Below are 185,312 nucleotides of genomic sequence, written 5' to 3'. Positions count from 1 at the left end.
ATAAGAATTAATATCAAAAAATAGAGAAAGGAGAATTTGAGTTCACTCAAATTCTCCTTTCTCACTATTTGAAGCTAGTTATGTCCCAGCCTCTTTATTATTTTTTTAAAGCGAGAACGGTTTCCTCATCAGGGGTCACATAAATCGTTTGCTGATTATCATAGATGACGAACCCCGGCTTTGCACCGCTCGGCTTTTTGACATGTCTAATCTGTGTAAAATCTACAGGAACTGAGCTGGAATTACGCGCTTTGCTGAAATAGGCTGCAAGTGATGCTGCTTCTAGAATTGTTTGCTCCATTGGTTCTTTGCTGCGAATGACTACATGGGACCCTGGGATATCTTTCGTGTGGAGCCAAATCTCATCTCTGCCTGCCAGCTTATTTGTTAAGTAATCATTTTGTTTATTATTTTTTCCGACTAATATTTCTGTTCCGTCCGAAGATATGTAGCGATCTAGAACAGGCTTGGCATTTTGGACTTTTTTATTTTTTCGCTTCTGTTTATCTTTTATATAATGACCTTCAATAAGCTCTTCGCGAATTTCCTCGATATCCTTCGGTGAAGCCGATTCAACCTGCTGCAGCAATGCTTCAAAATATGCTTGCTCTTTTCTAGCGATCTCGATCTGTTCTTTTACGATACTAATAGCATTTTTCGCTTTTTGATATTTAGTAAAATACTTTTGAGCATTTTCCGAAGGCGTTTTTTGCGGCTCTAATGGAATGGTTACGGTAGCCCCATTTTCATCATAGTAATTGATGACTTCGATTTCCTTCATTCCTTTTTGAATCGCAAATATATTAGCTGTCACTAATTCGCCATACAGCTGATGAATATCCGCGTTTTCTGCTTCCTTTAAAGTAGCTAAAAGCTTATCGATTTTCTTCTCGTTTTTTTCTTTTTCGTTCAGGATAAATCGTTCGAGATCATGTGCTTGCTGTTTCACACGGTCACGGTCAGCCTTGCCAAAATAATAGCGATCAAGCATTTCGCTAAGTGATTGAAACTCCCTCGCCGTTCCTTGTAAATAAGTTAATGGAAAAAGATAATAGCTCTCTTTCGCTTCACTCATTGTTATAGCGGGCTGCAGTTGCTGTGCCTTCACTTTTTGCAATAATGCTAAAAACGTCTTCGGCAAAGTTGTCCGATTAGCTAAGCCTGCCTGAAAGATAACTTCCTTTGCGAAAAGGGGAGATATTCCAGCAAAGCTTGAGACGAGCTGCTTATCGAGCTTCCCGCTATTAAAATCCAATTGCCGCAACACTTCCGTTTCGTCTGCTTGAAATGGATTTAATTTATTTTGACTTGGCGGCAATATGTATTCGTGTCCAGGCAATATGGCCCTATGTGAATTGACGGCAAATGAAACATGCTTAATACTATCTAGAATCATATTTCTTGTTTTATCGACTAATGTAATATTGCTATGCCGGCCCATAATTTCAACAATTAATTGTTTATAGGACGTATCCCCGATTTCGTTCCGCCCTTTTACTTCAAAAATAATAATCCGATCTAATTCCACCTGCTTGATATCTTCAAGAAAATACCCTTCTAAATGCTTTCTTAAAAGCATACAAAACATAGGCGGCTCTGCTGGGTTTTCATGTGTTTCATTTGTCAGCTGCACCCTTGCATAGCTTGGATGCGCAGATAGGAGGAGCTTATGATTTTTTCCGTTCGCTCTTACTACTAAAATAATTTCATTTTTATAAGGCTGATGAATTTTATTAATTCTTCCGCCTTTTAATTCACGGGTCAATTCTTCTGTCATGGCCCTAGTAAATAAACCGTCAAATGACATAAGGGAACATCCTCTTCTTATATTTTTATTACACTTGCCTATACAAAGTGAGGCGACGCAACAATATTAGCGCTTTACGGACAACAGGACCGTTATTTGAGGAAAAGGGTGTTTATTTCTGATGTTTGCGGACTTACGTTCCGTTATTAGGTGAAGATGCATCAATTTCCTACTGTTTTTCGGGTAACAGCATCCTCTGTGTCCGGTTAGCCTTAAATTTAGGTAATTCAATAGAAATAACGGATTCAGTGTCCGCTCAATTCTTCTTCATTGGCATTTATCCTGCTCTCCTAAATATAATAGCATTTTTTTGGACGAGTCTGAATAAGCTTTCTTTAGACAAGGCTGTTTTCGGGGTGATGTTTGAAAATTTAAAGGGGTGGTAGGTCCGAATGCTGTCATTATAAAGGCATCTTTTCATAATAACGGTCATAACTCTAGTTTGTACAAATATTTGCTTTTTGACAATAGGAGGAAGTGTGATGTCTGATGAAATTTCATGAAATGAATGAAACAGAAGTTGAGCAGGCCCTTAATTCTGATAAGAAAGCCGGTTTAACTAAAGACGATGTAAAAAACCGAAGAAAACAATTTGGCTATAATGAATTGGAAGAAGGAGAAAAACAGTCTGCCATACTTATATTTTTTAGCCAATTTAAGGATTTCATGGTCCTTGTTTTACTGGCAGCGACGCTTGTTTCAGGGCTTCTTGGTGAATACATAGATGCTGTCGCTATTATTGCGATTGTGTTAATAAATGGGTTGCTTGGTTTTTTTCAAGAGCGGAAGGCGGAAAAATCATTAGCTGCATTGAAAGAGCTTTCGGCGCCTCAAGTTAGCGTTTTAAGAGATGGGGAATGGATGAAGATTCCCTCAAAGGAAGTTGTCGTTGGAGACATTATTAAATTTTCAAGTGGAGACCGAATCGGGGCAGATGTGAGATTACTAGAATCCAATAGCCTTGAAGTGGAAGAATCTGCGCTTACTGGAGAATCTCTGCCGGTTTCGAAAACAACAGGCTCTATTAAAGCAGCAAATCTAGGGATTGGCGATATGGAAAACATGGCATTCATGGGCACATTAGTCACCCGCGGAAGCGGAGTAGGACTAGTCGTTGCCATCGGGATGAAAACAGCGATGGGGCAAATTGCTGATTTGCTGCAAAAGGCTGAAACGATGACAACCCCATTGCAGCGCAGGCTCGAGCAGCTTGGAAAAATTCTTATTACCGTCGCTCTATTACTTACTGTTCTCGTAGTTGTTGTTGGGGTTTTACAAGGGCATGATCTATACACGATGTTCCTTGCTGGAGTTTCATTAGCTGTTGCTGCTATTCCAGAAGGGCTTCCAGCTATTGTGACGGTTGCTTTATCCCTCGGCGTCCAAAGAATGATTAAGAAGAAGGCAATTGTAAGGAAGCTTCCTGCTGTTGAAACCCTTGGTTGTGCATCGGTTATCTGCTCAGATAAAACAGGAACAATGACGCAAAACAAAATGACTGTTACTCACCTTTGGAGCGGCGGCGACGTTTGGCGTGTTGATGGGGTTGGCTATGAACCTCAAGGAAAGTTCTATCGAAATGACAAGCAAATAGAATTAAAGAATGAAAAATCACTTCAGCAATTGCTTATGTTTGGAATGCTCTGCAATCATGCAGAAATAAAACAAAAAAATAATGAATATGTTATCGATGGAGATCCGACAGAAGGGGCATTGCTCGTTGCGGCAATGAAAGCAGGATACAGCCGAAACACTTTATTAAGCCAATATACAATCATGAAGGAATTCCCGTTTGATTCGTCCAGAAAAATGATGAGCATCGTTGTAAAGGATTACAATGGCAGGCAATTTATTGTCACAAAAGGAGCACCCGATGTGTTGGCTGGAATATCCAGAAGTGTGCTTTGGGACGGAAAACGCAAGCTTTTGTCTCGTGATGTTTCTAATATCATTCAAGAAGCAATTGAAGGCTTAGCTTCACAAGCCTTAAGAACCATTGCGATAGGATTTAGAGAAATTCCTGAAAACACAATCATTTTACATGAAAAAGAGGCAGAAAGAGATCTTACCTTTATTGGACTTCATGGCATGATTGACCCTCCACGACCAGAAGTAAAGGATGCTGTGAAGGAATGCCGGGACGCAGGAATTAAAACAGTCATGATTACCGGTGATCATGTGATTACCGCCAAAGCAATAGCAAGTCAGCTCGGGATTTTAACGAACAGCTCAAAGGTTTTAGATGGAAAAGCCCTTTCAGAAATGAATGTTAATGAATTGGAAGAAATAGTCGATGATGTATCTGTATTTGCTAGAGTTTCCCCGGAGCATAAGCTGAAAATAGTTAAGGCTTTACAGAACAAAGGCCATATAGTGGCAATGACAGGTGATGGGGTTAATGATGCGCCGGCCATTAAGGCTGCAGATATCGGGGTAGCGATGGGGATAACAGGGACAGATGTGGCAAAGGAAGCATCAGCATTAGTTCTGCTTGATGACAATTTTGCTACGATTAAAGCAGCAATTAAAGAAGGCAGAAATATTTACGAGAATATTAGAAAGTTTATTAGATATTTGCTGGCGTCCAATGTTGGTGAAATTCTTGTTATGCTTTTTGCAATGCTGCTTGGTTATCCTCTTCCGTTAGTGCCTATTCAAATTCTTTGGGTAAACCTAGTAACGGATGGCTTGCCTGCAATGGCTTTAGGCTTAGATCAGCCTGAGGATGATGTGATGAAACGGAAGCCACGAAATCCTAGAGAGGGAGTATTTGCTAGAGGACTTGGCTGGAAAGTTGTATCACGAGGCTTTTTGATCGGGGTTGTTACTTTAATTGCCTTCATCATCGTCTACAATAAAAATCCAGATGATCTAGCCTATGCACAAACAATTGCTTTTTCCACCTTAGTAATGGCTCAGCTTATTCACGTATTTGATTGCCGCAGTGAGAAATCAGTCTTTGCAAGAAATCCATTTGGCAACAAATATTTAGTTTGGGCAGTTATTTCATCATTGGCTTTATTGTTTGTTGTTATTTACTATCCGCCATTACAGCCAATATTCCATACAGTGCCAGTGGAAATGAAAGATTGGTTTATGATTACTGGGCTTGCTGCTTTACCGACATTTTTATTAGCGGGTTCCTTTTTGGCAAGAAAAAGAAAATAAGATATGGTATAATCCAAAAGGTAATAGAGCATTTTCTATTGCCTTTTTATTTCGTATACAAATTTTTAAATACATTTTTCCTTACTTATGGTAAAATACGAACTAATGTTTAAAACTTTTTGTAATCCATTGATCAGGGCGTGTTTAATATGGTTATTAGTATGACTGGATTTGGCAGAGGGAAGAAGAATGAAGGTTCTTTTACTGCTATAGTTGAAGTTAAATCGGTAAATCATCGATTTTCTGAATACCAAATTAGAATGCCGAAACAGCTTCTTTATCTGGAAGATAAAATTAAGAAAAAGATTAGTGAATATGTTCAAAGAGGCAGAACCGAAGTGTATATTACAGTTGAGGGACAGAGCCTGACAAGTCGGCATGTTCAAATAGATTGGGCATTATTAGACGAATATGTTAATTACATAACGGATATTAAAAAGAAATATGCAATTGAAACTGAAATTACGCTACAAGATGTAACGAGAGAAGAGCTTATTTTAATTGTAGATAAAGAAACGAATAATGAAAATGTAGAATGCGTGTTGCTTGCCGCTGTAGAAGAGGCGTGTCAACAATTATGTCAAATGCGTAAGTTAGAGGGTGTAGAGCTCGAAAAGGATCTAAACTCTAACTTTCGTAAATTAAATGAGCGGCTTTCTGAATTAAAGGAGCAAGCCCCGAAAGTAGTACAGCAATATCAAGAGAAACTAGCGAAGAGGATGTCTGATTTTTTGAATGGGCAAGTAGATGAAGCACGATTGTTAACGGAAGTAGCTATTTTCGCCGATAAATCAGATATTAACGAGGAAGTTACTCGTCTTTATAGTCATATCAATCAGTTCTCACAAACATTGCCAGTGAATGAACCGATTGGAAGAAAATTAGATTTCATCCTTCAGGAGATGAATCGTGAAGTGAATACGATCGGTTCGAAAGCAAATGATTCTTCTATTGCTTTTTTCGTAGTAGAAATGAAGAGCTTGCTGGAGAAAATGAAGGAACAGGTCCAAAATATTGAATGACTGTTTAGAAAAAGGCTCGCGGGGCCAAAATATATAACTGATACTTGGAGGAACCTGATGGCGATTAAATTAATAAATATTGGCTTTGGCAATATTGTTTCAGCCAATCGTATAATCTCTATAGTAAGCCCCGAATCAGCACCGATAAAAAGAATCATACAAGATGCTCGTGATCGCGGTTCATTAATAGATGCAACTTATGGCAGGCGGACGAGGGCAGTTATTGTGATGGATAGTGACCACGTCATTCTCTCAGCAGTTCAGCCAGAAACCGTTGCTCACCGTTTAGATGACAGAGATGATACTAGTGATGAAGGGTAGGATTGAATAATGAAGGAAAAAGGTTTATTGATTGTTTTGTCCGGCCCTTCCGGTGTAGGGAAGGGAACAGTTCGGAAAGAGATCTTTTCGCAGCCGGATACTGCATTTGAATACTCTATTTCAATGACAACTAGGTCACCAAGGGAAGGAGAGGTTGATGGAATAGACTATTTCTTCAAATCCCGTGAAGAATTTGAGGCTTTAATTGAACAAGAAAAACTTCTTGAGTATGCGGAATTCGTTGGGAATTATTATGGTACACCTGTTGATTATGTGCAAGAGACATTGGATAATGGAAAGGATGTTTTCTTAGAAATCGAAGTACAGGGTGCTCGTCAAGTACGCAAAAAATTCCCGGATGGCTTATTCATTTTTCTTGTTCCGCCAAGTCTATCGGAACTAAAAAACAGAATTGTCACAAGAGGAACAGAAACGGAAGATATTATTAACAACCGGATGTCGGTTGCAAAAGAAGAAATTGAAATGATGAACTTGTATGATTATGTCGTGGAAAATGACCAAATAGAGCTTGCATGTGAAAGAATTAAAGCAATTGTCGTTGCCGAACATTGCCGAAGAGAACGTGTAGAGCCACGATATATAAAAATGCTGGAGGTTGAATAATATATGCTATATCCTTCTATTGATTCATTAATGACAAAAATTGATTCTAAATATTCACTTGTATCTGTAGCTGCAAAGCGCGCCCGCATGATGCAAGTAAATGCAAAGCCACAGCTTGATAAATATGTATCTCACAAAAATGTAGGCAAAGCATTAGAAGAAATCAATGCGGACCAGCTTCACTACCGTCTTGCAAAAAAGCAAAAGGATGAAGCTTACGAATAGGACCTGATTAATAACAACCGTAACTGGTTGTTATTTTTATTTCTTAACTAAATTGTTTAGGTAAAAAGTAAGGTCAATTATGATTAAAAGATGAAAAAAAAAGGCACTTCTTGCATAATAAAGGTAGAACTTGTTGGTGGATGGAGGTCCGATTATGCTCATCGGTAAAAAAATTCTTTTATGCGTTACAGGCGGCATTGCCGTTTATAAGTCTGTTGCCTTGACTAGTAAACTAACTCAGGCTGGTGCAGACGTAAAGGTTATTCTAAGTGAATCAGCTGAAAAATTTGTTACCCCCTTAACATTTCAAGCTATGTCTCGAAATGATGTTTATACAGATACATTTGATGAAAAAGATTCTAAAGTGATTGCCCATATCGATCTAGCTGATTGGGCTGATTTAATTTTAATTGCACCTGCCACAGCAAATATTATCGGAAAGCTGGCAAATGGGATTGCGGATGATATGATTACGACTACACTGCTAGCTGCTACAGCTCCTGTTTGGGTTGCACCTGCAATGAATGTCCATATGTACAATCACCCAGCTGTTCAGAAAAACATGAACACGCTGCACAGCTTCGGTTATAGGTTTATCGAGCCGGGAGAAGGATATCTTGCATGCGGATATGTAGGGAAAGGGAGACTGGAGGAGCCAGAGAGGATAACAGAACTGATTGGGGACCATTTTCAAACAAACCTTATAAATCTATCAGGAACAAAGCTTGTTATTACAGCTGGTCCTACTAGGGAAAAAATTGACCCAGTCAGATATATTACGAATCATTCTTCGGGAAAAATGGGCTATGCGATTGCAGAGGAGGCTGCAAAGGCCGGCGCAAATGTAATGCTCATTTCTGGTCCTGTTTCACTAAAAACTCCAGCTGGTGTAAATGTAATAAAGGTAGAGAGCGCTGAAGAAATGTACAAGGCCGTAATGGCCCAATACGAAAATGCAGATATCGTGATAAAAACGGCTGCGGTTGCAGACTATCGTCCAAAAATAACATATGATCATAAAGTAAAAAAACAGCCAGGAGAACAAAGCATAGAGCTTGAGAGAACGAAGGATATTCTTTTTGAACTTGGTCAAGCAAAAAAACATCAAATTTTAATAGGGTTTGCTGCGGAAACAGATCATGTGGCAGAGTACGCCCGTGAAAAGCTTAAGAAAAAAAATGCCGATATGATTGTCGGAAATAATGTAAAAACCGAAGGAGCAGGCTTTGGAACTGACACGAATATTGTGACGTTATTTAAACGGGACGGCACCCAAGAAGAGCTCCCGCTTATGTCAAAGCATGAGGTTGCAGCAAAAATACTCCATGAAGCTTCACTTTTATTAAGGAATGAACATAAATGAACATTGCCAGTGTAATCGTTGATGTACCGGCAAGACAAACAGACAGGGCTTTTGATTATTTAATCCCGGATCATTTAATAGATGTTATACAAATTGGGATGAGGGTGATCGTTCCTTTTGGACCGAGAAAAATTCAAGGCTTTGTGACGGAAATCAAAGCTAATTCTAATTTCAAACTATTAAAAAAGTTAATCGAGCCAATGGATTTAACTCCTGTATTGAATCAAGAACTCTTAACATTAGGAGATTGGTTAACGGAAACAACACTCTGTTATAAGATTTCAGCCTACCAAGTCATGCTCCCTGCTGCTTTAAAGGCTAAATATGAAAAAAAACTTAAACTAATCGCAGACAACAATTCAGTTGAATTACCACCTCTGGTTAAAGAGGTTTTCGTCAACCGGGACATTATTTCCTGGCAGGAAGCAGTTGAGAAGGGCTATTTATCTATGCTGCAGAAAGAGGTAACGAACGGGACAGTTGAAATTTTATATGAAGTAAAGGAACGAGTAAGAAAGAAAAAGCTTAAGGCAATATCTACAAATTTAAGTAATGAAGAACTATATGCTGAAATAGAAAACTTGCTGCCTCAAGCTAATAAACAAAAGCAAGTGCTGGAGTTTTTTATACAGTCTGAGGAGAAAAACATTGAGCTGCGTGAGCTTCTCTTAAAGGTTGAAATTACCTCTTCTGTTGTGAATGGATTAATCAACAAAGGGATATTGCAGCAAACTGAATTAGAGGTATACAGGGATCCTTTTGGGGAACGAACTTTTGTAAGAACGGAACCATTGCCTTTATCACCTGACCAAGAAAATGCGATTAAGCCAATCTTATCAACGATTGAAATGGAAAGCCATGAAACTTTTTTATTATATGGTGTAACCGGGAGCGGCAAAACGGAGGTTTATCTGCAATCCATTCAAATGGTCCTTGAGAAGGGAAAAGAAGCGATTGTCCTCGTTCCCGAAATTTCACTAACCCCGCAAATGGTGAAAAGATTTAAGGGGAGATTTGGCGACCAAGTAGCCGTCCTTCACAGCGGACTTTCAACAGGTGAAAAATATGATGAATGGCGTAAGATTCAACGGCAGGAAGTAAAGGTAGTAGTCGGTGCCAGATCAGCCATTTTCGCTCCTTTCCAAAATCTCGGAATCATCATCATTGATGAGGAGCATGAGACTAGCTATAAACAAGAAGATAATCCGAGATATCATGCCCGCGATGTGGCGGTCCATAGGGCGGCTACCCATAAATGTCCTGTCGTCCTAGGAAGTGCGACCCCTTCTCTCGAGTCATTTGCAAGGGCACAAAAAGGAGTTTACAAGCTTCTATCGATGCCGAAGAGAATGAATAATCAAGCCTTGCCTGAAGTAGCCATCATCGATATGAGAGAAGAATTGAGATCCGGAAACCGCTCGATGTTTTCACAAACACTGCTCGAAAAAATAAAAGATCGATTAGAAAAAAAGGAACAAATTGTTTTATTTCTAAATAAAAGGGGCCACTCTTCCTTTGTCATGTGCAGGGATTGCGGATATGTTGTTAATTGTCCTAACTGTGACATCTCTTTAACATATCATCGGTTTAGCCAGCAGATGAAATGCCATTATTGCGGCTATGAGGCACATGTACCAACAAACTGCCCAGAATGCCAGAGTGAGCATATTCGCTATTTTGGCACGGGGACGCAAAAAGTCGAAGAGGAACTTGCAAAAGTTCTTCCTGAAGCAAGTGTGATCCGCATGGATGTAGATACAACGAGTAAAAAGGGTGCCCATGAGAAACTCCTCGATCAATTCCAGGAGGGGCATGCTGATATCCTTCTTGGAACGCAAATGATTGCAAAAGGACTGGATTTCCCTAACATCACCTTAGTTGGTGTATTATCCGCTGATACAATGCTCCACCTCCCAGATTTCAGATCGTCTGAGAAAACCTTTCAGCTGCTGACACAAGTTAGCGGACGGGCAGGAAGGCATGAACTTGAAGGAGAGGTTGTTATTCAAACATATACCCCTGAGCATTACAGCGTTGAATTAGCAGGAGAGCAGGATTATGCCCGTTTTTATGATAAAGAAATGATGGTAAGGAAAATCCACAAATACCCGCCGTTTTACTATATATCCCTAGTGACTGTTAGCCATGAGGAGCTAATGAAGACGGTCTCTGTTACAGAAAAAATCACAGCCTATATCAGGTCCAGGCTATCTAATGAAGCAATATGTCTTGGCCCTGTTGCTTCTCCAATCCCTAGGATTAATAATAGATATAGATACCAATGTTTGATAAAATACAAACGGGAACCAGCGTTAGGCGAGTCTCTCAAAAAGATGCTTGATCACTATCAGCACGAGATTCATTCAGGTGGACTGCAAATTTCCGTTGATCTAAATCCATATATATTAATGTAATATAATTGAAGAAAGATTTAGATAAATTTAGTTATGAATCATGTGAAAATAGTTGAAAATAGGTAAATAAGAAGCCATTGGAGGAACTAGATTGTCAGTCAGAAAAATTGTCACTTATCCTTCTGAAATATTAGAGGTACAGTGTAAACCAGTAAAGTTTTTTGATAAAAAACTCGTAAAAATATTAAATGATATGTATGATACGATGATTGAATTTGACGGGGTTGGACTTGCCGCCCCACAAATCGGCCTTGATCAGCAAATAGCGATTGTCGATATTGATGATGATAGCGGCACAATCGAAATGATCAATCCGGAAATATTGGAAATAAAGGGAGAACAGATTGGGCCAGAAGGCTGCTTGAGTTTTCCAGGGTTATATGGAGAAGTAAATAGACCTGCTTATGTGAAAATCAAAGCACAAGATCGGAAAGGGAAACTTTATACACTTGAAGCAGAGGATTTCTTGGCAAGAGCGATTTTACACGAAATTGATCATCTTCAAGGAATTCTTTTTACTTCCAAAGTCATTAGATACCTTGAAGAATCTGAGCTGGAAGGAGCGGAGTAATATGACAAAAATTGTTTTTATGGGAACACCTGACTTCTCTGTTCCTGTCCTGCAGCAAATTATTAATGATGGCTTTGAGGTGATTGCCGTTGTTACACAGCCTGACCGTCCTGTAGGGAGAAAAAGGGTATTAACACCTCCTCCTGTGAAGGCAGAGGCGGAAATCCATGGGATCCCTGTTTATCAGCCGGAAAAAATCAGAGATAGAGAAGAGCTAGACAAAATCCTAGCTTTGAATCCTGATTTAATCGTAACTGCCGCATTTGGGCAAATCTTGCCTAAGGAGCTATTAGAAGCTCCAAAATACGGCTGTATAAATGTTCATGCTTCCTTGCTTCCGGAATTAAGAGGTGGTGCACCTATCCACTATTCCATTATTCAAGGAAAGAAAAAGACGGGGATTACGATTATGTATATGGTCGAGAAGCTTGATGCAGGGGATATATTAACCCAAGTGGAGGTGCCAATTACAGAAACTGATACAGTTGGTACGCTTCACGATAAGCTTAGTGTGGCAGGTTCAAAGCTTTTATCCGATACTTTGCCTAAGCTGATCAAAGGGGAATTGCAGCCTACCCCTCAAAATGATGCTGAAGCGACCTTTGCCTCAAATATTAAAAGAGAGCAGGAAAAAATTGATTGGAAAAAAACAGGTGAGGATATTTATAACCATATACGCGGGTTAAATCCTTGGCCAGTTGCTTATACAACATTAAACGATGCCGTCATTAAAGTTTGGTGGTCTGAAAAAGTGAAAGAGGATTCAAAACAGGCGCCCGGGACCATTATAAGAATAGAGGACGAAGCATTAGTCATTGCAACAGAGAATGCGACCGCCATTAAAATTATCGAACTTCAGCCAGCAGGAAAGAAAAAGATGACTGCGGAGCAATTTTTAAGAGGAGCTGGTTCACAAGTACAGATTGGGGATCGTCTAGGAGTTGAACAATGAAAAAGAAGAACGTCCGTGAAACCGCAATGGACTTGTTGGAGACGATAGAAAAAAATCAGTCTTACAGCAATTTGCTTCTAAACAATTTTATTAACAAGAACCAAATTTGCTCAAAGGATACGGGCCTGCTAACCGAATTAACCTACGGAACTTTGCAAAGAAGAATGAGCCTTGATTTCTTTTTAAAGCCCTTTCTTAAGGGGAATAAAAAGGTTGAGAGCTGGGTCGTTCAATTACTGCGGCTTACTTTATATCAAATGATTTATTTGGATAAAATTCCGGACCGGGCAGCGATCTTTGAAGCAGTTGAAATTGCAAAAAACCGTGGCCATAAAGGAATTTCCGGAATGGTTAATGGCATTCTTCGAAATATTCAAAGGTCGGGCTTGCCTTCCTTGGAAACAATTGAGGACCCGATTGAAAGACTTTCTATCGAAACAAGTCACCCGTATTGGCTCGTGAAAAGATGGGCAGATCAGCTTGGGTATGAAAAAACGAAAGAAATGTGCGAACTTAATTTAACAGCTCCATTACAAACGGCAAGGGTCAATCTAACTAGAACGACAGTAGAAGAATGCATTAGGCTTTTGGAAGAGGATGGCTATCAGATTGAACAAAGCCCTGTCATTCCTGAAGCAATTAAATGTTACCGCGGCAACCTTGCCCATTCACAAATCTTCAAGGATGGGCTGATCACCATTCAAGATGAAAGCTCGATGCTTGCTGCATACGCCTTAGGTATTTCAGAAAATGAACGAATCTTAGATGCGTGCGCTGCTCCTGGAGGGAAATCTACTCATATAGCAGAGAAGCTTTCTAATACAGGTCAGGTTATTTCCCTTGATTTGCATGATCATAAAGTAAAACTGATTCAGGAAAATGCGACAAGGCTTAAATTATCCAATATAACAGCAACTCCCCTTGACAGCAGAAAGGTTCAAGAACATTTTGAACAAGCATCATTTGACCGTATTTTAATGGATGCCCCTTGTTCAGGTCTTGGCGTGATGAGAAGAAAACCTGATATGAAATATACGAAAAAAGAAGAAGATATTTTTCAATTAGCAGCCGTACAAAAAAACTTATTAAATGCGGTTTCCCCTTTATTGAAAAAAGGTGGTAATCTAGTTTATAGTACTTGTACGGTTGATGTTGAAGAGAATCAGCATGTAGTAGAGGCTTTTTTAAATGAGAATGATGAATTTGAAGGAGATCTATCTATGAAGGAACGGATGCCTAAGGCCATTCGTCCGCTTGTTAATGGGTTTCAGCTTCAAATTTTGCCGCAACATATTGGATCTGATGGCTTTTATATAGCCTGCTTAAGAAAGAAGGTAAAATGAATGGAACAAGCTACAAAGGAAGCAGTAACAACAGAACAAAAACCGTCCATATATTCTTTACAGCTGCATGAGTTAAAAGACTGGCTAGCAGAAATGAATGAAAAGACGTTTCGTGCCGATCAAATTTTTGATTGGCTTTACACGAAAAGGGTTTTAAGCTTTGATGACATGTCCAATTTATCGAAGGGATTACGAGAAAAATTATCTGATTCTTTTACTTTAACGACATTGAAAACGATTATTCAACAGCAATCCTCTGACGGAACGATTAAATTTTTATTTGAACTTCATGATGGGTATTCGATTGAAACCGTCCTAATGAGGCATGAATACGGCAATTCTGTTTGTGTAACGACTCAGGTAGGCTGCAGAATTGGCTGTACATTTTGTGCATCTACACTAGGGGGATTAAAACGGAACCTAGAAGCAGGAGAAATCGTTGCTCAAGTCGTAAAAGTACAGCAGGCATTAGATGAAACAGAGGAAAGAGTCAGTTCGATCGTCATTATGGGGATTGGGGAACCTTTTGATAATTATGATCAAATGCTTTCCTTCTTAAAAATCGTCAATCATGATAAAGGGCTAAATATCGGAGCCCGTCATATTACAGTTTCAACAAGTGGAATCATTCCGAAGATTTATCAATTTGCTGATGAAAATTTGCAAATCAATTTTGCACTTTCTCTTCATGCACCAAACTCCGAGCTTAGAAGCCGGCTAATGCCAATTAATCGTGCCTATAAGCTGCCAGATTTAATGGAGGCCATCCGTTATTATATAAATAAAACCGGTAGACGCGTCAGCTTTGAGTACGGTTTATTCGGTGGAGTAAATGACCAGGTGGAGCATGCAGAGGAATTAGCAAAATTAGTAAAAGGAATTAAATGCCATATTAACTTAATCCCAGTTAATTACGTTCCTGAACGGGATTATGTCAGAACTCCGAAGGAACAAATTTTTAAATTTGAAAAGACATTAAAAAATCATGGTGTTAATGTAACGATTCGCAGAGAGCAAGGTCATGATATTGATGCAGCATGTGGACAACTTCGTGCGAAGGAGCGAAAAGAGGAGACGAGGTGACAAGATGAGAGCTGTTTTTAAGACAGACCGAGGCAGAATTCGTCAGCATAATGAAGATAACGGTGGAATATTTTTAAACCGCAGCGGCCAGCGCCTTGCCATTGTAGCAGATGGCATGGGCGGTCATCGTGCGGGAGATGTGGCAAGTGAAATGGCTTTAACAAATCTGCAGAAGCTATGGGGAGAAACAGAAGAGATTAAGACAGCAGATGAAGCTGAAGAATGGTTAAGGATCAATATTGAAAAGGGCAATACCATCCTCTTCGAACATTCAAAGAATACATCAGAATGTGAAGGAATGGGAACAACCCTTGTCGCTGCCATCTGTACAAAACATTTTGCTACCATTGCGAATATTGGGGATAGCCGTTGTTATATTTTAAATGAAAATGGTTATCAGCAGCTAACAGATGACCATTCACTTGTAAATGAATTAGTCCGTTCAGGACAAATTTCAAAAGAGGATGCAGAGCATCACCCGATGAAAAATGTTGTATTAAGAGCACTTGGAACAGAAGAAACGGTAAATATGGATATTAAGACAATCATTTTTGAGGAGGATGACCTTTTGCTTTTATGTTCAGATGGTCTCTCCAATAAGGTGACGGAGAAAGAAATGATTCATATACTTAAAGATGGTCAAGGGTTGGACGAAAAAGCTGCTGCACTTATTGATTTGGCAAATAATCATGGCGGCGAAGATAATATTACATTGGTCATTGTCGAATTTTTTGATAATGAATCAGGTGAACGTATATGATGATTGGAAGAAGAATTAGCGGAAGGTATAAAATTCTAGAGGTCATCGGCGGAGGCGGCATGGCTAATGTATATTTAGCGCATGATATGATTCTTGACCGTGATGTGGCAGTTAAGATGCTTCGCCTTGATTTTGCTAATGATGAGGAGTTTATCCGTCGTTTTCACCGAGAAGCCCAATCGGCAACAAGTCTTGCCCACCCTAATATCGTAAGTATTTACGATGTTGGTGAAGAGGATTCACTTTATTATATTGTCATGGAATATGTCGCTGGACAAACATTGAAACAATACATACTGCAAAACAGTCCTGTTCGTGTTGAAAAAGTGATTGAGATTATGAAGCAGCTGACCTCTGCGATTGCTCATGCTCATCAAAATCATATTATTCACCGAGATATTAAACCTCATAATATATTAATAGACAAGCATGGAAATGTGAAAATTACAGATTTCGGCATCGCCATGGCTTTAAGTGCAACAAGCATAACCCAGACGAATTCAGTTCTTGGGTCTGTTCATTATTTATCGCCTGAACAAGCAAGGGGCGGTATGGCAAACCGCAAGTCTGATATTTATTCTCTTGGAATTGTTATGTTTGAATTGCTGTCGGGAAGGCTGCCATTTTCCGGTGAGTCTGCTGTTTCCATAGCTCTAAAGCATTTGCAATCTGAAACACCTTCATTAAGAAGATGGAATCCATCCATTCCGCAAAGCCTGGAAAACATTGTTTTAAAAGCAACGGCAAAAGATCCCTTTCATCGCTATGAAAGTGCAGAAGAGATGGAAGATGATTTAAGCTCAAGCTTAGATCCTGAACGACTAGATGAGGCCAAATTTATCATTCCGGTCGATGATGATGCAACAAAAGCTATTCCTATTATTACAGATGAGCATTCTTTTCCGGCTAGAGATGAGACAGTTGTTCACGGGAAAGCCGTTCACCAAGCTGATGAAACTAAACCGAAAAAGGATAAGAAAAACAAGAAGGAAAAGAAAAAGAAATGGCCAGCGATATTAGTTTCTACGTTTATTGGCCTAATTATTTTAGGAATATTAGTTGTTTTTGTTCTTCCTGGTTTGTTTTCACCAAAAGAAGTGGTGGTTCCTGACTTAACTGGCGATGAGATCGATAAAGCAATAGCGGAGCTCGAAGCGGCAGGATTTAAGGTGAATGAACCGATCCGGATAAACGATGAGGAATTGGATGAAGGACTAGTCATAAGGACTGAACCTAAAGCAGGAAAAACGGTTAAAGAAGGTTCGGACATTGATATTTATGAAAGCTTGGGCAAGGAAAAGTTTGAAATAGCGGATTATACCGATCACTCTTATGATGATGTGGTTAGGTTATTAGGAGTAGAAGATTTTAAATTTATTGATAAAAAGGAAGTATATGATGAGGTCATTCCTTCTGGAAAGATAATCGAACAAAACATCGAAAAGGGTGAGCTAGTCGTTCCAGAGGACACGGTATTAGAATTTACCGTAAGTAAAGGACCAACTCCAATAACATTAAAAGATTTAAAAGGGCACAATAAAAAAGGGCTACAAGAATATGAGGCATCTACAGGGTTAATAATTGAAACAACAGAGGCATACTCAAATGAGATACAGGAAGGAAATGTTATTTCACAAGATCCTCCTCCAGGCACCGAGTTATCGAAAGGGAAAAAAGTGAAGGTCGTTATTTCTAAAGGGAAAGAGGAAATACCGCCAAAAGTAGTTGTTAGAGAGATCGTCGTTCCATATGAGCCGTCTGAGGATGGACTGCCACAGGAGGTTCAAATTTATATTGATGATATGTTGAGGGATTTGAATGAACCCGCTCTAACGGAGTACATTACAGAAACTAGGACATTTACAATCGAATTTACGATTGCTGCTGGACAACAAGCAGTTTACCAAGTAAGAAGAGACAATGAGTTAATTGATCAGAAATATGTGCCATTTTCTGAATAATGTTAAGGGTGCTCCTCAAACTAATGCTAAATAAACTTTTATGGTAAGGAGTGTTGCTATGCCTGAGGGCAAAATTATTAAGGCATTAAGCGGTTTTTATTATGTAATAAGTGATAATGAAACTGTCCAATGCCGCGGACGGGGAGTTTTTCGGAAGAATAAGGTGACTCCTCTTGTCGGTGATGAAGTCGTTTTTCAAGCTGAAAATGATAAAGAAGGCTATATATTAGAAGTTAAAGAACGGAAAAATGAGCTTGTCAGGCCGCCTATCGCGAATGTAGACCAAGCAATTCTTGTATTTTCAGCAGTTGAACCAAGCTTTAGTACAGCACTGCTAGATCGGTTTCTTGTATTAGTAGAGTTTAATCATATTAAACCAATTATTTGCATTACAAAAATGGATTTAACAAATGATGAACAATACGAGGAAATTCAATCATATGCCAATGATTATCGAAAAGCTGGTTATCAAGTTTTATTAACTTCCTCAGAAACAGAGGAAGGAATTAAAGAATTGTCTCCATTTCTGGATGGAGAAATCTCTGTTTTTGCCGGACAGTCAGGGGTAGGAAAATCCTCCTTGCTAAATGCTTTAAGGCCAGATCTTGAATTAAAAACAAATGATATCTCCTCTCATTTAGGCAGGGGGAAACATACGACTAGACATGTTGAACTAATAAAGGTTGGCAACGGTCTGGTTGCCGACACTCCAGGATTTAGTTCATTGGAGTTTACCGATATTGAGCAGGAAGATGTAAACTTCTGTTTTCCCGAAATTCAGCAGCATAGTGAGGATTGTAAATTCAGAGGATGTCTTCACTTAGCAGAACCAAAATGTGCGGTGAAAATAGCGGTGGACAATCATGAAATTCCACTTTATCGATATGAGCACTACAAAACATTTTTGCAGGAAATTAAAGAGAGAAAGCCGAGGTACTAATTATGGTGAAAGTTGCACCATCGATCTTATCAGCTGATTTTGCCAAGCTTGGGGAAGAAATAAAAGATGTAGAAAAAGGGGGAGCAGATTATATCCATGTGGATGTAATGGATGGACATTTTGTTCCTAATATTACGATTGGTCCGCTTATCGTTGAAGCGATAAGACCGGTTACAAAGCTGCCTTTAGATGTCCATTTAATGATTGAAAACCCAGATCAATATATAGAGGCATTTGCGAAAGCGGGAGCAGATTATATTACCGTCCATGTGGAAGCTTGCCGTCATCTTCATCGGACGATTCATTTTATTAAATCCTTGGGGGTAAAGGCTGGTGTTGTTCTAAATCCAGCAACACCTGTAAATACGATTGAGCATATCATCGAGGATGTTGATATGGTATTGCTAATGACAGTTAACCCTGGCTTTGGCGGTCAAAAGTTCATTTCATCCGTTCTTCCGAAAATTACAGAAGTCAAAAGGATGGCTGACGAAAAAGGTCTAAACATTGAAATTGAAGTAGATGGCGGAGTAAATGAAGAAACAGCAAAGCTATGTATTGAGGCAGGCGCTAATGTTTTAGTTGCTGGTTCAGCTGTGTACAGTCAAAAGGATCGGGCTAAAGCAATTGCAGCAATAAAAGGCAATTTGATTCACTAAAACTTTCAAGGCTGACTCGAGGGATCAACTCCATTGACATCATGGAGTCTCCCACAATATGAGTCAGCCTTTTTCAAATGATGGAGATGGTATCGTGATTATTAATATACTTGCGGGAGGACCGGTAACCCTGCTGCCAAATTTAAGTACGTACAAGCAAGAAGGGGATATTTGGATAGGAGTTGATCGAGGCGTCTTAACCCTTCTCTCATTCGGGATTCACCCATCGATTGCCTTTGGGGATTTTGATTCGGTATCAGATAAGGAATTGGCCATGATTGAGGAGCGGATTTCAGACCTGAAACGTTATCAGCCTGAGAAGGATGAAACAGATATGGAGTTAGCATTAAACTGGGCAATCAAACAGAAGCCTGATTTCATTCGCGTATTTGGGGCTACGGGCGGAAGATTAGACCATTTTTTAGCTAATATACAGCTTCTTGTTAGGCCATTTCTGCAAGATGAAGATACCCAAATCGAAATCATTGACCAAAGTAATATCATCTATTTAAAAGGACCGGGAATTCACGAAATCAGAAGAAATCTTCAGTTTAAATATATCTCATTTATCCCACTATCACAGGAAATTACCGGTCTTACCTTAAACGGATTTAAGTATCCATTAAAGGATCGTCATATTCCTATGGGGTCCACGCTATGTATTAGTAATGAACTTATTAACGATATTGGGAATTTTTCATTTTCAAAAGGCATAATAATGGTTGTAAGAAGTAAAGATTAAGTTCCCCAATTATTAGTACTTATCATATTTATTTGAATAAGATGATAATGGCGAAGGCTTAGATGGATGTGTGAGATCGTGAGGAGGGACACGTGATATGAGATTTTATACAATTAAACTGCCTAGATTTTTGGGCGGCATCGTACGCGCAATGTTAGGAACCTTTAAGAAAAATTGAAGTTAGTCGGGCAAGAAATCGAAGCACCTGTCAAGGGTGCTTTATTTATTGCATTAAAAAAGACATCCAATTGGATGTCTTTTCATATTATACGCGTTCTACTTTACCAGATTTAAGTGCTCTTGCAGATACCCAAACACGCTGTGGCTTACCGTCTACAAGAATACGTACTTTTTGAAGGTTTGCACCCCAAGTACGCTTGTTAGCGTTCATTGCATGGGAACGTGCATTACCTGTTGTTGTTTTTCTACCAGTGACTACACATTTACGTGGCATATTATTTCCCTCCTTACACATAGGCTGAAGCTATTTTTCATGCTTTCGATGCTATGTTAGATGACCATTTTGATTTAATGTCGCGAAATCAATAAATTTGTAGACATTAAAAGATACTTTAATAATTTATCATACAACCCTTTATATTGCAATAGGTGTCTTTCAAGAAAAAATCCTTGACATACACTATAGAGCGGTAAGCTATAATAAGGAGGCTAGAGTCTAGCTTTCAAAATGACAAAGTATATAGTAAAATGATTTTAGCCAAGGAGTATTTTCCAAAGGGGGAAGAAAGATGTCCATCGAACTTAATACGAAATTCGGTCAAATTGATATTTCGAATGAAGTAATTGCAACAATTGCAGGTGGGGCTGCGGTTGATTGTTATGGAATTGTAGGAATGGCCTCCAAAAATCAGCTCAAGGACGGACTTACTGATATTTTGCGTAAAGAAAATTTCACACGTGGGGTTATTGTTAGACAGGATGAAGACGAAGTACATATTGATATGTATATTATAGTAAGTTATGGAACGAAAATTTCCGAGATTGCTCACAACGTGCAGTCAAAGGTTAAATACATCCTAGATAAAACAGTGGGACTAAGCACGGATTCGGTTAATATTTACGTTCAAGGAGTTCGTGTGACGAACCCGTAGTGAGGAGGAAAGATTTGTGTCAATTAAAGCACTAGATGGAAAACGTTTCGCAGATATGGTCATTACGGGAGCCAAACACTTATCCGCAAATGCCCAATATGTTGATTCACTGAACGTTTTCCCAGTTCCTGATGGTGATACTGGAACAAATATGAATTTGTCTCTAACTTCCGGAGCGAAAGAAGTAAAGAATAATATTCAAGATCATATTGGTAAGGTTGGTTCAGCACTATCTAAAGGGTTGCTAATGGGTGCACGCGGGAACTCAGGGGTTATTCTATCTCAGCTTTTCCGTGGATTTTCTAAAGCCATTGAGCATAAGGCCGAAATTAATAGCAAAGAATTTGCTGATGCACTACAAAGTGGAGTAGAAACGGCATATAAAGCTGTTATGAAGCCTGTTGAAGGAACCATTTTGACAGTAGCAAAAGACTCAGCAAAAAAAGCAGTCCAAGTAGCCCAAAATGAAAATGACTTGATTGCCTTAATGGAAGAAGTAATCAAAGAGGCAAATGCATCTCTTAGCCGCACTCCAGACTTGCTGCCCGTCTTAAAAGAGGTAGGGGTAGTTGACAGTGGTGGCCAAGGGCTTGTCTTTGTTTATGAAGGATTCCTGGCTCAATTAAAGGGTGAAGAACTGCCTGACAGTCCTTCAGTATTGCCAAAAATGGCAGATTTGGTTAGCGCAGAGCATCACAAAAACATACATAGCTTTATGAATACAGAAGATATTGAATTTGGTTATTGCACTGAATTTATGGTCAAATTTGAATCAGATAAGCTTGCGAAAAGTCCATTTTCCGAAGAAACATTTAGAAATGACTTAAGTAAATTTGGTGATTCCCTATTAGTTATTGCTGATGATGAGCTTGTTAAGGTCCATATTCACTCCGAACAGCCTGGCGATTGTTTATCATATGGTCAGCGTTATGGAAGCCTTTTCAATATGAAAATCGAAAATATGCGCCAGCAGCATACGAACTTAGTTGAAGGGGCTCAAACGCAAGCAAGCTCTGCACCTGTATCGAAAGAATTAAAGGAATACGGAATTGTTACTGTTTCAATGGGACAGGGCATTGCTGACCTATTCCGCAGTATTGGCGCCCATGCAGTTATTGAAGGCGGTCAGACCATGAACCCGAGTACAGAAGATATTGTGAAGGCGATTGAAGAGGTTCATGCCAAAAAAGTAATAATCCTTCCTAATAATAAGAATATTATTATGGCGGCTGAGCAGGCTGCGGAAGTCGCGGAACAAGAGGTTATCGTCATTCCGACAAAGACAGTACCTCAAGGCATGTCAGCCTTGCTTGCTTTCAATCCAGGTGCTGATTTAGCCCGCAATAAGGACGGAATGACAGATGCGCTCCAACATGTAAAAACAGGACAGATTACATTTGCTGTTAGAGATACGAGCATTGAAGGTCTTGAAATTGAAAAGGATGATTTCATGGGCATCGCCGAAGGGAAAATCCTAGTCAAAAACAAAGATCAAGTCCAAGCTGCGAAAGATCTTCTTGGCCGCATGCTTGATGAGGATTCGGAAATCCTAACAATCCTTAAAGGCGAGGACGCTTCTGATGAAGATGTGGAAGCGATCGTCAGCTTTGTAGAAGAAGAATTTGAAGACGTTGAAATTGAAATACATGATGGAAAACAGCCGCTATATGCATTTATTTTTGCAATTGAATAATAAGAATTGATAACGAATGGCCTTCTTTACAATTGAAGGAGTTATCTGTTGATCTTACACATAGAAAAGAAGGGGCCTCCCCTTCTTTTTTGGCTAAATAAATGATTGGGTAACTCATTTTTTGATTAAATAGATTCGAAAGCTGGAGGTGAGATCTTTGTCAAATCATCATAAAGTATTAGAGCCAAATATGACTCTTCCAGTTACGGCCGTTAAAGGGATTGGAGAAGAAACCGCTGCAGCATTAGGCGAAATGAATATAAAAACTGTAAAGGATTTACTAGAGTATTTTCCATACCGCTATGAAGATTACCGTCAAAAGGATTTGGCAGAGGTTAAGCATGAAGATAGAGTGACTGTTATTGGCAAGGTACATAGTGAGCCCTCTCTTGTCTATTATGGAAGAAAGCGGTCAAGATTAACGCTAAGATTATTAATTGGAAACTATCTTATACAGACAGTTTTATTTAATCAGCCATATTTGAAAAACAAAATCACCATTAATGATACGGTCACAGTTACGGGAAAATGGGACCAGCATCGTCAAACGATTACAGCAAGTGAATTGCATGTTGGTTCTGTCATAAAAAGTAAAGATTTTGAGCCGGTTTACACGGTAAAGGGGAAAGTAACGGTTAAAGGGCTAAGGCGCTTTATCAGTCTTGCTTTTTCCCAATTTGGGGCTGAGATCGAAGAAACATTACCTGAAATATATTTAGTTAAATACAAGCTAATGAATAGAAGGACTGCGTTAAACATCATGCATTTTCCTGCTGATCAAAATGATTTAAAGCAGGCAAGAAGAAGATTTGTTTACGAAGAGTTTTTTTATTTTCAATTAAAAATGCAGGCATTACGAAAGATTGATAGAGAAAACTCAAACGGCATCAGTCAACATTATCATCTCGAAAATCTTAAGTCATTTATTCAGTCATTGCCATTTTCCCTTACAAATGCACAAAAAAGAGTGATCAATGAAATACTTTCTGATATGAAGTCGCCATATAGAATGAACCGGTTATTGCAGGGAGATGTAGGGTCTGGAAAGACTGCGGTTGCGGCGATTGCGCTTTATGCGTCCAGAACAGCAGGCTTTCAAGGTGCGTTAATGGTCCCAACAGAAATATTGGCAGAACAGCATGCTGAATCATTGAAACAAATGCTTGATCCCTTTCAGATAAAGTGTGAGCTGCTGACAAGCTCGGTCAAGGGAAAAAGACGCCGAGAAATACTGCAGCTTCTTAAGGAAGGGGCCATTGATGTTCTGATAGGGACGCATGCCTTGATACAAGATGAGGTTGAATTTCAGAAACTTGGCCTTGTCATTACAGATGAACAGCATCGATTTGGGGTTGAACAGCGAAGAGTTTTGAGGGAGAAGGGGGAAAGCCCCGATGTTTTATTTATGACAGCGACGCCTATTCCGCGAACATTAGCCATTACAGTTTTTGGAGAAATGGATGTATCCATTATTGATGAAATGCCGGCAGGGAGAAAAGTGATCGAAACGTATTGGGCAAAGCCCTCTATGCTTGAAAGAGTATTGGGCTTTGTTGAAAAGGAGCTTCTTGCTGGGCATCAGGCCTATGTCATATGCCCGCTAATCGAGGAATCAGATAAACTGGACGTTCAGAATGCAATCGATGTGCATGCGCAATTAACACACTTTTTTAATGGGCGCTATCAAGTTGGATTAATGCATGGCAGATTACACTCCGATGAAAAAGAAGCAGTAATGAAGGAATTTAGCCATAATGACATTCAAGTCCTCGTTTCGACAACGGTAGTTGAAGTTGGCGTGAACGTTCCCAATGCTACGATGATGGTCATTTATGATGCGGAACGATTTGGTTTGTCCCAGCTGCATCAGTTAAGAGGAAGGGTAGGACGCGGAAGCGATCAATCCTTTTGTATTCTTTTGGCCGATCCGAAGTCAGAAACAGGGAAAGAAAGAATGAAAATTATGACTGAAACGAATGACGGCTTTCTTCTTAGCGAAAGAGACCTGGAACTAAGAGGGCCAGGTGATTTCTTTGGAAAAAAACAAAGCGGACTTCCTGAATTTAAGGTAGCCGATATGGTGCATGATTACCGAGCTTTGGAGACAGCTAGAGATGATGCGGCACAATTAATTCAAACAAATGAATTTTGGACAATGCCGGATTTTCAATATTTAAGAGCATACTTAAGAGAATCAGGAGTGTTGGAAGGCGAAAAACTTGATTAAAAATTCCTTCCAAAAATAGTATGTGGTTTCAATAAGCTCTGGTGTGACAGAGCTTATTTCTGCTTGCAATATACTATTCGTAATTATATACTACTATTAGTACCTAGTCTTAATATCTGGGACGGAGTGTAAAAGATGCGAAGAAATAAAAAAGAGCGGCAGGCATTATTAACGGCAACGATTAAAGAAAATCCCTTTATTACTGATGAAGAGCTTGCTGAAAAGTTTTCTGTCAGTGTGCAGACAATCCGGCTGGACAGGCTCGAATTATCTATTCCTGAGCTGCGCGAACGAATAAAGCACGTAGCAGAGAAAAGGTTTGAGAATGAAGTCCGATCCTTGCCCATTGAAGAAATTATTGGTGAAATTATTGATATTGAATTAGATAAAACGGCTATTTCAATTTTAGATATTAATGAAGAGCATGTTTTTAGCCGAAACAAAATTGCCCGTGGTCATCATTTATTTGCTCAGGCCAATTCATTAGCAGTGGCAATGATTAATGACGAGCTTGCATTAACTGCTAAAGCAAGTATTCAATTCACCCGATCCGTGAAGCATAAGGAAAGAGTCATTGCAAAGGCGAAAGTTGTGAGCATTGATGCAGAAAATGGCAGGACAATCGTGGAAGTTGCGAGCTATGTGAATAATGAGTTAGTTTTTAAAGGGGAATTCGATATGTATCGTTCTCACAAAAAAACAAAAAAGGATGAACAACAGCATGAAAATAGCGATTGATGCAATGGGGGGCGATCATGCTCCTAAAGAAATCGTGCTTGGAGCAATGAAAGCTGCTGCTGAATATAAAGATATTGAAATTACCCTTGTTGGGGACGAATCGAAAATTAAAGAATATTTAACGAATCCGGATCGAATTGAAATTTTACATACAGATGAAGTCATCCTAGCAACAGATGAGCCTGTAAGGTCCGTGCGCAGAAAAAAGAATGCCTCTATGGTTCTGGCAGCACAGCTCGTTTCTGATGGAAAAGCTGACGCTTGTATCTCAGCTGGAAACACAGGTGCCTTAATGTCGGCAGGCCTTTTTGTAGTTGGCCGCATTGAGGGGATAGAAAGACCAGCATTATCTCCAACCTTGCCAACAATTGGCGGAGAGGGATTTTTACTTCTTGATGTTGGTGCCAATGTTGATGCAAAGCCTGAACATCTTTTGCAGTATGCCATAATGGGATCGATCTATTCGGAAAAGGTCCGTGGGATTTCCAATCCAAGGGTTGGCCTTCTTAACATTGGTACAGAAGAAAAAAAAGGAAATGAACTCACAAAGCATACATTTGAATTGCTTCAGAATGCTGATTTGAATTTTATCGGTAATGTGGAATCAAGGGATTTGCTAGAGGGTGCTGCAGATGTTGTAGTCACAGATGGATTTACTGGCAATATGGTTCTGAAGACGATTGAAGGCACAGCCCTTTCCGTCTTTAAAATGTTGAAGTCCGCATTGACGAGCAGTTTTAAAAGCAAGATGGCTGCTGCCGTTCTTAAGCCGGATTTAGTTCATTTGAAGTCTAAAATGGACTACTCTGAATATGGCGGTGCGGGGCTATTTGGTTTGAAGGCTCCAGTTATTAAAGCACATGGATCATCGGATGCAAATGCACTTTACAATGCTGTGAGACAGACACGGGAAATGGTTGCACATAATGTTTCAGATACCATAAAGGAAGTTGTTGAAAAGCATAACTCAAAATAATTTTTATAAAGAATAGGAGTGTCTCTATGGGGAAAATTGCATTTCTCTTTCCAGGCCAAGGATCCCAAACAGTAGGAATGGGAAAAACTCTAGCCGAAACTGATCAAACCGCAAAATCATATTTTGATAAAGCAGATGAAAAATTAAACTTCTCACTTTCTAACCTTATTTTTGAAGGACCGCAGGAGGAACTGACTTTAACGACAAATGCGCAGCCAGCGCTGCTTACGACAAGTATTGCCGTCCTTGAGTATTTTAAACAATTTGGAATCAAACCGGATTTTGTTGCCGGTCACAGTCTTGGTGAGTATACAGCGCTTGTTGCTGCGGGAGCGATTTCTTTTGAGGACGGGGTGTACGCCGTTCGTAAAAGAGGGGAATATATGGAAGAGGCGGTTCCTAATGGTGAAGGCACGATGGCTGCAGTTTTGGGCTTAGACCGAGATACTCTTCGCACAGTAACAGAGAAGGTTACGGATGAAGGGGATTCAGTACAGCTTGCAAATTTGAACTGCCCTGGACAAATTGTCATCTCCGGATCGAGAAAAGGCGTTGAAATTGCATCAGTGAAGGCAAAGGAAGCCGGTGCAAAGCGTGTAATGCCGCTTGTAGTCAGTGGCCCATTCCACTCGGAATTAATGAAGCCAGCAGCAGAAAAGTTTAAAGGAAGATTGGAAGAAATTGAAGTAAAGAATGCGGAAATCCCAGTTATAGCAAATGTCACAGCAGATGAAATTACTTTGGCTGAAGAAATTAAGGAAAAGTTAATTGAACAGCTTTATTCACCGGTTCTATGGGAAGATTCCGTACAAAAGATGATTTCATTAGGTGTAGATACTTTCATAGAAATTGGCCCAGGCAAAGTTCTATCTGGTCTAGTAAAGAAAATCGATAAAAGTGTTCGGATTTTTGCCGTTTCCGATCAAGAGACATGTACAGCAGTTATAGAGTCCTTAAAGGAGGAAATACAATGAAACTTGAAGGAAAAATAGCTCTAGTAACAGGAGCTTCCCGAGGAATTGGCAGAGAAATCGCTTTGGAATTGGCTAGACAAGGTGCAGATATTGCGGTTAACTACTCCGGAAGTGAAGAAAGGGCTAATGGGGTTGTTGCTGAAATTAAGGAAATGGGCCGAAACGCCATTGCGATTCAATGTGATGTTTCCAATGGTGAGTCGGTTGCGAATATGGTAAAGGAAACAATTGACGCTTTTGGCAAACTTGATATTCTCGTTAATAATGCGGGGATTACAAAAGATAATCTTTTGATGAGAATGAAGGAAGACGAGTGGGATGATGTAATCAATATTAATCTTAAAGGTGTCTTCCTATGTACAAAAGCTGTAACAAGACAAATGATGAAGCAAAGAAGCGGACGAATTATTAATATTTCATCCATAGTCGGAGTGAGCGGAAATCCTGGTCAAGCAAACTATGTTGCTGCAAAGTCAGGTGTAATCGGACTTACAAAAACATCTGCTAAGGAACTATCCTCTCGTGGCATAACCGTTAATGCTGTTGCCCCTGGATTTATCACAACAGACATGACCGATAAGCTTCAAGAGGAAGTAAAGGAAGCGATGTTAAAGCAAATTCCGTTGGCACGTTTTGGAGAGCCTTCAGATATTGCTAATGTTGTTGTGTTCCTCGCGTCAGAAGATAGCCGATACATGACAGGCCAGACACTTCATGTTGATGGCGGTATGGTTATGTAGCAACACGCATACTCGGATACTCGGATACATTTTTTAAGCAAACTATTTAAAATAATAGTAAAGTACATTTATTATTTGCTTAAAATACTCTATAATATCTTGAGGGGAGGTGAACAAGCATGGCAGAAGTATTAGAAAGAGTAACAAAGATTATCGTTGACCGTCTAGGTGTTGAAGAATCTGAAGTTAAATTAGAAGCTTCATTCAAAGATGATCTTGGCGCTGATTCCCTTGATGTAGTTGAATTGGTAATGGAATTAGAAGATGAGTTCGATATGGAAATCTCTGATGATGACGCTGAAAAAATTGCTACAGTCGGTGACGCTGTAAATTACATAAGTGCAAAGCAATAAATCATCAGTTTACAAGTAAGCAATACTTTCAGTGGGGGTATCTACCCTCACTGTATATTATTTTGTCGTATTTTTTGTCCATTATTACTTGACCTTAAAATTAGGTAATTATGGACAGAAAATACGTTTGTCTTTTAAAGCTCCGTTCAATAACGGGGCTTTCTTATGCTTTTTTGCTTATTTCATTGTTTTTCAGTAAACTCGTTATTAGTGTTGTTATTTTTTCGCAGATTAACGGGCAGTAAGACTCCCACCTAATAACTTTAGATGAATCAAAGAAGCTTAAGTGGGAGATCAACTGCCCGTAAAGGCCCGATAAGTTCAACTAACATTCAGTGGGGGATGAAGGCCCCCCACTGAATGAAGTTGAACTATATATTTTCGTTATTTTACTTACAAAGGTGAATCAATTAACTATGCACAATATTGGAAAAGACAAAGATAAGAGGGTATTTCGATCTATAGATAAACGTTTTAAAGAATTTCAGAAAAAAATCGGTATTGACTTTGAAAATGAAAAGCTATTAAAGCAGGCGTTTACACATTCATCGTATGTAAATGAGCACCGCAGAAAGCCGAATGAAGATAATGAGCGGCTTGAGTTTTTAGGCGATGCGGTTCTTGAATTGACTGTTTCACAATTTCTGTTTCTAAAATATCCACTGATGAGTGAAGGCGAACTAACTAAATTAAGGGCAGCAATTGTTTGTGAGCCTTCCCTAGTAGCATTTGCTCATGAGCTTTCCTTTGGGGAGATTATACTATTAGGCAAAGGGGAGGAAATGACAGGGGGAAGGGAAAGACCCGCGTTGCTTGCTGATGTATTCGAATCATTTATTGGTGCTTTATATTTAGATAAAGGATTAGATACTGTCGTCGCTTTCCTCGAAAAAATCGTTTTTCCAAAAATTAATTCAGGTAAGTTTTCCCATGTGATGGATTATAAAAGCCAGCTGCAAGAGTTGATTCAGCGTGATGGGGCAGGGCTGATCGAGTATAAAATATTGCAGGAAAAAGGTCCTGCTCATAATCGAGAATTTGTATCGAAGGTATCGATGAACGGAAAAGAATTAGGGACAGGCACAGGCCGCTCTAAGAAGGAAGCCGAACAACATGCAGCACAGATGGCTCTTGAAGTCCTAAAAAAAATCTAAACTAGTTAAGACAGCATAGAAATGAAACATATAAGATTAGGGGGAGCAGCAGTTGTTTTTAAAACGGTTAGATGTTGTTGGATTTAAATCGTTTGCTGAGAGAATCATGGTTGATTTTGTTCCAGGTGTCACTGCTGTTGTAGGTCCGAATGGCAGCGGAAAAAGCAATATTACAGATGCAATCCGCTGGGTGCTAGGTGAACAATCAGCTAAATCTTTAAGAGGCGCGAAAATGGAGGATATCATCTTTTCCGGCAGTGATTCCAGAAAGGCGCTTAACTTTGCAGAGGTTACGTTAACGTTAGATAATGAAGATCAGTCGTTGCCAATTGAATATAATGAGGTTAGCGTCACCCGCCGTGTGTACAGGTCTGGGGAAAGTGAATTTTTAATTAATAAGCAATCATGCAGACTTAAGGATATAATCGATTTATTTATGGATTCCGGTTTAGGGAGAGAAGCTTTTTCTATTATTAGTCAAGGAAGAGTTGAAGAAATTCTAAATAGCAAGGCTGAAGAACGCAGAACAATTTTCGAAGAGGCCGCAGGTGTCCTTAAATATAAAAGCAGGAAAAAGAAAGCAGAAGGAAAGCTGACTGAGACTCAAGACAATTTAAATCGGGTTAATGATATTGTGTATGAGCTTGAAAGTCAGGTAGAACCTTTAAAGATTCAAGCTTCTATCGCTAAAGATTTTCTAAATCAAAAAGATGAGTTAGAAAAAATAGAAGTAGCATTAACTGTATGCGAAATTGAGGATTTACATGCAAAATGGGAGCAGTTATCTAAAGACCTTGGGCTGCATAAAGAAAATGAAATGAAGCATTCTGCCAATCTCCATAGTAAAGAAGCAAAAATCGAACAGCTAAGAGATCAGGCTTTGGCACTTGATGAGTCAATCAGTGATTTGCAAAATGTTTTGCTTCATGCAAGTGAAGAGCTTGAAAAGCTTGAAGGCAGAAAAGAAGTGCTGAAGGAAAGAAAGAAAAATGCTTCCCAGAACAAGGAACAGCTTCAAAAAAGTCTGGAAGAATATGCTGCAAAAGAACAGGAACTAAAGGGACAAAAGGAAAAGCACTATACGAGTAAACAGCAATTAGAAAAAGAAGCCAGCAATTTGCAAAATGAACTAAAACAAAAGCAAGAGCAATTAAAACTATTTAATGAGAATACAGAAGAAAAGATTGAATCATTAAAAAGTGATTATATAGAAGTACTAAATAAACAAGCTGCTGCCAAAAATGAGCTGCAGAATATTCAACAGCAGCTAGACCAGCTTGAAAAGAGAAACAGTAAGCTTGAGAATGAAAATGATAATTTCATCCAAAATCGAAATAGTCTTTTAGAAAAGAAAGACCAGATTGAAGCCCGGCTTCTATCAGCACAAAAAGAATTAGATGATCAAGTAAAGCTATTTAGAGAAGAGCAAAGAAAGCTTGAAATATGCAAGGACAATTATCAAAAGCAGGAAAAAACCCTTTATCAAGCCTATCAATATCTTCAAAAGGCTAAATCGAGACAAGAGATGCTTGAGGAAATGGAAGATGATTATTCAGGCTTCTTCCAGGGTGTGAAAGAAGTATTAAAGGGCCGTGGCGGAAAGCTATCAGGAATAGAAGGCGCTGTTGCGGAACTTATTCAAGTTCCTAATGAATTCGAAACTGCGATTGAAACAGCCTTAGGCGGAGCTATGCAGCATATTATTGTAGAAACGGAGCAGGACGGAAGAAGAGCCATTCAATATTTAAAGCAAAACTCTTTTGGACGTGCAACCTTCCTACCTTTAAATGTCATGAAAGGGAAGAGTTTGAGCTTTAGTCAGCTGCAATTAATTCAGCAGCATCCAACATTTGTTGGAGAAGCTGCAAAATTAATTCAATTTGATCCTAAATATAAAGAATCAATGGAGAATTTACTTGGTAATGTTGTCATTGCGAAGGAGTTAAAGGGTGCCAATGAAATGGCTAAACTTCTGCAATATAGAGTAAGATTCGTAACTCTTGATGGCGATATTGTGAATCCAGGGGGCTCTATGACTGGCGGTGCACTCAAACAAAAAACGTCTTCCATTTTAAGCAGAAAAAGCGAGCTTGAAGACTTGAAAGCAAGAATTATTGACATGGAGTCTAAGACTGGTGGACTCGAATCACAAGTAAAGCTTCTTAAAGCAGATATTCAAGTGCTTGAATCACGGATTGATGGTCATAGAAAATTAGGGGAAGAGCTAAGGCTAAAGGAACAGTCAATAAAAGGCGACCTTCGAGAACTGGAGTTTGAGGAGAAAAGCTTAAATGAAAGATTGTCGCTTTATGATTTGGATAAAGCCCAATTTACTGAAGATAAAACGAGATTGTTAAAAAGAAAATCCGATTTACATTCTTCACTTGAAGCATATCAGTCCCAAATCACTTCTTATGACGAAAAGATTCTTATGCTGACTGATCAAAAGAATTTGCAAAAAACTTCAAAAGAGACACTTATGTCTGAAATTAATGAACTTAAAGTTAGCTATGCCTCGAAAAGCGAGCAATATACTCATGCTAATGATAAATATGAAGCCATATTGGAAGAACTTTCTGAAATAAATGGGAAACTAGTTATATATAAAGAGGATCTTGAACTTCTCTCCTCAGAGATGGTAAATAGTTTTTCAGGAGAGCAGCAGTTGGAAGAGGCTGCAAAAAGGAAGCTTCAAGACAAAACAGAGACTCTTCACTTAATTGCCTCAAGAAGAGAAGAACGTATGGGGCTTCAAACGGCTCTGGAAGATTTAGAGCTTGAGACAAAAGAGCTGAAAAGGCTGCAAAAAGGAATGGTTGAGGCGCTTAAGGACGAGGAAGTAAGGCTAAATCGCTTGGATGTAGAGCTTGAAACCCGGTTAACTCATTTAAGAGAAGAGTATTTATTATCTTTTGAAGCAGCTAAAGAAGAATATCCTCTTATGATTGATGTCAATGAAGCTAGGAAAAAAGTAAAGCTAATTAAATTGGCGATTGAGGACCTAGGGACTGTCAATCTAGGTGCGATTGAGGAATATGAACGAGTTTCCGAACGATATGAATTTCTTCTTGAGCAAAAAAATGATTTACAAGTGGCTAAAGATACGTTATTCCAGGTGATTGATGAAATGGATATTGAAATGAAAAAACGGTTCCAGCAAACATTTGAAGGCATTCGTTTTCATTTTGAATCTGTTTTTCAATCATTATTCGGCGGAGGAAGAGCTGATTTAAAGCTGACAGATCCAGATGATTTATTAAACACAGGTGTCGAAATTGTCGCACAGCCGCCTGGGAAAAAACTGCAAAACCTAGGGCTTTTATCGGGCGGGGAGAGAGCGCTAACTGCGATCGCACTGCTTTTTTCGATATTGAAAGTGCGTCCCGTTCCGTTCTGTATTCTTGATGAGGTTGAGGCAGCCCTTGATGAAGCAAACGTATTCCGTTTTAGTCAATATTTAAAAAGATTCAGCTCTGAAACGCAATTTATTGTTATTACCCATCGTAAAGGAACGATGGAGGAAGCTGATGTATTGTATGGGGTGACTATGCAAGAGTCAGGTGTCTCAAAGCTAGTGTCTGTTCGCCTTGAAGAGACGAAGGAATTAGTCACACATTAAAGTTGGAAGCTGGCCTTTTTCGGCCGGCTCCAAGTACATATGATTCTATATTAAAGGAAGTGAACCGTAATGAGCTTTTTCAAAAAATTAAAAGAAAAAATTACAAAACAAACGGATAGTGTAACAGAAAAGTTTAAAGATGGATTGGCAAAAACAAGAGACAATTTTTCAAATAAAGTAAATGATCTCGTTGCCCGATATCGAAAGGTTGATGAAGATTTCTTTGAGGAATTAGAGGAAATCCTCATTCAAGCGGATGTTGGCTTCGATACCGTCATGAAGCTTGTGGAAGAATTAAAATTAGAAGTGAAAAGGAAAAACATTCAAGATCCTAGAGAAGTTCAAAGTGTAATTTCTGAGAAACTAGTTGAAATTTATGAGGCTGGCGGAAAATCTTCATCCGAGCTTAATATCCAATCCGATTCACTAACCGTTATCCTGTTTGTTGGGGTTAATGGTGTTGGGAAAACAACAACCATTGGTAAGCTTGCACATAAATTCAAAACGGAAGGCAATAAGGTGATATTAGCAGCCGGAGATACCTTCAGAGCGGGAGCGATCGAACAGCTTGAGGTTTGGGGGGAAAGAGTCGGTGTTGAAGTCATTAAGCAGGGTGAAGGGTCAGATCCTGCCGCTGTTATGTTTGATGCGATTCAAGCTGCAAAATCCCGCAATGCAGATATATTAATTTGCGATACAGCTGGAAGGCTTCAAAATAAAGTAAACTTGATGAAAGAGCTTGAAAAGGTTAAGAGAGTGATTGAAAGGGAAGTACCTGGCGCTCCGCATGAGGTTCTTCTAGTCCTTGATGCTACTACTGGCCAAAATGCAATGATTCAAGCAAAAACCTTCAAGGAAGCGACAAATGTTAGCGGAATTGTTCTTACAAAGCTTGATGGTACAGCAAAAGGCGGAATCGTCCTTGCTATCAGAAATGAACTGGATATCCCAGTTAAATTTGTCGGTCTCGGAGAAAAAATGGATGACCTCCAGGAATTTAATGCAGAGCAATATGTTTATGGGCTTTTTGCAGAGTTAGTGGAACAAGAAGCTGATTAATTGAAAATACATGTAAAAACAGCCGAACAGTGCATTTGGCTGTTTTTTTATTTTCTAGTTTGATAATCCTTCCATTTACCTATTTTAATAAAAGAGCGAGAACTTTCACCAATATTTTTCGTCTATTATTATGGAAATTAATTTTATTATGGAAATTAACATTATTATGGAAGTTGCTGGGGGAGATTTAGATGCAAAAAAGTATTAAATTAGCCATTGGTCTTTTAGTTAGCTTTTTCTTGACCATTGGCATTTTTCTGCCAACTGTTAAAGCAGATGCTGAAAATATAAATATTACACTTGAGTCAGGCTTTAACGGAAAAGTGAAGGTGGGGAAAGGCTTTCCGCTCACTATTAAGCTTGAAAATAAAGGAGAAGCATTTTCCGGAGATTTATTAGTTAATTTCAATCCTTCCTGGAATACAGGGGGTGCAATTTCGGTAAATGTTGATCTTCCTGCAAATTCTGCGAAAACATATCAAGTTTCATTTCCAGGGGTAACAGATGACCATCCATCATCATACCAAAATCTTTCCCAACTTTCTCTTTACAAAGGAGATTGGAAAAAAGGAAAAAAAATCAAATTTACTGGGTCAGACAAAATAAAAATACATCACATCGATATGAATGAAAATGTAATAGGTGTATTAAGCGAGAATTATGATCGATTAAAGGAATTAAGAATTCTTCCTTTTACTCAAACGCAAATGATTGAACTCAAGAAGGAACAAATGCCTAAGCGGTCATTGGGACTAGAGATGCTTGATTACTTGCTCATTGATGAATACCCTCTGGCACAATTGGACAAAGAGCAGCAAACAGCCATTAAGGAATGGATTGAAGGGGGAGGCGTTTTAATTGCAGGGGCTTCTCCTAATGGAAGCGGTTCTTATGGTGATATATATTCTTTGCTCCCAATGAAAATGGATAGTGAAATGAAGGTTTCTGCTGATTTCCTTAAGCTTGTCGATCAGGAGAAAAATCCAAACTTTAAAGAGTTGAATGTTTTCACTGGAGCAGTAGAAAAAACTGCTGACATTATTGATCAAAGTGAGTCAACTCCAATAACGGCCAAAATAAAAGTTGGAGATGGAACTATTTTACAAACGGGGTTTTCTCTTGGGGATGAACCTCTATCCTCATGGAAGGGCTATAGCAGTTGGTTTGCCAAGTTTTTGAATGAAGCTGATAAAACGAATATGTTCTTTGGAAGATATGGCCCGGATTTTTATGGGTCACTATATTGGGATTTTGTAGAGGCAAATGAATTTTTCCCTGCCAGCCATTTTTCAATCAGTCAGCTTATTGCTTTATTGGGTGGATATATCATTGTCATTGTGCCCCTATTATATTTTGTTTTGCGGAAACTGGATAAAAGGGAGCATTCATGGTGGATTATTCCTTCACTAGCTTTAATGATGGCTGCCATTGTATTTGGAATAGGCGCAAAAGACCGGATTGCTAAGCCCCAGCTTAATCAAATGGGCGTTTACAAAGTATCTGATAAACATTTAACAGGATTACAAGCAGCAACACTATTATCGAATAAAAGCGGGGAATATACTCTTTCCATACCAAAGGATTTTAAAGCTGTGACAAGTACACAGAATATGAATGGCTATGATGCTGCAAGGAATGCGGTGTTTGAAGAAAAACGCAAAACTACTGATATTGTCTTCCCAGAAGTCGGCTACTGGTCATCAAAAACTCTGTATGGCAAGGCAAGCACGAAAACAGAGGGCAGCTTTACAACAGATCTTACACTTAAAAATAGTCAGTTGACAGGAAATATTCACAACGGTTTTGACTTTGATTTTGAGGAAGTTTTTATTTGGTCAGGAAATGAAAAAATTAGCTTAGGTCCATTGAAGAAGGGGGAGTCATTACAGGTAGATAAACAAATGAAGCAGGCGCTTCTGACAAAGCCTACTGGTGCTGGTGGGCCGAACTATTCCTATCAGAATTCAGATATTAATAAAATGAGAAAAGATAGATTACAATATGCTGCCTCAAACTTTATTTTAATAAACGGAACTAAAAATGAACCGATTATTGGCGGATTTACGAAAGATGCTATTTTAGACGTTAATATGGCGGGCAAAAAGGAAAAACAGGATAATACGAATCTTATTGTACAGTCTTTTCATGCTGAACATGAGTTCTCGGGAGCAGTGACGATTAAGAACGATATGTTAAGCTCCCATGTGAATGTGCTTAAAGGACATATTTTTGAGAATATGATCAATGGATCGAATCGGGAAATGGCTATGGATGATGGAGAATATGAATATATTGTTCAGCTACCAAAGCAAATAGTAGATAAAGGCATTAAGTTGGATGAAATGACTATTAAAACGAACAGTCAACTGATTCAGTATTCGGTATTTAATTATGGCACTGGGGAATGGCTTCTAATTGAAGCGGATAAACGAAGCCTCACTCTTACTAATGAAAACAATATTCAGCCATTTATTTCAAAGGAAGGCGAAATAAAGTTATTGCTTATAAAAAATGCAAAAGGTGATCCACATGTTCAACTACCGGTGATCACTATTAAAGGGGATGTGACACCATGATTGAAATTATCGACCTAACAAAACGATACGGAAATTTTACCGCGCTGAATTCACTTAATCTGCAAATTGATAAAGGCTCTGTTTTCGGATTTGTCGGGCAAAATGGCGCTGGAAAGTCAACAACCTTTTCAATATTAGCTACTTTGCTTGCCCCGAGTTCAGGGACAGCTTATATAAACGGGTATAACGTTCAAAAGGAACCGAAGATGGTTAGAAGACAGCTTGGGTATATGCCGGATTTCTTTGGTGTTTACGATCAGCTCAAGACAATAGAATATTTACATTTCTATGGTGCAAGCTATGGAATTCCATTGCATGAAAGAGAAAAGCTTATTCCCCAATTGCTCGATCTTGTTAATTTATCTCATAAGCAGGACTCCTATGTTGACGCACTGTCAAGAGGAATGAAGCAGCGTTTATGCTTGGCCAGAAGTTTAATCCATGATCCTGAAGTGTTAATCCTGGACGAACCTGCCTCTGGACTTGATCCAAGAGCGCGTGTAGAAATGCGAGAAATATTAAAGGAACTAAAGAGCATGGGGAAAACGATATTAATTTCTTCGCATATTCTGCCGGAGCTAGCTGAAATGTGCGATACGATTGGAATTATTGATCAAGGCCAGCTTGTTGCTGAAGGGGCAGTTTCGGACATACAAGCGAAGTTAAAAGGAGAGAAACTGATTATTGTTAAGACATATCAAGATCTCGAGAAAGCGGCAGCCTTTTTTGAAGATGATCCAAATGTGTCGAAATTAATTAAAGGTGAGGAGGAAAACTCCCTGCAATTTATATACAAAGGCTCTGCCTTTGAACAAACGGAATTACTGAAAAAAGCGATCATAAACAATCTAGCGATCATAAGCTTTTCGGAAATTGAGACGAACCTGGAAGATGTATTTATGGAAATTACTAAGGGAGTAGAGCTGTCATGAAGAATTTTGTTATTAACCCTGTTCTGAATAAGGAATTTAAGCTTCGTTTCCGATCTTTTAAAAGCTTTCTTGGCATTCTCTTCTATTTGCTGGCACTTGGATTAATCATTGTCGGATTTGTGTTTATTGAGTCATTATCGAACTCACATGGCTTCTTCAAGCCAGACCAAAGCAGGACGATATTCATCATGCTCTCTTTTCTTCAGCTCGCTTTAGTCCTGTTTATCACTCCCGGATTAACAGCAGGTGTAATTAGCAGTGAGCGTGAGAGACAGACGTTGAACATCATGCTGACAACGACACAAAGCTCGGCCAGCATTATCCTAAGCAAGCTTATATCGTCCATCTCTTACTTACTTTTATTAATTATTGCGGGACTTCCGCTTTACAGCTTCGTTTTTCTGTTCGGAGGAATTTCCCCGGGTCAGGTGTTAACGACCATTTCCTTTTATATTTTCACGATGATTGCCTTTGGCACTGTCGGTGTACTATTATCAACACTTATTAGGAAAACGATTGTTTCGATGGTGTCGGCTTATGGAGTTACTTTATTTTTAGCAGGCGGTACTGCTTTTTTGACGCTCGTATTTATGCAATTCGCCAATCGCTATGGATACACCGGAACACCGTCAGCAAGCCCATTAGCTTATTTTGCGGCGATGCTTAATCCGCCAATCATTTTGCTAAGTACTTTTGAGCCTGAATTTTCAAGAGAAATTGCGAATACAACAGGGATTAAATTCCCTTTATGGATCTCTTATTTAATTTCGTATACAGTCATCATAATTGGTGCTGTATTTATCAGTATTAAAAAACTGCGTCCTAATATGAAAAAGGGATGAACAGATAAGGAATGAAACCAATGGAGGATCGCAAACAATTTGAAAAACTGTTAAGGCCCATACAGAAACAGCTGCTCGTTCAGTTAATCATTAAGGAGGTACAGCTTCTGCTTGTATTTGCAGGAGCTCTGGCCCTTATTCTGCTCGGGCTGGCAAGATTTATTGTCATTCCTTTTGTTCACTATTATTTCTTTTCCATTATACTTGCACTGTTCATCGTTTTTATCATTCGAATTTGGAGAAAACGTTCAAAAAAATACGAAGCGGCCCTCATTTATAACCGATTTGTACCGGATGATCGGGTTTTGACAGCATATAGCTTCTTAAAAACAGAAGGAATCATGGCTTCCCTTCAGCTATCTGATGCTGTTAAGCACATGAAGAATACTAGTGAAAAAGTGTATAAAAGAAAAAAACAATACTTTTATCCAAGATGGCTGCTATTAAGTCTTGCAATCACAGCAGCAGCTATATTTCTATTTGTTTTTCCTAATGAAAACATCAATCTGGCAAAGCAGAAGGAGAAGGAAATTAAGCTTGTAGCAGAGGCTAAAAAAGAACTAAAGGAAGAAATCAAAAAGGAAAAAGATCCAGAAGTGAAAAAAGCCCTTCAGGAAGCAGCAGACAAAATAGCAGAAAAGAAATCTGCAGAGGAAGCATTAAAAGAGCTGGCTAAACAGAAAAAGGAATTGGAATTAAAGGCTCTGAAGGAAAAAGAAAAACAACTGGCACTTGAAAACTGGAAGAATGAATTGAAAAATAACGGATTGTCGGATTTAGAAAAGATTCTAAATGAAAAAAGCTTAGAAGCCATTGAAAAAGAAATATCTAAGTTAAATGAAAAATGGGATGAACTTACAGAAGAACAGAAGATGGCCTTTAATCAATTAACCGATAATGACCGCCAACTCACTGAAGAAGAACTGGCTAAATTAATGGAACAGATTGAAAGTGCGCTTAATTCTGATGAATTTCTAGCCCAGCTTGCCGCTGCACAGCAAGCTTTGCAAAAAACAGGATTAGCAATGCAAAATCAAATGGCTTCAAATGGGATTCCTCCCGGTCAGCTTGCCTTCGCCCCTCCAGCTCAGCCTAGTAATCAAGCTAATTCTCCAGGGAGTCAGCCAAGTGGACAGAATGGCAATGGACAGCAGCCTGGCCAAAATCCTCAAGGCTCGTCTGGCGGAAACAGTTCAGGTTCAGGGAGTGGACAGGGGAATGGAGCAGGAAGCGGTTCAGGAACTGGCTCCGGCAGTGGCAGCGGCTCTGGCCCCGGTTCAGGAGGCTCAGGCTCAGGAAGCGGCAGCGGTTCTGGCGGTTTGGGAGCGGGCAAAGGGCAAGGCTCTCGTGAGCTGCTCACAGTCCCTGATCAGTTAAACGGTCAGACAAATATTGAAACAGATAACGGCGGACTTGGTGAAGGAAGCCCTGCCGAGCAAACAGAAGGTTCTGGACCAGTACTAAAAGGGTCTATCAAACCGTATGATGAGGTTTTTGAAACCTATGAAAAAGCTTACCGGCAAAGTACAGACAGGTACAAACTGCCAGCCGATTTAGAGGAAATCGTTAAAAATTACTTTACAAATATCGATCCGAACAAGGAGTGACAAAATTGACTTCAATAACAGAAAAGGAACAGCAATTTACCTTTGCTGCTGAAACAATCTCAAAGGTCAAAGATGAAATTCAATCATTTATGGTCGGCCAAAACGAGGTTATAGATCAAGTATTATGGAGCATATTAGCTGGTGGCCATGTACTATTAGAAGGGCTTCCTGGATTAGGAAAAACAATGCTGATCAAAACGATAGCTGAATGCATGGATCTGCAATTCTCCCGCATTCAATTTACACCAGATATAATGCCATCCGATATTACAGGAACGATGCTTCTTCAGCCGGATGAAGCGGGAAGACAAAATTTTGTTTTTCATAAAGGGCCATTATTTGCAAATATAGTTTTGGCAGATGAAATTAATAGAGCCACCCCAAAAACACAAAGTGCCCTTCTGGAGGCGATGGGAGAAAAAACCGTTACCATTATGGGTGAAACTAAACGAATGGAAAACCCGTTTTTCGTATTGGCTACGCAAAATCCAATTGACATGGAAGGAACTTATCCGCTCCCGGAGGCTCAAACAGACCGTTTTATTTGTAAAGTGCATGTTCATTATCCTTCTAAAGAAGAGCTAAAAGAAATTGTTTTACGGACAACAGGAACGGAAACTGTCCAATTAGAAAAAATGGCTAATGTAGAGGATGTCATAGCACTTCAGCATTTGACTAAAGAGGTATTAGTTTCAGAAGACATCATTGATTATGCTGTAAATATCATTTCAGCTACACACCCCGATTCTTTGGAAGCACCGGAATTAGTAAAGCAATTCATTCAGTATGGAAGCGGTCCGCGTGGTCTTCAAAGCTTAATTAGCCTAGCTAAAGCAAGAGCCATCTCCTTAGGAAGATATCATGTGTCTGTAGGTGATATTAAGCATGTGGCTAAGCCAGTCTTAAGACATCGCCTCATTTTGAACTTCGAAGGAGAAGCTAATGGCATGACGGCTGATGAGATGATCGCACATATACTAGATAATCTTGGACAGGGTGCAAGAGGATAATGACCAATCAGCATGCGCTCATTAGTAAATTGCAGAAAAAAAGAATAATGGTTAAGACGAAAAAGAGAGGCTTCCACAAAGGCTCAAGACAATCTAGTAAGTTCGGGTCTTCTCTAGAATTCTCGGATTTTAGGGCATATCAGCCAGGCGACGATGTTCGGCAAATTGATTGGAATGTCTATGGAAGAACACAAAAGCATTATATTAAAAGGTATCTGGACGAACAGGAACTATCTATCGCTATTTATCTTGATGCAACCTCCTCCATGAGGAAAATAAATAAAAAATGGGAACTAGCAAAGTATTTAGGAGCAGCACTAAGTTTTATCGTGTTAAATAGTGATGACAGACTGTTTTTCACTCCAGTTTCATCAAGAGGCATCCAGCCTGTTAAGAGGAAGGGGGCCGTCTATAGCAGGCGGACGTTTGTAGAAATTCTCCAGCTGGATGAAGCAGAAACGACCGGCGAGTTTATCAAGAACTTGAATAAATCAATTGTTAAATCGCAGCAGCTTTCCATTATCATAACGGACGGTCTAGAGCCTCTAAACGAAATAGAAAATTTGTTGAAAAAACTGGCAGCCTATAAGCAAGAGGTCTGGTTTATTCAAGTGCTTAGCAGTGAAGAAATATCTCCCCGATATTCAGGGGATATGAAATTAATTGATGCTGAAACAGATTCAATTGTGAATGTCAGCATGAGTCCGTCCATCATAGCAGAATACGAAAAACGAATCCAAGAGCACAATCGACACTTAGAAGGTCTATGCCGAAAATTTGGCGGTCATTATGTACTTGCAAGTGATAACCGGGATATTCAATCCATATTATTTCATGACTTTTCCGGGAAAGGGTTAATCAACTGAGGTGAGGCTATGCAATTTTTAAATCCGTGGTTTTTTCTATTAACTGTTTTTATAGCTGCCGTCATATTATTTTATTTTTTCCGGAAGCAATATGTGGAGAAATCTGTTTCCTCTAACTTTCTTTGGGAACAAGTGTTAAATGAGTGGCAAGCTTCTCCTTGGCTTAAGAAGCTTCAGCAAAACCTATTATTTTGGCTCCAGCTGTTAGCCCTTTTACTGTTAATGTTTTCACTTGTCCGGCCGTTTTGGTTTGAGAACGCTATAAAGGGGGATCATGTCATCATGATTATTGATTCTTCAGCCTCCATGTCAGCTGAATTTGAAAAAAGCAGCCGCTTTGAAATAGCAAAGCAGAAAATGCTTAATCTAATAGAAAAGCTTGAAGGACAGGAGGTCACCTTGATAAAAGCGGGGAAGAAGCCGGAAATTCTTTTAAGCCACGAAAGGAATACCGCTGTAATTAAAAAGCTAGTCAATAGCTTGCAATTGAACTACGAGCATGAGCAGATGGATAAAGCAATGAATCTAGCAGCCTCGCTTTCAACTGAAAAGAATACGTCCATCCATATTTTTTCAGACGGAGTTGCGAAGTCAAATGTTGAAGAGACTATGAAGGATCAATATGTTGAGGTTCATAATATCGGGGAGGGTGTCAACAATGCTTCACTCCTTTCATTTGGGGTTGCGCCTGTTGATAGACAAATTATTGGTGTTGCTTTAATTGAAAATCAAACAGATGAAAAGATGGAAATTGATTTTATAGTAAAAAGTGAAGAAGATAAGCTTTTCGAACAGAAGTTTACAATTGAAGGGGCCCAGCAATATGTCGTGCAAATTCCTTCTCTGCCGGAAAAGCCATATTACGAAGCAATGATTTTGAATCTAGATGGTTATGAAGCCGATAATTACTCAACATCGATTTTTACAGAAAGTAATCCAAAGGTATATACAGTGGGAGAGGTAAATCCATTTGCAATAAAAGGTTTTCAAACGATCGGAGCTGAACTGCTGCAAACAAATGCAGGCAATGCCGACCATGTCCAAGGAATCCTCTTGACTGAAGGCACCGAGTTGCCGAAACAGCTCGAACAGCCAACGATTTTTTTCAATTCGAACAATGACAAAATACAGTTGTCTGACCCATTGGCGGCTAAGGATGATCGGCTGCTTCAATATGTTGATTATGGAAAAATATATATTGAAACAGCATCGAAGGAATTACAGGGTGATTGGGAAACGATTGTAAAAAGCGGCAATCTGCCATTAATCCAAAGGGGACAAGTAAATGGCCACCCCATCATCATCATAAACTTTTCATTGTCAGATTCTGATTGGCCACTTCAGCCAAGCTTTCCAATTTTTCTATATAATGCATATGAGTGGCTTTCTAAGCAAACAGATTTTCTTGGTTACTTTGGACCGGGCGAGGAAAAATGGCTGAATATTGGTCAAGGAAATCAGAGCATTGAAATTTTTAATAACGAAGATAAGAATTTGTATACTTTAGATTTAACGAAGGAAAGCTTTAAAGCACCTATTGAGCCAGGCACGTATCAGGCTGTTTCAGGAAATAAAATATTCTATTTCTCAGTCCTGCTTGACGATCGGGAGAAACATCCAAAGGTGGAGACAGCTTTCCATCTTAACGAGCAGAAGGCTCAAGAGAATGGGAAAAGGGAAAATCCAAATGATAAATTGTGGTTTTGGCTTGCCTTACTAGCTTTATGTATTATTGCTTTAGAATGGGAGGTATTCAGGCGTGGGCATAGAGTTTAATTATCCCATTCTATTTTTGCTGCTAATTCCTGCAATGTTGGCAGTTTATCTATTCCTTAAGCAGAAAAAGCAAACTCCCTCCAAGGAATTCTATTGGATAGCAAGTATGAGGCTGACTATATTTGTTCTATTAATTTTTGCCTTAACGGTCCCGCAAATATTACTTCCATCAAAGGGCGAAACGGTTGTTTTTCTAGCTGACCGTTCTGCAAGTGTCAGCCAGTCTGACCACCAGCTTCTTGAATGGATTGAAAAGAGTGTCATGGATAAGCACCAGGATGATTCTTTCGCTATAGTCACTTTTGGTGAAAATGTTTCATTGGAACAAAATACTGGAATCAGAAAAAGTCCGCCTCAGCAATTTAATAGCGAGATTGATGATGGTGAAACAAATATAGAAGCAGGAATACAGTTTGCAGCATCATTAATTCCTCCTCATGCAAGCGGCAGAATCGTGCTGCTATCGGATGGAAACGAAACTGCAGGGAACAGCTTGGAAGCTGCTAATCTTCTTAAAAATCGCAATATTGAACTTGACTATGTTCTGTTAAAAAATCATGTCGGGGAAGATATGTCATTATCTGAGATAAATGTCCCTCCTTCACTGTATAAAGGTGAGGAGGCACTCGTTTCCTTTGTCATTGATAGCAATGCTGATAAAGATGCTGTCATTCGGCTTTCCGTAAATAATCAAGAAATTCTCAAAGAGATTGTTCATGTGAAGGAAGGAAAGAATGTCTATACTTTTACTCACAAAGCGGATACATCGGGACTGACAGTATATAAGGGTGAGATTGCTGCCGAAAACGATACTTTTATCGAAAATAATATGATGCATTCCGTTGCAAATGTTAAAGGGACACCTAAAATACTAATTGTTCAAGGAAAAGAGGGCGGCAATTTAGAAGCTATTTTAAGTAATTCTGGTGTAGAGGCTGAGACCATTTCGCCGGAAAAACTTCCGACAACACTATCAAGCTATCTTCAGTACCAATCGATTATTTTCAATAACGTACCAGCAACAGTCATCACAGAGAGCCAGATGAATATGATTGAGAAAGCAGTAAAGGAATTTGGTACCGGCTTTGTGATGGCAGGAGGAGAGGAAAGCTTTGGTCTAGGAGGATACTTTAAAACTCCTATCGAAAAACTTTTGCCTGTAGATATGGATCTTAAAGGGAAACAAGAGATGCCTTCTCTCGGTTTGATGATTGTAATGGATCGGTCTGGAAGTATGGCAGGATCAAAGCTTGAACTCGCAAAGGAAGCTGCAGCAAGATCAGTAGCATTATTGCGGGAAGAGGATACCCTTGGCTTTATTGCTTTTGATGACCGTCCTTGGGTAATCGTTGAAACAAAGCCTATTAAAGATAAGAAAAAAGTGGCTGATCAAATTCGATCTGTTACACCGGGCGGCGGAACTGAAATTTATTCTTCTTTGGAGCTCGCTTTTCAAGAGCTAGAGGATCTGAAGCTGCAGAGAAAGCATATTATCCTGCTGACAGATGGGCAAGCGCCCGGCGGTGATTATGAGGGATTGATTGAAAAAGGAAAGGAAAAAAATATTACCCTGTCGACAGTCGCATTAGGAAGCGATGCTGATCGAGGTTTGCTTGAGGATTTAGCCAATATGGGATCTGGCCGGTTTTATGATGTAACGGATTCTTCGGTGATCCCAAGCATTCTCTCACGTGAAACTGTCATGGCAACTAGAACGTATATTGAGGATGATCCCTTTTTTCCTAGTATCCAGCCTATTCCAGACTGGTCAAAATTATTTCAGGATGGGGTTCCGAAGATGAACGCCTACATTGCCACAACACCAAAGGGACGTGCACAGGTGCCTATTTTAAGTGAAAAGGAAGATCCAATCCTTGCAGAATGGCAATATGGAATGGGTCATACGATTGCCTTTACATCTGATTTTTCAGGAAAATGGTCAGGTGATTGGGCTCGCTGGGAAAACTGGCCGCTATTTATTAATCAGCTAGTGACAAAAACTCTTCCTCAGTATGAGAGTGAGCCATATAGAATTCAATTTTCTAATGTTGATGGTAATCCGATTCTGTCATTAGAATCAGCAACAAACCAAACTTTACCAATTGAGGCTTCTCTCGTCTCAGAGAATGGGGAAGTCCTTCATACGAATACGAAGCTTGTGGCTCCAGGCAAATATGAGCTTTCGATGCCAAATTCGTCAGGTATGTTTTTTCTAAGTGTAAAGCAAACAAATCAAGACGGATCGATTCATACTTATCAAACTGGTTTCACTGTTCCATATTCAGATGAGTATTTAATCAATGGCCCGAATGAAGCCCTTCTAACGGAATTAGCGAAAAAGACCGGGGGAAAAGCATTAGTGACTGAAAAGGAAACCTTTAGGCCCTTAATGTCCAAAAAGTATGAGAAGCAGTCAATAAGCCAATGGTTAATTCTAGCTGCCTTTTTGCTGTTTTTTATCGAAATCGCCATCCGAAGATTTGGGTTGATTACGCAATTCAGTCACAATAGAAAAGCGAGATTGGAAAAGCGCGGAAGCAGTTTTAGTCGCGAAGAAAAAATAAAACAGGCAAATTCTAGCAGGGATGAGCCCGCTTTAAAAAATGATAGAAAGGCCGAAGAAAAAGCGGTGAAGACCCTGCAAACAAATGATAAAATGAAACAAGCTAGGCCGAAGAAAGTACAAAAAGACGTTCAAGTGTCAGCTGAAGAACGGGCTGAAAGAATGAAAAGGCTTCTTGAAGCAAAAAAACGGAAGAATTAAGAGACTGCCTATTTACTGCTATTTTCAAATTTAAATTTAACTAGTTCGGAATGTAAAGATAATTTCTTGACATATTCAAATGTCCTAGGTAAACTATGTTTGTAAAGGCTTTTCACTTAACAAGGGGGAATAGGGATGTTAGAAAAGACAACGAGAATGAATTATCTCTATGATTTTTATCAATCGTTGTTGACTCCTAAGCAGCGAAGCTATATGTCCCTTTATTACCTGGATGATTATTCGCTTGGAGAGATTGCAGAGGAGTATGATGTCAGTCGTCAAGCAGTTTACGACAATATTAAACGCACTGAAGCAATGCTTGAAGAGTATGAAGAAAAGCTGTTATTATTTCAAAAATTTCAAGAGCGAAGTAAGCTGTTTGCAAGCATGAAGGACATTCTTAAAGAAAATCCTGAGATTCTAGAAGTAATGAATTCAATGATTGCTGAGCTTGAGAAATTAGATTAGGAGGCGGCAACATGGCATTTGAAGGATTAGCCGACCGACTGCAGAATACAATCCAGAAGATCCGCGGCAAAGGGAAAGTAAATGAGGCGGATGTAAAAGAAATGATGCGAGATGTTCGTCTTGCATTATTAGAAGCAGACGTTAACTTTAAGGTCGTCAAAGAGTTTGTCAAAAAAGTAAGTGAACGGGCTGTCGGCCAGGAAGTGTTAAAGAGCTTAACACCAGGGCAGCAGGTTGTTAAAGTCGTTAAAGAAGAATTGACTCAGCTTATGGGTGGAGAGCAAAGCAAGATTGCTGTCTCTAGCCGTCCTCCGACTGTCATTATGATGGTTGGGTTACAAGGAGCAGGTAAAACGACGACAACTGGCAAGCTTGCCAACTTGCTCCGTAAGAAATACAACCGAAATCCATTGCTCGTTGCAGCTGATATTTATCGCCCGGCTGCCATTAAGCAGCTTGAAACGCTTGGGAAACAGCTAAGTATGCCTGTTTTTTCATTAGGTGACAAGGTGAGCCCTGTCGAAATTGCTAAGCAAGCCATTGCAAAGGCAAAGGAAGATCATCATGATTATGTGTTGATCGACACGGCGGGACGATTACATGTTGATGAAGCGTTGATGGATGAGTTAAAGCAAATTAAAGAGCTGTCTAAACCAGATGAAATCTTCCTAGTTGTGGATGCAATGACAGGTCAAGATGCTGTTAATGTAGCACAAAGCTTTAACGAACTGCTTGGATTAACCGGTGTTGTACTGACAAAGCTTGATGGCGATACTCGTGGAGGGGCTGCCCTATCTATTCGCTCCGTCACGAATACTCCTATTAAATTTGTCGGTTTAGGCGAGAAATTGGATGCGCTTGAGCCATTCCATCCTGAAAGAATGGCATCAAGAATTTTAGGCATGGGTGATGTTCTTACTCTTATTGAAAAAGCCCAAGCGAACGTTGATGAAGAAAAAGCGAAAGAAATGCAGCAAAAAATGCGCACAGCTTCATTAACTTTTGATGACTTTTTAGAGCAGTTAAGCCAGGTTCGCAGTATGGGGCCATTGGATGAATTGCTGAAAATGCTTCCCGGGGCCAGCAAAATGAAAGGCTTAGACAAGCTTCAGGTGGATGAAAAGCAAATTTCGCAGGTTGAAGCCATTATTAGATCGATGACAAAGAATGAGAAAATTCATCCGGAAACGATCAATGCAAGCCGCCGCAAGCGAATTGCAAAGGGCAGCGGCACAACTGTACCTGAAGTAAACCGTTTGCTGAAGCAATTTGAAGATATGAAGAAAATGATGAAGCAAATGTCGGGAATGCAGCAAAAAGGGAAGAAAAAGGGCGGATTTAAATTTCCATTTAATCCTTTTTAATCCATTTAGAAAGTTTTTTTGTACTGTAAAGAATAAACCCTTTACAAACTTATTGAATATCTGATAATATACTATCTTGTGTGAAACTATTCGGAGGTGCTTTAAATTATGGCAGTAAAAATTCGTTTAAAACGTATGGGAGCAAAGAAATCTCCTTTCTATCGTATTGTTGTAGCTGATTCTCGTTCACCACGTGATGGACGTTTCATTGAAACAGTAGGAACTTACAATCCAGTAGCTGAGCCAGCTATCGTTGATATTAATGAAGAACTTGCTCTTAAATGGCTTCAAACTGGTGCAAAACCATCTGACACTGTTCGTAACTTATTCTCTAAGCAAGGCATTATGGAGAAATTCCATAACGCTAAAAACGGCAAGTAATTTATAATAAGATGAAAGAGCTTATCGAAACGATTGTTAAGCCCCTTGTTGATTTTCCGGACGAAGTGCATGTAAATGTGCTTGAAGAAGACAACCGCGTAACCTATCAGCTTTCTGTCAACAAGAATGACATGGGGAAAGTAATTGGGAAGCAAGGGCGCGTTGCGAAAGCAATACGAACTGTTGTTTATGCAGCAGGATCATCACAGCAGAAAAAAGTTTTTCTAGAAATCAGTGAATAATGCTTTTCTAAGCGCTATAACTGAAACATACGAAAGTATTGGCACATTTTAAGCCATGCTTAATTAGCAAAAAGGAGGGGTCCCTTTAGGTCCCCTCCTTTTTGCCAATTACATGACTTATTCAGAACTAATGCACGATTAAAGCCTTAGGAGGCATAAAAGATGAAAATCATTCAATCTGTCGTGGTTAAACAAGTTCTTACCGAAAATAGTAAAAGTGAGCTATTAAATAAATATCACTCTAACAAGCTGCAGCTCCAGAAAGAATGCGATCAGCTTCGATTCGAGATGAAGAAACAGGAAAAGTCCAAAAAGTTCAATGCAGCCAATTTAAAGAAGCAATTTGAGAAAGAAATTCAAATGCGTAAGGAAAAGATTAAGCTGCTCGATTTTCAAATTGAACAATTACATATACTACCGCTAGGAAGCGAACTTAAAGAAAAAGAGGTCAATGCCATTATTGATATTGAAATTGGAGATCGCTGGGAGGATATTCAAAGCGGAAAAACAATCATTATTAAAGATGGAATCGTTGAGGACATACGTTAGAGGTGAAGGCAATTGGAAAAGTGGTTTAATGTTGGAAAAATAGTGAACACCCATGGGATTAGAGGAGAAGTGAGAATCATTTCAAAGACTGATTTTGCAGATGAAAGATATAAGTCTGGGAATCGATTGTATTTATTTATGCCTCAATCTAAGAGCCCTCTTGAATTAACCGTTAACTCGCATCGAACACATAAAAACTTTGATTTAGTTACCTTTGATGGTTACAACAATATTAATCAAGTTGAAAACATGAAAGGCGGAATTTTAAAGGTTCCGGAAAGCCAGCTTAGTGCTTTAGATGAGGATGAATTTTATTACCATGAAATTATCGGCTGCACCGTAACGACGAAAGATGGCGAAGAAATTGGAAAAATCAGTGAAATTCTCTCGCCAGGTGCAAATGATGTATGGGTTATAAAAGGCAAAGGCGGCAAGGAAATTTTAATTCCATATATTGAAGCGGTTGTAAAAGAGGTTAATGTGAAAGAAAAGATGGTCATCATTGACCCAATTGAAGGACTGCTGTCATGATGAAAATCGATGTTCTAACACTTTTTCCCGAAATGTTTGATGGAGTCTTTGGCCATTCCATATTAAAAAAAGCGGCTGAAAATAATGCTGTTGAATATAATGTCGTTAACTTTAGGGAGTATGCTGATAATAAGCATCAAACCGTAGATGACTATCCTTATGGCGGCGGTGCAGGAATGGTGTTAAAGCCACAGCCAATTTTTGATGCTGTTGCAGATTTACGTGAGAAAGGCAATTCCAATCCAAGAGTCATCCTTCTCTGTCCCCAAGGGGAAAGATACACGCAGAAAAAAGCAGAAGAGCTTGCCGGGCTGGATCATCTTATTTTCGTTTGCGGCCATTACGAAGGTTATGATGAGAGGATTCGTGAGCATGTGGTGACGGATGAAATATCCATCGGTGATTTTGTCCTAACTGGTGGGGAACTCGGTGCTATGGTAGTTATTGACAGTGTGGTCAGACTCCTTCCTGGTGTTCTGGGAAATGAAGAATCCCACCGCAAGGATTCTTTTAGTACAGGCCTTCTTGAGCATCCACATTATACCCGGCCAGCCGACTTCAGAGGAATGAAAGTGCCGGATATACTAATTTCAGGGAATCATCGCTTAATTGATGAGTGGAGAACGAAGGAATCATTAAGAAGAACATTCACTCGCAGACCTGATTTATTTGAGCATATTCATTTAACTGATGTGCAAGAAAAATGGCTGGAAGAAATAAAAAAAGAACAGAATTAACATTGAAGTTGGACCTTGTTTATGATAGAATACTCTTTGTGACTTAGGCTGGACTATTTCAGTTTTTTGTCCTATAAAGATGTTCCGCTGCAATGTAGAAGAAAAGATGTGCATGAGCGTCTGTTGGAAGGAGTTGAAAACGATGCATAAATTAATCGAAGAAATCACAAAAGAACAACTTCGTACGGATGTTCCTGCGTTCCGTCCTGGTGATACTGTACGTGTACACGTAAGTATTGTTGAGGGAACTCGTGAGCGTATTCAGGTTTACGAAGGAGTCGTGATTAAGCGTCGTGGTGGTGGAATTAGCGAAACTTTCACAGTTCGTAAGATCTCTTACGGTGTAGGCGTAGAGCGTACATTCCCTGTTCACACACCAAAGATTGCGAAGCTTGAAGTTCTTCGCCGCGGTAAAGTACGCCGTGCGAAACTTTACTACCTACGTAACCTACGTGGTAAAAAAGCTCGTATTAAAGAAATCCGATAATCTAAGAAAAAGGAAGGAGCTTGTAATTACAAGCTCCTTTTTCTTAGCTAATAATATTACATAATTGTTAAATAATAATGACATAAGGTCCTATATGTGAATGTTGACAAGGATTTTTGTACAATAAAAACGGGTGCAAAAGTGCCCACAGTTCATAGGATCGTCTTTTGATTTTTACTAAGATTGGTGGGGAAATAATGACAAAGAAGAAAAATGAATTATGGGAATGGACTAAAGCGTTAGTCATTGCAGTTTTATTAGCAGCCATTATTCGATACTTTTTATTCGCTCCTATAGTGGTAGATGGATTATCTATGATGCCAACATTGCATGATCAAGATCGGATGATTGTAAATAAATTCAGCTATAAGATAGGAAAGCCAGATCGTTTTGATATTATTGTTTTTCATGCACCGGAAAATAAAGACTACATAAAGAGAGTGATTGGGCTGCCGGGAGACCGCATTGAATACAAGGATGACGTGCTTTATGTGAACGGAGAAGCGTTTAATGAACCTTATTTAGATGAGTATAAGCAGCAAATCATTGACGGACCACTGACTGAGCCGTTTACGCTTCAAGAAAAGATTGGCCAGGATACGGTGCCAGAAGGCCATCTGTTTGTTATGGGGGATAATCGAAGATACAGCAAGGACAGCCGCCATATTGGGACAGTGCCAATGGAGAAGGTACTAGGGAATACAGGTATTATTTATTGGCCAATCGAAGACATTCGAATTGTAAAATAATACATGGATGCAATTCAATTTTGAAAGAGGTATAAGCTATGACGATTCAATGGTTTCCGGGACATATGGCAAAAGCCCGCAGACAAGTTACAGAGAAACTAAAGCTAGTGGATATAATATTTGAATTGGTCGATGCCAGAATCCCATACTCTTCTCGTAATCCAATGATTGATGAGATTATTCAGCATAAGCCGAGAATTGTCCTTTTAAACAAGGCTGACATGGCCGATAAAGAAGTGACCAAACAATGGATCAAGCATTTTCAGGACGAAGGAACGAGAGCACTTGCCATTAATTCGCAGGCGGGACAAGGCATGAAGGAAATCGTAGCCGCCTCTCAAGATATTCTGAAAGAAAAATTTGACCGCATGAGGGCAAAAGGGGTAAAACCTCGTGCTATTCGCGCTATGATTGTAGGAATCCCTAATGCTGGAAAATCAACGTTAATTAATCGGCTGGCGAAAAAGAATATTGCAAAGACTGGAAATACACCAGGAGTTACGAAGGCCCAACAGTGGATTAAGGTTGGGAAGGAATTGGAGCTCTTAGATACACCCGGAATTCTATGGCCAAAATTCGAAGATCAGCAAGTCGGTTTAAAGCTTGCTCTTACAGGAGCCATTAAGGATACAATCTTAAACTTGCAGGATATCGCCATTTATGCTTTAAGATTTCTCGAGCAGAAATACCCTGATCGGCTGAAGGAACGTTATAAGCTAAATGAGATTCCTGAAGATATTGTAGAGTTATTTAATGAAATAGGAGAACTCCGGGGCTGCTTAATGGCTGGCGGAGAAATTGACTATGATAAAGTAACTGAACTCGTTATTAGAGAGTTCCGGACTGAAAAATGGGGACCTATTTCCTTAGAGAAGCCTGAAGACTTATTAGAAGAAAAAACGGAAGAACATGAATAAAAATTTCATAAATAATTGTAACAGCCCTTCCTTTAGCAGAGAGGGCTTTAATATTTTTAGAAAAAGGCCGATACATAGGTTGTGGAAATAAAGGGGAATCTACATGGAGAAACTAAACATACGGGAAATTGAGAAGCTGCTTGCAAAAGAAAATGACCTTCAAAGTCCATTAGTGAAAATGCTCGAAAAGGATGAACGAAAAGGCGTACAGCAGCTGTTAAAAAAATGGCATAACAAAAAAGATCTAGAAGCTAAAGCCTATGAAAAGCATGCTCAAATGACATATTACGAAAATAAATACCGTTCTAAAGGGTATGTTCATATCGCTGGGATTGACGAGGTAGGAAGAGGTCCTTTGGCCGGTCCTGTTATTGCGGCAGCCGTTATTTTGCCGCCTGACTTCTATTTGCCTGGACTTGATGATTCTAAGAAGCTATCAGAAAAAAAACGAGTTGAATATTATGAGGAAATTATCCAAACGGCGCTGGATTATTATGTTGGAATTATTGACTCTGAAGAGATTGACAGGATTAATATATATGAGGCTTCAAAAAAAGCGATGCGGACGGCTATTGCTGGTTTGAGATTAAAGCCTGATTTTTTGCTAATTGATGCTGTAAAACTACATACACCGTATCCCGAGGAAGCGATTATTAAAGGCGACGGCAAAAGTATCTCAATCGCAGCCGCCTCTATTATTGCCAAGGTGACTCGTGACAGACTAATGGTTGATTTAGGAAGAGAATATCCTGCTTACGGTTTTTCTACAAATATGGGTTATGGGACAAAAGAACATCTATCAGCCATTCAAATGTTTGGCATCACTCCCCATCACCGAAAAAGCTTTGCGCCAGTAAAGAATTATAAAGGATAAGAGATATAAGAAGGTGAAAAATTGCAGCCTCTAAATTTTGTTCAATCCCTTTTAAATCAGAATCAATTGAGTGACAATCTTGCATTAACTTTAAGGCCGGGGCAAATCGTCAGCGGTAAGGTCGTAAAGTTATTTCCGAATCAGATTGCTGAGGTTTTAGTTGGAGCTAATAAAGTAATTGCCCAGCTTGAAGTGCCATTATCGGTTCATGAGCGACATTGGTTTCAAGTACAGCCCGGTGAAGGGAAAGTGCATCTAAGAGTGCTGGAGGGAAATGGCGGCAATGGACATGTTTCTAGTAATGGAAATGTATTAAAAGAACTGGCTCTTCCAATTTCAAAAGAAAATACCGCCTTACTGGAACTCTTCCAAAATAAACAACTCCCACTAACGAAAGAAACGATGCATACAGCAGCTGACTGGCTAAAAGACAAAACTTTAGTGGATGGCTTAAAGATTATTGAGGCTGTTTTGTCCAAACAGCTGCCTTTTACAAAAAATGTGTTGAATTCCTTATATGTCATCCAAGAGGATGAACCTATTTCCTCTTTGTTAGATAAGCTTCAAACTCATTTGAAAAATGGGGAATTATCAGATGCATCCAGACGTTTGAATTCAATAATCGATCAGCTTCGTTTTTCTGAAAGTAAACCCACTGCTTCATCTTTTCAAAACAATGAGGCGCCACAACCCCAATTCATAAAGGATGAATTAAAGTCCGCTATTAAAACAGTTGGATTTTCATATGAAAATGAAATGGTAAAGATAATAAGAGACAATGAGCCATTCAATGTTAATAAATTGGAGACTCTCAAACCGGTTTTAATGCATCTATTAAGCGAGGAAGCAGCTGGCCCTGTTCAACATGCAGCCGAGAAGCTATTAAACAAAATAACAGGGTATCAGCTGCTCTCACAAGAAACAGGCCCTATTCAGCAATTAATCTTTCAAATACCATTGACATTTTTGGATAAAAGGACAGATTTGACGATGCAATGGAGCGGAAGAAAAGACAAAAATGGCCAGATAGATCCTAATTTTTGCCGAGTTTTATTTTATTTAAATCTGGAACATTTAAAGGAAACCATTGTCGATTTACATGTTCAAAATAGGGTCATATCAATTTCCATAGTAAATCATCGAGAAGATTTGAAAAACCTGGCCTATAAGTATATTCCGTATTTAAAAGAAAGATTGCAAGACTTTAAATATTACCTTTCCACTATTCATTTTGAAAAACCAATAGATAAGAAGAGTAACTACATTGAAAAGAAAAAAACCTTATCCAGTTTAAACCTGCCAAATCAATATAACGGGGTTGATTTTCGGATATGAGAAAACAAAATAATATGCATCGTAAAGAAGCTGTAGCACTGACCTACGGTAAGAATGGTGTGGATGCCCCGTATGTTTCTGCGAAGGGAAAAGGGCTGATTGCAGAAAGTATACTTGCGAAAGCGAATGAGCATGATATACCTGTCCAAGAAGATCCATCTTTATTAGAACTATTAGGAAAGCTTAATATTAACGAACAAATACCTGAGGAATTATATGAGGCAGTTGCTGAAGTTTTTGCATTTATCTATAAAGCGGATAAAGAGGCGGGAAAAATTTAACCTTTATAATGTAAATATTTCGTTATTAAAGGTGGACAAGGATTGTGTCATTATATAAAATGGTATCGCAGTCTATTTTACGATTGACCAAATAGGAGGATGGAAATGAATATACATGAGTACCAAGGGAAAGAGGTCCTCAGACAATATGGGGTATCAGTTCCGAATGGAATCGTTGCTTTTACAGTTGAGGAAGCAGTGGAAGCCGCAAAGAAATTAGGCACAGAAGTTTGTGTAGTAAAAGCACAAATTCATGCAGGGGGACGCGGTAAAGCTGGCGGTGTAAAAGTCGCAAAAAATTTAGATGAAGTTCGTACATATGCAAATGAAATTCTAGGAAAAACACTTGTTACTCATCAAACAGGTCCAGAGGGTAAAGAAGTTAAACGCCTGCTTATTGAAGAAGGCTGTGACATAAAAAAAGAATACTATATTGGTTTAGTATTAGACCGTGCTACTTCACGCGTTGTATTAATGGCATCTGAAGAGGGCGGAACTGAAATCGAGGAAGTTGCTGAAAAAACACCTGAAAAAATCTTTAAAGAAGAAGTTGATCCGGTGATTGGTTTAACAGCTTTCCAAGCTCGCCGTATTGCCTTTAACATCAATATTCCGAAAGAGCTTGTAAACCAAGCAGTTAAATTCATGCTGGGATTATATGCTGCTTATATTGAAAAGGATTGTTCTATTGCTGAAATTAACCCGTTAGTTGTAACTGGTGATGGTAAGGTTATGGCATTAGACGCGAAATTAAACTTTGACAGCAACGCGATTTACCGTCAAAAAGATATTTTAGAATATCGTGATCTTGATGAAGAGGACCCAAAGGAAATCGAAGCATCTAAATACGATCTAAGCTATATTTCATTAGATGGAAATATCGGCTGCATGGTTAACGGTGCTGGATTAGCGATGGCTACGATGGATATCATTAAGCATTATGGCGGTGATCCTGCTAACTTCCTTGATGTTGGCGGCGGTGCTACAGCAGAAAAGGTAACAGAAGCATTTAAAATCATCCTTTCTGATAACAATGTTAAAGGTATTTTTGTTAATATCTTTGGCGGAATAATGAAATGTGATGTAATCGCAACAGGTGTAGTAGAGGCTGCAAAACAAGTAGGTCTAAAAGTGCCTTTAGTTGTTCGTTTAGAAGGTACGAATGTGGATTTAGGCAAGAAAATTCTTGCTGAGTCCGACATTGATATTGTTGCAGCTGATTCTATGGCTGACGGCGCACAAAAAATCGTTTCATTAGTTGGGTAATAACCTATACCATCTGAAAGCTTTTAGCTTGATCGGCGGTATACCTGAAAATCAGAAAGGGGAATAATTGTGAGTGTATTTATTAACAAAGATACAAAAGTTATAGTGCAAGGAATTACAGGTTCTACAGCACTATTCCATACAAAACAAATGTTAGAATACGGTACTAAAATTGTCGGAGGAACATCACCTGGTAAAGGCGGATCTGAAGTAGAAGGCGTGCCAGTTTTTAATACAGTTCAAGAAGCTGTTAAAGCTACTGGTGCAACGGCTTCAGTTATTTATGTTCCTGCTCCATTTGCTGCAGATGCAATTCTAGAAGCTGTTGACGCTGAGCTTGACCTTGCTATTTGTATAACAGAGCATATTCCTGTACTTGATATGGTAAAGGTAAAACGCTATATGGAAGGCAAGAAAACCCGTCTAGTTGGTCCTAACTGTCCTGGAGTTATTACAGCTGACGAGTGCAAGATTGGAATTATGCCAGGCTATATCCATACAAAAGGCCATGTAGGCGTTGTTTCACGTTCAGGAACATTAACATATGAAGCAGTACATCAGTTAACTCAAGCAGGTATTGGTCAAACAACTGCGGTTGGGATTGGCGGAGACCCTGTTAATGGAACAAACTTCATCGATGTTCTGAAAGCTTTTAACGAAGATCCAGAAACGTATGCAGTAATCATGATCGGTGAAATCGGCGGAACAGCTGAAGAGGAAGCTGCAGAGTGGGTTAAAGCGAATATGACGAAACCTGTTGTCGGCTTTATCGGCGGACGTACGGCACCTCCAGGGAAGCGTATGGGACATGCCGGCGCTATCATTTCTGGCGGAAAAGGAACAGCTGATGAAAAGATCCGCGTCATGAATGAATGTGGAATTGAAGTTGCTGAGACTCCATCTGTAATGGGTGAAACATTAATTAAAGTTCTTAAAGAAAAAGGGCTTTATGAGAAGTGTAAAACACATTAATTCGCTGGTGAAAATAAGCTAGAAATTCTTGCAGACCCCCCTTTTATAGGGGGGCTATTCTGCATGAGCAAGTAATGATTAGGAGGCTTCCAATGGACGATTTTAAATTAAGATTAATTCATTTACACCATTGCAGGGGGATAGGCTGGAAAACAATATTAAATATATTAAAAGCTGATCCAGAGCTTAAACGGCTTTACAATCTTTCTCCTCATGATCTTTTTCTCCAGAACACCACCGCTGCTTCTGCCATCCTTCAAGATCTTCATTCCGATTTTATCCCTCAACAAATTAGCCAGTACAGGTTAAATGGCATTCGCATGATTACAATTTTTGATGATGAATACCCGGAATTATTAAAGGAAATTTATCAGCCTCCATGGGTCCTCTATGGGAAAGGTGATCTATCATTTCTTAAAAACCATATGCATTTAGCCGTTGTTGGCTCAAGGCAGTATAATGACTATGGGAAAGATGCTATTCACAATTTCTTTCCTAAATTAATAGAAAAAGAAATTGTGATTGTAAGTGGATTGGCAGCGGGAATTGATAAAATAGCCCACGAAACCGCCATTCATTTAAAGGGAAAAACAATCGGTGTCATAGCGGGGGGATTGTACAACATTTATCCGCAGGAGAATAGGGACCTTTCTATTAAAATGATGAAAAACCATTTAATCCTTTCAGAGTATCCGCCAATTACAAAACCGATGAAATGGCATTTTCCTATGAGGAATAGAATCATTAGCGGAATTTGCAAAGGGACATTTGTTGTACAAGCAAAGAGTAAGAGCGGCTCATTAATTACGGCTAACTATGCTGTTCAAGAGGGAAGGGAGGTCTTTGCCCTTCCAGGAAATATCTTTAGTCCATATTCAGCTGGCACGAACGAGCTGATTCAGCAAGGGGCAAAGCTTGTCAAATCTTCAGAAGATATAATAGAAGAATTGGTTTATTAAACAATTATGTATTTTTTGTTTGAAATTGTTGTATAATTCTAAAAAAAGAATATTAACGTTTATTAGAATAGAATTATTGAATCATTTTTCCTGATTTTATTCAAAAAGGCTTGAAATAACTTCGGAACTGTTATACATTGTGCAACAGACGTTCGAAATTTAGAATGAAAAATTCCATAATAAATTTTTAATAAAATTATGAAACCGTTTTAAATTTGACAATAATGTTTGACAAAGATGAAACAGTTGTACAATAATAGTTGATATTTCTTTTAAAATCCCCTCTTAAGGAGGACTATTGATGTCTGAGTTTTTAGTAATCGTTGAATCGCCGGCAAAGGCGAAAACGATTGAGCGTTATCTTGGAAAAAAATATAAAGTAAAAGCATCCATGGGACATGTTAGAGATCTTCCGAAAAGTCAGATGGGTGTTGACATAGAAAATCAGTACGAGCCAAAATATATTACAATCCGCGGAAAAGGCCCTGTATTGAAGGAATTAAAGACAGCTGCAAAAAAGGCAAAGAAAATTTATCTCGCAGCTGACCCCGACCGTGAGGGTGAGGCTATTGCCTGGCACTTGGCACATAGCCTTAATATGGATATTTCCTCTGATTGCCGAGTTGTCTTTAATGAAATAACGAAGGATGCGATCAAAGAATCGTTTAAACATCCTAGACCTATTAATATGGATCTCGTTGATTCCCAGCAAGCGCGGCGGCTGCTTGATAGACTCGTCGGATATAATATTAGCCCTTTATTATGGAAAAAAGTAAAAAAGGGCTTAAGTGCCGGAAGAGTTCAATCTGTAGCAGTTCGTTTAATTATTGACAGGGAAAAAGAAATTAAAGCTTTTGAACCTGAGGAGTATTGGTCCATTGAAGGTGATTTCCTAAAAGGCAAAGACAGCTTTGAAGCATCTTTCTATGGAATAGGGACCAAGAGGCTTGAACTAAAATCAAAAGAAGATGTTGAACTTGTATTAAGCAAGATGAAAGGGAATAAATTTAAAGTAACATCAGTTACAAAAAAAGAACGTAAAAGGAATCCTGCTGCTCCATTTACTACTTCGTCACTTCAGCAGGAAGCAGCTAGGAAATTAAATTTCCGGGCGAAAAAAACAATGATGATAGCCCAGCAGCTTTATGAAGGAATCGACCTTGGCAAAGAGGGAACAGTCGGTTTAATTACGTATATGAGAACGGATTCTACTCGAATTTCAGAAGTGGCTCAAGGGGAAGCTTCCCAATTTATCGAAGAGGCTTATGGCAAGAATTTTTTGCAGGTTGATAAAAAGAAAGATAAAAAGAAATCGAATACTCAAGACGCCCATGAGGCAATCAGACCGACAAGTGTAGCGAAAGAGCCAGCTAGTTTAAAAGAGTTTCTCTCAAGAGATCAGCTGCGATTGTATAGGTTGATTTGGGAACGATTTGTAGCAAGTCAAATGGCCCCAGCCGTTATGGATACGATGAGTGTAGACTTAATGAATGGCGATGTTATTTTTAGGGCAACGGGATCTAAGGTGAAATTCCCTGGATTTATGAAAGTGTATGTTGAAGGTACTGATGATCAGGCTGAAGAAAAAGATAAAATGCTTCCAGACCTAAATGAGGGTGATGAGGTCAATAAAAAGGATATTGACCCTAAACAGCATTTCACGCAGCCTCCTCCAAGATATACCGAAGCCCGATTAGTGAAAACTCTTGAAGAGCTAGGGATTGGACGCCCTTCCACATTTGCGCCGACTCTCGATACTATTCAAAAGCGTGGATATGTTGCTTTAGATAATAAGCGATTCATCCCAACTGAGCTGGGGGAAATTGTTCATGAGTTAATTTATGAATTTTTCCCGGATATTCTAGATGTTGAATTTACCGCCAAGATGGAAAAAGATTTGGATTATGTTGAAGAAGGTAAAGTAAATTGGATAGAAATTATCAATAATTTTTACGTTGATTTTGAAAAACATCTAGAAATAGCAGAAAAAGAAATGCAAGAGATTGAAATTAAAGATGAGCCTGCAGGAGAAGACTGTGAACAATGTGGGAACCCAATGGTCTTTAAAATGGGTCGATATGGTAAATTTATGGCTTGCAGCAATTTCCCTGATTGCAGAAATACAAAACCAATTGTTAAAGAGATTGGTGTTACATGTCCGAAGTGTAAAGAGGGAAATATTATAGAAAGAAAAAGCAAAAAACGGCGAATTTTTTATGGCTGTGACCGTTTCCCTGAATGTGACTTTATTTCTTGGGATAAGCCTTTACCACGAAGCTGTCCAAAATGCGAGAATCTGCTAATTGAGAAGAAGCTGAAAAAGGGTGTTCAAGTTCAATGCATTGAATGTGATTACAAGGAAGAGAAGCAAGGTTAAGGGTGGGCTATTGGCTCACTCTTTTCTTATGGAAACTGAAATCTTCCTCATTTTAGGATATTAAGGGAATGATAATAGAAAAAATCATAAATCCTCGTATTGTTTAATTGCAAAATGATATTGATTAGGTGTAAAGTAAGATAGCTATGTTTTTGAAACGTGGAGGTTAGAAAATGAAGGAAAAAACAGTAAATGTAATAGGTGCTGGGTTAGCTGGAAGTGAAGCAGCATGGCAGCTTGCTAATAGAGGGATTCAAGTAAGGCTTTATGAGATGAGACCTGTGAGGCAAACACCTGCTCATCACACAGATAAATTCGCGGAACTTGTTTGCAGCAATTCGCTGCGCGCAAATACGCTGACGAATGCGGTAGGAGTTCTCAAAGAAGAGATGAGAAAGTTAAATTCAATTATTATTGAATCAGCTGATGCAAGTGCTGTACCCGCTGGAGGGGCCTTAGCTGTTGATCGCCATGAATTTGCAGCCCGAGTAACAGATAAAGTGAAGAATCATCCAAATGTGACAGTCATTCAAGAAGAAGTTACTGATATTCCTGAAGGTACTACGATCATCTCGACAGGACCATTAACAAGCGAAGCATTATCTTTGAAGCTTAAGGAGTTGTCAGGTGAGGAATACTTATATTTCTATGATGCGGCAGCACCAATTATTGAAAAAGAATCGATTAATATGGATAAGGTTTACCTTAAATCACGCTATGATAAAGGAGAAGCCGCCTATTTAAACTGCCCGATGACAGAAGAGGAATTTAATACATTTTATGAAGCCTTAATAAGCGCTGAAACCGTTCCATTAAAAGAATTCGAAAAGGAAATCTTTTTTGAAGGCTGTATGCCAGTTGAGGTTATGGCTAACAGAGGGAAGAAAACAATGCTTTTTGGCCCGATGAAGCCTGTTGGTTTAGAGGATCCAAAAACGGGGAAAAGACCATATGCAGTCGTTCAGCTTCGTCAGGATGATGCAGCAGGAACATTATATAATATTGTCGGATTTCAAACACACTTAAAATGGGGTCCGCAAAAAGAGGTTATTCAATTAATTCCGGGATTAGAAAACGCCGAAATTGTCCGCTATGGAGTTATGCATCGTAATACGTTTATCAATTCCCCAAAAGTATTGAAGCCTACGTATCAATTTATTAACAGGGAAGATTTATTTTTTGCAGGGCAAATGACGGGTGTGGAAGGCTATGTTGAATCTGCAGCGAGCGGATTGGCAGCAGGGATAAACGCAGCGAGATTATTGGATGGTGAAGATCTTGTAGAATTTCCACATGAAACCGTCATCGGAAGTATGGCAAGATATATCACATCCGCTAATGAGAAAAGCTTTCAGCCAATGAATGCCAACTTTGGGCTGCTGCCTGAACTTCCTGTCAAAATTAGAGGAAAAAAAGAACGTAATGAGCAGCATGCAAACCGTGCGTTGGAAACAATTCAGAACTTTGTGAAAAGTAAGGGAATTTAATTGCAAGGGCTTCTAAAATATGATACTATTTAGAAGCCCTTGTGAGGTGAAAATGAATGGACCAAAATGTGAACAATTCGTTAAAGATGTTTATTGAATATTTACAAATTGAAAAAAACTATTCACAATATACTATTGAGTATTATCAACAGGATATTAACGAATTTTTTTTGTTCATCAATGAACAAGCAATAGACAATTTGCAGGATGTAGAGTATTCTGATGTCCGTATTTATCTTACAAAGCTTTATGAAAGAAGATTTGCAAGAAAAACGGTAGCTAGAAAAATTTCTTGTTTGCGAAGTTTTTTTAAATTCCTTGTCAGAGAGAAAATAGTCACTGAAAACCCTTTTGCACTAGCTTCCATTCCAAGGCTTGAAAAAAAGCTTCCGGAATTTTTTTATGAGGAAGAATTGAATGAGTTATTTAATGCATGTGAAACGGAAACGATATTAGGGCAAAGAAATAAAGCTTTATTAGAGCTTCTATACGCTACAGGTATGCGCGTAGGCGAATGCAGCAATATTCAATTAAATGATATTGATATGTACTTATCAACTGTTCTAGTTCATGGAAAGGGCAATAAGCAAAGGTATATCCCTTTTGGAAGCTTTGCACAGGATGCCTTAGAATATTACATAAATAACGGTCGCAGAAGCTTGCTGACAAAGGAAGCCCCGAATGATTATGTATTTCTGAATAGCAGAGGAAGACCATTAACACCTCGAGGGATCAGGCATATTCTCAGTAAATTAATTGAACGATCGTCTTTAAATGGCAAAATTCATCCGCATATGCTTCGACATTCATTTGCCACACATTTATTAGCTAATGGAGCCGATATGAGAACCGTCCAAGAATTGTTAGGCCATGCCTTTCTATCATCGACACAAGTATATACGCATGTTACTTCGGAATATTTAAGAAATTCTTATTTAGCACATCATCCAAGAGCATAATTTACAGATTTACGAAAACTTGAATTTGTAAAAAGTAGTTTACGTATAAACGGCAAAGGAGGATATAAGAATGTCTCAATTTCATGCAACAACTATTTTCGCTGTGCACCACAAGGGGAATTGCGCAATGGCTGGAGACGGTCAAGTGACCTTCGGAAATGCGGTAGTCATGAAACATACAGCACGCAAGGTTCGGAAGCTATTTAACGGAAAGGTAATTGCCGGTTTTGCAGGTTCTGTTGCAGATGCCTTCACACTATTTGAAATGTTTGAAAGCAAGCTGGAAGAATACAATGGAAATTTGCAGCGTGCCGCTGTGGAGCTAGCGAAACAATGGAGAAGCGATAAGATCATGCATAAGCTTGAAGCAATGCTTATTGTTATGAATGCGGAAAGCCTCCTGCTAATTTCTGGCACCGGGGAGGTTATAGAACCTGATGATGGAATATTAGCGATTGGCTCCGGCGGGCATTATGCATTAGCAGCAGGAAGGTCATTAAAACGCTACGCTGGGGATCATTTAACTGCAAAAGAAATTGCGAAAGCCTCTCTTGAAATGGCAGCTGAAATATGTGTTTACACGAATCACAATATTATAGTGGAAGAACTTTAAGGGAAGGTGAGCTGACTGATGGTTAAAGGTACGGATTTAACACCCCGCCAAATTGTTGAAAAACTTGATCAATTTATTATTGGCCAAAAGGATGCAAAAAAGGCAGTAGCTGTAGCATTAAGAAACAGATATCGCCGCGGATTGCTAGATGATAAGCTGCGTGATGAAATTAGTCCTAAAAACATATTAATGATCGGGCCCACAGGTGTTGGTAAAACAGAAATTGCCCGCAGAATGGCAAAATTAGTAGGTGCTCCTTTTATTAAAGTTGAAGCAACGAAATTTACAGAAGTCGGGTATGTTGGAAGAGATGTTGAATCAATGGTCAGAGACCTTGTAGAAACATCTGTAAGGCTCGTGAAAGAAGAAAAGATGAATAGCGTGAAGGAACGTGCAGAAGAAAGTGCCAATCGAATCATCGTCGAAATGTTAGTTCCTTCTAATAAAAAGACTGTCAATTATAAGAATCCACTGGAAATGCTTTTTGGTGGAGGCAATGATCAGTCAGATCAAGATTCACAAGCTTCAGATGATATGAATATTCAAGCAAAACGTAAGGTTGTGAAAGAAAAACTCGCCTTAGGTGAACTTGAAAATGAGTATATTACAGTAGAGTTAGAGGAACAGCCTCCATCCATGTTTGATATGCTCCAAGGTTCTGGAATGGAACAAATGGGCATGAATATGCAGGATGCGTTAAGCGGGTTAATGCCTAAACGCCGGAAGAAAAGAAAACTGACTGTAAGTGAAGCAAGAAAGGTGCTAACAAACGAGGAAGCACAAAAATTAATAGATATGGATGAAGTAACCCAAGAAGCTGTTTTCCGAGCAGAGCAGTCGGGGATCATATTTATTGACGAAATAGATAAAATTGCAAGCCGGGGTAACGGCGGTTCGTCTGCTGACGTATCACGTGAAGGTGTCCAAAGAGATATTCTGCCAGTCGTAGAAGGGTCTACAGTCGTAACGAAATATGGCACAGTAAAAACCGATCACGTGCTGTTTATGGCCGCTGGAGCATTTCATATGGCAAAGCCTTCAGATTTAATTCCCGAGCTGCAAGGACGTTTTCCGATCCGTGTAGAATTAACGAAGCTGACCGTTGAGGATTTCTTTAACATTTTAGTTGAGCCAGATAATGCTCTTATTAAACAATATCAAGCATTATTGGAAACTGAAGGTATACAAATTGAATTTTCTGACGATGCTATTCGTAGGATTGCTGAATTTGCCTTTGAAGTGAATCAAAATACCGACAATATTGGAGCACGACGTCTTCATACGATCATGGAAAAGCTGCTTGAAGATTTATCTTTTGAAGCGCCAGATGTAACAATGGAAAAGATTACGATTACTCCTCAATATGTTGAAGAGAAATTAGGTGCAATTTCCCGTAACAAAGATTTAAGTCAATTCATATTGTAAATTTTTTGTTAAGTTATATGTGAATAGATAGACAAATAATTTTTATTATTTCAAGATAAAATAGAATAAGGCTTTTTTGTTAAGCAAATGGAGGAAAAACTAATGGATTTATTATCAAGAACAAGAAAAATTAATGCAATGCTGCAAAGAGCAGCAGGAAAACCTGTTAACTTTAAAGAAATGGCTGAGACATTAAGTGATGTTATTACTGCCAATATTTTCGTTGTAAGCAGACGAGGAAAATTACTTGGTTTTGCAGTTAACCAGCAAATTGAAAATGACCGTATGAAGCAAATGCTTGCTGATCGCCAATTCCCTGAAGAATATACGAATAATCTTTTTAATCTACAGGAGACTTCGCCAAACCTTGATGTTGAAAGTGAATATTCAGCTTTCCCTGTTGAAAATAAAGATCTTTTCAGAACAGGGCTAACTACTATCGTTCCAATTATTGGCGGTGGAGAGCGTTTAGGAACACTGATCCTTGCAAGATTGAATGATCAATTCCAAGACGATGATTTAATTCTTGCTGAATATGGTGCAACAGTAGTTGGCATGGAAATATTACGTGAAAAAGCTGAGGAAATTGAAGAAGAAGCGCGCAGTAAAGCGGTTGTTCAAATGGCCATTAGCTCATTATCTTACAGTGAATTAGAAGCAATTGAGCATATTTTTGAAGAACTAAATGGCAGTGAAGGTTTGCTCGTAGCTTCAAAAATTGCCGACCGTGTTGGGATTACAAGGTCAGTAATCGTGAATGCTTTACGTAAATTAGAAAGCGCAGGAGTGATTGAATCTAGATCACTTGGAATGAAAGGAACCTATATTAAGGTCCTAAATGATAAGTTTTTATTTGAACTTGAGAAATTAAAATCTCATTAATTTTTTAACCAAACCCCTTTCGACAAGAAAGGGGTTTTTATTACGAATTTTTTACAAAATGTAAATCAAATGAAAAATTTCTTTATTTTTATTACAATTTATAATTTAATAAATCTTAGGACTTTTTTACCTGAAAAATAATAATAGAGAAAAGGTTTTTGTTCGTTAAATTGTAATTTATTACAGTGATTTGCTGTTTCACTAAGCAGTTTCTTTTTTTATAATGAAAAATGGGAAGAAGGTCATGTTAAAAGTATCCCAAGTATGATAGACATATTATTTCATTTTCATTACAATAAAAGGTAAGCGACATATAATGTTCTTTTTCTTCAAAATTCTACATAATTTAATGAAAAATGGTATATCGTTGGAAATAGCAATAATGAGGTGCATTTATGAAGTTGTTTTCTAATTCAATTACGACACTTGAAAATGGTCTAAATTATTCTTCTCTCAAACAAAAAGTTATATCACAAAATATAGCAAATGAAGCAACGCCTGGATATAAAGCAAAAGACGTAAGCTTTAAGCAATCATTGGAAACAGCAATTAACCGATCATTAGAAGCTAATCGAACTGATCAAAGACATTTTACCTTTAAAAGCAGCCCGCTTTCTAATATCGGAATCATTAATCGGAAGAACGTGTCTTATAATCATAACGGAAATAGCGTGGATATTGATAATGAAATGACAGACTTAGCCGGAAACCAAATTTATTACAATGCGCTTATTGACCGGATAAGCGGTAAGTTTTCAAGCTTGCAGACTGTTATTAGGGGAGGTAAGTAAACATGTCCATTTTTCATAGCATGAATAATTCTGCTTCTGCTTTAACAGCTCAAAGATTAAGAATGGATGTCATCTCATCGAATATGGCTAATGCGGAATCAACGAGGGGAACGCTAGTTAATGGAGAATGGCAGCCTTATCGCCGTAAATCGGTCGTACTTGAACCGAAAGAAGGACAGTTCGGAAGCTTTCTAAATAAGGCAATGAATCGTTCTAGTGCCGGTAATGGAGTGAAGGCAACAAGAATTATTGAGGACGAAACACCGTTTAAGCTCGTATACAATCCAGAGCATCCAGATGCAAATGATGAAGGATATGTAGCGCTGCCGAATGTGGACCCTTTGCGGGAAATGGTAGATCTAATTAGTGCTACACGATCATATGAAGCGAATGTGACCGTCCTTAATGCATCCAAAAGCATGTTGATGAAAGCATTAGAAATTGGGAAATAGAGGAGCAGTATAAATGAATAATGTCGGATTCCCTTCTGTTAGCAATATATTAAGACCTCAGGAAACTAAACAGATTCATACATATACACCATACGAAGCTCACAAGAGTTTTGCGTCCGTACTTAAAAATTCAATTCAAGAATTAAATAAGCTCCAAAATGAATCAGATAAAATGACTGAGAAGCTCGTTAAAGGCGAAAATGTTGATTTGCATCAAGTCATGATTGCCTCTCAAAAAGCTAGCGTTACATTGCAGGCCACACTCGAAATCCGCAATAAAGTAATTGAGGCTTATCAAGAGACAATGAGAATGCAAGTATAGCAGAATCAATATTTTTAATTTAATTTAGATTATTTAAGGCTAAAAACTTCTGTTTGCGGTTATTAGCTGCCATAGAGTGAGACAGAATAACCGGGGGATTGAAATGAAAGAATCGTTTCGGAAATATAAAGAAAAAGTCCAAGAATTTTGGCAAAGTCGAACCAAAAAGCAGAAGGCTTTGCTTTTTGGTTCCGTCCTTTTATTTATCATCATTGTTGCTGGTGCTTCGTTTTTAGCGACTAGGACTACACTAGTTCCGCTTTATAGCAATCTTACCCCCTCTGAAACAGGGACGATTAAAGAGAGCTTAGACGGAAGAGGCATCAAATCAGAAATAGCTGACGGTGGAACTACGATTAAAGTGCCCGAGGAAGTAGTAGATACACTTAAAGTTGAACTAGCAGCTGAAGGGATACCGAAATCCGGTAATATCGATTATTCATTTTTTAGTCAGAACGCTGGGATAGGCACGACTGAAAATGAATTTAAAATGATTAAATTAGATACAATGCAAACAGAATTAGCCAATTTAATAAAAGGGATTGAAGGGGTTAATGATGCCAAGGTTATGATAAACCTTCCCGAAAAAGGGATATTTGTTAAAGATCCTTCTGAAGAAGCATCGGCGTCAATTGTATTAAATACAAAAGCAGGTTATCAATTTGAAGAATCCCAAATTCAAGCACTGTATCATTTAGTTTCAAAAAGTATTCCTAATCTGCCTACTGATAATATCGTCATTACTAATCAATTCTTTGAGTACTTTGATTTAAAAAATAAACAAAATTCTACACCTGGCTCAACATTTGCCGAACAACATGAAATTAAAAAGCAAATTGAACGAGATGTACAGCGCCAAGTACAAGGAATGTTAGGCACATTAATGGGACATGACAAAGTTGTTGTGTCAGTGACGGCTGACGTTGATTTTACGCAGGAGAACAGAGAAGAAAATCTTGTCACTCCGGTAGACGAAGAAAATATGGCTGGCATAGCGATTAGCGCCCAAAAAATAACGGAAACCTTTACAGGAAATGCAGATCAAGCAGGCGGTCTTGCTGCTGCTGAGGATCCTGCAGATGTTCCGGGTTCTTCTTATTTAGAAGGAAACGGGGCGAATGGCGATTATGAAAAAATCGAAGAAACCATCAATAATGAAGTTAATAAAATTCGCAAAGAAATAGTTGAGAGCCCATATAAGGTCAGAGATTTAGGCATTCAAGTCATGGTTGAACCGCCACAGCCTGAGGACCCAGCTTCTCTTCCTCAGGAAAGAATAGATGATATAACAAAAATTCTTGCCACGATTGTTCGTACGACAATTGATAAAAAAGCTGGATCTGATGAATTAACGGAAGAAGCGATTAATGAAAAGGTCGTCGTATCAGTTCAGCCGTTCAATGGAAAAGTAGAATTTCCTAACGATGTTAAGCAAGTTCTGCCGCTATGGGCTTACATTGTAGGCGGTGTGCTTCTTGCTATTATCGGTCTATTAATCTTCTTATTTATTACGGCAAGAAGAAAACAAAAAGCAGAAGAACAGGAACTAATGGAAGTGGAAGAAGCTATTCATGTTCCAGACGTGAATGAGGAGCACGAGACAGAAAGCACAATGCGCAAAAAACAGCTTGAAAAAATGGCAAAGGAAAAGCCAGAGGATTTTGCAAAGCTTCTGCGTACTTGGATTGCTGAAGATTAGGGGGTATGGGTAATGGCAAAGAAAGATCAAAAAGAGCTATCAGGTAAACAAAAAGCGGCCATACTTCTAATATCACTTGGACCAGATGTTGCATCATCTGTATATAAGCATTTAAGTGAAGAAGAAATAGAAAAATTAACTTTAGAAATTTCTGGTGTCAAAAAAGTTGATTCACTGGCAAAAGAAGAAATCGTAGAGGAATTTCACAATATCGCGTTAGCTCAGGATTATATCTCCCAAGGCGGTATTGGATATGCAAAAACGGTTTTAGAAAAAGCGCTTGGGAATGAGCAGGCAGCTATTATCATTAATAGGCTAACATCTTCCTTGCAGGTGAGGCCTTTCGACTTTGCAAGAAAAGCAGATCCTGCTCAAATCCTTAACTTTATCCAAAATGAGCATCCGCAAACGATAGCATTAATATTATCGTATTTGGATGCAGCTCAAGCAGGGCAAATCCTATCGGAGCTCCCGCAGGAAATGCAAGCAGATATCGCGAGAAGGATTGCCGTCATGGACAGCACAGCACCAGAAATAATTAATGAAGTGGAACAAATACTCGAAAGAAAACTTTCTGCAACTGTTACACAAGACTACACTCAAACTGGCGGTATTGAAGCTGTCGTGGATGTATTAAATGGGGTTGACCGTTCTACAGAGCGGACAATTTTGGATGCTTTAGAAATTCAAGACCCAGAGCTTGCCGAAGAAATTAAGAAAAGAATGTTTGTATTCGAGGATATTGTTACCCTCGATAACCGTGCAATTCAGCGAGTTATCCGCGATTGTGAAAGTGAAGATCTCATGCTTTCACTTAAAGTTTCTAGCGATGAAGTTAAGGAAATAATATTCAAAAATATGTCTAAGCGTATGGTTGAAACGTTTAAAGACGAGATGGAATATATGGGGCCAGTTAGACTTCGAGATGTAGAAGAGGCCCAATCACGCATTGTTGCTATTATTCGCCGCCTAGAGGAAGCTGGAGAAATCGTCGTTGCCCGCGGCGGAGGGGATGATATCATTGTCTAGGTTAATCAAAGGTGTGCCCCCTTTAGTTAATCCTGTCCAGAACGACAAAAAAGTCATCGCAATCAAGGTTTTTAAACCGGAAGTTCAAGAAGATGAATTCGTCCCAACACCAATAAACATGGAAGAACAAGTTCAATCACTGATTGAAGAGGCGCAACAGAAAGCGGAAGAAATATTAAACAGCGCAAGACATGAAGCGGAATTGATTCGTCAGCAGCTGGATGAAAATATTCAAGCCTTTGAGCAAGAGAAAGAAAGAATGGCTGCAGAAGCACATCAATCCGGATTCGAAGCAGGGTTAACAGAAGGCAGAGAAAAAGGATATGTCGAATACCATGAAGTCATCCAATCAGCACATCATATCGTAGAATCGGCCAAAAGAGACTACCGAAGCCATGTTGAATCTTCAGAAAGAGAAATACTTGAGATTGGCATCAAAGTAGCCCAAAAGATATTAGGGAAGCAGATTGAAGAGAGCGAGGAAGAATTCTTATTGATTGTCAGACGGGCGCTAAAAGAAGCAAGGGACAATCAAGAGGTTCAATTGCATGTCCATCCAAGCCACTATGATTTCCTTCTTTCAAATAAAGAAGAACTGAAAATGATTTTTCCAAAAGAAATTGATTTATTTATATACCCGGATGATGAATTAGCAATATCAAGCTGCATTATTGAATCCGTTAATGGGAGAATTGATGCCAGTATTGATAGTCAGCTAGAAGAAATAAAACGAAAGCTTATTGAAATGCTAGAGGGTGAGCAGGAATGAAGCTTTTGGATGTCATTGAGCAAATTGACCAGCTAGACTCCTTTAAACGTTACGGAAGAGTAAAGAGAGTAGTAGGATTAATGATTGAGTCCCAGGGGCCGCCTGAAAGCTCGATTGGCGATGTTTGCTATATTCATGTCGGCAATAAACGAAAAAGAACCATTCAAGCGGAAGTCGTCGGTTTTAAAAACGAAGAAGTTATTTTGATGCCATATACGACCATTAATGATATTTCACCTGGCAGCTTAGTTGAAGCGACATCAAGGCCATTGGAAATTAAAGTTGGGGCTCAGCTGATTGGCTCAGTCATTGACTCGCTAGGCCAGCCTCTTGATGGATCGCCATTGCCAAAAGGTCTTTCTGCCGTGCCAACAGATCAGGCTCCGCCCAATCCGATGCAAAGACCCCCTATTTCTTCAGCAATGGAAGTAGGAGTTCGGATGATTGATAGTTTATTAACTGTTGGAATCGGACAGCGGGTTGGGATTTTTGCAGGAAGTGGTGTAGGGAAGAGTACACTGCTTGGCATGGTTGCCAGAAATACAACTGCAGATTTAAACGTCATTGCCTTAATTGGTGAGCGTGGCAGGGAGGTGCGTGAATTCATTGAGCGTGACCTTGGCCCAGAAGGCTTAAGCCGATCTATTGTCGTTGTGGCAACGTCTGATCAACCAGCCTTAATGAGAATTAAAGGTGCTTATACAGCAACAGCCATTGCCGAATATTTTCGCGATAAAGGCCTAAATGTCATGATGATGATGGATTCGGTAACAAGGGTGGCTATGGCGCAAAGGGAGGTTGGACTTGCGATAGGTGAGCCTCCGACAACAAAAGGATATACCCCTTCAGTTTTTGCCATTTTGCCAAAGCTTCTCGAAAGAACCGGAACAAATGAAAAAGGGTCCATTACAGCATTTTATACTGTTTTAGTAGATGGCGACGATATGAATGAACCCATTGCTGATACAGTCCGCGGGATATTGGATGGTCACTTTGTTCTTGATCGCGCTCTCGCTAATAAAGGTCAATATCCCGCTGTTAATGTGCTGAAAAGCGTAAGCAGGGTGATGAATAATATCGTGCCAACTGAACATATACGAGCAGCGGAGAAGTTAAGAGAGGCACTGAGTACATATATGAATGCCGAAGATTTAATTAATATCGGTGCTTATAAAAAAGGCTCATCCAGCGAAATTGATGAAGCAATTAGGCTTTATCCGAATATTATTTCCTTCTTAAAGCAGGGAACGCATGAAAAAATAACTTTTCAAGAAAGTGTTTACCAACTAAATAGCCTTCTAGGGAAAGGAGATTAATTCATGCAATACCAATTCAAATTTGAAAAAATCCTTACGATTAAAGAAAGAGAAAAGGATGAAGCGCTAAACGTTTATAATCAATCAGTCAAACGATTTGAAACTGCCGCTGAAAAATTGTATGAACTCCTTAAGAAAAAAGAGGATTTAGAAGACTATCAATCTTCTAGGCTAGTTAACGGGTTGCCAGTGCAAGAAATTAGGCATCATCAGCACTTTATTCATCAATTGGAAAGAACGATCGAGCATTATCAGCAAATTGTTATGAATGCACGAAATCACATGAACTTTCAGCAGGAAAGGCTGCTGGAGAAAAATGTAGAAGTGAAAAAATATGAGAAAATCAAAGAAAAAGACATGACGAATTTTGCTGAAGATGTAAGGCTGCAAGAGGGAAGGCAAATGGATGATATCTCGATTCAGCATTATATGTATCGGGGAAATTAGGTGGTAAAGTGGACAAGGTATTAGAAGAAAAAGAAGAGAAAAAGCAATCAAGATTTCAAGGATTCATTTTTGTTGTCTTTATTCCGTTATTATTTGCCATTACAGTAGCTCTAATCGTGATGACGATTCTTGGAATTAATGTTTTCGAACTATCAAAGGAATACTCTCAGAAGATTCCGTTTATATCTTCAGCCTTAGATGAAGAAGGTACTCAAAGCATTGAAGACATCGAGTCAAAAATGATTGATCTTGAAGCGGAAATTAAAGACAGGGAAGCGAAAATTTCTAAGCTTGAAACCGAGATCGTAAATAAAGACGAGGAAATTTCACAAGTGCAATTAGAAAAGGAACGTCTGGAAGAAGAAATCCTCGAACTAACAGCAATGAAAGATGAAAACAAACGTGCATTTAAGGATATTATCAAAACCTATGAAACGATTTCAGCGAAGAAGGCTGCTCCTATACTTACACAAATGAGTGAGGATGAAGCTTTGCAAATCCTTTCAAGCATAAAGGCTGATACTCTAGCAGCTATTATGGAAAAAATGAATCCGGAAGATGCAGCTCGGTATACGGAACTATTAACTGCCAATGCTGAAAATCAGTTGGAGAATTCTCCGTAATTTAAGGAGTTAATTGAAAGGGGGTGGGAAAATGGAAATGAGCGGATTAGGAGCAATTCATACGATTGTATCCAACAAGGGGAATTCCAGTTCAATCGGTAAAGGTTCAACTGGATTTGGGGCTTTGATTGCGGGATTGAATGGGAATTCAACGAACCTTGAACATGATAAGTTTGCTTCAAATCATTTACCTAGTGATGAGCTTGGAAGCTTACTTCAATTTCTGCAGATAACAGATATTTATGCGCTGGAAAATGGGGCTGAGCTAATTAATGGATCAAATCTTAATTCTGCGGAAGTCATCAAAATAATAGAAAATGAGTTAAATCTATCGACAGATGAACTTTTCGAACTGCTTAGTAAACTTTTCAATGATATTAGCGCTGCTGAAAAGTCAATTGATGAGGATGCTACCCAAATAGATATGATCGTAGCGCTGATCCAAACGATTGTTTCTCTTCAACAGCAAGATATGAAAATAGAACCGAATAAAGACTTTGGGCAAGCAATGAAAGCCATCAAACTATTTGAGCTGTTATCTGCACATGAGGATTCTTTAGGAAATCAGTTAAAGTTGAAAGAATTTATGAAAAATATCTCTGAAAAGCTAGAAATGGCCTTAAATAGTGCAAACTCCTCTGATAGAGGTGAATTTGCAAGGAAAACCTTTCAGACTCTTGTAAATGAATTGAATGGAAAATCTGGTTTGAGTACTGATAAAGCGGGAGAACAAATCGCAAAAGCATTGAATAAATCTGAGGCTGTTAACACCCCCGGATTCATTCAATTTCAGCAATTATCAAAGCCTGAGCAATTAACCTTGCTATCAAGCTCTGGCAGACCTGTTTCAGCCGAGCAGCTGATTGAACAATTTGAATCGATTTTATCTAAAAGCCAATTGTTGAAAAGCGGGGGCACTCAAAGACTATTCCTTAAGTTAAATCCAGAAAATCTCGGATCACTTAGAATTGAGTTAATTCAAAAGGATTCAACAATCATAGCCCGGATACTTACTTCGACTGCAAATGCAAAAGACATGATGGAGTCGCATTTGAATGGATTAAGACAAGCCTTCCAATCGCAAAATATACAAGTGGAGAGAATTGAGATCTCTCAAGCTTTTACTTCTCAGGAACGCAGCTTTAATCGTGAACAGCAACATCAAGGTCAGGGAAGACAACAGCACGAAGAGCGTCAAGAAAAACAAACAGGCGATTTTAACCACTCATTCGAAGAAGCACTTCTTAATACGGAAGCGTAGGTGAGAAAAACATGACTAATACGATAGATTCGTCTTTAATGCTATCAAGCTATCAAAAAGAACAGAGAAAAACGGGATCGGATATTTTAGGAAAAGATGACTTTCTAAAAATATTAATGGTCCAGCTCCAAAACCAGGATCCAATGAATCCGATGCAGGATAAAGATTTTATTGCCCAAATGGCCACTTTTTCGACATTAGAGCAGATAACGAATATGGGAAAATCAATGGATAAATTTGTGAAGGTACAGGAACAGAGTCAATTAATTGCCTATAACCAATTTGTCGGCAAAGACATTACATGGCATAAAGTTTCGGAAGCAAAGGAACTAGGCGGAACTCCTGTAATTGAGGAAGGAATAGGGAGAGTAGCATCCGTCCAGTTTAAGGATAATAATGTCCTCTTTATTCTTGATGATGGAACGAAGCTAGAACCAGGCAATATTTCACAAATCAATGAAACATCAAAAGAAAATGCAATGGTTCAAGCGAGCATGATGATTGGAAAATCGGTTACATACTTAGTAGATAAAGCAGAAAAAACAGGATTAGTGAAATCAGTTTCCTTTAAAGATGGGAAAACACTGTTTCAGTTAGATGATGAAAAGACTACAATCACTGCTTCGCAAATAACAAAAATAGAATAATGAGAAGGTGATTGAATGGATAAAATGATGTTTCATCCGATTCAATCGAAAGCCGTTATAAGCCCGAAGGCCCAACCATTTAAGCCGGAATTGCAAAGCTCTCAAAAATTTGCCGCTCATCTACATACGGCTCTACAGCCCCAAGGTAAATTAGTAGTGAGTAAACACGCACAGGATCGCATGCACCAGAGAGGAATTCAGATTAACGAAACTCACTGGAATCAAATTGCGGACAAAGTTCTCGAAGCTAGAAAAAAGGGTGTAAATGAATCACTCGTATTGCTTAAAGATGCGGCACTCATTGTCAGCGCAAAAAACAATACAGTGATCACGGCAATGGATCGGGACGAAGCCCGAACACAAATATTCACAAATATTAATGGCACTATTCTTTTAGATCAATAAACAAGGCTGGACCTTTTTAAGGAAGCCTAAGCTGCCGACTGAATGAAGCAGCTGCATACGAAAGGAGCAAATCTTTAATGCTACGTTCAATGTACTCAGGAATAAGCGGAATGAAAAACTTCCAAACAAAGCTTGATGTTATTGGGAATAATATAGCTAACGTAAACACGTTCGGATTTAAAAAGGGGCGTGTGACTTTTAAGGATACGATGAACCAGATGGTTGCGGGGGCTAGTGCTGCACAGGATAATCGTGGCGGGAAAAACCCGATGCAAGTGGGATTGGGTTCAATGTTGGCTTCTATTGATACAATCCATACAGGTGCAAGTTTACAGACAACTGGACGATCCTTGGATCTTGGAATTGATGGTGATGGGTATTTTATAGTAAAACAAGGAAATGCTGAATTTTATTCTAGAGCCGGAAACTTTTATCTAGATGATAAAGGTAATTTAGTAAATGGAGATGGTTATAAAGTACAAGCCTTTAAAGATCTATCTTCTAGAGAGTATAGCGATGTAGCAATAAATGTGAATGCTGTATTACCGGCAACCAAAACTGAGAAAGTAGCAGTAACTGAAAACTTGTCAGCAAAAACAATTGATGGTGCGGTTTATACCCAACAAATTAAGGTAGTAGATAGCAATGGGGAGGAACATAAAATAGATGTCCATTTCAAGAAATCAGCTACTGCGAACCAATGGGATGTTTATATTAATAAGGACTTAAACGCTACCCCTGCTCCAGCAGCTGACTTTCAAATAGCATTTAATGCACCAAATGCGGCGCCTGATCCAGGGAAGTTTACTACTGGCCCAACAAGTTCATTTACAATAGATCTACCGGATAATACAAACCAGATATCAGTTGACTTTGATTTTTCTAAATTAACTCAGTTGAATGACCCTACAACAGCTATAGTAAATCCAGATGGAAACACAGAAGGTAGACTTGAAAGTTTCAACATTGGTGCAATGGGTGAGATCAACGGAGTGTATTCCAATGGCCAAGTAAGCACATTAGGAGTACTTGCACTTGCAAAATTTAGTAACTCATCTGGGTTAACGAAGGCTGGAAATAATTTGTTTCAGGCATCTATAAACTCTGGTACACCAAATATTGATTTTCCAGGTAATGGTCGCGGCTCAATCGCACCGGGTGCCCTTGAAATGTCCAACGTCGACCTTTCCGAAGAATTCACTGAAATGATCACAGCCCAGCGTGGTTTTCAGGCAAATACTAGAATCATCACTACTTCAGATGAGATTTTACAAGAATTAGTAAACCTTAAACGATAGGTAAGGGAGGGACAGGGTCTTGAGGCTTCATGTCCCAAGGCCCTGAACATAACATTGATTAAAGTTAGTCGCTTAAATGGAAAACCATTTACACTTAATGCATTGTTTATTGAAACGATAGAGTCTTTTCCCGATACAACAATCACGTTAACGAATGGCCGAAAGTATGTTGTGAAAGAATCGGAGGATACTGTATCGAAGCTTGTAAAGGAATTCTATCAATCTGTCGGCCTTTTAGGGCAGCAGCAAATGGGAGAAAGAGAGAATGAAGAATAATAAGCTGATCATGATCATGTTAATATTGCTTGTGGCTATTGCCTTAGTTGGAGCAGTTGCGATTATTATAGTTAAACAGCTTAATGATAATTCCGGCCCGAAAGAACCATCTATTGATGAAGTGTTAGCGGCATCTGTAGACGTTCCGCAAATTACAACTAACCTAGCAAGCAATGATTTTATCCGTATTTCATTTAAAATTCAAACAGATAGCAAAAAAGCAAAAGAGGAACTAGAAAAAAGAGATTTTCAAGTAAAAGACATCATTATTCAAGAACTATCTGAAATGGAAGCTGAAGATATTCAAGGTAAAGACGCTCAGAACAAGCTAAAAGAGGAATTAAAGGGAAAAATTAATACGATTTTGCAAAAAGGCGAAGTAAAACAGGTATATATTACTGAAAATCTCCTCCAATAGAACAACATTATTAAAATTTATAGTCAAAGGCTGGAGGTGAGATTTCATGTCAGGCGAAGTTTTATCACAGAGTGAAATAGATGCGCTGCTTTCTGCATTGTCCACAGGAGAAATGGATGCAGATGAGCTCAAAAAAGAGCAGACTGAGAAAAAAGTAAAGGTTTATGACTTTAAAAGGGCACTGCGCTTTTCAAAGGACCAAATTAGAAGCTTAACAAGGATCCATGAGAACTTTGCGCGGCTGTTAACTACTTTCTTCTCTGCCCAATTAAGAACGTATGTGCAAATTACTGTCGCATCAGCCGATCAGATTCCGTATGAAGAGTTTATTAGGTCCATTCCAAAAATGACGATCTTAAATGTTTTTGAGGTGCCTCCTTTAGATGGAAGAATCCTGATGGAGGTCAATCCTAATATTGCTTACGCATTAATGGACAGAATGATGGGCGGGAGAGGCTCGAGTATCAATAAGGTTGATACTTTAACAGAAATTGAAACAAAAATTATGTCTACCGCTTTCGAACGAGCATTTGAGAATTATATGGAGGCCTGGAGCACTATTGAAGAAATTGATCCACAGCTAATGGATTTCGAGGTCAATCCACAATTCCTGCAAATGGTATCTCCGAATGAAACGGTTGTAGTCATCTCGTTAAATACGACAATTGGCGAAACGAGCGGAATGATGAATATTTGTATTCCACATGTCGTCCTTGAGCCAATTATTCCGAAGCTATCTGTGCACTATTGGATGCAAACAGATAAAAAGGAGAGGGTTCCTGAAGAGTTAGATATGCTTGAGAAGCATATCCAACGTGCGGAAGTTTCTATAATCGGGGAACTTGGCAATTCGGAAATCAGCATTCAGGATTTTTTGATGCTAGATATTGGTGATGTTATAGAGTTAAATAAACCAATTGATCAGCCTTTACTTGTAAAAGTAGGGGATATACCTAAATTTCTCGGTCAGCCAGGCAAAGTAAACAAGAAACTTGCTATTCAAGTATTAGACATCGTGAAAGGGGGAGGCGACGATGATGAGCGATGATATGCTTTCACAAGATGAAATTGATGCACTATTACGTGGGGTAGATGACGATGATGAGCCGGAAATTTTAGACGAAACTTTAAATGTAGAAGATTTCCTATCTCTAATGGAGCAGGATGCTTTAGGAGAAATTGGGAACATTTCGTTTGGAAGCTCTGCAACAGCCTTGTCAACCTTACTGAACCAAAAAGTAGATATAACGACACCTACCGTAACAACCATACCGCCTAGAAAATTACATGAAGAATTTCCACATCCATACGTTGCAATCCAAGTTAGTTATACGGAAGGATTTTCTGGAAGTAATTTATTAGTCATTAAACAAACAGATGCAGCAATTATTGCTGATTTAATGTTAGGCGGAAATGGGCTAAATCCAGCCGATCTGATGGGAGAGATCCAGCTAAGTGCTGTGCAGGAAGCGATGAATCAAATGATGGGTTCTGCTGCAACATCTATGTCTACCATTTTTAGCAAAAGAGTGGATATTTCACCTCCAACGATAGATATGCTAGATGTTCCTCAAGGTGAGGGAACAAACCGCATTCCAGGAGAAGATATTTTAGTGAAAATCTCCTTCCGTTTGAAAATCGGGGATTTAATTGACTCTAATATTATGCAGCTTTTACCACTGCAATTTGCTAAAAGTTTAGTCAATGAATTGTTAAATCCGGGAGGAGAACCAGAGAATAGTTCAGGTACAATGAAGGAAGCTGCGGATTCTTTCTCAATGTATCAAGAGACCGCCGCAACATTGGATAAACAGCCTGAAGAGACATTTGCTCAGGAAAATGGTTATTCACAAAATCCTTATTCAGAAAGAGAAATGGTTCCACCGAATGGGGGATGGCAGCAAGCACCTCAAGGTCAGCATGTACAACAGGTGCATCAAGCATATCAGGCACAACCAGCATATTACCCGCCGCCACAAGCAGCGAGCCATCCAAATGGTCCACAGCATTTTGGTTCTTCGTTACCTGGCGGAGTACAGCCGACTGTTCAGCCTGCAGTATTTTCAAGCTTTGAACCATATTCACTGCAAGAATCGGAATCAAAAAATTTAAACATGCTACTTGATATTCCGTTGCAAGTAACCGTTGAGCTAGGCAGAACAAAACGATCAGTGAAAGAAATTCTTGAGTTATCTGCCGGATCAATCATTGAATTAGATAAGCTTGCAGGGGAACCCGTTGATATTCTAGTCAATAATCGCCTTATTGCTCAAGGAGAGGTTGTTGTAATTGACGAGAACTTCGGAGTACGTGTAACAGATATCATTAGTCAAAGTGACCGAATAAAAAAACTTAAATAGCACGGGGGTTAACAGAACATGGCTCACAGAATTTTAATTGTAGATGACGCAGCTTTTATGAGAATGATGATTAAGGATATTCTTACAAAAAATGGTTATGAAGTAGTTGGAGAAGCAGCAGATGGTGCTCAGGCAGTGGAAAAGTATAAAGAGTCGCAGCCAGATTTAGTGACGATGGATATTACGATGCCCGAAATGGATGGAATTACTGCCCTTAAAGAAATTAAAAAAATTAATCCAAATGCTAAAGTTATTATGTGTTCCGCAATGGGGCAGCAGGCAATGGTGATTGATGCGATCCAGGCAGGGGCAAAGGATTTTATCGTAAAACCATTCCAGGCTGACCGTGTGATCGAGGCTATCTCCAAAACTTTAGGCTAATGAATATTTCATTTAGAGGGTGCAGTAAATTGCTATATTTCAAGCGGACAATTTTTACGCTGTTATTCATTAGCATTGCTCTGCTAGGGATTCATGCACCAGCCTATGCAGAGCAAGTAAATAGTGTAAAAGATTGTATAGAACATCCAGATGCATGCGATCAAGATCAGCTTCCTCAAAAACAGGAAACAGCCGAGAAGGAACAACCTGTTAAGGTTGGATTGAATCTTTTTGATTTTGTCAAAATGATTTTTGCCACTGTCTTTGTTGTAGGATTACTATATTTTATTCTTAAAATGATTAATAAAAAAAGTAAAATGTATAAAAGCTCCCAGCTTGTTGAGAATTTAGGCGGTACGGCATTAGGAACAAACCGTTCGGTTCAATTAATTAAGGTCGGGAATCGAATTTTAATCGTTGGAGTGGGAGAAAACATACAGCTTTTAAAAGAAATCGAAGATCAAGAGGAATATAATCAGATTCTGACCGATTATAACGAAAAGATGGAACAGCTTGTCCAACCAAGCGATATTGTGACAAAGGTGCTTCAACTTAGAAAAAAAGTGCAGCCAGATGAGAAACAAGGGAAACAATTTCAAAGCTTACTCAAACAACAATTGGAAGATATCACAAAAGGAAGAAAGCAATTATACAAAGAAATGGAGAAGAAAGGGCCGGACGAGCGATGAATGAATTTATGGAGTTTTTTAACAATAGTTCGCCAGCCAATGTTTCAACATCTGTAAAGCTTATATTAATGCTTACAGTTTTATCATTGGCACCCAGCATTCTCATTTTAATGACATGCTTTACTAGAATCATAATTGTTCTCTCCTTTGTCAGAACGGCGCTTGCCACTCAGCAAATGCCTCCTAACCAAGTTCTAATCGGACTAGCTTTATTTCTTTCATTTTTTATTATGGCGCCTACTTTTCAGCAAGTGAATGAAGAGGCGCTTACACCATTATTTAATGAAGAAATTAATTTAGAACAAGCATATGAAAAAGCATCCATTCCATTTAAGGAATTTATGAGTGCCCATACGAGACAAAAGGATTTAGCTTTGTTCCTTGAATATTCGAAAGCAGAGCCGCCTAAATCAATAGAGGACATTCCGTTGACTGCTCTTGTCCCGGCTTTTGCCATTAGTGAAATAAAAACCGCTTTCCAAATTGGATTTATGATCTTTATTCCATTTCTCGTGATTGACATGGTGGTTGCGAGTGTTCTTATGTCGATGGGAATGATGATGCTGCCTCCTGTGATGATTTCATTGCCATTTAAAATATTATTATTTGTTCTGGTGGATGGATGGTATCTCGTTGTTAAATCTCTTTTACAAAGCTTTTAAGCAGGTGAAAATAATAAATGACTCCTGAATCCGTAATCACAATTGCAGAACAAGGAATTATGACAGTTTTATTAATATGTGGTCCCTTGCTGCTGCTCGCGCTAGTTGTAGGGTTAATCGTTAGTATCTTTCAAGCAACAACACAAATACAAGAACAGACACTGGCGTTTATTCCAAAAATTGTTGCCGTTTTAGCAGGACTCGTTTTCTTCGGTCCGTGGATGCTCAGCCATATGCTTTCATATGCTGGAGAAATATTTTCGAATTTAACTAGGTTTGTAGGATGATCATATGGTGAATTTCTTACCGGCGTTCCCGGCCTTTTTACTTATTTTAGTAAGGGTAACATCTTTTTTTCTGATGATGCCCCTTTTTTCATATCGCTCCATACCAACAGCTGCAAAAATTGGTTTAGGCTTTTTCATGTCATTGATTATGGTGTTTACCATTGATGCACCTGTGTTAGAAATAGACAGTCTTTATTTTTTATTAATTATTAAAGAAGCGCTTGTAGGGCTTTTAATTGGATTTATCGCGTATTTGATTTTATCGGCCATACAAATTGCCGGCGGTTTTATTGACTTTCAAATGGGGTTTGCCATTGCAAACGTCATCGATCCGCAAACAGGTGCACAAAGCCCGCTTATGGGTCAATATTTATACACAATTGGCCTTTTTTTCTTACTCACTGTCAATGGCCATCATTTATTGTTAGATGGGGTATTTTATAGCTATCAATTTATCCCTCTAGAACAGCCGTGGATTTCATTTGGGAATGAAAACATGGCGGAATATGTCGTAAAAGCATTTAATTCTATGTTTATTATTGCCTTTCAAATGTCTATCCCAGTAGTAGGCAGTTTGTTTTTAGTAGATATTGCTTTGGGAATTGTTGCGCGGACCGTTCCCCAGCTCAATGTATTTGTCGTGGGACTTCCATTGAAGATCGGTGTAAGCTTTATTGTTCTATTAGCAGTAATGAGCATTATGCTGCTCGTAGTTTCCCAATTATTCGAATTGATGTTAAGCACGATGCGCGGCCTAATGGATATTATTGGGGGAACCTAACAGATGAAACGATTAATCACGTTAGACCTGCAATTCTTTGCAGGAGAAAAAACGGAAAAAGCAACACCGAAGAAAAGGCAGGATTCAAGGAAAAAAGGACAAGTTGCAAAGAGCCAGGATGTTAACACGGCCGTTGTCTTATTAGGTGTTTTCACATTTCTCCTTTTTGCGGGCTCCTATTTAAAGGATATTGTTTTTTATATTATGACTCATACCTTTAGTCAGCTAATGCTAACGGAATTGACTGAAGCAAATATACAAATCCTATTTTTAGCTATCCTAAAAGAACTTGTATTCTTATTAGGCCCAATCATGCTAGTAGCTATGCTTGCGGGAATTATCGCGAATTATGCCCAGGTAGGATTTTTATTTTCTACAGAAGCTATTCAGCCGAAACTAGAAAAGCTAGATCCAATAAAAGGGTTTAAACGGATTTTTTCAGTAAGGGCTATCGTTGAACTTTTTAAATCAATTTTAAAAATTGGCTTTGTTGGCATTATCACCTTTATGGTTTTATGGAACAGAATAGATGAAATTCTGATCTTATCACAAAATACAGTAGGAACCGCGCTGGCAACGATTGGCAGCTTAACGGTGCAAATGGGTTTGTATGCCTCAGGTGCCCTGCTATTTCTTTCGATATTAGATTTCCTATATCAGAAATATGATTTTGAAAAAAACATCCGAATGTCAAAGCAAGATATTAAAGATGAGTATAAAAATATTGAAGGGGACCCCCTTATTAAATCAAAAATTAAACAGAAACAACGGGAAATGGCGATGAGAAGAATGATGCAGGAAGTTCCAAACGCGGATGTCGTCATCACGAACCCGACTCATTTCGCCGTTGCTTTAAAATATGATGAGGCAAAACTCGATGCACCCTATGTTGTCGCAAAAGGGGTCGACTTTGTTGCTCAAAAGATAAAAATGATAGCGAAGGAAAAGGATATTATAACTGTTGAAAATCGGCCTCTTGCGAGAGCTTTATATAGTCAGGCGGAAATTGGAGATGCGATTCCAGAAGAATTTTTCAAAGCAGTCGCGGAAATTCTTGCCCATGTATATAGAATGAAAAAGAAAATTTAATGATCTCTATACATTTATAGAGTGCTTTAGAAAGACCTTGGAAACTAACAGGAATTCAGCTTTGCCAGGTTTTTCTTTTTTAGGAGAGGAAATGTATGTCAGGAAAAGATTTATCCGTATTAATAGCGGTCATTTTAATTGTAGCTATGCTTATTATCCCTTTTCCAACTTGGCTTCTAAGTATACTAATCTTAATTAATATAACATTGGCACTCATAGTTTTACTGACGACTATGAATATGACTGAGCCGCTTCAATTTTCGATATTTCCATCATTATTGTTATTATTGACACTTTTTCGATTAGGATTAAATGTATCGACAACCCGTTCGATCCTTTCAACAGGGGATGCAGGAGGAGTTGTCCATACATTTGGTACATTCGTTGTCGGTGGTAATCTTATTGTCGGACTAGTTGTATTTTTAATTTTAGTCATTATTCAATTTATCGTTATTACTAAAGGAGCAGAGCGTGTTTCTGAGGTTGCTGCCAGATTTACCCTAGATGCGATGCCTGGGAAACAGATGAGTATTGATGCCGATTTAAATGCTGGGATGATTTCAGAGCAGGAAGCCCGAGCACGCCGTGAAAAGGTAAGCAGAGAAGCGGATTTTTATGGGTCAATGGATGGGGCTAGTAAATTCGTTAAAGGGGATGCCATCGCAGGAATCATTATCGTCTTGATCAACCTGATTTTTGGGATTGTAATCGGTGTAATGCAACTTGGATTGTCGGTAGCTGATTCTGCCTCGAAATTTTCGCTGTTAACAGTAGGGGATGGCCTTGTGAGCCAAATTCCCGCACTTCTTATTTCGACTGCAACAGGAATTGTTGTAACTAGAGCAGCTTCGGATGGAAATCTTGGAAAAGATATTACAACTCAATTATTTGCCTTTCCAAAAATGCTGTATGTGACTGCTGGGACGATCTTTTTATTAGGACTGTTTACCCCAATAAGTGATTTGCTGACGATTCCCATTGCGGCGCTTCTATGTATCGGGGGATATATGATAAACCGTACCCCTGAGCAAGGAAAGGAGCAGCTGCAGGAAATTGAGGAAGAGCTGGAAGCTGGTGAAATGAAAAGTCCAGAAAGTGTTGTTAGTTTATTAAACGTGGATCCTATTGAATTTGAATTTGGATATGGACTTATACCGTTAGCCGATGCCAACCAAGGCGGAGATCTCCTTGATCGGATTGTTATGATCAGAAGGCAGCTGGCGATAGAATTAGGTTTAGTTATTCCAGTTGTACGAATACGAGATAATATTCAGCTGCAGCCCAATGAATATAGGCTCAAAATCAAGGGAAATGAAATGGCGAGAGGCGAGCTGCTGCTAGATCATTATTTAGCGATGAGCCCTGGCATTGAGGACGATTCTATTGAAGGCATTGATACGATTGAGCCATCATTCGGACTGCCGGCTAAATGGATTACAGAGGATATGAAAGAACAGGCAGAAATATTTGGCTATACAGTCGTGGATCCTCCTTCTGTCGTTTCAACCCATATTACAGAAGTAATAAAGGGAAATGCCCACGAACTAATCGGACGACAAGAAACGAAGCAATTGATAGATCATCTTAATGAAAGCTATCCAATTCTTGTTGAGGAAGTTACACCAAACCCGCTATCAGTTGGAGAAGTGCAGAAAGTGCTGGCAAAGCTGCTAAAAGAAAATGTATCTATTCGAAACTTGCCAATTATATTCGAGACATTAGCTGACTTTGGCAAAGTAACTAGCGACACGGAATTACTTACAGAATATGTCCGGCAAGCATTGGCACGGCAAATCACAAATCAATTTTCTCAAGGATCTGAATCCCTGAAAGTGGTAACCCTTTCCGGAAAAGTGGAGAAGCTAATTGCTGAAGGCATCCAACAAACGGAACATGGCAATTATTTATCGATGGATCCGACTGTTTCTCAATCCGTCTTAGAATCAATCGCATCACAGGTAGAGCAATTGTCCTTAATGGAACAAACACCGATTGTATTATGTTCACCTGCAGTAAGAATGTATGTCCGTCAATTAACCGAAAGATATTTCCCGCAAATTCCAATTCTTTCGTATAACGAACTTGAAGCAAATGTAGAAGTACAGAGTGTAGGGGTGGTGAATATAGATTGAAGGTAAAAAAATATATTGCGCCTTCCATGGCTGAAGCGATGAAGCAAATAAGAGCTGAGCTTGGGAGTGATGCAGTTATTTTAAATTCTAGAGAGGTTCAGTCTGGCGGTTTCCTAGGGCTATTCAAAAAACGTACGATCGAAGTCATTGCAGCTGCCGATCAGCAGGGAAGTTCCCAGCAGAAAACAATCACAAAAACAAAGACCTCGGCTGCTCCGAATTTGAATCGAAATTTGCAGATGGAGAACGTAATTAATGTTAATAGCGATAATCAAAAGCCATCTGAAGACATAATGAAAGAAATCAATGAATTAAAGTCGCAGCTAAAGGCAATGTCTGCTTCGAATTCGGAAATAGGGCCTGTTTACCCTGAACATTTAAAGCTCATGCAGAAATTATTAAAGGAACAGGACATTCATGAAACCATTCAAAACAAAATACTAACGTTGCTTCTTGAAAAATGGTATGTAAATGGGGCAAAGGCATCGATTAATGAAGTATATTCCTGGCTAGAAAAGTACATGGCTGATCAGCTTACTGAAATACCATTTGGAGGAATTTCCTTTAAGAAAAAGTATATTAATGTAGTCGGACCAACAGGTGTTGGAAAAACAACCACTTTGGCCAAAATTGCAGCTGAATGTGTCATCAATCATAAAAAGACAGTTGCCTTTATCACTACAGATACGTATCGTATTGCAGCGATTGACCAATTAAAAACATATGCCAAAATTTTGAATGTGCCAATGGAAGTCTGCTATACAATTGATGATTTTAAAAAGGCTGCAAATCAGTTCAATGATTATGATCTTGTTCTAATCGATACAGCAGGCAGAAACTTTAGAAACAAGCAATATGTCGAAGATTTAAAGCAGGTCATTGATTTTGATCATGACATGGAAACATACCTAGTTCTCTCCCTTACTTCAAAACAAAGGGATATGGAAGATATATATGAACAGTTCTCCATTATAGAAATTGATAAATTTATTTTTACAAAAGCGGATGAAACATCCAGCTACGGAGCGATGTATAATTTGATCACAAAATACAACAAAGGTGTTGCCTATATGACAAATGGTCAAAATGTTCCAGACGATATGATTGAAGTAAAACCAAGTACAATAGCAAAAACCATTATTGGGGTCGAATAAAATGAAAGACCAGGCAGAAGATTTACGATTAAGATTAAGAGCAAAAGAAGCAAGGAAGAATCCTAGAACATTAGCAGTTGTAAGCGGTAAGGGAGGAGTTGGGAAATCCAACTTTTCTCTCAACTTTGCAATTTCTTTAACGAAGAAGGGCAACGCAGTATTGCTTTTCGATATGGATATGGGAATGGGAAATCTGGATATATTGATGGGAACATCCTCAGAATATTCAATCGTAGATTATTTTGAAGGACGCGTTTCTCTAAATCAAGCGATCATGAATGGTCCTGAGGAGCTAAAATACATTGCAGGCGGTTCTGGACTTTCCCACATCGTCCATTTAGATGAAAACAGAGTAGAACAATTTACACAAGAGCTCTCTGTTTTATTTGGTGAATATGACTATGTCATTTTTGATATGGGTGCAGGCATTACAAATGAATCAATTAAATTTATCCTTTCAGCCCAAGAGATTGTATGTATTACAACTTCTGAACCTACAGCCATTACAGATGCTTATTCAATGCTGAAACACATTCATTTAGTAGATTCTTCTATCCCCTATTATATTGTCATTAATCGGGTTCATAGTGAAAAAGAAGGGCAAATGACCTATAATCGTATTTCTAAAGTATTGCAGAATTTTCTTGGGAGGGAATCCTTCTACCTTGGAATGATCCCAGATGACCGAGCGATCCAGCAGGCTGTTAGAAGGCAAACCCCTTTTATTCTATATAATGATAAGTCCCCGGCTTCAAAGTCAATTACCCAATTGGCTGATCGGTATAAAGAGAAGCATTTTCAAGATAAACCGTCAGTAAATGGCATTCCGTTTATAACAAAACTAAAGCGATTTCTCTTCGAAAGGTAGGCGTCCTCATTGAGTAAAATTAATGTACTAGTTGTAGATGATTCGGCCTTTATGAGGAAGCTAATTTCTGATTTTCTTAAAGCAGATCCCCGGATAGAAGTAATTGGAACGGCAAGAAATGGGGAAGATGGACTAAAAAAAGTAAGAGAATTGAATCCAGATGTTGTCACAATGGATGTTGAAATGCCCTTATTAAATGGACTGGATGCTCTTAAACAAATTATGATGGAACATCCAGTTCCAGTCATCATGCTTTCTAGTACGACTAAAGAAGGGGCCGATAACACGTTAACAGCGATACAAAATGGAGCTTTCGATTTTATTGCGAAGCCTTCAGGTGCAATCTCCCTCGATTTACATAAAATTAAAGAAGAATTAGTTCAAAAAGTCATCTTAGCCAGCAAAGTTAGCAGGAAACAATTGATAAATTTAGCATCAAATAGAAATTTATCTATAAAACATGAAGAAAGATATAGTAATATAGAACTAAGTGAAACTAGTAATTATCTGAAGGATTCCTATACAAAGAAAATAATTTGTATTGGAACATCTACAGGCGGCCCGAGAGCTCTGCAGAAGGTCTTAACTAGCATTCCATCAACAATTGATGCCAGCATTCTTATTGTTCAGCACATGCCTGCTGGATTTACGAAATCATTAGCAAACAGATTAGATTCACTTTGTGAAATTTCAGTAAAGGAAGCAATCGATGGTGAACCTATTCAAAAGGGAACTGCTTATATAGCACCAGGGGGTCTTCATCTTAAAGTTAAGCAATCTGGTAATATTCTGCTTACAAGCTTGGAGAAATCAGATGTTAGAAACGGACACAGACCTGCGGTAGATGTTCTTTTTGAATCAGTAAGCGAAATTAAAGATTATAAGAAGGTAGCTGTTATCATGACTGGAATGGGGGCAGATGGGGCAAAGGGACTTATTGCTCTTAAGCAATCTGGTAAAGTAACTGCCATCGCTGAATCTCAGGAAACGTCTATCGTTTTTGGAATGCCAAAAGCTGCTATTGCTACAAGATTAATAGATGAAATTCAAGATGTGGATAAAATTGCCGATTCAATTTTGAAATATGTTTAATGCGGAGGGCTGAGAGCTCATGGATATGAATCAATATTTAGAAGTCTTTATCGAGGAAAGTAAAGAGCATTTGCAGGCTTGTAATGAACAATTGCTGGAGCTTGAAAAGAACCCAGAGAATATTTCGATTGTGAATGAAATTTTCCGCTCGGCACATACACTAAAGGGAATGTCAGCGACGATGGGTTATGAAGACTTAGCTAAATTAACCCATCAAATGGAAAATGTTCTTGACGCCATTCGAAATCATAAGCTTACATTTAATCCTGAGATACTAGATGTCATTTTCCTTGCTGTTGATGACCTTGAAGCAATGGTTCAATCAATCGCAGAAGGCGGAGACGGAAAAAGAGACGTACACGAAGTGGTGGAAAAGCTATTAATGATAGAAAAAGGGGAAAGCATTTCTCAAATTGCAAAATCTGAGGTGGCAGCTGCAGTTGCAGAGCATAAACCGACTGTTAAAAGTGTATACGATGAGTTTGAACTGACTGTTATGCAGCAATCAAAGGAACAAGGCTTTGAAACTTTTGAAGTAACGGTTTCATTGAGGGAAGATTGTTTACTGAAAGCAGCAAGAGTGTTTATGGTTTTTGAAATTCTTGAAAAAATCGGTGAAGTGATTAAGGCGAATCCATCGGTTGAGCAATTAGAGGAAGAACAATTTGATCAAGAATTTACTGTCACAATTGTATCTAAAGAAGTTAAAGAAGATATACATAAGAAAGTGATGAAGGTATCAGAGGTAGAAAGAGTGGAAGTTCATGCTTTATCATTGGAAGCCCTTCGTCAGTTTGAATTAGATGCGCCAGAATTAATTACGAGCATCGAACCGATTCTCGAAGAAAAGGAACCAGCAGAAACTAGTGTTGAAAGGCAGCAGGAAGATAAGAAGGCTGGAACAACTTCTTCATCTAAAAATTCTAGCAATAAAACAATTAGAGTAAATATTGAAAGACTTGATATTTTAATGAATTTATTTGAAGAATTAGTCATTGACCGTGGGCGTCTTGAACAAATTTCCCGTGATTTAAATAATCAGGAGCTGCATGAAACGGTTGAGCGGATGACTAGAATATCAGGTGATTTGCAAAATATTATTTTAAACATGCGCATGGTGCCAGTGGAAACAGTATTTAATCGGTTCCCGAGGATGGTGCGTCAATTAGCCCGAGACTTGGACAAGAAGATTAATCTTGAAATAATTGGGGCTGAAACGGAATTAGACAGAACAGTTATTGATGAAATCGGCGATCCTCTCGTTCATTTAATTAGAAACGCACTTGACCATGGAGTTGAAACACCTGAAGTTAGAAAAGCTAACGGAAAAAGTGAAGAAGGCACAGTTATTCTTAAAGCTTACCATAGCGGAAATCATGTCTTTATTGAAATAGAAGATGATGGTGCTGGAATTAATCGGGATAAGGTGCTGGCAAAAGCGATTAATAATGGAATTATCACCGGGCAGGCTGCTGTAACGATGACTGACAAGCAAGTGTTTGAGCTAATACTTGCTTCTGGCTTCTCAACTGCTGAGAAGATTTCTGACGTGTCAGGCAGAGGAGTAGGTCTAGACGTTGTAAAAAGTACCATTGAATCATTAGGCGGCACCATATCAATCGATTCAAACTTAGGTAGAGGTTCAATCTTCTCGATACAATTGCCGCTTACTTTATCGATTATTTCGGTCATGCTTACTGAAATACAAAACGAAAAATTTGCTATCCCTTTATCTTCAATTATAGAAACAGCGATTGTGAAAAAATCTGATGTGTTAAATGCCCATAATCAAAGAGTCATTGATTTTAGAGGCAAGGTTGTTCCGCTTCTTTTCTTAAAAGAAATCTTCGAAGTGCCGGTTTTTGAAGAAGAGGATGAATTTTACTCTGTCGTCATTGTGAGAAAAGGGGACAAGATGGCTGGCCTTGTCGTTGATTCTTTCATTGGCCAGCAAGAGGTTGTCTTAAAGTCTCTCGGCAACTATTTAACAAATGTATTTGCTATCTCTGGGGCTACCATCCTTGGTGATGGTCAGGTAGCATTAATTGTAGATTGCAACTCGTTAATTAAGTAAATCGTTTTCTTCGTACAATAAATTTTCGATTGTCTAGTAAGGAGTGGGTCAGAATGGCTGAGACAATAGCTTCTAATATTAAATTAATCGTTTTTCAGCTTATGAATAAAGAGTATGCAATCCCAGTAAACCAAGTTCGGTCCATTGAGAAAATTGAGCATATTACGAGAGTGCCAAGAACAGAAAAGTTTATTAAAGGGGTCATTAATCTTCGTGGAGTCATAACGCCAATCATTGATCTCCGCAGCAGATTCGGGCTTGATGAAGTAGCCTATTCAGAAAGTACGAGAGTGATCATCGCAGGTCTAAATGATTTAGAGGTCGGATTCATTGTCGATTTAGCTAATGATGTGATAGACATTCCAGTAGGCTCCATTGAACCGCCTCCCGAAGTTGTAGGCGTAGCTGAGACAGAATATATTAATGGAGTTGCTAAGATCGGCAATCGTTTATTAATTCTTATTGACCTTGAAAAGATCTTAAATACAGAAGAACGTTTAAGTTTACTAGGAAATGAAGGATGAACAAATGAATTTTCTTGAAAAAATTTCATCCATGCACCTCGATATATTGAAAGAGATTGGGAATATCGGGGCTGGACATGCTGCTACTGCACTATCTAAGTTATTGAATAAAAAAATTGACATGAAAGTGCCAGACGTTAGAATCGTTTCATTTGATGAAATGATGAATATGATGGGCGGGGCTGATAATGTCGTTGCTGGGGTGTTCCTTAGAATTGAAGGTGATGCCCCTGGCAGCATGTTTTTTGTCTTGCCGGTTGAACAGGCTTCTAGATTTATTCGGGAAATGATTGGGGATGAAAGCTTTAGCTTTGATTCTCAGCCTTTTAATGAATTAGGATTATCTGCTTATCAGGAGCTTGGAAACATCCTATCAGGGTCATATTTATCATCTCTTTCTGATTTCACCAATTTATCATTATATCCTTCTGTGCCAGCATTAAGCATTGATATGGCTGGTGCGATCATTAGCTACGGACTAATCGAATTATCACAAGTCAGCGATTTCGCCATTGTTATTGATACTGCACTTAATGATGATGGGGCAGATAAAGAAACAGTAAAGGGTCATTTTTTCTTACTGCCGGATCCAGAATCCTTCGATACGATCTTTAAATCTTTGGGAGTTTAACAAAATGATTGAATGTAAAGAAGTTATTAAAGTGGGAATTGCAGATATGAATATTGTTAAAACCCCTCATACGATACGCACCTCCGGATTGGGTTCTTGTGTTGGAGTGGTAGTTTATGATCAGCAGCGGGAGATTGCCGGACTTTCACATGTTATGCTTCCCGATTCGTCCCTTGCAAAGGCTGGCAATATAAATATTGCCAAATATGCAGATACAGCTGTGAAAGAATTAGTGTCGAAACTCATTCAAAATGGTGCAAGAGCTTATTCCTTAAAGGCAAAAATCGCAGGCGGGGCTCAAATGTTTCAATTTTCTTCCGGCAGTGATATTATGCGTATTGGTCCTAGAAATGTAGAAGCTGTAAAGGCCGAGCTGTCATCACTTAAAATATCTATTGTTTCTGAAGATGTCGGGGGAAATAGCGGAAGAACGATAGAATTCGATCCGCAGACATGTATTTTGCATATCCGGACAGTAAATAAGGGTGTGCAGGAAATTTAGTCCGCTTCTTTCAGGCGAGAGGCTGTTTTTCCTTTTTAACTATACTTAGTAATGGACTGTTTTTGACTAGCATATTTTATCATCATTCATGGATTAGGGAATGTTTGAGGAGGATGACCATGGCGCATCAAACAAAAGAGGACCAACGATTTTGGCATAATTGGGTCAACTCGCGTGACAATCAAGCAGGGGATTATCTTGTAAAAAAATATATGCCGCTAGTGAGTTATCATGTCCAGCGGATTTCCGTAAATCTTCCTAGAAATGTTTCACGTGATGATTTACGAAGTTTGGGGATGATGGGACTATATGATGCCTTGGAAAAATTCGATCCAAATCGGGATCTAAAGTTTGATACATATGCATCCTTTCGAATAAGAGGGGCTATTTTAGACGGATTAAGAAAAGAGGACTGGCTCCCGCGGAATACGAGGGAAAAGGCAAAAAAAATCGAAGCAGCTATTGAAAAACTCGAGCAGCGATTAATGCGAAATGCCAGTATTGAGGAAATATCCTCTGAACTTAATATGAGTGAGGAAGAAGTGCATTCAGTTATAAATGAGCATTTCTTTGCAAACATTCTTTCAATGGATGAAAAGTTAAATGATCAAGATGATAAAGAGGGCCACTCTTATATTATTAAAGATGATCGTGCGGAAATTCCTGAAGTGAAAATAGTGAAAGATGAAATGATCCGTGAGCTGATCGAAATGATTTCTTTACTAAATGAGAAAGAACAGCTAGTGATTAGTTTATTTTATAAAGAAGAATTAACTTTAACAGAAATTGGTCAAGTGATGGGTCTATCAACTTCAAGAATTTCACAGATTCATTCCAAGGCAATTTTTAAACTAAGAAATGCGTTAATAAAAGTTATTTAGGATTGCATCCTATGAAGGAGGAAGCGTAGATGGAAGAGCATTATCGAATTTTAATATCGAAGGATCGTTTAACAGCAAAGATTGATTTAGTTTCGAATGTAGAAAATGACTTTTCCATTGAAAAGAATGATATTGAACAATTTCTTTCTAAAGAAAAGATATCTTTCGGATTCAATGAGGATGTGATAAATCAGATTTGTGAAAACCCACAAACTTTAAGTTATCCATCCATTATTGCTGAAGGCATCCCGCCTAAAAATGGGGTGGATGCCTATCTTCTAAATGAAGTTCAAGAAGAGAAAGAAGAAGTAAGAGAAAAGTTTAACTTCCGAAAAGTTCTTCAAATCCCATCTGTTTCAAGTGGCCAGCCTCTTGCTTCAATTGTCCCGCCTACTCCAGGTACAGACGGAATGAATGTATTTGGAACAAGGATTCCCGCTAAGAATGGAAAACCCCTTAAAATTAAACCTGGAAAAAATGTCATATTAAATAATTCGAAATTTTATTCAACTTCTGATGGTCAGCTAAGTCTTACAGACAAAACGATTTCTGTGAATCCCGTATTTGAAGTCAATGGCGATTTGGATTTAAAAACAGGAAATGTTGATTTTATTGGCAATGTCGTTATTAATGGTAATGTACCTAGCGGCTATGAAATAAGAGCTGGCGGAGATGTTAGAATATTTGGTTTAGTAGAGGCTGCACATATTAAAGCTGAAGGAAATATCATTATTTCTGGAGGAGTTACGGGCGGAAATAAAGGGATGATTTCAAGTGCAGGCAATGTTCAGGCAGCCTATTTAAATCAGGCAAATGTGCAAGCTAGTCACGATGTCATCATAGAGTCCTCCATTTTACACAGTAAAATTCGGGCAGACTCCTCCATTTTAGCAAAAAATGCATTCGTAATCGGTGGATTGCTTACAGCAAATAAAGAAATACATGTAAAAGAAGTTGGCAACCATTTGTTTACGAAAACAGAACTGCAGGCTTGCTTTGATATTTCTTTAGCAAATAAAGAGAAAGAGCTGCATGTTGAAAGAGCAAAATTACATGATAACCTTGTGAAATTATCAAATATTGAGCGAAAGCTATTAGAAATCGCAAAGCTAACCGGCAAATTATCACAAGAACAAAAAAAAGTAATTCTCAAGCAAAGATCTACAAAACAACATATTGTTGGGCAGATCAAGAATGTAGAAGAAGAGCTAAGGCAATTAGAGGAAGCATTAAACGAAAGACTTGACTCTTCTATTTATATTTATGAGACTGTATATCCAAATACGACTTTGCGTTTTGGGAAGTATGCCATACAATTGCAGCACAAACAATCAACAGCACGTTACTCTCTTCAAGGCGGGGAGATCATGTCTGAGCCTATTCTATAGACTGTTAAAAGACAAATTAGAGATGGGTGTGGAACTATGAGTTTGAAGTCGATTGAAATGCAAATTGCCTTGCCAAGGACAATGGAAGCGGGGAAAATCCAGGAGCAATTGCAGCAGCGAGGTCAAAATATCAATGATTTTGCCACAGAGCGAACCCATAAAGAAGAAAAACAGCAAAGAGAAACAGTCATAAAACACGAACAAAAAGCGAATGTCAAACTAATGCAAGACGAGAGCAATGGCAATAATGGGGAAAGTAAAGAAAATCCCCAAAAAAAGAAAAGCAGCAAGTCTATAGAAAAAGAGAAACACCCATATAAAGGGAATATTATTGATTACAGTGGATAGAGGGATTATATGACCACTTTTTTATTATTAGTTAGTTTGTTTTTAAATGTTCTTGCTCTTTTTTCAATTATCATTTTATTTCTGCGCCAAAATCGGTTTTTACAAGTAGAGAAAAAGCAGGAAAAAATGATTCAAGAAATGGAGGAAGTCATTTCTGCCTATCTAGTTCAGATGAAGGAAGAAAACGATGATTTTATTAAACGAATGGGTCATATTGAACGGAATGCTCATGATTCCCAAAATGCAGAAGGTATGACGACAAAGAAAGATCAAGATGAGCCGGGCCTTGAACGGAACCTTAGCCTTCATAGCCGAAAGGGAAAAGTAAATGCTTATAACGCCGCAAAAGCATATAAACTAAATGCTGCCGTGCAAAACTATCCAATCAATAGCTCCAACCGGACAGGACACGACGAGATAGAGTTTCCGCCGCTAGAAATAGAGCCTATTATTCCAGAAGTAAATGAAAAAGAGAATTCACAGGAGCAATCATTATTAAATGATATCCTTCTATTAAAAAATAAAGGATATAATGAGACCGAAATTGCTCAAAAGCTCAATAAAGGCAAGACCGAAATTAATCTTTTATTAAAATTTAATCAAAACAAATAAGGAATAACTTGATAGTCCATTATTTTTATGCTATATTAACAAATGGTGTTAATACACACGCTTATTGATTTAGTCGGACGGTGCTGAAAGACTCAGTTCCCGATTGAAAATGAAATAAGCGGAGGAAATCAAACCATTAGGAGGAAAAATCAATGTCAGTCATTTCAATGAAACAATTGCTTGAAGCTGGTGTACACTTCGGACACCAAACACGCCGTTGGAACCCTAAGATGAAGAAATATATCTTCACTGAGCGTAACGGCATCTATATCATCGACCTTCAAAAAACTGTTAAGAAGGTAGAAGAAGCTTATAATTTCGTTAAGGAACTTGCTGGAAACGGCGGTACAATCCTATTCGTTGGTACGAAAAAACAAGCTCAAGACTCTGTTAAAGAAGAAGCAATCCGTTCAGGTATGTACTTCGTTAACCAACGCTGGTTAGGTGGTACATTAACAAACTTCGAAACAATCCAAAAACGTATTACTCGTTTAAAAGATATCGAAAGAATGTCTGAAGATGGAACTTTTGAAGTGCTTCCAAAGAAAGAAGTAGTTCAATTGAAAAAAGAGCAAGAGCGTTTAGAGAAATTCTTAGGCGGAATCAAGGATATGAAGACTCTTCCAGACGCTTTATTTATCATTGACCCACGCAAAGAGCGCATTGCTGTTGCAGAAGCACATAAATTAAATATTCCTATCGTAGGTATCGTTGATACGAACTGTGATCCGGATGAAATTGATGTTGTTATCCCTGCAAACGATGATGCTATCCGTGCTGTTAAATTATTAACTGCTAAGATGGCTGATGCAATCCTTGAAGCTAAACAAGGTGAAGAGGTTACAACTGCTTAATATAAGCTATTCCTGTTTGCTAAATCAAACATAATTCGTTTATGAGGGATTTTGCCAAGGAACAAAGCTAACAATAATAAAGGTGATAAGGGAGCACCCTTTATCACCTTTTTTTAAAGAGTTATTGTTTGTAAGAAAAAATATAGGTAAAAATATTAATACATAAAGATTTAAGGAGGATTTTCATAATGGCTATTACTGCACAAATGGTTAAGGAACTTCGTGAAAAAACAGGCGCAGGTATGATGGATTGTAAAAAGGCGCTTCAAGAAACTGATGGTGATATGGAAAAAGCAATTGATTTCCTTCGTGAAAAAGGAATTGCGAAAGCAGCTAAAAAAGGTGACCGTATTGCAGCAGAAGGTCTTACTACTATCAAGGTAGAAGGAAATGACGCTGTTATTCTTGAAGTCAACTCTGAAACAGATTTCGTTGCAAAAAATGAAGGTTTCCAAGCTCTTGTTAAAGAATTAGCTGATCATCTATTAGCAAAAAAGCCTGCTTCCATTGAAGAAGCTCTTGGACAAACTATGGATAATGGTGCAACAGTTGAAACTCATATCAATTCTGCTATCGCAAAAATTGGTGAGAAGCTTACACTTCGCCGTTTTGCTATTAAAACAAAAACAGACAGCGATGCATTTGGTGCATACTTGCATATGGGTGGACGCATTGGTGTACTAACTGTTGTTGAAGGTTCAACAGATGAAGATGCTGCTAAAGATGTATCTATGCACATTGCAGCATTAAACCCTAAATATGTGTCACGTGACGAAGTTTCTGCTGAAGAAGTAGAGCGTGAGCGCCAAGTATTAACACAACAAGCATTAAATGAAGGTAAACCTGAAAATATCGTTGCAAAAATGGTAGAAGGCCGTATAAGCAAATATTTCGAAGATGTTTGTGTAAACGACCAAGCATTTGTTAAAAATCCTGACCAAAAGGTTGGAAAGTTTGTAGAGTCTAAAGGCGGAAAAATCCGTGAGTTCGTTCGCTACGAAGTTGGAGAAGGCATCGAAAAGCGTGAAGACAATTTCGCAGAGGAAGTAATGAGCCAAGTTAAAAAATAATAAACTTACTATAATACATCAAGATATGCTTAAATAGGGAACACACTGTGTTCCCTATTTTTCAAAGTGCGTTTACGCCTTTCGATTTTTTACATATGGAGGTCTTTATGAGTAACCCAAAATACAAACGCGTCGTTTTAAAATTAAGTGGAGAAGCTTTAGCAGGAGAGCAAGGCTTTGGGATTAACCCTTCCGTCATTAAGTCTGTTGCAGCACAAGTAAGAGATTTGGCTCAATTAGGAGTTGAGGTTGCTGTTGTTGTTGGCGGTGGAAATATATGGCGTGGGAAGATTGGGGAAGAAATGGGCATGGACAGAGCAAATGCAGACTACATGGGCATGCTTGCTACTGTTATGAACTCTTTAGCACTTCAGGATAGCCTTGAGCAGCTGGGCGTGGAGACGAGAGTACAAACCTCAATTGAGATGAGACAAGTCGCAGAACCATATATTCGCAGAAAAGCAATCCGTCATCTTGAGAAAAAACGAGTTGTTATTTTTGCTGCTGGAACAGGCAATCCTTATTTCTCAACTGATACAACTGCCGCTTTACGTGCAGCAGAAATTGAAGCGGAAGTTATCTTAATGGCGAAAAATAATGTTGACGGTGTATACTCTGCAGACCCGCGTATTGACAAGAATGCCAAAAAATATGAAGAATTATCCTATTTGGACGTATTAAAAGAAGGATTGGCTGTAATGGATTCTACGGCATCTTCTTTATGTATGGACAATGATATTCCATTAATTGTTTTCTCCATTATGGAACAAGGGAATATCAATCGCGCCGTTATGGGCGAAACAATCGGAACAATTGTAAGGGGGAAAAAATAATGCCAAAACAAGTAATGGCGAATGCAAAGGAAAAAATGACAAAAGCAATTCAAGCATATACTCGTGAATTAGCAGCAATCCGTGCTGGGAGAGCCAATGCTTCCTTACTTGATAGGATTACTGTTGACTACTACGGAGCGCCAACGCCTATTAATCAATTAGCTGGTGTTTCTGTTCCAGAAGCGCGTCTTCTAGTCATTCAGCCTTACGATAAATCAATTCTTAGTGATATTGAAAAAGCTATCCTGAAATCAGATATCGGTTTAAACCCATCAAATGATGGTAATATTATTCGACTATCTATTCCGCAGCTTACAGAGGAGCGCCGGAAAGAGTTGGTTAAACAGGTGAAAAAGGAATCAGAAGAAGCAAAAATTGCTATTCGTAATATTCGTCGTGATGGAAATGATGAATTAAAGAAGCTGGAGAAAAATGGGGAAATCACAGAAGATGATTTACGTGGCTACTCTGACGATATCCAAAAGCTGACAGATGAGCAGATTAACAAGATCGATTCCATTACGAAGGATAAAGAAAAAGAAGTACTTGAAGTATAATGACATAAACTACCCTCTATCATTAGGGGGTTTTTTCAATCTTTTAGGTACAATTTACCGTAATAAAAAAAATAAATACATATAAAGCATATTCTTAATTTAGTTATCTATACATACCCTTTTATAGAGATAACTTTCATTATTTTTGGTATGATAAAACAATAAAGAAAATGAACTCTATCTTGTCCTTACCAGATGTACTAATCGGCAAGTTTTCTTTTCGGAGGTAAGAAAACCTATCTAAAGGAGCATTTTTATGTTAAATAAAATGAAACAATGGAGAAATCAGAATAGCTCAACAGGACTCCGAGAGAGAATCTTGAAAATTCAAGAGCATCAGATTCCTTCACATGTAGCGATTATAATGGACGGCAATGGCAGATGGGCAAAGAAAAGAGCGCTTCCACGTGTAGCGGGACATCATGAAGGAATGAAAGTAGTTCGAAAAACGACTAAATTAGCCAATGAGCTTGGAATAAAAACATTAACACTGTATGCTTTCTCTACTGAAAATTGGAAGAGACCTAAAATGGAAGTGGACTTTTTAATGAAGCTCCCAGAAGAATTTCTAGGATCATTTCTTCCTGAGCTAGTAGAAGAGAATGTACGAGTGCAAATGATGGGCTATAAAGAAATGCTGCCTACACATACAAGAAATGCGATTGAGAAGGCAATGGAAGATACAAAGGATAATACCGGACTCATTTTGAATTTTGCTCTTAATTATGGCAGCAGGGCGGAGATTATTGAGGGAATCAAACTTGTCTTAAAAGATTGTAATAGTGGTATAATAAATGAAAGTGAATTAAATGAGGAAACTTTTTCAAACTATTTAATGACGAAAGACTTGAATGACCCTGATTTATTAATCCGAACAAGCGGGGAAATCCGCTTAAGCAATTTTATGCTTTGGCAGTTAGCATACACCGAGTTTTGGTTTACGGATGTCTTATGGCCGGATTTTGGTGAAGAGCATTTTCTTGAAGCAATTGAAGTATTCCAAAACCGTCAGAGGCGGTTTGGCGGAGTTTAATAAAGGTGTGACGACATAGATGAAGCAACGAATCATTTCAGCGATCATATTTGGTGCAATTTTTTTGCCGTTAACGATTTTTGGCGGATTTCCATTCATTATTCTAGCCTATCTTTTGGCATCGATTGCACTATATGAAGTATTAAAAATGCGCAATATCAAGCTCTTTTCTATACCAGGGCTGCTATCTTTATTATTATTATGGGTAATGCTTTTACCTAAACAGTTTCAGAATGCATTTGAACCATTGAGCTATTCGAAAATTGAATTTGTCCTCCTCGCGGTTTTACTCTTTTTAACGTATACAGTAACAACAAAAAATCGATTTAATTTTGATGATGTTGCTTATTCCATTCTTGCTGTACTATATGTTGGGATTGGTTTCTATTTCTTTATTGAAACACGTGAATCTGGACTAGTTTATATTTTCTATTCCTTATTTATCATATGGGCAACTGATTCTGGCGCCTATTTTATTGGCCGTGCAATTGGGAAAAATAAGCTATGGCCTGAAATTAGCCCCAATAAAACAATTGAAGGCTCAATTGGCGGCGTCGTTTGTGCACTAATAGTGGCAGCACTCTTTATTCTTTTCTCAGATATTAATGCCTCATTTCTGCAGCTATCCATTATTACGATCGTCTTGTCTATTTTTGGACAAATTGGTGATTTAGTTGAATCCGCCCTGAAGCGCCATTATGATGTTAAGGATTCAGGTAATATAATGCCGGGGCACGGCGGAATCTTAGATCGTTTTGATAGCTTATTATTTGTTTGGCCATTATTGCATTTTATTTATTTAATGTAGTTAGTTCTTTATGCAACAGGAGTTGAATTTGTTGAAGAATATTAGTTTAATGGGTGCTACTGGTTCAATCGGCACTCAAACGTTAGATATAATTAAGGAGCATCCAGATGAGTTTCGTCTAGTTGCTTTAGCGGTTGGCAGAAACCTTGACTTAACTAGGAAAATCATTCGTGAATTTCATCCAGAGCTAGTATCTGTGTCAGATAGATCATCAGCACAAATACTAGAAGCGGAATTTCCATCTATCACATTTACATATGGCAATGACGGATTATCAGAGGTAGCCGTTTATCATAAAGCAGAGATCCTAGTTAATGCAGTCATTGGCAGTATTGGTTTAACGCCAACTTTGCAAGCTATAAGAGAAAAAAAGACGATTGCCATTGCGAATAAGGAAACATTAGTAACTGCGGGACACCTTGTTATGGAAGAAGTGAAAAAGAATCATGTAACATTATTGCCAGTAGATAGTGAGCATTCTGCTATTTTCCAGGCTCTACAAGGTGAAAAGCAGAAGAATATAGATAAGCTGATTTTGACTGCCTCTGGTGGATCTTTTAGGGACCGAACGCGACAAGAACTAGAAAATGTGACAGTTCGAGAAGCCCTCAACCATCCGAATTGGTCCATGGGTGCAAAAATTACCATTGATTCTGCAACGATGATGAATAAAGGGCTAGAGGTCATTGAAGCACATTGGCTTTTTTCAATCAACTATGATGATATTGATGTTTTATTGCATAAAGAAAGCATCATTCACTCTATGATTGAATTTCATGACAGCAGTATAATTGCACAATTAGGAACACCAGATATGAGAGTTCCCATTCAGTATGCATTGACTTATCCAGACAGGCTGCCGCTGCCATCAGCAAAGCGGCTGAACTTAGCGGAAATAGGAAAGCTCCATTTTCAGAAAATGGACATGGATCGCTTCCGCTGCTTAAACTATGCATATGAAGCTGGTAAGGCGGGCGGAACAATGCCTGCTGTCTTAAACGCAGCAAACGAAGTGGCAGTTGCAGCCTTTTTAGAAGGAAAGGCAACCTTTCTGCAAATAGAAGATTTAATTGAAAAGGCTTTGGGTATTCACAAAAACATCTTAAATCCAAGTCTGACTGATATTCAGGAAGCCGATTTGGAAACGAGAAAATATGTAGACTCACTTTTAAGCTAATGCTTATTAACTCAAAGAGATAGTTCAATATTATCTTTTTAAAAAAGGTGGTTATATTTTGAGTACAGTTATAGCCTTTATTATTATTTTTGGGGCACTAGTATTTTTTCATGAATTAGGGCATTTTGTATTTGCGAAAAGAGCAGGGATTCTTTGCCGTGAATTCGCTATTGGCTTTGGACCAAAAGTTTTCTCTCATAAAAAAGGAGAAACAACGTATACGATCAGGCTATTGCCAATCGGGGGCTTTGTCCGCATGGCTGGAGAAGATCCCGAGATGATCGAGATAAAACCAGGATTCAGAATTGGTTTATTATTTAATGAATCAGAGCAGGTTAATAAAATTATTCTGAATCAAAAGGAAAAGTACCCAAATGCTAGGGTTATTGAGGTAGAGCATGCTGATATAGAGCATTCTCTAGTCATTAAAGGCTATGTTGAAGGGGAAGAGGAAGATAAGCTGCAATCCTTTACTGTAAGCCCAAGTGCTGTATTAGTAGAGGATGGGGGAGAAACTCTAATCGCTCCTTACGATAGACAGTTTGCATCAAAGACGCTTGGCCAAAGAACAATGGCTATTTTTGCCGGACCGATGATGAACTTTATTCTTGCCTTTGTCGTATTCGTACTGATCGGTTTGCTGCAGGGAATTCCTACAAACGAACCTGAACTTGGGAAATTAACTCCTGATGGTGCAGCCGGTTCTGCTGGATTAAAAGAAGGGGATATCATTCATAGTATTAACGGAGCAGAAATTTCAAGCTGGTCAGATGTCGTAGAGATTATCCGCAAAAATCCGAACAATGAGCTCCAAATCTCGCTTGAGCGAAACGGACAAGAAATCAACTTGCCTGTTACTCCGAAGGTTCAAGAAGTAGAGGGCGAGAAGATAGGTATTATTGGTGTATATAGCCCAATGGAAAATTCACCTATTAAAGCCATTACGAATGGGGCATTAGAAACATATAATTGGACAATAGAGATTTTTAAAATGCTCGGTAAATTAATTACAGGACAATTTTCCATTGATGCATTATCAGGACCTGTTGGTATATATGTTTCAACAGACACAGTGGCTAAATCAGGTATTTATTATTTGATGAAATGGGCCGGTATTTTAAGCATCAACTTAGGAATCATGAATTTACTCCCAATCCCTGCATTAGATGGCGGAAGATTGATGTTTTTCGCGGTTGAAGCAGTAAGAGGGAAACCAATTGACCGACATAAAGAAGGAATGGTTCATTTTATCGGGTTTGCATTATTAATGCTATTAATGCTAGTTGTAACCTGGAATGACATTCAAAGATTTTTTTTATAATATATCCATTCAAGGGTCATATTCTTTTGAGGTGAAAAAGCCGCTTTTTCACACTTTAGAATTTGACCCTTTTCTTCATACTTATGAAGGTAAATAAAGATCGTTTAAATGGACAGTCACAACATAGAAGGTTCATGTTATAATAGACATCGTCTGTATATGTGAAATTGAAAATTAATAGATGGGAGAGAGATCAATGGAAGCCCTAGGCAATAAAGAGAGATTCCAACTCTTGCTCCAGCAGCTGCAATTAACCGATGATTCAATTGTGCAGCATTTTCAGCATGCTCAAATAAAAAAAGTGGTCATTGGGAAGAAAGAGAAAAAGTGGCATTTTTATTTTGAATTTGAGCAAATTTTACCATTTACTATTTTTAGCCTCTTTTCAACGAAGTTGGCAAAAGTATTTTCTCATATTGCAAATACATCATTTGCTATTGAAGTTAAGAATAATCATTTTGATGAACAATTGGTGCAAGCGTACTGGAAATATTGTATAGAAGAAATGGAAGGCATGGCTCCTCCATTAATTAAATTATTAAATGAACAGATTCCTTCTGTGCATGGCAATAAATTAATCATAAATGTAAGAAACGATACGGAAGGGTTATCTATTAAAAGAAAATATTCAGAGATGTTATCTGGTGTTTATGAATCACTTGGTTTTCCGAAAATAACAATTGAAACTGAAATTTCCTCCGAAGATGCAAATGAGGAATATAAGAAATTTCTTGAGGCTAAACAAAGAGAAGACCAAGAACGAGGCATTCAAGCTATGATTGAAATGCAGAAGAAAGAAGCTGAAGCTAGTGCTAATGATGCTTCCACTGTTCAGGGACCGTTAACAATTGGCTTAACGATTAAAGATGATGCCGATTTCAGAAAGCTAATTGATATAGTCGATGAAGAACGGCGTGTGGCAATTGAGGGGTATGTGTTTTCTGCGGAAACAAAGGAACTTCGCAGCGGCAGAACACTATTAACCTTCAAAATTACGGATTACACAAGCTCCATCATAGTCAAAATGTTTTCTCGGGACAAGGAAGATGCTGCATTGTATCAGCATGTTCAAAAGGGTATGTGGCTGAAGGTGAGAGGCAGTATTCAAACGGATACCTTTGTTCGAGATCTTGTCATGATTGGAAATGACATTAACGAAATCAAACCCATTCAAAGACAAGATACAGCTCCTGAAAATCAAAAACGTGTAGAGCTGCATCTTCACACGCCGATGAGTCAAATGGATGCTGTCACATCCGTAAGCGCCCTTATTAACCAGGCAAAGAAGTGGGGGCATAAGGCAATAGCTGTAACGGACCACGCAGTCGTACAGTCTTTTCCCGAGGCTTTTGGTGCAGGTAAGAAAAATGATATAAAAATATTATATGGTGTAGAAGTTAACTTAGTCGATGATGGGGTTCCTATTGCCTATAACAGTGCAAAAAGAAAGCTGACTGAAGATACGTATGTAGTATTTGACGTTGAAACAACTGGATTATCCGCTGTCTATGATACGATTATTGAGCTTGCAGCAGTTAAGATTCACAATGGGGAAATTATCGACCGCTTTGAGTCATTCGCGAATCCGCACCACCCGCTTTCTGCAACAACTATCAATTTAACAGGTATCACAGATGATCTTGTTGAAAATGCACCTGAAGTCGGTGAAGTGCTCCAGAGATTTTTCGACTGGACATGTGATGCGATTTTAGTTGCTCATAATGCTTCTTTTGACATGGGGTTCTTAAATGTAGGTTATAAAAAAATTGGACTAGGCAAAGCCGCAAATCCAGTCATTGACACATTAGAACTAGCTCGTTTCTTATACCCAGAAATGAAAAACCATCGCTTAAATACGCTTGCGAAGAAATTTGATGTTGAATTAACACAGCATCATAGAGCGATATATGATGCGGAAGCAACTGGATATCTATTATTGAAGATGCTAAAGGATACGGCAGAAAAAGAAATTGAATATCATGATCAGTTTAATGATCATATGGGTGAGGGGAATGCCTACCAGCGTGCGAGACCTTATCATTGTACATTGCTAGCTCAGACTGAAGCTGGTTTAAAGAATCTATTTAAGCTTGTTTCTATCTCTCATATGAACTATTTCTATCGTGTTCCGCGGATTCCAAGATCACTGCTTCAGAAATATCGGGAAGGGCTTCTTGTAGGCTCTGGATGTAATAAAGGTGAAGTTTTTGAAGGAATGATGCAGAAGTCACCTGAAGAAGTTGAAGATATGGCGGCATTCTACGATTATATTGAAGTTCATCCGAAAGCCGTTTATGCCCATTTAATTGAATTAGAGCTAATAAGGAATGAAAAGGCTCTGGAAGAGATCATCGGTAATATTGTTCAATTAGGTGATAAGCTAGGTCTTCCTGTCGTTGCAACAGGAAATGTCCATTATTTAAACCCAAATGACAAAATATATCGTAAGATCCTGATCAGCTCTCAAGGGGGAGCAAATCCATTAAATCGTCATAAGCTTCCAGACGTGCATTTTAGAACAACGAATGAAATGCTTGATGCCTTTTCTTTTCTGGGGCACGAGAAGGCAAAGGAAATTGTCGTAGATAATACGAATAAAATTGCCGATATGATTGATGTTATTAAACCAATCAAAGATGATCTTTATACGCCTAAAATCGAAGGCGCAGATGATGAAATGCGGAATATGAGCTATGCAATGGCAAGAAGAATCTATGGAGATAATCTTCCTGAAATTGTTGAAGCTCGCCTTGAAAAGGAATTAAAAAGTATAATTGGGCACGGCTTCGCTGTTATTTATTTGATTTCGCATAAATTAGTGAAAAAATCACTAGATGATGGTTATTTAGTAGGTTCACGTGGATCTGTCGGTTCATCCTTTGTTGCAACGATGACAGAGATAACAGAGGTAAATCCGCTGCCTCCGCATTATGTCTGTCCAGATTGCAAGCAATCTGAATTCTTCAATGATGGTTCAGTAGGCTCTGGCTATGACTTGCCGGATAAGGACTGTCCAAACTGTGGTGCTGCCTATATAAAGGATGGACAGGATATCCCGTTTGAAACTTTCCTTGGTTTCAAAGGGGACAAGGTTCCGGATATTGATTTGAACTTTTCAGGTGAGTATCAGCCGCGTGCCCATAACTACACGAAGGTATTGTTCGGGGAAGAATATGTATACCGGGCAGGTACGATTGGAACAGTTGCAGATAAGACAGCATTCGGATATGTAAAAGCGTATCAGCAGGATCATAACCTCCAATTAAGAGGAGCAGAGGTTGAGCGACTTGCCTCTGGATGCACCGGTGTAAAAAGAACAACGGGTCAGCATCCGGGAGGAATAATTGTTGTTCCTGATTATATGGATATTTATGATTTTTCACCGATCCAATTTCCGGCTGATGATAAAAATTCCGAATGGAAGACAACCCATTTTGATTTCCATTCGATCCATGATAATTTACTTAAACTTGATATTCTTGGACACGATGATCCAACGGTCATTCGTATGCTTCAGGATTTAAGCGGAATTGACCCGAAAACAATCCCGACAGACGACCCTGAAGTCATGAAAATATTTAGCGGTACAGAATCCTTAGGTGTTACAGAAGAACAAATCATGTGTAAAACAGGCACGCTTGGTATTCCGGAGTTTGGAACACGATTTGTTCGTCAAATGCTTGAAGATACGAAACCGACTACCTTTTCCGAGCTCGTTCAAATATCTGGACTTTCTCATGGAACCGATGTTTGGCTAGGGAACGCCCAGGAACTCATTCATAATAAAGTTTGTACATTGAGTGAGGTTATTGGCTGCCGTGACGATATTATGGTGTATCTAATTTATCAAGGCCTCGAACCGGCATTTGCCTTTAAAATTATGGAGTCTGTTCGTAAAGGTAAAGGGTTAACAGATGAAATGGAAGAGGAAATGAGGAAGAATCAAGTACCAGAATGGTATATAGACTCTTGTAAAAAGATAAAATATATGTTCCCTAAAGCCCATGCTTCTGCTTATGTTTTAATGGCTGTAAGGATTGCATATTTTAAAGTTCATCATCCTCTCTTGTATTACGCAGCATACTTTACGGTTCGCGCTGAAGATTTTGATGTCGATGCCATGGTTAAAGGATCACAATCCATTCGTGCTTTGATTGAAGAAATAAATGCTAAAGGCCTTGAAGCATCCACTAAGGAAAAGAACCTGCTAACAGTAATGGAGCTGGCTCTTGAAATGCTGGAACGCGGCTTTAGTTTCCAAAGGGTTGATTTATACCGCTCAAGTGCAAATGAATTTATTATTGATGGGAATACATTAATACCTCCATTCAATTCGATTCCTGGATTGGGGACAAATGCGGCCCTTAATATTGTAAAAGCTAGGGAAGTTGGGGAGTTTCTTTCTAAAGAAGACCTTCAGCAGCGCGGAAAATTATCCAAAACGATCATAGAGTATTTGGACAACCACGGCTGCCTGGAATCACTTCCAGAACAAAATCAGCTTTCACTGTTTTAATGGCAGTATGTAAATTTTTTATCATAAAAAGGAGCCAATCCCTTGACATGGTAGCCATTCCATTTGCATTAAAAAATTGGTTATGGTATAGTTTTTATGGAAATACTATTAATAACTCTCGTTAAAGAAGAGTGGGGCAACCCACTCTTTCGTGTTGTATACGTTATTTTAGTTAACACATTTATCCATTTGAATCGAATTTCACTTGAAGAAATGAACCGTGAAGAGGAGGGATATTATGAGCAAAGTGACTGATACGGTCGGACAATTAGTCACACCCATTTTAGATGAGCTTAATTTAGAATTAGTTGACATTGAATACGTGAAGGAAGGAAGAGATTGGTTCCTCCGCGTATTTATTGATAAGGAAAATGGTGTCGATATTGAGGAATGCGGGCTAGTCAGTGAAAAATTAAGTGAAAAGCTTGATGAGATTGATCCTATTCCTTATAACTATTTCTTAGAGGTTTCATCACCTGGAGCTGAGCGCCCTCTTAAAAATGAAAACGACTTTCAAAAAGCAGTTGGCAAAAATGTTTTTATTAAAACATATGAGCCAATTGATGGTGATAAAACATTCGAAGGAATTTTGACTCATTTTGATGGTCAAACAGTTACAGTCGAAATCAAAATTAAAACAAGAAAGAAAAGCATTGATATTCCATATGAAAAAGTAGCTAATGCACGCTTAGCTGTCGTCTTTTCATAGGGGCTTGCGCTTTTCTAAATAGAGGGGGAAGAAGTCTCATGAGCAGCGAATTGTTGGATGCTCTCACATTACTTGAAAAAGAAAAAGGCATTTCACGTGATGTCATTATTGATGCAATTGAAGCGGCGCTAGTCTCTGCATACCGCAGAAACTTCAATCAAGCACAAAATGTTCGGATTGATTTAAATCTTGGAAACGGAACGATGAGAGTATTTGCTCGAAAAGAAGTGGTTGAAGAGGTTTTTGACCCAAGGCTAGAAATTTCCGTTGAAGATGCCAGCAGAATTAATCCTAATTACCAGGTTGAAGATATTGTGGAATTAGAAGTAACTCCAAAGGACTTCGGCCGAATTGCAGCACAAACGGCAAAACAGGTTGTTACGCAGCGTGTTCGTGAAGCAGAACGAGGAATCATTTACTCTGAATTTATTGACCGTGAAGAAGATATAATGACAGGTATTGTTCAGCGTCAAGATTCTAAATTTATTTATGTCAGTCTTGGAAAGATTGAAGCGATTCTTCCAACAAATGAGCAAATGCCGAACGAGCAATATAAACCGCATGACAGAATAAAAGTTTTCATTACAAAGGTTGAAAAGACTACAAAAGGACCACAAATTTTTGTTTCCAGAACTCATCCAGGTCTTTTGAAAAGATTGTTTGAAATAGAAGTTCCAGAAATTTACGATGGAACAGTGGAAATTAAATCTGTAGCAAGGGAAGCAGGAGACCGTTCGAAAATCTCCGTTCATTCTGATAACGAGGAAGTCGATCCAGTTGGTTCTTGTGTAGGACCAAAAGGCACACGCGTTCAAGCGGTCGTAAACGAGTTAAAAGGTGAAAAGATTGACATTGTCAAGTGGTCAGCAGATCCGATTGTTTTCGTTGCTAATGCTTTAAGCCCGTCTAAAGTGCTTGACGTCATCGTAAATGAAAATGATAAAGCTACAACTGTGATTGTACCAGACTATCAGCTGTCACTGGCAATTGGGAAACGCGGGCAAAACGCGAGACTTGCTGCAAAGCTAACAGGATGGAAAATTGACATTAAATCTGAGTCTGAAGCGCGAGAAACAGGCATGTACCCAAGAGAGGAAACACTTTTGACTTATGATAGCACTGAGCTTGAAGACGATGAAAATTATGATTTTCAGGAAGATATGGATTAATAGGGGTGAATGAATGTGAACAATCGTAAAAAGGTTCCTCTGCGTAAGTGTATCGCAACCGGTGAAATGAGACCGAAGAAAGAACTCGTTCGCATCGTTCGCTCTAAAGAAGGGGAAGTATCAGTGGATCCGACTGGCAAGAAGTCCGGTCGCGGCGCCTACCTTTCTAAAGATGAAGAGGCAGTGAAACTTGCCAAAAAGAAAAACATTTTAGCAAGCCATTTAGATGTTTCAATAGATGATTCTATATATGAAGAGCTTTTGGAGCTCATAGAGAAGGAGAAACGACTATCCAAATGAATTCAAATCAATGGATGTCATTGCTTGGCTTAGCGAATCGGGCACGGAAAATTACTTCGGGTGAAGAGCTTACTATCAAAGAAATAAGAAACGGTAAAGCGAAGCTCATATTGCTATCTGCGGACGCTTCTGTCAACACGACAAAAAAAGTAACTGATAAATGTAAATCCTATCATATTCCTTATAGGCTTGTCGAAAATCGAGAAATTCTTGGTCAGGCTATTGGAAAAGATGCTCGGGTTGTTGTGGCAGTGCTTGATGATGGATTTGCTAAAAAACTGAAGTCGTTGCTCGATTAATTCCAGCGGGGGTGAAAGTATGAGTAAAATGCGCGTTTACGAATATGCAAAAAAGCAAAATGTATCTAGTAAAGACGTAATTACAAAATTAAAAGACATGAATATCGAGGTCTCAAACCATATGACAACAATTGAAGCTTCTGCCGTACAAAAATTGGACGGTATATACGGTAAGAAGGAAGATAAACAGCCAGAAAAGCAAAATCAGCAAAAGACAAATTCAGTTCAAACTAAACCAAAAGCTCCGGCTGCGGGTCGAGATGAGCAGTCAGAAGTAAACAAAGGTAAAAATAAACCAATGCAAAAACAAACAGAAGGCAAAAAGCCAAACCACGAGAATAATCAAAAAGACAATAAGTCTTTTAACAAAAATAAGAATAAAAATAATAATAACAACAATCAAAATAGAAATAAAAACAATAATAAAGGCAAGAGCAACAATCAAGTTCAAGTCCCTCCTGCTCCTAAAAAAGTAAAGGAACTTCCAGCAAAAATTACTTTTAGTGATTCATTAACTGTTGCTGAGCTCGCCAAAAAGCTTCATCGTGAACCTTCAGAAATCATTAAAAAATTATTCATGCTTGGTGTTATGGCTACAATTAATCAAGCGCTGGATAAAGATGCCATTGAATTAATTGCTACTGATTACGGAGTCGAAGTCGAAGAAGAAGTTCATATCGATGTGACTGATTTAGAGGTTTATTTTACAGATGAAGAAGATGCGGAGCTTATTGAGCGTCCGGCTGTTGTTACAATCATGGGGCACGTTGACCACGGTAAAACAACGACTTTGGATTCGATCAGAAATACAAAAGTAACAGCTGGAGAAGCTGGTGGAATTACTCAGCATATCGGAGCTTATCAAGTTGAGGAAAATGGCAAAAAGATTACGTTTTTAGATACTCCAGGACATGCTGCCTTTACAACGATGCGTGCCCGTGGAGCGAAAATTACGGATATTACTATTCTTGTCGTTGCCGCTGATGATGGGGTTATGCCTCAAACGATTGAAGCGATCAACCATGCCAAAGCAGCAGAAGTACCAATTATTGTAGCAGTTAATAAAATGGATAAGGAATCCGCCAATCCAGACCGCGTTATGCAAGAGTTAACTGAATTTGGCTTAGTACCAGAGGCTTGGGGTGGGGATACTATCTTTGTTCCTATTTCTGCTCTTAAAGGAGAAGGAATTGACAACCTTCTGGAGATGATTCTTCTTGTAAGCGAAGTAGAAGAATTTAAGGCTAATTCTAAACGAAGTGCTGTAGGAACTGTAATCGAGGCTCAATTAGATAAAGGCCGCGGATCCGTTGCAACGCTGCTCGTTCAAAACGGTACATTAAAAGTAGGAGATCCGATTGTTGTTGGAAATACCTTCGGCCGTGTACGTGCAATGGTCAATGATCTTGGACGCCGTGTTAAACTAGCAGGACCATCAACACCAGTAGAAATCACAGGTCTTAATGATGTACCTCAAGCAGGGGATCGCTTTGCTGTACTTCCTGATGAGAAGACAGCTCGCCAAATTGGAGAGGCTCGTGCTCAACATGCCCTACAAGCACAGCGAAGTGAAAAGACAAAAATTAGCTTGGATAATTTGTTTGAACATATGAAGCAAGGCGAAATAAAGGAATTAAATGTTGTTGTTAAAGCAGATGTTCAAGGTACGGCAGAAGCACTTACCACAGCCTTGCAAAAGATTGATGTTGAAGGTGTAAATGTTCGTATTCTTCACACTGGTGCAGGAGCTATTAATGAATCAGATATTACACTTGCTGCAGCATTTAATGCATTTGTTGTCGGATTTAATGTACGCCCTGATAATAACGCTAAGCGTGCCGCAGAGGCTGAAGGTGTAGATATTCGCCTGCATCGAGTGATTTACAAAGTAATTGAAGAAATTGAATTGGCTATGAAAGGGATGCTTGATCCAGAATTTGAAGAAAAAATTATTGGTCAGGCAGAAGTTCGCCAAACATTTAAAGTTTCAAAGGTTGGAACAATTGCAGGATCCTATGTAACCGATGGAAAAATTACCCGTGATAGCGGTGTACGTTTAATCCGTGATGGCATTGTTATTTTTGAAGGGGAAGTGGATGCACTTAAGCGTTTCAAAGACGATGCTAAAGAGGTAAGCCAAGGATATGAATGCGGGATTACGATCAGAAACTTCAACGATGTTAAGGAAGGCGATGTCATTGAAGCCTTCGTTATGCAGGAAATTGAGCGGAAATGATCATTGGGCTCGCAGCTTGTGAATGTATCATTTATGACTCACATTCATTAAAGGAAAAACGAGCTGTATTGCAAAGAATTCTTACCCGTTTGAAACAAAAATATAATGTATCTGTCTCTGAGGTAGATTATCAAGATGTATGGCAACGGACAAAAATAGCCATTGTTGCCGTATCATCCTCTCGAGTTTCAACGGAGCAAGAATTACAAAATGCCCTTAAATTGATTGATTCGTTCCCTGAAATTGAACGAACAATTACTGATGTTGATTGGATCTGATTAGAGGTGAATAAATTATGAGCCTTCGAGCAAATAAAGTTGGAGAACAAATGAAGAAGGAGCTTGGCGAAATTATCGGCCGTAAAATTAAAGATCCGCGTGTCGGCTTTGTTACGGTAACCGATGTCCAAGTAACCGGAGATCTTCAGCAAGCAACCGTATTTATTTCTGTTCTTGGTGATGAGGAACAAAGAGAAAATACGCTTAAAGGCCTTGCAAAAGCAAAAGGATTTATCCGTTCGGAAATTGGGCAGCGTATTCGCTTGCGTAAAACGCCAGAAATTTTCTTTGAATTTGATGAATCCATTGATTATGGCAATCGAATTGAAACATTGCTTCATCAAATACATGATGAGGATCGTTCCAAAGAGAAAGAAGAATAATGATAGAAATGGATGTGGATAGACATTTGTCTATCCATTTTTTTCGAATTTAGAAAGGAGGATCATGTGTGGAAGGAATATTGCCGCTATTTAAACCTAAAGGAATCACCTCACATGATTGTGTGTTTAAGCTGCGTAAAATTTTAAAAATGAAAAGAATCGGCCATACCGGAACTTTAGACCCTGATGTGACGGGAGTACTTCCTATTTGTTTAGGGAGAGCGACAAAGGTGGCAGAATATATTACAGATGCCGGAAAAGCATATGAAGGGGAAGTAACGATCGGGTATTCCACCACAACTGAGGATGCGTCAGGAGAAACCGTTGAAGTTAGGAAAGTAACAAATTCATTTACAAGAAAAGAAATTTTATCTGTTTTGGAAAGCTTGACTGGTGAAATAACGCAAACCCCGCCGATGTATTCTGCTGTGAAGGTAAATGGAAAACGGCTTTATGAATATGCAAGACAAGGAATATCAGTTGAAAGGCCAACTAGAAGGGTTAGAATCTACTCAATCGAACTTCTGGATGACCGCGATCTATTCAGCGGGGAGCTTATTCAATTCCGTTTCAGGGTTTCCTGCAGCAAGGGAACGTATATACGGACGTTAGCAGTTATGATTGGAGAAAAACTAGGGTTTCCTGCTCATATGTCTGAGCTTATTAGAATTCAATCAGCCTCATTCTCCTTACAAGACTGCCTAACATTAGAAGAAGTAGAAACCTTCGTTCAAGAAGGCACCCTTACAGAAAAAATAAAACCGCTTGAATCTGCGCTTTCTCATTTGCCCAAATATACGATAAATGATACAGTAGCAAAGAAAGTAAAAAATGGAGCAGTTTTGCCCATACCAAGTCAATTATCTGAAGTAGAAGGTCCAATTGCTGTTGAAACTGAAAGCGGCATGGCTTTAGCCATTTACGAACATCATCAGCAAAAGCAAGGGTTAATGAAGCCAGTAAAAGTCATTCGAAATGAATTGTTGTGACAAAATCAAGGCTTTGAATTTGAAAAAAGGTGAACCACATGGAAATAATTTTAATTAATCATTCGCAATATGTTAAGAGAGAACTTCCGCCTTTGTCCATAGCATTAGGCTATTTTGACGGTGTTCATCTTGGACATCAGAAGGTTATTAAGGAAGCAAAGAGTATCGCGGAGGAAAATGGCTTCAAAAGTGCTGTTATGACTTTCGATCCTCATCCCTCTGTTGTATTAGGGAAAAGTGTTAAACATGTAGAATATATTACTCCACTCCGTGAAAAAGTCGATCTGATTGAAAAACTTGGGATTGATTACTTATTTATTGTCAACTTTTCAATGGAATTTGCGAGTTTATTGCCTCAAGAATTTGTAGATCAATATTTAATAGGGCTAAATGTAAAACATGTGATTGCGGGCTTTGATTATACATATGGCAGAATGGGAAAAGGAACGATGGAAACATTGCCATTTCATTCAAGAGAAAAGTTTGCTTTTACAGTCGTTCCTAAATTAGTATCTAATAATGAGAAAATTAGTTCAACCTTAATTCGTTCCATGATTCGTGACGGCAGGATGGAAGAGTTTACACCTATACTAGGCAGATATTATTCTACTAATGGCAACGTTATTCATGGAGATAAAAGAGGGAGAACGATTGGATTCCCTACAGCGAATATTGAGCTTACAGACGATTATATTTTTCCGCCTACCGGCGTTTATTGCGTCCGAATTAACGTTCATGGAGAGTGGAATGAAGGAGTATGCAATGTCGGCTATAAGCCAACTTTTAATAAAGAAATGTCGAAAAAGCCATCAATAGAAGTTCATATTTTTGATTTTAATCAAGATATTTACGGTCAAGAAGTCAAAGTTGAATGGCACTTGCACTTACGAAAAGAACAAAAGTTCAATGGCATAGAAGAACTTGTTGCCCAAATCGAAAAGGACAAAAGGTCCGCACTTGCTTTCTTTGAAAAAAACAATGTTTAGCCTTGCATTTTGTCATAAAAAGTTGTATTCTTATTAACGTATCAAAAGAACCTTTGCTTGGCAAGTCGAGTCACCGACGCTTGCTCGGTAACAGGGGATATTATTTAGGAGGTGAAACGGATGGCAATCACTAAAGAACGTAAAAATGAACTAATCAATGAGTACAAAACTCATGAGAATGATACTGGATCTCCAGAGGTTCAAATCGCTGTCCTTACTGAGGAAATTAACAAACTGAACGATCATTTACGTACTCATAAGAAAGATCACCACTCACGTCGCGGTCTTTTGAAAATGGTAGGTAAACGTCGTAACCTGTTAACTTACCTGCGTAACAAAGACGTTCAACGTTACCGTGAGTTAATTAACAAATTAGGTTTACGTCGATAATAAGAAAAGCGGGAGTTTTCCCGCTTTTTTATTAGCTTAAAAAGAACACATGTTTACATACATAAAAGACCGATTTTAACTTGTAATAAAATTGTACATACTATACATACACAGTTTTCATACTTTAGGAGTATTTTTGTTCGATAATGTTTAGGTTTAGGTTTCCAATACAAGTCGCTAAACCTCCATTGTGAAAAGGTAGAGAGGGGTTACAAAATATGGGACAAGATAAACATATTTATTCTATAGATTGGGCTGGCCGCAAATTAACTGTAGAAATTGGACAGTTAGCCAAACAAGCAAATGGCGCAGTGCTAGTTCGCTATGGAGACACAGCTGTATTAAGTACAGCAACCGCATCAAAGGAGCCGAAAAATTTAGATTTCTTTCCATTGACAGTCAATTATGAAGAAAGATTATATGCTGTTGGGAAAATACCTGGAGGATTTATTAAAAGAGAAGGCCGTCCAAGTGAAAAAGCTATTTTGGCCAGCCGCTTAATTGATAGACCCATTCGCCCATTATTTGCCGATGGATTTCGTAATGAAGTACAAGTAGTCAGCATGGTAATGAGTGTTGATCAAGATTGTTCTTCAGAAATGGCGGCTATGTTTGGTTCTTCATTAGCACTTAGTGTATCAGATATTCCTTTTGGCGGACCAATTGCTGGAGTAAGTGTTGGTCGTATTAATGATGAATTCATTATCAATCCAACAGTTGATCAGGCAGATAAAAGTGACATCCATTTAGTTGTCGCTGGTACAAAGGATGCCATTAATATGGTTGAAGCTGGTGCTCTAGAAGTGCCTGAAGAAACCATGCTTGAAGCAATTATGTTTGGACATGAAGAAATCAAACGATTAATTGCTTTCCAAGAAGAAATTGTAGCTGAAATTGGCAAAGAAAAACTTGAAATCGTTCTATTTGAACTAGATCAAGAATTAGAAACTAAAGTTCGTTCGATTTGCGAGCAAGACATGATCGCTGCTATTCAGGTTCAAGAAAAGCATGCACGTGAGGATGCTATTAAAGCTGTTAAAAATGCGGTAATGGCAAAATTTGAAGAAGAAGAGTCAACGGAAGCTGACCTTAAGCAAGTAAAACAAATACTTGATAAAATTGTAAAAGGCGAAGTGCGCAGACTTATTACAGAAGATAAGGTGCGTCCAGATGGCCGTGGCTTGGATGTCATTCGCCCATTGTCTTCAGAAATTGGTATTCTTGCTAGAACACATGGTTCTGGACTATTTACTCGAGGCCAAACTCAAGCTTTAAGCATATGTACATTAGGTGCATTAGGTGACGTCCAAATTCTGGATGGCCTCGGAATCGAGGAAGAAAAGCGTTTTATGCACCATTACAACTTCCCTAATTTCAGTGTTGGTGAAACGGGACCGATGAGAGGGCCAGGCCGACGTGAAATTGGCCATGGCGCACTGGGAGAGCGTGCATTAGAGCCTGTTATTCCATCTGAAAAGGATTTCCCGTATACAGTTCGTTTAGTTTCTGAAGTATTGGAATCTAATGGATCTACATCACAGGCTAGTATTTGCGCAAGTACTCTTGCTATGATGGATGCAGGTGTTCCAATTAAGGCTCCTGTTGCGGGAATCGCGATGGGCCTTATCAAGTCAGGAGAGCATTACTCAATACTGACGGATATCCAAGGTATGGAAGACCATCTAGGAGATATGGACTTTAAGGTTGCGGGTACGGCTAAAGGGGTAACAGCCTTACAAATGGATATTAAAATTGAAGGTCTTTCTCGTGAAATATTAGAAGAGGCCCTTCAGCAGGCGAAAAAAGGCCGCATTCAAATTCTTGACTCTATGCTAAGTACGATTGACCAGCCTAGACAAGAGCTATCCAAATATGCTCCTAAGATCCTGACAATGCATATTAATCCAGATAAGATTCGTGATGTTATTGGGCCGAGCGGAAAGCAAATCAATAAGATTATTGAAGAAACTGGTGTCAAAATTGATATTGAGCAAGATGGTACAGTATTCATCTCTTCAACTAATGAAGAAATGAACCAAAAAGCGAAGAAAATTATTGAGGACATTGTCCGTGAGGTTGAAGTCGGACAAATGTATCTTGGTAAAGTAAAGCGAATTGAAAAATTCGGAGCATTCGTTGAAATTTTTAACGGAAAAGATGGACTTGTCCACATTTCTGAGCTTGCGGAAGAACGCGTCGGCAAGGTAGAGGATGTCGTGTCCATTGGGGACGAATTACTTGTTAAAGTAACCGAAATCGATAAACAAGGCCGTGTAAACTTATCACGTAAAGCAGTCCTCCGTGAACAGCGTGAACAGAAAGAACAAGCACAACAATAATTACTTTTAAAGCATGATTTATTATGAAAGGAAAGAGTCAGGACGGGAAGACCCCCCTGACTCTTTCCATATACATACCTTTTGTTAAAAATTAACTTTCATAAGGAAATGCAGCTCGTTCTACCTTGTCCTCCTTAAACATATGGTTTATGGAAGGAGGCAAGATGAATGAAAAAGCTGATTCATTTAGGCATTATTTTTATAGCTGCATATCTTTTTGTCAGCAATCCGTTAACGAATCAATATGTCTTAGGTTTAAAAGCTGATTCTATTTCTGTTTCAAAACAAAAGGATCCTTTATATAAAGAAATTACTGAAAGAGCAATAGATTATAATATTCCTCCCCAGGATGCGAAGATTGATCGAGTTTGGAAGGCGATGCCTGGATTAAATGGAATACAGGTTGATATAGGAGCTTCCTATAAAAAAATGAAAGCAGATGGCGAATTTAAGGATGAAAAGCTAGTTTTCAAACAAATTCAGCCTAAAATTCAATTGAAGGATTTGCCGCCATCTCCAACGTATAAAGGACATCCGGAGAAACAGATGGTTAGTTTTATCATAAATGTAGCATGGGGAAATGAGTATTTAACAGACATGCTGACGACCTTAAAGAAGCATAACGTTTCTGCGAGTTTTTTCTTAGAGGGAAAATGGGCTCAAAAAAATCCTGAATTGGCGAAAATGATCGAAGAAGCAGGTCATGAAATTGGCAACCATTCATATTCTCAACCTAATATGGCAAAAATACCAACGAGTATAATGAAGGAAGAAATTCAAAAAACAAATGAAGTCATTCAAGCGATTACAGATAAACCTGTACAATGGTTTAGCCCGCCAAGCGGAAGCTTTCGTGAAGAAACAATACAAATTGCCTTACAGGAAGGCTTAAGAACGGTCTTATGGTCAGTTGATACAGCTGATTTGAAAAAGCCATCCGAAGAGGAATTGCTAAATCGTGTAATGGGTAAGGTTCATAACGGGGCAATCATCTTAATGCACCCTACAAGCCCAACAGAAAAATCGCTAGATCAGTTAATTATTCAGCTGAAGAATCGGGACTTTCAAATTGGAACCGTTTCCGATCTTTTGAGTTCTGATCGAATGGCTGATAATCTTAATTTTGGAAAAGTTAATAATAAGGAAAATAACAACTAATATCATTGCAGCTCTGTTAAAGGAACAGGAGGAACTTATTTGATTAAAAAGTATACATGCCAAAATGGTGTAAGAGTCGTATTAGAAAATATTCCACACGTTCGTTCCGTTGCCATTGGTGTTTGGATTGGAACCGGATCTAGGGATGAAAACCTTGAGAATAATGGGATTTCACATTTTCTAGAGCATATGTTTTTTAAAGGGACAAAAACAAGATCCGCACGAGAGATTGCTGAATCATTTGACAGTATTGGCGGACAGGTGAATGCATTTACTTCAAAAGAATACACATGCTATTATGCCAAGGTTCTTGATACTCATGCAGATTTTGCACTTGAGGTTTTAGCTGATATGTTCTTTAACTCTACATTCGTAGAAGAAGAGCTAAATAAAGAGAAAAATGTTGTATATGAAGAAATAAAAATGTATGAAGATACGCCTGATGATATCGTTCATGACTTGCTTAGTAAAGCCATTTATGAAAATCATCCACTCGGCTATCCGATATTAGGAACAGAGGAAACACTTGCGACCTTTAATGGTGATACATTAAGAGAATATGTCCATAACATGTATACGCCTGAAAAAGTGGTCATCTCAATTGCCGGCAATATTACTGATTCTTTCATTCGCGAAGTTGAAAAATATTTCGGAGCCTATGAAGGCGGCAAGCATGAAAAAACGGAGCATAGTCTTGAATTCCATTCAAATAAAGTTGTTCGGAAAAAGGATACAGAGCAGGCGCATTTATGTATTGGTTTCGATGGACTGAAGGTTGGCCATCCGGAAATGTACAATTTAATTATCCTCAATAATATACTTGGAGGCAGCATGAGCAGCAGGTTATTCCAGGATGTTAGGGAGCAAAAAGGACTTGCTTATTCAGTCTTTTCTTATCACTCAGCTTACCAAGACGCAGGGATTGTTACTCTCTATGGAGGAACTGGTGCTAAGCAATTGGACGTCCTATTTGAAACGATGCAAGAAACATTATGCAAGCTTAAACAAGAAGGAATTACAGAAAAGGAATTAATTAATAGCAAGGAACAGTTAAAAGGCAGCCTAATGCTCAGCTTAGAGAGCACCAATAGCCGAATGAGCCGAAATGGAAAAAATGAACTTTTACTGAGGCGTCATCGATCATTAGATGAAATCATTGAACAAATTGATGCTGTTTCTAAAAAAGGTGTGGATGAAATGGCAAATTCCATTTTCACTGATAAATATGCCATTGCATTAATTAGCCCTAATGGCGAGTTGCCAAAAAGTCTATAATTATTGATGACAGTCTGTTAATTAGCAGACTGTTTTTTGGTAATGGCGGCAATATTGATTTATAGTCTAAATCATTATGAATAACGATAAATTGTATAGAGAGGGGGAAGGGCATGAGACTTAGTGAGTTGAGTGGAAAAGAGATCGTTGACGTAAAAAAAGCGGAAAGATTAGGGGTTCTTGGGCAAACAGATCTTGAAATAAACGAAAAAAGTGGACAAATACAGGCATTAGTCATTCCATCTTTGAAATGGTTTGGGCTGAAAAGGCAAGGAGACGAAATTCGTGTACCTTGGAGTCACATAAAAAGGATTGGAACCGATATGATTATATTAGATATGCCGGATGAGGAAGAGGGAAATGAATAGTAAACTTTGAAAGTAATTGTTTAGATTGGCACAAGCCAGTCTTTTTTTTTTTGAAAAAAATTCTTTCCAATATTAAAACTTAGGCTAAAACCTAGTGCCCACTTACATCCTCTCATACGAAAACCTCGCAAACTCATCTTTCAAGCCTTTTCTTTACATGGAAAACTCACCGATTTAGCTTTTCGTACATAGGATGTTGAAGTAGTGAATTAACACAATACCTGTAACACTCTTTAGAAGAAGGTGAGGGTTTCATGCTAACAGACATACAAATTGCTGTTATTGGCGGAGATGCTAGGCAGCTGGAAATTATACGCAGACTAACCGAGCTGGATGCCAAGCTTTCATTAATTGGATTCGAACAATTAGATCATGCCTTTACTGGAGCTGTTAAAGAAAAAGTGGATGAAGTTGATTTTACAAATAAAGATGTTGTCATATTACCTGTTCCTGGAACTGGCTTAGATGGTCAAATTGAAACAATATTTTCTAATGAAAAGGTGTATTTACGGAAAGAAATGCTATTGGAAACACCATCACATTGTACGATTTATTCAGGGATTAGCAACTCCTATTTAGACAGTTTGACTAAGCAGGCAAATAGACGTCTAGTGAATTTATTTGAACGCGATGATGTAGCCATCTATAACTCAATCCCAACAGTAGAGGGAACGATCATGATGGCCATACAGCATACAGATATCACTATTCATGGATCAAACATTACCGTTCTCGGTCTCGGAAGGGTTGGGATGAGTGTTGCCAGAGTCTTTGCTTCTCTTGGAGCTAAGGTAAAGGTAGGGGCAAGAAAAAGTGAACATATTGCAAGGATTACAGAAATGGGTTTAATTCCATTTCATTTAAAGGATTTAGAAAATGAAGTAAAAGATGCAGATATATGTATCAACACGATTCCATATTTAGTAGTCACGGCTTCTGTCATTGCAAAAATGCCGGTTCACACACTTATCATTGACCTTGCTTCTAAACCGGGAGGGACAGACTTTAGGTATGCAGAAAAAAGGGGAGTAAAGGCACTGCTGGCACCTGGTCTTCCTGGAATCGTCGCACCGAAAACAGCCGGGAAAATATTAGCGCAAGTTCTTACCCAGTTAATAAAAGAAGATAGCATGAAGCGAAAGGGGAATATTTAATTATGAGTTTAAAAGGAAAACGTATCGGTTTTGGACTGACAGGATCCCATTGCACATACGATGCGGTGTTCCCGGAAATAGAGAAGCTAGTCAATGCTGGGGCTGAAGTATTGCCTGTTGTTACCTTTACTGTGAAAAGCACGGAAACAAGGTTTGGCAAAGGGGAGGATTGGGTACAGAGAATTGAAGAATTAACTGGGAATAATGTGATTGATTCCATCGTGAAAGCAGAGCCGTTAGGTCCGAAAATTCCATTAGATTGCATGGTGATCGCTCCCCTGACAGGCAATTCAATGAGTAAATTTGCAAATGCCATGACAGATTCCCCTGTATTAATGGCTGCAAAGGCAACGTTAAGAAATCAAAAGCCGGTTGTATTAGGAATATCCACGAACGATGCATTGGGCTTAAATGGCGTGAATTTAATGAGATTAATGTCAACGAAAAATATATATTTCATTCCTTTTGGCCAGGATGATCCAGTGAAAAAACCAAATTCAATGGTTGCTAGAATGACGGCATTATCAGAGACAATCGAAGCTGCTATTGCAGGAAAGCAATTCCAGCCTGTGCTTGTTGAAAGATATAAAGACGAAATATAAGGATTTCCCCAATTTTTCTAGCAAAAAGTTTATTACTTTAAAGAATGAATATGTTAAAATGTATGTTATTATAAGAAAATTCATTATGTTTCTGTAATAACTTTTTTGCTAGCAAGTATTTTTGAGAGGGGAAAAAAACAAATGGAACAGAAAAAAGGATTTCATGTAGCAGTTTTAGGAGCAACAGGAGCAGTAGGTCAGCAAATGCTTGACACACTTGAGAAAAAGAATTTTCCAATCGAAAAATTAACATTGCTTTCTTCTGCCCGTTCAGCGGGAAAAAAGGTGATTTTTAAAGGTGATGAGCTAACAGTCCAGGAAGCAACACCAGATAGCTTTGCAGATGTTGATATAGCATTATTTAGTGCGGGCGGCAGTGTTTCTAAAGAAATGGCGGCTCATGCTGTATCCCATGGAGCAGTTGTCGTTGATAATACAAGTGCTTTCCGAATGGATGAAGAGGTTCCGCTTGTCGTACCAGAAGTTAATGAAAACGATCTCCACAATCATAAGGGAATTATTGCAAATCCAAACTGCTCAACGATTCAAATGGTTGTAGCTTTAGAGCCAATCCGTGAAAAATACGGTTTAAATAAGGTTATCGTTTCAACATACCAGGCTGTTTCAGGATCTGGTGCAGCTGCAGTTGAAGAGCTTCATGAGCAAACAAAAGCAATCATAAATGGGGAATCTTTTGAACCTGCCATTCTCCCTGTAAAAGGTGATAAGAAGCATTATCAAATTGCCTTCAACGCCATTCCGCAAATTGATAAGTTTACGGAGAACGGCTTTACATTTGAAGAAATGAAAATGATTAATGAAACAAAAAAGATTATGCATCTTCCTGAGCTTCAAGTTGCAGCGACATGTGTGCGTTTGCCAGTTGCAACCGGGCACTCAGAATCAATCTACTTCGAAGTGAATGAAGAAGGAGTTAGCTCACAACATATTAAAGAGCTTCTTCAAGATGCCCAAGGTGTTATTTTACAAGATGATCCAGACAATCAAATCTACCCAATGCCTGCAGATTGCGTAGGCAAGAGCGATGTGTTTGTCGGACGTATCCGCAAAGACTTAGATCAACCGAAGGGTTTCCATATGTGGGTTGTGTCTGACAACCTATTAAAGGGAGCTGCCTGGAACTCAGTTCAAATTGCAGAAAGCTTAATAAAACTTGGTTTAGTAAAATAATAAAGTTCACGATTCATTTCTTTAAAAGATTTGAGCTTAAAATAAGGGAGCTAGAAATTTTCTAGCTCCAAATATAATCATCCTCTCTAATAGTAAAGCTATGGTATAGCCTAAAAACCAACGAAGAGTTTTATAGAGGTGTAACAATGAAAATAATTGTGCAAAAATTTGGAGGCACATCCGTTCGCAATGATAAAAGCCGGGAACATGCATTAAAGCACATCAAAAAAGCCCGACAAGAAGGTTATAAAGTAGTTATTGTCGTATCGGCAATGGGACGTTTGGGAGATCCATATGCAACGGATACATTACTCTCTCTAGTAGAATCAAATAAATCTCTAATAAATAAAAGGGAAACGGATTTATTATTATCATGTGGTGAAATCATTTCTAGTATTGTTTTTACAAATATGCTGCTGGAGAAAGGGATTAAAGCAACTGCCTTAACCGGTGCGCAAGCAGGTTTTCGAACGAATCATGAACATACAAATGCGAAAATTATCGATATGAAATGTGATAGGCTTCTTAAAGTCCTTGAAGATCATGATGTAGTTGTAGTGGCAGGATTTCAAGGTGCCGCAAAAAACTGGGATGTCACAACGATCGGCAGAGGCGGAAGTGACACATCTGCTGCAGCTTTAGGAGCAGCCCTAAATGCTGAATGGATTGATATATTTACAGATGTTGATGGAATTATGACTGCTGACCCAACTATCGCTGAAAATGCACGTCCTCTATCTATTGTCACATACACAGAAGTATGCAATATGGCTTATCAAGGAGCAAAAGTCATACATCCTCGAGCAGTTGAAATTGCCATGCAAGCAAAAATCCCCATTCGAATTCGATCAACCTATACAGAAAATTTAGGTACTCTAGTGACAACTTTTAATAAAGAACGGCAAGGAATAGACTTCACAGAAAGAATTGTTACTGGAATTGCCCATCTCCCCAATATTACACAAATCAAAGTTCAGGCAAAAAAGGATCAATATAATTTGCAAGCAGAGGTTTTTAAAGCGATGGCGAATGAAGGGATCAGTGTAGATTTTATTAACATTTATCCTAATGGCGTCAACTACACCGTTTCAGAAGAAATGACAGAGAAAGCAATAGAAATACTTGAAAATTTAAATCATACTCCTCTTGTCGAAAAGGATTGTGCCAAAGTATCTGTCGTAGGAGCTGGAATGCAAGGTGTACCAGGTGTCGCATCAAAAATTGTTACTGCATTGTCAGAGCGGGAAATAAGGATTTTACAATCTGCGGATAGTCATACTACGATATGGGTTCTTGTGAAAAAGCATGATTTAGCTAAAGCAATTAACGCTTTACATGATGCTTTCCAGCTTGAAAAGGATTATACAGTTCCTAAGAATATTGACTTATTGAAGGTTAAAGGAGTGTAGCAATGATTCAGTTAGGCCGGGTTTCGACAGCGATGGTTACTCCATTTGATAGAAAGGGACATATTGATTTCCCGAAGACTACTCAGCTAATTAATCATTTAATTCAAAATGGCACAGAATCTCTTGTTGTAGCTGGGACAACAGGTGAGTCCCCTACTTTAACGAATGAAGAAAAACTAGCGTTATTTCAGCATGTGGTTAAAGCAGTCGACAAAAGAATACCAGTTATTGCGGGAACAGGCAGTAATAACACATACGCTTCAATTGATTTAACGAAACGGGCTGAGCAAATAGGTGTAGATGGGATAATGGCTGTAGCTCCCTATTATAATAGACCGAATCAAGCCGGACTTTTTCAGCATTTCAAAGCAATTGCCGAAAGTACGAAACTGCCGGTTATGGTATATAACATTCCAGGCAGAGCTGCTGTTAACATTGAACCTGAAACGATTATTAGCCTTTCTAACATACAAAATATTTTTGCTGTAAAGGAAGCAAGCGGCAATTTAAATGCGATGACTCGGATTATTTCAGAAACGGCCGAGGACTTTCAGCTTTACAGCGGTGATGACGGATTAACAATCCCTGTATTGGCAATTGGCGGAAAGGGCATCGTCTCTGTGGCGTCCCACATTATTGGAAATGAAATGCAAGAGATGATTGGAACATTTTTTAATGGAGAAATTGAAAAAGCTGCTAGACTCCATCAAGACCTCCTCCCAATCATGGAAGGACTTTTCACAGCCCCAAGCCCTGTACCGGTAAAAACAGCCCTTCAATTAAAGGGGCTTGATGTCGGCACGGTAAGATTGCCGTTAGTTCCGCTCACAGAATTGGAGAGAGGTAAATTATCAGCTTTGCTGCAATAAAAACATAAAAGCCAATCAGTTGTTTGCTGGTTGGCTTTTGTATGCTTGTCGGGGGTGGGCACAAAGGAAAGCTACTCCGAATATTCATCGCAGGAACAATTGTCCTTTGATTGGTCCGAAGGAGCTTCCGCTTTTCTTCTTGTCTAGCTCCAGGGGCCATCGGCTCGAGGTCATAAGCCAAATCCTCACAAAAGGAAAGAACGCCTTTTGCAAGGCTTCGTCTTATGCTTGTCGCCGATAAGCGGGCCCCTTCCGCTTTTCCTTCTTGTCATGGTTTTCATTCTTCAAGTATAATATTGGTAACTGATCTAAGGTCGGGCAACTGAAAATAGGAGGATTTTAACATTGAACATTAGAAAGAATGAAAGCATCAAGATTGTGGCACTGGGGGGGGTTGGCGAATTTGGAAAGAATATGTACGTAGTTGAAGTAGATGAAGATATATTTGTATTGGATGCAGGATTCATGATACCGGAGAATGAGATGTTCGGAATAGATATTGTTATACCTGATTTCACCTACCTCACTCAAAATAAAGAAAGGGTTAAAGGGATCTTTCTGACACATGGTCATGAAGATCATATCGGAGCCCTATCATATATATTAAGAGAGCTTAGTATTCCTGTATATGGGACGAAGCTGACGCTGGCTTTAGCAAAAGCGAAAATGAAAGAACAGGATTACAAAGGTCAAATCAATTTTGTGGAAATTCATTCGGACTCTAAGATTGAGTTTCAATCTGCGGACGTGTCATTTTTTCATACGACCCATAGCATTCCAGACAGCGTTGGAATTTGTATACATACTTCAGAGGGAAGTATTGTTTATACTGGGGATTTTAAATTTGATCAAGCGGCGGCTTCTAATTACAAGCCCGAGATAGGAAAAATGGCAAGAATCGGAGAAGAGGGGGTACTTTGCTTGCTTTCGGATAGTACGGAGGCAGATAAACCGGGTCATACCCAATCGGAAGCCAAAGTAGTCAGCCAAGTAACAGATGCCTTTTTTAATGCTCCAGGTCGAATCATCGCCGCATCTTTGGCATCTGATTTAATAAGAATTCAGCATATTTTTGATGCAGCCTTCAAAAGCAGAAGAAAAGTTGCGGTTGTTGGCAAATTCTCGCAATCAGCTTATGAGATCGCACTTCAGCTTGGGTATTTACAAGTACCTGAGGAATTAATGATACCTATTTCTGAAGTTAATCAATATCCGGATGATGAAATTGTCATTCTACTAACAGGATCCCAGGGAGTGCCCATTGAAGTTTTACAAAAAATGTCCAAGCAGCTTCATAAGCAGATCAATATTAAACAAGGTGATACTGTTATGCTGACGGCCTTCCCTATTAGAGGAAGTGAAGTAATCATCTTTAAGACGGTTGATATGCTGTTTCGCGCAGGAGCAAATGTGATTTCAGGAAAAGGCGCATTTGGAACATCAAGCCATGGGAGTCAGGAAGAGCTTAAATTTATGATTAATTTAATGCAGCCGAAATTCTTTATTCCTGTTCATGGAGAATATCGCTTGCTTAAGGCCCATGCCAAAGTAGCCTCAGAATGCGGATTAACGAATGATCAAATCTTCATTCCCGAAAAAGGTGAAGTTGCTGAAATAAAAGAAGGCCGGATACGCCCCGCTGGCCGAATTCCATCAGGCAATATTCTGATTGATGGAAGCGGAGTAGGGGATGTCGGGAATATTGTATTAAGAGACAGAAAGCTTCTTTCCCAAGATGGGATATTACTTGTCGTCGTGACATTGAATAAAAAGGAAAAAAGCATATGTGCTGGACCAGAAATTATTTCAAGAGGATTTGTATACGTAAGAGAATCAGAGGAACTGCTTATTGAGGCAACAAGGAAGGTCCGAGAAGTTGTAGAAAAAAGCGTATTAAAAGAAACGTTTGATTGGTCAGGTATTAAACAAGATATGAGAGATGTATTGAATCAATATTTATATGAAAAAACAAAACGAAGACCGATGATTTTACCTATTATTATGGAAGTTTAGCCTTAAGAAGCACAGTTGAAAAGCAGCTGTGCTTTTCATATTTTATTTTGAAGCAACAAATTAACACCGAATGAAAATACTCCCAAAGACCATACTAACCTCATATGGGTTTTGTTCTCTAAATTGGTTTGAAGGGAGAAAAAAGAAATGAATAATGACTTGAAACAAAGCAGCTCTGAAAATGAAGAGCAAGACAAGCCGAAGGAAGGACAGTCCTCAGCTCTAATTGAGAAAATTCAACAGTTAGGACAAACGAATGTCCCGCAGCTATCTCAGGACTCTAAGATTCACTGTTTAACCATTGTTGGTCAAATAGAGGGGCATCTACAACTGCCTCCACAAAATAAAACAACGAAATACGAGCATCTTATTCCTCAAATTGTCGCAATTGAACAAAACCCAAAAATTGAAGGGCTTTTAGTTATATTAAACACAGTAGGCGGAGATGTTGAAGCGGGACTTGCTATATCTGAAATGCTTGCCTCCTTATCAAAGCCAACGGTATCAATTGTGCTCGGCGGAGGGCATTCAATAGGAGTTCCGATTGCTGTTTCATGTGACCATTCATTTATTGCGGAAACAGCGACAATGACCATCCATCCGATAAGATTGACTGGCTTAGTTATCGGAGTGCCGCAAACCTTTGAATACTTAGATAAAATGCAGGAGAGGGTCATTAATTTTGTTACGAAGAACTCGAATATTTCTGAAGAGTTTTTTAAGGAATTAATGTTTGCTAAAGGAAATTTAACGAGAGACATTGGCACGAATGTAGTAGGGAAAGAGGCTGTTGAGAGCGGATTAATCGATAGCGTGGGCGGAATTGGTCCTGCAATGAAGCGGTTAAATGAGTTGATAGACCTTAATAAAAAGAATAATGAAGGAATAGTCCAATGATCCTCTATACGATGATGCCACAGGAGCTTATTTACCAAACAAACGAGAGTGAATTTGATAAACAAAAAGTCGTATCCTATCAAGGGATTCCAGTGCTGGTGAATATAGATGATGGCCAAACCGGCACGGTTGTCCGGATTATGAGCAGTGATCCTGCACACTTTATGAATGAAGCATGTTTCCCAGGAACAAAAATCAGTTTAACATTACAGTGAATGAAGGCAATATGTTATAATAGATTTAACTTCAGGGCAGCCATCATTTGGCTGCTTTCTTCTTTCAATACATATTATTAGCTTTCATACACAGGATTCCATGCATGTTTCATAAATCTATTGTTTAAGATGAAAATAAGAAGATAATACAAGGTGATCATATGGCCAAAAAGAAGCGAAGACATTCCAGAAAAAAGGAAAATATTAAAACAACTATTAAGTTTGAGCTTATTGGTCTCATCCTGCTGGCTTTAGGGGTTATTGCTTTGGCAAAACTAGGGAAAGCTGGGGATTGGACCGTGCTATTCTTCCAGTTTTTTATGGGGAATTGGGATAAATTGGGTATATTAGGCATGATGGTTTTTGCAAGCTATATTATGTGGAAAAGGACATTGCCCAATTTTTTTAGCACGAGATTGGTTGGTTGTTATTTAATCATTTGTTCTATTCTATTATTAAGTCATACTACCCAAGTTGAATTATTAACGAATAGCGGCAAAGTACAAAACCCTAGTGTGATTAAACAAACCTTCGAAATGTTTGAGATGGTAAGGAATAATGAAACAAGCACAAAGGAATTATATGGTGGCATGATTGGAGCTATCCTCATCGCCGTATTCTTTTATTTATTTGATGTTGCTGGAGCCAAATTTATTGCCCTAATAATGATTGTCATTGGAATTACATTAATAACTGGCAGAACCTTTGGAGAAGCATTTGGAAAGCTTTTAACTGCTATTGGGCATTTTTTGAAAAAGCAATGGGATGCCTTCATTAATGATATGAAAGAATGGGGCAGAAACTTTAAAGAGAAAAGAGTCTCAAGGAGAGAAAAGGCAACAGAACGTAGAAGCAAAATACAGGAAGAGAACAGAACAGAACCTGTTATAAAAATAAATAGTGCGGTCGAGCAAATGGAAGATTCACATCCGGAACCGATCATTTCTAGTTTTGTTGAAAAGGCAAACTATGAACAGAACAAACAGGTAGAAACAGAAACAACAACAAGGGCGGCAAACCAGTCAGATTCAGACTCGGGGATTCCCATCACATTTACTGAAGTAGAAAACGAGGATTATGAATTGCCGCCTATTAATCTGCTCAAGCTGCCCAGACAAACCGATCAAAGCGGTGAATATGAGTTGATACATGCAAATGCCGCAAAGCTTGAAAGGACTTTTCAAAGCTTCGGTGTAAAGGCAAGAGTAACTCAAGTTCACCTTGGTCCAGCTGTAACGAAATATGAGGTCCATCCCGATGTGGGGGTAAAGGTCAGCAAGATTGTTAGTTTGAATGATGATTTGGCCTTGGCACTTGCAGCAAAAGATATTAGAATCGAGGCTCCGATTCCTGGGAAATCCGCGATAGGGATAGAAGTTCCCAATTCCGAAGTTGCTATGGTTTCACTTAGGGAAGTCATTGAAGCGAATCAATATGAGAAGCCAGATTCAAAACTATTAATTGGCTTAGGCCGAGATATTACGGGCGAATCGGTTTTAGCAGAATTAAATAAAATGCCCCATTTATTAGTAGCTGGTGCAACCGGCAGCGGAAAAAGTGTGTGTATAAACGGAATCATTACAAGTGTATTAATGCGGGCAAAGCCTCATGAAGTGAAATTAATGATGATTGACCCAAAAATGGTTGAATTGAATGTGTATAATGGGGTTCCCCATTTGCTTGCGCCTGTTGTTACTGATCCAAAAAAAGCATCACAAGCATTAAAAAAAGTAGTAAATGAAATGGAAAGACGGTATGAGCTATTTTCGCATACAGGAACAAGAAATATTGAAGGATATAATGACTATGTTAAAAGGCATAATGCGGAAGAAGACGCACAGCAGCCGCTGCTGCCTTACATTGTCGTGATTGTAGACGAGCTTGCTGATCTGATGATGGTGGCATCCTCTGATGTAGAGGATGCGATCACAAGACTTGCTCAAATGGCGCGTGCTGCTGGAATACATTTAATTATTGCTACCCAGCGCCCTTCAGTTGATGTTATTACAGGGGTTATTAAGGCAAATATTCCTTCGCGGATTGCCTTTGCTGTTTCATCTGCGACTGATTCAAGGACGATTCTCGATATGGGTGGAGCCGAGAAATTACTTGGCAGAGGAGACATGCTCTTCCTTCCAGTCGGTGCATCTAAGCCTGTCCGTATTCAAGGCGCCTTTTTATCAGATGAGGAAGTTGAGGATGTAGTAAACTTTGTGATTGAACAGCAGAAGGCGCAATACCAAGAAGAGATGATTCCTGATGAGATTCCAGAAACAACATCAGAAGTTGATGACGACTTGTACGATGAAGCAGTTGAGCTTATTTTAGAAATGCAAACAGCTTCCGTCTCCATGCTGCAGCGCAGATTTCGAATTGGCTATACGCGGGCTGCCCGCCTCATTGATGAAATGGAAGCTAGAGGTATCGTTGGTCCTTATGAAGGCAGTAAGCCGCGGGCTGTACTGTTAGGCAAGCCATCTGAAGAAGCAAGTTCATAGACCTTAATCTGAAAGACTCGTTTGATCAAAACGGGTCTTTTTGACTGTAAAAAAATGATTTGTGTGAAATGTGTTATACTAATATAATTACAATTGGATGACATTCCACCTATTGTATGATGCGTTTTTTACTATTTTTTAATAATTTCTATTTCATTATGATCTAAAAAGTGTTATAGTATTTTCGATTAGTAGGAAAGATTGAACATCAGATGTCTGATGTCTCCGAGAAAATTGGTTGGAGGAAACTGCATGTCCATTAAGTCAGATAACCGGCATTTATATTTACAAGTGATTGATCGCTTAAAACAAGACATTGATGATGGGAAGTACAAAGAAAAAGAGAAGCTTCCGTCAGAATTTGATCTTGCCAAGCAACTTGGCGTAAGCAGAGCAACTCTTCGTGAAGCGCTTCGTATTCTTGAAGAAGAAAACGTTATCATACGAAGACATGGAGTTGGGACGTTTGTAAATGCAAAGCCATTATTTACATCAGGAATTGAACAGTTAAATAGTGTGACTGACGCGATATTGAATGCAGGAATGAATCCAGGAACCATTTTCTTAAGTTCATCTACAATTGGACCGACTGAAGAAGATATTCGCCGTTTTTCATGTTCTGAGGATGAAGAAATTATTGTGATCGAAAGGGTAAGAACGGCTAACGGTGAACCTGTGGTGTATTGTATTGATAAAATTCCAGTTCCAATTCTTGCTGACTCATTCTCACATGAGCAGGAGTCATTATTGAATTTACTGGAAGAAAAGGCAAATCGAAAAATTACGTACGCCATCACCCAAATCGTCCCGCTCGGTTATCATGAGAAAGTTTCCCCAATCTTAGAGTGTGATCCTGAAACTGCTTTGCTCGTACTTAAGCAAATGCATTTTGATGAAACGGATGAGCCCATTCTGTATTCAGTCAATTACTTTAGAGCGGATAAGTTTAGCTTCCAGGTTCTTAGGAAAAGGTTATAGTTCACTCCTAGGAAAAATAAGCTATTAGTAGCTCTAAGGCTTTTCTACTATCAGATAATTATAATTATAGGGGGTCAATACCTTGAAGAAGCGAAAATTTGGTTTAGCGCTATCACTAGTGCTGGCAGCTGGAACAATTTTAGGTGCTTGTGGAAAGTCTGAAGAAAAAGAAGGCGACACAGCTACAACAGAAAAGAATGAAAGTACTTTCTCTGTGGCAATGGTTACAGATGTTGGTGGCGTGGATGATAAATCATTTAACCAATCAGCATGGGAAGGCCTTAAAGAGTTTGGTCAGAATAACGGACTTGAACAAGGTAAAGGCGGATTCGATTATCTGCAATCTAAATCAGATGCTGACTATTCTACTAACTTAAACAAACTTTCTCGTGAAAAATTTAGTTTAGTATTTGGTGTTGGTTTCTTAATGGTAGAAGACATTAATACAATTGCGGGTCAGCAAAAGGATACTCATTTCGGGATTATTGATGGTGTTGTTGAACAGCCAAACGTTGTAAGCGTTCTTTTTAAAGAGCAAGAAGCGGCATTCCTTGCTGGTGTAGCGGCTGCAAAAGCAACAAAAACTAATCAAATTGGCTTTATTGGCGGAATGGAGATTCCAGTAATTGAGCGTTTTGAATCTGGCTTCTTAGCAGGTGTACAATCAGTTAACCCTGACATTAAAGTAAACGTACACTACACAGGAGCATTCGACAAAGCTGAACTAGGAAAAACAACAGCTGCACAAATGTATTCTTCAGGTATTGACGTAATTTTCCACGCTGCTGGCGGTACGGGCAACGGGTTATTTACTGAAGCAAAAGACCTTAAGAAGAAAGATCCAGCAAGAGAGATTTGGGCAATTGGTGTTGACTCAGATCAGACTTTAGAAGGTGTAGTTGAAATTGATGGCAAAAACCATAATGTGATCCTTACATCTGCTATGAAAGGTGTAAAAACAGCTGTAATCGATATTTCTGAAAAGTCTAAGGCTGGAAACTTCCCTGGCGGTCAAACATTAGTATATGGCTTAGCTGAAGAAGGCGTAAATTTAGCGCCAATTAATGAAGAAGTTTCTAACAAGGCTGATATCGAATCTGCCGTTAATGAATGGTCAGAAAAAATTAAGAGCGGTGAAATTACAGTACCTGGTACTTTAGAAGATCTTAAAAACTTTTAATGCTCATTATGGAGAAATGATTCGGAGCTTTATAATATTAAATGTAAATCTCCCATCTTTTTGTTGAGGAATAAGCGGGTTGGTAAACCGGCCCCTTATTCCTTTTTTAAATTCAATGGAAATTTAATTGAAGTGTAGAACAACTTCTTTCTACATTTCACTTAAGGTTTTATTGGACTACATGATTTAATTAGAAAAGTCTGACATCCTACTACCAATACTTTCCTTTTATCTTGGGCAAGGAGTGAAAATAATGGATTACGTAATTGAAATGCTCAATATTCGAAAAGAGTTTCCTGGGATTGTTGCAAACGATAACATTACCCTTCGATTAAAAAAAGGTGAAATTCATGCATTATTAGGTGAAAATGGTGCTGGCAAATCAACGCTTATGAATGTCCTTTTTGGATTGTACCAGCCCGAACAAGGTGAGATCCGCGTAAATGGAAAACCTGTAAAAATCACAAATCCTAATATAGCAAATGACTTAGGAATTGGAATGGTGCATCAGCACTTTATGCTTGTTGACACTTTCACGGTTACGGAAAATATCATTCTTGGAAAAGAAACGACTGCTGGCGGAAAGATTGATATAAAAAAAGCTGAAAAAGAAGTAAGAGAAATCTCTGAAAAGTACGGCCTGGCAGTTGATCCAAGGGCGAAGATTGCTGATATTTCTGTTGGGATGCAGCAGCGCGTGGAAATCTTAAAAACATTATATCGCGGTGCAGAAATTCTTATTTTCGATGAACCGACAGCCGTTTTAACACCACAGGAAATTCATGAGTTAATCCAAATCTTAAAAGCATTAATTAGCGAAGGGAAATCGATCATCTTAATTACCCATAAATTGAAAGAAATTATGGAGGTTTGTGATCGAGTAACCGTTATTCGCAAGGGCGTTGGCATTGGAACGGTAGATGTCAGCGAAACGAACCCGAATGATCTTGCAAGCCTTATGGTTGGCCGTGAGGTTGAATTTAAGACGGAAAAGATAGAAGCACAGCCCAAACAGGATGTTCTCGTTATTCATGATCTGCACGTTAAGGATTCACGAGGACTCCCTGCTGTAGAAGGATTAAGTCTTACAGTTAAAGCTGGTGAGATATTAGGAATTGCTGGGGTAGATGGGAATGGACAAACGGAATTACTTGAGGCTATTACAGGACTAAGAAAATCTGAAAGTGGTTCCATAAAGCTTAATAACAAGGAACTTAGAAATCAGCCGCCTAGAAAAGTGACGGAATCTGGGTTAGGCCATATTCCCCAGGATCGTCATAAGCATGGGCTGGTACTCGATTTTCCAATCGGAGAAAATATGGTTCTCCAAACCTATTATCAACAGCCTTTCTCAAAAAATGGGGTATTAAACTTTAAAGAAATATATAAAAAGGCAACAGGGTTAATCCAAGAATATGATGTTCGAACTCCAAGTGAATTTACATTAGCGCGGGCATTGTCCGGCGGGAACCAGCAAAAGGCAATCATCGGCCGTGAAATTGACCGTAATCCAGATTTGCTTATTGCTGCCCAGCCTACACGAGGATTAGATGTTGGTGCAATTGAGTTTATTCACAAACGCTTGATTGACCAGCGTGATCAAGGCAAGGCAGTCTTGCTTTTATCCTTCGAACTCGATGAAATTCTAAATGTGAGTGATCGGATTGCCGTTATATATGAAGGGAAAATTGTTGCGATTGTTGATCCAAAACAAACGACAGAACAAGAATTAGGGTTGTTAATGGCCGGTTCGAAACGGAAGGAAGCAGGTGAAAAAGCCGATGTCTAATCGCTTGAAAAATATGATTGTCCCCCTTTTAGCTGTTCTATTAGGGATAATTGCCGGTACCATTATTATGATTGCTACCGGCTATAATGCTGGTGATGCATTCTATGCATTATGGGACGGTGCCTTTGGAGATATTTATTATTTTGGGGAAACCATTAGACAGGTGACGCCATATATACTTGCTGGATTGGCCGTTGCTTTTGCGTTTAAAACGGGATTGTTTAATATCGGGGTAGAAGGACAGCTCATTGTTGGATGGCTTGCAGCCGTCTGGGTAGGATTCGCGTTTGATCTCCCGAAGGTTATCCATCTGCCTTTAGCAGTCTTGGCTGCAGCAGCTGCTGGAGCACTATGGGCATTTATCCCAGGGTTTTTAAAAGCTCGTTTCCGTGTTCATGAGGTTATTGTAACCATAATGTTAAATTATGTGGCTTTACATGTAGCCAATTATTTCGTTCGTTCGGTTTTTTCTGAAAAGAGTGATCGTACTCCCAATATTCATGAAACTGCTTCTTTGCGTTCACCTTTTCTAGAAAGTCTAACAGATTTCTCCCGCTTACACTGGGGAATAGTCATTGCCCTGTTCTGTGCATTTTTAATGTGGTTTATTCTTGAGAAAACGACTAGGGGTTATGAATTAAGATCAGTTGGTTTTAATCAGCATGCTTCTGAATATGCGGGTATGAATGTTCGTTCTAATATTATTTTATCAATGGTGATATCAGGTGCCTTTGCAGGACTAGCTGGCGCCATGGAAGGGCTTGGCACCTTTGGCTATACAGCGGTAAGGGGCGGGTTCACAGGTGTAGGATTTGATGGAATTGCTGTAGCCTTGCTCGGTGCAAATGGGCCTATTGGCATTGTTTTAGCTGCACTATTATTTGGCGCTTTAAAAGTAGGGGCGTTAAATATGCCACTTGAAGCAGGCGTCCCTAATGAACTTGTTGATATTATCATCGCATTAATTGTTTTCTTTGTTGCAGCTAGTTATATGATTAGAATCTTCATTGACCGTATTGGTAAAAAGGGGGTGAAGTAAGTGGGCATCATTGATATGTTAGCAATCATTATTCCCTCAACAATGCTTTGGGCAGCACCACTTATTTTCACAGCATTAGGCGGAACCTTTTCAGAGCGTTCAGGAGTTGTAAATATTGGGCTTGAAGGATTAATGGTTATCGGCGCTTTTTCAGCTATTGTCTTTAACCTTACATTCGCAAGTACCTTTGGGAGCTTGACTCCATGGATTTCGTTACTTGCAGCAATGGTAATCGGAGCGTTACTTTCGGTTTTCCACGCCATTGCATCGATTACATTTAGAGCGGATCAGGTTGTTTCCGGTGTTGCTATAAATCTGTTGGCGATCGGAGCAGCATTGTTTCTCGTTAAGTTTATTTATGGTAAAGGTCAAACGGATGCTATTCAAAAAGGTTTCCATAAGATTGATATTCCCATTTTAGGTGATATTCCACTAATCGGAAGATTGTTTTTCTCAAATACGTACTATACTTCTTATGTAGCGATCATTGTTGCCTTTATTGCGTGGTATGTTATTTTTAAAACCCCATTTGGATTAAGATTGCGGGCTGTCGGTGAACACCCAATGGCTGCTGATACAATGGGGATAAATGTAACAAAAATTCGTTATATTGCGGTTATCCTTTCTGGTGCGCTAGGCGGTATCGGCGGCGGCATATATGCTCAGTCTATTACTTCTGACTTTAGTCATGCGACTATTAGCGGTCAAGGCTTTATGGCTCTAGCTGCAATGATTTTCGGTAAATGGCATCCACTTGGGGCTATGGGTGCTGCCTTGTTCTTCGGATTCGCTCAAAGCTTGAGTATTATCGGTTCGAGCTTGCCATTCTTGGAAAATATTCCGAATGTCTATTTATTAATTGCACCATATGTGTTAACAATTCTAGCCTTAACAGGATTTATCGGACGTGCCGATGCGCCAAAAGCATCAGGTGTCCCATATATTAAAGGTTCACGTTAATTTCCTTAAGACCTCATTATTTGAGGTCTTTTTTTCGTACCTAGTATCACTTTTTCCATTTAAGTTAATAACTTGAAATAAGGAATTAGGGCAAGTTATATTTAGATTAAGATTTAATTCAAAAAGTTTGAGGAAAATAACCACAATTAAGTTACATATGATAGTAAAGCAAATAATATTTACAGGATGATTAGGAGGTCAGAATATGGCAATTTTATCAGAAGCCGTTAAACCGATGAATGGCTATAAACTTCATATTGTAAAAACCGAAAAATACAAAACAAATACGATCGTTTGGAAGATGAAAGCCCCGCTGAATAAAGAATCTGCTACGCTCAGGGCTTTACTTCCATATGTACTGCAGAGCAGCAGTGAAAAATATCCTACCACTGGGAAGCTGCGTTCTTATTTAGATGAGCTTTATGGAGCGACTTTTTATGTAGACCTGTCGAAAAAAGGTGAGTACCATATCATTAGTTTTTCATTGGAAATTGCTAATGAAAAGTTTTTATCTGACAGTACCCCGCTTCTAAAGGAAGCATTTCAATTTTTATCAGAGATTTTAACGAAACCAAATGTTCAAGGAAATGCTTTTGATAAAGGCACTGTAGAGAATGAAAAAAGGACATTAAAACAAAGAATTCAATCTGTGTATGACGATAAAATGCGTTATTCCAACTTTCGTCTTGTTCAAGAAATGTGTAAGGATGAGCCATACTCATTGCATGTTCATGGTGAAAAGGAAGACGTAGACCCGATTACCCCAGAGAGTCTTTATGAATATTACCAGAATTCTTTAAATCAGGACGAAATGGATCTTTACGTGATTGGGGACGTAAATGTGGAAGAAGTAGAGGGATTTGCACAGGAGTTATTGCAATTTGTTGATCGAACTCCACAGCTAATCCATTCTTCTGCATTTAGAGAAAAGAATGATGTTCATGAGGTAATCGAAAACCAAGATGTAAAGCAAGGAAAATTAAATATCGGCTATCGGACAAATATTGTATATGGGGACGAGGATTACTATGCTTTACAAGTTTATAACGGAATATTTGGAGGTTTTTCACATTCCAAACTATTTATCAACGTAAGGGAAAAAGCAAGTCTTGCTTATTACGCGGCAAGCAGGCTAGAGAGCCATAAAGGCATATTAATGGTAATGACAGGAATTGATAATAAAAATTATGATCAGGCTGTCAGTATTATTCATGCACAAATTGAAGCGATGAAAAATGGTGACTTCACTGAGGAGGAATTAAACCAGACGAAGGCTGTAATTAAAAACCAGCTGCTCGAGACCATTGATACATCTAGAGGGATAGTAGAAGTCCTATATCATAACGTAGTCTCCCAGAAAGATATATCCATTCAGGATTGGATGGACAAAATGGACCTGGCTACAAAAGAAGATATTGTTGCCGTTGCTAAGAAGATCACTTTAGATACGATCTATTTCTTAACTGGGAAGGAGGCAGGAATGTAATGGAAAAAATTACATTTGAACAGCTAAAGGAAGAATTGTATTTTGAGAAACTTGAAAATGGTTTAGATGTATACATCCTACCAAAAGCGGGTTTTAATAAAACATATGCGACTTTTACAACGAAGTACGGATCTATTGACAACCATTTCATTCCTCAAGGAAAAAAAGAGTACGTTAAAGTTCCCGATGGAATTGCCCACTTTTTAGAGCATAAGCTTTTTGAGAAAGAAGATGGAGATGTCTTTCAGCAATTTAGCAGGCAGGGAGCATCTGCTAATGCATTTACTTCTTTCACAAGAACAGCCTATTTATTCTCGAGCACATCGAATGTAGAACAAAATCTTGAAACATTAATTGATTTTGTTCAATATCCATATTTTACAGAACAGACAGTTGAGAAAGAAAAGGGAATCATTGGACAGGAAATTACGATGTATGATGATAATCCCGACTGGCGCTTGTATTATGGTTTAATTGAAAATATGTACCAAAATCATCCGGTGAAAATTGACATCGCTGGTACGATTGAAACGATTTCTCATATTACGAAAGATCTGCTTTATGAGTGCTATCATACGTTCTACCACCCAAGTAATATGCTTTTATTTATTGTAGGACCTGTAAATCCAGACAGTATTATGAAGCAAATAAAGGATAACCAAGCAACTAAAGATTATAAGGAACTGCCGGAGATCAATCGAAAATTCGAAGAGGAACCTGAACAGGTTGCTAAGAAAAAGCAAGTGTTGCAAATGAATGTTCAAACATCCAAATGCTTAGTCGGCATTAAGGCGAAGAATGTGAATAAATCTGGCAAGGAATTATTGAAAACAGAGCTAAGTTTAAATGTCATGCTCGACATTATATTTGGAAAAAGCTCTGATCACTATAGTACATTATATAACCAAGGGTTAATTGATGATACGTTCTCGTTTGATTATAGCCAGGAAAAAAGTTTTGGATTTGCAATGGTTGGCGGAGATACAAATGATCCAGATAAGCTTGCTGAATCATTAATGAATATTCTTTTAAAAATGAAAGAAAAAGGAGCCATTTCAGAAGAGAGCTTAGAACGAACGAAAAAGAAAAAGATTGGCGCTTTTCTGCGGGCAATAAACTCTCCGGAATATATTGCGAATCAATTTACAAGATATGCCTTTAATGAAATGAATTTATTCGATGTTGTTGCTACTTTGGAAGCAATAAAAATAGAAGATATTGAAAGCATAGCAAGTGAGTTTATTTCAGAAGACAGATTTTCTGTTTGTCAAGTTGTTCCGAAAGGTTGATTAACAAAAACAATAGGACGATAATAAGGAGAAAGCGCCTTTCATTGGCGCTTTCTTTCCTTTTTATTATAGAGCATGGAGTGAACAGGATGAGGAAATATGCATTAATTACGGGAGCAAGCGGTGGGATCGGGGAAGCGATTGCAGTTAAATTAGCGGCAGAAGGCTATCATTTATATTTGCACTATCATGAGAATAAGAAGGCAATTGAAACGCTAATGGAGCAGCTTAGAGCATTTGGCGGTGAGTATATTCCAATTCAGGCAGATTTATCTTCAAAAAGTGGCTATAAAAAGCTTGTAAAAAATATTTTTTCAATTGATGCCATTATACATAATAGCGGGATAAGCCATTACGGTCTTCTATATGAGCTTGAAGACAGCATGGCAGAAAAGCTGATTAACCTTCATGTTACAACACCGCTCATGCTTACAAAGCAATTACTGCCTAAATTATTGGCCAAAAGAAGCGGAAATATCATTGTCATCTCTTCCGTATGGGGTCAAACAGGAGCTGCTTGTGAGGTTGCCTACTCTACTGTTAAAGGGGCCCAAATATCCTTTGTTAAAGCATTAAGCAAGGAGCTGGCCTTTAATGGCATCAGAGTAAATGCTGTAGCGCCAGGTGCCGTGCAAACAGCAATGATAGAGGGATTCTCTTTTGATGAGCTTGAAGCGCTAAAAAATGAAATTCCAATGGGGAGACTTGCTTCACCTGAAAATATTGCTGATTCGGTTTCATTTCTTCTGTCAGAAAAATCATCTTATATAACAGGACAAGTGCTCGCCGTAAATGGCGGTTGGTATACTTAATCAATTGCTGAAAGGTTCCAAAGAAATCATGAATATTTTTTCTCTCCAATAAACAAAATAACTATGTACTGAAGTGTACAACACAGTTTTTAAAGGAGGATATACTCATGTCTGTACTTGAAAATTGGCAGCAATGGAAAGACTTTCTAGGTGATCGTCTAGACCAGGGACAGCAGCAGGGAATGAATAAAGACACCATTAATACCCTTGCCTACCAAATAGGAGACTACTTAGCGAAACAAGTAGATCCGAAAAATGAACAGCAGAGAATTCTCTCTGATTTATGGTCCGTTGCTGACAAAGATGAACAGATGGCCATTGCAAATATTATGGTTAAACTGGTTGAGAACAACGGAACACAATAATATATGGAAAAAAAGAGAGGAGCACCCTCTCTTTTTTTGTGCTATTTAATGAATATATCTCTAACGAAAATCTATTTTTATGATGTTCTGCTTTGTTTTTCCTTTCATCTTTGTTCGAAATCATTTATTATAAAAGTGCGTATTGATAAGAGGACAAATAGGTCTTTCATTTCCAACCTATTAAACGTAAAGGGAAGTTTAGGAACGGTACTTAAGGAGGTAATTAATTTTGAGTAAAACAGAGTGGTATTTAGAGTATGAAATCCAAAAAAACCGTCCCGGTTTGCTTGGTGATATTTCTTCCCTTTTAGGTATGCTTTCCATAAACATCGTTACGATCAATGGTGTTGATGAAGGCCGCAGGGGGCTATTAATTCTAGCAGAAAGCAATGAACAAATTGTTCGGCTAGAGTCTATTTTACACACAATGGATACAATAAAATTAATTAAACTCCGTAAACCCAAATTAAGGGATCGTCTAGCTGTTCGGCACGGAAGATACATACAAAGAGATGCAGATGATAAAAAGACTTTTCGTTTCGTAAGGGACGAGCTTGGACTATTAGTTGACTTTATGGCAGAATTATTTAAGCAGGATGGGCACAAACTAATAGGTATAAGAGGAATGCCTCGTGTAGGGAAAACCGAATCAATCGTTGCTTCAAGCGTCTGTGCGAATAAACGGTGGTTATTTGTTTCCTCCACCCTTTTGAAACAAACGATTCGCAATCAATTAATTCATGATGAGTATAACGAAAATAATCTATTTATTATTGATGGTATTGTCTCTTCTAGACGAGCAAATGAACGCCATTGGCAGCTTGTTCGTGAAATTATGAGTATGAATGCAGTTAAAGTGGTTGAGCATCCAGATATTTTTGTGGAAAACACAGAGTATTCGATTGAAGATTTCGATTATATAATTGAGCTTCGCAATGATCCTGAAGAGGAAATAAAATATGATATTGTCGATAAAACCAAAATGATCTCCGAATCGGACTTTGGAGGCTTTGATTTTTCGTAAGTTGGAAGGTGTTAAAAATTGTCAGAACTTGGGGTTAAGTTAAAAGAAGCCCGATTGGCTAAAGGATTAAGTCTCGATGACTTGCAAGTGATTACTAAAATTCAAAAGCGGTATTTAATTGGCATTGAAGAAGGAAATTATAGTATGATGCCTGGGCAATTCTATATTCGGGCTTTTATTAAACAGTATGCAGAAGCGGTTGGACTGCAGCCGGAAGAGCTATTCGAACAGTATAAATCGGAAATTCCTCCTACTACTAATGAGGATATTCCTGAAAAACTGTCCAGAGTACAATCAAGAAAAGATATTACTTCAGGCGGTTCAAAGGTATTTGATATTCTTCCGAAAATATTAATTGCCGTGTTTATTATAGGTGCTGCAGCCGTTGTTTATTACTTCGTCACCCAAAAAGGGGATGGAAATGAAGATCAGGATCTTGCGGATAATAGCGGAAGTGAGCAAGTTCGGCTTGAAGAATCAGAAAACTTCTCCAAAGATTCTAATACTAATTCCGATGTTGCCTCTGATAAAGAATCTTCAAATCCGGATGAAGAAAATGAGGCAACAGAGGATGAAGCCAAAGAGGAAACACCTCTTGCACCGAAGCAAGAACTTGTTGTCGTTGAAACTAGCGGCAAAAATTCAATATATGAATTGAAAAATACAGATAAGTTTGAATTGAAGGTTGTTTCGACTGGAAAGACATGGGTTAGTGTCAAAAATGGAAAGGGAACTTCTTTCTACCAAGGAACATTAACAAAAGGGGACACTGAAAGTCAGCTTCTCGATTTTTCAAAAGAGACTGAAGCTGCGCTTATCATTGGGAACTCCCTTGAAACTGAGATTTATGTGAATGATGAAAAAATTGCTTTTGCCGTTGATCCGGCTCAGGTTGTGACGCAGAATATTACCATTCGCTACTTAACGAGCAACGAATAGTCATCTTTTGATGACTATTTTTCACTTTTTCTCATCGCTTATTACACACTGGAGGTAAATCATGAATCTGCCTAACAAAATTACTATTTCAAGAATTTGCCTTATCCCATTATTTTTAATTATCATGCTCGGTCCATTTTCATGGGGTGAGGTGACTATGCTAGGGACTACGCTACCCGTGACCCATTTAATTGGAGCGCTTGTATTTATTTTTGCCTCTGCTACAGACTGGGTGGATGGTTATTACGCAAGGAAGCTTAACCTCGTAACAAACTTTGGTAAGTTCCTTGATCCATTGGCAGATAAGCTGCTAGTTTCTGCTGCCTTAATCGTTCTTGTAGAACTGGGGTTTGCTCCATCATGGATTGTGATTATTATTATTAGCCGTGAATTTGCGGTAACTGGATTACGTCTTCTTCTAGCTGAAGGGGGAGAAGTAGTAGCAGCAAATATGTTAGGGAAAATCAAAACATGGGCACAAATAGTGGCGATTTCAGCTTTGCTTTTACATAATATTATTTTTGAAATGTTCTCTATTCCGTTTGCTGATATAGCCCTTTGGATTGCCATGATCTTTACGATTTGGTCTGGCTGGGATTATTTCATAAAAAATAAGCAAGTATTTTCTAATTCAAAATAGATTCAGTAAATGAAGGTGGCGTCCCGAATGAATGCAGAAATCATTGCTGTAGGTTCTGAACTATTGCTAGGTCAAATTGTTAATACAAATGCTAAGTTTTTGTCGCAGCAGCTTGCTGATTTAGGCATTAATGTTTATTATCATACAGTCGTAGGAGATAATCCGAAGCGTCTAAAGGCTGCGATTGAAATAGCCGAAGATCGCTCTGATTTTCTTATTTTTACTGGTGGTTTAGGGCCAACGAAGGATGATTTAACGAAGGAAACGATTGCTAATCATTTGAATAAGCAGCTGATCATGGATGAACAAGCGCTTAAATTAATTGAACTCTATTTTGAACGTTCCAATCGGGTAATGACTGAAAATAATAAAAAGCAAGCGATTGTCTTAGAAGGTTCACAAGTATTGCCAAATGAGCATGGAATGGCGCCTGGAATGTTTCTTGATGCAAAAAATCATATGTATATGCTTCTTCCGGGGCCTCCAAAGGAAATGGAACCGATGTTTCTGAAGCATGGGTACCCGCTCCTGCGCTCAAAGCTTTATGAAGAAGATGTCATTGTGTCGCGAATTTTAAGATTCTTCGGCATTGGTGAAGCTCTGCTTGAAACAGAAATAGAAGATTTAATTGATACCCAATCTAATCCGACTATTGCCCCTTTAGCTTCTGATGGAGAGGTAACACTCAGACTTACCGCGAAGCATAAGCAGATGGAAACGGCTCTTCAATTATTGGATGAAACAGAGGAAGCTATTCTCTCTCGTGTGGGAGAATATTTTTATGGCTATGACGATACTTCTCTTATGAATGAGACCATTAAATTAATTAAAGAAAATGGCTTAACTATCAGCTGCGCTGAAAGCTTAACTGGAGGAATGTTTCAACAGACATTTACATCCATTCCAGGTGCCGGCTCCTATTTAAAGGGTGGCGTCGTGTGCTATACAAATGAAGTGAAAGTAAATGTACTGCATGTACAGCAAGAGACCATTCATAAAGAAGGTGTCGTCAGTGCACAATGTGCAATGGAACTGGCTGCAAATGTTGCGGATCTTATGAATTCGGATATAGGGATCAGCTTTACTGGTGTAGCAGGTCCCGATGAACTGGAAGGCAAGGCTGTTGGCACAGTCTTTATAGGGATTTATTTGAAGGGGAAGTTAAAACTAGCAGAAAAGTTAAATTTGGGAGGAACAAGAGAAGCCATTCGGGTTAGAAGTGTGAAATATGGCTGTTACTTTCTAATGCGGCATATGAAAGCCATGCAGAATGTCAATTAAGGCATTCTGTTTTTTTATTACGCTATAAAATATTTGACAACTTTCTATAATTTCATTTTCTATACGATGTACACTATGAAAATATTAATTTCAGCTAGTTGAAATATGATTTTCATTCATTCTAAGCAGTGAAAAAAAGACGAATGAATGTTCGAATTTATTCTCGACAAACGAATAAAAAACAGTTATAGTAAAGATAGGTTTTCAAGATCAAATGTAAACAAATGTGTGTTTTGTTAAGATAAAGGAGGAAGAAACATGAGCGATCGTCAAGCAGCACTTGAGATGGCATTAAAACAAATAGAAAAGCAATTTGGTAAAGGCTCTATTATGAAACTGGGAGAGCAGACGGATCGAAGAATTTCTGCCATTCCGAGTGGTTCACTAGCATTGGATGCAGCACTTGGGATAGGTGGTTACCCTAGAGGGCGGATTATCGAAATTTACGGTCCTGAGAGCTCAGGTAAAACAACTGTGGCATTACATGCTATTGCAGAAGTGCAAGCAACTGGAGGACAAGCAGCATTTATTGATGCAGAACATGCGCTTGATCCAGTTTACGCGCAAAAGCTTGGCGTAAATATTGATGAGCTGCTGCTTTCTCAGCCTGATACAGGTGAGCAGGCATTAGAGATCGCTGAAGCACTCGTAAGAAGCGGTGCAGTAGATATACTAGTTATAGACTCTGTTGCAGCTCTTGTTCCAAAGGCGGAGATTGAAGGGGAGATGGGAGATGCCCATGTCGGACTGCAAGCTCGTCTAATGTCCCAGGCGCTGCGTAAACTTTCCGGTGCAATTAATAAATCGAAAACGATTGCTATTTTCATCAACCAGATTCGTGAAAAGGTAGGAGTTATGTTTGGAAATCCTGAGACTACTCCAGGTGGACGTGCTCTTAAATTCTATTCAACTATTCGTCTAGAAGTACGACGTGCTGAACAATTAAAGCAAGGCACTGATATAGTGGGAAATAAAACAAAGATTAAAGTAGTCAAGAATAAAGTTGCCCCTCCGTTCCGTGTGGCAGAAGTGGATATTATGTATGGAGAAGGAATATCGAAGGAAGGCGAGATTATTGACTTAGGATCTGAGCTTGATATCGTCCAAAAAAGCGGCTCTTGGTATTCTTACAATGAGGAACGTTTAGGGCAAGGCCGTGAAAATGCCAAGCAATTCCTGAAGGAAAATAAAGATATTCTTTTACAAATTCAAGCTCAAATACGTGAGCACTATGGACTTGATAGTGTGAAAACATTTAATGATGACGAGGAACAAGAGGAATTTCAACTAGCTGACTAATTCCGAGTTTTCTGTAAAGTAAGCAAAGCCGCCTTAACTAGTGCGGCTTTGCTTTTTTTAAATTAGGCTGTGTTAAAGAATGCTATTGATTTTAGACCACTGTTGATTGCAGTGGAAGGCACTCGATCCTCAAAAATGCATTCGCATTTTCTTCGTGCGGTGTTTATTCGCGGAGGATTATTCAATGTCCTGTGGGAGAAGCGAATCAGACGAGACCCCGCAGACACGAAGTGTCGAGGAGGCTCGGCGGTCGCCCGCGGAAAGCGAAGTGCCTGGAACGGAAATCACCAAACATGTTTAACAGAGCCTTGGAATAAAAAATTCCAAAATGAATTAATGAGATATATGCATAATAACTAGCGCCCTAGCGACAAAGCCTTGACAATGAAATTCCACACCTTTACAATTAAAAATGTATATTTTACATTTTATGATGAATGAAAACGTTGAAAAGCCTTTGTGCTGTATGTTGAATGGGACAATATACATGCCGACACTTTAAAAACGTAACACAAAAAAGTTCATAGCAAGAGGAGGTGAAATGATGGAACTATTAACAGCAATCATCATCTCCAGTTTGCTTGGCCTATTCGTCGGTGCAGTTGTTAGCTATTTTGTTTGTAAGTCCATTGCTCAAGCAAAGATCGCAGGAGCCAAAGATTCTGCGGAGCAGATTTTGGAAGATTCTAAGCGTGAAGCAGATGCTTTAAAGAAAGAAGCCTTGCTTGAAGCAAAGGATGAGATTCACAAGCTTCGTACTGAAGCGGAGCGTGAAATTCGTGATCGAAGAAATGAGCTTCAAAAACAAGAAAATCGTTTACTGCAAAAAGAAGAAAATCTTGATCGTAAAGATGAAACGTTAGATAAACGTGAAACACTTTTAGAGAAGAGGGACGATTCTCTTAACAAAAGACAACAGCATATTGAAGAGATGGAAAGCAAAGTGGACGAGATGGTACGAACACAACAGGCTGAACTAGAACGCATCTCAGGCTTAACCCGTGAAGCGGCTAAGTCCATCATTTTAGAGCGCGTAGAGCAAGAAGTGGCTCATGATGTCGCCATAATGATTAAAGAGAGCGAGATTAGAGCGAAAGAAGAAGCCGATAAGAAGGCGAAGGATATCTTGTCACTGGCAATCCAACGATGCGCAGCGGATCATGTTGCAGAAACAACAGTTTCTGTAGTTAACCTGCCTAATGATGAAATGAAGGGACGGATAATTGGCCGTGAAGGCCGAAACATTCGTACTCTTGAAACGCTTACAGGAATTGACCTTATTATCGATGATACACCAGAAGCTGTCATTTTATCAGGATTTGATCCAATTCGCCGTGAGACTGCCCGATTAGCTTTAGACAAGCTTGTACAGGACGGTCGTATACATCCTGCTCGCATTGAAGAAATGGTCGATAAGGCACGCCGGGAAGTGGATGAGCATATCCGTGAAATTGGTGAGCAAACGACCTTTGAAGTGGGTGTACATGGACTCCATCCGGATCTTATTAAAATTCTCGGGCGCTTGAAATTCAGGACAAGCTACGGTCAGAATGTATTAAAGCATTCGATGGAAGTCGCTCAATTATCAGGATTACTTGCAGCAGAATTAGGGCAGGATGAGGTTCTTGCGAGACGAGCAGGCTTGCTTCATGATATTGGAAAGGCCATTGATCATGAAGTGGAAGGAAGCCATGTTGAAATTGGGGTTGAGCTTGCAACGAAATATAAAGAGCACCCAATTGTAATTAACAGTATTGCTTCACACCATGGGGACACTGAGCCTACTTCAATCATTGCCGTACTAGTAGCTGCAGCTGATGCGCTTTCAGCAGCAAGACCAGGTGCAAGAAGAGAGACGTTAGAAAATTATATTCGACGTCTTGAAAAGCTTGAAGAGATTTCCGAATCTTATGATGGCGTTGAAAAGTCATTTGCCATTCAAGCTGGCCGAGAAATTCGTATTTTAGTCAAACCTGAACAAATTGATGACCTTGAAGCCCATCGTTTAGCGAGGGATATTCGAAAGAAGATTGAAGAAGAGCTTGATTATCCAGGACATATAAAAGTTACGGTTATTCGTGAAACACGAGCCGTGGAATATGCGAAATAAAGCGGTGCTTAGCATCGCTTTATTTTTTTCCAAGCAAAATACATAAATAAACTGTAAGAACGGGTGGGATTATAAACATTAACTGCCTATTCCGGCATAATAAGAAGAATTTAGCAAAGAAGGGACAAAAATATGAACATATTATTTGTAGGGGATGTTGTTGGCTCACTAGGGAGAGACATGATAAAGGAATATGTTCCAAAGCTTAAGGAAAAATACCGTCCACAAATGACGATTATTAATGGGGAAAATGCTGCAGGAGGCAAAGGCATTACAGAAAAGATTTACCGAGGCTTCTTGGAAGCAGGAGCACAGGCTGTCACACTCGGAAACCATACTTGGGATAATAAAGAAATATTTGATTTTATTGATAGGGCAAAATATTTAGTTCGTCCTGCAAACTTCCCAGAAGGAAACCCAGGGAATGGGATTGTTTATGTGAAATATAATGCAATGGAAGTGGCGGTTATCAGCTTGCAAGGGCGAACATTTTTACCTGCGATTGATTGTCCGTTTCGAAAAGCAGATGAACTTGTTCTTGAAGCACGAAAAAGAACACCAATAATATTTGTGGATTTTCATGCAGAAGCAACAAGTGAAAAGCAGGCGATGGGGTGGTATCTTGATGGGAGGGTTTCAGCAGTCGTTGGAACTCATACTCACGTGCAAACAGCAGATCATCGCATTCTGCCGAATGGAACTGCTTATATGTCAGATGTTGGCATGACAGGACCATATGATGGGATATTAGGAGTAGAAAGGGAAGCCGTGTTAAAAAGATTTATTACCAGCTTGCCTGTCAGATTTGAAGTCCCGAAAGAAGGCCGTTCACAACTTAGTGCTGTGCTGATTGAAATTGATAATCAAACCGGGACAGCAAAGAAAGTGACTCCGATATTAATTAATGAGGATCATCCTTTTTATTCTTAACTAATAACTGTGTCTATTTGCCGAAAATGGTAAATGAGATGCAGTTATTTTTTGCTTAGAGGTGTCCATCCATAAAGGAATAATTCCATAATTTTGTCCAAGCCGGAATATGTGAATTGAGAAATGAATATAGTAGCAATGGAATGATCTATACCTGATATGTTCATTTCCAAAAGAAGGCATGTAGGAAGCTTTGGTCATGAACATGCGGGAGGGGAAAACAAGGAGGAGCTAGGAATGGAAATATTAAAAGTTTCAGCAAAATCTAATCCTAATTCTGTAGCTGGTGCGCTTGCAGGTGTTTTGCGAGAAAGAGGCGGCGCAGAAATCCAAGCGATTGGTGCGGGCGCACTAAATCAAGCGGTTAAAGCAGTAGCTATCGCAAGAGGATTTGTCGCGCCTAGCGGAGTGGATTTGATTTGTATCCCGGCATTCACAGATATTAAGATTGATGGGGAAGAACGGACTGCTATTAAATTAATTGTAGAGCCAAGATAAAGAATCTTTAATGAAAGCTGACCTGTTGCATAAATGCAAACAGGTCTTTTTTTGCGATGAAAATAGGCTGTGAAGCTTACACGGCATCAACTTAATTATTATACTGATTTCAAAAATAAAATATTCAAATTTTCACCAAAATTAGTCTGAAAGGGTTGCTTTTTTTAAGAACTAGGTCTAGAATTGAAAGCGTTTAGTACCCTTTCATTTAGTCAAAAAAAACTGATTTTAGAACCATATAAGAGTACTATTCTAATTGTATAAAACGTTTTCATATATTTTCTTAACGTATCCAAAGGGGTGTAAGTCATGATCAATCAACTTTCATGGAAAGTTGGAGGGCAACAAGGGGAAGGTATTGAGAGTACTGGTGAAATATTCTCAATCGCATTAAATCGTTTAGGCTACTATTTGTATGGTTACCGTCATTTCTCATCAAGAATTAAAGGCGGTCATACGAACAACAAAATCCGTGTCAGTACTACACAAGTAAGATCTATTTCTGATGATCTTGATATTTTGGTAGCTTTTGACCAAGAAACAATTGATCTTAATTACAAGGAACTACATGATAAAGGTGTCATTATTGCGGATGCCAAATTTAGTCCTAATAAGCCTGAAGATACAAATGCTGCTATGTATGCTGTTCCATTCACTGAATTGGCAACTGAATTAGGAACATCCCTAATGAAAAACATGGTTGCAGTTGGAGCAACTTGCGCAGTGTTGAACTTAGATATTAACGTATTTGAAGAAGTAGTTCAAGAGATTTTTGGGCGAAAAGGCCAACAAGTTGTTGATAAAAATATGGAAGCCATTAAAGCTGGCTATGACTTTATGAAAGAAAACCTTAGTGAAACAACAGAATTAATGGAGCTAGAGAAGGCTGATGGCAAAAAGCGTTTATTTATGATTGGTAACGATGCCATTGCACTAGGCGCTCTTGCTGGCGGCTGCCGTTTCATGGCTGCTTACCCAATTACTCCAGCGTCTGAAATTATGGAATATTTAATTAAGAAGCTTCCACCGCTTGGCGGAGCTGTTATTCAAACTGAAGATGAAATCGCTGCGGTTACAATGGCAATCGGAGCAAACTATGGCGGAGTTCGTTCTCTAACTGCGTCAGCTGGACCAGGTCTTGCATTGAAAATGGAAGCGATTGGTTTATCTGGTATGACTGAAACTCCACTTGTCATTGTTGATACACAGCGTGGAGGTCCATCTACTGGCCTTCCAACGAAACAAGAACAGTCTGACTTAATGGCGATGCTTTATGGTACACATGGGGAAATTCCAAAAATCGTAATGGCTCCAAGTACTGTACAGGAAGCGTTCTATGATACAGCAGAAGCATTTAACCTTGCTGAAGAATATCAATGCCCTGTTATTGTTCTTTCTGATCTTCAGCTGTCCTTAGGGAAACAAACAGTAGAACCGCTAGAATTAGATAAAGTTGAAGTACGCCGCGGAAAACTTCAAACTGGAGATTTACCTGAAGCAGAAGGCGGCTACTTTAAGCGATACGAAGTAACTGAAGATGGGGTTTCACCACGTGTTATTCCTGGAATGAAGAATGGGATTCACCATGTTACAGGTGTTGAGCATGATGAAACAGGAAAGCCATCTGAATCTGCGTTAAATCGTAAAGCGCAAATGGATAAACGTTTCCGCAAAATCGAAAACATTAAATTCAATACACCTGTACACAAAAATGCACCACATGAAGAAGCTGATTTACTAATTATTGGCTTTAACTCAACTCGTGGGGTGATTGAAGAAGCAATGGGACGCCTTGAAAAAGATGGTTTAAAAGTGAACCATGCACAAATTCGTTTAATTCATCCGTTCCCAACTGATGAAGTATTGCCGCTCGTAAAATCAGCTAAAAAGATCGCTGTTGTTGAAAACAACGCTACTGGGCAATTGGCAAACATTATTAAGATGAACGTCGGACATGCTGATAAGATTCACAAGATGTTAAAGTACGACGGAAATCCATTCTTGCCACATGAAATTCACACAAATTGCAAGGAGTTGTTCTAAATGGCAACATTTAAAGATTTTCGAAATAATGTAAAACCAAACTGGTGCCCAGGCTGCGGAGATTTCTCTGTACAAGCGGCTATCCAACGTGCGGCTGCTAATGTCGGTTTAGAACCTGAGAATTTAGCGGTAATTTCAGGAATCGGATGTTCTGGACGTATTTCCGGATATATTAATTCATATGGCTTCCATGGAATTCATGGACGTTCCCTGCCGATTGCTCAAGGTGTAAAAATGGCAAACCGTGATTTAACAGTTATCGCTTCCGGCGGAGACGGTGATGGTTTTGCTATTGGAATGGGGCATACGATCCACGCCATTCGCCGTAATGTTAATATTACGTATATTGTTATGGATAACCAAATCTATGGTTTAACTAAAGGGCAAACGTCTCCGCGTTCAGCAACAGGCTTCAAAACAAAATCAACGCCTGAAGGATCAATTGAACAAGCTATTGCTCCAATGGAAATGGCTTTAACTGCTGGCGCAACATTTGTTGCCCAAAGCTTCTCGACTGACCTTAAAGACTTAACAGCATTAATTGAAGCTGGAATTAACCATGATGGCTTCTCATTAATTAACGTATTCAGCCCATGTGTAACTTATAATAAAGTGAACACGTATGACTGGTTTAAAGAGAACTTAACAAAGCTTAGCGATGTTGAAGGCTATGATTCTTCTAACCGTGAAATGGCAATGCAAACATTAATGAAGCATAATGGTCTAGTAACAGGCCTTATCTATCAAAACAAAGAGCGCAAATCATACCAAGAGTTATTAAAAGGCTATTCTGAGGAGCCATTAACTCAAGCTGACCTTAAATTAGATCAGGCTCACTTTGATAAATTAATTGAAGAATTTGTTTAAGCCGTTTTGGCTGAAAAGAAACCCAGCTCCTTGGGTTTCTTTTTGTTTACGTTTAAGTTATTGTGTCAAAAATTGAAGAAATGATGAACATTATTGTTGTTTTGCGCTAATGAGTTTATAATTAATAATTGTATGTTTACAATATAATAATTTTATTCTTTCTAATTGATGGAAGAAAGGAGATTTTAAATGAATGAAGAACAACGTAAAGAGCTTACACAACAAATCAAAGTAGCTGATAATCCAACGGACAAAAAATCCGAAAAGGATTACAGTAAGTACTTTGAGACCGTGTTTACACCGCCATCCTTGAAGGATGCCAAAAAGCGTGGAAAAGAAGAAGTAAAATATCATAAAGATTTTGATATTCCGGAAGAATTTCATGGAATGGGACAGGGCCGAAAGTTTTATATCCGCACATATGGCTGCCAAATGAATGAGCATGATACAGAAGTCATGGCAGGAATCTTTATGGGGCTTGGCTATGAACCAACTGATACTGTGGAAGATGCCAATGTCATTCTTTTAAATACTTGTGCGATTCGCGAAAACGCTGAAAATAAAGTGTTCGGTGAACTTGGCCACTTAAAGCATTTGAAAAAGGAAAAACCTGACTTGCTTATTGGTGTTTGCGGCTGTATGTCACAAGAGGAGTCTGTCGTAAACAAAATTCTTAAAACCTATAATCAAGTTGATATGATTTTTGGTACACATAATATTCACCGTCTTCCTAACATCCTGAAGGAAGCATATATGTCAAAAGAAATGGTCATTGAAGTATGGTCTAAAGAGGGAGATGTTATCGAAAATCTTCCAAAAGTACGTCGAGGCAATATTAAAGCTTGGGTTAATATTATGTATGGCTGTGATAAGTTCTGTACTTATTGTATTGTACCTTTTACTCGGGGGAAAGAGCGAAGCCGCCGTCCAGAGGACATCATTCAAGAAGTTAGACAATTAGCAGCTCAAGGCTATCAAGAAATTACCCTGCTTGGACAAAATGTTAATGCTTACGGGAAAGACTTTGAAGATATTAAATATGGTCTTGGAGATCTTATGGATGAAATTCGTAAGATTGATATCCCGCGTGTCCGTTTTACGACGAGCCATCCACGAGATTTTGATGACCATCTCATTGAAGTCTTGGCAAAAGGCGGAAATCTCTTAGAGCATATTCACTTGCCTGTTCAATCAGGTTCAACAGAAGTGCTTAAAATCATGGCTCGGAAATACTCGAGAGAGCAGTATTTAGAGCTTGTTCGAAAAATTAAAGCTGCTATTCCTAATGCAACATTTACTACTGATATCATTGTCGGTTATCCGAATGAAACAGAAGAGCAGTTCCAAGAAACGCTTTCCTTATATCGTGAGGTAGGATATGAGTCAGCCTATACCTTTATCTATTCCCCTCGTGAAGGCACACCTGCAGCAAAAATGCAGGATAATGTTCCGATGGAAGTCAAGAAGGAGCGTTTACAGCGTTTAAATGCGCTAGTTAATGAGCTTTCTGCTGAGGCAATGAAGAAATATCAAGACAAAACAGTTGAAGTTTTAGTAGAGGGCGAAAGTAAAAACAATCCAGATGTGTTAGCAGGCTATACGAGAAAAAATAAGCTGGTTAACTTTATTGGTCCAAAATCAGCAATCGGGAAAATTGTAAAGGTGAAAATTACAGATGCTAAAACTTGGTCACTAAACGGAGAAATGGTTGAAGAACTAGATGCGGTAGAGGTGGAGTAAGATGGGTAAATACACAAAGGATGACATTGTAGCAAGAGCAAAAGAGCTTGCACAAATGATTGCAGAAACAGAAGAGGTTGACTTTTTTAAACGTGCTGAAGCCCAAATTCATGGAAATGAAAAGGTAAAAGCAACTATTTCTAATATTAAAGGTTTGCAAAAGCAAGCAGTTAATTTGCAGCATTTCGGCAAAATGGAAGCACTAAAAAAGACTGAGGACAAAATTGAATCCCTTCAGAACGAATTGGATGAAATTCCTGTCGTGCAAGAGTTCAAGCAATCACAAATTGAAGTGAATGAACTCCTTCAAATAGTTGCGTCCGTCATTTCTAATACTGTCACAGACGAGATCATTTTGACAACTGGCGGAGACCTTCTAAGCGGAGAAACAGGTGCACAAATAAAAAATAGCGACTGCTCACACCATTAATAAAATAGTTATTCAGAACTCCTTTTGGACTTATTTCCGAAAGGAGTTTTTTTGTGTAAAATCTTGAGTAAGCCTATTGTGGGCACACTCCTAAAGAAAAAGCATACTATGAAATATGCCAATACTTTTACTCAAACATTCATCAATAAATATCGCACACTAGTCTAATATCCCGCATAGGATGAAGTGAAAATGAATGAGGAGGTTCGCTCGCAATGGGAGAATACAGAGAGATTATAACCAAGGCGGTCGTAGCGAAAGGACGTAAATTTACACAGTCCAATCATACGATTAGCCCTAAACATCATCCATCAAGCATTCTTGGATGCTGGATCATAAACCATAAGTACGATGCGAAAAAGGTCGGGAAAACAGTCGAAGTTTGCGGCACATATGACATTAACGTTTGGTATTCCTTTGACAATAATACAAGAACAGAAGTAGTAACTGAACGTGTCGAATATAAGGATGTCATAAAACTTAAATACCGTGATCCGGACAGTTTAGATGATCTAGAAGTAGTAGCACGAGTATTACAGCAGCCGAACTGCACTGAAGCAGTCATTTCACCAAATGGAAATAGAATCATTGTCCATGTTGAAAGAGAATTTCTCGTTGAAGTGATCGGTGAAACAAAGGTTTGTGTAGCCATCCATCCTGGAAAATGCGATTGTGAAGACGAGGAATGGGGAACGGATGTTGATGACGAAGAGTTTGAAGATTTAAATCCAGATTTCTTAGTTGGAGATGAAGAGGAATAAAAGTTAACTAGGAGGTTTTGCTCCTAGTTTTTCTTTTTTATTAAAAGAATATATGTTTAAATATTCAAACTTGTTATATAATGAATAAAAATTTAATGGGAGGTTAATCAAGTGGAAAATTATTGGCTTTTTATCTTTATGTGTATTATGTTAATTATTTTGCCAGGTCCTGATACAGCCATTATTACGAAAAATACGATTTCAAAACGAACCGCTGCAGGAATGAAAACTACCTTTGGGACTCTTACTGCTCTACTCATTCATACACTAGCAGCTGTATTTGGTTTGTCTGCTCTTATTGTTAAGTCAGCCTTCCTATTTTCAATATTAAAATATGTTGGTGCCATTTATTTAATCTATCTTGGCTGTAAATCAATCCTATTTATTTTGAAAAAACATCCTCAGACAAGCCAAAATACTAATCAAGAAGATAAATATAAAAATACATCTTACTACCGTCAAGGCTTCCTGACAAATCTACTTAATCCAAAGGTAGCCGTATTCTTTTTGACCTTTTTGCCTCAATTTGCCGGTAAAGGAGATAATGCTTTTCTTGAATTTTTAGCGTTGGGCTTAACCTATACAGTCTTAACTCTCATATGGTTTATTTTCTACATTTACTTAATTAATTATATTAGTGCATTTATGAAAAAACCTTCTACAATGAAGGCGGTAGAAGGGTTAACAGGAGGCATTCTTATTCTTTTTGGCTTAAAACTGGCTTTGGAAAAAAACTAATTTGTCAGTATTAATCAGTCTAGTAAAATGCAGCAATCTTTTTAAAGGATTGCTGCATTTTAATTTTGTCAGAACATTCATTTTAGAGGATTATGTTATAATGAGAATATCATTTTCAGCAGAAGCTGCTGAAATAAATATATTCATAAAGATATTTTTGTTACATTGGAGGATACTATGGCAGGTTATACGCCTATGATACAGCAATATTTAAGTGTAAAGGCAGATTATCAGGATGCCTTTTTATTTTTTCGTCTTGGTGATTTTTACGAGATGTTTTTTGAAGATGCTATTAAAGCTTCACAGGAACTTGAGATCACGTTAACTAGCAGAGAAGGGGGCTCGGAGGATCGTATTCCGATGTGTGGCGTCCCCTACCATTCTGCTCCCGGCTATGTTGAACAATTAATAGAAAAGGGATATAAAGTAGCAATTTGTGAGCAAACGGAAGATCCGAAACAAGCTAAAGGTGTTGTGAAGAGAGAGGTCGTGCAGCTGATTACCCCTGGGACGATGATGGAGGGGAAAGGTCTTCATGACAAGGAAAATAATTATATAGCTTCTATTACACATTTTGATGATGGTTCTTTTGGATTTGCCTTTAGTGATCTTTCTACTGGAGAAACGAAGGTTACCCTGCTGACTTCAGGTTTTGATGAAGTGTTAAATGAAATTTCGCTTTTAGGTGCGAAGGAAGTTGTCGTTTCCTCCAGCTTTAATGAGGAATGGCAGCAGAAAATGAAAGAACGGACTGAAATGACCTTTTCCATAGAGAATGATCATTTACAAAAGAATCACTACGAACATTTGCTTGAAGATATTAATCAGGACAAGTTTCAGCAAACCATTTCCAGACTGATTAACTATCTTTATCGAACACAAAAGAGAAGCTTAGATCATCTGCAGAAAGTTACAATCTATCAAACACATCATTATATGAAAATCGATTATTTCTCAAAGCGGAATCTTGAGTTAACTGAAACGATACGTTCCAAAGGAAAAAAGGGGTCATTGCTTTGGCTTTTAGATGAAACACAGACAGCCATGGGGGGCCGATTATTAAAACAATGGATCGATCGTCCTCTTGTGAATGAAGAGGAAATTATACGTCGGCAGAATCTAGTTGAAACATTTAAAACGCTGTATTTTGAAAGGGAAGAACTTAGAGAGAACTTGAAGGAGGTCTATGACCTGGAACGGCTTGCAGGAAGGGTCGCCTTCGGTAATGTGAATGCCCGGGATTTAATCCAGCTCAGAAGATCTTTACTGCAAATTCCTGGAATAAAGAATCTCTTAATGAAACTTTCAAGTACAGAGGCTCAGAATTTCTCTAATCGTCTTGATCCATGTGAAGAAATTGTTGATTTGCTTGAAAGAGCCATTGCAGAAAATCCACCGATTTCTGTTAAAGACGGGAATATGATAAAGGATGGCTATAATGAAGAACTAGATAAGTTCCGTGATGCCACTCGAAATGGAAAGACATGGATTGCCCAGCTTGAGAAACAGGAGCGGGAGAAGACGGGTATTAAATCTCTTAAAGTCGGCTATAACCGCGTTTTTGGCTATTATATCGAGGTGACTCGTGCCAATCTTCATCATCTCCAAGAAGGCCAATATGAGAGGAAGCAGACGTTAACAAATGCAGAAAGATTTATTACACCAGAGCTTAAAGAAAAAGAAGCACTGATCCTGCAGGCAGAGGAAAAAAGTGTTGAGCTTGAATATGAGCTTTTCTTAAGTCTTCGTGAGCATATTAAGGGATTTATCCCTAGGCTGCAGGTGTTAGCTAAATTAATAAGTGAGCTTGATGTTCTTCAATGCTTTGCAACTGTAAGTGAAGAGAGACATTATGTGAAGCCATTGTTTTCGAAGGAAAGCAGATTAATGATCAAGGATGGAAGGCATCCAGTCGTTGAAAAGGTAATGAATGCCCAGGAGTATGTACCAAATGATTGTTATATGGACGCTGAAAGTGAGATGTTCTTAATCACAGGTCCTAATATGTCGGGGAAAAGTACATTTATGAGACAAATTGCCCTTACAGCAATCCTTGCGCAAATTGGCTGTTATGTTCCAGCCTCGGAGGCGGTTTTGCCAATTTTTGATCAAGTTTTTACAAGAATTGGTGCAGCAGATGATTTAATTTCAGGCCAAAGTACCTTTATGGTTGAAATGCTTGAAGCGAAAAATGCTATTGTTCATGCAACGCAAAACAGTCTTATTCTCTTTGATGAAATCGGGCGCGGTACATCCACATATGATGGAATGGCGTTAGCTCAAGCGATGATTGAGTATATCCACGATCGAATTGGAGCGAAAACATTATTTTCTACGCATTACCATGAATTAACGGTTTTGGAAGAGAGTCTTGAAAAATTAAAAAATGTGCATGTCAGTGCCGTTGAACAAAACGGGAAAGTTGTCTTCCTTCATAAGATTAAAGAAGGAGCAGCGGATAAAAGCTATGGTATTCATGTTGCTCAACTTGCTGAATTGCCTGAAGAACTAATTCATCGAGCAAACGAGATTTTAACAGGCTTCGAGCAAAAGGTACCAGTACATGCTTCTGTACCGGCAAAAAAAGAAACACAACCGCCAGCAGAGTCCGATTCCCAGCTTTCATTCTTTGACGAACCAATACTAGTAAAAGAAAAACCTGTCAATTCTAAGGAAAAGCAAGCATTGGAACAAGTAAAAACACTTGATATTTTGGATATGACACCAATGCAAGCATTAAACATCCTTTATGAACTCCATAAAAAACTAAAAGGATAAATGTCCCTGGAAATTCACGGAAGACATTCAAAATTGGAGGTGAAAAGGCATGGGGAAAATAATTCAACTTGATGATGCACTTTCAAATAAAATAGCAGCAGGCGAGGTTGTGGAGCGACCAGCATCCGTTGTAAAGGAACTAGTGGAAAATTCGATTGATGCAGGGAGTACAATTATTGAAATTGAAACTGAAGAAGCTGGATTGGCCAAAATTCGGATCATAGATAACGGGGACGGAATTGCTGAAGAGGATGTCCTAACTGCTTTCCAGCGCCACGCGACAAGCAAAATAAAGGATGAAAATGACTTATTTCGCATTCGTACGCTAGGTTTCCGGGGGGAAGCATTGCCAAGTATTGCTTCCGTTTCAAAGGTTGAAATGAAAACCTCCACTGGAGATATCGGTGCAAAAGTTGTGGTTGAAGGCGGTAAAATTGGAGCGGTAGAAAAAGCGCCTGCTAGAAAAGGGACAGATTTAATTGTTTCTGATTTATTCTTTAACACACCTGCACGTTTAAAATATATGAAAACCATTCATACTGAGCTTGGTAATATAACGGATGTGGTTAATCGATTGGCTCTTGCACATCCAGAAGTATCAATCCGGCTTATTCATAATGACCGAAAGCTGCTTCATACGAATGGGAATGGAGATGTTCGCCAGGTTCTAGCTGCTATTTACGGAATGAATATCGTGAAAAAAATGATACCTATACAAGCAAGCTCTCTGGATTTCCAAATTAGCGGTTATGCTGCCTATCCTGAAGTTACAAGAGCGTCCAGAAACTATATTTCAACGATGATCAATGGCAGATTCATAAAGAACTATGCTTTAGCAAAGGCAATTCAGGAAGGCTACCATACCCTTCTTCCTATTGGTCGATATCCTATTGCATTAATTAATATTCATATGGATCCTTTACTTGTTGATGTCAATGTCCATCCTTCAAAAATGGAAGTCCGTTTAAGTAAGGAGCTGGAATTATATGAACTTGTCATTCAATCAATAAAAGCCGCTTTTAAGAAAGAAGAGCTGATTCCGGCAGGATTTACCGAGCCAAAGTCAATTAAACCAAAACAGGAACAAACCTTTTTGCAATTAGATCATATTCCTGAGAGAAAGGTAATTAATGAGGAAAGGTTTGTTCAGCCAGCTTATATTGTTAAGGAAGAAAGATTGACAACTGAGCTGACAACAGATGATGTGGAGCCAATGCCGGAAATGATCTCAACTTATGTTGAACAGGATTTAAGCACATATGAAGAAAGTGCTGAAACAATAGAGAACTCAAATATGGTAAGAATAGATCAGCAAGAGCGAACGCGAATTCCACCGTTATACCCTATTGGACAAATGCACGGAACGTATATTTTCGCTCAAAATGAGAAGGGATTATATATCATCGATCAGCATGCTGCACAAGAGCGCATTAAATATGAGTTTTTTAAAGAAAAGGTTGGACAAGTAGCGAGTGAGCTGCAAGATATGCTCATTCCGTTAACCTTTGATTACTCAACAGATGAGTATATAAAAATTAATGAATATAAAGGTGAATTGGAAAGAGTTGGCGTTTTCCTCGAGCCGTTTGGCCATAATAGCTTTATTATCCGCTCTCATCCTCAATGGCTTCCTAAAGGGGAAGAGAAGGAGATTATTGAGGATATGATTGAGCAGCTCCTATCAATGAAGAGGGTTAATATTAAGAAGCTAAGGGAAGAAGCTGCGATCATGATGAGCTGCAAGGCTTCTATCAAAGCTAACCATCATTTAAGGAATGATGAAATTCAAGCCTTGCTTGATGAATTAAGACAGACATCTGACCCCTTCACCTGTCCACATGGGCGTCCGATAATTATTCAGTACTCGACGTACGAGATGGAGAAGATGTTTAAAAGAGTTATGTAATGTAAACCATTGAAGAAATCTTGATAAAATAAGATTCTTCAATGGTTTTTTTCATAGTTTGACTACATTTTGACAATATTTAGTTTTACAACAAGAAATGTAATGCAGCAATTAGATTGGAAAAACAATTAGTAATTCTTTTAGTAAAAATCTTTCGAAATATGTGAAAAAGAGTGAACTATAATCTTATTCACTCTTGAAAATTAATAATTATTGGTCATTCGTATTAGACATATTTTTAGCAGTTGGGTACGTTTCACCGTATCCTTCAACATGACCCGCATGTTCTCTATGATATTCTGACCCTGAGTCTTTACTATTACTAAATGATATATTTTTTTGCTTCTTATTATCATTAGCTGGATTTGACAATTCATATCACCTCCTTAACACATATATAGGATGCTGAGTATTTTGTAGAATTATTCAATGTGGAATTTGAAGAAATTTATAAAATTGTTGCAGGAATTTGCTTGAATCTCCCGAATTATGTATGAAAAAAGGAGATGAGGCAATGGAGCAAGTATTTGAAAAATGGATTTGCTCGAATTGCACCTTGGAGATAACAGATGAACGTGAGTATCTAGATAATAATGGAGTGTGTGATGACTGCTACAGTATCCCGTTAAAGAAGAAATTAGGATTAAAATTATGAATGGCAATACCTTCTATTGTCTAAATGAATATTATTAAACATATTAATTTTACGAATGATGGTAGATTTTTTAAAAGATTTATCGACACCAACATCAATAACATGTCAATAATTTTATTATGTAAACTAAAGTTAATAAAGGGAGCATTATCCGTATGAATAATGCTCCCTTAATCCTTTATTTAATAGCAGTTTGTAATTTACCGATATACTTCAATGCCTTGCCTGTCCCAATCGCAACTGATTCAAGCGGACTTGGAGCGAGATGAACAGGAACAGAAATTTCCGTGGAAAGCCATTCCTGCATTCCGTTTATGAGTGCGCCGCCCCCCGATAGAATAACACCTCTATCAACGATATCTCCAGATAATTCAGCAGGACTCTCTTCTAAAGTGGCACGAATGGCCTCAAGTATGTGAAGCAACGATTCTTTAATAGCATCCCGTACGGTATAAGATGATAAAGTAATAGTTTTCGGAAGGCCTGTAACAAGATCCCTTCCGCGAATTTCCATTTTTAATTCATCATGATCTATAAGTGCATAACCAATTTCCATTTTAACTTTCTCAGCTGTTCGTTCTCCAATTAAAACGTTAAAATCTTTCCGAACAAATTGGATAATATCCTCATCTAATCTATCACCGCCCACACGAATAGAATGACAGGCAACAACACCGCCATAGGATATGATAGCTACCTCCGTCGATCCACCGCCGATGTCCACTACTACGTTGGCGATAGGTTCATCTACAGGTAAGCCAGCTCCAATCGCCGCAGCTACGGGTTCCTCTATTAAATGTACATGTTTTGCACCTGCATGACGAACAGCATCATGTATAGCTCTTCTTTCAACACTTGTTGAGCCTGATGGAGTACAAATTACTACATTTGGTTTTCTAATGGCAAAGCCAGCCTTTTTTGTTGCTTTTGCAATGACATATCGCAGCATTTCAGTTGTCGTATCATAATCAGCTATGACGCCATCCTTTAATGGGCGAATAGCAATAATTCTTCCGGGTGTTTTCCCGATCATTTCTTTTGCTTCTTTTCCTACAGCCAACACCTTTTTCGTATTCGTATCAAGTGCTACAACAGAAGGCTCATTAAAAGTGATTCCTTTATTTTTACTATATACTAAGATATTAGCTGTCCCTAAATCAATGCCTAAATCAGAAGTTGTCATCATTAATTATTCCCACCTAATCTATTACTGAATATCTAACTACTCTCGATATTCTTCTACTAAACTATCATGATTTAGGGGGTATCCATTGAATTGTTATGAAATCGTTAATAAATTGTAATGAAACATGAAAATAAAACCATTAAACGTGAAAAATTTTAATAGAGTAGAATATTGAATAAATCATTGGAATTATGTCAATAATATTTAAATGTGAAAAATGTATCCATCTATTTACAGGCATAACAACTGAAAGTCGTTTATGTTTATGATACTATAGGAAGGACAGCGCCTTTGCCCTTTCGTATTAAGGTGCTTTTGACTAACGTAGTTCTATAAAGGCAGTGTGAACAGATTTATGGAAAAAGAAAAGCTTGTTGTGCTTATTGGGCCAACTGCGGTAGGGAAAACGAAGCTAAGTGTTGAATTGGCTAAGCGTTTGAATGGAGAAATTATTAGCGGTGATTCAATGCAGATCTATAAAGGAATGGATATTGGCACAGCAAAAATTAAACCGGATGAAATGGAAGGAATTCCTCATCATTTAATTGATATTAAAGATCCAATGGAGCCTTTTTCTGTTGCAGAATTTCAGGAACTTGTCAGAGAAAAAATCACAGAAATTACTTTAAGAGGGAAATTGCCAATGATTGTGGGCGGAACGGGTTTATATATCCAATCCGTTATTTACGATTATCACTTCTCAGATGCCCCGTCTGATGAGGCCTTTCGTCTGATGCTTGAAAAAAAGGCAGAGGCCGAAGGGAATGAAAGTGTACATCTCGAATTATGCAAGATTGATCCCGTAAGCGCAGAAAGAATTCATCCTAATAATGTCCGCCGAGTGATAAGAGCATTGGAAGTATTTCACTGTACTGGAAAAACGATAAACGAATTACAGGAAAACCAGAAGCCAGAGCTGATGTATAATGCAGCGGTTATTGGGTTAACAATGGATAGGGAAATATTATATCAGCGAATCAATACGAGAGTGGATTTAATGATTAATGAAGGACTTCTTGCCGAGGTTGAAAGGTTATTTAACGAAGGAATTAAAGATTGCCAATCGATTCAGGCAATCGGCTATAAGGAACTCTATGAATATTTTAGCCATAGCATTTCATTAGAGGAAACGATTTCTCAGTTAAAGCAGAATTCCCGCCGGTATGCAAAAAGGCAGCTGACATGGTTTCGAAATAAAATGAATGTTGATTGGTTTGATATGTCGGATGTTGTCAATACAGGCATGCTTGAAAAAAAACTTGCGGAAATTTCAACGCATATTGAAGGAAAGCTGCAAATAAAATCGAATACATAGAGTAGAGATAAAAGAGGAGGATATAAGATGAAAACATCTATTAATATTCAAGACCAATTTTTAAACCAGCTTCGCAAGGAAAATACAAATGTAACCGTGTTTTTATTAAACGGGTTCCAGATTAGAGGTCAAATAAAGGGCTTTGATAATTTCACGGTTCTTTTTGAATCTGAAGGAAAGCAACAGCTTGTATATAAACATGCCATTTCTACATTCGCGCCTCAGCGTAATGTTCAAATCGATATGGAAAACCAATAATTGCTATCCGCGTTGAAATAGGGTTCTGCTTTTTAGGAAGCAGAGCCCTTTATATTTTATTGACAGGATTCAGCAGGGTTTATATTAGGCTTTTACAAAAATCTTTAATGAAGTAAGGAATAAATGAATACATATAAATATGGAATCTTTTTATATAAGTGGGCATTTTATGATTCTATGAAAGAAAATAGGCTTTTGTCACAATCTAAACTTCTAGGCGTATACTGTTTTTGAGAACGTGAGGTGAAAGCTTTTGGACCAGCCAATTCGAATGAAGAACAACGGACAGATTAGCATCGTCCTTAATTCACAAAATCGCAGAACCTTAACGAAAGAACTTCCTGAAACTCAAACCTTACCTAAGGTCATTCCACCGGAGCATACAGCACTTAAAGATATAGAGGAAGAATTAGGTGCTCTTGTAGGAATGGAAGAAATGAAAAGAATGATCAAGGAAATATATGCGTGGATTTATGTAAATAAGAAACGTGAAGATGCAGGCCTAAAGGCAGGAAAACAGGCCCTTCATATGATGTTTAAAGGAAATCCTGGAACTGGTAAGACATCAGTTGCCAGATTAATCGGAAAGCTTTTTCTCAAAATGAATGTGTTATCAAAAGGACATTTAATCGAAGCTGAACGTGCGGATCTCGTTGGTGAATATATTGGCCATACGGCACAGAAGACGAGGGATTTAATAAAAAAGGCTATGGGCGGGATCTTGTTTATTGATGAGGCTTATTCACTTGGAAGAGGCGGGGAGAAGGATTTTGGAAAAGAAGCCATCGATACGCTTGTTAAGCATATGGAGGATAAGCAGCATGAATTTATTCTTATTCTTGCAGGCTATTCGAGGGAAATGGACTACTTTCTCACTTTAAATCCTGGATTGCATTCTCGCTTTCCGTTAGTGATTGACTTTCCGGATTACTCCGTTTCACAGCTCATGGAAATTGGAGACAGAATGTTGAAGGATCGGGAATATACGTTAAGCCATGAAGCGGAAAAGAAGCTGAATGACCATTTACTTTGGATCAAAACTCATTTAAATCCGGTAAGCTTCTCAAATGGAAGGTATATTCGAAACGTTATTGAAAAGTCGATAAGGGCTCAGGCTATGAGATTATTAATGCAGAATAGCTATGATAGGCATGAACTGGTGACACTCCGGAGCAATGACTTAGTATTTGAAGAGGATTAATATGAGAAGGATTCCACATAACAGGAATCCTTTTTCAATTTGCAAAGAGCGATTTCTTAGAATGTATTTAGTTACCTATTGAAAATAAACGTACTACGAACAGAAATTAGAGTTAAATGATTGATTTTGTTATGATAGTATTAAGTGATTTTTGTAATTGAGTATACAAGGAAAGAAGGATGCTGATTGGAGCAAAAGCAAAATTTTGAAAAAGTAATTCTTGTTGGATGCCAGACAAATGAAGATGATCAGCAATTTGCCTATTCACTAGAAGAGCTAGGCTCATTAACTGAAACAGCAAAGGGAAAGGTTATCGCTACCTTATCGCAAAAACGTGATCGCATCCACTCGGCTACATATATTGGGAAGGGAAAGGTTGAGGAATTATCGGCCCTTCAAGAAGAAATAGAAGCAGATTTAATTATTTTTAATGATGAACTATCACCAAGTCAAGTTCGAAATCTTGCTGCAGTTGTAGATGCGAAAATAATTGATCGGACTCAATTAATTTTGGATATTTTTGCGACTCGTGCACGTTCGAAAGAAGGGAAGCTCCAAGTTGAATTAGCCCAGCTGCAATATTTGCTGCCAAGATTGACAGGGCAGGGAACACAGCTTTCTAGACTAGGAGGAGGAATTGGAACTAGAGGACCAGGTGAAACAAAATTAGAATCGGACAGAAGACATATTCGAAGCCGCATCAATGAAATAAAAAACCAGCTATCTGTTATTGTTCAGCATCGTGACAGGTATAGAGAAAGAAGAAAAAAGAACAAAGCATTTCAAATCGCAATTGTCGGCTATACAAATGCTGGAAAATCAACATTGTTTAACAGGCTGACGGAGGCAGATTCCTTTGAAGAAAATCAGTTATTTGCGACACTTGATCCGATGACAAGAAAGTTAATTCTGCCAAGCGGATTTACGGCTCTTCTGACGGATACAGTAGGTTTTATTCAAGATTTGCCAACGACCCTAATAGCGGCATTTCGCTCCACGCTGGAAGAGGTGAAAGAGGCAGACTTAATCCTGCATGTTGTGGATAGCGGAAGTCCTGACTATTATCAGCATGAAGAAACGGTTAATGAGCTATTGAAGGAACTTGAAAACGAGAAGATTCCACAATTAACGGTATATAATAAGAGGGATATTAAGCATCCGGATTTTGTTCCAATTGCAAACACAAAGTCAATTCTAATCAGTGCATTTGAAGAGCAGGACCGTAATGAGTTAAAAAGCATGATAGAAAACATGGTTCTGGAATTGATGAGTTTATATCATGTAGAGGTTCCTTCTACAGAAGGGAAGCTTCTCTCCCAGCTCAAAAATGAAACGATATTACGAGAATTATTTTTCGATGAAGACAAACAAATTTATGTATGTAAAGGCTATTATTTAGAGAACCACCATATTGCTGGGCAGTTGCATAAATATAAAGTATAGATAGGAGAACATCATGTTTCAACAGTTATCTAATGGGGAAAAGCTGCAGCCAATTGTTACTGAAATGGAGCAGCAAATTGCTAAAGTATTAAAAGGTATTGATGAAAGAATTGATGAGAATCAATTTCGTGTGCTCAATAGCTTTCAAAACAATCGGGTGAGTGACTCTCATTTTATACCGACAACCGGATATGGCTATGATGATATGGGAAGGGATACATTAGAAAGGATCTATGCAGAAGTATTCGGCGGAGAATCAGCAGTTGTGCGTCCGCAAATTATTTCTGGAACACATGCGATCTCCATTGCCTTATTCGGGGTGCTTCGTCCTGGAGATGAACTGCTATATATTACCGGGAAACCATATGACACATTAGAAGAAATAGTGGGCCTAAGGGGAAATGGCGTTGGTTCTTTAAAGGAATTCGGAATTACATATAACGCTGTTAATTTAATGGAAGATGGATCAGTTAATTATGAAGCTGTGGCAAAAGCAATTAAGCCTCACACAAAAATGATCGGAATTCAACGATCAAAAGGGTATGCCACTAGACCTTCCTTTACAATTGCTCAGATTGAAGAGATGGTTAAATTCGTGAAGGAAATAAAATCAGATGTAGTTGTTTTTGTTGATAATTGCTACGGAGAATTTGTAGAGACGAAAGAACCATGCCATGTTGGAGCGGATTTAATGGCTGGGTCATTAATTAAAAACCCTGGTGGAGGACTTGCAAAAACAGGGGGGTATATTGTCGGGAAAGAGAAGTTGGTAGAGGCATGCTCCTATCGGATGACTTCACCGGGAATCGGTGCGGAAGCCGGAGCCTCTCTATACAGCCTCCAAGAAATGTATCAGGGCTTTTTCCTAGCCCCTCACATTGTCGGCCAAGCACTAAAGGGAGCAGTTTTTACTTCGGCATTTTTAGAGAGGCTTGGAATGAATTCTTCACCAAAATGGGATGCAGAAAGAACGGACTTAATCCAGTCAGTCCAATTTGATGACCGTGATAAAATGATTGCTTTTTGTCAGGCTATTCAATATGCTGCTCCAATTAATTCCCATGTTACTCCATATCCAAGTGCGATGCCTGGATATGAAGATGAAGTGATTATGGCAGCTGGAGCTTTTGTGCAGGGAGCTAGTATAGAGCTTTCAGCAGATGGCCCAATAAGACCGCCGTATGTGGCATATGTTCAAGGAGGACTTACCTATTCCCACGTGAAAGTTGCCGTTTGTACTGCGATAAATGGATTGATCGAAAAGGGTTTCATTCAAATTTAATTAGTGAACATACTAAGGACAGCGTCAACATAAGCTGTCCTTTTCTTTTTTAAAAAAATCCATGTAAGGAAACCTAACATCATATTGACAAGAAACCTAACATTCATATATATTTATTTATAAAATAGAAAAGGGAGGAGAAATAAGTGACTGGAAGCAAGATTCGCCGTTCCATGCCGCTTTTCCCAATTGGCCCAGTCATGCAATTAACCGAATTATCTGCACGTCAAATTCGGTACTACGAGGAACACCAATTGATTTCTCCAGCAAGAACAGATGGCAATAGAAGAATGTTTTCACTAAATGATATTGATAAGCTTCTAGAAATTAAAGACCTCATTGACCAAGGGGTAAATATGGCTGGAATTAAACAGCTATTTTTTATGAAAGATCAGAGGCCTGCACATCAATTTAAAGATGAAAAAGCAGAACGAGAGATTTCAAATGATGAAATTAGAAGACATTTGCGCAAGGAAATTGTGAGGGCAGGAAGATTTCATTTGCCGTCATCCCATCAAGTAAATATGAATCGCTTTTTTCATTGACGATTTTTGTTTAACTACTAAGGAGGAACTTATTTATGCCAAAATTCACCAAAGAAGACATTAAAAGAATTTCAGAAGAACAAAACGTTAAATTTATTCGTCTCCAATTTACTGATATATTAGGAACGATTAAAAACGTTGAAATCCCAATCAGTCAGCTAGAAAAAGCACTTGTCAATAAAATGATGTTTGACGGTTCCTCCATTGAAGGTTTCGTTCGTATTGAGGAATCTGATATGTATTTATTTCCTGATCTTGATACATGGGTTGTCTTTCCTTGGACTGCTGAGAAGGGAAAGGTTGCACGTCTAATCTGCGATATTCATAATGCCGATGGAACACCATTCCAAGGGGACCCAAGAAACAATCTTAAACGGATTTTGAAGGAAATGGAAGAAATGGGCTTTAATGATTTTAATCTTGGACCAGAGCCAGAGTTCTTCTTATTCAAGCTTGATCAAAATGGAGATCCGTCACTTGAGCTAAATGATAATGGGGGTTACTTTGACCTTGCGCCTACAGATCTTGGTGAAAATTGCCGCCGTGATATCGTTCTTGAGTTGGAGGAAATGGGATTTGAAATTGAAGCATCTCACCATGAGGTGGCTCCAGGACAGCATGAGATTGATTTCAAATATGCAGATGCCCTAACGGCATGCGACCAAATTCAAACATTTAAATTAGTCGTAAAAACGATTGCTCGTAAACATGGCCTTCATGCAACATTTATGCCAAAGCCTCTTTTCGGTGTGGCGGGGTCAGGGATGCACTGCAATGTGTCTTTATTTAAAGAAGGGAAAAATGCTTTCTTTGATGAAAAAGGGGAATTACAGCTTAGTGATTATGCACGCCAATTTATTGCCGGTATTCTGAAACATTCAACAGGCTTTACAGCTGTTACAAATCCAACAGTCAACTCCTATAAGCGTTTGGTGCCAGGGTATGAAGCGCCATGCTATGTAGCTTGGTCAGCACAGAACCGTTCTCCACTAGTGCGTATTCCATCATCAAGAGGAATTAGCACACGTGTAGAGGTTCGCAGTGTTGATCCGGCAGCAAACCCTTATCTTGCAATGGCTGTATTATTAAAGGCTGGCCTGGATGGGATTAAGAATAGCCTTATTCCACCGGCATCTGTTGACCGAAATATTTATGTAATGAGTAAGGAAGAAAGAAAGGCTGAAGGAATTGACGACCTTCCTTCTACATTAGCAGAAGCTCTTGATAAGCTGAAAGGAAACGAGATTATCGTTTCAGCATTAGGGGGACATATTTTTGAACACTTTGTAGAGGCGAAAGAGATTGAGTGGGATATGTTCCGCACGCAGGTGCATCCTTGGGAGCGCGAGCAGTATATGACGACGTATTAATCATTCTAACCGTTGGGGCATCATGCTCTAGCGGTTTTTTGTTTTCCGTTAGCTTTATTAAAATGTTGTACAAAACATAACTGCCCGATAATTTCCATATTTTGTTTTATAAAAAAATTCGAGGAAATTCGTTAAATATACTCAAATTTCTTCATTCTATCTCTTCAGTTTTCTTGCGAATGTGTAAATTTACATCAGAAGAAATTTGTATACTGCCATGTTGAAAAACTTGAAGGTGAGCAGTTTTACTCACCTTCTTTAAGGAAGTTATTCATCATCTCTTAATTTCGATAAATCTGTTTCTTCTCCAAACTCAGTAGCATAATTAAGGTTTCTATTGCCTTGTAGGTTCGTGTCACGTTCAACCTCTTCGTCCATTGGTGCGAATAAAAGAGATAAACAAATCAAACCACTTATACCTACAAGACCATAAATTATTCTGGACAAAAATGCATCTTGTCCACCAAAGATTGCTGCTACTAAATCAAATTGAAAAAATCCAATTAGACCCCAGTTTACAGCGCCAATAATTACTAAAGCTAAAGCGATCCGTTGTAATATTTTCATGGATAAAACTCCTTCATTAAATAATATACTACATTAATAACTTTTGAATAAATAATCGATTTTATACTCATGTTAGCGAATTTTGGCATATTGTTCTTAAACAGATTTGGTGTAATTATACTTTTAGTGAAGAGAGTTGATATAGATGAATGGGATTTACAGCAGGCATATTTTAAGAATGGAGTAATTTTTAAGGGGATATGACCTTTATTTGGTTCAAATCGTTTTTTAATCACATCGGTGATAGAAGAGATTCATAGGTATCCCCATTCCTTCTATTAAATGGATTAGGGTAAAACACTTCTGTAAACAAAGGGGGAGATAATAAACTCCTTATAAAAGTGAGTAAACAACAAAAAAAATCCCCGCTAATTTAGGAGGGATAAAATAAATACAATTAATTCTGATCTTTTTCCCTTATTTTTAAGAAATCAAGACATCTAAGCAGAGTGTCTCCTCCTAAACCGGCAATAATAGATAATGAAACAACCTTTAATGTTGAATCGGGAGCAGAAAAAATTACTAAAAAAGCTGCAGCAAGTCCACCTAAAATAACTTCTTCCAAATAACCAAGGTAAATGAATTTTTTCGTTTTTCTAGGCTTGATAATTCTTCCTTCTTTTCGAATATGCCCTGCAGCACCGACAAGTCCACCAATCAAAACAGCGAAGAAAATGTTTAAATACATTTGGACTTCACCTCCTAAAGTCGAGATTTTTTTAGCGACCTTAGGTTGATTCTGGATGTACTATAAGTTTATATAATTTTCCAATAAATAGAATGTGTATAAATATTCATTTCTCTGAAAATAAAGTAGTAAAAAAATCATATATTTATAGAGGTAAATATGAAATTAACAATCATTGTATTAGAAAAAGCCGGCAAATAAATGCCCGCTTTCATTCGTTCTAGTGAATATTCCGATACACGCCTATAACTTTGCCTAAAATCGATACATTTCGAAGAATAATTGGCTCCATGCTAGAGTTTTCAGGCTGAAGTCTAATATAATCCTTTTCCTTAAAGAATCTCTTAACAGTAGCTTCGTCATCCTCAGTCATCGCAACAATAATATCCCCATTATTAGCGGTTTGCTGCTGTCTCACAATGACATAATCTCCGTCAAGGATCCCAGCCTCTATCATACTCTCACCCATAATTTCAAGCATAAAAACATGATCAGCATCAGGTACCAGCCTTTCGGGCAGCGGAAAATATTCCTCAACATTTTCAATTGCTGTTATTGGCTGGCCAGCTGTTACCTTTCCTACAATTGGAACATTCACGATCTTATAGTCAGGAGCTTGTACAGTTCCTTCTAAGTCTAATATTTCAATCGCACGCGGTTTCGTAGGATCTCTCCGAATCAAGCCTTTGCTTTCTAATCTGGCAAGGTGGCCATGGACAGTTGAGCTGGAGGCTAAACCGACTGCTTCGCCAATTTCTCTAACAGATGGTGGGTAACCTTTTTGTCTGACTTCCTCTTTAATGAAATTTAATATATCCTGCTGCCTTTTTGATAATTTCGCCATCATAATCACACCTCTTATGATTTTCTTTCCCTAATTATAGCACCACTTGCAACATAGTACAAACATAAGTTCGAATAATTGTTGACACAAAACAAATGTTCGGTTTATAATAAAATCAATAACCGAACATATATTCTTAACGAGGTGTGTAAGTATGAAAAAATTGTGGAATCGATATTCGTATGCTATTATTCTATTCGTTTTAAGCTTTTTTACTGCCTTTATCTTAATAAATCAGCTTGGAGAATCCGAAAATATTAATTATATAAAGATTACTGTCAATGATGGCGACACATTATGGCAAATTGCCGAAGACTTTTCAATGAATCATGAATTAACAGAAATAGAGTTTATTAGCTGGGTCGAGCGGAATAACGGAATCTCAGGGGAAAGAATCTTTCCTGGAGACGAACTCGTCATTCCTGTGTTAAAGGATTATTCATCAGAGGTTCATACCGAGTTAGCAAGTTCCCAATAAAAATATCTTTGTAGAAGGGCATTACATATGAAAGCAATTATTTATTGTAGAGTTAGCACGATGAAAGAATCACAGGAAACATCGCTGGCAAGACAAGAGGAAGAATTAACTGAGCTAGCAATTAAACATGGATTCGAAATTGTTCAAGTCATTCGTGAACAGGCTAGCGGCTATGATTTAGACCGCAATGGAATTATTGATCTTCTGTCACTTATTAAAGATAAAGAAATTAAATATGTTCTTATACAGGATGAAACTAGACTTGGCAGAGGCAATGCAAAAATGGCAATTCTGCACTGTATATTAAAAGAAGAGGTTTTATTATATAGTGTTGCCCATAACGGGGAACTTCAGCTCTCTGAATCAGATTCAATGGTATTAAATATCGTAAGTTTAGTGGAGGAATACCAAAGGAAAATTCATAATATAAAAATTAAACGGGGAATGAAGCGTGCTGTCCAAAGAGGATTTAGACCTGAGAAAAACCTTACAAATCTTGGCATGCATTCTGGCAGGGATCGTATTGAGGTTCCTATCGAGGAAATTGTAAGACTTAGGAAAAATGATTTAACATTCTCTGAAATTGCAGCAACCCTTACAGGACTTGGATATCAAATATCTAAAGCAACAGTACATCGTAGATACCAGGAGTACATAGATACAATAGAAGTGAACGAAAAATAATGTGAATAAATTCTTTTATGTTTAGCTGAAGCTCTATCTAGTAAGGTAGAGTTTTTTCATAATAGCCCTTTCTTGTCAAAATGGCTCTTTTTTAGTAACATGGCAATGGGATTCAATGAAAAATAAAGGAGCTTAACTATGCTGCCAAAAGATAAACTAAATCGAATTAATGCTCTTGCAAACAAGGCAAAGAAAGTAGGATTAAATGAAGCCGAGGCGAAGGAACAGTCTGCTCTTCGCAAAGAATATTTAGAGACCTTCCGCTCATCTATGCTTACTACGCTTAAAGGTGTTACCATTGTTGACCCTAAAGGAAATGATGTTACCCCTGAAAAGCTTAAAAAGATTCAAAACAAAGATCCGCTGCATTAATAAATTAGAAACATGAATGGAAGGAATAAAGCAAATGTTTCCTTCCTTACATATACATAACTTTTTAAGGCAAAATAATAAATAATAGAATTTTAATTATTATTTATACATTTTGTTGTATTAGAAGGGCGCTATCTTTAATATTAGAAGAGTAATAATTATTCGCAGAAGGGATGTCTCACATGTTTGATCAAAACGATGCTTTATCCATAAGTTCTATTCGTACTTTATCTATTGATGCAATTGAAAAAGCAAAATCAGGTCACCCGGGAATGCCAATGGGTGCAGCGCCAATGGCCTATACACTTTGGACTCAATTTATGAATCATAATCCTAAAAATCCTCAGTGGTTTAATCGTGACCGTTTTGTTCTTTCAGCTGGCCACGGTTCTATGCTTCTATATAGCCTTCTTCATCTTTCGGGATATGATGTATCAATGGAGGATATTAAAAACTTTAGGCAATGGGGAAGCAAAACCCCAGGACATCCTGAGTTTGGTCATACGCCTGGAGTAGATGCAACTACAGGTCCTCTTGGGCAAGGAATAGCAATGTCAGTTGGAATGGCAATGGCTGAGCGCCATTTAGCAGCAGTCTATAACAAAGATCAATATAACCTAGTTGATCATTATACATACAGCATTTGTGGAGATGGAGATCTAATGGAAGGTGTTTCTGCAGAAGCAGCTTCTCTTGCTGGCCATCTTAACCTTGGAAGATTAATAGTGCTTTACGACTCGAATGATATTTCCCTTGATGGCGACTTAAATAAGTCGTTCTCTGAAAGTGTTGAACAGAGATTTAAATCCTATGGCTGGCAATACTTAAGAGTAGAAGATGGGAACGATCTAACTGACATTGCAAACGCAATAGAAGAAGCGAAACAAGATGTTAACCACCCAACACTTATTGAAGTAAGAACAGTCATTGGCTATGGATCACCAAATAAATCTGGTAAATCTGATGTTCATGGAGCTCCTCTTGGTGCTGATGAATTAAAGTTAACGAAGGAAGCTTATAAATGGACATTTGAAGAAGACTTCTACGTTCCTGAAGAAGTGTATGAGCATTTCAGAAAGCTTGTCGCAGAACAAGGAGCTAAGAAGGAGCAAGAATGGAATGACCTATTCGCTCAATACAGAAATGAGTTTCCTGAGCTTGCAAATGAGCTAGACCTGGCCATTAAAAGCGAGCTTAAACAAGGTTGGGCAAACGAAATACCTGCTTATGAAGAAGGAAAAAGCATTGCGAGCCGTTCGTCATCTGGCGAGGCATTGAATGCTATTGCCAAAAACCTTCCTTCCTTTATCGGAGGATCTGCTGACCTTGCAGGTTCAAATAAGACAATGATTAAAGGGGCAGGAGACTTTACACCAGAGACTTTTGATGGAAAAAACATTTGGTTTGGAGTTCGTGAATTTGCAATGGGAGCTGCTTTAAATGGAATGGCTTTACATGGAGGATTAAAAGTATTTGGAGGTACCTTCTTTGTATTCTCTGATTACCTTCGTCCGGCTATTCGTCTAGCTGCCTTAATGAAGCTGCCTGTTACGTATGTATTTACACATGATAGCATTGCTGTTGGTGAGGATGGACCAACACATGAGCCAATAGAACAATTAGCAGCATTGCGTGCAATGCCTAACCTATCTGTTGTTCGTCCTGCTGATGGAAATGAAACAGCTGCAGCTTGGAAATTAGCGGTGGAATCAACTGATAAGCCAACAGCCCTCGTCTTAACGAGACAAGATCTGCCAACATTAAAAGGTACAAAAGAAGCAGCATATGATGGCGTTTCAAAAGGGGCATATGTCGTATCACCTGCGAGCAAAGATAAAGCTGATGCCTTATTAATTGCTTCTGGATCAGAGGTAAGCTTAGCAGTTGAAGCCCAGAAAGCTTTAGAATCAGAAGGTATTTCAGCAGCAGTTATCAGTATGCCTTCATGGGATCGTTTTGAAGCTCAATCGAAGGAATACAAGGAAAGTGTAATTCCTAAAGATGTGAAGAGAAGATTAGCGATTGAAATGGGCGCTTCTCTTGGCTGGCACCGCTATGCTGGAGATGAAGGAGATGTCCTTTGCATTGATCAATTTGGTGCATCTGCTCCGGGTGAAAAAATCATGGCAGAATATGGTTTCACGGTTGAAAATGTTGTGGCGCGTGTTAAATCATTATTCTAGAATTTATACGATGAGGAAGAGCACTAGCTGCTCTTCTTTTTTGTCATTAAAAGCTGTTATTTTCTAAAATTTCTTTGTTTCGACAAAATAAGAGGATGTTTTTGACGATTTAAGACACAATGTTCAAAACAATATGATTATAATGAGAGGAAAGTGGGTTGTCCCGGAAGGAGAGGTTTGGATGAGATCCTATCAGTTATATTTAATTGAAGATGAATTTGCCTCCCATTATTTTGGCAGGGAGAGAATGTTTTTTCAGTTATTTCAAGAATTCGAGCACGCGGCTGGTACTATGGAATCCATACTGGCTAAACAAATTCAATTTATAACAAAGCCGATACCGGGATTAAAACTTCATCAATATATTAACCAGCAGATGTATCGAAATAAAGATTTTTTAACTAATAAAGGGTTATATTATATAGAAATGGGAAAAAGAAGCAGTGCCAAACTAGAGATAAAAGACCGCTGTTTAGTATTAGAAGCAAGTGGGAATTATGATGCGGAGACAATCTTTTTTGAGGTGCTTAGAAAAAGCGAGTCATCTTTTCTGGCAATTGATATCGAACATCATCGTTACGGTTGGCTAAAACCAATTAAGGAAAGAAAATTAGTTTAAAATATGATAAAATCGTAAAGCAAATATTGTATAATAGCCTTTGGTTTAGTACACTGTATTGTAGACAACATGAAGGAGGAAATTTGAATGTGGACTTATATTCTAGTTGGTATTCTGGCACTTCTTGCTGGCGTAGCACTAGGATTTTTCATTGCTCGAAAATATATGATGAGCTATTTAAAGAAAAATCCGCCAATTAATGAACAAATGTTAAAAATGATGATGATGCAGATGGGACAAAAGCCATCGCAAAAGAAAATTAATCAAATGATGGCAGCCATGAATAAACAAACAAAATAATGGTGGACGGGCACTCAGTAATGGGTGCTTTTTTATGTACTAAAATTCACATTATATAAATCTTCCTATTTTTTGTAATATTTGATACACTATTTAAGCTAAAGCATCAAGCTCAAAAGGCAATTATTTTCTTTCACTGGATGCCTTTTGACAGGTACAACCTAGATTCAGTTTTTTCAATCCTGGAGGACTAAAGAGATGAGAGTGTTCTTAGATTTAATGTGGTTTTTTAAACAAGAGAAAAAAGCTTATTTAATAGGAATCCTAATGTTATTGCTTGTAGCTTTGCTGCAGCTTGTTCCTCCTAAAGTGATAGGTATTTTTGTTGATCATATTAAGGATCAAACTTTAACTTGGAACAACCTCATTCAATTATTAGGTGCGTTAATAGGTTCAGCCCTTCTCATGTACATTTTACGATATTATTGGCGTATCATGATTTTTGGCTCAGCTGTTAAACTATCGAAACTATTAAGGAATAGACTCTATCATCATTTCACAAATATGTCCCAATCCTTCTATCAAAAGAAGCGGGTCGGTGATTTGATGGCACACGCAACAAATGATCTTCAAGCTATTCAGCAAACGGCCGGAGTAGGTGTATTGACACTTGTGGATTCATTGGCAACTGGAGGATTTGTAATTATTGCCATGGCAGCAACAATTAGCTGGAAACTTACTTTAATCAGCTTAATTCCGATGCCCCTCATGGCGATTTTAACGAGCTGGTACGGAACGATGCTTCATAAGCGCTTTCATAAGGCACAGGAAGCATTTTCAGCTTTAAATGATAAAACACAGGAAAGTGTTACAGGGATTAAAGTGATTAAAACATTTGGCCAAGAGAAAGAAGACATTGAGGATTTTAAGAAGCAATCTGAAGATGTCGTTCAAAAGAACGTCTCAGTTGCTAGAATCGATTCATTATTCGATCCGACCATCTCAATAATAGTAGGCATTTCCTTTTTCCTGTCTATTGCCTTTGGTGCAAAATATGTTCTTAATGGAGAGATGACTATAGGAGAGTTAGTCTCGTTTACGACCTATTTGGGACTGCTTATTTGGCCAATGCTGGCATTTGGCTGGCTCTTTAATATTGTTGAAAGAGGGCGTGCCTCAAATGATCGCGTTACCTCACTCCTATCGGAAAAGGTTGATATTTATGATCTTCCTGACGCTCTAGAAACGGTTCCAAGTGGGGATATTGAATTTAACCTTTCTACTTTTACATATCCGGAAGATAAAATGCCTTTATTGAAGGACATCCATTTTACTCTGAATAGAGGAGAAACGTTAGGGGTTGTCGGTAGAACAGGTGCGGGGAAAACAACTCTGTTAAAATTATTGATTCGTGAATTTGAAGGGTATGAAGGCACTATTATGTTTGCCGGAAACCCATTAAATCATTTTCAAATTGAAAAGCTAAGAGAAGCCATTGGTTATGTACCACAGGATCATTTTTTATTTTCGGCAACCATTGCTGAAAATATTGCTTTTACAAAGCCGCATGCAGATATAGAAGAGATTTATGCTGCTGCAAGGCTAGCAAATATTCATGACGACATTTTACAGTTTTCAGATAGCTATAATACAGTTGTCGGTGAACGTGGAGTATCTCTTTCTGGCGGGCAAAAACAGCGCATCTCCATTGCTCGGGCGTTATTAATGCAGCCTGAGGTATTGATACTGGATGATTCATTGTCGGCTGTTGATGCCAAAACGGAGGAAGCGATTTTATCTGCCTTAAGACAAGAACGTAAAGGGAAGACAACGATAATTACTGCCCATCGTTTAAGTGCCATTCAGCATGCAAATCTTATAATTGTTCTTGACAATGGGGAAATTGTCCAACGGGGCACTCATGAGCAGTTAATGAACGAGAACGGCTGGTATAAAGAGATGTATTTACAACAGCAGCTAGAAGAATTGGTAGAGCAGGGGGGTTAGGATGATGGAAAAAACAAAGGGAATAGAAGGAAAGGAACAGAGGAAGATACTTTTTCGTCTTCTGTCCTACACAAAGCCCCATATGAAAACAATGGTCCTAGCCTTTAGTTTGCTACTAATCACAACAATTGGCGATATTCTAGGACCAATATTGATTAAAATTTTCATTGATGACCATTTAGGACCGCGAAATTTAGCATTTGAACCTATATTTGTATTAGGGGCAGCCTTTATGGGGATTCAAATTATGAATGTGCTTGTCTCTTATTTTCAATTGCTGAAATTTCAGGAAATTGCCTTAAAGATCATTCAACAGCTTCGTGTAGACGTTTTTACTAAGGTTCAGAAGCTTGGTCTAAAGTATTTCGATAAAACACCTGCTGGAAGTATCGTCTCAAGGGTAACCAATGATACAGAAGCAATAAAGGATATGTTTGTGAGTGTGATCGTAACGTTCATTCAAGGGGCATTCCTTTTAGTCGGTATTTTCATTGCCATGTTTGTCTTAAATGTGAAACTTGCTCTATTTTGTTTAATAATCCTGCCAGTTCTATTCTATATCATGCAGACTTATAGAAAATATAGCTCCATTTTTTATCAGGATATGAGGGAGAGACTGAGCGAGCTTAATGCGAAATTAAGTGAATCATTGCAAGGCATGTCGATCATTCAAGTTTTCCGCCAAGAAAAACGGCTTAGAGAGGAATTTGGAAACATTAATGAAAAGCACTATCAAGCAGGGATGAAAAATATTAAAATTGATAGTCTGTTATTACGGCCAGCTATTGATTTAGTCTATGTTTTTGCATTGATCATGATATTAAGCTTTTTCGGCATCACTTCATTCAACAGCCCAATCGAAATCGGAGTTATCTATGCATTTATTAGTTATTTAGATCGTTTCTTTGAGCCTGTTAATCAAATGATGATGAGACTTTCTATGTACCAGCAGGCTATTGTCGCTGCATCGAGAGTATTTATGCTTGTTGATGAAACAGAGCTTGCCCCTGAACAGCAGGGGGATGCGAATAAGAAAATCTTGGATGGGGAAATTGAATTCCGCAATGTAAGCTTTTCTTATGATGGAAAGAGAGACGTTTTGAAGAATATCTCCTTTACAGCTAAACCAGGAGAAACGGTTGCCTTAATAGGGCACACCGGAAGTGGAAAGAGCTCAATCATTAATCTCATGATGCGTTTCTATGAATTTGAAAGAGGGGAGATTTTGATTGATGGAGAGTCAATCAAATCCTATAGCAAGGAAGAGCTAAGGATTAGAATGGGATTAGTTCTTCAGGATCCATTCCTTTTTTTCGGTACGATAAAAGATAATATTCGTCTTCATAACCATGAACTAAGTGATCAAGAAATTGAGGATGCAGCCCAATTTGTTCAGGCTCATGCTTTCATTGAAAAATTAGAGGATGGCTATAATCATCAGGTAGTAGAAAGAGGGTCTACCTTCTCAAGTGGACAAAGACAGCTAATCGCATTTGCTAGAACGATTGCCGCAAACCCAAAAATACTTGTATTAGATGAAGCAACCGCTAATATTGATACAGAAACAGAAGAAGCGATACAGTTTGCATTAGAGAAAATGCGAAAAGGGAGAACGACAATTGCTATTGCCCATCGTCTGTCAACGATCCAAGATGCTGAGTTAATCCTCGTTCTCCATCAAGGTGAAATTGTCGAAAGAGGAAACCATCAAGAGCTTCTAGCAAAACAAGGTTTATATCATAAAATGTATTTATTGCAAAACAGTTCAGGAGAAAAAGTGGGAGATGTCGTTTAAGTCCTTGAGCGTCTGCTCCCAATCTAGAATTAAATGTCGTTGGCTTCATTTCTCTGCGCTGGTGATTACTCCGTACATCAAGGCTTGTTCAATAAATCCAACGGCAATTTAGTTTTTATACAAAAAAAGAAAATCCAGCTCAGGTATGTTTACCTAGCTGGTTATTTTAATGTGTGGGTATTTTTTTACTATAATTTCTGTGATACTCGTTCAGCAAAAGATCAAGTTCTTGGCTATATCTGATGGCCGTGGATGAAGCTAAGCCGTTTTTCATCGCCACTTGTATCAGTTCAAGTCTTTTCTGTTCAATTAAATTGAGTAAATCTTTGTTAGACACATCCAGTTATCCTTTCAGATCGTTATAAGGAGAAGAGAAACAGCATTTCCAACGAACTTGTTGTTTCTAGAAATGTAAAAACATGATAGATTAAAACAAATTTTGTTAACATATGCTATAGTATAGCTAATTTTGGGAATAAATTCAAAAGAAAGTTCTGTAATAAATAAATTATTTTATCTTTTTATAGAGAATTTTAGAAGAGAGACACAAATTGTTCAAATCTAATCATTATCATTTCCTACTAACATTTGTTAGAATGAATAATGAATCGTTTTGAACAGGAGATGTTATGATGGCTGATTTAAATGTGTTCATTGCGTTAGGAGCCGGATTTTTAAGCTTTATTTCACCATGCTGCTTGCCCTTGTATCCAGCTTTTTTATCTTACATAACAGGTATGTCTGTTGGTGAACTTAAAGAAGAAAATGCCATGCTCCAAAGGCGAAGCATGTTGCATACATTGTTTTTCTTAATCGGATTTTCGCTTATTTTTATAGCGATTGGTTTCAGTACTTCATTTGTTGGAACTTTCTTTACGGATTATCAAGATTTGATCAGACAAATTGGCGCCATCTTTATCTTCTTCTTTGGTTTAATGGTTGTCGGTTTTCTTAAACCGGAGTTTTTAATGAAGGAAAGAAGATTTGAGTTTAAAAACCGCCCTTCAGGACTATTAGGGTCAATATTAATTGGAATGGCATTTGCTGCAGGCTGGACTCCATGCACGGGTCCAATACTTGGTGCCGTTTTCTCACTTGCGGTTTCAAATCCTAATTCAGCTATGATTTATATGTTTGCCTATATTCTCGGTTTTGCTGTTCCATTTTTTGTCCTATCTTTCTTTATTGGGAAGCTTAAGTGGATTAGAAAGAACAGTCTCTTTATTGTAAAAGTAGGCGGTTACATTATGATGGTAATGGGTATTGTCTTGTTTTTTGACTGGATGACGAAAATCATTGCCATACTATCACCATTATTCGGAGGATTTACTGGTTTTTAACCAAAAACTTTTAATGACGGGCGAAATTTGTCGGTCTCTTTAAATTGAAATTTCACACAATTTTAGATATATTTTATAGTATGTTCTTTCTTAGAATAAAAATAATCTAGCTTAAATGAAATCTAATAGAGTTCATAAATCCAAATATATAGCAGAAATTATTAGATAAAACTTCCTAATGTAGTTGTCGAGGGGGAAACAGCGATGGCAAGAATACTAATTGTTGATGATGCAAAGTTTATGAGGATAACATTATCCACGATTTTAAAAAAAGCGAACCATGAGATTGTTGGCGAAGGGGAAAACGGCAAAGAAGCGGTTCAACTATATGAGGATTTATTACCAGATTTAGTTACGATGGATATTACAATGCCTGAAATGAGCGGACTTGATGCTGTGAAGGAAATTAAAAAGCAATACCCAAGTGCAAAAGTTATCATGTGTTCTGCAATGGGACAACAAAAGATGGTTGTAGAGGCGATCGAATTAGGTGCAAAGGATTTTATTGTAAAGCCGTTTGATGAAGGTCGTGTTCTAGAGGCCGTAAGTAGAGTCTTAAGTTAACCCGTAAGCACTTGCTGCCTCTGTTTAATCCGATCTAGACGAGTTCGGATTAAACAGAGGCAGTTTTGATGTCTTTTCATTCCTTCTAATAAAGAATTACGATATAATAAAATAAGAAATCACCAATATGTAAGGGATGTAAAACTATGGATATGGTCATTGTTTCATCAATTGGCGCCATTGGCATGGCGATATTTGCCATGTTTCTCCGTATGAAGGCAGCTAAAAAACCAGCTTCAGCCAAAAAAATAATTTTGCCGCCTATTTTCATGAGCACTGGTGCCCTTATGTTTATTTTTCCGTATTTTAGAGTAACTCCCCTTGAAATCTTAGAAGCTACTTTAGTAGGGATGTTATTTTCTATCCTGCTAATAAAAACCTCTAAATTTGAAATAAGGGAAAATCAAATATATTTAAAGCGGTCAAAGGCATTTGTCTTTATCTTAATTGGTTTACTCACACTTAGAATTGCTGGTAAATTGGTTTTGAGTTCTTCCATCGACCTTGGGGAGCTAAGCGGTATGTTCTGGATACTAGCGTTTGGGATGATCGTTCCGTGGAGAGTTGCGATGTATTTGGACTTTCGTAAATTGCAGCGTAAATTAAGTTTATAAATTGAAAATAAAAATATAAAGGCCGCAGATTCGTGAAAATCTGTGGCTTTTGTATTATTAAAACCATTCCCTTTGAGAATGGTTAAAATAAATGCTCGTACGGAGTCATATTTATTTCTTTTTCAACTAATCTTTTTCTTAAAAATTTATGATCACGTTTTGGTGTTGCAACAATATATCCTCTTATTATTAAATCCTCATTGATTGAAGAAACCCTTTCCTTTATCGCAAGTTCACCTATTTTTCCT

At 38.5% G+C, this 185,312-nt stretch carries 177 protein-coding genes and 1 pseudogene (1 of these 178 running past the window's edge); 169 read left to right on the top strand and 9 right to left on the bottom strand.

Going from position 1 to position 185,312, the window contains the following annotated elements; all coding sequences use genetic code 11:
- Positions 1 to 97: 97 nt before the first annotated feature.
- Positions 98 to 1,807, bottom strand: coding sequence for an Rqc2 family fibronectin-binding protein (locus tag AR328_RS02720; protein WP_066289271.1), 1,710 nt, complete (start codon positions 1,805 to 1,807; stop codon positions 98 to 100).
- 489 nt (positions 1,808 to 2,296) lie between these two features.
- On the opposite strand from AR328_RS02720, the gene AR328_RS02715 reads away from it, so the two are divergent.
- From AR328_RS02715 to spoVM, 17 genes are all read left to right on the top strand, one after another.
- Positions 2,297 to 4,975, top strand: coding sequence for a calcium-translocating P-type ATPase, SERCA-type (locus tag AR328_RS02715; RefSeq protein ID WP_066289269.1), 2,679 nt, complete (start codon positions 2,297 to 2,299; stop codon positions 4,973 to 4,975).
- Positions 4,976 to 5,124: 149 nt separating this feature from the next.
- The gene (locus tag AR328_RS02710) at positions 5,125 to 5,997 is read left to right on the top strand and encodes a YicC/YloC family endoribonuclease (RefSeq protein WP_066289266.1); all 873 of its coding nucleotides are present in this window, start codon (positions 5,125 to 5,127) and stop codon (positions 5,995 to 5,997) included.
- Between the two features lie 57 nt (positions 5,998 to 6,054).
- The gene (gene remA / locus AR328_RS02705; protein WP_066289262.1) at positions 6,055 to 6,318 is read left to right on the top strand and encodes an extracellular matrix/biofilm regulator RemA; all 264 of its coding nucleotides are present in this window, start codon (positions 6,055 to 6,057) and stop codon (positions 6,316 to 6,318) included.
- A gap of 9 nt (positions 6,319 to 6,327) precedes the next feature.
- Positions 6,328 to 6,942 carry a guanylate kinase gene (gene gmk / locus AR328_RS02700; protein ID WP_066289259.1) on the top strand — a complete coding sequence of 205 codons (615 nt, stop codon included), beginning with the start codon at positions 6,328 to 6,330 and terminating at the stop codon, positions 6,940 to 6,942.
- Between the two features lie 3 nt (positions 6,943 to 6,945).
- Positions 6,946 to 7,167 (top strand): DNA-directed RNA polymerase subunit omega, encoded by a 222-nt coding sequence (gene rpoZ / locus AR328_RS02695; protein ID WP_066289256.1) that lies wholly within the window; start codon positions 6,946 to 6,948, stop codon positions 7,165 to 7,167.
- A 154-nt stretch (positions 7,168 to 7,321) separates the two neighbouring features.
- A complete protein-coding gene (gene coaBC / locus AR328_RS02690; RefSeq protein WP_066289249.1) occupies positions 7,322 to 8,530 on the top strand; it encodes a bifunctional phosphopantothenoylcysteine decarboxylase/phosphopantothenate--cysteine ligase CoaBC in 1,209 nt (402 codons plus the stop codon).
- Entirely contained in the window at positions 8,527 to 10,944 is a 2,418-nt protein-coding gene (priA, locus tag AR328_RS02685; protein WP_066289243.1) for a primosomal protein N', read from the top strand. Before coaBC ends, priA begins: the two co-directional genes overlap by 4 nt.
- A gap of 91 nt (positions 10,945 to 11,035) precedes the next feature.
- Positions 11,036 to 11,515, top strand: coding sequence for a peptide deformylase (gene def / locus AR328_RS02680; protein WP_066289241.1), 480 nt, complete (start codon positions 11,036 to 11,038; stop codon positions 11,513 to 11,515).
- 1 nt (position 11,516) lies between these two features.
- Positions 11,517 to 12,467: a methionyl-tRNA formyltransferase gene (gene fmt / locus AR328_RS02675; RefSeq protein ID WP_066289234.1), complete on the top strand. Its 951-nt coding sequence runs from the start codon at positions 11,517 to 11,519 to the stop codon at positions 12,465 to 12,467.
- Positions 12,464 to 13,810 (top strand): 16S rRNA (cytosine(967)-C(5))-methyltransferase RsmB, encoded by a 1,347-nt coding sequence (rsmB, locus tag AR328_RS02670; RefSeq protein ID WP_066289229.1) that lies wholly within the window; start codon positions 12,464 to 12,466, stop codon positions 13,808 to 13,810. Before fmt ends, rsmB begins: the two co-directional genes overlap by 4 nt.
- On the top strand, positions 13,811 to 14,893 hold the full coding sequence (gene rlmN, locus AR328_RS02665; protein WP_066289225.1) for a 23S rRNA (adenine(2503)-C(2))-methyltransferase RlmN: 1,083 nt from the start codon (positions 13,811 to 13,813) through the stop codon (positions 14,891 to 14,893).
- A gap of 4 nt (positions 14,894 to 14,897) precedes the next feature.
- Positions 14,898 to 15,653, top strand: coding sequence for a Stp1/IreP family PP2C-type Ser/Thr phosphatase (locus AR328_RS02660; RefSeq protein ID WP_066289222.1), 756 nt, complete (start codon positions 14,898 to 14,900; stop codon positions 15,651 to 15,653).
- Positions 15,650 to 17,614, top strand: a complete 1,965-nt coding sequence (gene pknB, locus AR328_RS02655) for a Stk1 family PASTA domain-containing Ser/Thr kinase (protein WP_066289217.1) — start codon at positions 15,650 to 15,652, stop codon at positions 17,612 to 17,614. The genes AR328_RS02660 and pknB overlap by 4 nt, the downstream gene beginning before the upstream one ends.
- 58 nt (positions 17,615 to 17,672) lie before the next feature.
- Entirely contained in the window at positions 17,673 to 18,554 is an 882-nt protein-coding gene (gene rsgA, locus AR328_RS02650; RefSeq protein WP_066289214.1) for a ribosome small subunit-dependent GTPase A, read from the top strand.
- A 2-nt stretch (positions 18,555 to 18,556) separates the two neighbouring features.
- Complete coding sequence (gene rpe / locus AR328_RS02645) at positions 18,557 to 19,213, top strand: ribulose-phosphate 3-epimerase (RefSeq protein ID WP_066289209.1); 657 nt, start codon at positions 18,557 to 18,559, stop codon at positions 19,211 to 19,213.
- Positions 19,214 to 19,307: 94 nt separating this feature from the next.
- Positions 19,308 to 19,955: a thiamine diphosphokinase gene (locus AR328_RS02640; RefSeq protein WP_066290156.1), complete on the top strand. Its 648-nt coding sequence runs from the start codon at positions 19,308 to 19,310 to the stop codon at positions 19,953 to 19,955.
- A gap of 97 nt (positions 19,956 to 20,052) precedes the next feature.
- A complete protein-coding gene (gene spoVM, locus AR328_RS02635) occupies positions 20,053 to 20,133 on the top strand; it encodes a stage V sporulation protein SpoVM (RefSeq protein WP_066289202.1) in 81 nt (26 codons plus the stop codon).
- An 87-nt stretch (positions 20,134 to 20,220) separates the two neighbouring features.
- Here spoVM and rpmB read toward each other — a convergent pair whose 3' ends face one another.
- A complete protein-coding gene (gene rpmB / locus AR328_RS02630; RefSeq protein WP_066289197.1) occupies positions 20,221 to 20,409 on the bottom strand; it encodes a 50S ribosomal protein L28 in 189 nt (62 codons plus the stop codon).
- Between the two features lie 295 nt (positions 20,410 to 20,704).
- Here rpmB and AR328_RS02625 point away from each other — a divergent pair, with 295 nt between their 5' ends.
- From AR328_RS02625 to mutL, 133 genes are all read left to right on the top strand, one after another.
- Positions 20,705 to 21,067, top strand: coding sequence for an Asp23/Gls24 family envelope stress response protein (locus AR328_RS02625; protein WP_066289195.1), 363 nt, complete (start codon positions 20,705 to 20,707; stop codon positions 21,065 to 21,067).
- A 16-nt stretch (positions 21,068 to 21,083) separates the two neighbouring features.
- Complete coding sequence (locus tag AR328_RS02620) at positions 21,084 to 22,760, top strand: DAK2 domain-containing protein (RefSeq protein ID WP_066289192.1); 1,677 nt, start codon at positions 21,084 to 21,086, stop codon at positions 22,758 to 22,760.
- Positions 22,761 to 22,917: 157 nt separating this feature from the next.
- Entirely contained in the window at positions 22,918 to 24,987 is a 2,070-nt protein-coding gene (gene recG / locus AR328_RS02615) for an ATP-dependent DNA helicase RecG (protein WP_269433496.1), read from the top strand.
- Between the two features lie 135 nt (positions 24,988 to 25,122).
- On the top strand, positions 25,123 to 25,725 hold the full coding sequence (gene fapR / locus AR328_RS02610; protein ID WP_066289190.1) for a transcription factor FapR: 603 nt from the start codon (positions 25,123 to 25,125) through the stop codon (positions 25,723 to 25,725).
- The gene (gene plsX, locus AR328_RS02605; RefSeq protein ID WP_066289185.1) at positions 25,709 to 26,701 is read left to right on the top strand and encodes a phosphate acyltransferase PlsX; all 993 of its coding nucleotides are present in this window, start codon (positions 25,709 to 25,711) and stop codon (positions 26,699 to 26,701) included. The genes fapR and plsX overlap by 17 nt, the downstream gene beginning before the upstream one ends.
- A 26-nt stretch (positions 26,702 to 26,727) precedes the next feature.
- The gene (fabD, locus tag AR328_RS02600) at positions 26,728 to 27,675 is read left to right on the top strand and encodes an ACP S-malonyltransferase (protein ID WP_066289183.1); all 948 of its coding nucleotides are present in this window, start codon (positions 26,728 to 26,730) and stop codon (positions 27,673 to 27,675) included.
- On the top strand, positions 27,672 to 28,415 hold the full coding sequence (fabG, locus tag AR328_RS02595) for a 3-oxoacyl-[acyl-carrier-protein] reductase (protein WP_066289179.1): 744 nt from the start codon (positions 27,672 to 27,674) through the stop codon (positions 28,413 to 28,415). Before fabD ends, fabG begins: the two co-directional genes overlap by 4 nt.
- 119 nt (positions 28,416 to 28,534) lie before the next feature.
- Positions 28,535 to 28,768 (top strand): acyl carrier protein, encoded by a 234-nt coding sequence (locus AR328_RS02590; protein ID WP_066289176.1) that lies wholly within the window; start codon positions 28,535 to 28,537, stop codon positions 28,766 to 28,768.
- A 416-nt stretch (positions 28,769 to 29,184) separates the two neighbouring features.
- Positions 29,185 to 29,922: a ribonuclease III gene (rnc, locus tag AR328_RS02585; RefSeq protein ID WP_066289170.1), complete on the top strand. Its 738-nt coding sequence runs from the start codon at positions 29,185 to 29,187 to the stop codon at positions 29,920 to 29,922.
- Positions 29,923 to 29,974: 52 nt separating this feature from the next.
- Complete coding sequence (smc, locus tag AR328_RS02580) at positions 29,975 to 33,541, top strand: chromosome segregation protein SMC (RefSeq protein ID WP_066289168.1); 3,567 nt, start codon at positions 29,975 to 29,977, stop codon at positions 33,539 to 33,541.
- A gap of 69 nt (positions 33,542 to 33,610) precedes the next feature.
- The gene (ftsY, locus tag AR328_RS02575; protein WP_066289163.1) at positions 33,611 to 34,600 is read left to right on the top strand and encodes a signal recognition particle-docking protein FtsY; all 990 of its coding nucleotides are present in this window, start codon (positions 33,611 to 33,613) and stop codon (positions 34,598 to 34,600) included.
- A 191-nt stretch (positions 34,601 to 34,791) separates the two neighbouring features.
- Complete coding sequence (locus AR328_RS02570; protein ID WP_066289160.1) at positions 34,792 to 37,176, top strand: hypothetical protein; 2,385 nt, start codon at positions 34,792 to 34,794, stop codon at positions 37,174 to 37,176.
- Complete coding sequence (locus AR328_RS02565; RefSeq protein WP_066289157.1) at positions 37,173 to 38,108, top strand: ABC transporter ATP-binding protein; 936 nt, start codon at positions 37,173 to 37,175, stop codon at positions 38,106 to 38,108. The genes AR328_RS02570 and AR328_RS02565 overlap by 4 nt, the downstream gene beginning before the upstream one ends.
- Positions 38,105 to 38,950, top strand: a complete 846-nt coding sequence (locus AR328_RS02560) for an ABC transporter permease (RefSeq protein ID WP_066289155.1) — start codon at positions 38,105 to 38,107, stop codon at positions 38,948 to 38,950. The genes AR328_RS02565 and AR328_RS02560 overlap by 4 nt, the downstream gene beginning before the upstream one ends.
- 20 nt (positions 38,951 to 38,970) lie before the next feature.
- A complete protein-coding gene (locus AR328_RS02555) occupies positions 38,971 to 40,557 on the top strand; it encodes a hypothetical protein (protein WP_156422632.1) in 1,587 nt (528 codons plus the stop codon).
- A gap of 5 nt (positions 40,558 to 40,562) precedes the next feature.
- On the top strand, positions 40,563 to 41,567 hold the full coding sequence (locus tag AR328_RS02550) for an AAA family ATPase (protein ID WP_066289150.1): 1,005 nt from the start codon (positions 40,563 to 40,565) through the stop codon (positions 41,565 to 41,567).
- Positions 41,567 to 42,433: a DUF58 domain-containing protein gene (locus AR328_RS02545; protein ID WP_066289148.1), complete on the top strand. Its 867-nt coding sequence runs from the start codon at positions 41,567 to 41,569 to the stop codon at positions 42,431 to 42,433. The genes AR328_RS02550 and AR328_RS02545 overlap by 1 nt, the downstream gene beginning before the upstream one ends.
- Before the next feature lie 9 nt (positions 42,434 to 42,442).
- Positions 42,443 to 44,209: a vWA domain-containing protein gene (locus AR328_RS02540; protein ID WP_066289144.1), complete on the top strand. Its 1,767-nt coding sequence runs from the start codon at positions 42,443 to 42,445 to the stop codon at positions 44,207 to 44,209.
- Positions 44,193 to 46,973, top strand: a complete 2,781-nt coding sequence (locus tag AR328_RS02535; protein ID WP_066289138.1) for a VWA domain-containing protein — start codon at positions 44,193 to 44,195, stop codon at positions 46,971 to 46,973. The genes AR328_RS02540 and AR328_RS02535 overlap by 17 nt, the downstream gene beginning before the upstream one ends.
- A 135-nt stretch (positions 46,974 to 47,108) precedes the next feature.
- Positions 47,109 to 47,441, top strand: a complete 333-nt coding sequence (locus tag AR328_RS02530) for a putative DNA-binding protein (RefSeq protein WP_066289135.1) — start codon at positions 47,109 to 47,111, stop codon at positions 47,439 to 47,441.
- An 11-nt stretch (positions 47,442 to 47,452) separates the two neighbouring features.
- On the top strand, positions 47,453 to 48,805 hold the full coding sequence (gene ffh / locus AR328_RS02525) for a signal recognition particle protein (protein ID WP_066289133.1): 1,353 nt from the start codon (positions 47,453 to 47,455) through the stop codon (positions 48,803 to 48,805).
- Between the two features lie 108 nt (positions 48,806 to 48,913).
- Positions 48,914 to 49,186 (top strand): 30S ribosomal protein S16, encoded by a 273-nt coding sequence (rpsP, locus tag AR328_RS02520; protein ID WP_066289128.1) that lies wholly within the window; start codon positions 48,914 to 48,916, stop codon positions 49,184 to 49,186.
- Positions 49,187 to 49,197: 11 nt separating this feature from the next.
- The gene (locus AR328_RS02515) at positions 49,198 to 49,428 is read left to right on the top strand and encodes a KH domain-containing protein (protein ID WP_066289126.1); all 231 of its coding nucleotides are present in this window, start codon (positions 49,198 to 49,200) and stop codon (positions 49,426 to 49,428) included.
- Positions 49,429 to 49,590: 162 nt separating this feature from the next.
- On the top strand, positions 49,591 to 49,977 hold the full coding sequence (locus AR328_RS02510; protein ID WP_066289125.1) for a YlqD family protein: 387 nt from the start codon (positions 49,591 to 49,593) through the stop codon (positions 49,975 to 49,977).
- A 12-nt stretch (positions 49,978 to 49,989) separates the two neighbouring features.
- Entirely contained in the window at positions 49,990 to 50,508 is a 519-nt protein-coding gene (rimM, locus tag AR328_RS02505; protein WP_066289119.1) for a ribosome maturation factor RimM, read from the top strand.
- The gene (gene trmD / locus AR328_RS02500; protein WP_197414407.1) at positions 50,508 to 51,245 is read left to right on the top strand and encodes a tRNA (guanosine(37)-N1)-methyltransferase TrmD; all 738 of its coding nucleotides are present in this window, start codon (positions 50,508 to 50,510) and stop codon (positions 51,243 to 51,245) included. Before rimM ends, trmD begins: the two co-directional genes overlap by 1 nt.
- Before the next feature lie 142 nt (positions 51,246 to 51,387).
- Complete coding sequence (gene rplS / locus AR328_RS02495) at positions 51,388 to 51,732, top strand: 50S ribosomal protein L19 (protein WP_066289113.1); 345 nt, start codon at positions 51,388 to 51,390, stop codon at positions 51,730 to 51,732.
- Positions 51,733 to 51,929: 197 nt separating this feature from the next.
- The gene (gene lepB / locus AR328_RS02490) at positions 51,930 to 52,481 is read left to right on the top strand and encodes a signal peptidase I (protein WP_066289111.1); all 552 of its coding nucleotides are present in this window, start codon (positions 51,930 to 51,932) and stop codon (positions 52,479 to 52,481) included.
- A gap of 38 nt (positions 52,482 to 52,519) precedes the next feature.
- On the top strand, positions 52,520 to 53,398 hold the full coding sequence (gene ylqF / locus AR328_RS02485; RefSeq protein WP_066289108.1) for a ribosome biogenesis GTPase YlqF: 879 nt from the start codon (positions 52,520 to 52,522) through the stop codon (positions 53,396 to 53,398).
- 103 nt (positions 53,399 to 53,501) lie between these two features.
- The gene (locus AR328_RS02480) at positions 53,502 to 54,272 is read left to right on the top strand and encodes a ribonuclease HII (RefSeq protein ID WP_066289105.1); all 771 of its coding nucleotides are present in this window, start codon (positions 53,502 to 53,504) and stop codon (positions 54,270 to 54,272) included.
- Positions 54,273 to 54,293: 21 nt separating this feature from the next.
- Positions 54,294 to 55,607, top strand: coding sequence for a hypothetical protein (locus AR328_RS02475; protein ID WP_066289103.1), 1,314 nt, complete (start codon positions 54,294 to 54,296; stop codon positions 55,605 to 55,607).
- Positions 55,604 to 55,888, top strand: coding sequence for an EscU/YscU/HrcU family type III secretion system export apparatus switch protein (locus tag AR328_RS02470; protein ID WP_066289100.1), 285 nt, complete (start codon positions 55,604 to 55,606; stop codon positions 55,886 to 55,888). The genes AR328_RS02475 and AR328_RS02470 overlap by 4 nt, the downstream gene beginning before the upstream one ends.
- A 105-nt stretch (positions 55,889 to 55,993) precedes the next feature.
- The gene (sucC, locus tag AR328_RS02465) at positions 55,994 to 57,154 is read left to right on the top strand and encodes an ADP-forming succinate--CoA ligase subunit beta (RefSeq protein WP_066289094.1); all 1,161 of its coding nucleotides are present in this window, start codon (positions 55,994 to 55,996) and stop codon (positions 57,152 to 57,154) included.
- A gap of 69 nt (positions 57,155 to 57,223) precedes the next feature.
- Positions 57,224 to 58,126: a succinate--CoA ligase subunit alpha gene (sucD, locus tag AR328_RS02460; RefSeq protein ID WP_066289092.1), complete on the top strand. Its 903-nt coding sequence runs from the start codon at positions 57,224 to 57,226 to the stop codon at positions 58,124 to 58,126.
- Between the two features lie 92 nt (positions 58,127 to 58,218).
- On the top strand, positions 58,219 to 59,085 hold the full coding sequence (gene dprA, locus AR328_RS02455; RefSeq protein ID WP_066289089.1) for a DNA-processing protein DprA: 867 nt from the start codon (positions 58,219 to 58,221) through the stop codon (positions 59,083 to 59,085).
- A 301-nt stretch (positions 59,086 to 59,386) separates the two neighbouring features.
- The gene (gene topA / locus AR328_RS02450; RefSeq protein WP_066289087.1) at positions 59,387 to 61,462 is read left to right on the top strand and encodes a type I DNA topoisomerase; all 2,076 of its coding nucleotides are present in this window, start codon (positions 59,387 to 59,389) and stop codon (positions 61,460 to 61,462) included.
- A 173-nt stretch (positions 61,463 to 61,635) separates the two neighbouring features.
- A complete protein-coding gene (trmFO, locus tag AR328_RS02445) occupies positions 61,636 to 62,949 on the top strand; it encodes an FADH(2)-oxidizing methylenetetrahydrofolate--tRNA-(uracil(54)-C(5))-methyltransferase TrmFO (RefSeq protein WP_066289080.1) in 1,314 nt (437 codons plus the stop codon).
- Positions 62,950 to 63,005: 56 nt separating this feature from the next.
- Positions 63,006 to 63,908 (top strand): tyrosine recombinase XerC, encoded by a 903-nt coding sequence (xerC, locus tag AR328_RS02440; protein WP_066289076.1) that lies wholly within the window; start codon positions 63,006 to 63,008, stop codon positions 63,906 to 63,908.
- Positions 63,909 to 63,978: 70 nt separating this feature from the next.
- Entirely contained in the window at positions 63,979 to 64,521 is a 543-nt protein-coding gene (gene hslV / locus AR328_RS02435) for an ATP-dependent protease subunit HslV (RefSeq protein WP_066289075.1), read from the top strand.
- Between the two features lie 18 nt (positions 64,522 to 64,539).
- Positions 64,540 to 65,946, top strand: coding sequence for an HslU--HslV peptidase ATPase subunit (hslU, locus tag AR328_RS02430; protein ID WP_066289074.1), 1,407 nt, complete (start codon positions 64,540 to 64,542; stop codon positions 65,944 to 65,946).
- Positions 65,947 to 66,048: 102 nt separating this feature from the next.
- Positions 66,049 to 66,828, top strand: coding sequence for a GTP-sensing pleiotropic transcriptional regulator CodY (gene codY, locus AR328_RS02425; protein WP_066289070.1), 780 nt, complete (start codon positions 66,049 to 66,051; stop codon positions 66,826 to 66,828).
- 395 nt (positions 66,829 to 67,223) lie between these two features.
- Entirely contained in the window at positions 67,224 to 67,619 is a 396-nt protein-coding gene (gene flgB, locus AR328_RS02420; protein ID WP_066289066.1) for a flagellar basal body rod protein FlgB, read from the top strand.
- Positions 67,620 to 67,621: 2 nt separating this feature from the next.
- Positions 67,622 to 68,071, top strand: coding sequence for a flagellar basal body rod protein FlgC (flgC, locus tag AR328_RS02415; RefSeq protein WP_066289064.1), 450 nt, complete (start codon positions 67,622 to 67,624; stop codon positions 68,069 to 68,071).
- Between the two features lie 13 nt (positions 68,072 to 68,084).
- Positions 68,085 to 68,393, top strand: a complete 309-nt coding sequence (gene fliE / locus AR328_RS02410) for a flagellar hook-basal body complex protein FliE (protein WP_066289061.1) — start codon at positions 68,085 to 68,087, stop codon at positions 68,391 to 68,393.
- 103 nt (positions 68,394 to 68,496) lie between these two features.
- Positions 68,497 to 70,092, top strand: coding sequence for a flagellar basal-body MS-ring/collar protein FliF (fliF, locus tag AR328_RS02405; RefSeq protein WP_066289056.1), 1,596 nt, complete (start codon positions 68,497 to 68,499; stop codon positions 70,090 to 70,092).
- Between the two features lie 12 nt (positions 70,093 to 70,104).
- Positions 70,105 to 71,121, top strand: a complete 1,017-nt coding sequence (gene fliG / locus AR328_RS02400; protein ID WP_066289053.1) for a flagellar motor switch protein FliG — start codon at positions 70,105 to 70,107, stop codon at positions 71,119 to 71,121.
- On the top strand, positions 71,105 to 71,890 hold the full coding sequence (gene fliH / locus AR328_RS02395; RefSeq protein WP_082677101.1) for a flagellar assembly protein FliH: 786 nt from the start codon (positions 71,105 to 71,107) through the stop codon (positions 71,888 to 71,890). The genes fliG and fliH overlap by 17 nt, the downstream gene beginning before the upstream one ends.
- Positions 71,887 to 73,206, top strand: a complete 1,320-nt coding sequence (fliI, locus tag AR328_RS02390; protein WP_066289049.1) for a flagellar protein export ATPase FliI — start codon at positions 71,887 to 71,889, stop codon at positions 73,204 to 73,206. Before fliH ends, fliI begins: the two co-directional genes overlap by 4 nt.
- 3 nt (positions 73,207 to 73,209) lie before the next feature.
- Entirely contained in the window at positions 73,210 to 73,653 is a 444-nt protein-coding gene (fliJ, locus tag AR328_RS02385; RefSeq protein ID WP_066289047.1) for a flagellar export protein FliJ, read from the top strand.
- Positions 73,654 to 73,661: 8 nt separating this feature from the next.
- Positions 73,662 to 74,276, top strand: coding sequence for a MotE family protein (locus AR328_RS02380; protein WP_066289044.1), 615 nt, complete (start codon positions 73,662 to 73,664; stop codon positions 74,274 to 74,276).
- Positions 74,277 to 74,307: 31 nt separating this feature from the next.
- The gene (locus AR328_RS02375) at positions 74,308 to 75,537 is read left to right on the top strand and encodes a flagellar hook-length control protein FliK (RefSeq protein ID WP_066289041.1); all 1,230 of its coding nucleotides are present in this window, start codon (positions 74,308 to 74,310) and stop codon (positions 75,535 to 75,537) included.
- A gap of 11 nt (positions 75,538 to 75,548) precedes the next feature.
- Positions 75,549 to 76,184 (top strand): flagellar hook assembly protein FlgD, encoded by a 636-nt coding sequence (gene flgD / locus AR328_RS02370; RefSeq protein ID WP_066289039.1) that lies wholly within the window; start codon positions 75,549 to 75,551, stop codon positions 76,182 to 76,184.
- Between the two features lie 15 nt (positions 76,185 to 76,199).
- Positions 76,200 to 76,589 (top strand): TIGR02530 family flagellar biosynthesis protein, encoded by a 390-nt coding sequence (locus tag AR328_RS02365; protein WP_066289036.1) that lies wholly within the window; start codon positions 76,200 to 76,202, stop codon positions 76,587 to 76,589.
- A 77-nt stretch (positions 76,590 to 76,666) separates the two neighbouring features.
- A complete protein-coding gene (locus tag AR328_RS02360) occupies positions 76,667 to 77,887 on the top strand; it encodes a flagellar hook protein FlgE (RefSeq protein WP_066289034.1) in 1,221 nt (406 codons plus the stop codon).
- A 54-nt stretch (positions 77,888 to 77,941) separates the two neighbouring features.
- Complete coding sequence (locus AR328_RS02355) at positions 77,942 to 78,163, top strand: flagellar FlbD family protein (protein WP_066289028.1); 222 nt, start codon at positions 77,942 to 77,944, stop codon at positions 78,161 to 78,163.
- Positions 78,153 to 78,581 carry a flagellar basal body-associated protein FliL gene (fliL, locus tag AR328_RS02350; protein ID WP_066289025.1) on the top strand — a complete coding sequence of 143 codons (429 nt, stop codon included), beginning with the start codon at positions 78,153 to 78,155 and terminating at the stop codon, positions 78,579 to 78,581. Before AR328_RS02355 ends, fliL begins: the two co-directional genes overlap by 11 nt.
- A 46-nt stretch (positions 78,582 to 78,627) precedes the next feature.
- Positions 78,628 to 79,629 (top strand): flagellar motor switch protein FliM, encoded by a 1,002-nt coding sequence (gene fliM / locus AR328_RS02345; protein WP_066289021.1) that lies wholly within the window; start codon positions 78,628 to 78,630, stop codon positions 79,627 to 79,629.
- Positions 79,616 to 80,941 (top strand): flagellar motor switch phosphatase FliY, encoded by a 1,326-nt coding sequence (gene fliY, locus AR328_RS02340; protein ID WP_066289015.1) that lies wholly within the window; start codon positions 79,616 to 79,618, stop codon positions 80,939 to 80,941. The genes fliM and fliY overlap by 14 nt, the downstream gene beginning before the upstream one ends.
- 18 nt (positions 80,942 to 80,959) lie before the next feature.
- Complete coding sequence (locus AR328_RS02335; protein WP_066289013.1) at positions 80,960 to 81,322, top strand: response regulator; 363 nt, start codon at positions 80,960 to 80,962, stop codon at positions 81,320 to 81,322.
- A gap of 29 nt (positions 81,323 to 81,351) precedes the next feature.
- A complete protein-coding gene (locus AR328_RS02330; RefSeq protein WP_231734734.1) occupies positions 81,352 to 82,011 on the top strand; it encodes a flagellar biosynthetic protein FliO in 660 nt (219 codons plus the stop codon).
- On the top strand, positions 82,008 to 82,673 hold the full coding sequence (gene fliP, locus AR328_RS02325; protein WP_066289004.1) for a flagellar type III secretion system pore protein FliP: 666 nt from the start codon (positions 82,008 to 82,010) through the stop codon (positions 82,671 to 82,673). Before AR328_RS02330 ends, fliP begins: the two co-directional genes overlap by 4 nt.
- Positions 82,674 to 82,690: 17 nt before the next feature.
- Positions 82,691 to 82,960: a flagellar biosynthesis protein FliQ gene (gene fliQ, locus AR328_RS02320; protein WP_066289002.1), complete on the top strand. Its 270-nt coding sequence runs from the start codon at positions 82,691 to 82,693 to the stop codon at positions 82,958 to 82,960.
- A gap of 4 nt (positions 82,961 to 82,964) precedes the next feature.
- Positions 82,965 to 83,741, top strand: a complete 777-nt coding sequence (gene fliR / locus AR328_RS02315; protein WP_066288999.1) for a flagellar biosynthetic protein FliR — start codon at positions 82,965 to 82,967, stop codon at positions 83,739 to 83,741.
- Between the two features lie 3 nt (positions 83,742 to 83,744).
- Complete coding sequence (gene flhB / locus AR328_RS02310; RefSeq protein ID WP_066288994.1) at positions 83,745 to 84,830, top strand: flagellar biosynthesis protein FlhB; 1,086 nt, start codon at positions 83,745 to 83,747, stop codon at positions 84,828 to 84,830.
- A 95-nt stretch (positions 84,831 to 84,925) separates the two neighbouring features.
- The gene (gene flhA / locus AR328_RS02305) at positions 84,926 to 86,962 is read left to right on the top strand and encodes a flagellar biosynthesis protein FlhA (RefSeq protein WP_066288989.1); all 2,037 of its coding nucleotides are present in this window, start codon (positions 84,926 to 84,928) and stop codon (positions 86,960 to 86,962) included.
- Positions 86,959 to 88,116, top strand: coding sequence for a flagellar biosynthesis protein FlhF (flhF, locus tag AR328_RS02300; protein ID WP_066288984.1), 1,158 nt, complete (start codon positions 86,959 to 86,961; stop codon positions 88,114 to 88,116). The genes flhA and flhF overlap by 4 nt, the downstream gene beginning before the upstream one ends.
- Position 88,117: 1 nt before the next feature.
- Positions 88,118 to 88,984: a MinD/ParA family protein gene (locus AR328_RS02295; RefSeq protein WP_066288982.1), complete on the top strand. Its 867-nt coding sequence runs from the start codon at positions 88,118 to 88,120 to the stop codon at positions 88,982 to 88,984.
- Positions 88,985 to 88,993: 9 nt separating this feature from the next.
- Positions 88,994 to 90,076, top strand: coding sequence for a protein-glutamate methylesterase/protein-glutamine glutaminase (locus AR328_RS02290; RefSeq protein WP_082677100.1), 1,083 nt, complete (start codon positions 88,994 to 88,996; stop codon positions 90,074 to 90,076).
- Between the two features lie 19 nt (positions 90,077 to 90,095).
- Positions 90,096 to 92,150 (top strand): chemotaxis protein CheA, encoded by a 2,055-nt coding sequence (locus AR328_RS02285; RefSeq protein ID WP_066288979.1) that lies wholly within the window; start codon positions 90,096 to 90,098, stop codon positions 92,148 to 92,150.
- 53 nt (positions 92,151 to 92,203) lie between these two features.
- Complete coding sequence (locus AR328_RS02280) at positions 92,204 to 92,674, top strand: chemotaxis protein CheW (protein WP_066288977.1); 471 nt, start codon at positions 92,204 to 92,206, stop codon at positions 92,672 to 92,674.
- Positions 92,675 to 92,678: 4 nt separating this feature from the next.
- Complete coding sequence (locus AR328_RS02275) at positions 92,679 to 93,305, top strand: chemotaxis protein CheC (protein WP_066288969.1); 627 nt, start codon at positions 92,679 to 92,681, stop codon at positions 93,303 to 93,305.
- A gap of 4 nt (positions 93,306 to 93,309) precedes the next feature.
- Positions 93,310 to 93,807 (top strand): chemotaxis protein CheD, encoded by a 498-nt coding sequence (locus AR328_RS02270; RefSeq protein ID WP_066288968.1) that lies wholly within the window; start codon positions 93,310 to 93,312, stop codon positions 93,805 to 93,807.
- Between the two features lie 119 nt (positions 93,808 to 93,926).
- Positions 93,927 to 94,688 (top strand): FliA/WhiG family RNA polymerase sigma factor, encoded by a 762-nt coding sequence (locus tag AR328_RS02265; RefSeq protein ID WP_066288966.1) that lies wholly within the window; start codon positions 93,927 to 93,929, stop codon positions 94,686 to 94,688.
- A 29-nt stretch (positions 94,689 to 94,717) separates the two neighbouring features.
- Positions 94,718 to 96,076, top strand: coding sequence for a DUF342 domain-containing protein (locus tag AR328_RS02260; RefSeq protein ID WP_066288964.1), 1,359 nt, complete (start codon positions 94,718 to 94,720; stop codon positions 96,074 to 96,076).
- A 36-nt stretch (positions 96,077 to 96,112) separates the two neighbouring features.
- The gene (locus AR328_RS02255; protein ID WP_066288962.1) at positions 96,113 to 96,424 is read left to right on the top strand and encodes a hypothetical protein; all 312 of its coding nucleotides are present in this window, start codon (positions 96,113 to 96,115) and stop codon (positions 96,422 to 96,424) included.
- Positions 96,425 to 96,433: 9 nt separating this feature from the next.
- Positions 96,434 to 97,036 carry a hypothetical protein gene (locus AR328_RS02250; protein ID WP_066288960.1) on the top strand — a complete coding sequence of 201 codons (603 nt, stop codon included), beginning with the start codon at positions 96,434 to 96,436 and terminating at the stop codon, positions 97,034 to 97,036.
- A 152-nt stretch (positions 97,037 to 97,188) separates the two neighbouring features.
- The gene (gene rpsB, locus AR328_RS02245) at positions 97,189 to 97,890 is read left to right on the top strand and encodes a 30S ribosomal protein S2 (RefSeq protein WP_066288957.1); all 702 of its coding nucleotides are present in this window, start codon (positions 97,189 to 97,191) and stop codon (positions 97,888 to 97,890) included.
- 188 nt (positions 97,891 to 98,078) lie between these two features.
- Complete coding sequence (tsf, locus tag AR328_RS02240; RefSeq protein ID WP_066288954.1) at positions 98,079 to 98,960, top strand: translation elongation factor Ts; 882 nt, start codon at positions 98,079 to 98,081, stop codon at positions 98,958 to 98,960.
- 107 nt (positions 98,961 to 99,067) lie between these two features.
- Positions 99,068 to 99,793: a UMP kinase gene (pyrH, locus tag AR328_RS02235; RefSeq protein ID WP_066288951.1), complete on the top strand. Its 726-nt coding sequence runs from the start codon at positions 99,068 to 99,070 to the stop codon at positions 99,791 to 99,793.
- The gene (frr, locus tag AR328_RS02230) at positions 99,793 to 100,350 is read left to right on the top strand and encodes a ribosome recycling factor (RefSeq protein ID WP_066288949.1); all 558 of its coding nucleotides are present in this window, start codon (positions 99,793 to 99,795) and stop codon (positions 100,348 to 100,350) included. The genes pyrH and frr overlap by 1 nt, the downstream gene beginning before the upstream one ends.
- 256 nt (positions 100,351 to 100,606) lie before the next feature.
- Complete coding sequence (locus AR328_RS02225) at positions 100,607 to 101,383, top strand: isoprenyl transferase (protein WP_066288944.1); 777 nt, start codon at positions 100,607 to 100,609, stop codon at positions 101,381 to 101,383.
- A gap of 19 nt (positions 101,384 to 101,402) precedes the next feature.
- The gene (locus tag AR328_RS02220; RefSeq protein ID WP_066288941.1) at positions 101,403 to 102,191 is read left to right on the top strand and encodes a phosphatidate cytidylyltransferase; all 789 of its coding nucleotides are present in this window, start codon (positions 101,403 to 101,405) and stop codon (positions 102,189 to 102,191) included.
- Between the two features lie 31 nt (positions 102,192 to 102,222).
- Entirely contained in the window at positions 102,223 to 103,368 is a 1,146-nt protein-coding gene (locus AR328_RS02215; protein ID WP_066288939.1) for a 1-deoxy-D-xylulose-5-phosphate reductoisomerase, read from the top strand.
- A 58-nt stretch (positions 103,369 to 103,426) separates the two neighbouring features.
- The gene (gene rseP / locus AR328_RS02210) at positions 103,427 to 104,689 is read left to right on the top strand and encodes an RIP metalloprotease RseP (RefSeq protein WP_066288937.1); all 1,263 of its coding nucleotides are present in this window, start codon (positions 103,427 to 103,429) and stop codon (positions 104,687 to 104,689) included.
- Between the two features lie 196 nt (positions 104,690 to 104,885).
- Positions 104,886 to 109,205, top strand: coding sequence for a PolC-type DNA polymerase III (locus AR328_RS02205; RefSeq protein ID WP_066288934.1), 4,320 nt, complete (start codon positions 104,886 to 104,888; stop codon positions 109,203 to 109,205).
- 235 nt (positions 109,206 to 109,440) lie between these two features.
- A complete protein-coding gene (gene rimP / locus AR328_RS02200; protein WP_197414406.1) occupies positions 109,441 to 109,914 on the top strand; it encodes a ribosome maturation factor RimP in 474 nt (157 codons plus the stop codon).
- Between the two features lie 38 nt (positions 109,915 to 109,952).
- Positions 109,953 to 111,083, top strand: coding sequence for a transcription termination factor NusA (gene nusA / locus AR328_RS02195; RefSeq protein ID WP_066288930.1), 1,131 nt, complete (start codon positions 109,953 to 109,955; stop codon positions 111,081 to 111,083).
- Between the two features lie 15 nt (positions 111,084 to 111,098).
- Complete coding sequence (gene rnpM, locus AR328_RS02190; RefSeq protein WP_066288928.1) at positions 111,099 to 111,383, top strand: RNase P modulator RnpM; 285 nt, start codon at positions 111,099 to 111,101, stop codon at positions 111,381 to 111,383.
- A complete protein-coding gene (locus tag AR328_RS02185) occupies positions 111,380 to 111,682 on the top strand; it encodes a YlxQ family RNA-binding protein (RefSeq protein WP_066288920.1) in 303 nt (100 codons plus the stop codon). The genes rnpM and AR328_RS02185 overlap by 4 nt, the downstream gene beginning before the upstream one ends.
- Before the next feature lie 19 nt (positions 111,683 to 111,701).
- On the top strand, positions 111,702 to 113,918 hold the full coding sequence (infB, locus tag AR328_RS02180) for a translation initiation factor IF-2 (RefSeq protein WP_066288918.1): 2,217 nt from the start codon (positions 111,702 to 111,704) through the stop codon (positions 113,916 to 113,918).
- Entirely contained in the window at positions 113,915 to 114,196 is a 282-nt protein-coding gene (locus tag AR328_RS02175) for a DUF503 domain-containing protein (RefSeq protein WP_066288915.1), read from the top strand. The genes infB and AR328_RS02175 overlap by 4 nt, the downstream gene beginning before the upstream one ends.
- Positions 114,197 to 114,213: 17 nt before the next feature.
- Positions 114,214 to 114,579 carry a 30S ribosome-binding factor RbfA gene (gene rbfA / locus AR328_RS02170; protein ID WP_066288912.1) on the top strand — a complete coding sequence of 122 codons (366 nt, stop codon included), beginning with the start codon at positions 114,214 to 114,216 and terminating at the stop codon, positions 114,577 to 114,579.
- Between the two features lie 68 nt (positions 114,580 to 114,647).
- The gene (gene truB, locus AR328_RS02165) at positions 114,648 to 115,568 is read left to right on the top strand and encodes a tRNA pseudouridine(55) synthase TruB (protein ID WP_066288906.1); all 921 of its coding nucleotides are present in this window, start codon (positions 114,648 to 114,650) and stop codon (positions 115,566 to 115,568) included.
- A gap of 38 nt (positions 115,569 to 115,606) precedes the next feature.
- Positions 115,607 to 116,554 (top strand): bifunctional riboflavin kinase/FAD synthetase, encoded by a 948-nt coding sequence (ribF, locus tag AR328_RS02160; RefSeq protein WP_066288902.1) that lies wholly within the window; start codon positions 115,607 to 115,609, stop codon positions 116,552 to 116,554.
- Positions 116,555 to 116,674: 120 nt separating this feature from the next.
- The gene (gene rpsO, locus AR328_RS02155; protein ID WP_066288899.1) at positions 116,675 to 116,944 is read left to right on the top strand and encodes a 30S ribosomal protein S15; all 270 of its coding nucleotides are present in this window, start codon (positions 116,675 to 116,677) and stop codon (positions 116,942 to 116,944) included.
- A 218-nt stretch (positions 116,945 to 117,162) separates the two neighbouring features.
- Positions 117,163 to 119,283: a polyribonucleotide nucleotidyltransferase gene (gene pnp / locus AR328_RS02150; RefSeq protein ID WP_066288897.1), complete on the top strand. Its 2,121-nt coding sequence runs from the start codon at positions 117,163 to 117,165 to the stop codon at positions 119,281 to 119,283.
- Between the two features lie 168 nt (positions 119,284 to 119,451).
- Positions 119,452 to 120,441, top strand: coding sequence for a polysaccharide deacetylase family protein (locus tag AR328_RS02145; protein ID WP_066288896.1), 990 nt, complete (start codon positions 119,452 to 119,454; stop codon positions 120,439 to 120,441).
- A 39-nt stretch (positions 120,442 to 120,480) separates the two neighbouring features.
- Positions 120,481 to 121,716: a M16 family metallopeptidase gene (locus AR328_RS02140; RefSeq protein WP_066288893.1), complete on the top strand. Its 1,236-nt coding sequence runs from the start codon at positions 120,481 to 120,483 to the stop codon at positions 121,714 to 121,716.
- A gap of 113 nt (positions 121,717 to 121,829) precedes the next feature.
- Positions 121,830 to 122,084, top strand: a complete 255-nt coding sequence (locus tag AR328_RS02135) for a YlmC/YmxH family sporulation protein (RefSeq protein WP_066288886.1) — start codon at positions 121,830 to 121,832, stop codon at positions 122,082 to 122,084.
- Between the two features lie 254 nt (positions 122,085 to 122,338).
- Complete coding sequence (gene dpaA, locus AR328_RS02130; protein ID WP_066288884.1) at positions 122,339 to 123,238, top strand: dipicolinic acid synthetase subunit A; 900 nt, start codon at positions 122,339 to 122,341, stop codon at positions 123,236 to 123,238.
- A 2-nt stretch (positions 123,239 to 123,240) separates the two neighbouring features.
- Positions 123,241 to 123,840, top strand: coding sequence for a dipicolinate synthase subunit B (dpaB, locus tag AR328_RS02125; protein WP_066288881.1), 600 nt, complete (start codon positions 123,241 to 123,243; stop codon positions 123,838 to 123,840).
- A 141-nt stretch (positions 123,841 to 123,981) separates the two neighbouring features.
- Complete coding sequence (asd, locus tag AR328_RS02120) at positions 123,982 to 125,031, top strand: aspartate-semialdehyde dehydrogenase (protein ID WP_066288879.1); 1,050 nt, start codon at positions 123,982 to 123,984, stop codon at positions 125,029 to 125,031.
- Positions 125,032 to 125,177: 146 nt separating this feature from the next.
- The gene (gene dapG / locus AR328_RS02115; protein ID WP_066288876.1) at positions 125,178 to 126,440 is read left to right on the top strand and encodes an aspartate kinase; all 1,263 of its coding nucleotides are present in this window, start codon (positions 125,178 to 125,180) and stop codon (positions 126,438 to 126,440) included.
- 2 nt (positions 126,441 to 126,442) lie between these two features.
- Complete coding sequence (dapA, locus tag AR328_RS02110; protein ID WP_066288871.1) at positions 126,443 to 127,309, top strand: 4-hydroxy-tetrahydrodipicolinate synthase; 867 nt, start codon at positions 126,443 to 126,445, stop codon at positions 127,307 to 127,309.
- Between the two features lie 345 nt (positions 127,310 to 127,654).
- Positions 127,655 to 129,322, top strand: coding sequence for a ribonuclease J (locus AR328_RS02105; RefSeq protein ID WP_066288866.1), 1,668 nt, complete (start codon positions 127,655 to 127,657; stop codon positions 129,320 to 129,322).
- A 147-nt stretch (positions 129,323 to 129,469) separates the two neighbouring features.
- A complete protein-coding gene (locus AR328_RS02100) occupies positions 129,470 to 130,219 on the top strand; it encodes a ClpP family protease (protein WP_066288862.1) in 750 nt (249 codons plus the stop codon).
- A complete protein-coding gene (locus AR328_RS02095; RefSeq protein WP_066288856.1) occupies positions 130,216 to 130,434 on the top strand; it encodes a YlzJ-like family protein in 219 nt (72 codons plus the stop codon). Before AR328_RS02100 ends, AR328_RS02095 begins: the two co-directional genes overlap by 4 nt.
- Before the next feature lie 161 nt (positions 130,435 to 130,595).
- The gene (locus tag AR328_RS02090) at positions 130,596 to 132,932 is read left to right on the top strand and encodes an FtsK/SpoIIIE family DNA translocase (protein ID WP_066288850.1); all 2,337 of its coding nucleotides are present in this window, start codon (positions 130,596 to 130,598) and stop codon (positions 132,930 to 132,932) included.
- Between the two features lie 252 nt (positions 132,933 to 133,184).
- A complete protein-coding gene (locus tag AR328_RS02085) occupies positions 133,185 to 133,910 on the top strand; it encodes a GntR family transcriptional regulator (RefSeq protein WP_066288847.1) in 726 nt (241 codons plus the stop codon).
- An 82-nt stretch (positions 133,911 to 133,992) separates the two neighbouring features.
- Positions 133,993 to 135,090: a BMP family lipoprotein gene (locus AR328_RS02080; protein ID WP_066288843.1), complete on the top strand. Its 1,098-nt coding sequence runs from the start codon at positions 133,993 to 133,995 to the stop codon at positions 135,088 to 135,090.
- A 253-nt stretch (positions 135,091 to 135,343) separates the two neighbouring features.
- A complete protein-coding gene (locus tag AR328_RS02075; RefSeq protein WP_066288840.1) occupies positions 135,344 to 136,879 on the top strand; it encodes an ABC transporter ATP-binding protein in 1,536 nt (511 codons plus the stop codon).
- Positions 136,872 to 137,918, top strand: coding sequence for an ABC transporter permease (locus AR328_RS02070; protein WP_066288834.1), 1,047 nt, complete (start codon positions 136,872 to 136,874; stop codon positions 137,916 to 137,918). The genes AR328_RS02075 and AR328_RS02070 overlap by 8 nt, the downstream gene beginning before the upstream one ends.
- A 15-nt stretch (positions 137,919 to 137,933) precedes the next feature.
- Positions 137,934 to 138,878 (top strand): ABC transporter permease, encoded by a 945-nt coding sequence (locus AR328_RS02065; RefSeq protein ID WP_442854425.1) that lies wholly within the window; start codon positions 137,934 to 137,936, stop codon positions 138,876 to 138,878.
- A gap of 205 nt (positions 138,879 to 139,083) precedes the next feature.
- Positions 139,084 to 140,364, top strand: coding sequence for an EF-P 5-aminopentanol modification-associated protein YfmF (yfmF, locus tag AR328_RS02060; RefSeq protein ID WP_066288829.1), 1,281 nt, complete (start codon positions 139,084 to 139,086; stop codon positions 140,362 to 140,364).
- Positions 140,364 to 141,653, top strand: coding sequence for an EF-P 5-aminopentanol modification-associated protein YfmH (yfmH, locus tag AR328_RS02055; RefSeq protein WP_066288824.1), 1,290 nt, complete (start codon positions 140,364 to 140,366; stop codon positions 141,651 to 141,653). Before yfmF ends, yfmH begins: the two co-directional genes overlap by 1 nt.
- Positions 141,654 to 141,742: 89 nt before the next feature.
- A complete protein-coding gene (ymfI, locus tag AR328_RS02050; RefSeq protein ID WP_066288822.1) occupies positions 141,743 to 142,465 on the top strand; it encodes an elongation factor P 5-aminopentanone reductase in 723 nt (240 codons plus the stop codon).
- A gap of 107 nt (positions 142,466 to 142,572) precedes the next feature.
- The gene (locus tag AR328_RS02045; RefSeq protein WP_066288810.1) at positions 142,573 to 142,830 is read left to right on the top strand and encodes a DUF3243 domain-containing protein; all 258 of its coding nucleotides are present in this window, start codon (positions 142,573 to 142,575) and stop codon (positions 142,828 to 142,830) included.
- A 229-nt stretch (positions 142,831 to 143,059) separates the two neighbouring features.
- Positions 143,060 to 143,854, top strand: a complete 795-nt coding sequence (locus AR328_RS02040) for a DUF3388 domain-containing protein (RefSeq protein ID WP_066288804.1) — start codon at positions 143,060 to 143,062, stop codon at positions 143,852 to 143,854.
- 18 nt (positions 143,855 to 143,872) lie between these two features.
- Positions 143,873 to 144,793 carry a helix-turn-helix domain-containing protein gene (locus tag AR328_RS02035; RefSeq protein WP_066288798.1) on the top strand — a complete coding sequence of 307 codons (921 nt, stop codon included), beginning with the start codon at positions 143,873 to 143,875 and terminating at the stop codon, positions 144,791 to 144,793.
- Positions 144,794 to 144,854: 61 nt separating this feature from the next.
- Positions 144,855 to 145,433, top strand: coding sequence for a CDP-diacylglycerol--glycerol-3-phosphate 3-phosphatidyltransferase (pgsA, locus tag AR328_RS02030; protein WP_066288794.1), 579 nt, complete (start codon positions 144,855 to 144,857; stop codon positions 145,431 to 145,433).
- A gap of 27 nt (positions 145,434 to 145,460) precedes the next feature.
- A complete protein-coding gene (locus AR328_RS02025) occupies positions 145,461 to 146,714 on the top strand; it encodes a competence/damage-inducible protein A (protein WP_066288788.1) in 1,254 nt (417 codons plus the stop codon).
- 258 nt (positions 146,715 to 146,972) lie between these two features.
- Positions 146,973 to 148,013: a recombinase RecA gene (gene recA, locus AR328_RS02020; RefSeq protein ID WP_066288783.1), complete on the top strand. Its 1,041-nt coding sequence runs from the start codon at positions 146,973 to 146,975 to the stop codon at positions 148,011 to 148,013.
- A gap of 544 nt (positions 148,014 to 148,557) precedes the next feature.
- On the top strand, positions 148,558 to 150,123 hold the full coding sequence (gene rny, locus AR328_RS02015; protein WP_066288780.1) for a ribonuclease Y: 1,566 nt from the start codon (positions 148,558 to 148,560) through the stop codon (positions 150,121 to 150,123).
- A gap of 132 nt (positions 150,124 to 150,255) precedes the next feature.
- Positions 150,256 to 151,053, top strand: a complete 798-nt coding sequence (locus AR328_RS02010; RefSeq protein WP_066288777.1) for a TIGR00282 family metallophosphoesterase — start codon at positions 150,256 to 150,258, stop codon at positions 151,051 to 151,053.
- A gap of 237 nt (positions 151,054 to 151,290) precedes the next feature.
- Entirely contained in the window at positions 151,291 to 151,551 is a 261-nt protein-coding gene (gene spoVS / locus AR328_RS02005; protein WP_009791522.1) for a stage V sporulation protein SpoVS, read from the top strand.
- A 309-nt stretch (positions 151,552 to 151,860) separates the two neighbouring features.
- Complete coding sequence (locus AR328_RS02000; protein ID WP_066288774.1) at positions 151,861 to 153,594, top strand: 2-oxoacid:acceptor oxidoreductase subunit alpha; 1,734 nt, start codon at positions 151,861 to 151,863, stop codon at positions 153,592 to 153,594.
- Entirely contained in the window at positions 153,595 to 154,461 is an 867-nt protein-coding gene (locus AR328_RS01995; protein ID WP_066288771.1) for a 2-oxoacid:ferredoxin oxidoreductase subunit beta, read from the top strand.
- 189 nt (positions 154,462 to 154,650) lie between these two features.
- Positions 154,651 to 156,201: a tRNA (N6-isopentenyl adenosine(37)-C2)-methylthiotransferase MiaB gene (miaB, locus tag AR328_RS01990; protein WP_066288768.1), complete on the top strand. Its 1,551-nt coding sequence runs from the start codon at positions 154,651 to 154,653 to the stop codon at positions 156,199 to 156,201.
- Position 156,202: 1 nt separating this feature from the next.
- Complete coding sequence (locus AR328_RS01985) at positions 156,203 to 156,631, top strand: RicAFT regulatory complex protein RicA family protein (protein WP_066288765.1); 429 nt, start codon at positions 156,203 to 156,205, stop codon at positions 156,629 to 156,631.
- Positions 156,632 to 156,846: 215 nt separating this feature from the next.
- Positions 156,847 to 157,392, top strand: coding sequence for an outer spore coat protein CotE (locus AR328_RS01980; protein ID WP_066288761.1), 546 nt, complete (start codon positions 156,847 to 156,849; stop codon positions 157,390 to 157,392).
- Between the two features lie 138 nt (positions 157,393 to 157,530).
- Positions 157,531 to 158,130 (top strand): LysE family translocator, encoded by a 600-nt coding sequence (locus tag AR328_RS01975; RefSeq protein ID WP_066290141.1) that lies wholly within the window; start codon positions 157,531 to 157,533, stop codon positions 158,128 to 158,130.
- A gap of 177 nt (positions 158,131 to 158,307) precedes the next feature.
- The gene (gene mutS / locus AR328_RS01970) at positions 158,308 to 160,908 is read left to right on the top strand and encodes a DNA mismatch repair protein MutS (RefSeq protein WP_066288758.1); all 2,601 of its coding nucleotides are present in this window, start codon (positions 158,308 to 158,310) and stop codon (positions 160,906 to 160,908) included.
- A gap of 49 nt (positions 160,909 to 160,957) precedes the next feature.
- A complete protein-coding gene (gene mutL, locus AR328_RS01965) occupies positions 160,958 to 162,814 on the top strand; it encodes a DNA mismatch repair endonuclease MutL (protein WP_066288751.1) in 1,857 nt (618 codons plus the stop codon).
- A gap of 210 nt (positions 162,815 to 163,024) precedes the next feature.
- Here mutL and AR328_RS22455 read toward each other — a convergent pair whose 3' ends face one another.
- Positions 163,025 to 163,186, bottom strand: a complete 162-nt coding sequence (locus AR328_RS22455) for a hypothetical protein (RefSeq protein WP_156422631.1) — start codon at positions 163,184 to 163,186, stop codon at positions 163,025 to 163,027.
- A 142-nt stretch (positions 163,187 to 163,328) separates the two neighbouring features.
- On the opposite strand from AR328_RS22455, the gene AR328_RS22450 reads away from it, so the two are divergent.
- Positions 163,329 to 163,469: a hypothetical protein gene (locus tag AR328_RS22450; protein ID WP_156422630.1), complete on the top strand. Its 141-nt coding sequence runs from the start codon at positions 163,329 to 163,331 to the stop codon at positions 163,467 to 163,469.
- A gap of 178 nt (positions 163,470 to 163,647) precedes the next feature.
- On the opposite strand, the gene mreBH is transcribed toward AR328_RS22450, so the two are convergent.
- Entirely contained in the window at positions 163,648 to 164,655 is a 1,008-nt protein-coding gene (gene mreBH, locus AR328_RS01960; protein WP_066288748.1) for a rod-share determining protein MreBH, read from the bottom strand.
- 355 nt (positions 164,656 to 165,010) lie between these two features.
- Here mreBH and miaA point away from each other — a divergent pair, with 355 nt between their 5' ends.
- The 7 genes from miaA (at position 165,011) to glnA (ending at position 172,069) form a co-directional block, all read left to right on the top strand.
- Positions 165,011 to 165,970, top strand: coding sequence for a tRNA (adenosine(37)-N6)-dimethylallyltransferase MiaA (gene miaA, locus AR328_RS01955; RefSeq protein WP_066288746.1), 960 nt, complete (start codon positions 165,011 to 165,013; stop codon positions 165,968 to 165,970).
- Between the two features lie 27 nt (positions 165,971 to 165,997).
- Positions 165,998 to 166,228, top strand: coding sequence for an RNA chaperone Hfq (hfq, locus tag AR328_RS01950; RefSeq protein WP_066288744.1), 231 nt, complete (start codon positions 165,998 to 166,000; stop codon positions 166,226 to 166,228).
- Between the two features lie 253 nt (positions 166,229 to 166,481).
- Complete coding sequence (gene spoVK, locus AR328_RS01945) at positions 166,482 to 167,429, top strand: stage V sporulation protein K (RefSeq protein WP_066288735.1); 948 nt, start codon at positions 166,482 to 166,484, stop codon at positions 167,427 to 167,429.
- A 186-nt stretch (positions 167,430 to 167,615) separates the two neighbouring features.
- Positions 167,616 to 168,872 (top strand): GTPase HflX, encoded by a 1,257-nt coding sequence (gene hflX, locus AR328_RS01940; RefSeq protein WP_066288730.1) that lies wholly within the window; start codon positions 167,616 to 167,618, stop codon positions 168,870 to 168,872.
- A 13-nt stretch (positions 168,873 to 168,885) separates the two neighbouring features.
- The gene (locus AR328_RS01935) at positions 168,886 to 170,154 is read left to right on the top strand and encodes a methionine gamma-lyase family protein (protein WP_066288726.1); all 1,269 of its coding nucleotides are present in this window, start codon (positions 168,886 to 168,888) and stop codon (positions 170,152 to 170,154) included.
- 146 nt (positions 170,155 to 170,300) lie between these two features.
- The gene (locus tag AR328_RS01930) at positions 170,301 to 170,699 is read left to right on the top strand and encodes a MerR family transcriptional regulator (RefSeq protein WP_066288720.1); all 399 of its coding nucleotides are present in this window, start codon (positions 170,301 to 170,303) and stop codon (positions 170,697 to 170,699) included.
- Between the two features lie 35 nt (positions 170,700 to 170,734).
- Positions 170,735 to 172,069, top strand: coding sequence for a type I glutamate--ammonia ligase (gene glnA, locus AR328_RS01925; RefSeq protein WP_066288718.1), 1,335 nt, complete (start codon positions 170,735 to 170,737; stop codon positions 172,067 to 172,069).
- 369 nt (positions 172,070 to 172,438) lie between these two features.
- Here glnA and AR328_RS01920 read toward each other — a convergent pair.
- The 3 genes and pseudogenes from AR328_RS01920 to lexA form a co-directional block, all read right to left on the bottom strand.
- Positions 172,439 to 172,636, bottom strand: a pseudogene (locus tag AR328_RS01920) (DUF378 domain-containing protein); the annotation flags it as partial.
- Between the two features lie 397 nt (positions 172,637 to 173,033).
- Positions 173,034 to 173,324, bottom strand: a complete 291-nt coding sequence (locus AR328_RS01915) for a DUF4257 domain-containing protein (protein WP_066288712.1) — start codon at positions 173,322 to 173,324, stop codon at positions 173,034 to 173,036.
- A gap of 220 nt (positions 173,325 to 173,544) precedes the next feature.
- The gene (lexA, locus tag AR328_RS01910) at positions 173,545 to 174,168 is read right to left on the bottom strand and encodes a transcriptional repressor LexA (protein WP_066290134.1); all 624 of its coding nucleotides are present in this window, start codon (positions 174,166 to 174,168) and stop codon (positions 173,545 to 173,547) included.
- 154 nt (positions 174,169 to 174,322) lie between these two features.
- Here lexA and yneA point away from each other — a divergent pair, with 154 nt between their 5' ends.
- The 8 genes from yneA to AR328_RS01870 all read left to right on the top strand — a co-directional run bounded on the left by yneA (position 174,323) and on the right by AR328_RS01870 (position 182,546).
- On the top strand, positions 174,323 to 174,646 hold the full coding sequence (gene yneA / locus AR328_RS01905) for a cell division suppressor protein YneA (protein ID WP_066288711.1): 324 nt from the start codon (positions 174,323 to 174,325) through the stop codon (positions 174,644 to 174,646).
- Between the two features lie 27 nt (positions 174,647 to 174,673).
- Positions 174,674 to 175,330, top strand: a complete 657-nt coding sequence (locus AR328_RS01900; RefSeq protein WP_066288706.1) for a YneB family resolvase-like protein — start codon at positions 174,674 to 174,676, stop codon at positions 175,328 to 175,330.
- A gap of 138 nt (positions 175,331 to 175,468) precedes the next feature.
- The gene (locus tag AR328_RS01895; RefSeq protein WP_066288704.1) at positions 175,469 to 175,702 is read left to right on the top strand and encodes a DUF896 domain-containing protein; all 234 of its coding nucleotides are present in this window, start codon (positions 175,469 to 175,471) and stop codon (positions 175,700 to 175,702) included.
- 182 nt (positions 175,703 to 175,884) lie between these two features.
- Positions 175,885 to 177,885: a transketolase gene (tkt, locus tag AR328_RS01890; RefSeq protein WP_066288702.1), complete on the top strand. Its 2,001-nt coding sequence runs from the start codon at positions 175,885 to 175,887 to the stop codon at positions 177,883 to 177,885.
- A 181-nt stretch (positions 177,886 to 178,066) separates the two neighbouring features.
- The gene (gene sirA / locus AR328_RS01885) at positions 178,067 to 178,504 is read left to right on the top strand and encodes a sporulation inhibitor of replication protein SirA (RefSeq protein ID WP_066288698.1); all 438 of its coding nucleotides are present in this window, start codon (positions 178,067 to 178,069) and stop codon (positions 178,502 to 178,504) included.
- A gap of 87 nt (positions 178,505 to 178,591) precedes the next feature.
- Positions 178,592 to 178,804, top strand: a complete 213-nt coding sequence (locus tag AR328_RS01880; RefSeq protein ID WP_066288694.1) for a YneF family protein — start codon at positions 178,592 to 178,594, stop codon at positions 178,802 to 178,804.
- A gap of 198 nt (positions 178,805 to 179,002) precedes the next feature.
- Positions 179,003 to 180,751 (top strand): ABC transporter transmembrane domain-containing protein, encoded by a 1,749-nt coding sequence (locus AR328_RS01875; RefSeq protein ID WP_066288693.1) that lies wholly within the window; start codon positions 179,003 to 179,005, stop codon positions 180,749 to 180,751.
- Between the two features lie 4 nt (positions 180,752 to 180,755).
- Complete coding sequence (locus AR328_RS01870) at positions 180,756 to 182,546, top strand: ABC transporter ATP-binding protein (RefSeq protein WP_066290129.1); 1,791 nt, start codon at positions 180,756 to 180,758, stop codon at positions 182,544 to 182,546.
- A gap of 166 nt (positions 182,547 to 182,712) precedes the next feature.
- On the opposite strand, the gene AR328_RS22065 is transcribed toward AR328_RS01870, so the two are convergent.
- Positions 182,713 to 182,883 (bottom strand): aspartyl-phosphate phosphatase Spo0E family protein, encoded by a 171-nt coding sequence (locus AR328_RS22065; RefSeq protein WP_082677099.1) that lies wholly within the window; start codon positions 182,881 to 182,883, stop codon positions 182,713 to 182,715.
- A gap of 292 nt (positions 182,884 to 183,175) precedes the next feature.
- Here AR328_RS22065 and AR328_RS01865 point away from each other — a divergent pair, with 292 nt between their 5' ends.
- The 3 genes from AR328_RS01865 (at position 183,176) to AR328_RS01855 (ending at position 185,064) form a co-directional block, all read left to right on the top strand.
- Positions 183,176 to 183,886, top strand: coding sequence for a cytochrome c biogenesis CcdA family protein (locus AR328_RS01865; RefSeq protein WP_269433494.1), 711 nt, complete (start codon positions 183,176 to 183,178; stop codon positions 183,884 to 183,886).
- 204 nt (positions 183,887 to 184,090) lie between these two features.
- The gene (locus AR328_RS01860; protein WP_066288685.1) at positions 184,091 to 184,450 is read left to right on the top strand and encodes a response regulator; all 360 of its coding nucleotides are present in this window, start codon (positions 184,091 to 184,093) and stop codon (positions 184,448 to 184,450) included.
- Between the two features lie 146 nt (positions 184,451 to 184,596).
- Positions 184,597 to 185,064, top strand: a complete 468-nt coding sequence (locus AR328_RS01855; protein WP_066288682.1) for a CcdC family protein — start codon at positions 184,597 to 184,599, stop codon at positions 185,062 to 185,064.
- A gap of 82 nt (positions 185,065 to 185,146) precedes the next feature.
- Here AR328_RS01855 and AR328_RS01850 read toward each other — a convergent pair whose 3' ends face one another.
- Positions 185,147 to 185,312 carry the 3' end of a DUF2621 domain-containing protein gene (locus AR328_RS01850; protein WP_066288678.1) on the bottom strand. The gene runs 260 nt beyond the window's last position, so 166 of the gene's 426 nt are visible here — the last part of the coding sequence; the start codon falls outside the window, past its right edge; its stop codon occupies positions 185,147 to 185,149.

The organism is Bacillus sp. FJAT-29937 (assembly GCF_001509555.1).
Classification (GTDB): Bacteria; Bacillota; Bacilli; order Bacillales; family Cytobacillaceae; genus Cytobacillus.
Note: the sequence above shows the minus strand (reverse complement) of the source record. Positions and strands in the feature narration are given on the sequence as shown.

Excerpts from the sequence above, each read along its gene's own strand:
- AR328_RS02720 (WP_066289271.1), bottom strand. The coding sequence starts at position 1,807 with ATGTCATTTGACGGTTTATTTACTAGGGCCATGACAGAAGAATTGACC.
- AR328_RS02715 (WP_066289269.1), top strand. The coding sequence starts at position 2,297 with ATGAAATTTCATGAAATGAATGAAACAGAAGTTGAGCAGGCCCTTAAT.
- AR328_RS02710 (WP_066289266.1), top strand. The coding sequence starts at position 5,125 with ATGGTTATTAGTATGACTGGATTTGGCAGAGGGAAGAAGAATGAAGGT.
- remA (WP_066289262.1), top strand. The coding sequence starts at position 6,055 with ATGGCGATTAAATTAATAAATATTGGCTTTGGCAATATTGTTTCAGCC.
- gmk (WP_066289259.1), top strand. The coding sequence starts at position 6,328 with ATGAAGGAAAAAGGTTTATTGATTGTTTTGTCCGGCCCTTCCGGTGTA.
- rpoZ (WP_066289256.1), top strand. The coding sequence starts at position 6,946 with ATGCTATATCCTTCTATTGATTCATTAATGACAAAAATTGATTCTAAA.
- coaBC (WP_066289249.1), top strand. The coding sequence starts at position 7,322 with ATGCTCATCGGTAAAAAAATTCTTTTATGCGTTACAGGCGGCATTGCC.
- priA (WP_066289243.1), top strand. The coding sequence starts at position 8,527 with ATGAACATTGCCAGTGTAATCGTTGATGTACCGGCAAGACAAACAGAC.
- fmt (WP_066289234.1), top strand. The coding sequence starts at position 11,517 with ATGACAAAAATTGTTTTTATGGGAACACCTGACTTCTCTGTTCCTGTC.
- rsmB (WP_066289229.1), top strand. The coding sequence starts at position 12,464 with ATGAAAAAGAAGAACGTCCGTGAAACCGCAATGGACTTGTTGGAGACG.
- rlmN (WP_066289225.1), top strand. The coding sequence starts at position 13,811 with ATGGAACAAGCTACAAAGGAAGCAGTAACAACAGAACAAAAACCGTCC.
- AR328_RS02660 (WP_066289222.1), top strand. The coding sequence starts at position 14,898 with ATGAGAGCTGTTTTTAAGACAGACCGAGGCAGAATTCGTCAGCATAAT.
- pknB (WP_066289217.1), top strand. The coding sequence starts at position 15,650 with ATGATGATTGGAAGAAGAATTAGCGGAAGGTATAAAATTCTAGAGGTC.
- rsgA (WP_066289214.1), top strand. The coding sequence starts at position 17,673 with ATGCCTGAGGGCAAAATTATTAAGGCATTAAGCGGTTTTTATTATGTA.
- rpe (WP_066289209.1), top strand. The coding sequence starts at position 18,557 with ATGGTGAAAGTTGCACCATCGATCTTATCAGCTGATTTTGCCAAGCTT.
- spoVM (WP_066289202.1), top strand. The coding sequence starts at position 20,053 with ATGAGATTTTATACAATTAAACTGCCTAGATTTTTGGGCGGCATCGTA.
- rpmB (WP_066289197.1), bottom strand. The coding sequence starts at position 20,409 with ATGCCACGTAAATGTGTAGTCACTGGTAGAAAAACAACAACAGGTAAT.
- AR328_RS02625 (WP_066289195.1), top strand. The coding sequence starts at position 20,705 with ATGTCCATCGAACTTAATACGAAATTCGGTCAAATTGATATTTCGAAT.
- fapR (WP_066289190.1), top strand. The coding sequence starts at position 25,123 with ATGCGAAGAAATAAAAAAGAGCGGCAGGCATTATTAACGGCAACGATT.
- plsX (WP_066289185.1), top strand. The coding sequence starts at position 25,709 with ATGAAAATAGCGATTGATGCAATGGGGGGCGATCATGCTCCTAAAGAA.
- fabD (WP_066289183.1), top strand. The coding sequence starts at position 26,728 with ATGGGGAAAATTGCATTTCTCTTTCCAGGCCAAGGATCCCAAACAGTA.
- fabG (WP_066289179.1), top strand. The coding sequence starts at position 27,672 with ATGAAACTTGAAGGAAAAATAGCTCTAGTAACAGGAGCTTCCCGAGGA.
- AR328_RS02590 (WP_066289176.1), top strand. The coding sequence starts at position 28,535 with ATGGCAGAAGTATTAGAAAGAGTAACAAAGATTATCGTTGACCGTCTA.
- rnc (WP_066289170.1), top strand. The coding sequence starts at position 29,185 with ATGCACAATATTGGAAAAGACAAAGATAAGAGGGTATTTCGATCTATA.
- ftsY (WP_066289163.1), top strand. The coding sequence starts at position 33,611 with ATGAGCTTTTTCAAAAAATTAAAAGAAAAAATTACAAAACAAACGGAT.
- AR328_RS02570 (WP_066289160.1), top strand. The coding sequence starts at position 34,792 with ATGCAAAAAAGTATTAAATTAGCCATTGGTCTTTTAGTTAGCTTTTTC.
- AR328_RS02565 (WP_066289157.1), top strand. The coding sequence starts at position 37,173 with ATGATTGAAATTATCGACCTAACAAAACGATACGGAAATTTTACCGCG.
- AR328_RS02560 (WP_066289155.1), top strand. The coding sequence starts at position 38,105 with ATGAAGAATTTTGTTATTAACCCTGTTCTGAATAAGGAATTTAAGCTT.
- AR328_RS02555 (WP_156422632.1), top strand. The coding sequence starts at position 38,971 with ATGGAGGATCGCAAACAATTTGAAAAACTGTTAAGGCCCATACAGAAA.
- AR328_RS02545 (WP_066289148.1), top strand. The coding sequence starts at position 41,567 with ATGACCAATCAGCATGCGCTCATTAGTAAATTGCAGAAAAAAAGAATA.
- AR328_RS02540 (WP_066289144.1), top strand. The coding sequence starts at position 42,443 with ATGCAATTTTTAAATCCGTGGTTTTTTCTATTAACTGTTTTTATAGCT.
- AR328_RS02530 (WP_066289135.1), top strand. The coding sequence starts at position 47,109 with ATGTTAGAAAAGACAACGAGAATGAATTATCTCTATGATTTTTATCAA.
- ffh (WP_066289133.1), top strand. The coding sequence starts at position 47,453 with ATGGCATTTGAAGGATTAGCCGACCGACTGCAGAATACAATCCAGAAG.
- rpsP (WP_066289128.1), top strand. The coding sequence starts at position 48,914 with ATGGCAGTAAAAATTCGTTTAAAACGTATGGGAGCAAAGAAATCTCCT.
- AR328_RS02515 (WP_066289126.1), top strand. The coding sequence starts at position 49,198 with ATGAAAGAGCTTATCGAAACGATTGTTAAGCCCCTTGTTGATTTTCCG.
- AR328_RS02510 (WP_066289125.1), top strand. The coding sequence starts at position 49,591 with ATGAAAATCATTCAATCTGTCGTGGTTAAACAAGTTCTTACCGAAAAT.
- trmD (WP_197414407.1), top strand. The coding sequence starts at position 50,508 with ATGAAAATCGATGTTCTAACACTTTTTCCCGAAATGTTTGATGGAGTC.
- rplS (WP_066289113.1), top strand. The coding sequence starts at position 51,388 with ATGCATAAATTAATCGAAGAAATCACAAAAGAACAACTTCGTACGGAT.
- lepB (WP_066289111.1), top strand. The coding sequence starts at position 51,930 with ATGACAAAGAAGAAAAATGAATTATGGGAATGGACTAAAGCGTTAGTC.
- ylqF (WP_066289108.1), top strand. The coding sequence starts at position 52,520 with ATGACGATTCAATGGTTTCCGGGACATATGGCAAAAGCCCGCAGACAA.
- AR328_RS02480 (WP_066289105.1), top strand. The coding sequence starts at position 53,502 with ATGGAGAAACTAAACATACGGGAAATTGAGAAGCTGCTTGCAAAAGAA.
- AR328_RS02470 (WP_066289100.1), top strand. The coding sequence starts at position 55,604 with ATGAGAAAACAAAATAATATGCATCGTAAAGAAGCTGTAGCACTGACC.
- sucC (WP_066289094.1), top strand. The coding sequence starts at position 55,994 with ATGAATATACATGAGTACCAAGGGAAAGAGGTCCTCAGACAATATGGG.
- dprA (WP_066289089.1), top strand. The coding sequence starts at position 58,219 with ATGGACGATTTTAAATTAAGATTAATTCATTTACACCATTGCAGGGGG.
- topA (WP_066289087.1), top strand. The coding sequence starts at position 59,387 with ATGTCTGAGTTTTTAGTAATCGTTGAATCGCCGGCAAAGGCGAAAACG.
- trmFO (WP_066289080.1), top strand. The coding sequence starts at position 61,636 with ATGAAGGAAAAAACAGTAAATGTAATAGGTGCTGGGTTAGCTGGAAGT.
- xerC (WP_066289076.1), top strand. The coding sequence starts at position 63,006 with ATGGACCAAAATGTGAACAATTCGTTAAAGATGTTTATTGAATATTTA.
- hslV (WP_066289075.1), top strand. The coding sequence starts at position 63,979 with ATGTCTCAATTTCATGCAACAACTATTTTCGCTGTGCACCACAAGGGG.
- hslU (WP_066289074.1), top strand. The coding sequence starts at position 64,540 with ATGGTTAAAGGTACGGATTTAACACCCCGCCAAATTGTTGAAAAACTT.
- codY (WP_066289070.1), top strand. The coding sequence starts at position 66,049 with ATGGATTTATTATCAAGAACAAGAAAAATTAATGCAATGCTGCAAAGA.
- flgB (WP_066289066.1), top strand. The coding sequence starts at position 67,224 with ATGAAGTTGTTTTCTAATTCAATTACGACACTTGAAAATGGTCTAAAT.
- flgC (WP_066289064.1), top strand. The coding sequence starts at position 67,622 with ATGTCCATTTTTCATAGCATGAATAATTCTGCTTCTGCTTTAACAGCT.
- fliE (WP_066289061.1), top strand. The coding sequence starts at position 68,085 with ATGAATAATGTCGGATTCCCTTCTGTTAGCAATATATTAAGACCTCAG.
- fliF (WP_066289056.1), top strand. The coding sequence starts at position 68,497 with ATGAAAGAATCGTTTCGGAAATATAAAGAAAAAGTCCAAGAATTTTGG.
- fliG (WP_066289053.1), top strand. The coding sequence starts at position 70,105 with ATGGCAAAGAAAGATCAAAAAGAGCTATCAGGTAAACAAAAAGCGGCC.
- fliH (WP_082677101.1), top strand. The coding sequence starts at position 71,105 with ATGATATCATTGTCTAGGTTAATCAAAGGTGTGCCCCCTTTAGTTAAT.
- fliI (WP_066289049.1), top strand. The coding sequence starts at position 71,887 with ATGAAGCTTTTGGATGTCATTGAGCAAATTGACCAGCTAGACTCCTTT.
- fliJ (WP_066289047.1), top strand. The coding sequence starts at position 73,210 with ATGCAATACCAATTCAAATTTGAAAAAATCCTTACGATTAAAGAAAGA.
- AR328_RS02375 (WP_066289041.1), top strand. The coding sequence starts at position 74,308 with ATGGAAATGAGCGGATTAGGAGCAATTCATACGATTGTATCCAACAAG.
- flgD (WP_066289039.1), top strand. The coding sequence starts at position 75,549 with ATGACTAATACGATAGATTCGTCTTTAATGCTATCAAGCTATCAAAAA.
- AR328_RS02365 (WP_066289036.1), top strand. The coding sequence starts at position 76,200 with ATGGATAAAATGATGTTTCATCCGATTCAATCGAAAGCCGTTATAAGC.
- AR328_RS02360 (WP_066289034.1), top strand. The coding sequence starts at position 76,667 with ATGCTACGTTCAATGTACTCAGGAATAAGCGGAATGAAAAACTTCCAA.
- fliL (WP_066289025.1), top strand. The coding sequence starts at position 78,153 with ATGAAGAATAATAAGCTGATCATGATCATGTTAATATTGCTTGTGGCT.
- fliM (WP_066289021.1), top strand. The coding sequence starts at position 78,628 with ATGTCAGGCGAAGTTTTATCACAGAGTGAAATAGATGCGCTGCTTTCT.
- fliY (WP_066289015.1), top strand. The coding sequence starts at position 79,616 with ATGATGAGCGATGATATGCTTTCACAAGATGAAATTGATGCACTATTA.
- AR328_RS02335 (WP_066289013.1), top strand. The coding sequence starts at position 80,960 with ATGGCTCACAGAATTTTAATTGTAGATGACGCAGCTTTTATGAGAATG.
- fliP (WP_066289004.1), top strand. The coding sequence starts at position 82,008 with ATGAATGAATTTATGGAGTTTTTTAACAATAGTTCGCCAGCCAATGTT.
- fliQ (WP_066289002.1), top strand. The coding sequence starts at position 82,691 with ATGACTCCTGAATCCGTAATCACAATTGCAGAACAAGGAATTATGACA.
- fliR (WP_066288999.1), top strand. The coding sequence starts at position 82,965 with ATGGTGAATTTCTTACCGGCGTTCCCGGCCTTTTTACTTATTTTAGTA.
- flhB (WP_066288994.1), top strand. The coding sequence starts at position 83,745 with ATGAAACGATTAATCACGTTAGACCTGCAATTCTTTGCAGGAGAAAAA.
- flhA (WP_066288989.1), top strand. The coding sequence starts at position 84,926 with ATGTCAGGAAAAGATTTATCCGTATTAATAGCGGTCATTTTAATTGTA.
- AR328_RS02295 (WP_066288982.1), top strand. The coding sequence starts at position 88,118 with ATGAAAGACCAGGCAGAAGATTTACGATTAAGATTAAGAGCAAAAGAA.
- AR328_RS02285 (WP_066288979.1), top strand. The coding sequence starts at position 90,096 with ATGGATATGAATCAATATTTAGAAGTCTTTATCGAGGAAAGTAAAGAG.
- AR328_RS02280 (WP_066288977.1), top strand. The coding sequence starts at position 92,204 with ATGGCTGAGACAATAGCTTCTAATATTAAATTAATCGTTTTTCAGCTT.
- AR328_RS02275 (WP_066288969.1), top strand. The coding sequence starts at position 92,679 with ATGAATTTTCTTGAAAAAATTTCATCCATGCACCTCGATATATTGAAA.
- AR328_RS02270 (WP_066288968.1), top strand. The coding sequence starts at position 93,310 with ATGATTGAATGTAAAGAAGTTATTAAAGTGGGAATTGCAGATATGAAT.
- AR328_RS02265 (WP_066288966.1), top strand. The coding sequence starts at position 93,927 with ATGGCGCATCAAACAAAAGAGGACCAACGATTTTGGCATAATTGGGTC.
- AR328_RS02260 (WP_066288964.1), top strand. The coding sequence starts at position 94,718 with ATGGAAGAGCATTATCGAATTTTAATATCGAAGGATCGTTTAACAGCA.
- AR328_RS02255 (WP_066288962.1), top strand. The coding sequence starts at position 96,113 with ATGAGTTTGAAGTCGATTGAAATGCAAATTGCCTTGCCAAGGACAATG.
- AR328_RS02250 (WP_066288960.1), top strand. The coding sequence starts at position 96,434 with ATGACCACTTTTTTATTATTAGTTAGTTTGTTTTTAAATGTTCTTGCT.
- rpsB (WP_066288957.1), top strand. The coding sequence starts at position 97,189 with ATGTCAGTCATTTCAATGAAACAATTGCTTGAAGCTGGTGTACACTTC.
- tsf (WP_066288954.1), top strand. The coding sequence starts at position 98,079 with ATGGCTATTACTGCACAAATGGTTAAGGAACTTCGTGAAAAAACAGGC.
- pyrH (WP_066288951.1), top strand. The coding sequence starts at position 99,068 with ATGAGTAACCCAAAATACAAACGCGTCGTTTTAAAATTAAGTGGAGAA.
- frr (WP_066288949.1), top strand. The coding sequence starts at position 99,793 with ATGCCAAAACAAGTAATGGCGAATGCAAAGGAAAAAATGACAAAAGCA.
- AR328_RS02225 (WP_066288944.1), top strand. The coding sequence starts at position 100,607 with ATGTTAAATAAAATGAAACAATGGAGAAATCAGAATAGCTCAACAGGA.
- AR328_RS02220 (WP_066288941.1), top strand. The coding sequence starts at position 101,403 with ATGAAGCAACGAATCATTTCAGCGATCATATTTGGTGCAATTTTTTTG.
- AR328_RS02205 (WP_066288934.1), top strand. The coding sequence starts at position 104,886 with ATGGAAGCCCTAGGCAATAAAGAGAGATTCCAACTCTTGCTCCAGCAG.
- nusA (WP_066288930.1), top strand. The coding sequence starts at position 109,953 with ATGAGCAGCGAATTGTTGGATGCTCTCACATTACTTGAAAAAGAAAAA.
- AR328_RS02185 (WP_066288920.1), top strand. The coding sequence starts at position 111,380 with ATGAATTCAAATCAATGGATGTCATTGCTTGGCTTAGCGAATCGGGCA.
- infB (WP_066288918.1), top strand. The coding sequence starts at position 111,702 with ATGAGTAAAATGCGCGTTTACGAATATGCAAAAAAGCAAAATGTATCT.
- AR328_RS02175 (WP_066288915.1), top strand. The coding sequence starts at position 113,915 with ATGATCATTGGGCTCGCAGCTTGTGAATGTATCATTTATGACTCACAT.
- rbfA (WP_066288912.1), top strand. The coding sequence starts at position 114,214 with ATGAGCCTTCGAGCAAATAAAGTTGGAGAACAAATGAAGAAGGAGCTT.
- ribF (WP_066288902.1), top strand. The coding sequence starts at position 115,607 with ATGGAAATAATTTTAATTAATCATTCGCAATATGTTAAGAGAGAACTT.
- rpsO (WP_066288899.1), top strand. The coding sequence starts at position 116,675 with ATGGCAATCACTAAAGAACGTAAAAATGAACTAATCAATGAGTACAAA.
- pnp (WP_066288897.1), top strand. The coding sequence starts at position 117,163 with ATGGGACAAGATAAACATATTTATTCTATAGATTGGGCTGGCCGCAAA.
- AR328_RS02145 (WP_066288896.1), top strand. The coding sequence starts at position 119,452 with ATGAAAAAGCTGATTCATTTAGGCATTATTTTTATAGCTGCATATCTT.
- AR328_RS02135 (WP_066288886.1), top strand. The coding sequence starts at position 121,830 with ATGAGACTTAGTGAGTTGAGTGGAAAAGAGATCGTTGACGTAAAAAAA.
- dpaA (WP_066288884.1), top strand. The coding sequence starts at position 122,339 with ATGCTAACAGACATACAAATTGCTGTTATTGGCGGAGATGCTAGGCAG.
- dpaB (WP_066288881.1), top strand. The coding sequence starts at position 123,241 with ATGAGTTTAAAAGGAAAACGTATCGGTTTTGGACTGACAGGATCCCAT.
- asd (WP_066288879.1), top strand. The coding sequence starts at position 123,982 with ATGGAACAGAAAAAAGGATTTCATGTAGCAGTTTTAGGAGCAACAGGA.
- dapG (WP_066288876.1), top strand. The coding sequence starts at position 125,178 with ATGAAAATAATTGTGCAAAAATTTGGAGGCACATCCGTTCGCAATGAT.
- dapA (WP_066288871.1), top strand. The coding sequence starts at position 126,443 with ATGATTCAGTTAGGCCGGGTTTCGACAGCGATGGTTACTCCATTTGAT.
- AR328_RS02100 (WP_066288862.1), top strand. The coding sequence starts at position 129,470 with ATGAATAATGACTTGAAACAAAGCAGCTCTGAAAATGAAGAGCAAGAC.
- AR328_RS02095 (WP_066288856.1), top strand. The coding sequence starts at position 130,216 with ATGATCCTCTATACGATGATGCCACAGGAGCTTATTTACCAAACAAAC.
- AR328_RS02090 (WP_066288850.1), top strand. The coding sequence starts at position 130,596 with ATGGCCAAAAAGAAGCGAAGACATTCCAGAAAAAAGGAAAATATTAAA.
- AR328_RS02085 (WP_066288847.1), top strand. The coding sequence starts at position 133,185 with ATGTCCATTAAGTCAGATAACCGGCATTTATATTTACAAGTGATTGAT.
- AR328_RS02075 (WP_066288840.1), top strand. The coding sequence starts at position 135,344 with ATGGATTACGTAATTGAAATGCTCAATATTCGAAAAGAGTTTCCTGGG.
- AR328_RS02070 (WP_066288834.1), top strand. The coding sequence starts at position 136,872 with ATGTCTAATCGCTTGAAAAATATGATTGTCCCCCTTTTAGCTGTTCTA.
- AR328_RS02065 (WP_442854425.1), top strand. The coding sequence starts at position 137,934 with ATGTTAGCAATCATTATTCCCTCAACAATGCTTTGGGCAGCACCACTT.
- yfmF (WP_066288829.1), top strand. The coding sequence starts at position 139,084 with ATGGCAATTTTATCAGAAGCCGTTAAACCGATGAATGGCTATAAACTT.
- yfmH (WP_066288824.1), top strand. The coding sequence starts at position 140,364 with ATGGAAAAAATTACATTTGAACAGCTAAAGGAAGAATTGTATTTTGAG.
- ymfI (WP_066288822.1), top strand. The coding sequence starts at position 141,743 with ATGAGGAAATATGCATTAATTACGGGAGCAAGCGGTGGGATCGGGGAA.
- AR328_RS02045 (WP_066288810.1), top strand. The coding sequence starts at position 142,573 with ATGTCTGTACTTGAAAATTGGCAGCAATGGAAAGACTTTCTAGGTGAT.
- pgsA (WP_066288794.1), top strand. The coding sequence starts at position 144,855 with ATGAATCTGCCTAACAAAATTACTATTTCAAGAATTTGCCTTATCCCA.
- AR328_RS02025 (WP_066288788.1), top strand. The coding sequence starts at position 145,461 with ATGAATGCAGAAATCATTGCTGTAGGTTCTGAACTATTGCTAGGTCAA.
- recA (WP_066288783.1), top strand. The coding sequence starts at position 146,973 with ATGAGCGATCGTCAAGCAGCACTTGAGATGGCATTAAAACAAATAGAA.
- rny (WP_066288780.1), top strand. The coding sequence starts at position 148,558 with ATGGAACTATTAACAGCAATCATCATCTCCAGTTTGCTTGGCCTATTC.
- AR328_RS02010 (WP_066288777.1), top strand. The coding sequence starts at position 150,256 with ATGAACATATTATTTGTAGGGGATGTTGTTGGCTCACTAGGGAGAGAC.
- spoVS (WP_009791522.1), top strand. The coding sequence starts at position 151,291 with ATGGAAATATTAAAAGTTTCAGCAAAATCTAATCCTAATTCTGTAGCT.
- AR328_RS02000 (WP_066288774.1), top strand. The coding sequence starts at position 151,861 with ATGATCAATCAACTTTCATGGAAAGTTGGAGGGCAACAAGGGGAAGGT.
- AR328_RS01995 (WP_066288771.1), top strand. The coding sequence starts at position 153,595 with ATGGCAACATTTAAAGATTTTCGAAATAATGTAAAACCAAACTGGTGC.
- miaB (WP_066288768.1), top strand. The coding sequence starts at position 154,651 with ATGAATGAAGAACAACGTAAAGAGCTTACACAACAAATCAAAGTAGCT.
- AR328_RS01985 (WP_066288765.1), top strand. The coding sequence starts at position 156,203 with ATGGGTAAATACACAAAGGATGACATTGTAGCAAGAGCAAAAGAGCTT.
- AR328_RS01980 (WP_066288761.1), top strand. The coding sequence starts at position 156,847 with ATGGGAGAATACAGAGAGATTATAACCAAGGCGGTCGTAGCGAAAGGA.
- AR328_RS01975 (WP_066290141.1), top strand. The coding sequence starts at position 157,531 with ATGTGTATTATGTTAATTATTTTGCCAGGTCCTGATACAGCCATTATT.
- mutS (WP_066288758.1), top strand. The coding sequence starts at position 158,308 with ATGGCAGGTTATACGCCTATGATACAGCAATATTTAAGTGTAAAGGCA.
- mutL (WP_066288751.1), top strand. The coding sequence starts at position 160,958 with ATGGGGAAAATAATTCAACTTGATGATGCACTTTCAAATAAAATAGCA.
- AR328_RS22450 (WP_156422630.1), top strand. The coding sequence starts at position 163,329 with ATGGAGCAAGTATTTGAAAAATGGATTTGCTCGAATTGCACCTTGGAG.
- mreBH (WP_066288748.1), bottom strand. The coding sequence starts at position 164,655 with ATGATGACAACTTCTGATTTAGGCATTGATTTAGGGACAGCTAATATC.
- miaA (WP_066288746.1), top strand. The coding sequence starts at position 165,011 with ATGGAAAAAGAAAAGCTTGTTGTGCTTATTGGGCCAACTGCGGTAGGG.
- hfq (WP_066288744.1), top strand. The coding sequence starts at position 165,998 with ATGAAAACATCTATTAATATTCAAGACCAATTTTTAAACCAGCTTCGC.
- AR328_RS01935 (WP_066288726.1), top strand. The coding sequence starts at position 168,886 with ATGTTTCAACAGTTATCTAATGGGGAAAAGCTGCAGCCAATTGTTACT.
- glnA (WP_066288718.1), top strand. The coding sequence starts at position 170,735 with ATGCCAAAATTCACCAAAGAAGACATTAAAAGAATTTCAGAAGAACAA.
- AR328_RS01915 (WP_066288712.1), bottom strand. The coding sequence starts at position 173,324 with ATGTATTTAAACATTTTCTTCGCTGTTTTGATTGGTGGACTTGTCGGT.
- lexA (WP_066290134.1), bottom strand. The coding sequence starts at position 174,168 with ATGGCGAAATTATCAAAAAGGCAGCAGGATATATTAAATTTCATTAAA.
- yneA (WP_066288711.1), top strand. The coding sequence starts at position 174,323 with ATGAAAAAATTGTGGAATCGATATTCGTATGCTATTATTCTATTCGTT.
- AR328_RS01900 (WP_066288706.1), top strand. The coding sequence starts at position 174,674 with ATGAAAGCAATTATTTATTGTAGAGTTAGCACGATGAAAGAATCACAG.
- AR328_RS01895 (WP_066288704.1), top strand. The coding sequence starts at position 175,469 with ATGCTGCCAAAAGATAAACTAAATCGAATTAATGCTCTTGCAAACAAG.
- tkt (WP_066288702.1), top strand. The coding sequence starts at position 175,885 with ATGTTTGATCAAAACGATGCTTTATCCATAAGTTCTATTCGTACTTTA.
- sirA (WP_066288698.1), top strand. The coding sequence starts at position 178,067 with ATGAGATCCTATCAGTTATATTTAATTGAAGATGAATTTGCCTCCCAT.
- AR328_RS01880 (WP_066288694.1), top strand. The coding sequence starts at position 178,592 with ATGTGGACTTATATTCTAGTTGGTATTCTGGCACTTCTTGCTGGCGTA.
- AR328_RS01875 (WP_066288693.1), top strand. The coding sequence starts at position 179,003 with ATGAGAGTGTTCTTAGATTTAATGTGGTTTTTTAAACAAGAGAAAAAA.
- AR328_RS01870 (WP_066290129.1), top strand. The coding sequence starts at position 180,756 with ATGGAAAAAACAAAGGGAATAGAAGGAAAGGAACAGAGGAAGATACTT.
- AR328_RS01865 (WP_269433494.1), top strand. The coding sequence starts at position 183,176 with ATGATGGCTGATTTAAATGTGTTCATTGCGTTAGGAGCCGGATTTTTA.
- AR328_RS01860 (WP_066288685.1), top strand. The coding sequence starts at position 184,091 with ATGGCAAGAATACTAATTGTTGATGATGCAAAGTTTATGAGGATAACA.
- AR328_RS01855 (WP_066288682.1), top strand. The coding sequence starts at position 184,597 with ATGGATATGGTCATTGTTTCATCAATTGGCGCCATTGGCATGGCGATA.